The sequence below is a fragment of the Citrobacter amalonaticus genome (assembly GCF_018252635.1).
Classification (GTDB): domain Bacteria; phylum Pseudomonadota; class Gammaproteobacteria; order Enterobacterales; family Enterobacteriaceae; genus Citrobacter_A; species Citrobacter_A amalonaticus_E.
The window spans coordinates 173,015-403,700 of the sequence record NZ_JAGTXM010000001.1 but is presented as its reverse complement, the minus strand read 5'-3'; the positions used below and the strand labels follow the sequence as shown (position 1 = coordinate 403,700).

At 52.9% G+C, this 230,686-nt stretch carries 205 protein-coding genes, 5 tRNA genes and 1 pseudogene (1 of these 211 only partly in view); 81 read left to right on the top strand and 130 right to left on the bottom strand.

Annotated features, from left to right (window positions below; genetic code table 11):
* Positions 1-426: 426 nt before the first annotated feature.
* The 4 genes from KE671_RS01815 (at position 427) to KE671_RS01800 (ending at position 4,481) form a co-directional block, all read left to right on the top strand.
* Positions 427-1,635, top strand: coding sequence for a PfkB family carbohydrate kinase (locus KE671_RS01815; RefSeq protein WP_054177049.1), 1,209 nt, complete (start codon positions 427-429; stop codon positions 1,633-1,635).
* 21 nt (positions 1,636-1,656) lie between these two features.
* Positions 1,657-2,418, top strand: coding sequence for a glutamine amidotransferase (locus KE671_RS01810; RefSeq protein ID WP_156595795.1), 762 nt, complete (start codon positions 1,657-1,659; stop codon positions 2,416-2,418).
* 66 nt (positions 2,419-2,484) lie between these two features.
* Positions 2,485-3,450: a DMT family transporter gene (locus KE671_RS01805; RefSeq protein ID WP_206161466.1), complete on the top strand. Its 966-nt coding sequence runs from the start codon at positions 2,485-2,487 to the stop codon at positions 3,448-3,450.
* The gene (locus tag KE671_RS01800) at positions 3,450-4,481 is read left to right on the top strand and encodes a phosphotriesterase family protein (RefSeq protein ID WP_206161465.1); all 1,032 of its coding nucleotides are present in this window, start codon (positions 3,450-3,452) and stop codon (positions 4,479-4,481) included. The genes KE671_RS01805 and KE671_RS01800 overlap by 1 nt, the downstream gene beginning before the upstream one ends.
* Before the next feature lie 217 nt (positions 4,482-4,698).
* On the opposite strand, the gene KE671_RS01795 is transcribed toward KE671_RS01800, so the two are convergent.
* A complete protein-coding gene (locus KE671_RS01795; RefSeq protein WP_206161464.1) occupies positions 4,699-5,616 on the bottom strand; it encodes a hypothetical protein in 918 nt (305 codons plus the stop codon).
* 425 nt (positions 5,617-6,041) lie between these two features.
* Between KE671_RS01795 and KE671_RS01790 the strand changes: the two genes are divergently transcribed.
* From KE671_RS01790 to KE671_RS01775, 4 genes are all read left to right on the top strand, one after another.
* Complete coding sequence (locus KE671_RS01790) at positions 6,042-6,620, top strand: YagK/YfjJ domain-containing protein (protein ID WP_206161463.1); 579 nt, start codon at positions 6,042-6,044, stop codon at positions 6,618-6,620.
* A gap of 92 nt (positions 6,621-6,712) precedes the next feature.
* Positions 6,713-6,937 (top strand): helix-turn-helix transcriptional regulator, encoded by a 225-nt coding sequence (locus KE671_RS01785; protein ID WP_241029708.1) that lies wholly within the window; start codon positions 6,713-6,715, stop codon positions 6,935-6,937.
* 1,168 nt (positions 6,938-8,105) lie between these two features.
* Positions 8,106-11,393 carry an STY4851/ECs_5259 family protein gene (locus tag KE671_RS01780; RefSeq protein WP_206161462.1) on the top strand — a complete coding sequence of 1,096 codons (3,288 nt, stop codon included), beginning with the start codon at positions 8,106-8,108 and terminating at the stop codon, positions 11,391-11,393.
* A 12-nt stretch (positions 11,394-11,405) separates the two neighbouring features.
* Positions 11,406-17,726 carry a DEAD/DEAH box helicase gene (locus tag KE671_RS01775; RefSeq protein ID WP_206161461.1) on the top strand — a complete coding sequence of 2,107 codons (6,321 nt, stop codon included), beginning with the start codon at positions 11,406-11,408 and terminating at the stop codon, positions 17,724-17,726.
* Positions 17,727-17,797: 71 nt separating this feature from the next.
* Here the strand turns inward: KE671_RS01775 and KE671_RS01770 are convergent, their stop codons facing one another.
* From KE671_RS01770 to KE671_RS01750, 5 genes are all read right to left on the bottom strand, one after another.
* Entirely contained in the window at positions 17,798-19,144 is a 1,347-nt protein-coding gene (locus KE671_RS01770; protein ID WP_206161460.1) for a restriction endonuclease subunit S, read from the bottom strand.
* Entirely contained in the window at positions 19,141-20,730 is a 1,590-nt protein-coding gene (gene hsdM, locus KE671_RS01765) for an N-6 DNA methylase (protein ID WP_206161459.1), read from the bottom strand. The genes KE671_RS01770 and hsdM overlap by 4 nt, the downstream gene beginning before the upstream one ends.
* Before the next feature lie 71 nt (positions 20,731-20,801).
* Positions 20,802-24,314, bottom strand: coding sequence for a type I restriction-modification system endonuclease (hsdR, locus tag KE671_RS01760; RefSeq protein WP_206161458.1), 3,513 nt, complete (start codon positions 24,312-24,314; stop codon positions 20,802-20,804).
* 236 nt (positions 24,315-24,550) lie between these two features.
* On the bottom strand, positions 24,551-25,816 hold the full coding sequence (locus KE671_RS01755; RefSeq protein ID WP_064396536.1) for a tyrosine-type recombinase/integrase: 1,266 nt from the start codon (positions 25,814-25,816) through the stop codon (positions 24,551-24,553).
* A 198-nt stretch (positions 25,817-26,014) separates the two neighbouring features.
* A tRNA-Leu gene (locus KE671_RS01750) sits at positions 26,015-26,099 on the bottom strand.
* 201 nt (positions 26,100-26,300) lie between these two features.
* On the opposite strand from KE671_RS01750, the gene ahr reads away from it, so the two are divergent.
* Positions 26,301-27,320, top strand: coding sequence for an NADPH-dependent aldehyde reductase Ahr (gene ahr / locus KE671_RS01745; RefSeq protein ID WP_206161457.1), 1,020 nt, complete (start codon positions 26,301-26,303; stop codon positions 27,318-27,320).
* 24 nt (positions 27,321-27,344) lie between these two features.
* Here the strand turns inward: ahr and idnK are convergent, their stop codons facing one another.
* Complete coding sequence (idnK, locus tag KE671_RS01740) at positions 27,345-27,887, bottom strand: gluconokinase (RefSeq protein ID WP_044264649.1); 543 nt, start codon at positions 27,885-27,887, stop codon at positions 27,345-27,347.
* A 217-nt stretch (positions 27,888-28,104) separates the two neighbouring features.
* Here idnK and idnD point away from each other — a divergent pair, with 217 nt between their 5' ends.
* The 5 genes from idnD to KE671_RS01715 all read left to right on the top strand — a co-directional run bounded on the left by idnD (position 28,105) and on the right by KE671_RS01715 (position 33,944).
* On the top strand, positions 28,105-29,148 hold the full coding sequence (idnD, locus tag KE671_RS01735) for an L-idonate 5-dehydrogenase (protein WP_206161456.1): 1,044 nt from the start codon (positions 28,105-28,107) through the stop codon (positions 29,146-29,148).
* An 11-nt stretch (positions 29,149-29,159) separates the two neighbouring features.
* Positions 29,160-29,924, top strand: a complete 765-nt coding sequence (gene idnO / locus KE671_RS01730; RefSeq protein ID WP_206161455.1) for a gluconate 5-dehydrogenase — start codon at positions 29,160-29,162, stop codon at positions 29,922-29,924.
* A 63-nt stretch (positions 29,925-29,987) separates the two neighbouring features.
* Complete coding sequence (idnT, locus tag KE671_RS01725; RefSeq protein WP_206161454.1) at positions 29,988-31,307, top strand: gluconate:H+ symporter; 1,320 nt, start codon at positions 29,988-29,990, stop codon at positions 31,305-31,307.
* 57 nt (positions 31,308-31,364) lie between these two features.
* A complete protein-coding gene (idnR, locus tag KE671_RS01720) occupies positions 31,365-32,363 on the top strand; it encodes a DNA-binding transcriptional regulator IdnR (protein WP_206161453.1) in 999 nt (332 codons plus the stop codon).
* A 78-nt stretch (positions 32,364-32,441) separates the two neighbouring features.
* A complete protein-coding gene (locus KE671_RS01715; protein ID WP_206161452.1) occupies positions 32,442-33,944 on the top strand; it encodes a helicase HerA-like C-terminal domain-containing protein in 1,503 nt (500 codons plus the stop codon).
* A 138-nt stretch (positions 33,945-34,082) separates the two neighbouring features.
* Here the strand turns inward: KE671_RS01715 and lptG are convergent, their stop codons facing one another.
* The 3 genes from lptG to ytgA form a co-directional block, all read right to left on the bottom strand.
* Positions 34,083-35,165, bottom strand: coding sequence for an LPS export ABC transporter permease LptG (lptG, locus tag KE671_RS01710; protein WP_206161451.1), 1,083 nt, complete (start codon positions 35,163-35,165; stop codon positions 34,083-34,085).
* Positions 35,165-36,265 (bottom strand): LPS export ABC transporter permease LptF, encoded by a 1,101-nt coding sequence (gene lptF / locus KE671_RS01705; protein ID WP_206161450.1) that lies wholly within the window; start codon positions 36,263-36,265, stop codon positions 35,165-35,167. The genes lptG and lptF overlap by 1 nt, the downstream gene beginning before the upstream one ends.
* Before the next feature lie 62 nt (positions 36,266-36,327).
* Positions 36,328-36,378 (bottom strand): protein YtgA, encoded by a 51-nt coding sequence (gene ytgA, locus KE671_RS22745; RefSeq protein ID WP_211180521.1) that lies wholly within the window; start codon positions 36,376-36,378, stop codon positions 36,328-36,330.
* Between the two features lie 153 nt (positions 36,379-36,531).
* Between ytgA and pepA the strand changes: the two genes are divergently transcribed.
* The 3 genes from pepA to KE671_RS01690 all read left to right on the top strand — a co-directional run bounded on the left by pepA (position 36,532) and on the right by KE671_RS01690 (position 41,478).
* Positions 36,532-38,043: a leucyl aminopeptidase gene (pepA, locus tag KE671_RS01700; protein WP_061075379.1), complete on the top strand. Its 1,512-nt coding sequence runs from the start codon at positions 36,532-36,534 to the stop codon at positions 38,041-38,043.
* Between the two features lie 136 nt (positions 38,044-38,179).
* Positions 38,180-38,623 (top strand): DNA polymerase III subunit chi, encoded by a 444-nt coding sequence (holC, locus tag KE671_RS01695; RefSeq protein WP_206161449.1) that lies wholly within the window; start codon positions 38,180-38,182, stop codon positions 38,621-38,623.
* Positions 38,623-41,478 carry a valine--tRNA ligase gene (locus KE671_RS01690; RefSeq protein WP_206161448.1) on the top strand — a complete coding sequence of 952 codons (2,856 nt, stop codon included), beginning with the start codon at positions 38,623-38,625 and terminating at the stop codon, positions 41,476-41,478. The genes holC and KE671_RS01690 overlap by 1 nt, the downstream gene beginning before the upstream one ends.
* A gap of 65 nt (positions 41,479-41,543) precedes the next feature.
* On the opposite strand, the gene KE671_RS01685 is transcribed toward KE671_RS01690, so the two are convergent.
* On the bottom strand, positions 41,544-42,743 hold the full coding sequence (locus tag KE671_RS01685) for a YjgN family protein (RefSeq protein WP_206161447.1): 1,200 nt from the start codon (positions 42,741-42,743) through the stop codon (positions 41,544-41,546).
* Between the two features lie 178 nt (positions 42,744-42,921).
* Here KE671_RS01685 and KE671_RS01680 point away from each other — a divergent pair, with 178 nt between their 5' ends.
* Complete coding sequence (locus KE671_RS01680) at positions 42,922-43,425, top strand: GNAT family N-acetyltransferase (protein ID WP_206161446.1); 504 nt, start codon at positions 42,922-42,924, stop codon at positions 43,423-43,425.
* A 6-nt stretch (positions 43,426-43,431) separates the two neighbouring features.
* Here KE671_RS01680 and KE671_RS01675 read toward each other — a convergent pair whose 3' ends face one another.
* The 3 genes from KE671_RS01675 to rraB form a co-directional block, all read right to left on the bottom strand.
* Positions 43,432-44,262 carry a topoisomerase II gene (locus KE671_RS01675; RefSeq protein ID WP_206161445.1) on the bottom strand — a complete coding sequence of 277 codons (831 nt, stop codon included), beginning with the start codon at positions 44,260-44,262 and terminating at the stop codon, positions 43,432-43,434.
* An 87-nt stretch (positions 44,263-44,349) separates the two neighbouring features.
* Positions 44,350-45,114 (bottom strand): tRNA isopentenyl-2-thiomethyl-A-37 hydroxylase MiaE, encoded by a 765-nt coding sequence (gene miaE / locus KE671_RS01670; RefSeq protein WP_206161444.1) that lies wholly within the window; start codon positions 45,112-45,114, stop codon positions 44,350-44,352.
* Between the two features lie 60 nt (positions 45,115-45,174).
* Complete coding sequence (gene rraB, locus KE671_RS01665; protein WP_061075385.1) at positions 45,175-45,600, bottom strand: ribonuclease E inhibitor RraB; 426 nt, start codon at positions 45,598-45,600, stop codon at positions 45,175-45,177.
* A 98-nt stretch (positions 45,601-45,698) separates the two neighbouring features.
* On the opposite strand from rraB, the gene argL reads away from it, so the two are divergent.
* Both argL and argF (KE671_RS01660) read left to right on the top strand, forming a co-directional pair.
* Positions 45,699-45,794, top strand: coding sequence for a putative translational regulatory protein ArgL (argL, locus tag KE671_RS23005; protein ID WP_404979125.1), 96 nt, complete (start codon positions 45,699-45,701; stop codon positions 45,792-45,794).
* Entirely contained in the window at positions 45,764-46,768 is a 1,005-nt protein-coding gene (argF, locus tag KE671_RS01660) for an ornithine carbamoyltransferase (protein WP_206161443.1), read from the top strand. The genes argL and argF (KE671_RS01660) overlap by 31 nt, the downstream gene beginning before the upstream one ends.
* A gap of 95 nt (positions 46,769-46,863) precedes the next feature.
* On the opposite strand, the gene KE671_RS01655 is transcribed toward argF (KE671_RS01660), so the two are convergent.
* The 3 genes from KE671_RS01655 to KE671_RS01645 all read right to left on the bottom strand — a co-directional run bounded on the left by KE671_RS01655 (position 46,864) and on the right by KE671_RS01645 (position 51,363).
* On the bottom strand, positions 46,864-49,311 hold the full coding sequence (locus KE671_RS01655; RefSeq protein ID WP_206161442.1) for a molybdopterin guanine dinucleotide-containing S/N-oxide reductase: 2,448 nt from the start codon (positions 49,309-49,311) through the stop codon (positions 46,864-46,866).
* A 27-nt stretch (positions 49,312-49,338) separates the two neighbouring features.
* Positions 49,339-50,439, bottom strand: a complete 1,101-nt coding sequence (locus KE671_RS01650) for a NapC/NirT family cytochrome c (protein WP_206161441.1) — start codon at positions 50,437-50,439, stop codon at positions 49,339-49,341.
* A gap of 471 nt (positions 50,440-50,910) precedes the next feature.
* On the bottom strand, positions 50,911-51,363 hold the full coding sequence (locus KE671_RS01645) for a YhcH/YjgK/YiaL family protein (RefSeq protein WP_206161440.1): 453 nt from the start codon (positions 51,361-51,363) through the stop codon (positions 50,911-50,913).
* Positions 51,364-52,040: 677 nt separating this feature from the next.
* On the opposite strand from KE671_RS01645, the gene arcA reads away from it, so the two are divergent.
* From arcA to ridA, 10 genes and pseudogenes are all read left to right on the top strand, one after another.
* Entirely contained in the window at positions 52,041-53,261 is a 1,221-nt protein-coding gene (gene arcA / locus KE671_RS01640) for an arginine deiminase (protein WP_206161439.1), read from the top strand.
* Positions 53,262-53,271: 10 nt separating this feature from the next.
* Positions 53,272-54,198, top strand: coding sequence for a carbamate kinase (arcC, locus tag KE671_RS01635; RefSeq protein ID WP_206161438.1), 927 nt, complete (start codon positions 53,272-53,274; stop codon positions 54,196-54,198).
* 124 nt (positions 54,199-54,322) lie between these two features.
* Positions 54,323-55,327, top strand: a complete 1,005-nt coding sequence (gene argF / locus KE671_RS01630) for an ornithine carbamoyltransferase (RefSeq protein WP_206161437.1) — start codon at positions 54,323-54,325, stop codon at positions 55,325-55,327.
* Positions 55,328-55,404: 77 nt separating this feature from the next.
* Positions 55,405-56,484 (top strand): alanine/ornithine racemase family PLP-dependent enzyme, encoded by a 1,080-nt coding sequence (locus KE671_RS01625; protein WP_206161436.1) that lies wholly within the window; start codon positions 55,405-55,407, stop codon positions 56,482-56,484.
* Positions 56,485-56,518: 34 nt separating this feature from the next.
* Complete coding sequence (arcD, locus tag KE671_RS01620) at positions 56,519-57,994, top strand: arginine-ornithine antiporter (RefSeq protein ID WP_206161435.1); 1,476 nt, start codon at positions 56,519-56,521, stop codon at positions 57,992-57,994.
* Between the two features lie 250 nt (positions 57,995-58,244).
* Positions 58,245-58,724: an arginine repressor gene (locus tag KE671_RS01615; RefSeq protein ID WP_206161892.1), complete on the top strand. Its 480-nt coding sequence runs from the start codon at positions 58,245-58,247 to the stop codon at positions 58,722-58,724.
* A gap of 98 nt (positions 58,725-58,822) precedes the next feature.
* A pseudogene (gene pyrL, locus KE671_RS22960) lies at positions 58,823-58,958 on the top strand (pyr operon leader peptide).
* A gap of 2 nt (positions 58,959-58,960) precedes the next feature.
* Positions 58,961-59,896: an aspartate carbamoyltransferase gene (gene pyrB, locus KE671_RS01605; RefSeq protein ID WP_206161434.1), complete on the top strand. Its 936-nt coding sequence runs from the start codon at positions 58,961-58,963 to the stop codon at positions 59,894-59,896.
* Between the two features lie 14 nt (positions 59,897-59,910).
* On the top strand, positions 59,911-60,372 hold the full coding sequence (gene pyrI / locus KE671_RS01600; protein ID WP_046495617.1) for an aspartate carbamoyltransferase regulatory subunit: 462 nt from the start codon (positions 59,911-59,913) through the stop codon (positions 60,370-60,372).
* A 76-nt stretch (positions 60,373-60,448) separates the two neighbouring features.
* The gene (gene ridA, locus KE671_RS01595; protein ID WP_042999238.1) at positions 60,449-60,835 is read left to right on the top strand and encodes a 2-iminobutanoate/2-iminopropanoate deaminase; all 387 of its coding nucleotides are present in this window, start codon (positions 60,449-60,451) and stop codon (positions 60,833-60,835) included.
* 52 nt (positions 60,836-60,887) lie between these two features.
* Here the strand turns inward: ridA and KE671_RS01590 are convergent, their stop codons facing one another.
* The 5 genes from KE671_RS01590 to mgtL form a co-directional block, all read right to left on the bottom strand.
* A complete protein-coding gene (locus KE671_RS01590) occupies positions 60,888-62,174 on the bottom strand; it encodes a TRAP transporter large permease (RefSeq protein WP_102603478.1) in 1,287 nt (428 codons plus the stop codon).
* Positions 62,175-62,204: 30 nt separating this feature from the next.
* Positions 62,205-62,714, bottom strand: coding sequence for a TRAP transporter small permease (locus tag KE671_RS01585; protein WP_206161891.1), 510 nt, complete (start codon positions 62,712-62,714; stop codon positions 62,205-62,207).
* 60 nt (positions 62,715-62,774) lie between these two features.
* Positions 62,775-63,752: a TRAP transporter substrate-binding protein gene (locus tag KE671_RS01580; protein WP_206161433.1), complete on the bottom strand. Its 978-nt coding sequence runs from the start codon at positions 63,750-63,752 to the stop codon at positions 62,775-62,777.
* Between the two features lie 355 nt (positions 63,753-64,107).
* Positions 64,108-66,816, bottom strand: a complete 2,709-nt coding sequence (gene mgtA / locus KE671_RS01575) for a magnesium-translocating P-type ATPase (protein WP_206161432.1) — start codon at positions 66,814-66,816, stop codon at positions 64,108-64,110.
* Between the two features lie 143 nt (positions 66,817-66,959).
* Positions 66,960-67,013: a mgtA regulatory leader peptide MgtL gene (gene mgtL / locus KE671_RS23000; protein WP_206161890.1), complete on the bottom strand. Its 54-nt coding sequence runs from the start codon at positions 67,011-67,013 to the stop codon at positions 66,960-66,962.
* Positions 67,014-67,277: 264 nt separating this feature from the next.
* Between mgtL and treR the strand changes: the two genes are divergently transcribed.
* From treR to nrdG, 5 genes are all read left to right on the top strand, one after another.
* On the top strand, positions 67,278-68,225 hold the full coding sequence (gene treR, locus KE671_RS01565; protein WP_206161431.1) for a trehalose operon repressor TreR: 948 nt from the start codon (positions 67,278-67,280) through the stop codon (positions 68,223-68,225).
* Positions 68,226-68,367: 142 nt separating this feature from the next.
* A complete protein-coding gene (treB, locus tag KE671_RS01560) occupies positions 68,368-69,786 on the top strand; it encodes a PTS trehalose transporter subunit IIBC (protein WP_206161889.1) in 1,419 nt (472 codons plus the stop codon).
* A 47-nt stretch (positions 69,787-69,833) separates the two neighbouring features.
* Positions 69,834-71,489: an alpha,alpha-phosphotrehalase gene (gene treC / locus KE671_RS01555; RefSeq protein ID WP_206161430.1), complete on the top strand. Its 1,656-nt coding sequence runs from the start codon at positions 69,834-69,836 to the stop codon at positions 71,487-71,489.
* Positions 71,490-71,897: 408 nt separating this feature from the next.
* Positions 71,898-74,036, top strand: coding sequence for an anaerobic ribonucleoside-triphosphate reductase (gene nrdD, locus KE671_RS01550; protein WP_206161429.1), 2,139 nt, complete (start codon positions 71,898-71,900; stop codon positions 74,034-74,036).
* Between the two features lie 121 nt (positions 74,037-74,157).
* Complete coding sequence (gene nrdG, locus KE671_RS01545) at positions 74,158-74,622, top strand: anaerobic ribonucleoside-triphosphate reductase-activating protein (RefSeq protein WP_206161428.1); 465 nt, start codon at positions 74,158-74,160, stop codon at positions 74,620-74,622.
* Positions 74,623-74,669: 47 nt separating this feature from the next.
* Here the strand turns inward: nrdG and KE671_RS01540 are convergent, their stop codons facing one another.
* From KE671_RS01540 to KE671_RS01500, 9 genes are read right to left on the bottom strand one after another with little or no spacing between them, the layout of a single operon-like run.
* Entirely contained in the window at positions 74,670-76,580 is a 1,911-nt protein-coding gene (locus tag KE671_RS01540) for a BglG family transcription antiterminator (RefSeq protein ID WP_206161427.1), read from the bottom strand.
* A gap of 16 nt (positions 76,581-76,596) precedes the next feature.
* Positions 76,597-77,337 carry a 2-dehydro-3-deoxy-phosphogluconate aldolase gene (gene dagF, locus KE671_RS01535; RefSeq protein ID WP_206161426.1) on the bottom strand — a complete coding sequence of 247 codons (741 nt, stop codon included), beginning with the start codon at positions 77,335-77,337 and terminating at the stop codon, positions 76,597-76,599.
* Complete coding sequence (locus KE671_RS01530; RefSeq protein WP_206161425.1) at positions 77,334-78,452, bottom strand: DgaE family pyridoxal phosphate-dependent ammonia lyase; 1,119 nt, start codon at positions 78,450-78,452, stop codon at positions 77,334-77,336. The genes dagF and KE671_RS01530 overlap by 4 nt, the downstream gene beginning before the upstream one ends.
* Entirely contained in the window at positions 78,436-79,569 is a 1,134-nt protein-coding gene (locus KE671_RS01525) for an amidohydrolase/deacetylase family metallohydrolase (protein ID WP_206161424.1), read from the bottom strand. Before KE671_RS01525 ends, KE671_RS01530 begins: the two co-directional genes overlap by 17 nt.
* Positions 79,570-79,612: 43 nt before the next feature.
* Positions 79,613-80,257 carry a DUF4310 family protein gene (locus KE671_RS01520; protein WP_206161423.1) on the bottom strand — a complete coding sequence of 215 codons (645 nt, stop codon included), beginning with the start codon at positions 80,255-80,257 and terminating at the stop codon, positions 79,613-79,615.
* A gap of 11 nt (positions 80,258-80,268) precedes the next feature.
* A complete protein-coding gene (locus tag KE671_RS01515; protein WP_042321636.1) occupies positions 80,269-81,045 on the bottom strand; it encodes a DUF4311 domain-containing protein in 777 nt (258 codons plus the stop codon).
* Between the two features lie 22 nt (positions 81,046-81,067).
* Positions 81,068-81,367 carry a DUF4312 family protein gene (locus tag KE671_RS01510; RefSeq protein WP_042321633.1) on the bottom strand — a complete coding sequence of 100 codons (300 nt, stop codon included), beginning with the start codon at positions 81,365-81,367 and terminating at the stop codon, positions 81,068-81,070.
* A 2-nt stretch (positions 81,368-81,369) separates the two neighbouring features.
* Complete coding sequence (locus tag KE671_RS01505; protein ID WP_012134368.1) at positions 81,370-81,732, bottom strand: SFCGS family glycine-rich protein; 363 nt, start codon at positions 81,730-81,732, stop codon at positions 81,370-81,372.
* Between the two features lie 11 nt (positions 81,733-81,743).
* Positions 81,744-82,082, bottom strand: a complete 339-nt coding sequence (locus KE671_RS01500; RefSeq protein ID WP_206161422.1) for a glycine dehydrogenase — start codon at positions 82,080-82,082, stop codon at positions 81,744-81,746.
* Between the two features lie 374 nt (positions 82,083-82,456).
* Here KE671_RS01500 and KE671_RS01495 point away from each other — a divergent pair, with 374 nt between their 5' ends.
* Complete coding sequence (locus KE671_RS01495; RefSeq protein ID WP_196013717.1) at positions 82,457-82,975, top strand: ClbS/DfsB family four-helix bundle protein; 519 nt, start codon at positions 82,457-82,459, stop codon at positions 82,973-82,975.
* Between the two features lie 192 nt (positions 82,976-83,167).
* Here the strand turns inward: KE671_RS01495 and cybC are convergent, their stop codons facing one another.
* Together cybC and pmbA are read right to left on the bottom strand one after the other, a co-directional pair.
* On the bottom strand, positions 83,168-83,557 hold the full coding sequence (gene cybC, locus KE671_RS01490; protein ID WP_206161421.1) for a cytochrome b562: 390 nt from the start codon (positions 83,555-83,557) through the stop codon (positions 83,168-83,170).
* 53 nt (positions 83,558-83,610) lie between these two features.
* Positions 83,611-84,963 carry a metalloprotease PmbA gene (pmbA, locus tag KE671_RS01485; RefSeq protein WP_206161420.1) on the bottom strand — a complete coding sequence of 451 codons (1,353 nt, stop codon included), beginning with the start codon at positions 84,961-84,963 and terminating at the stop codon, positions 83,611-83,613.
* Positions 84,964-85,058: 95 nt separating this feature from the next.
* Between pmbA and yjgA the strand changes: the two genes are divergently transcribed.
* A complete protein-coding gene (gene yjgA, locus KE671_RS01480; protein ID WP_206161419.1) occupies positions 85,059-85,610 on the top strand; it encodes a ribosome biogenesis factor YjgA in 552 nt (183 codons plus the stop codon).
* A 103-nt stretch (positions 85,611-85,713) separates the two neighbouring features.
* Here the strand turns inward: yjgA and mpl are convergent, their stop codons facing one another.
* On the bottom strand, positions 85,714-87,093 hold the full coding sequence (mpl, locus tag KE671_RS01475) for a UDP-N-acetylmuramate:L-alanyl-gamma-D-glutamyl-meso-diaminopimelate ligase (RefSeq protein WP_206161418.1): 1,380 nt from the start codon (positions 87,091-87,093) through the stop codon (positions 85,714-85,716).
* Between the two features lie 175 nt (positions 87,094-87,268).
* Here mpl and fbp point away from each other — a divergent pair, with 175 nt between their 5' ends.
* Positions 87,269-88,267 carry a class 1 fructose-bisphosphatase gene (fbp, locus tag KE671_RS01470; RefSeq protein WP_206161417.1) on the top strand — a complete coding sequence of 333 codons (999 nt, stop codon included), beginning with the start codon at positions 87,269-87,271 and terminating at the stop codon, positions 88,265-88,267.
* Positions 88,268-88,359: 92 nt separating this feature from the next.
* Here the strand turns inward: fbp and KE671_RS01465 are convergent, their stop codons facing one another.
* The 3 genes from KE671_RS01465 to KE671_RS01455 form a co-directional block, all read right to left on the bottom strand.
* Entirely contained in the window at positions 88,360-89,472 is a 1,113-nt protein-coding gene (locus KE671_RS01465) for a methyl-accepting chemotaxis protein (RefSeq protein WP_206161416.1), read from the bottom strand.
* 61 nt (positions 89,473-89,533) lie between these two features.
* Entirely contained in the window at positions 89,534-90,781 is a 1,248-nt protein-coding gene (locus KE671_RS01460) for an oligosaccharide MFS transporter (protein WP_211986775.1), read from the bottom strand.
* 62 nt (positions 90,782-90,843) lie between these two features.
* A complete protein-coding gene (locus KE671_RS01455; RefSeq protein WP_206161414.1) occupies positions 90,844-91,767 on the bottom strand; it encodes an aminoimidazole riboside kinase in 924 nt (307 codons plus the stop codon).
* 217 nt (positions 91,768-91,984) lie between these two features.
* Between KE671_RS01455 and cscA the strand changes: the two genes are divergently transcribed.
* Entirely contained in the window at positions 91,985-93,418 is a 1,434-nt protein-coding gene (gene cscA / locus KE671_RS01450) for a glycoside hydrolase family 32 protein (RefSeq protein WP_206161413.1), read from the top strand.
* A 7-nt stretch (positions 93,419-93,425) separates the two neighbouring features.
* On the opposite strand, the gene KE671_RS01445 is transcribed toward cscA, so the two are convergent.
* The 5 genes from KE671_RS01445 to ytfQ form a co-directional block, all read right to left on the bottom strand.
* Entirely contained in the window at positions 93,426-94,421 is a 996-nt protein-coding gene (locus tag KE671_RS01445) for a LacI family DNA-binding transcriptional regulator (RefSeq protein ID WP_206161412.1), read from the bottom strand.
* Between the two features lie 78 nt (positions 94,422-94,499).
* Positions 94,500-95,501, bottom strand: a complete 1,002-nt coding sequence (yjfF, locus tag KE671_RS01440) for a galactofuranose ABC transporter, permease protein YjfF (protein ID WP_206161411.1) — start codon at positions 95,499-95,501, stop codon at positions 94,500-94,502.
* Positions 95,488-96,510, bottom strand: a complete 1,023-nt coding sequence (gene ytfT / locus KE671_RS01435; protein ID WP_206161410.1) for a galactofuranose ABC transporter, ATP-binding protein YtfT — start codon at positions 96,508-96,510, stop codon at positions 95,488-95,490. Before ytfT ends, yjfF begins: the two co-directional genes overlap by 14 nt.
* A gap of 13 nt (positions 96,511-96,523) precedes the next feature.
* Positions 96,524-98,026 carry a galactofuranose ABC transporter, ATP-binding protein YtfR gene (gene ytfR, locus KE671_RS01430; RefSeq protein ID WP_206161409.1) on the bottom strand — a complete coding sequence of 501 codons (1,503 nt, stop codon included), beginning with the start codon at positions 98,024-98,026 and terminating at the stop codon, positions 96,524-96,526.
* Between the two features lie 201 nt (positions 98,027-98,227).
* Positions 98,228-99,184 (bottom strand): galactofuranose ABC transporter substrate-binding protein YtfQ, encoded by a 957-nt coding sequence (gene ytfQ, locus KE671_RS01425; RefSeq protein ID WP_042999211.1) that lies wholly within the window; start codon positions 99,182-99,184, stop codon positions 98,228-98,230.
* 307 nt (positions 99,185-99,491) lie between these two features.
* On the opposite strand from ytfQ, the gene ppa reads away from it, so the two are divergent.
* The gene (gene ppa, locus KE671_RS01420) at positions 99,492-100,022 is read left to right on the top strand and encodes an inorganic diphosphatase (protein WP_023478348.1); all 531 of its coding nucleotides are present in this window, start codon (positions 99,492-99,494) and stop codon (positions 100,020-100,022) included.
* 161 nt (positions 100,023-100,183) lie between these two features.
* On the opposite strand, the gene KE671_RS01415 is transcribed toward ppa, so the two are convergent.
* The 3 genes from KE671_RS01415 to tamA are packed head-to-tail and all read right to left on the bottom strand — an operon-like array spanning position 100,184 to position 106,037.
* Positions 100,184-100,528 carry a gamma-glutamylcyclotransferase family protein gene (locus KE671_RS01415; protein WP_206161408.1) on the bottom strand — a complete coding sequence of 115 codons (345 nt, stop codon included), beginning with the start codon at positions 100,526-100,528 and terminating at the stop codon, positions 100,184-100,186.
* Positions 100,529-100,530: 2 nt separating this feature from the next.
* Complete coding sequence (gene tamB / locus KE671_RS01410) at positions 100,531-104,307, bottom strand: autotransporter assembly complex protein TamB (protein WP_206161407.1); 3,777 nt, start codon at positions 104,305-104,307, stop codon at positions 100,531-100,533.
* A complete protein-coding gene (gene tamA / locus KE671_RS01405; RefSeq protein WP_206161406.1) occupies positions 104,304-106,037 on the bottom strand; it encodes an autotransporter assembly complex protein TamA in 1,734 nt (577 codons plus the stop codon). Before tamA ends, tamB begins: the two co-directional genes overlap by 4 nt.
* A gap of 213 nt (positions 106,038-106,250) precedes the next feature.
* Here tamA and msrA point away from each other — a divergent pair, with 213 nt between their 5' ends.
* Positions 106,251-106,889, top strand: coding sequence for a peptide-methionine (S)-S-oxide reductase MsrA (msrA, locus tag KE671_RS01400; RefSeq protein ID WP_206161405.1), 639 nt, complete (start codon positions 106,251-106,253; stop codon positions 106,887-106,889).
* 2 nt (positions 106,890-106,891) lie between these two features.
* Here the strand turns inward: msrA and KE671_RS01395 are convergent, their stop codons facing one another.
* Positions 106,892-107,947 carry a LacI family DNA-binding transcriptional regulator gene (locus tag KE671_RS01395; RefSeq protein ID WP_206161404.1) on the bottom strand — a complete coding sequence of 352 codons (1,056 nt, stop codon included), beginning with the start codon at positions 107,945-107,947 and terminating at the stop codon, positions 106,892-106,894.
* A 190-nt stretch (positions 107,948-108,137) separates the two neighbouring features.
* Here KE671_RS01395 and KE671_RS01390 point away from each other — a divergent pair, with 190 nt between their 5' ends.
* From KE671_RS01390 to KE671_RS01365, 6 genes are all read left to right on the top strand, one after another.
* Positions 108,138-109,292: a Gfo/Idh/MocA family protein gene (locus tag KE671_RS01390; RefSeq protein WP_206161403.1), complete on the top strand. Its 1,155-nt coding sequence runs from the start codon at positions 108,138-108,140 to the stop codon at positions 109,290-109,292.
* A 15-nt stretch (positions 109,293-109,307) separates the two neighbouring features.
* Positions 109,308-110,492, top strand: a complete 1,185-nt coding sequence (locus KE671_RS01385) for a Gfo/Idh/MocA family protein (RefSeq protein WP_206161402.1) — start codon at positions 109,308-109,310, stop codon at positions 110,490-110,492.
* Entirely contained in the window at positions 110,489-111,556 is a 1,068-nt protein-coding gene (locus KE671_RS01380; RefSeq protein ID WP_206161401.1) for a Gfo/Idh/MocA family protein, read from the top strand. Before KE671_RS01385 ends, KE671_RS01380 begins: the two co-directional genes overlap by 4 nt.
* 11 nt (positions 111,557-111,567) lie before the next feature.
* Positions 111,568-112,590, top strand: a complete 1,023-nt coding sequence (locus tag KE671_RS01375; RefSeq protein WP_206161400.1) for a Gfo/Idh/MocA family protein — start codon at positions 111,568-111,570, stop codon at positions 112,588-112,590.
* 69 nt (positions 112,591-112,659) lie between these two features.
* A complete protein-coding gene (locus tag KE671_RS01370; RefSeq protein ID WP_206161399.1) occupies positions 112,660-114,204 on the top strand; it encodes an MFS transporter in 1,545 nt (514 codons plus the stop codon).
* Positions 114,205-114,346: 142 nt separating this feature from the next.
* Entirely contained in the window at positions 114,347-115,687 is a 1,341-nt protein-coding gene (locus KE671_RS01365; protein WP_206161398.1) for a hemolysin family protein, read from the top strand.
* A 62-nt stretch (positions 115,688-115,749) separates the two neighbouring features.
* Here KE671_RS01365 and KE671_RS01360 read toward each other — a convergent pair whose 3' ends face one another.
* On the bottom strand, positions 115,750-115,956 hold the full coding sequence (locus KE671_RS01360; protein WP_004857160.1) for a DUF1107 domain-containing protein: 207 nt from the start codon (positions 115,954-115,956) through the stop codon (positions 115,750-115,752).
* A gap of 323 nt (positions 115,957-116,279) precedes the next feature.
* Here KE671_RS01360 and KE671_RS01355 point away from each other — a divergent pair, with 323 nt between their 5' ends.
* Positions 116,280-116,837 (top strand): YtfJ family protein, encoded by a 558-nt coding sequence (locus KE671_RS01355; protein ID WP_206161397.1) that lies wholly within the window; start codon positions 116,280-116,282, stop codon positions 116,835-116,837.
* Here the strand turns inward: KE671_RS01355 and cysQ are convergent.
* Positions 116,827-117,567: a 3'(2'),5'-bisphosphate nucleotidase CysQ gene (cysQ, locus tag KE671_RS01350; protein WP_206161396.1), complete on the bottom strand. Its 741-nt coding sequence runs from the start codon at positions 117,565-117,567 to the stop codon at positions 116,827-116,829. The genes KE671_RS01355 and cysQ overlap by 11 nt on opposite strands.
* A gap of 188 nt (positions 117,568-117,755) precedes the next feature.
* On the opposite strand from cysQ, the gene KE671_RS01345 reads away from it, so the two are divergent.
* Positions 117,756-119,699 (top strand): bifunctional 2',3'-cyclic-nucleotide 2'-phosphodiesterase/3'-nucleotidase, encoded by a 1,944-nt coding sequence (locus KE671_RS01345; protein ID WP_206161395.1) that lies wholly within the window; start codon positions 117,756-117,758, stop codon positions 119,697-119,699.
* A gap of 38 nt (positions 119,700-119,737) precedes the next feature.
* Here KE671_RS01345 and KE671_RS01340 read toward each other — a convergent pair whose 3' ends face one another.
* Positions 119,738-120,118, bottom strand: coding sequence for a winged helix-turn-helix transcriptional regulator (locus tag KE671_RS01340; protein WP_090048239.1), 381 nt, complete (start codon positions 120,116-120,118; stop codon positions 119,738-119,740).
* A 90-nt stretch (positions 120,119-120,208) separates the two neighbouring features.
* On the opposite strand from KE671_RS01340, the gene KE671_RS01335 reads away from it, so the two are divergent.
* The 4 genes from KE671_RS01335 (at position 120,209) to ytfE (ending at position 123,756) form a co-directional block, all read left to right on the top strand.
* On the top strand, positions 120,209-121,057 hold the full coding sequence (locus tag KE671_RS01335) for an SDR family oxidoreductase (protein ID WP_206161394.1): 849 nt from the start codon (positions 120,209-120,211) through the stop codon (positions 121,055-121,057).
* Positions 121,058-121,138: 81 nt separating this feature from the next.
* Positions 121,139-121,963: an AraC family transcriptional regulator gene (locus KE671_RS01330; protein ID WP_206161393.1), complete on the top strand. Its 825-nt coding sequence runs from the start codon at positions 121,139-121,141 to the stop codon at positions 121,961-121,963.
* 76 nt (positions 121,964-122,039) lie between these two features.
* The gene (locus KE671_RS01325) at positions 122,040-123,011 is read left to right on the top strand and encodes a DMT family transporter (protein ID WP_206161392.1); all 972 of its coding nucleotides are present in this window, start codon (positions 122,040-122,042) and stop codon (positions 123,009-123,011) included.
* 82 nt (positions 123,012-123,093) lie between these two features.
* Positions 123,094-123,756, top strand: coding sequence for an iron-sulfur cluster repair protein YtfE (gene ytfE / locus KE671_RS01320; protein WP_195296383.1), 663 nt, complete (start codon positions 123,094-123,096; stop codon positions 123,754-123,756).
* A gap of 99 nt (positions 123,757-123,855) precedes the next feature.
* Here the strand turns inward: ytfE and cycA are convergent, their stop codons facing one another.
* Both cycA and fklB read right to left on the bottom strand, forming a co-directional pair.
* The gene (gene cycA, locus KE671_RS01315; protein ID WP_061075437.1) at positions 123,856-125,265 is read right to left on the bottom strand and encodes a D-serine/D-alanine/glycine transporter; all 1,410 of its coding nucleotides are present in this window, start codon (positions 125,263-125,265) and stop codon (positions 123,856-123,858) included.
* A gap of 321 nt (positions 125,266-125,586) precedes the next feature.
* Positions 125,587-126,207, bottom strand: coding sequence for a peptidylprolyl isomerase (fklB, locus tag KE671_RS01310; RefSeq protein ID WP_206161391.1), 621 nt, complete (start codon positions 126,205-126,207; stop codon positions 125,587-125,589).
* Between the two features lie 222 nt (positions 126,208-126,429).
* On the opposite strand from fklB, the gene KE671_RS01305 reads away from it, so the two are divergent.
* Positions 126,430-127,071 carry an OapA family protein gene (locus KE671_RS01305; RefSeq protein ID WP_206161390.1) on the top strand — a complete coding sequence of 214 codons (642 nt, stop codon included), beginning with the start codon at positions 126,430-126,432 and terminating at the stop codon, positions 127,069-127,071.
* 106 nt (positions 127,072-127,177) lie between these two features.
* Here the strand turns inward: KE671_RS01305 and KE671_RS01300 are convergent, their stop codons facing one another.
* The 6 genes from KE671_RS01300 to KE671_RS01275 all read right to left on the bottom strand — a co-directional run bounded on the left by KE671_RS01300 (position 127,178) and on the right by KE671_RS01275 (position 130,615).
* The gene (locus KE671_RS01300) at positions 127,178-128,107 is read right to left on the bottom strand and encodes a DMT family transporter (protein WP_206161389.1); all 930 of its coding nucleotides are present in this window, start codon (positions 128,105-128,107) and stop codon (positions 127,178-127,180) included.
* 144 nt (positions 128,108-128,251) lie between these two features.
* Positions 128,252-128,701 carry a 50S ribosomal protein L9 gene (rplI, locus tag KE671_RS01295; RefSeq protein WP_042999192.1) on the bottom strand — a complete coding sequence of 150 codons (450 nt, stop codon included), beginning with the start codon at positions 128,699-128,701 and terminating at the stop codon, positions 128,252-128,254.
* Positions 128,702-128,742: 41 nt separating this feature from the next.
* Positions 128,743-128,970: a 30S ribosomal protein S18 gene (rpsR, locus tag KE671_RS01290; protein ID WP_000135199.1), complete on the bottom strand. Its 228-nt coding sequence runs from the start codon at positions 128,968-128,970 to the stop codon at positions 128,743-128,745.
* A gap of 4 nt (positions 128,971-128,974) precedes the next feature.
* Positions 128,975-129,289 (bottom strand): primosomal replication protein N, encoded by a 315-nt coding sequence (gene priB / locus KE671_RS01285; RefSeq protein ID WP_206161388.1) that lies wholly within the window; start codon positions 129,287-129,289, stop codon positions 128,975-128,977.
* A 6-nt stretch (positions 129,290-129,295) separates the two neighbouring features.
* Positions 129,296-129,691, bottom strand: a complete 396-nt coding sequence (gene rpsF, locus KE671_RS01280) for a 30S ribosomal protein S6 (RefSeq protein WP_001216673.1) — start codon at positions 129,689-129,691, stop codon at positions 129,296-129,298.
* A 159-nt stretch (positions 129,692-129,850) separates the two neighbouring features.
* A complete protein-coding gene (locus KE671_RS01275) occupies positions 129,851-130,615 on the bottom strand; it encodes a TSUP family transporter (RefSeq protein WP_206161387.1) in 765 nt (254 codons plus the stop codon).
* Between the two features lie 300 nt (positions 130,616-130,915).
* On the opposite strand from KE671_RS01275, the gene yjfY reads away from it, so the two are divergent.
* Positions 130,916-131,191 (top strand): DUF1471 family protein YjfY, encoded by a 276-nt coding sequence (yjfY, locus tag KE671_RS01270; protein ID WP_206161386.1) that lies wholly within the window; start codon positions 130,916-130,918, stop codon positions 131,189-131,191.
* A gap of 130 nt (positions 131,192-131,321) precedes the next feature.
* On the opposite strand, the gene KE671_RS01265 is transcribed toward yjfY, so the two are convergent.
* From KE671_RS01265 to ulaA, 6 genes are read right to left on the bottom strand one after another with little or no spacing between them, the layout of a single operon-like run.
* Positions 131,322-132,008 (bottom strand): L-ribulose-5-phosphate 4-epimerase, encoded by a 687-nt coding sequence (locus tag KE671_RS01265; protein ID WP_206161385.1) that lies wholly within the window; start codon positions 132,006-132,008, stop codon positions 131,322-131,324.
* Positions 132,008-132,862 (bottom strand): L-ribulose-5-phosphate 3-epimerase, encoded by an 855-nt coding sequence (locus KE671_RS01260; RefSeq protein WP_206161384.1) that lies wholly within the window; start codon positions 132,860-132,862, stop codon positions 132,008-132,010. Before KE671_RS01260 ends, KE671_RS01265 begins: the two co-directional genes overlap by 1 nt.
* A 9-nt stretch (positions 132,863-132,871) precedes the next feature.
* Positions 132,872-133,522, bottom strand: a complete 651-nt coding sequence (gene ulaD / locus KE671_RS01255) for a 3-keto-L-gulonate-6-phosphate decarboxylase UlaD (RefSeq protein ID WP_206161383.1) — start codon at positions 133,520-133,522, stop codon at positions 132,872-132,874.
* A 12-nt stretch (positions 133,523-133,534) separates the two neighbouring features.
* The gene (gene ulaC, locus KE671_RS01250; RefSeq protein ID WP_206161382.1) at positions 133,535-134,002 is read right to left on the bottom strand and encodes a PTS ascorbate transporter subunit IIA; all 468 of its coding nucleotides are present in this window, start codon (positions 134,000-134,002) and stop codon (positions 133,535-133,537) included.
* An 11-nt stretch (positions 134,003-134,013) separates the two neighbouring features.
* Positions 134,014-134,319: a PTS ascorbate transporter subunit IIB gene (ulaB, locus tag KE671_RS01245; protein WP_006686329.1), complete on the bottom strand. Its 306-nt coding sequence runs from the start codon at positions 134,317-134,319 to the stop codon at positions 134,014-134,016.
* Between the two features lie 15 nt (positions 134,320-134,334).
* Complete coding sequence (gene ulaA, locus KE671_RS01240) at positions 134,335-135,732, bottom strand: PTS ascorbate transporter subunit IIC (RefSeq protein ID WP_206161888.1); 1,398 nt, start codon at positions 135,730-135,732, stop codon at positions 134,335-134,337.
* Between the two features lie 367 nt (positions 135,733-136,099).
* On the opposite strand from ulaA, the gene ulaG reads away from it, so the two are divergent.
* The gene (gene ulaG / locus KE671_RS01235) at positions 136,100-137,164 is read left to right on the top strand and encodes an L-ascorbate 6-phosphate lactonase (protein WP_206161381.1); all 1,065 of its coding nucleotides are present in this window, start codon (positions 136,100-136,102) and stop codon (positions 137,162-137,164) included.
* Between the two features lie 106 nt (positions 137,165-137,270).
* The gene (gene ulaR, locus KE671_RS01230; protein ID WP_206161380.1) at positions 137,271-138,026 is read left to right on the top strand and encodes an HTH-type transcriptional regulator UlaR; all 756 of its coding nucleotides are present in this window, start codon (positions 137,271-137,273) and stop codon (positions 138,024-138,026) included.
* On the opposite strand, the gene yjfP is transcribed toward ulaR, so the two are convergent.
* On the bottom strand, positions 138,023-138,772 hold the full coding sequence (yjfP, locus tag KE671_RS01225) for an esterase (protein WP_206161379.1): 750 nt from the start codon (positions 138,770-138,772) through the stop codon (positions 138,023-138,025). The two genes, ulaR and yjfP, sit on opposite strands and share 4 nt — an antisense overlap.
* 182 nt (positions 138,773-138,954) lie before the next feature.
* On the opposite strand from yjfP, the gene bsmA reads away from it, so the two are divergent.
* Positions 138,955-139,284, top strand: a complete 330-nt coding sequence (bsmA, locus tag KE671_RS01220) for a biofilm peroxide resistance protein BsmA (protein ID WP_206161378.1) — start codon at positions 138,955-138,957, stop codon at positions 139,282-139,284.
* 147 nt (positions 139,285-139,431) lie between these two features.
* Positions 139,432-139,707 (top strand): DUF1471 family protease activator YjfN, encoded by a 276-nt coding sequence (gene yjfN, locus KE671_RS01215; RefSeq protein ID WP_072140690.1) that lies wholly within the window; start codon positions 139,432-139,434, stop codon positions 139,705-139,707.
* Positions 139,708-139,744: 37 nt separating this feature from the next.
* Here the strand turns inward: yjfN and KE671_RS01210 are convergent, their stop codons facing one another.
* The 20 genes from KE671_RS01210 to nnr all read right to left on the bottom strand — a co-directional run bounded on the left by KE671_RS01210 (position 139,745) and on the right by nnr (position 162,136).
* Positions 139,745-141,367, bottom strand: a complete 1,623-nt coding sequence (locus KE671_RS01210) for an isovaleryl-CoA dehydrogenase (protein WP_206161377.1) — start codon at positions 141,365-141,367, stop codon at positions 139,745-139,747.
* Between the two features lie 112 nt (positions 141,368-141,479).
* Positions 141,480-142,211 carry a 23S rRNA (guanosine(2251)-2'-O)-methyltransferase RlmB gene (gene rlmB / locus KE671_RS01205; RefSeq protein WP_042321448.1) on the bottom strand — a complete coding sequence of 244 codons (732 nt, stop codon included), beginning with the start codon at positions 142,209-142,211 and terminating at the stop codon, positions 141,480-141,482.
* 142 nt (positions 142,212-142,353) lie between these two features.
* The gene (locus tag KE671_RS01200; protein ID WP_206161376.1) at positions 142,354-143,130 is read right to left on the bottom strand and encodes an ABC transporter ATP-binding protein; all 777 of its coding nucleotides are present in this window, start codon (positions 143,128-143,130) and stop codon (positions 142,354-142,356) included.
* Positions 143,130-143,900 (bottom strand): ABC transporter permease, encoded by a 771-nt coding sequence (locus KE671_RS01195; RefSeq protein ID WP_206161375.1) that lies wholly within the window; start codon positions 143,898-143,900, stop codon positions 143,130-143,132. The genes KE671_RS01200 and KE671_RS01195 overlap by 1 nt, the downstream gene beginning before the upstream one ends.
* Complete coding sequence (locus KE671_RS01190) at positions 143,897-144,898, bottom strand: taurine ABC transporter substrate-binding protein (RefSeq protein WP_206161374.1); 1,002 nt, start codon at positions 144,896-144,898, stop codon at positions 143,897-143,899. The genes KE671_RS01195 and KE671_RS01190 overlap by 4 nt, the downstream gene beginning before the upstream one ends.
* Before the next feature lie 74 nt (positions 144,899-144,972).
* A complete protein-coding gene (locus tag KE671_RS01185) occupies positions 144,973-145,680 on the bottom strand; it encodes an aspartate/glutamate racemase family protein (protein WP_206161373.1) in 708 nt (235 codons plus the stop codon).
* Complete coding sequence (locus KE671_RS01180) at positions 145,673-146,677, bottom strand: D-cysteine desulfhydrase (RefSeq protein WP_206161372.1); 1,005 nt, start codon at positions 146,675-146,677, stop codon at positions 145,673-145,675. The genes KE671_RS01185 and KE671_RS01180 overlap by 8 nt, the downstream gene beginning before the upstream one ends.
* 210 nt (positions 146,678-146,887) lie before the next feature.
* Complete coding sequence (gene rnr / locus KE671_RS01175; RefSeq protein WP_206161371.1) at positions 146,888-149,326, bottom strand: ribonuclease R; 2,439 nt, start codon at positions 149,324-149,326, stop codon at positions 146,888-146,890.
* A 138-nt stretch (positions 149,327-149,464) separates the two neighbouring features.
* The gene (nsrR, locus tag KE671_RS01170; RefSeq protein WP_206161370.1) at positions 149,465-149,890 is read right to left on the bottom strand and encodes a nitric oxide-sensing transcriptional repressor NsrR; all 426 of its coding nucleotides are present in this window, start codon (positions 149,888-149,890) and stop codon (positions 149,465-149,467) included.
* A gap of 220 nt (positions 149,891-150,110) precedes the next feature.
* Positions 150,111-151,409 (bottom strand): adenylosuccinate synthase, encoded by a 1,299-nt coding sequence (gene purA, locus KE671_RS01165; protein WP_206161369.1) that lies wholly within the window; start codon positions 151,407-151,409, stop codon positions 150,111-150,113.
* Positions 151,410-151,512: 103 nt separating this feature from the next.
* Positions 151,513-151,710, bottom strand: a complete 198-nt coding sequence (locus tag KE671_RS01160; protein WP_042321436.1) for a DUF2065 domain-containing protein — start codon at positions 151,708-151,710, stop codon at positions 151,513-151,515.
* A gap of 86 nt (positions 151,711-151,796) precedes the next feature.
* Positions 151,797-152,801, bottom strand: a complete 1,005-nt coding sequence (gene hflC, locus KE671_RS01155; RefSeq protein ID WP_206161368.1) for a protease modulator HflC — start codon at positions 152,799-152,801, stop codon at positions 151,797-151,799.
* 2 nt (positions 152,802-152,803) lie between these two features.
* Positions 152,804-154,060: an FtsH protease activity modulator HflK gene (hflK, locus tag KE671_RS01150; RefSeq protein ID WP_206161367.1), complete on the bottom strand. Its 1,257-nt coding sequence runs from the start codon at positions 154,058-154,060 to the stop codon at positions 152,804-152,806.
* Positions 154,061-154,248: 188 nt separating this feature from the next.
* On the bottom strand, positions 154,249-155,529 hold the full coding sequence (gene hflX, locus KE671_RS01145; protein ID WP_042321426.1) for a ribosome rescue GTPase HflX: 1,281 nt from the start codon (positions 155,527-155,529) through the stop codon (positions 154,249-154,251).
* Positions 155,530-155,603: 74 nt separating this feature from the next.
* Positions 155,604-155,912 (bottom strand): RNA chaperone Hfq, encoded by a 309-nt coding sequence (gene hfq, locus KE671_RS01140; protein ID WP_061069555.1) that lies wholly within the window; start codon positions 155,910-155,912, stop codon positions 155,604-155,606.
* A gap of 83 nt (positions 155,913-155,995) precedes the next feature.
* Positions 155,996-156,946 carry a tRNA (adenosine(37)-N6)-dimethylallyltransferase MiaA gene (gene miaA / locus KE671_RS01135; RefSeq protein ID WP_206161366.1) on the bottom strand — a complete coding sequence of 317 codons (951 nt, stop codon included), beginning with the start codon at positions 156,944-156,946 and terminating at the stop codon, positions 155,996-155,998.
* Positions 156,939-158,801 (bottom strand): DNA mismatch repair endonuclease MutL, encoded by a 1,863-nt coding sequence (gene mutL / locus KE671_RS01130; RefSeq protein ID WP_206161365.1) that lies wholly within the window; start codon positions 158,799-158,801, stop codon positions 156,939-156,941. Before mutL ends, miaA begins: the two co-directional genes overlap by 8 nt.
* A gap of 9 nt (positions 158,802-158,810) precedes the next feature.
* Positions 158,811-160,139 carry an N-acetylmuramoyl-L-alanine amidase AmiB gene (gene amiB / locus KE671_RS01125; RefSeq protein ID WP_206161364.1) on the bottom strand — a complete coding sequence of 443 codons (1,329 nt, stop codon included), beginning with the start codon at positions 160,137-160,139 and terminating at the stop codon, positions 158,811-158,813.
* Between the two features lie 16 nt (positions 160,140-160,155).
* The gene (gene tsaE, locus KE671_RS01120) at positions 160,156-160,617 is read right to left on the bottom strand and encodes a tRNA (adenosine(37)-N6)-threonylcarbamoyltransferase complex ATPase subunit type 1 TsaE (protein ID WP_206161363.1); all 462 of its coding nucleotides are present in this window, start codon (positions 160,615-160,617) and stop codon (positions 160,156-160,158) included.
* Positions 160,589-162,136: a bifunctional ADP-dependent NAD(P)H-hydrate dehydratase/NAD(P)H-hydrate epimerase gene (gene nnr, locus KE671_RS01115; RefSeq protein ID WP_206161362.1), complete on the bottom strand. Its 1,548-nt coding sequence runs from the start codon at positions 162,134-162,136 to the stop codon at positions 160,589-160,591. Before nnr ends, tsaE begins: the two co-directional genes overlap by 29 nt.
* Here nnr and queG point away from each other — a divergent pair.
* Entirely contained in the window at positions 162,135-163,274 is a 1,140-nt protein-coding gene (queG, locus tag KE671_RS01110) for a tRNA epoxyqueuosine(34) reductase QueG (protein WP_206161361.1), read from the top strand. The two genes, nnr and queG, sit on opposite strands and share 2 nt — an antisense overlap.
* A gap of 269 nt (positions 163,275-163,543) precedes the next feature.
* Here the strand turns inward: queG and KE671_RS01105 are convergent.
* From KE671_RS01105 to orn, 4 genes are all read right to left on the bottom strand, one after another.
* Positions 163,544-163,619: transfer RNA gene (locus KE671_RS01105), tRNA-Gly, on the bottom strand.
* A gap of 81 nt (positions 163,620-163,700) precedes the next feature.
* Positions 163,701-163,776 (bottom strand) — tRNA-Gly (locus KE671_RS01100).
* 87 nt (positions 163,777-163,863) lie between these two features.
* Positions 163,864-163,939 (bottom strand) — tRNA-Gly (locus KE671_RS01095).
* A gap of 186 nt (positions 163,940-164,125) precedes the next feature.
* The gene (gene orn, locus KE671_RS01090; RefSeq protein WP_152401654.1) at positions 164,126-164,671 is read right to left on the bottom strand and encodes an oligoribonuclease; all 546 of its coding nucleotides are present in this window, start codon (positions 164,669-164,671) and stop codon (positions 164,126-164,128) included.
* A gap of 106 nt (positions 164,672-164,777) precedes the next feature.
* Here orn and rsgA point away from each other — a divergent pair, with 106 nt between their 5' ends.
* From rsgA to mscM, 3 genes are all read left to right on the top strand, one after another.
* On the top strand, positions 164,778-165,830 hold the full coding sequence (rsgA, locus tag KE671_RS01085) for a small ribosomal subunit biogenesis GTPase RsgA (RefSeq protein ID WP_206161360.1): 1,053 nt from the start codon (positions 164,778-164,780) through the stop codon (positions 165,828-165,830).
* A gap of 95 nt (positions 165,831-165,925) precedes the next feature.
* Positions 165,926-166,894 carry an archaetidylserine decarboxylase gene (gene asd, locus KE671_RS01080; RefSeq protein WP_206161359.1) on the top strand — a complete coding sequence of 323 codons (969 nt, stop codon included), beginning with the start codon at positions 165,926-165,928 and terminating at the stop codon, positions 166,892-166,894.
* An 18-nt stretch (positions 166,895-166,912) separates the two neighbouring features.
* Complete coding sequence (gene mscM / locus KE671_RS01075) at positions 166,913-170,239, top strand: miniconductance mechanosensitive channel MscM (protein WP_206161358.1); 3,327 nt, start codon at positions 166,913-166,915, stop codon at positions 170,237-170,239.
* Between the two features lie 41 nt (positions 170,240-170,280).
* Here the strand turns inward: mscM and KE671_RS01070 are convergent, their stop codons facing one another.
* The 3 genes from KE671_RS01070 to epmA all read right to left on the bottom strand — a co-directional run bounded on the left by KE671_RS01070 (position 170,281) and on the right by epmA (position 172,464).
* Positions 170,281-170,595 (bottom strand): YjeO family protein, encoded by a 315-nt coding sequence (locus KE671_RS01070; protein WP_206161357.1) that lies wholly within the window; start codon positions 170,593-170,595, stop codon positions 170,281-170,283.
* Positions 170,596-171,303 carry a hypothetical protein gene (locus KE671_RS01065; protein ID WP_206161356.1) on the bottom strand — a complete coding sequence of 236 codons (708 nt, stop codon included), beginning with the start codon at positions 171,301-171,303 and terminating at the stop codon, positions 170,596-170,598. It abuts the gene before it with no gap.
* A 183-nt stretch (positions 171,304-171,486) separates the two neighbouring features.
* Positions 171,487-172,464 carry an elongation factor P--(R)-beta-lysine ligase gene (epmA, locus tag KE671_RS01060; RefSeq protein ID WP_206161355.1) on the bottom strand — a complete coding sequence of 326 codons (978 nt, stop codon included), beginning with the start codon at positions 172,462-172,464 and terminating at the stop codon, positions 171,487-171,489.
* Between the two features lie 322 nt (positions 172,465-172,786).
* Here epmA and frdA point away from each other — a divergent pair, with 322 nt between their 5' ends.
* From frdA to KE671_RS01035, 5 genes are all read left to right on the top strand, one after another.
* On the top strand, positions 172,787-174,571 hold the full coding sequence (gene frdA / locus KE671_RS01055; protein WP_206161354.1) for a fumarate reductase (quinol) flavoprotein subunit: 1,785 nt from the start codon (positions 172,787-172,789) through the stop codon (positions 174,569-174,571).
* Positions 174,571-175,305: a fumarate reductase iron-sulfur protein gene (frdB, locus tag KE671_RS01050; RefSeq protein ID WP_195296362.1), complete on the top strand. Its 735-nt coding sequence runs from the start codon at positions 174,571-174,573 to the stop codon at positions 175,303-175,305. The genes frdA and frdB overlap by 1 nt, the downstream gene beginning before the upstream one ends.
* 10 nt (positions 175,306-175,315) lie before the next feature.
* Positions 175,316-175,711 (top strand): fumarate reductase subunit FrdC, encoded by a 396-nt coding sequence (gene frdC / locus KE671_RS01045; protein WP_206161353.1) that lies wholly within the window; start codon positions 175,316-175,318, stop codon positions 175,709-175,711.
* Between the two features lie 10 nt (positions 175,712-175,721).
* The gene (gene frdD / locus KE671_RS01040; RefSeq protein WP_206161352.1) at positions 175,722-176,078 is read left to right on the top strand and encodes a fumarate reductase subunit FrdD; all 357 of its coding nucleotides are present in this window, start codon (positions 175,722-175,724) and stop codon (positions 176,076-176,078) included.
* A gap of 106 nt (positions 176,079-176,184) precedes the next feature.
* Complete coding sequence (locus KE671_RS01035; protein ID WP_206161351.1) at positions 176,185-176,718, top strand: lipocalin family protein; 534 nt, start codon at positions 176,185-176,187, stop codon at positions 176,716-176,718.
* Here the strand turns inward: KE671_RS01035 and sugE are convergent.
* Positions 176,715-177,032, bottom strand: coding sequence for a quaternary ammonium compound efflux SMR transporter SugE (sugE, locus tag KE671_RS01030; RefSeq protein WP_042321373.1), 318 nt, complete (start codon positions 177,030-177,032; stop codon positions 176,715-176,717). The two genes, KE671_RS01035 and sugE, sit on opposite strands and share 4 nt — an antisense overlap.
* Before the next feature lie 256 nt (positions 177,033-177,288).
* On the opposite strand from sugE, the gene KE671_RS01025 reads away from it, so the two are divergent.
* Complete coding sequence (locus tag KE671_RS01025) at positions 177,289-177,879, top strand: LuxR C-terminal-related transcriptional regulator (RefSeq protein WP_206161350.1); 591 nt, start codon at positions 177,289-177,291, stop codon at positions 177,877-177,879.
* A gap of 33 nt (positions 177,880-177,912) precedes the next feature.
* Here KE671_RS01025 and ecnB read toward each other — a convergent pair whose 3' ends face one another.
* The 3 genes from ecnB to efp all read right to left on the bottom strand — a co-directional run bounded on the left by ecnB (position 177,913) and on the right by efp (position 178,929).
* Positions 177,913-178,059: a lipoprotein toxin entericidin B gene (gene ecnB, locus KE671_RS01020; RefSeq protein ID WP_042321367.1), complete on the bottom strand. Its 147-nt coding sequence runs from the start codon at positions 178,057-178,059 to the stop codon at positions 177,913-177,915.
* Positions 178,060-178,166: 107 nt separating this feature from the next.
* Positions 178,167-178,301: an entericidin A/B family lipoprotein gene (locus tag KE671_RS01015; protein WP_206161349.1), complete on the bottom strand. Its 135-nt coding sequence runs from the start codon at positions 178,299-178,301 to the stop codon at positions 178,167-178,169.
* Positions 178,302-178,362: 61 nt separating this feature from the next.
* Positions 178,363-178,929, bottom strand: coding sequence for an elongation factor P (gene efp, locus KE671_RS01010; RefSeq protein WP_206161348.1), 567 nt, complete (start codon positions 178,927-178,929; stop codon positions 178,363-178,365).
* A 41-nt stretch (positions 178,930-178,970) separates the two neighbouring features.
* Between efp and epmB the strand changes: the two genes are divergently transcribed.
* Positions 178,971-179,999, top strand: a complete 1,029-nt coding sequence (gene epmB / locus KE671_RS01005; protein ID WP_206161347.1) for an EF-P beta-lysylation protein EpmB — start codon at positions 178,971-178,973, stop codon at positions 179,997-179,999.
* 162 nt (positions 180,000-180,161) lie between these two features.
* Positions 180,162-181,028, top strand: coding sequence for a YjeJ family protein (gene yjeJ / locus KE671_RS01000; RefSeq protein ID WP_206161346.1), 867 nt, complete (start codon positions 180,162-180,164; stop codon positions 181,026-181,028).
* A 76-nt stretch (positions 181,029-181,104) separates the two neighbouring features.
* Here the strand turns inward: yjeJ and KE671_RS00995 are convergent, their stop codons facing one another.
* The 3 genes from KE671_RS00995 to KE671_RS00985 form a co-directional block, all read right to left on the bottom strand.
* Positions 181,105-181,458, bottom strand: coding sequence for a DUF4156 domain-containing protein (locus KE671_RS00995; RefSeq protein WP_003025468.1), 354 nt, complete (start codon positions 181,456-181,458; stop codon positions 181,105-181,107).
* Between the two features lie 252 nt (positions 181,459-181,710).
* Positions 181,711-183,357: a chaperonin GroEL gene (gene groL, locus KE671_RS00990; protein ID WP_003025464.1), complete on the bottom strand. Its 1,647-nt coding sequence runs from the start codon at positions 183,355-183,357 to the stop codon at positions 181,711-181,713.
* A 43-nt stretch (positions 183,358-183,400) separates the two neighbouring features.
* A complete protein-coding gene (locus KE671_RS00985; protein ID WP_000027827.1) occupies positions 183,401-183,694 on the bottom strand; it encodes a co-chaperone GroES in 294 nt (97 codons plus the stop codon).
* 272 nt (positions 183,695-183,966) lie between these two features.
* Here KE671_RS00985 and yjeH point away from each other — a divergent pair, with 272 nt between their 5' ends.
* Positions 183,967-185,217 (top strand): L-methionine/branched-chain amino acid transporter, encoded by a 1,251-nt coding sequence (gene yjeH / locus KE671_RS00980; protein WP_206161345.1) that lies wholly within the window; start codon positions 183,967-183,969, stop codon positions 185,215-185,217.
* A gap of 53 nt (positions 185,218-185,270) precedes the next feature.
* On the opposite strand, the gene KE671_RS00975 is transcribed toward yjeH, so the two are convergent.
* Positions 185,271-185,747 carry an FxsA family protein gene (locus tag KE671_RS00975; protein ID WP_042321350.1) on the bottom strand — a complete coding sequence of 159 codons (477 nt, stop codon included), beginning with the start codon at positions 185,745-185,747 and terminating at the stop codon, positions 185,271-185,273.
* Between the two features lie 340 nt (positions 185,748-186,087).
* Here KE671_RS00975 and aspA point away from each other — a divergent pair, with 340 nt between their 5' ends.
* The 6 genes from aspA to KE671_RS00945 all read left to right on the top strand — a co-directional run bounded on the left by aspA (position 186,088) and on the right by KE671_RS00945 (position 191,880).
* On the top strand, positions 186,088-187,524 hold the full coding sequence (aspA, locus tag KE671_RS00970; RefSeq protein ID WP_042999158.1) for an aspartate ammonia-lyase: 1,437 nt from the start codon (positions 186,088-186,090) through the stop codon (positions 187,522-187,524).
* Between the two features lie 114 nt (positions 187,525-187,638).
* Positions 187,639-188,940 carry an anaerobic C4-dicarboxylate transporter gene (dcuA, locus tag KE671_RS00965; protein ID WP_206161344.1) on the top strand — a complete coding sequence of 434 codons (1,302 nt, stop codon included), beginning with the start codon at positions 187,639-187,641 and terminating at the stop codon, positions 188,938-188,940.
* 119 nt (positions 188,941-189,059) lie between these two features.
* Positions 189,060-189,407, top strand: a complete 348-nt coding sequence (cutA, locus tag KE671_RS00960) for a divalent cation tolerance protein CutA (protein WP_206161343.1) — start codon at positions 189,060-189,062, stop codon at positions 189,405-189,407.
* Positions 189,383-191,089 carry a protein-disulfide reductase DsbD gene (locus tag KE671_RS00955; RefSeq protein WP_206161342.1) on the top strand — a complete coding sequence of 569 codons (1,707 nt, stop codon included), beginning with the start codon at positions 189,383-189,385 and terminating at the stop codon, positions 191,087-191,089. Before cutA ends, KE671_RS00955 begins: the two co-directional genes overlap by 25 nt.
* A 35-nt stretch (positions 191,090-191,124) precedes the next feature.
* Positions 191,125-191,700 (top strand): transcriptional regulator, encoded by a 576-nt coding sequence (locus KE671_RS00950; RefSeq protein ID WP_206161887.1) that lies wholly within the window; start codon positions 191,125-191,127, stop codon positions 191,698-191,700.
* Between the two features lie 104 nt (positions 191,701-191,804).
* Positions 191,805-191,880 (top strand) — tRNA-Phe (locus KE671_RS00945).
* 200 nt (positions 191,881-192,080) lie between these two features.
* On the opposite strand, the gene KE671_RS00940 is transcribed toward KE671_RS00945, so the two are convergent.
* The 25 genes from KE671_RS00940 to KE671_RS00820 all read right to left on the bottom strand — a co-directional run bounded on the left by KE671_RS00940 (position 192,081) and on the right by KE671_RS00820 (position 223,622).
* A complete protein-coding gene (locus tag KE671_RS00940; RefSeq protein WP_206161341.1) occupies positions 192,081-193,457 on the bottom strand; it encodes a VasL domain-containing protein in 1,377 nt (458 codons plus the stop codon).
* A 29-nt stretch (positions 193,458-193,486) separates the two neighbouring features.
* Complete coding sequence (gene tssE / locus KE671_RS00935) at positions 193,487-193,939, bottom strand: type VI secretion system baseplate subunit TssE (RefSeq protein ID WP_206161340.1); 453 nt, start codon at positions 193,937-193,939, stop codon at positions 193,487-193,489.
* Positions 193,932-194,468, bottom strand: a complete 537-nt coding sequence (gene tssJ, locus KE671_RS00930; RefSeq protein ID WP_206161339.1) for a type VI secretion system lipoprotein TssJ — start codon at positions 194,466-194,468, stop codon at positions 193,932-193,934. Before tssJ ends, tssE begins: the two co-directional genes overlap by 8 nt.
* A complete protein-coding gene (gene tssG, locus KE671_RS00925) occupies positions 194,449-195,552 on the bottom strand; it encodes a type VI secretion system baseplate subunit TssG (RefSeq protein ID WP_206161338.1) in 1,104 nt (367 codons plus the stop codon). Before tssG ends, tssJ begins: the two co-directional genes overlap by 20 nt.
* On the bottom strand, positions 195,507-197,270 hold the full coding sequence (tssF, locus tag KE671_RS00920) for a type VI secretion system baseplate subunit TssF (protein WP_206161337.1): 1,764 nt from the start codon (positions 197,268-197,270) through the stop codon (positions 195,507-195,509). Before tssF ends, tssG begins: the two co-directional genes overlap by 46 nt.
* A 20-nt stretch (positions 197,271-197,290) precedes the next feature.
* On the bottom strand, positions 197,291-198,886 hold the full coding sequence (gene tssA / locus KE671_RS00915) for a type VI secretion system protein TssA (protein ID WP_206161336.1): 1,596 nt from the start codon (positions 198,884-198,886) through the stop codon (positions 197,291-197,293).
* A complete protein-coding gene (locus KE671_RS00910; protein WP_206161335.1) occupies positions 198,886-202,305 on the bottom strand; it encodes an ImcF-related family protein in 3,420 nt (1,139 codons plus the stop codon). Before KE671_RS00910 ends, tssA begins: the two co-directional genes overlap by 1 nt.
* On the bottom strand, positions 202,292-203,446 hold the full coding sequence (locus KE671_RS00905; protein WP_206161334.1) for a hypothetical protein: 1,155 nt from the start codon (positions 203,444-203,446) through the stop codon (positions 202,292-202,294). Before KE671_RS00905 ends, KE671_RS00910 begins: the two co-directional genes overlap by 14 nt.
* Positions 203,447-203,449: 3 nt before the next feature.
* Positions 203,450-203,716, bottom strand: a complete 267-nt coding sequence (locus tag KE671_RS00900) for a PAAR domain-containing protein (protein WP_206161333.1) — start codon at positions 203,714-203,716, stop codon at positions 203,450-203,452.
* Between the two features lie 30 nt (positions 203,717-203,746).
* Positions 203,747-205,090, bottom strand: a complete 1,344-nt coding sequence (locus KE671_RS00895) for a hypothetical protein (RefSeq protein ID WP_206161332.1) — start codon at positions 205,088-205,090, stop codon at positions 203,747-203,749.
* Between the two features lie 17 nt (positions 205,091-205,107).
* Complete coding sequence (locus KE671_RS00890; RefSeq protein ID WP_206161331.1) at positions 205,108-205,968, bottom strand: formylglycine-generating enzyme family protein; 861 nt, start codon at positions 205,966-205,968, stop codon at positions 205,108-205,110.
* Positions 205,969-206,068: 100 nt separating this feature from the next.
* Complete coding sequence (locus KE671_RS00885) at positions 206,069-206,953, bottom strand: formylglycine-generating enzyme family protein (RefSeq protein ID WP_206161330.1); 885 nt, start codon at positions 206,951-206,953, stop codon at positions 206,069-206,071.
* A 21-nt stretch (positions 206,954-206,974) separates the two neighbouring features.
* Entirely contained in the window at positions 206,975-209,227 is a 2,253-nt protein-coding gene (locus KE671_RS00880; RefSeq protein ID WP_206161329.1) for a hypothetical protein, read from the bottom strand.
* A gap of 16 nt (positions 209,228-209,243) precedes the next feature.
* Positions 209,244-211,760: a type VI secretion system Vgr family protein gene (locus KE671_RS00875; protein ID WP_206161328.1), complete on the bottom strand. Its 2,517-nt coding sequence runs from the start codon at positions 211,758-211,760 to the stop codon at positions 209,244-209,246.
* Positions 211,761-211,836: 76 nt separating this feature from the next.
* A complete protein-coding gene (locus KE671_RS00870; protein WP_206161327.1) occupies positions 211,837-212,046 on the bottom strand; it encodes a hypothetical protein in 210 nt (69 codons plus the stop codon).
* A 17-nt stretch (positions 212,047-212,063) separates the two neighbouring features.
* A complete protein-coding gene (locus tag KE671_RS00865) occupies positions 212,064-212,480 on the bottom strand; it encodes a putative T6SS immunity periplasmic lipoprotein (RefSeq protein WP_206161886.1) in 417 nt (138 codons plus the stop codon).
* Between the two features lie 44 nt (positions 212,481-212,524).
* Complete coding sequence (locus KE671_RS00860; protein ID WP_206161326.1) at positions 212,525-213,097, bottom strand: type IV secretion protein Rhs; 573 nt, start codon at positions 213,095-213,097, stop codon at positions 212,525-212,527.
* Between the two features lie 14 nt (positions 213,098-213,111).
* Positions 213,112-215,760, bottom strand: coding sequence for a type VI secretion system ATPase TssH (gene tssH / locus KE671_RS00855; protein WP_206161325.1), 2,649 nt, complete (start codon positions 215,758-215,760; stop codon positions 213,112-213,114).
* A gap of 172 nt (positions 215,761-215,932) precedes the next feature.
* Positions 215,933-216,424, bottom strand: a complete 492-nt coding sequence (gene hcp / locus KE671_RS00850; RefSeq protein WP_206161324.1) for an Hcp family type VI secretion system effector — start codon at positions 216,422-216,424, stop codon at positions 215,933-215,935.
* Positions 216,425-216,428: 4 nt separating this feature from the next.
* Positions 216,429-218,153, bottom strand: coding sequence for an OmpA family protein (locus KE671_RS00845; protein ID WP_206161323.1), 1,725 nt, complete (start codon positions 218,151-218,153; stop codon positions 216,429-216,431).
* A 3-nt stretch (positions 218,154-218,156) separates the two neighbouring features.
* Positions 218,157-218,810 carry a type VI secretion system protein TssL, short form gene (tssL, locus tag KE671_RS00840; RefSeq protein ID WP_206161322.1) on the bottom strand — a complete coding sequence of 218 codons (654 nt, stop codon included), beginning with the start codon at positions 218,808-218,810 and terminating at the stop codon, positions 218,157-218,159.
* Entirely contained in the window at positions 218,807-220,144 is a 1,338-nt protein-coding gene (gene tssK, locus KE671_RS00835) for a type VI secretion system baseplate subunit TssK (RefSeq protein WP_206161321.1), read from the bottom strand. The genes tssL and tssK overlap by 4 nt, the downstream gene beginning before the upstream one ends.
* A gap of 19 nt (positions 220,145-220,163) precedes the next feature.
* Positions 220,164-221,711, bottom strand: coding sequence for a type VI secretion system contractile sheath large subunit (gene tssC, locus KE671_RS00830; RefSeq protein WP_206161320.1), 1,548 nt, complete (start codon positions 221,709-221,711; stop codon positions 220,164-220,166).
* Between the two features lie 32 nt (positions 221,712-221,743).
* Positions 221,744-222,241: a type VI secretion system contractile sheath small subunit gene (gene tssB, locus KE671_RS00825; protein WP_206161319.1), complete on the bottom strand. Its 498-nt coding sequence runs from the start codon at positions 222,239-222,241 to the stop codon at positions 221,744-221,746.
* Positions 222,242-223,256: 1,015 nt separating this feature from the next.
* On the bottom strand, positions 223,257-223,622 hold the full coding sequence (locus KE671_RS00820; RefSeq protein ID WP_206161318.1) for a FaeA/PapI family transcriptional regulator: 366 nt from the start codon (positions 223,620-223,622) through the stop codon (positions 223,257-223,259).
* Between the two features lie 168 nt (positions 223,623-223,790).
* Here KE671_RS00820 and KE671_RS00815 point away from each other — a divergent pair, with 168 nt between their 5' ends.
* From KE671_RS00815 to KE671_RS00805, 3 genes are read left to right on the top strand one after another with little or no spacing between them, the layout of a single operon-like run.
* Positions 223,791-224,519 carry a winged helix-turn-helix domain-containing protein gene (locus tag KE671_RS00815; protein WP_206161317.1) on the top strand — a complete coding sequence of 243 codons (729 nt, stop codon included), beginning with the start codon at positions 223,791-223,793 and terminating at the stop codon, positions 224,517-224,519.
* Positions 224,512-224,979 carry a FidL-like protein gene (locus KE671_RS00810; protein WP_206161316.1) on the top strand — a complete coding sequence of 156 codons (468 nt, stop codon included), beginning with the start codon at positions 224,512-224,514 and terminating at the stop codon, positions 224,977-224,979. The genes KE671_RS00815 and KE671_RS00810 overlap by 8 nt, the downstream gene beginning before the upstream one ends.
* A gap of 51 nt (positions 224,980-225,030) precedes the next feature.
* Complete coding sequence (locus tag KE671_RS00805) at positions 225,031-226,203, top strand: HD domain-containing protein (protein WP_206161315.1); 1,173 nt, start codon at positions 225,031-225,033, stop codon at positions 226,201-226,203.
* Between the two features lie 33 nt (positions 226,204-226,236).
* Here KE671_RS00805 and KE671_RS00800 read toward each other — a convergent pair whose 3' ends face one another.
* The 6 genes in view from KE671_RS00800 to KE671_RS00775 are tightly spaced (at most 1 nt apart) and all read right to left on the bottom strand, a layout consistent with a single transcriptional unit that may run on beyond the window.
* A complete protein-coding gene (locus KE671_RS00800) occupies positions 226,237-226,974 on the bottom strand; it encodes an SDR family NAD(P)-dependent oxidoreductase (protein WP_206161314.1) in 738 nt (245 codons plus the stop codon).
* Between the two features lies 1 nt (position 226,975).
* A complete protein-coding gene (locus KE671_RS00795) occupies positions 226,976-227,227 on the bottom strand; it encodes an acyl carrier protein (protein ID WP_206161313.1) in 252 nt (83 codons plus the stop codon).
* Positions 227,214-228,020 (bottom strand): MaoC/PaaZ C-terminal domain-containing protein, encoded by an 807-nt coding sequence (locus tag KE671_RS00790; RefSeq protein WP_206161312.1) that lies wholly within the window; start codon positions 228,018-228,020, stop codon positions 227,214-227,216. Before KE671_RS00790 ends, KE671_RS00795 begins: the two co-directional genes overlap by 14 nt.
* Positions 228,017-229,270 carry a beta-ketoacyl-[acyl-carrier-protein] synthase family protein gene (locus tag KE671_RS00785; RefSeq protein WP_206161311.1) on the bottom strand — a complete coding sequence of 418 codons (1,254 nt, stop codon included), beginning with the start codon at positions 229,268-229,270 and terminating at the stop codon, positions 228,017-228,019. Before KE671_RS00785 ends, KE671_RS00790 begins: the two co-directional genes overlap by 4 nt.
* The gene (locus KE671_RS00780) at positions 229,257-230,636 is read right to left on the bottom strand and encodes a TolC family protein (RefSeq protein ID WP_206161310.1); all 1,380 of its coding nucleotides are present in this window, start codon (positions 230,634-230,636) and stop codon (positions 229,257-229,259) included. The genes KE671_RS00785 and KE671_RS00780 overlap by 14 nt, the downstream gene beginning before the upstream one ends.
* A protein-coding gene (locus KE671_RS00775; protein WP_206161309.1) for an ABC transporter permease crosses the window boundary here: on the bottom strand, positions 230,633-230,686 show its 3' portion. Its footprint extends 1,878 nt past the window's final position; the window shows 54 of its 1,932 coding nt (coding positions 1,879-1,932); its start codon lies off the right edge, out of view; its stop codon occupies positions 230,633-230,635. The genes KE671_RS00780 and KE671_RS00775 overlap by 4 nt, the downstream gene beginning before the upstream one ends.

The window sequence follows — 230,686 nt, the reverse complement described above, 5'->3', positions numbered from 1 at the left end:
TAACAAACTGTAAAGTGACGTCTTTAGTCTGCATACCGATACGCTGCCCGCCATGTGCGGGCATTTTTTATTCACATTTTTGTCATCCGCAGACCCGGTTTTCATGTACTGCACAAACATTGAGGTGTAACCATAAGTCGCATCCTTAACCTCCACTCGGCGAATGATACATTCTGTTTTTCCGAAGCACGTGTTTAATCTACGTTAATAACCAACAACGTCATAAATTATTTTTCACAAATACATCAACAAACACCCGTTCATCCGATTTATCTAACAAATTAAGCGAAGGTATCTATAACCTCCAGGATAAAGAGAATAACCTTTACTTTTTTTTGCTTTTTTTTGGTTTTGCGAACAATTTTACGGATACCATCACAGCCCTAAATAACAGGAGTATTACATTTGAACTCAGTGAGGTGACGTATGAAAACAGAACGCCATCATGAAATAATAAAATTAATCAGCACAAAAGGTTTTGTTCGTGTAGCTCATCTTTCTCGCCATTTAAAGGTAACGAAAGAAACGATTAGAGCAGATCTTAATGAGCTTTCCCAAAGAGGCTTATTAAATCGCTGTCACGGTGGTGCTTATATCGATATTCATTCTCTTGATAGTGTCACCAAAAATGAAATCATTCACGTCCTTGAGTCTATAGACTCACATGACATAATAACAAGGGGCCCTCCTGTTATGAAAGACAACGTTTGTGTTTTGGGTTCATTTAATGTTGATATTATAAATTATCTACCACGACTTCCCACTGCAGGAGAATCCTTGCTTTCCGGAAAATTGATATTCTCACCTGGAGGCAAAGGATGTAATCAGGCCCTGGCGGCCAGTCATGCGGATGCGAGTGTGACTTTTATTACTAAAATAGGCTCCGATCATTTTAGTGAATACGCCAGTTCTTTCATCAATGCGTCAATCATAAAAAAATCTGTCATTTATAAGTCTGAAGATGTTCAGACTGGCACTGCTTCAATTCTGGTCGATGAGGGTACTGGTGAAAACATGATAGCGATTTTCCCTGGTGCCAACATGACATTGTTGCATGATGAAATTTCGCTACAGCAAGATGCGATAACGGAGTCAAATATTTTGCTTTTACAGCTAGAAACAAACCCTGAGGCTTTAGAACGCGCTATTGAAATTGCAAAGAGAAATAATACCTCAGTTATTATAAATCCCGCTCCTTATAACTCATGCGTTAACCATTTACTGGATGGGCTGGATTATCTGACGCCTAATGAAACCGAAGCAGGATTACTCACTGAAATTTCTGTAATTGATACTACGTCAGCAATGGAAGCTGCAAAGGCAATCTATCACAAAGGTGTAAAAAACGTCGTTATTACTCTTGGCAAAAAAGGATCTGTGGCCTATGACGGCAAAAGATTTATTATTTCCCCTGCTTTTCCTGCTGTCGTAAGGAATACAGCCGGTGCCGGTGATGCATTTAACGGAGCATTGGCATCAGAGCTTGCACGAGGACGCTCTCTGGAAAATGCGTTACTCTACGCCTCCGCATTTTCATCACTGGCAGTAGAAACTACCAATGCCTCAGATATGCCTGATAACAAAGCAGTTCTACATCGAATAAAAACAACGCAGTATCGTCAGGAAATTTATTAAATAACCATAAAGGAACCTAACATGAACGCAGAGACTTCCTCCTTAAAAATCCTGTTTATTGGTGAGTCATGGCATATCCATATGATTCACTCAAAAGGTTACGACAGTTTCACATCAAGTAAATATGAAGAAGGTGCAACATTTTTACTGGAAAACTTACGCCAAAACAACGTGTCCGTCACTTATATGCCAGCTCATCAGGTGCAGATTTCTTTCCCGCAAGAGCAGGCAGAACTGGAGCAATATGATGCCATCGTCATTAGCGATATCGGCAGTAACACTTTCCTTCTGCAAAATGAAACATTTTATCAATCCAAAATCAAACCTGACGCGCTGGATATGATAAAAGAATATGTCAAAAATGGCGGTGGATTATTAATGATAGGTGGTTACCTTTCGTTTATGGGGATTGAAGCCAAAGCCAATTATAAAAATACTGTATTAGCTGAAGTTCTTCCGGTAATTATGCCTGATGGTGATGATCGTATCGAAAAACCCGCTGGTGTGTATGCCTCTCCGGTTGAGCATGAGCATGAAACTGTCTTAGGTTTCTCCGACTGGCCCATATTCCTGGGTTATAACAAAGCAGTGGCAAAAGAAAACGCAACAGTTGCATTAACTATCAATAACGACCCTCTACTTGTTTATGGACGTTTTGAAAAAGGCAGGACAGCCTGTTTTATGAGTGACTGTTCACCGCACTGGGGTAGTCATGAGTTTCTAAACTGGAAATATTACACTCCGATGTGGTTAAACATTCTTCGTTATATCACCAGCAGTTAATAATAACGGGTCAGAAGCTTATATCTTCGGACCCATTCCTGACTGATTAATATACAGGATGGACTTATGAACAAAAGCAAATACTCTGTTCCCTTGCTGATGCTTGCAACAATTCTTGCAGGTACACTTTCTCCAATGCAGTCTGCTGTTAATGGCGAACTGGGTCACTGGCTCAACGATGGAAATGCCTGCGCAGTTATTTCTTTCGCCAGTGGTTTAGTCGTGATGTTCTTTATAATTATGGCCAAAAAAGAGACCCGTCAGCAATTTTCCTCTATTCCTTCGCTGATAAAACAGCGGAAAATACCGCTATGGAACTGGTTTGCTGGCCTGTGTGGGGCAATGGTGGTGTTTTCTGAAGGTGCATCCGCCAGCGCGCTCGGCGTGGCAACTTTTCAAACAGCGTTAATCTCAGCACTCATTCTTTCTGGTTTACTGTGTGACCGATTTGGTATTGGGGTTAGCGAGAAAAAATACTTCACTTCTTACCGGATTATCGGAGCCATTTTCGCCGTTGTCGCTACGGTGTTTGTAGTTTCTCCTCAGTGGCGTTCCACGTCGTTTATCCTTCTGGCCATTCTGCCATTTATGGCAGGTTTACTCGCAGGATGGCAACCTGCAGGTAACGCGAAAGTCGCGGAAGCTACTGGATCGATGCTGGTATCAATCACCTGGAATTTCATCGTCGGTTTTACTGTCCTGGGTATCGCCCTTCTCGTCAGAATCTCACTTGGTCACGTCAGCTTCCAGTTGCCTGATACATGGTGGATGTACCTCGGCGGACCACTGGGGCTGATGTCCATTGGATTGATGGCGATTCTGGTTCGTGGACTGGGATTATTGATGCTGGGCGTGGCCTCCACCGCCGGACAACTACTTGGGTCAGTGCTTATTGATGTACTGATTCCGGCACTTGGCAATACCGTCTATTTTGTCACCCTTGTAGGTACGGTATTTGCCCTTGTGGGGGCGATTGTCACCACCATCCCCGACTTCAAACAAGCACGGCTGGCGAAAGCGGAGGCACAGTAATGAAAGGTTATTTGCAGACTGTTACCGGTTCAATACCTAAGGAAGAGATGGGCTTAACTTTGCCACATGAGCACCTCTTTAATGACCTGTCTTCTGTCGTTGATAAACCCTTTTATAGCTGGTCTGAACAGATCGCTGACTTCTGCGTTTGCGCAGAGAAACAGTGGGCACTTAAGCACGATCCATACTGCTGCGCTGATAATATGAGTAAAAAGGAAATTGAAGATGTCATTGAGGAGATAAAAAGCTTCATGGCGTTGGGGGGTAAAACCATTGTCGATGCCACAGGCTCTGCGTCGATTGGCCGCGACCCGTTATCGCTTTATGAAGTTGCCCGCCGAACAGGTATTAACATTGTCGCCTCTTCTGGCCCGTACCTTGAAAAATTCGAAGGAGAAAAGCTTCATCAGCAAGTGGACATTCTTGCCCGGACTATTGATCGTGAACTGAACGAAGGGATTGACGGAACGGATATCCGGGCAGGAATGATTGGCGAAATCGGTGTCTCTCCAGAATTTACCGATGCGGAGAAAAACGGTCTGCGGGCCGCCTCACTGGCCTGGAAAGACAATCCGGATGTTTCAATCAATATTCACATGCCTGGATGGTTAAGGCGTGGAGATGAGGTTCTGGATATCGTTCTGAGAGAAATGGGAGTCTCCCCGAGGAAAGTTTCCCTGGCTCATTCAGATCCATCCGGAAAGGATCTTGATTATCAACGCCGTATGCTCGACAGGGGAGTCTGGTTAGAGTTTGATATGATTGGGCTCGACATTACGTTTCCGAAAGAAGGCGTAGCGCCAGGGGTACAGGAAACAGCCGATGCCGTCAGCGAGCTCATTGAACTGGGGTATGGAGATCAGCTCGTATTAAGTCACGATGTTTTCCTGAAACAAATGTGGGCAAAAAATGGAGGGAACGGATGGGGATTTGTGCCAAACGTCTTCCTGGGCTATCTGTCCAGTCGCGGGGTTGATGCGAAGTCAGTTAAAAAACTTTGTGTTGATAATCCGGCAAATCTCCTGGCCTGACAATAACCCGGCAGCCCGGACGACGTACGGGCTGCATTTCCGCCATTGATCTTAATGAAAAGAGAGTCAATACGGTTCCCGCTATACGCTTACTCTTTCACAAGTATGTGCTCTGTACGTAACGGGACAAAGAGGGAGATAGATAGAAGACCCAGGGTCTACTCAGATTCATCACTACATTGAGAAATCAGACGAAAAAACCATTGGGGTCACAACGCTATTTAGCAGATCGTCGATAAGATTTTGATGCTTGCCAGGCATGTTTCATCTTCTCAATAAACTCCAACTTCTCTTCAGGTTGGACGTTCCACACATCTATAGCCGCAATAATCATGTCATAACGCATAGACGTATTATAAGGGCGAAGATAGCCCGCTATTCGTCCTTTTCCTTTGAGATAGTCCCAGAGATATACTAACTGAGTTTCATTTTCACGTGATATCCAGTCAAAATCTGTCAGAAAAAAATCATATTGCTCAAGCCAGCGCTCATGCAGTTTTTTGAAATAAGTGATCTTATCTCCAAGTGAGCATGGAGCTTCATCAATATACCTCATCACACCATTGATGAGTTCACGCTCAGTTACCGGAGTGGGGTTGTACAGATCGGTACTTGCTCCCGCGTTCAGATAAAATCGGGAGAAAACGCGTTTCGTTTTTTTCGAAGCAATGGCCTGTGGATTTGTTATCAGGTCCAAATCAATACCGTCCAGGTCGATATTCAAATTAGCGAAATCAAGATTTGTGAAGATATTATTGTCCAGTAAAAGAGAATTAAAACCACTTGAACAATCAAAGCCATCCCCCAAACCACCAAGTGCCAGCCCTGCAGATAATACTGGGTATTCAAAAATATAATGGTGAGCAAACCACAATGCTCTTGGTGTACCTTTGAAACAATCAAAATAATCTTTATCAATGAGTAGCAGCTCAGCCCATTCTTTAAGAGTTTTCCGGCCAATTTTGATCCTGTCCTGATCGCCCAGGAAATGCCGTTCAAGGATCTGAGAGATTAAAAGTCGAAACTGATCTGGCGAATCATAAGTACTCAACTGTAAGGAGTGATCAGTGTTGGAAAGTGCTCCCAGCATTTTTAGATACATGATCTCGTAACGGATCATATCGTAATGCAACATCGTCTCTTCCCTCTAATTCTGGCTCCCGGACACAGATTAGCATGAGCATCTTTTATGTGGAGAGAGACGTGTCACAGGCTGAGGAATGACTGATTTCTTACTGATTTCTTACTGATATCCTACTGATTTTATTGTGATATTACTTTGATGTTTTACTGCATTATTACTGTAGTTTTTACTCTACTATCCTCCTCTGCTCACCTCATTAGAATCCTTAAACAGCTGATATGAACATTTGGGTTTTTAGTATAATTAAGGGGCACTCCCTTTTCTATACCACTTTGCTCACAGCGCCCTCACCCAACAAGCAACTCTGCCTGTATTGCCCTAGATACACAGCACCCTGTATCTGCCGTATCCCCGCTTCTCTTAAAAATTACATCTCACCCCAATCCTTTGTACTCCACCTGACAAAGGATAAATCAATGCACACACCTTACCCCTTTAACCCCAGATATACGATGAACTGGTTTCTGCTGTCTCTACTCAATGACCACCTGAATCAGCTACTGAACCGATACTCCCGAATACAGGCACTCAGACTCGACCTGTTCTATCAGAAAGGTTCAGGGCGCTATAAACATTATTCATGGAACGAAACAGAGCAAGAAGTACGTATGCTGGTTGAACGAACCCTGCAACATACTAATCTGGCAGGACATTTCTGGGTACTTGAGAACTCTGTAGACCACGGGTGCCATGCTCATATCGTGTTCTATCTCGACAGGCACCTTAACCAGGCTACCTACCCAATAGCTGAGAGAGTTGGAAGAATATGGCGGGAAATAACGCAACGAGAAGGCTATTACAACCGCTGCGAATACAAGCCCACTTATGAAGTCAGTATTGATAGGCCGGTGAACTACGGTGATACCGAAGCCATCGATAACCTGCGCTACATCATCAGCTACCTTGCCAAAGAAGAACAAAAGCACGGTCACTATTACTACGGAGCCAGTGAGGTACCGCCGCCCAGCGGACTGGGGCGTCCTCGCACGGTGTAACTCACGTTCTGCACTTTTTTACGTATCAATCCATTGATGTGGAAGGGCTGGTAGTAAAGAGCAATCAACCACCAGCTCAGGATAATCCCACAATGGAAGACAGCATCATGACAGAACATATTTCTTTGCTTGATGACCAACTGGTGGACATGCGCTTCATCACGAAGCTTACAGGGCTTACGGACAAGTGGTTTTACAAGCTGATAAAAGACGGCCAATTCCCTAAGCCGATCAAGTTGGGCCGCAGTTCCCGCTGGAAGCAAAGTGAAGTCGAAGACTGGCTACTGCAACGTATTTCGGACTCACGAGGCGGTTGATCAGACCAACTCCCTCTGAATTTTATCGAAGTAAGTCCCCTTCGCTTCCCGGCTTTCTCTGACACTGCTCACTGTAAGACACCAGATATTGCCAGTAGCCCCCCTTAAAACGCTCTAACTTGATAAACCCGCCAGTCTGCCCGCACCGGGATGAACCAAACCTGCGTGTCATCTGGCGGTAAGGAACATTACACGTACGCAAAATCCTCTATCGCACTAGACGGTAATGCTCGCCTGATAAAGGGGAGTCACTGGTGCAGACTGACACCAGTCGTCTGTACAGACAGCGCTGCCCGACAAGCAGGACTTCAACTGTCGTGGGCAGATGGTGGCGCTCGGTGATACGACGCTGAAACTCATCAGTGCGCTGACGAACACAGGCACACTGGCCGCCAGAAAAACACGCAGACACAGTCACCAGCAGCGATGTAATGCAGAGAAATGTTCTAGTGATGAATGACGAAAGTAACTTTGCCAACAATGCCCAACACACTACCGTATTTTCAGTGCACAGAGCTTTTTGCTGAACGCCTCAGGCACGCTCTGGACTGGTGGAGACGTACAGCTGACTTCGCATGGCAATATCACCATAAACGGTTTCACAGGCACCCTACTCAATACTGCGCAGTTATACGCAGGCAATAATCTATCCCTGCTCACTGCGTATATTGCCTCATAACTTGAAATTATGAGTAACATATAGGTATTTTCTACACGATGCCTCTGGTTATTAGTTCAGTAACCCCTTCCGCTGCGCGCTTAAGAATATACCTCCATTTAACGCATTGATAATAATATAGAAATACTCCTGCAATACATATAATGTAATGCATACACAGCAAACATCAACCCCATGTATTTTTGACTGATGATACAACTTTTATTACTCCTGGTTGTATAGTTCTCCTGATTGCTCTATATCATAGAAGATAAATTATTCGTCATTGTGCATAGCGACGCCAAAGTAAAACTTCCTTTTATTTGAAATAATAAAACAACTCGATAAATAGGATGGAATCAATCAATTTTTGTTATCATTTAAATAAAAACCACCTGTGAGATACACCCACAAAAATTAGTAGTTGAAGTTATACCAACACAAGAGTAATCTGATCTGTTTTTTAACTAAAAATATAAGGTTTTTTCGCTTGTCTGTAAGGAGTTTGCCTTGAGTCAATCAGAATGCATTTCTTGGGTAAAATGTACTTCCTGGCTAAGTAACTTTCTTAATCGTAGAGGATTGAGACAACCTGATAGCCGTCCCCTATATGAATATCATGCGACCAATGATGAATACAATAATCTAACACAACTACTTCGTGCAGTTGGTCAAGTACAGAGTAATATCGATGATAAAGGTTACGCTGCCTGTTTTGTCCTTTTTTGCTCTGAATGGTATCGCAGAGATTATGAGCGCCATTGTGGTTGGATGTGGGACCCTATATATAGAGCATTGGGAGTATCATTAACGTCGACTGAATTAAGGATTATTATCCCTAAAGGGATGGAAGGTTACTGGAACCGCCCAATCCGATTTTACGAATCGGAACGACGTAATTTTCTCGGAACATTGTTCAGTGAGGGGGGATTACCATTCCGCTTACTGAAAGAATCGGATAGCCATTTTCAGAATGTATTCTCCCGGATTCTCAATCAATATGGGCAGGCACAACTGGCAGGATTTTCCATACTTTCTCTAGTAAGAACTGTCATAGAAAAATCAGCCCTGCCAACTGTTTTTAGCGAAGACACTTCTGTAGAACTCATCAGCCATATAGCGGAAAAACTCAGCTCGCTGGTTCTAATGTACAACCTGAGCAATCATACCGAACCCGTGAAGCAGCTTGATAAAGTGCATCCAAAATGGCGTGATGAGTTCCCTATGCCTTTGGATGATGAAACAGGTACTCGCTTTCTTAATGGGTTGCTATGTACTGCCTCCGTAGAGGCTAAATCCCACTTACAAAAAAATAAGGGTTCCGGTTGTCAATTCTATTGGTCGGAAAACCATCCCAATCAAATCCAGGCGATAATTTCGCTGCCTGATGAACTCACCTTCCCAATCATCAGCACTCCCTCAACGACGCGATTTGAACTTGCCATTTATGAAGATGGTGAAGAAGTCACCTGTCTCGGCCCCGCCTATGCATCCCTGGAGAACGCCCATGCCAAAGTTCGCCTGCGTAAAAGTGAGTCGAGATTTGTCAGACGCCAGCCAGCTGCGAGCTTAACGATTGTTGCACGAACTGGAGGAATGATTGTTGGCACCATAAAACTTGAAGATAGTGAAATCGCCGTTGGCGAGGTACCACTTACTTTTGTTGATGATGAGGAACGCTGGTTATTGCAAGGGCAAGCTTCTTGTACTGTACGTAATAGCAATGTTCTTATTGCCTTACCTCAAGAAAAAACCACTATTTCAGGGTGTGAAGGCTCTCCAGGTACAGCGTCGTTATTAGGACTCAGAACACTGTCCGTAAAAGGACGCCAGGATATAACCATTTCCGGAGATGAAACATACAGGATCCGCACCGGGAGGGAACAATCTAATCAGAGCGGATTTGATTTTTATGGAAAACATGTTACCTGGAATTGCCATCCTGATGAAACATTCCTTGGTGTACCTAAAGTTACGGCGAAAAACCTGAATGCTGAAGATATACAATTCAAACGTTACCTGAGTGGCATATCGTTAGATGAATGTCAGGTACAAGAGATGATGGGTACGCAATATGTTTCTGTCAGAAATACTCACAATGAAACTCTACTGCGTCGAAAAATTGGGATCTTGCCGGCAGATTTTAACATTGAAATAAAGGGTGGTGAGCTAGCCAATGAAGGTTCCATTGTTATCTCAACGCAACATCCCTGCATGTCTGTCTTAAAAGATAAAACACTAGAGGTTGCTCGCAAACGCTCAGCAGGACAAACAGAAATATTACTTAAAGCAGAAGGAATACCTCCTGCGTTTGTCTCTTTGCAGATTTACCCAAATTTGGGTGCAGCCCCAGTAGAGATGACTCTACCTTTCCCTGCAAAAGGTTGCCTGGCCCTTGATGCAAATGGATGCACTCTGGATAAAAATATTACTCTGCATGATTTGCTGGGTTCGAGAGCCTTTTTATTTGGTAAAAATGGCGATCCGACACGTTTTTCACTGGAATTACATTTACGTTCCAAAAGTGGGTTACAGGCATGGCATGAATGGTGTTATACCGCGGGGGAACACCCCGTCGAACTCAATTTATACAGCCTGAGAGAGCATATTGAAAACTTACTGTCTCTTGAGACAGGAATTGACCAGGTTGTTGAGATGCAAATCAAAGGCGCAGGTGCTGTAATGAGCTGGCAGATTCGCCGCTATAAATACAGTTTACGCTATGATTATGAAAGAGAACTTCTCATCAGCCAGTCAACCCATTATCGTACCGGGCAAATGTCTTCACCTGTCATCATGTTATTGAGTGAGCCGGAGAGAAAAATCACCCCATTATCATCAAGAATGAGCGAAGGTGTACCGACAGGTGAATATGAACTGAGTTCGGTTATTAACAAAAATGGGCCGTGGTTAGTCGTCCCCAAACAGGGTGAGGAAATGGCGTTTCGCCCCTGCTTCATTCGTGGGGAACCGTCGTTACCTGTGGATGAAAGTAGTATTCGTTCATTGCAGAAAGCGACCCAGCTTTTTAATCCCCAGTCTGAAGTTAATACCATTACACTGGTACTTGAACAGATGGCTAACGATCCCGCTCATTCCGGCTGGCAATTTATGCGTTGCCTGTACGACCAATTTGGTTATCTGCCGCTGGCAACCTTTGAAGTTTGGCGTGCGCTAGTACAGCATCCACGAGCACTGGCGATGTCGCTATTTAAATTTGAGATGTCAGCTGAGTATCTGAGCCGCATTGAAAATGAGTTCCCTATTTTATGGGAGTTCTTCCCCATCTTCGAAATCAAAACTGCAGCCGATCGATTTAAATTGTTCCTGAGCCAAAAGGGTGCACCGGAAGAAACCCAGAATTTACTGGTGAAGAGCCTGTATCAGCGATTGGGGCTCGTTTTTCCGACATATGCCGACGAAATTGAGAAATGGTTAAGTTATGGACAATTCCCTCCGCCCATTCCAGAGTTCTTCATTCGCGAGTGGTATCAGGAGCTTTTACGTGAGCATAGTGAAGCTCGCTGGCCAGAGTACGGCAGCAAGCGGCTGCATAGCTGGATGACATCACAAAAAAATCCAGTGATCAGCATTAATCCTGACGCAGAATACCGCTATTCCGTTGCCTGGTTACCCGTCTTCGCCGCAGCTGTAGCAAGCGGCAATACCTCTTTTGAAGCCGTATTTGACCGTAAACCGGGTGCCGTATTTTTCCTGAGACAGGTCAGGGACTTCGATTCCCGCTGGTTTAAGGCCATCTTCCAGTGCAGCCTGTTGCGTTATTTTGCTCAAAAATAAAAAGGGATAAGAATGACTACACGCTATTTTTCGTCACTTATTGAACAATCGTTGTCTCGTTCAACTGAAGCAACACTGAGTATCATGGGGGTCACAAACCCGCAGTTGCGTGAGCACCTCGCGCAACAAATGGGCGCCGATTGTGGGAAATCAGGCTCATTCCTTGCTTCTCCCGTTTTCCAACAAATGTTTGGCTGGAAAGCGTCAAACAAAACGATGCGTAGCCTGACGGAAGGCAAGGCATTGCTAAGTAAAGCTGTGGTTGATTCGCTGGATGATCAGAACAATGGACGCTATCGTTTTGGTGCTGACTGGAAACCCTTTACTCACCAGCTAGCCAGTTGGAAGGCTCTGCTGGAAAAAAAACATTCTGTGGTAGTGACCAGCGGTACGGGTTCAGGCAAAACCGAATGTTTTATGGTGCCGGTGCTGGAAGACCTCTACCGGGAATTACATGAAAATGGCAACAACCCACTTATCGGCGTCAGGGCCCTTTTCCTCTATCCACTTAACGCCTTAATTAATTCGCAACGTGAGCGCCTGGACGCCTGGACACGTGGTTTTGGTTCCGGAATCCGATACTGCCTCTACAACGGAAATACCGAAAATCTACACGCCGCAGTGAAAAGCGAACAGGTAAAAAGACCGAATGAAGTACTCTCGCGCGAAAAAATGCGTGAAGAACCCGCTCCAATTCTAGTGACCAACGGCACAATGCTGGAATATATGATGGTCCGCCAGATCGACGCTCCAATTATCCAGCAATCTAAATCACAAAAATCATTACGCTGGATCGTATTGGATGAAGCGCATACCTATGTCGGCTCGCAGGCCGCTGAACTGGCGCTGCAGTTACGCCGCGTGATGACGGCCTTTGGTGTGACTCCAGATGATGTTCGCTTTGTAGCAACCTCTGCAACCATTGCCGGAAGCGATGCCGAAAAGCAATTAAAAAAATTCCTCTCTGAATTATCCGGTATACCGCAAGAGCGCATTGACGTACTGGACGGAAGCCGGGTTATTCCGGAACTGGAACCATGCAAACACGTTTTTATTCCGTTAGAAGAAATTGAGCAAATCCCTGATACAGACATGAAGGGCGTAAGCCCAGAGCGCTTTGATGCACTTACGCATTCACCTGAAGCGTATTACTTGCGCGACATGCTAGTTACTCAACCGAATCCAATGAAGTTGGATGATATGACGCAGCGGTTGAACTCGCTAACAAAACAGCATTATAGCCAGCAGGATGTGTTGCGCTGGATTGACGTCTGCTCTGGCACACAACCCAATACTAAGGATCCCGCATTTCTTAAGGTCAGGGCGCACATATTCCAACGCAATACCCAGGGGGTGTGGGCCTGTGTTGATAAAGAATGCAGATTAAAGCACGGTACCCCGCTGGAAAAGGGTTGGCCTTTTGGCTATGTGTATGTGAACAAACGCCAAAATTGCGATTGTGGAAGCCCGGTTTACGAGCTGGCATTCTGTAATGAATGTAATGAGCCACATCTTCTGGCGCGGGACAAAAAGGGAAAACTTGTCCAATGGGAAAATAAAGGCGGTGATGAGTTCTCTTTGCAAGATGATGTGCATATTGAAAATGATGCCGCAGAAGAAAAAGTTGATAAAGAGAGTCGTTTTCAGCCCCCACTCATTATCGCCGCAGAGAAGACCAGCGAGGCGGGTTATACCCTACAGCGTCTGGACCGTCAGACACGTCGTATTGGTGTTATTAACAATGACAGCATCCCGCTGGTTATTAACGACATTGAACAAGTATGTAGTGCCAGTAGCTGTGGCTACAGAGGCGCGAGCGGAAAACAACCGTTCCGCCGAGCCTTATTAGGTGGGCCATTTTACGTCACCAATATTGTGCCAACCGTTCTGGAATATTGTCAGGATTTTATTAGTGAAGAAGGAAAAGAGGGCGTCGGACCTGATTCGTTACCAGGTCGAGGCCGTCGACTTATTACCTTTACCGACAGCCGGCAAGGAACGGCCCGAATGGCGGTGCGCATGCAGCAAGAAGCTGAGCGCAGCCGCTTACGCGGTAGTGTGGTCGAAATCCTGAGCTGGCATCAACGAACACAGACTTCTGCAACACCGAATGCCAATGCCGATCTGGAAAAGTTAGCGACGAGGGCAAAACAGGCCCGCCATGAGGCGAAAGAATATAGAAGCTGGGGAATGCCGGAACAAGCAAAACTGGCTGAAGCGCAAGCCGAACAGCTTGAACAGGCTATTCAGGCCGCGACCGGTGGCAAAGCGGCGACTATTCTGGTTTCGCGGACCTGGATTGAAATGGTTAATGAACTTAAAGAGAAAGCCGATATTCGCGGTCCTATTCTGCAATATAACCACTATCTGAAGCCTGAAATTTTCAATGAAAATGGCGGGCCGCTGAAGCTTTCTGAAATGTTGTTATTCCGGGAGTTTATGCGCCGGCCCAAACGAACTAACAGCCTGGAAACGCAGGGATTAGTTCAGGTTGGTTATCAGGGGCTGGAGAAGATCCATAAGATGCCGGTGCATTGGCAAGAGAAAGGGCTGACGCTGGATGACTGGAAGGATTTTCTTAAGGTTACGCTGGATCTGTACGTACGTGAAAGCAACTTCACACAACTGGACGATGAGTTGAAAAACTGGATTGGTAGCCGTTTTTCATCGAAATTCGTCCGTAACCCAGACACAAAAGATCCCGAAGATAATCAGAACAGACGCTGGCCGCAAATTCGTAATGGCAATATATCCCATCGTTTAGTGAAGTTATTAATGCTTGGCGCAGGATTCAAAACCGTAAATACGGCGACGATGGATATTATCAATACGTGGCTGAAAGAAGCGTGGACCCAACTTACTGGGCCACTTGCAGTGCTGAAACCTGATGGTAACCGTTTCTATCTGCCAAAAGAGCACATGACTTTTTCTTTAATCACAGATGCCTGGATTTGTCCGGTAACCAATAAGATTCTGGATACGGCCTTTAAAGGCTTAACCCCTTATCTGCCCACCCACATTTCGTTTGAACACCTTACCAAGACACAATATGACGCTTTTGTCGCACAAAAGGTCACCATGCCGGAAATCTGGAAGCTGGATCGTTCGCAAGAAGACTACGCTCCGGGTCTGGCGAAGGTACGTGACTGGGTTAGTAAAGAACCACTGATCGCACAATTACGTTCGGAAAACGTCTGGACGGATATCAACGATCGTGTCGTTGAAGGTGGCTTCTACTACCGCACTGCAGAGCACTCTGCCCAGCAGTCTTCAGAACGCCTGCAAAGCTACGAAAAGATGTTCAAGAACGGGCAGCTTAATGTTCTTAACTGTTCTACCACCATGGAAATGGGGGTTGATATCGGTGGCATTACCGCCGTAGTGATGAACAACGTACCGCCCCATCCGGCTAACTATTTACAGCGTGCCGGGCGAGCCGGGCGTAGTCAGGAATCGCGTGCGATCTCTTACACACTATGTAAAGGGAACCCGCACGATCAACAGGTTTTTGCCAACCCACTCTGGCCATTTGAGACCATGATCCCCGCGCCAATGGTGGCAATGAATTCCGCCCGGCTGGTGCAACGCCACGTTAATGCGCTATTACTGTCCGACTTTTTATGTCACGTCATTGGCGAAACGGATAAAGAAAAAACCAGTCTCGATAGCCTCTGGTTTTTCGGTGAAGACGACGGGCAATCAAAGTGTGAACGCTTTAAAGTCTGGCTCGAGCGTCCGGTTCTTGATATCGACGCGGCGCTGGAACGGCTGGTGAAAGGCACAGCATTACATGGTGCCAGACCCGACCTGTTGCGAGATAAAACAATCCATGCGATTACGTTCATGCAGCAGCGATGGCTTTCCGTCTACCGCGATCTTGTAGCCCAGGAGCGAGAGTCGCAGCCACAAACACCTTATCGCAAGCGCATAGAACTGGAGAAAAAACGACACTGTGGCGAGTATTTGCTGCGTGACCTGGCGGCCAGGACTTTCCTGCCGGGATACGGCTTCCCGACAGATGTGGTGACGTTTGATAACTTCACTATGGAAGACTATATCCGTGAAAAATCACAGAAAAACCGGGATAAAAAAGATCGCGAAGATAATGTGTCACGTTATAAGGGACTTCCCTCGCGTAACCTGGGCGTTGCCATCCGTGAATATGCACCAGGTGCAGAGATCATACTGGATGGCCGGGTCTTCCGCTCTGCTGGCGTCTCACTGCACTGGCACAATATTAATGCCGATACCAATGAAGCCCAGCGTCTGGATTGCGCCTGGCGCTGTCACAAATGCGGGACCATAGGCTATGAAGAGGGGTTGAGCAGTTCCGGGACGCTATTTTGCACCAACAGCGCCTGTGGTGAAAAAATCATCATGGATAATCGTCGCCAGGTGCTGCAGCCAGCCGGGTTTGTAACTGATGCGCACGCGCCGGTGACGAACAATATTGAAACCATGAAATTTATCCCGGTTGTCCCTGCCTGGGTATTTGTTAAAGCAGAACCCGTATCGCTACCTAACCCGATAATGGGGTATATGGCATCTGGCGCTGATGGGCATGTTTTCCAGCAAAGCCTTGGAGAAGGTGGGCATGGTTACGCACTTTGCCTGAGCTGCGGTCGCGCAGAGTCGATGTTGAACGCAAACGATGCGCCGAAAAGTATGGAAGCCCACTACCCGCCGCGTCCGGGAAAAGCGGATCGCGACAGCCAGAATCAACGTCTAATTTGCCCCGGTTCGACGGCGCTCATGAAGAACGTCACGCTGGGGGCATTGGCGCGAACGGATGTCTTTGAAATGGTTCTACGCAAGCCGCAAAACGGTGAATATCTGCCGGATAGCACGGAAGAAGGCCGGATTGTTGCCATGACTCTGGCGGTTGCCCTACGTCAGGCGCTGGCCGGGGTTTTGGGTATCTCCGCGGCAGAACTGGGCTACGCCGTGCGTCCGGTCAGACTGGCAGATGGACAATCGGTATTAGCCGTTCAACTTTACGATGTGATTAGCGGTGGTGCGGGTTTTGCATCCAGTGCGCCGATGCACATTGAGGCCATTCTGCGGGGAATGGTGAAGCAGTTGGGTTGCCACCACTGCGATACAGCATGCAGTGAATGCCTCCTCGACTCCCAGACACGCCACGATCACGATTTGCTGGATCGTAAAGCGGCACAGGCATGGCTTGGTGATGACTTCTCGTACTACATCGGTTTGCCTGATGAAGAGACATTCTCACTACCGGATGCCCGCTACTGCCCGGGAGCCATTGGCGATACCCTTCGTCGGGCGATTAACGAGGGAGCTGAAAAACTCACACTGTGGGTGAACGGGCCACTCAATGAGTGGGATCTTTATGCCCGTCAATTCCGGGCGGCTATTCAGAACTACCGGATTAAAGACAATGTTGCGGTCGACCTTGTCATTCCTGCTGGCGTCGATGATCCGGAGCTGTTGCACGAACTTTCGCAGTTTACTGCTTTGGGCGTGCGCTTGTGTCATAGCGAACAGACTCTGGAATTGCCGATTGTGGCGCAAATCGCCTTTGCCGATCGCGTAATGACGCTGGCTTCACGCAGCCAGCAGGCAACTACCCCAGGGCCAGGCTGGCACCTGAATGACGAACTGGTCGTTCGCAGCCTCGGCTATAAAACGGTAAAACTGAACGAGTTTGTACTGCCGGGGAAAGCAGCGAACGCTGTTGAGCGTGTAAAAGACATAGAGATTCATAAACAGTTAAATGGTCCACTTTCGCAGTTCGGACAACGCTTCTGGGACGCGCTGTTTAACAGCCATGAAGAGGCACAGTCGCTGATGAAAAACCAGCAAATTACCCACGTTCACTATACCGATCGCTATCTGCAAAACCCGGTTGCGCTGGCGCTGCTGGGGGCGATCCTGAAACCGCTAAAAACAAAGCTGACCGATGATGCTGAACTGGCGTTGGATACGTTGTTTAAATCTAAAGAACGTTCAGGAAATCGCCCCTCTCATGACTGGATGAGCGAAGCGGATTTTCAGGATTTCGCCGACCAGTGGTTTACAGCGGCAATGGGCAGAGCGGTAGAACTGACGGTGTTCGATTCGCCACGTGATATTCCGCATCATCGTAAGCTGACGGTGGCCTTTGAGAATGGTCAGACGTTGAAGATTCGCTTCGATCAGGGAATGGGATACTGGCGTATCGAATTCCCGTATGTATGGCGTAATTTTGACTTTGCCGATGACGTGACTTATCAGCTCGGAAAAATGGCGCAAGCCTGCCAGGAAGGCAAAGTCCTTAATAGCGAGGAGAGCTGGGCAACGGATGTGCTGGTAGAGGTGATGGCGTCTTAATGGATTAGCGCTCCCAATAAAGAGTTGGGAGCGCTAAAACGACTCTAGTCAGCAATGGCCAATAACCACCATTACGCTTTTTTATGCGCGGCTTTTTTACCGCCGCTGGCAGCGCGTTCGGCCTTAATTTTTTCCAGCAGCGCGGCGGCGCTGTTTTCACCGCTGATGAGATCCGGGTTTTCAGCACGCCACTGGGCGGTAAGCTCGCCGCGGAAGGCCTTCGCCAAGATCGACTGGGTGAGATTGTTGACGCGGGCTAAGGCATTGTTGACCTGCTTTTCAATGGTATCGGCGTAAGCAAAGAGCTGTTCGACGCGACGGACAATTTCGTGTTGTTCCGAAAGGGGCGGGAAAGTTATTTTAATTTTCTTTAGTAAAGAAGCTTTTATACCTTTTACGGTAGAGCCTGTAGCATTTTCATTCAATTGCTGCTGAAAAATACTAGATTGCATATATATAGATGCAAAAAATGAGTTAATGGGATCCTTAAATTGCAAACAAATTGCTCTTTGAGCAAGAGCAAATTTTCCTTCAATATTAATATTTGCAATATATCCCATAGGTGCTTCAGTTGTTATTAAAACATCACCAACACTGGGGATTCCTCTTGTCATCCATTTCTCATAGTCTGCTTCGGCAATATATTCTCTTGGTTCCTTAGAAATATATCCCTGCCTAATATTTTTAGCAGTTATCAAGGGGATACCACTATCCGTTTTAGTGGGTGTTTTCCCTCTATAATCTATGAATTTAGCTAACGTACCAAGTTCTAAGGAATCATATTGATACTCTTTGTTTTTTCTCCATGCATTCGTTAATGCGCCACTGACTGCTGCACTCAGCACCGCCTGACGAAAACGTTTCAGGATTTGTGGGATTTGCTCAAGACGTGCTTTGGTGCTCTCTACCTGTGCCAGCAGCGTATCAAGTTTTTCGGCGATGATTTTTTGTTCGAAAAATGGCGGGAGATTAATTGAAAGAGCCTTCAAAACTTCCAGACGTATTCCTTTTACCGTTGTACCGGTCCCTAAACTTTCGATTAGCTGCGCCTGCGAACGGTACCAGTGAATAAAGAAATTACGATCAACTCCGTTAGACAGGAATAACGCCTTTAAGTCTTGGTTAATTGCTGAATCAAAAGACGCTGTAACAATTTTACCCAAGCTCATACGAGTCGCAATAATCGGTGTCCCAGCAGGAATTATATTTGTACTGCTATTTTCTACTGCATCATTGGTAATATGGTCGATAGTATCTGTAAGGGTATGTTTATTCATATCCTTGACACTCATCCATGGAATATCCCCTTGATAATACTCAGGGATTGCTTTGCTTGGGGTACCTCCGCCAATAATAGTAAGGAGTATATTATCCAGTTCGCTTTTTACCCACCCTTCCGGCAATTTCCCTCCACTCATGCCTTCACCTCACCAAACGCTTCATTCAGCAACTGACGCTGTGCATCCGCTTCATCCCCCGCGCCCAGCTCGCGCATCAGCGCATCCAGCTCGCCCAGCGCCTGCACCAGCTCGCCCATCGCTTCTGCCGCCAGCACGTCCGGCTCCGGAAGACTGTCGGCGTCGATGCTGTCCTTATCTTTCAGCCAGGAGATATCCAGCGAATCAGATTTTGCGCTGCGGATCCATTCGCGGCTGAACTTACGCCAGCGGCTGGTGGCCTGGTGCTGGTCGGTGTTTTTGTTCTCTTCGCTGTCGGCGACTTCGCTCTCTTCGGCGTTAAAGCTCCACTCGCCTTCTTCACGCGGGCTTAAGCCGTGCGGATCTTCGCCGTAGACGGTTTCAAACGGCTGCAGGTGCTGCTCGGTGAACGGCGTGCGCTTGCCGAAGCTCGGCATATTGGTCCGCAGGTCATACACCCACACGTCGTCGGTGCAGTTTTTATCCTTATTCGGATTGGCGACCGTGCCTTTGGTAAAGAACAGCACGTTGGTTTTGACGCCCTGGGCGTAAAAGATGCCGGTCGGCAGACGCAGGATGGTGTGCAGATGGCATTTGTCCATCAGGTCGCGACGAATATCGGTACCCTTGCCACCTTCAAACAGGACGTTATCCGGCACTACCACCGCCGCGCGACCGCCAGGGTGCAGGGTTTCGATAATATGCTGCATAAAGCACAGCTGTTTATTGCTGGTCGGGTGCACGAAGGTGCGGGTAATGTTGGTGCCTGCGGCGCTGCCAAACGGCGGGTTGGTGGCGACAATATGCGCCTTCGGCAGGTTTTCACCGTCGCTGCCCAGCGTGTTGCCCAGACGGATAGCGCCGCCGTGGTCGAGGTTGCCTTCAATATCGTGCAGCAGACAGTTCATCAGCGCCAGACGACGGGTGCCGGGTACCAGTTCAAGCCCGATAAACGCGCGGTGGATCTGGAAATCCTGGGTGTCGCCATCAAGGTCATCCAGATCGTTAGTCTGTGACTTCACGTAACGGTCGGCTTCAATCAGGAAGCCCGCGGTCCCGGCGGCCGGATCCTGCACCACTTCGCGCGGCTGCGGCTTCAGCAGGTGGATAATGGTTTTAATCAGCGGACGCGGGGTGAAGTACTGGCCCGCGCCGGATTTGGTTTCGTTGGCGTTCTTCTGCAACAGCCCTTCGTACATATCGCCGAAGTCGTCGCGGGACTTGCCGTGGCTACCGTTGTACCAGTCCAGCGCGTCCATATAGCTGACCAGTTCAGTCAGCTGTTTGGGGTGTTCAATGGTGGTGCTGACATTATGAAACACCGCCTGCACCAGCTTTTGGTCATCCGCGCCAAGCTGAACCAGCAGGTTACGGTAGAACTGCATCTGATCCTGGCCAATGCGGGATTTCAGGTCATCCCAGCGGTAGCCTTCCGGCAGGTAGTCCGCTTCCTGGCCGGTCTCTTTACACATTTTCAAAAACAGCAGTGAGGCGAGTTCATTGACGTAGTTTTGATAGGAGACGCCGCCGTCGCGCAGGTTGTCGCACAATTTCCACAGTTTGGCGACCAGATCGTTATTGTTCATTGAAGATCCCATGTAAAACAGCGGCCCTTATCGGGGCCGCAGAAGAAGAAATTGCCGGGGATGATAACGCGTCAGGCGAGCTCATCCCAGATGTAATCGCTGAACTTATCCAGCACGCTGTCGAGGTTGTCGTCAAAGGTGCGCTGTAACATTGGCTTACCGCCGCGGCGGTAGAAATTGCCGGTTTTGAAAACGTCGTCGTCGAGCACCACTTTCTCTTTTAGCGCCTGCGCTAAACGGTCGAGCCAGCTTAGCTGTTCATCGCTCCAGTCGTTCTCGCCCTTGATACGTGCCAGCGCGTGATCGACACGCTCGTCGAACGGTTTGAGCGCATCGCCCACCGCCGCACGACGGATGTGGCCGATCAGCCGGGCGGCGATATCCTGATTGCGCGTTGCTTTCCATGCGCTGCGCAGGGAGGACTCTTCAAAATGCTGGCGGTCAAACCACTCCTGCAATTCCACCAGCCCTTTACGGGTGAGGTCGCGCGGACGATTGATCACCGCCTGCAGCGCAGGCTGGGCGTTAGGAGCGTGCTGCACCAGCGCATCGAACGCTTCGAGGAAATCCTGCGGCGTGTCGTAATCACCGTACAGCGATTTAACGCTCACCACCTCATCGTCAATATCGAGGAAAATAGGGGCCTCGCGCAGGGCGTTGATATCGGTTTTCAGCCTTTCGAGGCGCGCGATAAAGCCGGGAAGCTTATTGAAAATCTCGGCGCTCCAGTGCGGTCCTTTTTCCCGCAGGCGCGAGGCCAGGCCGCCGAAGTTGACGCCCGCGGCATCCAGACACAGCTCGTCCAGACGTCGGACCTGCTTATCCACCGTTTCGCTGCGATCGCGGTTATAGGTGGCGAGGCCGATGATTCTCTGCAGCTTAGCGACCAACTGTTCATGGCTGTGCTCGGCAAAACTGCGGCCATCCGCTTCAATGGTTTTGTAGGTTTCTGAGTCGGTAATTTCATTGACCAGCGTTTGCAGTTCCACCTGTGGACGCACAACCACCGGGCGCATGGTATCGACGCTTTCCAGCGAGCTGTAGATATCAACACAGTCGAAAATCTTAAAGCTGGTTTTCCCCACCGACGGGCACAGACGCGTGGCACGCCCCTTCATCTGCTCGTATAGAATGCGGCTTTTGACTTTGCGCAGGAACACAATATTACAGATTGACGGAATATCCACGCCGGTGGTCAACAGATCGACGGTGACCACAATATTGGGCAACCGCTCTTTGTTGAAGCGGACGATCATGCTTTGCACTTTCTTCGCGTCTTTATCGGCATCACCGGTGATCTTGATAATGGCGTCGTGTTCAAGCTGCGGATACTTTTTCTTAAACGCGGTGCGCAGCTCGTCAACCACCATGTCGGCATGGGCGTTGGTGACGCAGAACACCAGCGTTTTTTGCTGTCCGGTGGGATCCAGGTATTTGGTGAGCTCACCGCATACCGCACGGTTAAACGCCGGGATCACCAGGCCGCGGTTAAAATCGGCAACCTCAAAATCCTGATCGTCAGCCAGCGTATCGTTGATCAGCTCGCCTTGCGGGTTCAGGCGCTCCACCTGTTCGCCCTCGGAAAGATAGACCCCATCCTGCGCGTTACGTGTGACAATCTGAATGGGGGGATCCTGATCGATCAAGTAGCCGTCGATCACCGCCGTACGGTAGGTGTAGCGGTAAACCGGCTCGCCGAAAATATCTACCGTGTGCAGCGCTGGCGTGGCGGTCAGCGCAATTTTTACAGCATCGAAATGATCGAGAATGCGGCGGTAGGCGGAAACATAATCCAGCTGGCTTCGGAACTGCAGCTCGCCTTCGGTCTGCTCTTTATCAAGAATGTAGCCGCGATGTGCTTCATCGACGACAATACAATCGTAACGGCCGACCGGCATCGGTTCATCTGATTGCAGCGTGCGTTTAACCAGCGACTGAACCGTGGCGACGTGAATTTTGGTGCTGTCTTCCGGGAATTTATCAGTCAATCCTTTGATATCGAAAATGCTGTTAAAAGTGTCGCCGTTAATCCGTGTATCTTCAAACGATCCCAGCGCCTGCTCGCCGAGCGAGCGACGATCAACCAGGAACAAGACGCGTTTGAAACGCTGCGACTGGATCAGGCGGAACATCAGGGCAATGGCGGTACGGGTTTTACCGGTACCGGTCGCCATTGCCAGCAGGATCTCTTGTTGGCCGTTAACAATGGCCTTCTCTACCGCGCGAACGGCATCCTCCTGGTAATAACGCAGACCCAGTTCGCTCATTCCGGGGTTATCGGCAAACCACTGATTCTGTTTTTGCGGGTCGCTGCCCAGCATATCCAGCAGCTCTTCCGGGCGATGCCATTCCGGCAGCGCTTTCGACATATTGGTGGTGTGGCGGACGTCGCGATACCAGATACCGCTTTTGGTCTTCATTGCCGCGCGGTATTCACGCCCGTTGGTGGAGTAGCAAAAGGGGATTTTAAAACGCTGTGTGCCGCTGGTGTCCTGCCAGCTAATTTCGTAAGCAGGTACCGCTTCATGTACTTCATCAGGAGAGTAGTGTTCTAACAACGTGTCGCGTAAGAACGCGTTATCGAAGTATTTACTGTAGCGATACGATTCGTTGAGTTTGCCGGGAACATCGATATTTTTACGTTTTGCTTCGACCACTGCGATAGGCTTAAGGCCCACGAACAGAACATAATCCGCAAAACCTTGCTTCCCGGTTTCATCTTTGCCAGTTGGCCATTCGGCAATGGCTTTATTTACACCCGGTTCTGGACGCTCACCTTTGGAGAAACGTAACGTTTTACTATCGGCCTGCCAGCCCGCTTTACGCAGTTGGGCATCAATCAGGAAGCGGCTTTCTTCCTCGCTGAGATTCAGTGTGCGCTTGATAGCCTGGTCGGTAATCTCTTTATGATATGCCTTGCGTTCCTGTTCGGTTTGTTTTGCTAACTCGGCGTTTTTGGCGGCAAGTTGCGCTTCCAGTGCGGCCACGCGTGCTTTGGTTTGTGCTTCGGTTTCCTGCTGTTTGCCTTCGAGGACGGCAATGTAGCCGTTGAGTGCAATTAATCGTTGCTGCTGAGCTTCCAGTTCTGCCTGGCTTTGTACTTTTTCCTGTGTCTGCTGTTCCAGTTGCTGTTTGAGGGTGAGAACTTCGGCGTGGTAGCGATCCTCACCGTGCTCAGGCAGCACAAAAACCGGCACAGGAAAGTCGTAATCTTTGGTTACCAACCGGTAATACCAGACGGCAAGACGGAAACCCAGGCGCAGGCACATCTGAGCATCATCCAAATCATTATGGTATTCGTGGACGGCCTGGTTACCAATTCGGCGCAATTTATGGAATACAGAAAGGATGTTGTCATCAACAAAGGAAATTTTGCCCAGTTCACGCAGAAGATCGTGTTGATTCTCACAGAGGGGGATATCCAGCAGCAGGCCAAGGTGTTTAGCCGTCGCTTCGCCAAACATACGCATTTTCACCAGTGCGGTGTTGGGATCATCCGGGTAATTATTTTCCGCCGCACAGGCGATGGCATAGGTGAAATCGTTGACGCCCTTCAGGAACTCAAAATTGGATTTAGTCATCATTAGGTTTTAATCCATCGCTGTGCGAGCCTATCCATATATTTAAGGCTCATAACTCTTTATTTTAGCTTTCCACATCTTCCCGGGCAATGACCAACGTCACAGCAACTGACTAATTCTTAAGGGTTCGTCTATTTTGTAGTGTTGTACTAAACACAAAAAGTCCCAAACTCTTCAACCACGTCAGCTGACCATATCGAGCGCACACTTTTAAATTATAAAATCGATAAATAATTAAATCATTTCAACATATTACCATTATTCCCAAAATCAAACGGACTCACCCCCTTCTCCCGGTTCGCATCCAAATAATCAGCCCACCACTGCAGCATCAGTCTGCGTTCATCCAAGTGCTCCGCCTTATGGATATAAGCCGCCCGCACAGAGCTACGCTCCTGATGGCTCATCTGCCGCTCTACCGCATCCCTCGACCACAATCCTGATTCAATCAAAGAACTACACGCCATTGTCCTGAACCCATGTCCACAAACTTCCGTTTTCGTGTCATAGCCCATCACTCGCAGAGCTTTATTCACTGTGTTCTCACTCATTGGTTTACGGGGATCATGATCGCCTACAAAAATCAGTTCTCGATTCCCGCTCATTCTTTTGATCTTTTTCAGAATGGCGAGAGCCTGCCGCGATAAGGGTACAAGATGGGGAGTTCGCATCTTCGAACCTCGCTGAGAATGTTTAACACCTTCCAGCGGCTCACGCTCACCAGGAATCGTCCACATAGCCGTTTCAAAATCCACTTCTGTCCAGCGAGCAAAACGTAACTCGCTCGAACGGATGAAAACCAGTAACGTCAAATCCACAGCTAACCGCGTTAACGGCCTGCCGGTGTAGTTATCAATACGATGGAGTAACTCAGGAATGCGGTTGAGATCTAGCGCAGCGCGATGCTTTCGTTTAGCTGTTGCGATCGCACCAGAGATCTCTTGTGCAGGATTGTAATCAATTAAGCCGTTCTGTACCGCAAAGCGCATTATTGCCGTTGTTCGCTGTTGAAGACGCGCAGCCACTTCAAGGCGTCCTGACTTTTCCACTGCTTTAATTGGAACCAGTAAGTCACGAGTACCAATATCTTTGATATTTCGCTTCCCAACTGAAGCAAATAAATTGTCTTCCAGGCTTTTCAATACACGAGCACTGTGCGACTCAGACCACTTTTGATTGCTGGCGTGCCAGTCTCTGGCTACCACTTCAAACGTTATCGCCTCTTGCTCCAGCTCTACCTTAACGGCTTTCTTGTTCTCACTGGGATCGACGCCATTAGCTAATAGTTTACGGGCTTCATCCCGCCGTGACCTGGCATCCGCCAGCGAGACTTCGGGATATTTTCCCAACGCCAGCATCTTTTCTTTACCGCCGAAGCGATAACGCAACCGCCAGTATTTGGAGCCGTTAGGGTGAACCAGCAGAACCATGCCGTCGCCGTCAGTCAGTTTATAGGCTTTTGCTTCAGGCTTAGCCGAACGAACCTTCACATCACTCAGAGCCATGATGAGTATCCTTTCAAGGGTTCTGTGTGGGTACAAACATTATCGAACCGGGATATACCCGCAGTTGTACCCGCATCAGTAAGTTGATGTAGATTGAATCAGGTTGACTTAGGTTGAGTGAAAAAGCGAGGAAAGCCTTGCGGATACTGGATTTCAGACACAAAAAAAGACGTCCGTTGACGTCTATTGATGTTCCGATGGTGCCGAAGGCCGGACTCGAACCGGCACGTATTTCTACGGTTGATTTTGAATCAACTGCGTCTACCGATTTCGCCACTTCGGCACTGAAGAGGTATGCGGAAAACGTTGTGGATTATACCTGTAGCACGCAACCATGCAAGCGCTAGCGTGTGTCTTCTTCGTTAAGTGTCGAAAAAATCAGCATGCTTCTACCTCCCCCTCTTTTTAATCCCCCCTTCTGCAAAGCGACGCCGTTTTCCATGCTCTACACTTTTCTGATCAACACCACACTGAGGGAAACACGATGTCGATGATCAAAAGCTATGCCGCAAAAGAGGCGGGCAGCGAACTCGAACTCTTTGAATACGATGCAGGCGATCTCAAGCCGGAAGATGTCGAGGTACAGGTCGATTACTGCGGTATCTGCCATTCCGATTTGTCGATGATCGACAACGAGTGGGGATTCTCTCAGTATCCCCTGGTTGCCGGGCATGAGGTGATTGGTCGCGTGGCTGCTCTCGGTAGCGCGGCGCAGGGGAAAGGACTGAAGATCGGCCAGCGCGTGGGGATTGGCTGGACAGCACGCAGCTGTGGGCACTGCGATGCCTGTATCAGCGGTAATCAGATCAACTGCCTGGAAGGCGCAGTGCCAACCATTCTCAATCGCGGCGGTTTTGCTGAGAAGCTGCGCGCTGACTGGCAGTGGGTGATTCCACTTCCGGAGAGCATCGATATTGAATCCGCCGGTCCACTACTGTGCGGCGGTATCACGGTGTTTAAACCGCTGCTGATGCACCACGTCACCGCCACCAGTCGCGTCGGGGTGATCGGCATTGGCGGACTGGGACATATCGCCATTAAGCTGTTACATGCGATGGGGTGTGAAGTCACCGCCTTCAGCTCTAACCCGGCGAAAGAGAAAGAAGTGCTGGCGATGGGTGCCGATAAAGTGGTGAACAGCCGCGATCCGCAGGCATTAACGGCGCTGGCGGGCCAGTTCGATCTCATAATCAACACTGTCAATGTCGATCTCGACTGGCAGCCCTACTTCGAAGCACTGGCCTACGGCGGCAACTTCCACACCGTCGGCGCGGTGCTGAAGCCGCTGCCGGTCCCCGCGTTCACGCTGATTGCCGGCGATCGCAGCATCTCCGGTTCAGCGACCGGTACGCCATATGAACTGCGTAAGCTAATGAAGTTTGCCGGTCGCAGCAAGGTCTCGCCGACCACTGAACTGTTCCCGATGTCGCAAATCAACGAGGCAATCCAGCACGTGCGCGACGGTAAAGCCCGCTACCGTGTAGTGCTGAAAGCCGATTTCTGACGGTTTGACTCAGCGTCTCCCTGTTCATAGTGAGGCGCTGAGTCGCTCTCGTGCCTGGCGAAACGCCAGAACCGCCTGTTGACACTGCGCCGTCACGTTCTCAATATCATGATTAATGTCGATTCGCGCGATATCGGCTTCTTCCGCCAACGGGCATTCCAGCGCCTCAAATTGACTTTTCAACAAGCCAACCGGCATAAAGTGCCCTGCCCGGCGCTGCATCCGCGCCAGAATAATATCGTAATCGCCATCCAGCCAGAGAAAATGCACGTTAGGGCTACCCTTACGTAAAAAATCGCGATACTGTTTTTTTAATGATGAACACACAATAAATCCCGTCTCATTCTTTTTATAAAGACTATAAGACGCATCATTTAAACGTTCCAACCATGGCAGTCGGTCTTCGTCAGTTAACGGTATTCCCTGAGACATTTTATCAATGTTTTTGGCGGGATGGAGATCATCGCCGTCAATAAACTTCGCCGATAATAATGCCGCCACCTTACTACCAATTAACGATTTACCACTTCCTGAAACGCCCATCAAAATATAGCTTTCCCCAGCCATGTAAAACCCTCTGCGTCATATTCCATGGTGCGATACTACGCCTGCACAATCGGCAATTTCACGCTTTTTTATTTCCATAGATAAGAATTATAAAGCGCATCACGTTATGCGTAACATTGTAGTGTAACAATTTTCCAGTGTGACCAACATCACAAATAAGGACAATTAAAACCGCTTAAATGCACCGGAGATGAAGACCTGATCCAGTGAGGCATTTATGGAAGTGAAAACTCAATCCTGCGTTGTAGCGGGTAAGCGTTCTGTTGCCGTAACCCAGCAGAATATAGAATGGAATAATAAAGGCACGCTCGTAAAAATAACTCGAGGAGGAATTTGCGGTTCCGACTTACACTATTATCAGGAAGGCAAAGTCGGTAATTTTACCGTCAAAGCACCGATGATTTTAGGCCATGAAGTTATTGGTAAAGTGGTCCATAGCGATTCAGAAAAATTACGCGAAGGACAGTCAATTGCCATTAATCCGTCGAAGCCATGCGGTCATTGTAAATACTGTCTTCAGCATGAAGAAAACCAGTGCACAGAAATGCGCTTTTTTGGCAGTGCGATGTATTTTCCGCACGTCGACGGCGGTTTTACCCAGTTTAAAACGGTCGATACCGCCCAGTGCATTCCTTACCCGGAACAGGCGGACGAAAAGGTCATAGCCTTTGCTGAACCGTTGGCCGTAGCCATCCATGCCGCACATGAGGCAGGCGATCTACAGGGTAAGAAAGTGTTTATCTCCGGCGTCGGCCCCATCGGTTGCCTAATCGTCAGCGCAGTGAAAACGCTGGGTGCGGCGGAAATCGTCTGTGCTGATGTCAGCGCTCGCTCCTTATCGCTGGCGCACCAGATGGGAGCCAATACGCTCATTAACCCCCAACAGGACTCGCTCGACGAGTGGAAAAAAGAGAAAGGCTACTTCGACGTTAGTTTCGAAGTCTCGGGGCATCCCTCCTCCATCACCACCTGTCTGGAAGTCACTCGTGCAAAAGGGGTGATGGTGCAGGTCGGTATGGGCGGTGCCGTTCCGGACTTCCCGATGATGATGCTGATCGGCAAAGAGATCGCCCTGAAAGGCTCGTTTCGCTTTACCACCGAATTTAACACCGCAGTCTCCTGGCTGGCGCATAACGTTATCGATCCGCTGCCGCTGCTGAGTGCGGAATATCCGTTTACCGACCTGGAACAGGCCTTGATTTTCGCCAGCGACAAAACCCAGGCGGCGAAAGTTCAACTCGTCTTTGAGAATGAAAAATAAGGAACAACATCATGAAAGATCTTTTTTCACTGGCAGGTAAAAATATTCTGATCACCGGCTCCGCCCAGGGGATCGGTTATTTACTGGCAACGGGCCTTGGCCAGTATGGCGCGCAGATTATCGTTAACGATATTACGTCGGAACGGGCAGAAGCCGCCGTCGCAAAACTACAGCAGGAAGGGATCCGCGCCGTTGCCGCGCCTTTTAACGTGACGCATAAACAAGATATCGACGCCGCGATTGACCATATCGAAAAGGATATTGGCCCAATAGATGTGTTGGTCAATAACGCCGGGATCCAGCGCCGTCACCCGTTTACCGAATTCCCGGAGCAGGAATGGAACGACGTGATTGCAGTCAACCAGACCGCTGTATTCCTCGTCTCCCAGGCGGTAACCCGCCGGATGGTGGAGCGCCAGGCCGGGAAAGTAATCAACATCTGCTCGATGCAGAGCGAACTGGGTCGCGACACCATCACACCGTACGCCGCCTCAAAAGGCGCCGTGAAGATGCTGACTCGCGGTATGTGCGTTGAACTGGCGCGCCATAACATCCAGGTTAACGGCATCGCGCCGGGGTACTTCAAAACAGAGATGACCAAAGCGCTGGTTGAAGATGAAGCTTTCACCTCATGGCTGTGCAAACGTACGCCTGCCGCCCGCTGGGGCGATCCGCAGGAGTTAATTGGCGCAGCGGTATTCCTCTCCTCCAAAGCCTCGGACTTCGTCAACGGACACCTGTTGTTCGTCGATGGCGGCATGCTGGTCGCGGTGTAATCACTGAACCACCCTACGCAGCGCGCAAGCGCTGCCTTTTTGGCACACATAAGAGATAAGATTATGCCATTAATCATAATTGCGGCAGGCGTCGCGCTGCTTCTGGTCCTGATGATTGGCTTTAAAGTCAATGGCTTCATCGCCCTGGTTCTGGTCGCCGCCGTCGTGGGATTCGCCGAAGGGATGGACGCACAGGCCGTTTTACACTCCATCCAAAACGGGATCGGCGGCACGCTCGGCGGGCTGGCAATGATCCTCGGTTTTGGCGCAATGTTGGGGAAATTGATTTCTGACACGGGGGCCGCGCAGCGAATCGCCACTACTCTGATCGGTACGTTTGGTAAAAAGCGCGTGCAGTGGGCGCTGGTCGTCACCGGACTGGTCGTCGGGCTGGCGATGTTCTTCGAAGTCGGCTTTGTTCTGCTGCTGCCATTAGTATTTACAGTGGTAGCCTCATCCGGTTTGCCGCTGCTGTACGTCGGCGTGCCGATGGTCGCCGCCCTCTCGGTCACTCACTGCTTCCTCCCGCCGCATCCGGGGCCGACTGCCATTGCGACGATTTTTGAAGCCAGTCTCGGCACCACGCTGCTGTACGGATTCATTATCACCATTCCTACCGTGATTGTCGCAGGCCCGCTGTTTTCAAAACTGCTGACCCGCTTTGAAAAAGCGCCACCGGAAGGGTTGTTTAACCCACACCTGTTCACCGAAGAGGAGATGCCGTCCTTCTGGAACAGTATCTTTGCGGCGGTGATCCCCGTCATACTGATGGCCGTTGCTGCCGTCTGTGAAATTACGCTGCCCAAAACCAACTCAGTGCGGGTATTCTTTGAGTTTATCGGTAACCCTGCCGTCGCGCTGTTTATCGCCATCGTGCTGGCGATATTCACCCTCGGTCGACGCAATGGCAGGACGATTGAACAGATCATGGATATCGTCGGTGACTCTATCGGCGCCATCGCCATGATTGTGTTTATCATCGCCGGTGGCGGCGCGTTTAAACAGGTTCTGGTGGACAGCGGCGTGGGCCAGTATATCTCGCACCTGATGACCGGCACCTCGTTGTCGCCGCTGCTGATGTGCTGGACAGTGGCCGCATTACTGCGTATTGCGCTGGGATCGGCGACCGTCGCCGCGATCACGACCGCAGGCGTAGTACTGCCGATCATTAACGTCACCCATGCCGATCCAGCGTTGATGGTGTTGGCAACCGGGGCCGGTAGCGTAATCGCTTCGCACGTAAACGATCCGGGATTCTGGCTGTTTAAGGGCTATTTTAACCTCAGCGTCGGTGAAACGCTGCGGACGTGGACCGTGATGGAAACGCTGATTTCAGTTATGGGGCTACTGGGCGTGCTGGCGCTGAATGTGGTTCTGCATTAAGGCGTGATCAACCACCGGGGGGCATTGTCGTCGCCGCTCCCCGGTACCGGAGAGAAGATGAGGAACCACAGAATTTCTTTGCAGGACATTGCCACGCTGGCGGGCGTGACCAAAATGACGGTGAGTCGCTATATCCGCTCGCCGAAAAAAGTCGCAAAGGAAACTGGCGAGCGTATCGCACAGATCATGGAAGAGATTAACTATATCCCGAACCGTGCGCCTGCCATGCTGCTTAACGCGCAAAGTTACACGCTTGGTGTGCTCATTCCGTCCTTTCAGAACCAACTCTTCGCCGACATTCTTGCCGGCATCGAATCGGTAACATCCGACCACAACTACCAGACGCTGATTGCCAACTACAACTACGATCGTGAATCAGAAGAAGAGTCGGTGATCAATTTGCTCTCCTACAATATCGACGGCATCATTCTTTCCGAGAAGTATCACACTTTGCGTACGGTGAAATTCCTGCGCTCAGCTGCCATTCCCATCATCGAACTGATGGATATTCAGGGCGATCGTCTGGATATGGAAGTCGGGTTTGATAACCGTCAGGCGGCATTTGATATGGTCAGCACCATGCTGGATAAACGCCAGCGGCGTAAAATTCTCTATCTCGGTTCGAAAGACGATATCCGAGATGAACAACGTTTTCGCGGCTATTGCGACGCGATGACACAGCGAAACCTGACGCCTCTGCGCGTTAACCCGAAGGCGATCTCGTCGATTCGTCTGGGCATGCAGCTGATGCGCGACGCGCTAGTTGCCCACCCGGATTTAGACGGTGTGTTTTGCACCAATGATGATATTGCGATGGGTGCGCTGCTGTTCTGCCGGGAACGTGAACTGTCCGTACCTGAACACGTCTCCATTGCTGGTTTCCACGGCCTGGAGATGGGGCGACAGATGATCCCGAGCCTTGCCAGCGTTATCACACCCCGCTTTGACATCGGCCGCATGGCAGCGCAGATGTTGCTGAGTAAAATCAAAAACAACGACCACAATCACAATACGATCGATTTAGGATACCAGATTTACCACGGCAATACGCTATAAGTGATTTTCTCTCCTCCACGCATATTCTCTTTCATCGACATTGCCTATACTCGACGCAGGATAAATGGAGGAATTCTCATGAGCGCACCCTTGCTGATTGCCCGCACGCCGGACACAGAACTGTTTTTACTCCCCGGTATGGCGAACCGCCACGGGCTGATTACCGGGGCGACCGGGACCGGGAAAACCGTCACGCTGCAAAAGCTGGCGGAATCGCTGTCAGAAATCGGCGTACCGGTATTTATGGCCGATGTGAAAGGGGATTTAACGGGGGTCGCCGCTGAGGGACAAGCTTCCGAGAAGCTGCTCGCCAGGTTGAAAAATATCGGTATTACCGACTGGCAACCGCACAGCAACCCGGTGGTGCTGTGGGATATCTTCGGCGAAAAAGGACATCCGGTTCGCGCCACGGTCTCTGACCTCGGGCCACTATTGCTGGCGCGTCTGCTGAATCTTAACGAAGTACAGTCCGGCGTACTGAACATTATCTTCCGTATTGCCGATGACCAGGGTCTGCTGCTGCTGGATTTCAAAGATCTGCGAGCTATCACGCAATACATCGGCGATAACGCCAAATCCTTCCAGAATCAGTATGGCAACATCAGCAGCGCCTCGGTCGGCGCTATCCAGCGCGGACTGCTGACGCTTGAACAGCAAGGCGCAACGCACTTCTTTGGCGAGCCGATGCTCGACATCAAAGACTGGATGCGGACCGATGCCACTGGCAAAGGGATCATCAATATTCTCAACGCCGAGAAGCTCTACCAGATGCCAAAACTCTACGCTGCCAGTCTATTGTGGATGCTCTCCGAGCTTTACGAGCAGCTACCGGAAGCCGGCGATCTGGAAAAACCAAAGCTGGTCTTCTTCTTCGACGAAGCACATCTGTTGTTCAACGACGCCCCGCAGGTGCTGCTGGATAAAATCGAGCAGGTGATCCGCCTGATCCGTTCGAAAGGCGTCGGCGTCTGGTTTGTTTCGCAAAACCCGGCGGATATTCCGGATAACGTACTCGGTCAGTTGGGCAATCGCGTGCAGCACGCCCTGCGCGCCTTCACGCCGAAAGATCAGAAAGCGGTGAAAACCGCCGCACAGACCATGCGCGCCAATCCGGCGTTTGATACGGAGAAAGCGATTCAGGAACTGGGCACCGGCGAAGCGCTGGTTTCATTCCTTGATGCCAAAGGCAGTCCATCGGTCGTCGAGCGGGCGATGGTTATTGCACCGTGCTCACGGATGGGGCCGGTGACGGATGATGAGCGCAACGGGCTGATTAACCACTCTCCGGTTTACGGTAAATACGAAGACGATCTGGACCGTGAGTCCGCGTTTGAAATGCTGCAAAAAGGCATACAAGTGGCAACTGAACAACAGAGTAATCCCCCCGCGAAAGGTAAAGAAGTGGCCGTTGACGACGGTATTCTTGGCGGTCTGAAAGATATTCTGTTCGGCACTACCGGACCACGCGGCGGTAAAAAAGATGGTGTGGTGCAGACAATGGCGAAAAGCGCCGCCCGTCAGGTGACCAATCAAATCATCCGCGGGGTATTAGGCAGCCTGATGGGTGGAAGAAGACGCTAGGCATTATGCCGCAGTTTGCCGGATGGCGGCGTAACCGCCTTATCCGGCCAACAAGAGATGACAACTTACGCATCATAATTCGCGAGTAGGCCCGATAAGCGCAGCGCCATCAGGCACTGCGCCAGAACGTGCCGGAGATTATGACTTACGCATCATCAGCCAGAGGCTGATCAGGAAGAACGAGGCACTCGGAAGCAGCGCACCAATAATCGGCGGAATGCCGTACACCAGCGTCAGCGGGCCAAAGATCTGGTCCAGTACATAGAAGACAAAACCAAAGCTTATCCCCGTCACCACCCGCACGCCCATTGGTACGCTACGCAGCGGACCAAAGATGAACGACAGCGCCATCAGCATCATCACCGCAACAGAGAGCGGTTGGAAGACTTTGCTCCACATATTGAGCTGGTAGCGTCCGGCCTCCTGGCCGCTCGACTTCAGGTACTTCACGTAGTTATGCAGACCGCTGATAGAGAGTGCATCCGGGTCCAGCGCCACCACGCCCAGTTTGTCCGGCGTGAGATTGGTTTTCCAGGTACTGCCCACCATTTGCGAACCGGTGATCTGTTTCGGATCGGTCAGATTCGACTCATCCACCTGCGACAACCGCCAGACCTTCTGATCTTTGTCAAACTTTGCAGACGCGGCATAGCGAACGGATTGCAGACGACGCTGATCGTTGAAGGCGTAAATGCTGATGCCGCCTAACTCTTCCTCGCCTTTCACCCGTTCGATGTAAACAAAGTTATTGCCGTCTTTCGCCCACAGCCCTTGCTGGGTGGAAAGCAACGAACCGCCATACATCGCCTGCGCACGATAGTTACGTGCCATCTGCTCGCCCTGCGGCGCAACCCACTCGCCGATGGCCATGGTCAGCAGCACCAGCGGGATCGCAGTTTTCATTACCGAGAACGCCACCTGCATGCGGGTAAACCCCGACGCCTGCATCACGACCAGTTCGCTGCGCTGCGCCAGCATCCCAAGTCCCAACAGCGCACCAAGCAGCGCCGCCATCGGGAAGAAAATCTGCACATCTTTTGGCACGCTGAGCAGGGTGTACATCCCCGCGCCCAACGCGTCGTAGCTCCCCTGCCCGGCTTTTTTCAGCTGGTCGACGAACTTGATAATGCCGGAAAGCGACACCAGCATGAATAACGTCATCATGATGGTGGTGAAAATGGTTTTACCGATATAGCGGTCAAGGACACCAAATGGCTGCATCACACCGCTCCTTTACGCGAAAAACGGGCGCGCAGACGGCGCACCGGCACTGTATCCCACAGGTTCAGCCCCACCGCCAGCGCCAGGTACAGCAGGTTGACGACCCACATCCAGAGAACCGGATCCAGTTTCCCTTTCCCGCCGTTGGATTTCAGGGAGGTCTGGATCAGGAAGAACATCAGATACAGCAGCATCGCAGGCAGCATCGACAGCACGCGCCCCTGACGCGGGTTGACCACGCTCAGCGGTACGACCATCAGCGCCATCATAAATACGGTAAAAACCAGTGTGATACGCCAGTGCAATTCCGCACGGGCGCGATCGGTATCGGTGGACCACAGCGTGCGCATGTCCATCTGGTCGGTATCGTTCGGATCCAGCGCCACCGCCTGGTGACCAATAATCGCCTGATAGTCCTGGAAGTCAGTGATGCGGAAATCGCGCAGCAGCGCGGTGCCTTCAAAGCGGGTACCTTTACTCAGCGTGACCACCTGCGAACCGTCGCGCAGTTGCGACAGATGTCCGGAATCGGCGACTACCACGGAAGGACGGGCGTTCCCTTTCGGGCGAATCTGTGCGAGGAAGACATCTTTAAAGTCGCTACCGTCAACGCTTTCAATAAACAGTACCGAGTCGCCGTTGGTGGCCTGTTGGAACTGCCCCTGCGCCAGTGCGGCCATACCTGGGTTGGCTTTCGCTTCGGCCAGCACTTCATCCTGATGTTTTGACGACCACGGTCCTGCCCACATGACGTTCACGGCAGCAATGATACCGGTAAACAGCGCCAGGATCATGGCCGCTTTCACCAGCACGGCCTTACTCAGGCCGCAGGCGTGCATCACCGTAATTTCACTCTCGGTATACAGTTTGCCCAGCGTCATCAGCAGTCCGAGGAACAGGCTGAGCGGCAGGATGAGTTGCGCCATTTCAGGGACGCCGAGACCCAGCAGCGAGAGCACCAGATTTGCCGGAATGTCACCGTCAACCGCTGCGCCGAGGATCCTCACTAACTTTTGACAAAAGAAGATCAAAAGCAGAATGAAGAGGATGGCAAGCTGGCTTTTGAGCGTCTCCCGCACCAGATATCTTATGATTATCACTTTAAATACGCCCGTAAAAACTCGTCTTTTGCAGGAATTTAGCTTGTTTCATGGCTTAAACGTCATTTATTCTCTTGAGTCGTCGAAATCGTCGCTAAAATTATTATACTCAGCGGATTCGCCACTCAGAACGCGTTCTGATGTGCCAATGCCGTAATAACGTTAAGATTAACACGAAGTCACCGCAACTGCGGATATGAGTTACGAAAGCTTGCAATTCTAACCGCAGGCGCCGCCGTTGTCTTTAAGATTCAGGAGCGTAGTGCATGGAGTTTAGTGTAAAAAGCGGTAGCCCGGAGAAACAGCGGAGTGCCTGCATCGTCGTGGGCGTCTTTGAACCACGCCGCCTTTCTCCGGTTGCAGAACAGCTCGATAAAATCAGCGACGGGTACATTAGTGCCCTGCTGCGCCGTGGCGAACTGGAAGGCAAACCGGGTCAGACCTTGTTGTTACACCATGTTCCCAACGTGCTGTCCGAGCGGATCCTCCTCATCGGTTGTGGCAAAGAGCGCGAGCTGGATGAACGTCAGTATAAGCAGGTGATTCAGAAAACAATCAACACGCTGAATGATACTGGCTCAATGGAAGCCGTCTGCTTCCTGACCGAACTGCACGTCAAAGGCCGCAACAATTACTGGAAAGTGCGTCAGGCTGTCGAAACGGCCAAAGAGACGCTGTACAGTTTCGATCAACTGAAGACCACCAAAAGCGAGCCGCGTCGCCCACTGCGTAAAATGGTCTTCAACGTGCCAACCCGTCGTGAACTGACCAGCGGCGAGCGTGCGATCCAGCACGGTCTGGCTATTGCTGCGGGTATTAAAGCCGCAAAAGATCTCGGCAACATGCCGCCGAACATCTGTAACGCCGCCTACCTGGCCTCTCAGGCGCGTCAGTTGGCTGACAGCTACAGCAAGAATGTGGTCACCCGCGTCATCGGCGAACAGCAGATGAAAGAGCTGGGAATGCACTCTTACCTCGCCGTCGGTCACGGTTCGCAGAACGAATCGCTGATGTCGGTGATTGAGTACAAAGGCAGTCCGTCCGAAGACGTACGTCCGATTGTACTGGTCGGTAAAGGACTTACCTTTGACTCCGGCGGAATCTCCATCAAGCCTGCTGAAGGCATGGACGAGATGAAGTACGACATGTGCGGTGCGGCGGCGGTTTATGGTGTCATGCGTATGGTGGCGGAGCTTCAGTTGCCAATCAACGTCATCGGCGTGCTGGCAGGCTGTGAAAACATGCCAGGTGGTCGCGCCTATCGTCCTGGCGACGTGCTGACCACGATGTCCGGTCAAACCGTTGAAGTGCTTAACACCGATGCCGAAGGCCGCCTGGTACTCTGCGACGTATTAACCTACGTTGAGCGTTTCGAGCCGGAAGCGGTCATTGACGTGGCAACCCTGACGGGCGCCTGCGTGATTGCGCTGGGTCACCACATTACCGGTCTGATGTCGAACCATAACCCGCTGGCGCATGAGCTTATCGGCGCGTCCGAACAGGCGGGAGATCGCGCGTGGCGCCTGCCGTTAGGTGATGAGTATCAGGAACAACTGGAGTCCAATTTCGCGGATATGGCGAATATCGGCGGCCGTCCAGGCGGTGCGATTACCGCAGGTTGCTTCCTGTCGCGCTTTACCCGCAAGTACAACTGGGCACACCTCGATATCGCTGGTACCGCATGGCGTTCCGGGAAAGCCAAAGGCGCAACCGGTCGTCCGGTGGCGCTGCTGTCGCAGTTCCTGCTCAATCGTGCCGGTTTTAACGGCGAAGAGTAAGTTTGAGATTGCCCCGTAGGCCGGATAAGCGCAGCGCCATCCGGCAAAATGCCTGATGGCGGCGCTAATGCGCCTTATCAGGCCTACGGTGTGCAACATGGCAACGCGTTTAAATCCACCACAAGAAGCCCCATATATGAAGAATGCAACGTTCTACCTTCTGGACAACGACACGCAACACGATGGCCTCAGCGCCGTCGAACAACTGGCGTGTGAGATTGCCGCAGAACGTTGGCGCAGTGGCAAACGCGTGTTGATTGCCTGCGAAGATGAAAAACAGGCGATTCGCCTGGATGAAGCGCTGTGGGCCAGACCGGCGGACCGATTCGTCCCGCACAATCTGGCTGGTGAAGGGCCGCGCGGAGGAGCGCCGGTGGAAATTGCCTGGCCGGAAAAACGCAACAGCAGCCCACGCGATCTGCTGATTAGCCTACGCGTTGGCTTTGCAGATTTTGCCACCGCTTTCACAGAAGTGATAGACTTCGTCCCTTACGAAGATTCTCTGAAACAATCGGCACGCGCACGCTACAAAGCCTACCGCGTGGCTGGTTTTAACCTGAATACGGCAACCTGGAAATAATGGAAAAGACATACAACCCCCAAGATATCGAACAGCCGCTTTACGAGCACTGGGAAAAGCAGGGCTATTTCAAGCCTAACGGCGATGAAAGCAAAGAGTCCTTCTGCATCATGATCCCGCCGCCGAACGTCACCGGCAGTTTGCATATGGGTCATGCTTTCCAGCAAACCATCATGGATACCCTGATTCGCTACCAGCGCATGCAGGGGAAAAATACCCTGTGGCAGGTCGGTACCGACCACGCAGGTATCGCAACCCAGATGGTGGTTGAGCGTAAAATTGCCGCAGAAGAAGGTAAAACCCGTCACGACTACGGTCGCGATGCCTTCATCGACAAAATCTGGCAGTGGAAAGCGGAATCTGGCGGCACTATTACCCGCCAGATGCGTCGTCTCGGCAATTCCGTTGACTGGGAGCGCGAGCGCTTCACCATGGACGAAGGTCTTTCCAATGCCGTGAAAGAAGTCTTTGTCCGCCTGTATAAAGAAGATCTGATTTACCGTGGCAAACGCCTGGTGAACTGGGACCCGAAACTGCGTACCGCGATTTCCGATCTCGAAGTGGAAAACCGCGAGTCTAAAGGGTCGATGTGGCACATCCGTTACCCGCTGGCCGACGGCGCAAAAACGGCTGACGGCAAAGATTACCTGGTGGTGGCGACCACTCGCCCCGAAACCCTGCTGGGCGATACCGGTGTGGCCGTCAACCCGGAAGATCCGCGCTATAAAGATCTGATTGGTAAATTCGTGGTGCTGCCGTTGGTAAACCGCCGCATTCCAATCGTCGGTGACGAACATGCCGACATGGAAAAAGGCACCGGCTGCGTGAAGATCACCCCGGCGCATGACTTTAACGACTACGAAGTCGGTCGTCGTCATGCCCTGCCTATGATCAACATCTTCACCTTTGATGGCGATATCCGCGAAACGGCGGAAGTGTACGACACCAAAGGCAATGAGTCCGATGTCTACTCCAACGAAATCCCGGCGCAGTTCCAGAAACTGGAGCGCTTTGCCGCACGTAAAGCGGTGGTTGCTGCGATCGACGCGCTGGGCCTGCTGGAAGAGATTAAACCGCACGACCTGACCGTCCCGTACGGTGACCGTGGCGGCGTGGTTATTGAACCGATGCTGACCGACCAGTGGTACGTCCGTGCTGACGTACTGGCAAAACCGGCGGTCGAAGCCGTTGAGAACGGCGACATTCAGTTCGTGCCGAAGCAGTACGAAAACATGTATTTCTCCTGGATGCGCGATATTCAGGACTGGTGTATCTCCCGTCAACTGTGGTGGGGTCACCGTATTCCGGCATGGTACGACAATAACGGTAATGTCTATGTGGGTCGCAACGAAGACGAAGTACGTCAGGAAAACAACCTGAGCGCAGACGTTGCCCTGCGTCAGGACGACGACGTGCTGGATACCTGGTTCTCCTCCGCGCTGTGGACCTTCTCCACGCTCGGCTGGCCGGAAAACACCGACGCGCTGCGTCAGTTCCATCCGACTTCCGTGATGGTTTCCGGCTTCGACATTATCTTCTTCTGGATTGCCCGCATGATCATGATGACCATGCACTTCATCAAAGATGAAAACGGCAAACCGCAGGTCCCGTTCAAGACCGTCTATATGACCGGTTTGATCCGCGACGATGAAGGCCAGAAGATGTCCAAATCTAAAGGTAACGTGATCGACCCGCTGGATATGGTCGACGGTATTTCGTTACCGGAGCTGCTGGAAAAACGCACTGGTAACATGATGCAGCCGCAGTTGGCTGAAAAGATTGCCAAACGCACCGAAAAACAGTTCCCGGAAGGTATCGAGCCGCACGGCACCGATGCTCTGCGTTTCACCCTGGCCGCGCTGGCGTCTACCGGTCGCGACATCAACTGGGATATGAAGCGTCTGGAGGGTTACCGTAACTTCTGTAACAAGCTGTGGAACGCCAGCCGCTTTGTACTGATGAACACCGAAGAGCAGGATTGCGGCTTCAACGGCGGCGAAATGACCCTGTCGCTGGCGGACCGCTGGATCCTCGCGGAATTCAACCAGACCACTAAAGCATACCGTGAAGCGCTGGATAACTTCCGCTTCGATATCGCCGCGGGCATTCTGTACGAGTTCACCTGGAACCAGTTCTGTGACTGGTATCTGGAACTGACCAAGCCGGTCATGACCGGAGGTTCCGAGTCTGAATTGCGCGGCACCCGCAATACGCTGGTTACCGTGCTGGAAGGTCTGCTGCGCCTGGCGCACCCGATCATCCCGTTCATCACCGAAACCATCTGGCAGCGTGTGAAAGTCATTGCCGGTATTACCGCTGACACCATCATGCTGCAACCTTTCCCGGAATATAACGCCGCACAGGTTGATGAAGCCGCACTCGCTGACACCGAATGGCTGAAGCAGGCGATTGTTGCCGTACGTAACATCCGCGCTGAAATGAACATTGCGCCGGGCAAACCGCTGGAGCTGCTGCTGCGTGGTTGCAGCGATGACGCGATGCGTCGCGTAAACGATAACCGCAGTTTCCTGCTGAATCTGGCGCGTCTGGAAAGCATCACCGTTTTGCCTGCCGATGATAAGGGTCCGGTTTCCGTGACTAAAATTATCGACGGTGCTGAGCTGCTGATCCCGATGGCGGGTCTCATCAATAAAGAAGATGAGCTGGCGCGTCTGGCGAAAGAAGTGGCGAAAATCGAGGGCGAAATTAGCCGTATCGAAAACAAGCTCGCCAATGAAGGCTTTGTCGCGCGTGCGCCGGAAGCGGTGATCGCCAAAGAGCGTGAGAAGCTGGAAGGCTACGCCGAAGCGAAAGCAAAGCTGATCGAGCAGCAGGCAGTCATCGCCGCACTGTAATCGCAGGGGCGGTAATGTAAAAAGGCCGGAGCAAGCTCCGGCCTTTTTGTATCAGGCTTGTTGTATCAAATAAATGGAACCTGCGGCATCATACCGCGTGAAAGCACCGCAATCGGCCCTGTCTCGGGTTGTTCATTATGGTCAGTCAGTTCCAGGGTATCCAGATCGCCATCAACCCAGGTATTCGCCGCCAGGAAACGTAAATAGCGCATCTTCATTAACGGATAAGCCAGTCCCAGCGTAATGGCCGACACCACGGCAATCAGCACCCATTGCACCACCAGCGCATAAAATACGATACCGGAATGAAAACGAATTGCGCCGTTCACAAGCGTCAGGCTATTCATTAAATGGTTGCGCAGCCCCATCCACATATACCCTGTGGAAAGCAGAATGGCAGCGAAATAGAGCAGGTAGCAGGCGATGATTTGTCCACGATACTCAAGGATGAGAGCCAACTGTACATCCTCACTCATTCCCCCTCTCATATTGGCCATCATGATCGCGCTGAAAAAGTCAGAAAAGAGCCAGGCGATAACCGCGATAAAAGGAATAAGGATCAGCATCGACAGTAAACATACTTTTATGCACTGTTTCACACTGACGGCAATGGAAAAACGATGAATACCAAACTGGCCGCCTTCACCGAGCAATGAAATCCATTTTGCATAGAGGATACCGGCGATGATTCCTATACTCACGAGAATAATAATAAACACCAGAGACAGTTTTGTAATAATAGCCTCAATGCTATAAGCATCACCGCCAGGAATATTCACTATTCCCAGTATCATCACGGCCAGCAGAATATAAAGTACGATGGGTAATCCCATCATCACCCACCATGCACGACCCAATGAGCAGTGAAAGTTAAAACGCACATTATTTAACGTAGTCATCATGGCATTATATTTTATACTTTTGACCATAAGTACAGGCAACACCATGAAAAATGCCAACAGTAACACCAGTTCAAGCGCGGGCACGGCGGCGAAGAAAGAGATCAAGATAATAACAAAAACCAGGAACAACCAGCTTAAGAATATTGCCAGTCCAGTCGCATGGTAGCCAAAGCGTGCGCCGTTCAACTCCATATTTTCATAAATATAACGACGACTACGCACCATTGCCCACGGCGTGTAAATACCCAGAGTAATGATACATAGAATGACATTAGTTAGGCAGATAATAAAATACGCCCCGGCACGCCCATGAAAGTTAAACTGCCAACGAGGCTTCCGTTCGTTGTTGCCAAACAAATCCATAACAAATCCTTTGCTTTCAAAAAATAAAACGAATAAATAATAAAAGTATCCTTATCAGAGAAGATAGAATAACCTTTTCGCTGAATGAACGCTTGTTTTTTTACGTACCGCTTGCATGCTTTCCAAGAGAATGATATCAATTACAATTATATATATTTAGCTTTAACAAATGAAAAACATGAATAATCAACAGCATCAGTCACTCACTCTCCGCCCTCTTTCAGCGCAGGATAATCCTGTTATCGCTGCGGTTATCCGTCAGGTTTCCGCCGAATATGGTCTCACCGCTGACAAAGGCTATACCGTTGCCGATCCGAATCTGGATGAGTTGTATCAGCTCTACTCTCAGCCTGGACATGCATATTGGGTGGTGGAACGTAATGGGGAAGTCGTGGGTGGCGGCGGAATTGCACCATTAACCTGTAGCGAACCCGATATTTGCGAGCTGCAAAAAATGTACTTTTTGCCCTCCGCACGTGGGCAAGGCATGGCGAAAAAGCTGGCGCTGATGGCGATGGAGCACGCCCGTGCGCAGGGATTTAAACAATGCTATCTGGAAACGACCGCCTTTTTACGCGAGGCAATTGGCCTGTATGAACATTTAGGGTTTGAGCATATCAGCGAACCGCTCGGCTGCACCGGGCACGTCGATTGCGAAGTGCGAATGCTCAAACCCCTTTAATCCGACCTATTGCATCTCAGGCGATACCGAAAGTCGAATCACGCCAGCGGCCTGCGCGGCTGGCAATTTCAGCACCTCTTCCCACATGTCCTGCACCAGATCGCAGACGACCTTTTCTTTCCCGACCCCCTTCTGCGGCTCAGCCATAAGCTGTACATCCTGCCCATAACGCTGCACCAGTACCGGTACGACGCTTTGCAGATCCTGCATGGCCTGCTTTTTCTCAGCGTCTGTTACCGTATGTCTGTTGGGGCCGTATGCCGCTCGCATCATCGTGGCATCGCCTTCCATACGCCGTTTCAGAATATCCTGCGAGATCAGACGCGTCGGGTTAATCCCGCCTTTGACCTGCGGGAAGAGAAAGCGAAAACACGCGTCGTCGCCTTTTTTCTGCACCGCCGCAGTCTGTTCGAGATTGATCTTCATGTAGTCAATGACATTACTGTCCGGCGCCTGCTGTAAACGCGACATCTGAATTTGCAGCACCTGCGGTTGAATGGTATCGATAATTTGTTGTTCGGTTTTGCCTTCATTTTTAAGCTGCAGCGCCTGAGTGCGGAGATGGATCCAGAAAGCTGGCTCCTGTTCCTTCAGTACCTGAAACGTTGGCATCTGCAGTAGCGCGGCATCAAACCGCTGCTCTTCCGTCTGACCGGACGCCGCTTTTTCTCGCGGGATCAGGTAGTGCACGTCAAAGAGGTTCCACGCGACGATCGCTACAATCATCAGCACCGCGCCGGAGGCCTTCCCCACCCAGCCTTTTTTACGCATCAGCCCAATCACTGCGGCGATAACCGCGCCGACGTAGCCTGCGAGAAGTACATGTGTCCAGTTCATCGGTATTGCTATTCCTTGCCCTGAAAAGGACACATTTTTCCCTGCTCGCGACGGGATGTCACCTTACTGCTGGCAGAACTACCGAAATTAAGAGGCGACGGGGACTCCGCTGTGAAAGCGAAATTCGTTGTCCGGCGAGGCTATCAGCGCGGCCTCCACTTCACCAAAATGACGGACGCGGGGAGAAATATCTTCCTGAGCCACCTGTTGCGCCAGCGACAAATAGTCCTGGAAGTGACGCGCTTCAGAGCGCAGCAGCGACAAGTAGAACTTTTGCAGGTCGTCATCGAGAAACGGCGCAAGCGCGGCGAAGCGTTCGCAGGATCGTGCTTCGATGTAAGCGCCACAAATCAGCTTATCAATCAGCGTCAGCGGCTCATGCGTGCGCACCGCTTTCAGCATCCCTTTTGCGTAGCGACTGGCGGTGATCTTCACATAAGGAATGTTTCTGGCCTGCATCGCTTCGCGCACCTGCCAGAAGTGGTGCAACTCTTCTTTTATCAACAGCACCATGCTGTCGATAAGCTGGCGGCCCCACGGATCGTCCGTTTCCGGCATCACGCTTTTACCCATCTGTTTATGGAGCGCGACAAAGTCGGGTTCTGGCCCCTCCCGAAAGGCAAAGGCTTCATATGGCTGTAGCGAGGCGAGCAGCGCATCTGCGCCCGGTTTATCCGCCACGTACTTACGCACCAGCAGCATCGCCGTTTGTGCCGCCTTGAGTTCACATATCAGATGATCGGTGAGCAACAGAGGAAGGTTTTGCGGATCGCGCGCCTGGTCAATCCATGCCTGCGGGGTCGGACAGTGCAGAAACTGGCGTACCGGGGAGAGAATTTGCGGATAGTCCATGTGTAACCTGTCGAAAGAGTACGGCAGCACACTGCCGTACTTTTTTAACGTTCGGGGATCTTAGTGACGCACGCCGTCGTCATCTTCGTCGACGTAGTCTTCGTCGTCGCCCTCTTCACCTTCTTCGCCGTTCGGATCTTCAAAGTAGGTGCCCCAGCCGTCGTACTCAACGTCATATTTCTCGGCCAGGTTCATCAGTTGTTCAACCTGCGCGTCGATAAGGTCAGCTTTCAGCGCACATTCACTGAGGATATCGCAGCAAATGACAGTGTCGCCTTCCTCCACTTCCAGCTCTTCCGGCTCAGTCACTTCGTAACCGAGTTTAAACGCTTCAACCGCGGCTTTTTCCAGGGTTTCAAAATCGTCTGCGGAAAGGTGATGTTCGATGGTGTATAGCGCGTCCGGGTCGCTACCATCATCCAGTAATTCTTCAATAATCAGGCGCGTTTCTTCACGCTGCTCTTCCAGTAGTTCCGGGTTTGCCATGGCTCGTTCCTCATAATGTCCTGCCGATACTCTTATTGTCACATACCGCCGTCATTGCCTCCACCTTTCCAGAAAAGATTTGTGAAACGGGGTTGCAAATGCATAATCATCCATATAAATTGAATTTTAATTCAATAGATGGCATTCGCCATGGGAGGGAACTATGTCAGGTTTTTATCAGAAGCATTTTTTAAAGTTACTCGATTTCACCTCAGATGAACTCACCGCACTCGTCCAACTTGCCGCAAAACTGAAAGCCGATAAAAAAAACGGTAAAGAAGAACAAAAGCTTACTGGCAAAAACATCGCGCTCATCTTCGAAAAAGACTCGACCCGTACACGATGCTCTTTCGAAGTTGCCGCTTATGACCAGGGGGCTCGCGTCACTTATCTTGGTTCCAGCGGGAGCCAGATTGGGCATAAAGAGTCAATTAAGGATACCGCACGCGTACTGGGCAGGATGTATGACGGCATTCAGTATCGCGGTTACGGTCAGGAAGTGGTCGAAACGCTGGCCGAATATGCCGGTGTACCGGTATGGAATGGATTAACCAACGAGTTCCATCCTACTCAATTACTGGCTGACCTGCTGACGATGCAGGAACATCTACCGGGTAAAGCGTTTACCGACATGACGCTGGTTTACGCTGGCGATGCGCGCAATAACATGGGTAACTCAATGCTGGAAGCCGCTGCGCTCACCGGGCTGGATCTGCGTCTGGTCGCGCCAAAGACCTGCTGGCCGGAAGCATCGCTGGTCGCGGAATGCAGCGCAATGGCGAAGAAAAACGGCGGCAACATTACGCTCACCGAAGATATTGCAGCAGGCGTGAAAGGAGCAGACTTTATCTATACCGACGTCTGGGTGTCGATGGGCGAACCAAAAGAGATGTGGGCGGAGCGTATCGCCCTGCTGCGTGACTACCAGGTCAACAGTCAGATGATGGCGCTTACCGGGAACCCGCAGGTGAAGTTCCTGCACTGCCTGCCCGCGTTTCATGACGACCAAACCACGCTTGGTAAGAAAATGGCGGAGGAATTTGGTTTGCACGGCGGAATGGAAGTCACCGATGAGGTGTTTGAATCCCCGGCCAGTATTGTGTTCGACCAGGCCGAAAACCGGATGCACACCATTAAAGCGGTGATGGTGGCAACGCTGGCACAATAATATTGCCCGCAAAGAAAAACCCCACATAACAATGTGGGGTTTATCAGCAGGCTGAGGCGAAAACTACCGTTTTCGCCCTGTATTACAACCGTGAATTACGCGCCCATTGGCGGCGTAAACGCGGTGAGTTCCAGCTCCGGCCCGGTGTATTTCTCCGCCATCACCAGCGCAGTGTTGCCCGCGCAGCCATTCGCCAGACGCGAGGTCGGGATGTCTTTGGTAAGCACGTTGGCCCCACCATTTTTACAGATCCCGGTGCCTGCGTAATCCAGATCCGGCCATGCGCCTTCATGGATACACACCACGCCCTGCTTGATGCCGTCGGTGACTTTCGCACCGGTCAACACCTGGCCGCGCGCGTTCCAGACGCGCACCACATCGCCGTCAGCAATGCCACGTTTTTTCGCATCTTCCGGATGGATGTAGATCGGCTCACGGTTGGCCACCGCATACTGTTTGCGCAGCGACGCATAGTTAAGCTGACTGTGTAAACGATGCGCCGGGTGCGCGGTCAGCAGTTGCAGTTCACCCTCTTTAGCGTTGCCAGCCCACTCGTCGGGTTCCAGCCAGGTCGGATGCGCCGGGCAATCCTTATAGTTGAAGCCTTCGATGGTTTTCGAGTAAATCTCAATTTTACCGCTCGGCGTACCCAGTGGGTTCATCACCGGGTCTTTACGGAAATCGGCATAGCGTACAAACGCTTCTTCTTTCGGGTTCTTACGCATTTCGATCAGCTTGTTCGCCTCCCAGAAGGCGGTGAACTGCGGCATGTTGACGCGTTGCTGGCGCGCGCCTTTCTGCGCCACGTCGTAGAACTCGCGCAGCCAGTCCATTTCGCTCTTGCCTTCGGTATAAGCCGCTTTACCGCCAGGCTTCAGCAACTCCGCCATATCCGCGAACACGTCAAAATCGTTGCGGGCTTCGAACTGCGGTGGAATGGCTTGTTTCATCGGCACCAGATGCTGGTTGCTGTAGTCACCGGTCATGGTCAGGTCGTTACGTTCAAACGATGTGGTGATCGGCAGAACGATATCCGCGTGCTTGGCGGCAGCCGTCCAGTAGCACTCGGAGATCACCACCAGTTCGGGTTTTTGCCAGGCTTTCACCAGGCGGTTAGTGTCCTGATGATGAGTGAAGTTGCCACCGCCTGCCCACCAGATCATACGCAGATCGGGGAAGGTTTGTTCCTTACCATTATGTTGATATTTGCCGCCGGGGTTTTCCAGCGCTTCAACAATACGCGCAACCGGGAACGCTTCAACCGCATCGGAAGTTGCCCAGTCGTTGCCAGCTGAAGAGCTACCTGCGATTGTTGCTGAAATCGCCGACAGCACACCGCCGCTACGGGTTGGGTTGCCGCCGTTTGAGTAATGGTAAGAGAAGCCGAAACCGCCGCCCTCGGTACCAATCTGGCCGAGCATCGCCGCCAGGGTGACCAGCATCCAGTGGCGCTGTTCGCCGTACTGCTGACGCTGAATGCCCCAGCCCGCCATCAGCATGGTTTTATTCTTGGCAAAGATTTCTGCCAGAATTTCCATTTGCTTCGCCGGAACACCGCAAATCTTCTCGGCCCAGGCCGGATTTTTAGGCGTATTGTCATTTTTACCTGTCAGATACGCTTCGAATTCGCCATAGCCGGTGGTGTATTTATCGAGGAAGGCTTTGTCATGCAGTCCTTTTTCTACCAGCGCGGACGCAATGCCTAACATCAGCGCCACGTCAGTCCCCATATTCGGCGCAATCCACTGTGCTTTATCACCGAAAAATTCGATAGTTTCTGAGCGTTGCGGATCGATGGCGATAACGGTTTTGCCGGAGGCCTTCAGTTTATTGAAGTACTCGAGGCCTTGCTCATCAGTACTCGTCCAGGCAATTTTCAGGGTGTTTAGCGGGTTAAGCCCCCACAGGACCACCACCTGGCTATGTTCAAGGATCAGCGGCCATGCCGTCTGCTGTTCGTAAACTTCCACTGAACCGACGACGTGCGGCATGATCACCTGCGCCGCGCCAGTGGAGTAGTCGCCGGTATGCCCGGTATAGCCGCCTGCCATGCTCATATAGCGCTGAAGCAGCGTCTGCGCTTTATGCAGCACCCCACTGGAGCGCCAGCCATAAGAACCCGCAAATATGGACGATGGGCCATGCTCGGCACGGATACGGGCGTGCTGCTCGTGGATGAGCTTCAGGGCGTCTTCCCATGAAACTTTGACGAACTCGTCTTTACCACGCTTGCCGTCCGGTTTGCCCGGCGCATTCAGGAAGCCTTTACGCACCATTGGAGATTGAATTCGACACGGGGTATGCGCCTGATCGGGCGCGGTAGTTTGCAGATCGTTGGGGATCGTTTTCGCCAGCGCCCCTCGCGACGAAACAATTTTGCCGTCTTTAACCTCGATATACATCGCCCCCCAACGCCCTGCGGTCAGAATAGCGTTACCCGGCGCGTCTGCGGCCCACGCTGGCATTGGAATTGCCGAGGTAATTATCATCGCACCGGCGGAACCGCCGGCATATTTTATAAAGTTACGTCGTGTAAGGTTCATAGGTTTTCCTTTAATCGTAATTATCAGTTATTCCTTAGAGGTAAAATCTTTGGCGTGATACTGGAACCAGCGAGTCAGGATGTCTAAATCCTCGGCGCTGATATCCGTTCTCGCGCCCATCCCTTTTGCTACGGAAGGCCAGGCATTTAAGGTGTAATGTTCAGAAGAAATCGGCGCATGGCATCCAGAGCAATACGCTTTGTCGAGTGATTTGGCGTAGTTCCAGATCGCGTCGGGTTTACTCAGAGCGGGTTCAGACAGAGGTGCGCGTAGAGAAACATTGCGCCACGCGTTTCCGTAGGGATCCTTTTCCCAGTCGCTGGAGATTGTGAGCGCTTTTTGACCTTCGTCGGTGAGTGTGGCAAGGACCAAACGCTGACCCGCCGCGAAGTAAATCACCTGTTCAGCGCCCTGCATTTGGCTACCGATAATCTCCACTTCCCGCGCATCGCCGGAATGCCCCACCACGTTCAGTTTGGTGGCCGGATAAACCGTGCCCAGCTTGCCCAGTGCGGCAGGCGCGACGGGGTATACTTCTTTCGCATCAACCGGCGTCTGGCGTGCGTTTTCCATCAGCGCATCATGCGCTTTGGTGTCAATCGTGATTTCAGGCGGGAAGTGCGCGATACCTTTATGGCAATCAATACAGGTTTGCTTTTCTTTAATGCCCAGCGCATGCATTTTTTGCGCATCGGCGCTCTGCTTTTGCAGGTCCATGGCGTCAAACTGGTGGCACGAGCGGCAGGTCGCCGAATCGTTGGCTTTCATCTGCTCCCAGACGGTCTCCGCCATCTCAAGGCGATGCGCTTCATATTTTTCCGGCGTATCAATTTTTCCGGTGACAAACTCATGCCAGATATCCTTACTGGCCTTAACTTTGGTGATCAGGTAATCCATGCCCGATTGCGGAATGTGGCAATCACGGCACTCAGCGCGGATACCTTTCTGGTTCATAAAGTGCACAGAGCCCTGGTATTCTTCATAGGGTGCTTGCATCGTGTGGCAGGAGAGACAAAACGAGGTATCTGACGTTTTATGCATCATCCACATGGATGACAGCGCGAGTATTCCCCCCAGTAGAATACCCACGAATACAAGACCCGCTATCCACTTCCATTTTTTATTCATACCTTGCCCTGAAATTAATTCAAACGTTAATATTTAATTTTGTGTAAGGTATTTTGCTGGATGATTTTTCAACAAGAATTGATGTAACACAAAAGTGGTATTAGCCAGAAAGAGTTAAACGTGCTTTTGATCGACTTTTTGAAAGTTTATAGAAAAGGATACCGCTAACTGTATGTTGTAACTCAAGTTATAGCTGTATCGATATGAAATGAAATATACAACGATTAACTGAAACTTACCATCGTTATATATTTAAATACATAAAGAAATAATGTTACAACGGTGCGCTTTGCTGGCTGAAATAAACTGAGTTTTCCAGTTTGGTTATCTTCTTAATGAGTGCAGGGGTAGTTAACGATTTTTAAGCGCTCGCGCAGGAGCGAGGAGCGTTACGGACGAATGTAGGAGAAATCATGAAAAGGACAGCCGCTCCGATTCAGGGAGCGACTACGCAATTCCAACCCTTTCTGTTTAGGCCACCAGCAGTTTAACCACCGCTTTACGCACCGGCGCTGGTGTGCCGACGGCACACAGCGGCTTGTGCACTTCTTGCGGATAAAAGACGACAAAGTCACCTTCATTCAGGATCAGCGTTTTCTCCTGTTCACCTTCCGCTAAAAACGCAATGTCTTTATCGGCCAGCCAGTCGGTATCCGGCTTACCGGCAGGCAGTACGCTGAAGGTCATCCCTTCCTGCCCTTTCAGCACGATCTGAATGTCCAGATAGCGGGCATGATACTCCGCACGACGCTTCTCGAACGGCTCCGTCATATCTTCAGAAATCAGGTAGAACAAACGGCTACCGTCAATCTCATGTTTCCCCTTCTCCGTCGTCTCACTAACGTTTGCCTTAATGTACTCAATCGCCTGGCGGAGTTCTTCAGGAAGCCAGGATTGCAGATGGTGAATATTACCAACGATCATCTCATACCCCTCATTCAAAACAGCGTTTCAATTTTAGTTGTTATACGAAAAAAAGCCTGGTCGTGCCATCGCTATCTTGCAAAGTTTTGCGTCAGCGCATGTTTATCGCTGAAGTTGTTGAATGTCTGTTAACACCAAACAGTGATCTATGCATCTTTAATGCATAAAATGTAAATTCTACAAATCAAAATTCACAACAACATATTGTTATAAAAGGAGTTATAAGAAAAACCGTTGGTCGATCACAATTCATTTCCACTGCTTAATCAATGATAATCACCATAGTTATTGCTCAATTTACTTTATGGGGGAAATAATACAAATCACAATACGCATATTTATGCATTAAATTATTAATATCACATAAAAATCATATAGTTACATTGTTTTTATTCTTTGCCCACACCAACAAATAATTAACACTAAAAAATAATCTGACGTATAACTGCGTAGTAATTCAGGTTGAGACTTTTTATTTTTGTTATTTCTCAGACCTCCGTCATATATTAATTAAGAAAAAACAAATATCCAAATGGATGTGAAACACATCACATTCACGACCTCTAAATAATTTAATGATGCCTCTCGAAAAATATCGGAACAATTATGGCTGCGAGCATTTCTATTATTCGCAGCCCATCCCTTTTTTATTCCTGAAATAGAGTGAAGGTATCGTAATGGAAAAACATTATGTCGGTTCTGAAATCGGCCAACTACGCAGTGTGATGTTGCATCGCCCTAATCTCAGTCTGAAACGCCTCACGCCGTCTAACTGCCAGGAGCTCCTGTTTGATGACGTACTGTCGGTAGAACGCGCAGGTGAAGAGCATGATATTTTCGCCAACACGTTACGCGAACAAGGTATCGAAGTTCTGTTACTCACTGATTTACTGACACAAACTCTGGATATCGCGGATGCCAAAAGTTGGCTGCTGGAAACGCAAATCTCGGATTACCGACTTGGCCCTACTTTCGCCACTGACATCCGCGCCTGGCTGGCCGATATGTCGCATCGGGAACTGGCCCGTCATTTAAGCGGCGGACTCACCTACGGCGAAATTCCCGCCTCGATTAAAAATATGGTGGTTGATACTCACGATATTAATGACTTTATTATGAAGCCATTGCCAAACCATTTATTTACCCGCGATACATCATGCTGGATATATAACGGTGTTTCTATTAATCCAATGGCCAAACCGGCTCGCCAGCGCGAGACCAATAATCTTCGCGCCATCTATCGCTGGCATCCGCAATTTGCCGACGGCGATTTTATTAAATATTTCGGCGACGAGAATATCAATTACGACCATGCCACTTTAGAAGGCGGCGATGTGCTGGTCATCGGGCGCGGTGCTGTGTTGATCGGCATGTCCGAACGCACGACGCCGCAAGGAATCGAGTTTCTTGCCCAGTCGCTGTTTGCCCATCGCCAGGCCGAACGGGTGATTGCCGTTGAGCTCCCCAAACACCGCTCCTGTATGCATCTCGACACCGTTATGACCCACATCGATATCGACACCTTCTCCGTCTACCCGGAAGTGGTACGCCAGGACGTGCAGTGCTGGACCCTGACGCCGGATGGCCGCGGCGGTCTGAAACGTACCGAAGAACGCACGCTGGTTAACGCAATTGAGAAAGCGCTCGGTATCGATCAGGTGCGCTTAATCACCACCGGTGGCGACGCCTTTGAAGCCGAACGTGAGCAGTGGAACGACGCCAATAACGTCCTCACGCTGCGCCCCGGCGTGGTCGTGGGCTACGAGCGCAACATCTGGACCAACGAGAAATACGACAAAGCTGGCATCACCGTGCTGCCAATCCCCGGTGATGAACTGGGGCGCGGACGCGGCGGCGCGCGCTGTATGAGTTGCCCACTGGAACGCGATGGCATTTAAGGAACCCACCATGCAAAACAAACCGACTCTGGTTGTCGCCCTCGGCGGTAATGCGTTGCTCAAGCGCGGTGAACCGCTGGAAGCCGACATCCAGCGCAAGAACATCGTTCTGGCGGCGAAAACGATCGCCCAGCTCACGCAGCAATGGCGGGTGGTGCTGGTTCACGGCAACGGGCCGCAGGTGGGCCTGCTGGCATTGCAAAACAGCGCCTACGACCGCGTCACCCCGTACCCGCTGGACATTCTCGGGGCGGAAAGCCAGGGGATGATCGGCTACATGCTGCAACAGGCGCTGAAAAACCAACTGCCGCAGCGCGAGATCAGCGTCCTGCTCACGCAGGTAGAAGTCGATCCTAACGATCCGGCCTTTCACAACCCGACCAAATACATCGGTCCGGTTTATGACCCCGCCCAGGCCGACGCGTTGCAGGCCGAAAAAGGTTGGGTCTTCAAAGCGGACGGCAAAGCGTTCCGCCGCGTGGTGCCTTCACCACAGCCGAAACGCATCGTAGAGAGCGATGCCATCCAGGCGCTGATCGCCCGCGATCACCTGGTCATCTGTAATGGTGGCGGCGGCGTGCCGGTCGTCGAAAAAGCAGACGGTTACCACGGCCTCGAAGCGGTGATCGACAAAGACCTTTCCGCCGCATTGCTCGCCAGTCAGATCCGCGCTGACGCGCTGCTGATCCTGACCGATGCCGACGCGGTATACCTCGACTGGGGCAAACCTACCCAGCGTCCACTGACTCAGGTGACGCCGGAACGCTTAAGCGAAATGCAGTTTGACGCCGGTTCAATGGGACCAAAAGTCAGCGCCTGCGCCGACTTTGTCAGCCGCTGCCACGGTATCGCGGGCATCGGTTCGCTGGCCGATGGCCCGGCCATTCTCGCCGGAGATAAAGGCACCCTGATACGGCGCGAAACCGCAGTCGCGTAACCCTTTTTACCTGATGGCACGACTTCGTAGGCCGGATAAAGCAACGCCGCCATCCGGCAGCGAAACCCTGCCATTGCCTGATGGCGCTGCGCTTATCAGGCCTACATCAACCAAGGATACATTGATGGCTATTTCACTGAAAAATCGCAATTTTCTCAAACTTCTCGATTTTAGCCCGGCGGAGATCCAGTTCCTTATCGATCTCGCCATTGACCTGAAAGCGGCAAAAAAAGCCGGACGTGAAAAGCAAACGCTGATCGGGAAAAACATTGCGTTGATATTCGAAAAAACCTCCACCCGCACCCGCTGCGCCTTTGAGGTCGGGGCATTCGATCAGGGCGCGCAGGTCACTTACCTCGGACCAAGCGGCTCGCAGATCGGTCATAAAGAGTCGATGAAAGATACCGCTCGTGTACTGGGCCGGATGTATGACGGCATCGAATACCGCGGGTTCGGTCAGCAGATCGTCGAGGAACTGGGGCAATACGCCGGGGTACCGGTGTGGAACGGCCTGACCGACGAATTCCATCCCACGCAGATCCTCGCGGACCTGATGACCATGCTGGAGCACGCGCCAGGGAAAACGCTGCCCGAACTGAGCTTCGCCTACCTTGGCGATGCGCGCAACAACATGGGCAATTCACTGATGGTCGGCGCCGCGAAGATGGGTATGGACATTCGCCTCGTCGCACCAAAATCCTTCTGGCCAGATGAAGCGTTGGTTGCGCAGTGCCGCGACATCGCCAGCACCACCGGGGCACGCATCACGTTGACGGACGATGTGGAAGAAGGCGTCTACGACGTTGATTTTCTGTACACCGACGTCTGGGTCTCAATGGGTGAACCGAAAGACGCCTGGGCTGAACGCGTCAGCCTGATGACGCCGTACCAGATCAACCAGAAGGTCATCGACGCGACTGGCAACCCCAACGTGAAGTTCATGCACTGCCTGCCCGCCTTCCATAACGAACACACCAAAGTGGGACGTGAGATAGAAGCCGCCTACGGCCTGAAAGGGCTGGAAGTGACGGAAGACGTTTTCGAATCCGCACACTCCATCGTGTTCGACGAAGCGGAAAACCGCATGCACACCATCAAAGCGGTGATGGTGGCGACGCTCGGCGACTAATCCACACGGCCGCTACTGGACCGTACGCACCGGGCGCGGGTGCCTTCCTGACCCTCGCCCACGTAAGGAGACCCATTATGCGAAATCAGGATTTTCCATGCCTCTTCGTTAATCTTTCGGTCATTCGTGACAACACCCGGTCGCTGATTGCGCTGTGCCGCCAGCACGGTGTCGAGCCTGTCGGCGTAAATAAGCTGAGCTGCGAAGCGGCAAATGTCGCCAGAGCCATGATTGACGCGGGTATCAGCACGATTGCGGATTCCCGGATCCAGAATCTCAAGAAAATCGCCGACCTGCCCGTCGACAAACTGCTGCTGCGCCTGCCGCAGATAAGCCTGGCGCATGACATCGTGGCCTATGCGGATATCTCGCTGAACTCTGAAGAACATACGTTGCAGGCGCTCTCTGCGGCAGCTATGGCGCAGAACAAAACGCACCGGGTCATTCTGATGCATGACCTTGGCGATCTGCGCGAAGGCTGCATGGATCCACAGGAGACGCGACGCCTCGCACGCCTGGTACACAAGCAACTGCCGGGACTGACGCTGGAAGGACTGGGCGCTAATCTCGCCTGTTACGGCGGAGTGGAACCCACTACCGAAAACCAGCAGGCGCTGGTCGATCTCGCCCGTGAGATCGAAGACGAGCTGGGCATTGAACTGCGCACGATTTCCGGCGCCAGCTCCGCCGCTCTGTTTTTGCTGATCAACGGCGGGCTACCGGTGGGCGTCAACCAACTGCGGCTTGGCGCATCGCTGATCATGGGATTCGGCCTGAATGACGAACCGATCCCCGACACCCGCCAGGATGCTATCAAGCTCGGCGTGGAGATCATCGAGCTGAAAGAAAAACCCTCCGTTCCGCAACACTCCACGGCGCTGGATGCCATGGGGAGAAAACCAGTATTCGAAGATCTTGGCGTACACCACCGGGCGCTGGCCGCGCTTGGCGAGCAGGACGTCTCCTTCTCCCAGCTCCGACCATTTGATCCCGGCGTCAAAGTGCTCGGCGCCAGTTCCGATCACCTGATCCTCGATGTCACCCACGCTGCATCGGGATATCAGGTGGGAGACATCGTCTATTTCGCCCTGGGATACAGCGGCGTCTTGCAGTGCATGACCTCCGAATACGTCGGCAAACAATACAGCTACTTCTAAAAAATCATTCTCTGTCAGATTGAGGACTCTCTTCATGACTACTCTTGATACCAGCAAACCGGCTGCGGATGCTTCGGCCTCCCCGTCCGTAGGTAAGCTCAAACTTCCGGCGCTGACGGCGCTTGTGGTCAGTGCGCTGATCGCCGCCGGGGTATTTTCTCTGCCACAAAACATGGCCGCCAAAGCGGGCGCCGGCGCGATCCTGATCGGCTGGGGGATCACCTTTATCGGGATGTTAACCCTCGCCTTTGTCTTCCAGACCCTGGCGCACCGTAAAAGCGACGTTGAAGGCGGCGTGTACGGTTATGCCCGCGCGGGCTTTGGCGAGTACATCGGTTTTAACTCTGCCTGGGGTTACTGGATCTCGGCGTGGATCGGCAACGTTTCATATTATGTGGTGATCTGTTCCGCCCTCGGCTCCTTCAGCGCGCTCGGTTTCTTCGGCGATGGCACCACGCTTTCCGCGCTGATTGTGGGTTCTGTTCTGCTCTGGGCTTTGCATTTCCTGATCTGTCGCGGCGTACAGGGTGCCGCCCTGCTCAATCTGATCGGCACGGTCGCAAAAGTGGTTCCTCTGATCATGTTTGTCGTACTGGTCAGCGTCGCCTTTCAGATCCGCACCTTTAAGATTGAATTCTGGGGCAATGAACAGCTTGGCTCCGTCATGGACCAGGTGAAAAACATCATGCTGGTCACTACCTGGGTATTCATCGGTATTGAAGGCGCCGCCATGTACTCGGGCCGGGCGATGAAAAAATCAGACGTGGGTAAAGCCACCATGATTGGATTTTTCATCTCAATCCTGCTGTTCGTCGCCGTTTCGGTTCTGTCGCTCGGCGTCCTTTCTCAGCCAGAGCTTGCACAGCTGAAAAATCCCTCTACTGCGGGCGTACTGGCTGCGGCCGTCGGGCCGTGGGGTGCAGCCCTGATGAATATCGGCCTTATCGTTTCCGTTGGTGCCGCGCTGCTGGCCTGGACCTTGTTATCTGCGGAAACGGCGTACATGGCCGGTAAAGACGGCACTATGCCCAAGTTTCTGGGCAAGGAAAACGCCAATAAAGCGCCGGTCAACGCGCTGCTGCTAACCAATGGTCTGACCCAACTGTTCCTGATCATCGCCCATTTCCAACAGGCGGGGTATCTTGCGCTGTTATTACTGGCCACCTCAATGATCCTGATCCCCTATTTTCTCAGCGGGTTGTATGCCCTGAAAGTCGCGTGGCAGAGGGACGGTTACCACAGTGATGAACAACGTTCTGTTACCCGCGACATTATCATCGGCACGCTGGCAACGCTCTATGGCGCCTGGCTGGTCTATGCCGCCGGGATGGAATATCTGCTGCTGTCGATGATCCTCTACGCCCTCGGTATCGTTTTTTATGTCTGGGCGCGGAAAGAGAAAAATGGACGACTTTTCAATCCAATAGAGATCGTTCTGGCTATTATGGTGGTGGCCGCAGGGATCTACGCGGTCTATCTGCTGGCAACAGGCGTGCTTACGCTCAGTTGATGCACGTCAATACGGGGAAGACGAAGCGGCAAAACTCCGTCTTTCCTTAGACGACTAAGTGGAATATTTTCCCATGCGGTTGCCATCCGTTAGGATGCTAAAGCGCACTCCAGTAAAATTTCAATAAGCCGATCAAAGACATCCCGGTTGAAATGGAGAACATTTGCTTAGTGCGTCATCACTGAAAATAGAAACATTGGGCAGATCTACTGGTTGTTATCTTCGGCTGATTACACTGGACTAACTGATGATGAAACTTTACCAACCCACTTCAGAAAAAGAAGAACTACAGCTCTCTGTTTGTCAGCGCCTGATTGGCGAAAAAAGCTATCTCTCACAGGAGGAGATCCGCCGCGATCTGCAAAACTACGGTTTTGAAACCATCAGCCAGTCGACGGTTTCTCGCCTGTTGAAAATTCTTGGCGTCATAAAAATTAGAAATACGAAAGGACAAAAAATTTATTCCGTAAATCCGCAATTGCGCCCTGCCCCCGATGCCGCCCGTTCAATTGCTGAAATGGTGGTGAGCGTGGAACACAACAGCGAATTTATCCTTATCCATACGGCGGCCGGGTATGGCCGCGCCGTCGCCAGGATCCTTGATTATCACGCTCTGCCAGAAATCCTGGGGGTCATCGCGGGTAGCAGTATTGTCTGGGTCGCACCACGGGTTGTGCAGCGCACCGGCCTTGTCCACAAACAGATTAATTACTTACTAAAAATGAATTAATATTCATTAAAACCGTTTGCGTTGAATAAAAATGGCATTTTTTGCTTGATCCACAAACGGAGCTGAGTATAATCGCGGACAATTTGCCGGGAGGAAGTATGGTCCAGTGTGTACGACATTCTGTCTTACCGCGTCTGAAAACAGACGCTGGCCTGCCGTTTTTCTTTCCGTTGCTCACCTATTCCCAGCCCCTCAAATGAGGGGCTTTTTTTTTGCCCAGGCGTCAGGAGATAAACATGGCTAACCCGCTATATCAAAAACACATCATTTCCATAAACGACCTCAGTCGCGACGACCTTAATCTGGTGCTGGCGACAGCGGCGAAATTAAAAGCGAACCCACAGCCGGAACTGCTCAAACACAAGGTAATTGCCAGTTGCTTCTTTGAAGCCTCGACCCGTACCCGCCTGTCGTTTGAAACCTCCATGCACCGCCTGGGTGCCAGCGTGGTCGGCTTCTCCGACAGCGCCAACACGTCGCTGGGCAAAAAAGGTGAGACGCTGGCGGATACCATTTCTGTGATCAGTACCTACGTTGACGCGATCGTGATGCGTCACCCGCAGGAAGGCGCGGCGCGTCTGGCGACCGAATTCTCGGGTAACGTGCCGGTACTGAACGCCGGCGACGGTTCGAACCAGCATCCGACTCAGACGCTGCTGGATCTGTTCACCATTCAGGAAACGCAGGGGCGTCTGAACAACCTGCATGTGGCGATGGTCGGCGACCTGAAATATGGCCGCACCGTGCACTCCCTGACGCAGGCGCTGGCGAAATTTGACGGTAACCGCTTCTACTTCATCGCTCCGGATGCGCTGGCGATGCCGCAGTACATTCTCGATATGCTCGACGAAAAAGGTATTGCCTGGAGCCTGCACTCTTCTATCGAAGAGGTGATGGCGGAAGTGGATATTCTGTACATGACCCGTGTACAGAAAGAGCGTCTGGACCCTTCAGAATACGCCAACGTGAAGGCCCAGTTTGTTTTGCGCGCCAGCGACCTGGCGGGAGCACGGGAAAACATGAAGGTACTGCATCCGCTGCCGCGTATTGATGAAATCGCCACAGACGTGGATAAAACGCCTCACGCCTGGTATTTCCAGCAGGCAGGCAATGGGATTTTTGCGCGCCAGGCGTTACTGGCACTGGTTCTGACTCGCGATTTGGCACTGTAAGGGGAGATAACGAGATGACACACGATAATAAACTGCAGGTTGAAGCGATCAAATGCGGCACCGTAATCGACCATATTCCCGCACAAGTCGGCTTTAAATTACTGACGCTGTTCAAGCTGACCGAAACCGACCAGCGCATCACCATCGGCCTTAATCTGCCTTCCGGTGAAATGGGCCGTAAGGACTTGATTAAAATTGAGAATACCTTCCTGACCGCCGAACAGGTTAACCAACTGTCGCTGTACGCGCCGCAGGCCACCGTTAACCGTATCGACAACTACGAAGTGGTGGGCAAATCGCGCCCAAGCCTGCCGGATCGCATCGACAGCGTACTGGTCTGCCCGAACAGTAACTGCATCAGCCACGCCGAGCCAGTTTCTTCCAGCTTTGCAGTGAAAAAACGGGTAGATGACATCGCACTCAAATGCAAATACTGCGAAAAAGAGTTTTCTCATTATGTGGTGCTAGCCAACTAATTAGGGTTGGTTATAAATTCCTGGCTACCTATAATACCTGGGAAAATTCTTTTACCGCTGTACTTCAGGAGAAATCATGAGCAAAACTATCGCGACGGAAAATGCACCCGCAGCTATCGGTCCATATGTTCAGGGCGTTGATCTGGGCAGCATGATCATTACTTCCGGCCAGATCCCGGTTGACCCGAAAACCGGCAGCGTGTCGGACGACGTCTCCGCTCAGGCGCGTCAGTCACTGGAAAACGTGAAAGCTATCGTAGAAGCCGCTGGCCTGAAAGTCGGCGACATTGTGAAAACGACTGTGTTTGTCAAAGATCTGAACGATTTCGCGACCGTCAACGCCACCTATGAAGCATTCTTCACCGAACATAACGCCACCTTCCCGGCTCGTTCCTGTGTGGAAGTAGCGCGTCTGCCAAAAGACGTGAAGATCGAGATCGAAGCGATCGCCGTTCGTCGTTAAGGGATAAAAAAATCCGGGCATTTCTGCCCGGATTTTTGTCACTGCGATCCCCTTACATCACGCCAAAGAATTTCGGCAGGAACAACGAAATCTCCGGAATATAAGTCACCAGCATCAGTACCAGGAAAAGCACCGCATAGAACGGTAGCATCGCCTTCACCACCTGCTCTATCTTCTGTTTACTCACCGCACTGGCAACAAACAGCACCGACCCTACCGGCGGCGTAATCAGGCCAATCCCCAGGTTCACCAGCATAATCATCCCGAAATGTACCGGGTCAATGCCGAGCGCGTTGGTGACCGGCAGCAGCACAGGGGTCAGGATCAGGATCAGCGGCGCCATGTCCATCAGCGTACCGATCAGTAACAGCATGATGTTAATGCACATCAGGATGACATACTTGTTATCCGAGATGCTGGTAAAGGCTTCGGTAATGCGCATCGGTAGCTGCATGTACGTCATGATGGCGCCAAATGCCGCAGCAAAACCGATCAGGATCATCACAATAGTCACCGTCTTCACCGTGCGATACATCAGCTTCGGCAGTTCAGACCATTTGTAGTCGCGGTATATAAACATGGTGACAAAGAACGCCCAGAGGCAGGCGATTGCCGCCGACTCCGTCGCGGTGAAGATACCGGAAAGGATCCCGCCCATAATGATGACGACCGTCATCAGCCCCCACAGCGTATCGAGAAAAATCTTTAGCGCCTGTCGGAACGGCACACGCTCCCCTTTCGGGTAGCCGCGCTTATGGGCAAAGCCCACGCACATCACCATCAGGGTGAAACTCAGCAACAGTCCTGGCAGGATCCCGGCAATAAACAGCGCGGCAATCGACACCGTACCGCCCGTCGCCAGCGAGTAGATCACCGAGTTATGGCTGGGCGGCGTCAGGATGGCCTGCACGGAACCGCTGGCGGTGACCGCGGCGGCGAAGTCACGCGGATAGCCTTTCTTATCCATTTCGGGGATCATCACCGAACCGATCGATGCGGTATCCGCCACCGACGATCCTGAGATCGCGCCAAAGAAGGTCGACGCCACAATGTTCACCAGCGACAGGCCGCCGCGAATGAAGCCAACAAAGATATAGGCGAAGTTTACTAACCGCCGCGCAATCCCCCCCTCCGCCATAATAGCCCCGGCCAGAATAAAGAACGGGATCGCCAGCAGCGAAAATTTGTTCACACCGTTGGTTAACTGGATCATCACCGCTTCAAGCGGGATATCGATATACCATGCCCCAACGATCGCGCTGATCCCCACCGCGTACGCGACCGGCACCCCAATCGCCAGCATGATGCCGAGCGTAAAAACGAGAATAAATGCATCCATTTGCTTTCCCCTATGAAGTCGGTTCGCTCATCAACTGGTTGAACCCAGCATGACAACGGGACGTTGATACTGATCGCCACGGCAGATCTTTTCGATGATGAAAAGCAGCGTGATCGCCGAACCAATAGGGAGTGGAAGATAGTTTTCCCCGGCAGTCAAAATGGGGAATTCCGCCACGGGTTGTTGCCATAACTCGTAACAGAGCGTCGAGCCGTACCAAAGAATAAAAATACTGATCGCCAGCAGCATCAGATCGGCGCCAATAAAACAGATCCGCCGCCCCATTTCACCAAGACGATCGGTCACCATGCTGACAGCAATATGCGACCCCGCGCGGTAACTGACCGCCGCACCGATAAAGGTGAACGTCACCATACATAATATGGCGACTGGCTCCGGCCATGACAGTGCACTGTTCATGACATAGCGCGCAAATATCCCTACGGGTATAACCGCCACCATCACCAATAAAGCCAACCCGGCAATCCACATTGAAATTCGGTACAGCACATCCATTACCGATGAATAACATTCACCCATCATTATCACCTCGACGAATAACTGATTCAGGCGGATGACCTCCGTCACCCGCCTGACGAATTACTTCACATCCTGAATTCGCTTGATCAAATCCTGGTGGTCTTTACCGTATTGATCCCGGACAGGCTGTGTAGCTTTATAGAAATAGTCCGTATCGATATCATGAAAGTTCACACCATTCGCCTTCATCGTCTCCAGTGATTTCGCGTTATATGCTTCCCAGAGTTGACGCTGCTCCATTTGCGCTTCTTTCGCCAGTTTAATAATTAATTCCTGATCTTCTTTTTTCAGCTTGTCCCACTTGGCTTTTGAAAACAGGAACAGTTCAGGAATAATGAAATGCTTACTCCAGGTGTAATTTTTGGCAACCGGCAGATAGTTATGTGCAACAAAGGTCGGTGGGTTATTTTCCGTGCCATCGATAACCCCGGTCTGCATCCCGCTGAACACCTCGCTGGTCCCCATGGCGATCGCATTCGCGCCCATCGCTTTTAACGCATCGAGCGATACCGGGCTGGTCTGAACGCGGATTTTCATCCCTTTCAGGTCTTCCGGTTTCACGACCGGATCCTTGGTAATCAGGTTACGCGTGCCGGCATCCATCCAGCCGAGAAACACCAGTCGGGACTGACTGTTTGCGGTCAGCCTGTCGCCAATTTCCTGACCAATCGCCCCGTCCAGCACTTTGTGCAGGTGATCTTCATCACGGAAGATATAGGGCAGCGTAAAGACGTTAATCTCTGGCAATATTGCGGCAACTGGAGACATCGACACGCGGATAATATCGATCGCGCCCAGTTGCGCCTGTTCAATCATCTGCTTTTCATCGCCCAGCACACCGCCCGGGAAGGTTTTAATATCCAGACGCCCGTCGGTAGCGGCGCTGAGTTTTTCGCCCATATGCTTCACCGCGACCACGTTCGGATAATCCGCCGGATGGACATCGGCCGCACGCAGCGTTTGCGCAGACGCCGCCTGAGCCGCCATCACTAAAGCAGTACCCATGCACAGGTTTAACAACGTTTTGGTCAGTTTCATTTTTCCATCTCCAGAGGTTTATAATTTTCATTAATACAAACGACTTGCAGGATAGAGGACTGCCTTAATTAAAAGGGACAGTAAGGAATGACGTTACCCAGGCAGACTCGTCGGTGTAACAAATTATTACGATGATTATGTTCATAAAATGACGACGGATGGAATTTTTTTTAGCACGCTGTTTCATTTTTGCAATGAAGGTCTTTTTCCTGGAAAAAAGATGTTCTGAAGAGGCCTAAAATTGTGATCAACCACACCTCTTTAGTTTTTCAAAAAAAATAAAACACGATGGAGGGAAAGAATATATTCTTGCGCGATGAAAAGAAAAATGGCTGCCGAAGCAGCCATTATTTTTTTACTGCCAGCCGTAGCGGCGGCTATAAAAACCTTTGACCAGTTGCGTTAACGTCATATATCCCGCCAGAATCGCCACCAACCAGGGGAAATAACTCAGCGGTAACGCCTGCAATTGCAGATAACCTGCCAGCGGTGAGAACGGCAGCGCAATTCCCACAACCATCACCACCAGCGTCATCAGCATCAGCGGCCAGGCGGCGCGACTCTGAATGAACGGTACACGACGTGTACGAATCATATGCACAATCAGCGTTTGCGACAGCAGTCCCACCACAAACCAGCCAGACTGGAACAGCGTTTGCGCCTCCGGCACGTTGGCGTGAAATACCCACCACATCAGACAGAACGTCAGAATGTCGAAGATGGAGCTGATCGGGCCAAAGAAGAGCATAAAGCGACCTAAATCCGCCGGATTCCAGCGCTGTGGTTTTTGGATCTGCTCATCATCAACGTTATCAAACGGGATCGCCACCTGGGACACATCATACAACAGGTTCTGAATCAGCAAGTGCAGCGGCAACATGGGCAGGAACGGCAAAAAGGCACTTGCCACCAGTACACTAAAGACGTTGCCAAAGTTAGAACTGGCGGTCATTTTGATGTACTTCAACATATTGGAGAACGTACGGCGTCCTTCAATCACGCCCTCTTCCAGCACCATCAGGCTCTTTTCCAGCAGGATGATATCGGCCGCTTCACGGGCGATATCAACCGCACCATCCACCGAGATGCCAATATCCGCCGCACGTAGCGCTGGCGCGTCGTTAATTCCATCGCCCATAAAGCCCACCACGTGCCCTTCACGCCTGAGTAGCCGGACGATCCGCTCTTTATGTATCGGCGTCAGGCGTGCGAACAGCGTAGTATGCTGAGCCAATGCGGCCAGCGCGTCGTCGCTCATACCTTCGATCTCATTGCCGACAATCACCTCTCCGGCGTCCAGGCCTACCTCATGACACACCTTCGCGGCCACCAGCTCGCTGTCGCCGGTCAGGATCTTCACCGTGATGCCACTGGCTTTCAGCGCCTTCAGAGCAGGCGCGGTCGTTTCCTTCGGCGGATCGAGGAAGGCGATATAACCCTCAAGGATCAGATCGGCTTCATCAATGCGTTGGTAATCACCTTCCCGTGCCGGCAGGTATTTGGTCGCCACGGCGACAACGCGCAGCCCCTGACGGTTCAGCGTATCGGTCACGCGCTTAACCCGGCGCAGCATGTTGTCATCGAGTGGGACAATTTCGCCGTTATGACGCACCTGCGTACAAACGCTGATGATCTCCTGTAACGCGCCTTTGCACACCAGTTGATGCACATCCGTCGCTTCAGCCACCACCACCGACATCCGACGACGCTCGAAATCAAACGGGATCTCATCAATTTTCTGCCAGCGGGTAGACAACGTGCGCGCAGCTCCTTCATCCACGCCTTCCAGCACGGCGGTATCGAGCAGGTTTTTCAGTCCGGTCTGGTAATGGCTGTTCAGCCATGCAGCATGCAGAACGCGCTCACTGGGCTTGCCGGAGATATCCGTATGATTCTCCAGCACGATTTTATCCTGGGTCAGCGTGCCGGTTTTATCCGTGCACAGAACGTCCATCGCGCCGAAGTTCTGAATGGCATCCAGATGTTTGACGATCACTTTTTGCTTCGACAGTTTCACCGCACCGCGCGCCAGCGTCGAGGTGACAATCATCGGCAGCATTTCCGGCGTCAGGCCCACGGCGACAGAGAGCGCAAACAGCGCCGCTTCCCACCAGTCGCCTTTGGTATAACCGTTGATGAGCAGCACCACTGGCGCCATCACCAGCATAAAGCGGATCAACAGCATACTGACGCGGCTGATCCCTTTCTGGAAAGCGTTTTGCTCGCTTTCCTGTTCGCTGACGCGGCCCGCCAGTTGACCAAACCAGGTATGCGCACCGGTGGCGATCACCATCGCCTGCGCCGTGCCGCTCACCACATTCGTCCCCATAAAGCACAGAGTGTCGCACTCAAGCGGGTTGCTCTGACGGGTTTCGCGGGTATGCGCGACTTTCTCCACCGGCAGCGATTCACCGGTTAACGACGCCTGGGCGACAAACAGGTCTCGCGCCTGAATGACCCGCAGATCGGCGGGGATCATGTCCCCCGCCGACAGCTTGATGATGTCACCGGGCACCAGTTGATCGCCTGGCAGCTCAACCCAGCCGTTTTCTCCTTTCTCATTGATGACCCGCAGCACCGTCGAGGTGTTGCTGACCATCGCTTTCAGCGCATCAGCCGCTTTAGTGGAGCGTGCTTCCTGGACAAAGTTAAGCAGCGTGGAGATCGCCACCATCAGGGCGATCACCCCGGCCGCGAACAGATCTTCCGTGGCATACGAGATCGCTCCCAGAAGGGTCAGCAAGATATTGAAAGGGTTGCGATAACAGACCCACAGGTGTTTCCACCACGGTGACGGCTTCTGGGTAGGCAGAAGGTTTTCACCGTGCTTTTCGCGGGCGGCGTTCACCTCTGCCGTATTGAGTCCTTCCGGATGCGCATCAAACGTTTTCCATAACGTCTTTTCATCCATCACGGCCACTTTCAGGCAATGCTCGCTCAGCGTTGAAGGTATCGCGCCGACCGCAAGGGTTTTTGCGTCAGGCAACGGATCGCGATGCACCAGGCGAGCGGGCAGATGGCGGCCAAGCCGGGCAAACAGCTGGCGAGTGATATTTTTAAACATAGGCAGTCCCTCCGCGCCTACAAGACGGGCGCAGAAATATCCTTCAGGCGTGGCAAAGCCTTACCTGACAGGTACATAATTTTTAAACAGGGACGTTAATGCGTCACTGTCTTACATCACCGGTAAGACAGCGAAAGGCAGGCTTACCGGAAAGCGCGTGTTCTCCATTTCGGGAGAGGGGTGGGATCGGGATCCATAAAGCCTCCGGTAATTGAATGAGTTAGCCCACAAATTATAAGTTGTAGATCATAATATTTGTGGCATTTATAGCGTTATAATAACCCCCGGTAATTAAACAAAACATATACACAAAATTATTCGGCTTGCATCCGGCAGAAATGAATAAACGGCACAGAGGCAGCGTGAAGGATGATGTGTATAAACCAGACTTTGCCCATTGAGGTTTCTATAAGTAAAGTTACCCTCTTATCATCTTTTGCTGCGTACCACGGGAAAACAGGATGCAAAATCGGCTGACTATTAAAGACATCGCCCGCTTAAGCGGCGTGGGGAAATCCACCGTTTCCCGAGTGCTGAACAACGAAAGCGGCGTCAGTGAACGGACTCGCGAGCGTGTCGAAGCAGTGATGAATCAGCACGGATTTTCCCCCTCCCGTTCAGCTCGCGCCATGCGCGGCCAGAGCGATAAAGTGGTCGCCATCATTGTGACCCGCCTCGACTCCCTGTCAGAAAATCTTGCCGTACAGACGATGCTGCCGGTGTTTTATGAGCAGGGATACGATCCGATCATGATGGAAAGTCAATTTTCCCCGGAAAAAGTGGAAGAACACTTAGGCATGCTGAAACGCCGTAATATCGACGGTGTGGTGTTGTTCGGTTTTACCGGCATCACCGACGCGATGATCGCCCCGTGGCAGGCATCGTTGGTGCTGCTGGCACGCGATGCGAAAGGCTTTGCCTCCGTCTGCTACGATGACGACGGGGCGATTAAAATCCTGATGCAGCGCCTGTACGACCAGGGACATCGCAACATCAGTTTTCTCGGTGTGCCGCACAGTGACGTCACCACCGGGAAACGCCGCCATGACGCCTATCTCGCGTTTTGCAAACAGCATAAGTTGCATCCCGTCGCGGCCCTGCCGGGTCTGGCGATGAAGCAAGGCTATGAGCATGCCGCAAGCGTCATCACACCAGACACGACCGCGCTGGTCTGCGCCACGGATACTCTCGCTCTCGGTGCCAGTAAGTATTTGCAGGAACAGCGGATCGATAACCTGCAACTGGCGAGCGTCGGTAATACGCCGCTAATGAAATTCCTGCATCCGGAGATCGTCACGGTCGATCCTGGCTATGCTGAAGCCGGACGTCAGGCGGCGTCCCAGTTGATCGAGCAGATCAACGGACGCAGCGATCTGCGCCAGATCGTCATTCCATCCACCCTTTCCTGAATCATTGCCGATCGCTTTCTGAACGATAATTTGTGATCTTCGCTGCGTTTCGGGAACGTTCCCATTTTTAAAATTTTATCCCGGATATACTCTGTGGCCATCGCATAACCCCCTTTCACAATCATCGCCACGAGGCTTCATGATGAGCAAAGTTAAACAAGCGGATATTGACCGGCTGATAGAGCTGGTAGGCGGGCGAGAGAATATCGCCACAGTGAGTCACTGTATTACGCGCCTGCGCTTTGTACTGAATCAGCCAGCAAACGCCAGACCGAAAGAAATTGAAGCCTTACCGATGGTCAAAGGCTGCTTTACCAACGCCGGTCAGTTCCAGGTGGTCATTGGCACCGAGGTCGGCGAATACTACAAGGCGCTGCTGGCCACCACCGGGCAGGCGCACGCCGATAAAGAGCAAGCGAAAAAAGCGGCTCGCCAGAACATGAAATGGCATGAGCAGTTGATCTCTCACTTTGCTGAAATCTTCTTCCCACTGCTGCCGGCGCTAATCAGCGGAGGTTTGATCTTAGGTTTCCGCAACGTCATTGGCGACCTGCCGATGAGCAACGGCCAGACGCTGGCGCAGATGTATCCGGCGCTGAAAACCATTTATGACTTCCTGTGGCTGATTGGCGAAGCCATCTTCTTCTATCTGCCGGTGGGTATCTGCTGGTCGGCGGTGAAAAAAATGGGCGGCACGCCGATCCTCGGCATCGTGCTTGGCGTCACGCTGGTATCACCACAGTTGATGAACGCGTATCTGTTGGGGCAACAGATACCGGAAGTGTGGAACTTCGGCCTCTTCACCATCGCGAAAGTGGGCTATCAGGCACAGGTCATTCCGGCGCTGCTGGCCGGCCTGGCGCTGGGCATGATTGAAACGCGCCTGAAACGCATCGTGCCGGATTATCTGTACCTCGTTGTGGTACCGGTGTGTTCATTGATCCTCGCAGTCTTCCTCGCCCATGCGCTGATCGGTCCGTTTGGCCGCTTAATTGGCGACGGTGTGGCCTTTGCGGTTCGTCATCTGATGACCGGCAGCTTCGCGCCGATTGGTGCCGCGCTGTTCGGCTTCCTGTACGCCCCGCTGGTGATTACCGGTGTGCATCAGACCACGCTCGCCATTGATATGCAGATGATTCAAAGCATGGGGGGAACGCCGGTATGGCCGCTGATTGCCCTGTCTAACATCGCGCAGGCGTCTGCGGTGGTGGGCATTATTATCGCCAGCCGTAAACAGAACGAACGCGAGATATCTGTTCCTGCCGCGATCTCCGCCTATCTCGGCGTCACAGAGCCCGCGATGTACGGTATCAACCTGAAATACCGCTTCCCGATGCTCTGCGCGATGATCGGCTCCGGTCTCGCCGGCCTGCTCTGTGGCCTGTACGGGGTAATGGCAAACGGTATCGGTGTCGGCGGCCTGCCGGGCATCCTTTCCATCCAACCGACTTACTGGCAGGTATACGCCGTCGCGATGGCGATTTCCATCATCATCCCGATTGTCCTGACCTCGTTTGTTTACCAGCGCAAATACCGTCAGGGCACGCTGCAGATTGTCTGATTTTATTCGGGGCGCATTTGCGCCCCTCGCATAACCAGGAATTGACTATGAATACCCTTCCCCACTGGTGGCAAAACGGCGTTATCTACCAGATCTACCCAAAGAGTTTTCAGGATACGACCGGCAGCGGCACTGGTGATTTACGCGGCGTGACTCAGCGCCTCGATTATCTGCATAAACTGGGCGTGGATGCTCTCTGGCTGACCCCGTTTTATATCTCACCGCAGGTGGATAACGGCTACGATGTCGCTAATTACACCGCTATCGATCCCGCCTACGGAACGCTGGATGACTTCGATGAGCTGGTGACCCAGGCGAAAGCGCGCGGCATTCGCATTATTCTCGACATGGTGTTTAACCACACCTCCACGCAGCACGCCTGGTTTCATGAGGCGCTCGACAAAAACAGCCCCTATCGCGAGTTTTACATCTGGCGCGACGGCACGCCCGATACGCCGCCAAACAACTGGCGTTCCAAGTTTGGCGGCAACGCCTGGCAATGGCACGCACAGAGTGAACAGTATTACCTGCACCTCTTCGCCCCGGAACAGGCGGATCTGAACTGGGAAAATCCCGCCGTCCGCGCCGAGCTGAAAAAAGTTTGCGAATTCTGGGCCGATCGCGGTGTGGATGGCCTGCGCCTGGACGTCGTCAATCTGATTTCCAAAGATCAGCGCTTCCCCAATGATCTGGACGGCGACGGTCGTCGTTTTTATACCGATGGGCCTCGGGCGCATGAATTTCTGCATGAGATGAACCGCGACGTTTTTACGCCGCGCAAGCTGATGACGGTCGGTGAAATGTCTTCCACCACGCTGGAACATTGCCAACGCTACGCCGCGCTGGACGGTAGCGAACTGTCGATGACCTTTAATTTTCATCATCTGAAGGTCGATTATCCCGATGGGGAGAAATGGACGCTGGCAAAGCCCGATTTTGTCGCACTGAAGACCCTGTTTCGCCACTGGCAACAAGGGATGCACAACGTCGCGTGGAATGCGCTGTTCTGGTGTAACCACGATCAGCCGCGCATCGTGTCGCGCTTTGGCGACGAAGGGGAATATAGGGTTCCCGCAGCCAAAATGCTGGCAATGGTGCTGCACGGTATGCAGGGGACACCGTACATCTATCAGGGGGAAGAGATCGGCATGACCAATCCTCATTTCACCCGGATCACCGACTATCGTGATGTGGAAAGCCATAACATGTTTGCTGAGTTGCGGGCAAAAGGTCGCGATGCCAATGAACTGCTGGCAATCCTCGCCAGTAAATCCCGTGACAACAGTCGTACGCCAATGCAGTGGGATAACCGTAAGAACGCGGGTTTCAGCCAGGGCGAACCGTGGATCCCGTTGTGCGATAACTATGGTGACATCAACGTGGAGAACGCGCTCGGCGATAATTCATCGGTGTTTTACACCTATCAACGGCTGATTGCGCTGCGTAAAGCAGAACCGGTGTTGAGCAGGGGCGACTATCATGATCTGTTGCCGGACAGCCCACATCTCTGGTGCTACCGCCGCGAATGGCAGGGACAAACGCTGCTGGTCATTGCCAATCTGAGCGGTGAATGTCAGGCCTGGTGCCCGGAATCATACCGCGGCAACTGGCAGGTGCTGATGCACAATTATGATGAAGTTTCACCACAGCCGACGGCGATGACGCTGCGTCCTTTCGAAGCTGTCTGGTGGTTACAGAAGTAATCAGTTGAGCACCTCTTGCCCGGAGAAGGACGCCTTTCCGGGCAGAATGCCTGGTTTGCCTTAGCTGACTGTTTTTGCTGAATAAATAATCAGATTTTTCTCTATCACAATTTACAATCGCTATAACGCCCGCCAACTGTACGCTCTGCTTTTTACCTTGCGCTATATCAAAAAAATCGCAAACACTTTTGATGCAAATCACTATATATAGAACTTAAAATGCAATCCGCCCCAACATGTTGTATTAATCAACTACATTTAAAACAACGATGATGTCCACAGTCAGGGTGACTTTGTGGATAACATGGGACTGGATTACGGGAAGTGATTGGATAGAGAGATGAATAACCATATCAATGCTTCCCGAGCCTCTGTGGATAACCTGTTCTTATACATTATGGAGTGATCATGACACCGCATGTGATGAAACGAGATGGCTGTAAAGTGCCGTTTAAATCAGAGCGCATCAAAGAAGCCATTCTGCGTGCAGCTAAAGCAGCGGGAGTCGATGACGCAGATTACTGCGCCACCGTCGCAGAAGTCGTTAGTAGCCAGATGGACACGCGTAGCCAGGTCGATATTAATGAGATCCAGACGGCGGTTGAAAACCAACTGATGTCAGGCCCTTACAAGCAACTGGCACGCGCCTACATTGAATATCGCCATGACCGTGATATTCAGCGTGAGAAACGCGGTCGTCTGAACCAGGAAATTCGCGGCCTGGTGGAGCAAACCAACTCCGCGCTGCTCAATGAAAACGCCAATAAAGACAGTAAAGTCATCCCGACCCAGCGCGACCTGCTGGCCGGTATCGTCGCCAAACACTACGCCCGCCAGCATCTGCTGCCGCGTGATGTGGTACAGGCGCACGAGCGAGGTGATATTCACTATCATGATCTCGACTATTCCCCGTTCTTCCCGATGTTCAACTGCATGCTGATCGATCTCAAAGGGATGCTGACGCAGGGCTTTAAGATGGGTAACGCGGAGATCGAGCCGCCAAAATCAATCTCTACCGCTACCGCCGTGACCGCGCAAATCATCGCGCAGGTCGCCAGCCATATTTACGGCGGCACCACCATTAACCGTATTGATGAAGTACTGGCGCCATTCGTGACAGCCAGCTTTAACAAGCACCGTAAAACGGCGGAAGAGTGGCAAATTCCGGATGCCGACGGCTACGCGCATTCCCGTACCGAGAAAGAGTGCTACGACGCCTTTCAGTCTCTGGAATATGAAGTCAATACGCTGCATACCGCCAACGGCCAGACGCCGTTCGTGACCTTTGGTTTCGGCCTCGGTACCAGTTGGGAATCACGCCTGATTCAGCAGTCCATTCTGCGTAACCGCATCGCCGGTCTGGGCAAAAATCGCAAAACCGCCGTGTTCCCGAAACTGGTGTTTGCGATCCGCGACGGCCTGAACCACAAATTTGGCGATCCGAACTACGACATTAAACAGCTGGCGCTGGAATGTGCCAGCAAGCGCATGTATCCGGACATCCTGAACTACGATCAGGTCGTGAAAGTCACCGGTTCGTTCAAAACCCCGATGGGCTGCCGCAGTTTCCTCGGCGTATGGGAAAACGAGAAAGGCGAACAGATTCACGATGGGCGTAACAACCTCGGCGTGATCAGCCTTAACCTGCCGCGTATCGCGCTGGAAGCGGGCGGTGATGAGCCAACGTTCTGGAAGCTGCTGGACGATCGCCTGACGCTGGCGCGTAAAGCGCTGATGACCCGTATCGCCCGTCTGGAAGGCGTTAAAGCCCGCGTCGCGCCGATCCTGTATATGGAAGGTGCCTGCGGCGTACGTCTGAAAGCCGATGATGATATCGCGGATATCTTCAAAAATGGTCGCGCGTCAATCTCACTGGGTTATATCGGTATTCACGAAACCATTAACGCCCTGTTTGGCGATACGCATCTGTATGACAGCGAAGTGCTGCGCGCGAAAGCGGTTGCCATTGTTGAGCATCTGCGTCGGGCCGTCGATAAGTGGAAAGAAGAGACCGGCTACGGCTTCAGCCTGTACAGCACGCCGAGTGAAAACCTGTGCGATCGCTTCTGCCGTCTGGATACCGCCGAGTTTGGCGTTGTGCCTGGCGTTACCGATAAAGGCTACTACACCAACAGTTTCCACCTTGATGTAGAGAAGAAGGTAAACCCGTACGACAAAATCGATTTCGAAGCGCCTTATCCGCCGCTGGCGAGCGGCGGCTTCATTTGCTATGGCGAATACCCGAACATCCAGCACAATCTGAAAGCGCTGGAAGATGTCTGGGACTACAGCTATCAGCATGTGCCGTATTACGGCACCAACACGCCAATCGATGAATGCTATGAATGCGGCTTTACCGGTGAGTTCGAGTGCACCAGTAAAGGCTTCACCTGTCCGAAATGTGGTAACCACGACGCCGCACGCGTGTCCGTCACCCGCCGCGTATGTGGTTATTTAGGCAGCCCGGATGCGCGTCCGTTTAACGCCGGTAAGCAGGAAGAAGTGAAGCGTCGCGTTAAGCATTTAGGGAATGGGCAGATCGGGTAATTTCCGTTTGCAAAGGCCGTAGGCCTGATAAGACACCATCGCGTCGCCATCAGGCATCACAATGTTGCCGGATGACGGTGCAAGCACCTTATCCGGCCTACATTCTTTCTGGACATCCTCTATGCAATATCATCAGTACTATCCCGTCGACATCGTTAATGGTCCCGGTACACGCTGCACTCTGTTTGTTTCAGGGTGCGTACACGAATGCCCCGGTTGCTATAACAAAAGCACCTGGCGGCTGAATTCCGGTCAGCCGTTCACAAAAGCAATGGAAGACCAGATCATAAACGATCTGAACGACACGCGGATCCACCGCCAGGGGATCTCCCTTTCCGGCGGCGATCCGCTTCACCCACAGAACGTACCGGATATTCTAAAACTGGTGCAACGCATTCGCGCTGAATGTGCGGGCAAAGATATCTGGGTGTGGACCGGCTATAAACTAGAGGAGCTCAACACCGCGCAAATGCAGATTGTGGATCTCATCAACGTGCTGGTCGACGGCAAATATATGCAGGATCTGAAAGACCCGGCGCTGATTTGGCGCGGCAGCAGCAACCAGGTTGTCCATCATTTACGGTAAACACTATGGCGGACAGCATCTGCTTTCCGTCTTTCCTATCCCTCCCATCAAAAACGACTCACGCACTCCATCGCCACCGCTTTAAACTCGGCGAAGTTCTGGCTGCCGCACAGTCGCGTCATGGCGCGTTCACGCAGGAAAGTGACGAAAATATCGTAGATGGCCATGGCCTCTTCATACTCGCTTTTACTGATAGCGAGTAAAAAGATGACGTGCGCGGTTTCGTCACCCCAGGCGATGCCCTGCGGGGCGAGCACCGTGTAGACCACCGTTTTTTTCGCCAGTAGTCCGAGCGCGTGCGGCAGTGCAATGCTGTCACCGAGCATCGTGCTGACAATCGCTTCACGTTCTACTACCGAGTCGAGGAATTCCGCGTCGACAAACCCTTCACTCTGCAACTGATCGCACAAGGTTTTAAACAGCGTCTGCTGGTCTATTTCGCCTTCGATAATACGAAAATGCGCGGCATCGAAGTATTTGTTCAGCATCCATGGGCGGGTTCTGTCCACCAGCACCAACTTACCAATTTGCTCCAGTTGATAGTCAGTGGGGAACGGGGCAATCTGCACGACCGGCTTGTCTTTCTCACCGATCCGCGCGGTGGCGATCACAAAGTCCTCTGCGATACTTTCACGCTGTTCGTAATCGCGCAGCGTCAGCGTGTTTACAATCTCAATCTGTGGATATTTGCGCGCCAGTACCGCTTCAATCATCCGCACCATCGCATTTCCTGCGTCACAAACCAACAGAACTTTTGGTTGCCGCTGGTAGCCGATGTTGTAACTACGCTCAAGCCCAACGCCGATATGCAACACCAGAAAGCCGATCTCATTTTCGCTGATAGCGTAAGGGGTGTACTTGCCCCAACTGGAGACCGCCGCCAGCGTCATATCCCATGCCATGGGATAGTGCTGCTTGATGTTCTCCAGCAGCGGGTTCGGAATCATGATCTGATAGCGTACCCGGGTGATCATCGTTTTGATATGGGTGAGCAAATCCGCATGAAGCTGCTTATCATTCAACAGGTTATAATTATACTGACTGTTGATAAACCGCAGGATGTAATTGACCAGCGCTTCTTCATCGTCGGCATTGATGGCACTGGGAGCGATCTCCTGCACCTGCCGCGCCGCGATATGCACCTTCAGCCAGTTCTCTTCTGACGCGGACAGCGGATGATTTGCCAGATGCTGCACGACAGCCGCAATCTCACGCGCTGCCAGGCACACGTTCTCTTCCACCTCTTCGTTGGTGAATTCCGACAGCGGATACCCTTCGCTGATACGGCGTACCGCGACCGCGCAGTACAGGCGTAAAAACAATTCGCCTTCGTCAGTCAGGCGTATATGGAAGCGGTTGAAGATCTCCTCAAGCAGAGGTTGAAGCTGAGACGGTACCCCGGCATATAGCGCCTCTTCGGTCACCAGCGGGTTGGCAGGATCCTGCTGCGCCAGCGTCCAGAGAAGGTCGGTCAGGCAGGCGCGGATCGCCATCTCGCTGCCGAACAATTTCATGCCATGTCGTGGACGTGTTTCCAGCGTCAGGTGATAGCGTTGCAGCCATTCCCGCACTTCTGTCATGTCGTTTTGCAAGGTCGCCCGACTGACAAACCATTCATCAGCTAAATCTTCGAGTTTGAGAGAAAAGGCGGATGTCAGAAAGCGCACCATCAGATAATGCACTCGTTCCTGGCTGGTGCGCGGAATTCGCAGCGCGCTGGGCTGCTGCGATTGCAGAGACTGAAAGCTTGCCAGGTCATCGATCCTGAGCTGATAACCGTTGCCCCGGCTAAGGATAAACTGCGCGCCGTGCTGAGTCAGCAGGGCGTTGAGCGCAGTAATATCGGCACGAACAGTTCGAGTGGAAACCGACAACCGCTGCGCCAGCTCATCCTGCGGCAGCGTCTCGTTTTGCAACATAGTAAACAGTTGCGCCAAACGTTGGTTGGGGAATCGCACATCTCTCTCCTCGTTTTTAACCTACACACGCCCGGGTCAGCGCAAGCAACTGGCGCACATCGTCCGGACGGGTGTTTCCACTTACCTTATCAATAATAGAACTATAAATGTGAGGAATGATTTTACTGACACCAGCATCGAGAGCAATTTGCAGAATCTCCGCGTAGTTTTCCAGATCGATCCCGCCGGTTGGCTCCAGCCAGAAATCATGACGCGCGCAGGCTTCCGCGACGGCTTTAAATTCGTCACGACATTTCAGACCGCCCATCGGGAAGTATTTGATTGAGCTCCCGCCCATATCTTTCAGCAAGGCAATAGCCGTTTCGACCGGGACAATGCCGTCCGCCGCTTTACTGCTCAGCGGCCCGGTAGAAATTTTTACCAGACCGGGCGTACCGGTTGGTGATACCAGACCGTTAACCACCGTCTCACTCTGCCCGAGCAGAGCGCGGCTGGTTGCCACGCCGGTGAACACCTGGTTGACATGCTGCGGCTGAACCAGGCGGGAGATTTCACTGACCATCGCCGACTGGTTCGGATCGCCCGCGCCCAGCCCCACGGAAAGCGCATTGTCGATGAGCTTCGCGTAGTCGCGCATATCCGCCACGGCGCTTTCGACATCCGGGTAATTTTTGGAGAGTACGCCAACCAGCACATGACCTTCCGCCGCCTCGTAAATATCACGGGCGTTCTCTTTCGAACCGGCCAGCACATTCAGGCAGACGCGATCGCGGTAAAAGTTCGGGGTCAGTTTCATGCTTTTTTCTCCTGATTAATCACATCATTAATACGACGCGCCACAATCTCCAGTTGTGCGCGGTCCACACTGCGCACGTCCGCTTCAATAATCCCTTCGTTGGCTTTATAACCACGGAAGTAAATCGCGTATTCGCCCTGCTTAAGAGCCTCCACCAGTTCACCTGTCGCAATGCCGGTGACGGCTTCATCAAATTTAATTTCGGCGCGGGCGATATCCCGTCCGGCGCTGTCCCACACCACGCGAGCGGTCATACCGTTAAGCGCATTCAGCGCGTCAATAAACGGCGTCATTTTTTCCACCATCTCCGCACCGCTCTCTTTCTGCGCATTCAAATAGAGCTCAATGGCACAGGTCAGGCCGAGAATCCCCTCTTTGCCGACCTTCATCGCCCGGCCAATACCCGCTGTCTGGCGTTTCACCCACTCGACATACTGGGTTTTCCCGATGACCAGTCCACTGGTTGGCCCTTCGATCGCTTTCGCGCCGCTGTAGATCACAAGATCCGCACCCGAACGGTAGTAGCACTGCAGGTCTTCTTCCGCCGCCGCATCAACAATCAGCGGCAGATTATGTTTACGCGCCACCACCACGGCCTGCTCGACGCTGAGCATGCTTTTCTGCACGCAGTGGTGGGATTTGATATATAAGATCGCCGCCGTGCGCGGGGTGATCGCCGCCGCCAGCTGTGCGGCAGAGCATTCATTGGCGTAACCGGCTTCTACCAGCTTGCCGCCGCCCAGCGCCACCATCGTGCCAACCGGCGCGCCAAAGTTAACGTTGTGGCCTCTCGGCAACACGATTTCGTTATTTTCAATCGGCGTCACATGCAGGTTTTCCAGCAGCCAGTCGCTGTCTTTGACCAACACCGCCGCCACCGACTGGGCGATACCCGCAGACGCACACGAAACGACCGTCGCGCCTTCCACATCCAGCAGTTTCGCGATGTATTCGCCGGTTTTATTCACCAGATCTTTCATCTCAAAGTATTGGTTCATGCCGGCCATCGCCGCTTCCACCACCTCCGGGCGCGGTGTAGAGACGCCCAGCGCGGTCATGCGGCCTGAAGTATTAATCACTTGTTTTAAATGGTATTTCTCAAAAATCGAAGGCATGTTCTGCACTCCCTTGTTCGGTCATATAACCCTTGCCCGCACGTATTGCGGCAAGCGGCACCAGCAGATTCTCAGCCTGCAAGCTGTCATTTTCGGCATCCATCAGCACGGTTGGCTGACGCTTCAGCGTAAAGAGGGTTAAGTCCGCGTCCAGACCGGGCTGAAGGCGACCTTTAGATTTCAGGCGCAAGCCGTCGGCGGCATTAGCCGTCACGCAGTCGATGACCTGCGGCAACGACATGCCGATAGCGAGGAATTTCGACATCACATTCGCCAGTGAATGCACCGGGCCGTTGATACGGTTGCGGCAATAGATATCTGAACTGATGGTGTGCGGCAGAATGCCTAAGCTGATGGCACGCTTCGCCACCGCAAAGCTCAGACTGGCGGTACCGTGCCCCACATCCAGACGAACGCCGCGCTGGATCGCCCGGGTGACAGAGGCGCGTAGTTCGCCCTCCGGCGTCAGAATGCGATTGGGTTTTCCGTTGTAGCAATGGGTGATGATATCGCCTGCCGTCAGGCGCTCTGCGATTTCATCCAGATCCGGCGGGTTATTGCCGATGTGAACCATCAGCGGTAAATCACCATTCTCTTGCTGCATCGCTTTGGCGCGATCCAGCGGTGTAATACCATTTTCACCCACCACGCTGCTGCTCATTCGCGCTTTCAGGCCAACGATAAAATCGGGGTAACGTTGTACCGCCTGCTTCACCGCGTCGGCGTCGATATTAGCCATATTCGCCAGTTCGTTTTGGGCAATCAGCCCGACGCGGGAGATGTTCAGAAGGGCATAAACTTCCGTCGCGGCGTCGCGCGTGAGGGTATAGAAATTATCAATATCGTCGGCACCAGTACTTCCCGCATCCACAACGGTCGTCACGCCGGTGGCAATACCTACGCTGTCCGGTTCGTCGTGATAAATCGGGGAGTCTGGATAACAGTGAACGTGGGAATCAATCCATCCGGCGCTGACGTAACACTCGCTGTTGAGCTCAACGGTTTTCACTGCCGGGTCGTTTATTTCGCCTAGCGCGGCGATTTTGCCGTCCTTGAGGGCGATATCACAGACCGTATCGTCAACCAGACGCGCACAGCGCAGGAGTAAATCAAACATATCTCTCTCCTGTAGAGGCGGGCGTTTTCACGCCCGCCGAGGGTTAGCTAATCGCAATCGGGAAGATTGAACCTAAAATCATTGCGCCAAGGATCGCGCCGCCGGTGATCGGTTTCTGCCAGATGTAAAACAGCAGGGCGCCGACCAGAGAACCCACGCCGATAGGGATCGACGCCGTCATCGCGCTGAGGATGATCAAGGGACCGAGGAAACGCCCCGAGGCGTTACCGGCGCCCATCATTACGTCCGCCCCGTAGGTCGAATCACTTTGATTGATGGTGAACTTACGCGCCAGAATGATGACGTAACCAATCGCCAGGCCAATCGCCAACCCCGTTGCCAGAGAAGCAATAAAGTTCTCAACCGGGAAGATAATGCCCGCGCCCAGCAACAGCGCCGGAACGCCCAGGCCAACGCCGGTCTGAATCGCGCCGCCGATATCCAGAATCCCCACCAGGGAGCCTTCGATAATACGGGCGAACAGGAAGCTGGCACCAAACGCCGCGACTGCGCCGTACGACCCCGTATCAATCCCTGCTTTCAACATGGCTACGAAAGCCACTTCGTTAAACGCGCCAATCCCGTACAGGTAGTACATGTGCGTCCCGGCAAATACACCGGAAGAGAGCAGGCCAACGAAGATCGGGAACGACCAGTCGGCAAACCAAAAACCTTTATTCTGTTCCATTGTGGCCTCCGTTATTTGCCGCTAAGCGAGTTGTGGATCAGTTCGAGCCAGTTCGGCACGGTCATGTGGAAGGATTCGATCATCTTCATGTCGAAGCCACGGAAGAAGCCGCTCAGGACGAAAAGCAGGACAATGGCTGCCATCATCACTTTGGTCACATGGTTCCAGCCGCTCTCTTCAACGCCTTTACCAATCAGGATGCCGAGTACCAGACCCGGTACGGCGTTACCCATGATCAACTGTGCCGCGCCGCCGAAAACGGTTGCCCAGAAGCCTGATTTCTTACCAGCGTCGATCGCCGCCAGCCAGAAGATCACCGGCATTACGGTGTTGACCAACAGATTGGCCGCAGGGACCAGCACCTTAACGGCGGTCACCTGCAACGCTTCCGGTACGGAAGAGGCAGTGAGGTTCAGGAAGGTCACGACGATCATGCCGATGATGCCGCAGGCAATCGCCATCTTTTTCGGGTCATGCAGCGTTTCACCGACGTTGCGGTTTTTGATCATCAGCGCTGCCGCGCCCCAGTTAGGAATGATGCGGTGATCCACGTCCTGTGTGAACGAGCCCGCCGCAACGGATGAGGCCCAGGCGTTGAAGAAAAAGCCCAGACCAAATGAGAAGTGAGAAGCCGGATCCCCTTCACAGGAATTCAGTTCCCCCAGAGTTCGAAACGCACCCATCCCCTGTGTGGTAGGCGCATGAAACATGCGTGCAGCCCCGGCCCCCACACCCACGCCGACGAGGGCACCGATGATGAGCGATTTTATTAAAATAATCAGGAACATAATTATGCCTTCTTAACAAGAATCAGCGTTGCGAGACAAAATCCACCTTGTCCAGATTGATGGCTGTCACGTTGACGGTCACATCCAGCTCCACGCTGTAAGTGCGTCGTTCCCGGCGCAGAAAGAAGAACAAAAACGCTTCTTTGCGCACCGCTTCACGCGCTTGAACAACCTGCACATCCTGTGGCTCAATACGCAGTAAAATATGCGGCGATGCCTTCATGACCGCGGCCTGAACGTGGTTCAGGGCATCGGCAAAGGCGCGTGCTTTGGCTTCGCCTTTGCCAGTGACTCTCACCGTTGTGGTGAATTGTTCTTTCATACTTACGCGCCGTATTTTTTCTGCCACGCCTGAACCAGACGCTCGCCAAGCTCTTCTTTATCCATAAAGCCGAACCCCAGCACGTTGCAGCCTTCGTTAATCGCCGTTACGCCTTCATCCACTGAGCGCATCCCGTATTTGGCTTTGTAGCCGTATTTGTTCTGTGCGGTGATAGCGCCCGCGCCGCCGCTGCCGCAAAAGGAGATGCCGAACGTGGCGTTTTCCGCTTTCATCACGTCCCCCAGTTTCATATCCGCGGCGACGCCCGGTACCACCACCGCACGCCCACCGGCTTTCTCGACGCCTGCCGCCACTTTCTGGCCTTTACCCAGACGATCGCCAATCACGACTGTAATCTGTTCCATGTTGTTGCTCCTTAAAGGTTGTCTTTCGCGACTTCAAAGTGGACGGACAGCAGCCAGGCTTCTTCCTCGGGAAGGTTGCCAAACGCTGCGACCACGTCGCGGGCAAGCGCCATTGAATCGGCTGAAATTTCATCAAACAAACTGGCTTCCACTTCCGGCAAAGGCTCGCCGGTCACTGACCGGTGCGCCATGGCGCGAACGTGAGACGTCAGCATTTGTTCCTGTACGGCGTTGGGAATGATGTTGTGCTCACGCAGCAAGGCATACACTTGCGCCAGCATGCGATCGGCCAGTTCACCAGGCTGCGTCACCTGCTCCCCCATGTCGTTCATTACTGCTCCGTTATTCACTCGTCTTACCCCGTTAATGGCTCTGAGTTAAAACTAGCGGTGGGGGTAAAAAGTTTGTAGCGAGTTGTTTTCCACTTCGAAGTGGAAAGGCGAGTGGCAATAGTGATCTGTTCCACAGAAAAGGCGGTTTTGATGATTTATCGCTGGGAAAGTGTGATTTCATTCACAGATATTGAGGGTGTTTCGTTGCGACTCCAGCAGAGAAGAAAGTCTGAAACTGTGAGCAGAACGCGCTTTTGAGCTGTATTATCGAAAAGAGTTATGACGAATCCTTGCGAGACATGGCGCAAGGGGAGAGTAAATACGCTAACCGATTTTAAAACACCACACCTTTCCATTGTGGTGTTATTTTGTTAAATGAGTGGGAATTCTTTATGAGTGTACCTCAAACAAAAGCTGAATTACTTTTAGCTATTGATAAAAACTTCAGTAAATTAATCCATTACCTTAATTCGATCCCGAGCGAAATGACTTCCGATGACTCAATGGAAGGTCACGCCAAAGGGACGGAAATGAGTGTTCGTGACCTTGTTTCGTATCTACTTGGATGGAATTCTCTGGTTGTAAAGTGGATCACTTTTGATGCGAAAGGCCAGTCGGTCGATTTTCCGGAAACAGGTTATAAATGGAACCAGCTTGGCCTCCTTGCTCAAAAATTTTACCAGGATTACAGCGCGTTAAGCTATGACTCGCTAATCGCTGAATTGCAGACTGTAAAAAATGAAATTGTGCAGCTTATCAATGAACGTACTGATGATGTTTTATATGGAAAACCGTGGTACACAAAATGGACGATGGGACGAATGATCTCATTTAACACCTCTTCGCCTTACGCCAATGCGAATGGAAGATTAAGAAAGTGGGCGAAAAATAAAAATATCCGTTTAAAGTAATCATCAAAGCGAAATTACATACCAAAATTTATCCACGTATGAAGGCCATTGTCACTGTCAGCATTCAAAGCGAATCTGAAGTCATGATTAAGGCCGCCCTTGTAAAAAGGACGGACTGGTTCGGGAGAGTCAGGTTGAAAAGATGGTTATTTCCCCTGAAGCCCGGCTTAAGGCATCAGGGGAGAAACGCCATTAACGATACTTCTTGTGATACGCGTTGCGGGTGGTTTTAAACTCTTCTGCTGCGGCCTGCGCTTCTTTTACCTTCCCTTCGTTCGCCAGCTTCAACGCACCGTCGATCTGGCCGACCAGGACGTCAAAACCATGACGAAAATCTTTCATTTCCGGGCTGTCGGAGGCTTTGCTTTCCAGCTTTGGCGGCGTCGCTTTCTGGGCATCCAGCGCGGCAGCGCGCATTTTGGTTAACGCCTCTTTCACCTGTGTGGCGTTATCCGCTTTTTCAATCACCTTCAGGTTATCGTTAAGCGTTTCCATATTGTCTTCGAGTTCGGCGGCGAACGCCGTTGCCGAACTCAATACCAGAGTGGAGACCGCCAGCATCGCCAGTAGTTTTTTACGCATTGCTCACTTCCTCTTTTTTATTGTTTTGGCGCGGCAGGTCGCGCCATCCGGGATTATTGTCCGGCGATTTTCATCTCCGGCAACAAAACTGAACCACACTGTATATTGCTACGCGTTTCAATATCGTTACCGACGGTAACAATATTGCGCCACATCTCTTTTAAATTACCGGCGATAGTAATTTCGCTCACCGGATACTGAATCTCGCCGTTTTCTACCCAGAAACCGGCTGCGCCACGGGAGTAATCCCCGGTGATGCCGCTCACGCCCTGGCCCATCAGCTCGGTGACCACCAGCCCGGTACCCATCTCTTTAAGCATCTGCTCAAAGCTCAGCCCTTGTCCGGCAATACGCCAGTTATGAATGCCACCCGCATGACCGGTGCTTTTCAGCCCCAGCTTGCGTGCAGAATAGTTGGTCAGCAGCCACTGAGTCAGTACGCCATCTTTCACAATATCCCGACGTTGCGTACGTACACCTTCACTGTCGAACGGTGAAGAGGCCAGTCCTTTTAGCAGGTGCGGATGTTCTTCAATGGTCAGCCATTCAGGCAGAATTTGTTTTCCCAGCGAATCCAGAAGGAACGTGGATTTGCGGTACACCGAACCGCCCGCAATTGCGCCGACCAGGTGACCAAACAGCCCGGTCGCCACTTCGTTGGCAAAAATAACAGGCGCTTTCATCGTCGAGAGTTTACGTGGTGACAGGCGGGATAACGTACGGCGCGCGCAGTCTGCACCGACCCATTCCGGCGTTTGCAGGTCTTCCATCGCACGACCAATCGTGTAGGCGTAATCGCGCTCCATATCGCCGTTTTCTTCGGCAATCACGCAACTGGAAAGCGAATGCCGGGTGGAGCAATAGCCCTGCAACATGCCGTGGCTGTTGCCGAACACTTTAATGCCATAGTGGCTGTTAAAGCTGCCGCCTTCCGTATTGGTGATACGTTTATCGGCCTGCAAAGAAGCCTGTTCGGCACGCGCCGCCAGTTCGATGGCTTCATCCGGAGAAACATCCGCCGGGTGGAACAGGTCCAGATCCGGGGCGTCAAAGGCCAGCAATTCTTTATCGGCCACACCGGCGCACGAGTCCGGCGAGGTATAACGCGCAATATCCAGCGCCGCCTGAACGGTTCGCGCAATCGCTTGTGGGCTTAAATCGGTCGAAGAGGCGCTGCCTTTGCGGTTCTGATGGTAGACGGTAATCCCCAGCGCACCATCGCTATTGAATTCGACATTCTCCACTTCACCATAACGGGTGCTGACACTGATGCCGGTCGTTTTGCTTACGGCGACTTCCGCCCCGTCCGATTTGCCTGACGCTAACTCCAGCGCTGTCGAGACTGCTTCTTCCAGAATCTTACGCTGCGCTTCAACTTGTGAGATTACTTTCATCGCAAATGCCATAATGTAGAGAGAGTTTCTCTGAAGTCTAACAGAGAACCGTTTTTCAGTGCGCATCTTAACTGGTAACATTAGCCTCTTTTTTTAAGGAGCCTGACATGACAAAGCAGCCCGAAGACTGGCTCGACGACGTTCCCGGTGATGACATCGAAGACGAAGACGATGAAATTATCTGGGTCAGCAAAAGTGAAATTAAACGCGACGCCGAGGAGCTAAAACGCCTGGGCGCGGAACTGGTGGATCTGGGGAAAAACGCGCTGGAAAAGATCCCGCTTGATGCAGACCTGCGTGCCGCCATTGAGCTGGCTCAACGTATCAAGATGGAAGGTCGCCGTCGCCAGTTGCAGTTGATTGGTAAAATGCTGCGTCAACGCGATGTTGAACCTATCCGCCAGGCGCTGGACAAGCTGAAAAACCGCCACAACCAGCAGGTGGTGTTGTTTCACAAGCTTGAACATCTGCGCGATCGTCTGATCGTTGAAGGGGATGACGCGGTAGCGGAAGTACTGAACCTGTGGCCGGATGCTGACCGCCAGCAGCTTCGCTCGCTGATCCGCAATGCGAAGAAAGAGAAAGAAGGGAATAAGCCGCCGAAGTCCGCGCGTCAAATTTTCCAGTATCTGCGTGAACTGGCAGAAAACGAAGAGTAATTTCACGCGTCGGGAATGCCGGATGGCGACGCAAAGCGTCTTATCCGGCCTATACGATCTTCACCGTAGGCCCGGTAAGCGTCAGCGCCACCGGGCTTTTTTCTTACTCTTCGGCTTCCGCTTCGGCTTTCTTCGCCAGACCATCCAGCAGCTTCTGGTGAATACCACCGAATCCGCCGTTACTCATCACCAGAATGTGATCGCCAGGCTGCGCCGTTTTCACGATCATCTCAGCCAGCGTATCAACATCGCCACTCCAGTGAGCAGGCTGGATGCAGGCTTCCGCCACCTCCGCGACTTGCCACGGAATATGCGGCGGCTGCAGCAGATAGACTTCATCCGCGCGGCCTAATGACGGTGCCAGATCGTCTTTGCTCAACCCCATCTTCATGGTGTTGGAACGCGGTTCCAGCACGGCGATGATGCGCGCCGTACCGCCTACTTTGCCGCGCAGCGCCGCAAGCGTTGCCAGAATGGCCGTCGGGTGATGGGCAAAATCGTCATACACCGTGACGCCGTTTGCTTCACCACGCAGTTCAAGACGACGACGGGCGTTGATGAACGACCCCAGCGCATTGGCCGCCTCTCCCGGTTGTACGCCAACATGACGGGCCGCGGCGATCGCCATCAGACCGTTGTGCATGTTGTGCTCACCGACCAGCGACCACTTCACCTCGCCGACCTTCTCACCATCCAGCCACACTTCCCATTCAGAGGCATCGACGTTCAGTTTTTTCGCCTGCCAGTGCCCCTGCTCACCCACCAGCTCCTGTTCGCTCCAGCAACCCATCGCTATCGTCTGCTTCAGGTTGATGTCATGCTCCGGATAGATGATCCGCCCCTGCCCCGGTACGATGCGGACCAGATGATGGAATTGCTTCTGGATCGCTTTCAGATCGTCAAAAATATCCGCATGATCAAACTCAAGGTTGTTGAGGATCAGCGTACGCGGACAGTAATGTACGAATTTAGAACGTTTATCGAAGAAGGCGCAGTCGTATTCATCCGCTTCAATCACGAAGAAGTCGCTTTCACCCAGACGTGCAGAAACGTCAAAGTTCCCTGGCACACCGCCAATCACAAAACCCGGTTTGTAACCGCAGGCTTCCAGAATCCAGGTCGCCATACCGGCGGTCGTGGTTTTACCGTGCGTTCCCGCCACGGCCAGTACCCAACGATCGCGCAACACAAAGTCATGCAGCCACTGCGGACCGGACATGAACGGAATGTTCTTCTCCAGCACCGCCTCAACGCACGGATTTCCACGGGTCATGGCATTGCCAATGATCACCAGATCCGGTTGCGGGTCGAGTTGACTGGGGTCATACCCCTGAATCAGGGAGATGCCCTGATTCTCAAGTAAGGTACTCATCGGCGGATACACATTGGCGTCCGAACCCGTTACTTCATGGCCGAGCGAGCGCGCCAGTATCGCCAGACCGCCCATGAACGTGCCACAAATTCCCAAAATATGAATGCGCATACGTCACTATCCTAATTTAACCCAGGGGGCATTTTACGCACATGTCAGGCAAGTGAGAAACGCATTTCAGGATAATCCGTAGTTTGCTGGCGCGATTCACCTGAGCGCAGCCACTGAAATATTTGTTAAGATTGTTACGGTCGCTTTACTCCATATTAATTGCAGGGAAAGTGTTATGAAAACGTTAGGTGAATTTATTGTCGAGAAGCAGCACGAGTTCTCTCATGCTACAGGTGAGCTCACTGCGTTGTTGTCGGCAATAAAGCTGGGCGCCAAGATCATCCACCGCGATATCAACAAGGCCGGTCTGGTCGATATCCTGGGTGCCAGCGGTGCTGAGAACGTACAGGGCGAGGTTCAGCAGAAACTCGACCTGTTCGCGAACGAAAAACTGAAAGCTGCACTCAAGGCGCGTGATATCGTCGCGGGCATTGCCTCTGAAGAAGAAGATGAAATCGTCGTTTTCGAAGGCTGTGAACACGCGAAATACGTGGTACTGATGGATCCGCTGGATGGCTCGTCCAACATCGATGTTAACGTCTCTGTCGGGACTATTTTCTCTATCTACCGCCGCGTGACGCCTGTTGGCACACCGGTCACTGAAGAGGATTTCCTGCAACCGGGCAACAAACAGGTTGCTGCGGGTTACGTGGTGTACGGCTCCTCCACCATGCTGGTTTACACCACCGGCTGCGGTGTCCATGCCTTTACCTACGACCCGTCGCTGGGTGTGTTCTGCCTGTGTCAGGAGCGTATGCGCTTCCCGGAGAAAGGCAATACTTACTCCATTAACGAAGGCAACTACATTAAATTCCCGAACGGCGTGAAGAAGTACATCAAGTTCTGCCAGGAAGAGGATAAATCCACGCAGCGCCCGTACACCTCACGCTACATCGGCTCACTGGTTGCTGACTTCCATCGTAACCTGCTGAAAGGTGGGATCTATCTCTACCCAAGCACCGCCAGCCACCCGGACGGTAAACTGCGTCTGCTGTACGAGTGCAACCCAATGGCGTTCCTTGCAGAGCAAGCGGGCGGTAAAGCGAGCGACGGGAAAGAGCGTATTCTGGATATTATCCCGGAAAGCCTGCACCAGCGTCGTTCGTTCTTCGTCGGCAACAACCATATGGTTGAAGATGTGGAACGCTTTATCCGGGAATTCCCGGACGCGTAAAACCCTTGCCGGATGGCGCTAGCGCTTATCCGGCCTACAATATCTGCATAGGCCGGATAAGACGTGTCAACGTCGTCATCCGGCATTTCACATCAGGCGGTCTGCAATTTAAACGACGCCATCGCTTCAATCAGCGCGTGCGACTGCTCTTCCAGTGAGCGAGTTGCCGCTGAGGACTGTTGTACCAGGGCCGCATTCTGCTGCGCCGTTTCATCCATCTGACTCACCGCAATATTCACCTGTTCGATACCACGACTCTGCTCCTGCGACGCGCTGGCGATTTCCCGCATCAGTTTGGTCATCCGCATCACTTCGCTGGCAATCTCATCCATCGTTTCACCCGCCTGCATTGCCAGGTCGCTCCCCTCCCCCACCTGCGCCTGCGAATCACCGATAAGCGTGCGGATCTCTTTTGCCGCTTCCGCGCTGCGGCTGGCCAGGTTGCGCACTTCGCCTGCCACGACAGCAAAACCACGTCCCTGTTCGCCCGCGCGCGCCGCTTCCACCGAGGCGTTCAACGCCAGAATATTGGTCTGGAACGCAATCCCGTCAATCACGCCAAGAATATCGGCAATACGATTAGCGCTACCGGAGATATCACGCATTTTTTCAATGACATAACACACCATCTCACTGCCGCGGTCGGCGGTGTCAGAGACTGACTTCGCCAATTGATGCGCCTGATCGGCGTTTTCCGCATTCTGTTTCACCGTCGCGGTGAGTTCCTCCATGCTGGCGGCGGTTTGTTCCAGCGAGGTCGCGGTTGATTCGGTACGTGTCGCCAGATGAATGTTGCCCGCCGTCAGCTCACGACTGCCGGTGTCGATCTGCGAACTGGCATCGCGTACGCGTCTGACAGATTCGCTCAGCGCCACGCGCATCCCTTCAAGCGCGGCCTGCAGGCGATTAAACTCGGCGCTGGCATAACGGCTTTCCGCCGCCGACAAATCCCCCGTCGCCAGACGTTCCAGTTGTTCAACCACATTATCGAGCGGTTTCAGCAGCTTATTACGCAGTAGCAGCCAGACCACCGCCAGCAGGGCGATGGCCGTCAGCGTCGTCGCGGTCATCACCCCGTAATAGATCCATGAGGTAATGATTCGCGTGGAGGCATAAATCCCCATGCCGCCTGTTAGCAGCAATAACAGGGTAATAAGCGACAATAAAACCAACAGCGTATTTCGTAGGGAGAGGGATTTTGGCATCGTTATTTTCCGGTTGTAAGATATACAGAAACTATCGACAACAACCGGAAAAAGTTTAGGTTTATGTCGCTGAATTCAGTGAAGGTTCCGGCGCGGACAGCTCTCGTTTTTTACTCAGGAAGAAAAGGCCAAAAAGCAACATCAAGCAGACGATACCCGAGATGGCGAAAAACACGGTCTGATAGCCTGCGAGGTCAAAGAGAACCCCTATTGGTGTTGAAAGCAATACGATCCCCAGTGAACTGGCAATCTGAAAACCAATCAGAAAGATTGTCGATGACAGTCGCTTATCAAAGTTCGCAACGCTGTATTTGAATACGGAGATGACGCAAAGTGGAACTTCAATCGCATGCAGGAGCTTCACCAGTGAAATGACCCAGGGATTAACGAACAAAGCGCAAGATAGAATACGCAGTGCCATAATCACCACGCCGATGAGTAATGCGTTTCTTGGTCCCACCCGATTAACAAAGAAGGGAATACTCGCCATGCACAGCGCTTCAAGTACGACCTGGAACGAGTTCAGATATCCATATACGCGCGTTCCAACATCGTGTGATTCAAACAGGCCAGCATAAAACACCGGAAAGAGCTGTTGATCATAAATATTATAGAAAGACCACGTCCCCACAATAAACACAACGAAGATCCAGAAGTTACGATCTTTGAAGACAGCGATAAAATCCTCTTTTTTTACCCCACCCGCTTCAGCCGTTACGCACTGCTGCTTCTGATCTTTGAAGCGCATGTTGATCATCATAAACACGGCGCCAAATAGCGAGACCAGCCAAAAGTTAATGTGGGGATTAATACTGAAAAAGATGCCAGCGAAAAATGCGCCTATGGCATAACCAAATGACCCCCAGGCCCGCGCTGTTCCATATTCAAAATGAAAACTCCGCGCCATTTTTTCGGTGAAACTGTCAAGCAGGCCACAGCCCGCCAGATACCCCAGGCCGAAAAAGAGCGATCCCAGAACCAACCCCACAGAAAAATGGCTTTGCAGTAGCGGTTCGTAAACGTAAATCATAAACGGCCCCGTCAGGACCAGGATGAAACTCATACACCAGATGAGAGGTTTCTTCAGGCCGATCTTATCCTGAATAATACCGTAGGCCACCATAAACAGCATGCTGGTAAATTGGTTGACCGAATAAAGTGTGCCTAATTCTGTCCCTGTTAGCCCCAGATGTCCTTTCAGCCAAATGGCATATAACGACCACCACAATGACCAGGAAATAAAAAAGAGAAATGAGTAACTGGATGCAAAACGATAGTACGCATTTCTGAATGGAATCTTCAATGCCATAATTACCTGCCTGTCGTTAACGAAAATAACGTCCTGTTCAGAGGCAAAATCGGCCTCGTTGTTTACTTACACCGTTCCAGCTCTTGTCGATGCGGCAGCGCTGTCATCGCCCCTTTCGCCGTTACCGCAAGCGCTCCACAGCGCTGAGCGAGTTCTATAATGTGTTGTAGTTCGCCCTCATGTTCAGGGAAGCCTTCAGCAGCCAGACCCGTCAGTAATCCGGCGACAAACGCATCACCCGCCCCGGTGCTGTCTACACAATTCACGGGTATCGCGGCAAAGTGGTAAACCTCTCCGCGGTAGCAGACCGCCACACCATCAGCCCCTTTCGTCACCAACAGCATGGTAATTTCATGCTCAGTTGCCAGGGCGCAGATATCCCGATCGCGCAGAGCGTTTCCGCTGATAAGCTGCCATTCGTCTTCCGACAGCTTGACCACGTCTGCCAGTTGAAGCGCCTGCAACAGACACAAGCGCAGCAACTGTTTGTCTTGCCAGAGATCGTCACGAATATTGGGATCGAAGCTGACAAAGCCGCCTGCGCGTCGAAGCGCTGACATCGCAATAAAAGCACTGGTACGTGATGGTTCGGCAGACAGGGCGATTGAACAGAGATGTAACCATTCGCCGTGCCGCCATTCGGGCAAATCAGTGGCTTCCAGAAAAAGATCGGCGCTGGGGCGAACCATGAATGTAAATGAACGTTCTCCTTGCTCATTGAGATCGACAAGCACTGTCGATGTCCGGTGCCATTCATCCGACTTCAACAGTGAAGTATCAACCCCTTCCGCTTTAAGCGTTTTTCTTAACAACGTGCCAAAAGGATCATCCCCCACCCGACCTATAAATCCACTTGCTCCACCTAATCTGGCTATCCCCACCGCAACGTTAGCCGGTGCGCCACCAGGACAAGGCAATAACCTTCCATCTGATTCAGGCATAAGATCCACAACCGCATCACCTAAAACCCATACTTTGGCTGACATTTTTCTCCCTCGGCTTCATCTGGCTTACGCACATTGATAAACCGCTTTTTCTCAAAACCGTCATGAATTTGCCCCAACATGCATAATCGATCACAAAACCGCATAGTTAACGTTAACATTTGCGATAATCATCACATTACACGCAATTCAGACCTTTATTTTTGCAAAAGTTAACGTTAACAATTAGATAATTATTGCTGAACCAGGAAGAGGTAAGATGACGCAATCCCGTTTACATATGGCGCAAAAAGCGCTGGAAAACCTTCACGCCCGCCGTGGAAACACCTTTTATCCCCATTTCCACCTTGCCCCACCGGCAGGGTGGATGAACGATCCCAACGGTCTGATCTGGTTTAATAACCGCTATCACGCGTTTTATCAGCATCACCCGTTCAACGAACACTGGGGGCCTATGCACTGGGGACATGCCACCAGTGAAGATATGATCCACTGGCGCCACGAGCCTATTGCGCTGGCACCAGGAGATGAAGATGACAAAGATGGATGTTTTTCGGGTAGTGCCGTCGATGACAACGGTGTGCTATCGCTTATCTACACCGGCCATACCTGGCTTGCAGGAGAAGGCAATGATGACGCCATTCGTGAAGTACAATGTCTGGCAACCAGTCGGGATGGGATCCATTTTGAAAAACAGGGTGTGGTGCTAACCCCGCCGGAAGGGATTATGCATTTTCGCGATCCCAAAGTCTGGCGAGAAGCAAACACCTGGTGGATGGTGGTAGGTGCAAAAGATCCTGGCAACACCGGGCAGATCTTACTTTATCGTGGTAATTCATTGCGTGAATGGACCTTCGATCGCGTACTGGCGCATGCCAACGCAGATGAAAGCTATATGTGGGAATGCCCAGACTTTTTCCGTCCTGGTGAGCATCATTACCTGATGTTTTCACCACAAGGAATGAAGGCGGAAGGATACCGTAACCGGAACCGCTTTCAGAGCGGAGTCATTCCGGGGGTTTGGTCTCCTGGACGGCTCTTTGCACAGTCTGGCCCTTTTACTGAACTCGATCACGGGCATGATTTTTATGCGCCGCAAAGCTTTTGCGCTCAAGATGGCAGGCGCATCATCATCGGCTGGATGGATATGTGGGAATCGTCAATGCCATCAAAACGTGAAGGTTGGGCTGGTTGCATGACGCTGGCTCGAGAGCTATCCGAGAGCAACGGCAAACTCATCCAGCGCCCGGTGCGGGAAGCAGAGTCGTTACGCCAGCTGTATCAACCTGTTCCTGCCAACAAAGTCGACAGTAAACACGTTTTGCAGGAAAACGCACAGGCGATCGAAATTCAATTACGCTGGGATTGTCAGAAAAGTCATGCCGAACATTACGGGTTACAACTCGGCACAGGGATGCGACTGTATATCGATAATCAGTCCGGACGGCTCGTTTTGTGGCGGTATTACCCGCAAGAAAACATAGATGGTTACCGTAGTATTCCCCTTACGCAAGGTGAACCACTCGATCTGAGGATCTTTATCGATAAGTCATCCATTGAGGTATTCATTAATGATGGGGAAGCGGTCATGAGCAGCCGAATCTATCCGCAGCCAGAGGAACGTGAACTGTCTCTCTATGCCGCTCATGGAGAAGCCACACTGCTGCAAGGCAGACTCTGGCTACTGGGGTAAGCAACGATCAGGCGGAACAACGGATCAGCAGCGGACACGGGATCCGTTGTTGGCCGCCGCCGGTACGTCCTTCAATCACATGCAATGCCGCTTCCCGCCCGATAATATCGTGTGGAAGTTGCATGGTGGTCAATGGGGGTAAAAACAGATGCCCAACGCCCACCAGGTTATCAAACCCCATAACAGCAACATCCTGTGGGATACGGATCCCTTTCGCCAGAAGAACCTGATAAGCCACAAAGGCGGCGCGATCGTTACCACAAATCAGGACATCAAAATCGGGTTTACCCGATGAAATGTGGGCGTTCAGTAAACCGGCAAGATCGGTATAGTGATCGTCACCCATCGCCATGTGAAATTGCTTCACATCCGCCAGATCCCGTCCGGCATCATGCCAGGCCTGTTCAAATCCCTGTCGACGATACCCTGTCGCCAGCGCGCCTTCAGGTAACCAGAAGCATAATGGCTGACGATATCCCGCCGCGACCAAATACTGGGTTGCGTCATACTGCGCGGTGTAATCATCAGGGATATAGCTGGGTAACGTGGTATCGTCCGCCACACAGTTCGCCAGAACGATATTTTCGCCATGCAGAACTTCAGGTAGTGTGATATGCCGTAGCCCCATCGTGGTATAGATAATGCCATCCGGCCGGTGAGCAAGCAGTTGGCGCGCCGCACGGGCGGCATCATCATCAGAAAAAATGTTGATTAAAAAACTGTTCCAGCCGAACTCGCTGGCTGTTTGTTCAATGGCAAGCAGGATATCGACTGAGAAAGGAGTGGTGGCCGTATCCTGCGCCAGCACGGCAAGGGTCGACGGCTTACGCCCCTGAGCACGCATCTTACGGGCGGAGAGATCGGGTACATAATTCAGGGTCTGGATAGCCTGCAACACGCTGTCACGCGTTGCAGGGCGTACTGATTCCGCATTATTCATTACCCGGGAGACAGTCATCATCGACACCCCCGCCAGGCGCGCAACATCCTTTAATGAAGCCATATCCAACCTACTTGCCGTAAAACAGGCACTGTAGCAAAAACCGTCTGTTCTGTCCTGGGCTGTGTCGGCCAGACAGCGTCAGCGCTGGCTTTCTGTAGCAGAGATACGCGTGACCGGCGAACTCTGTCTATTTTCCCAGAGCACCGTCAGGCCACGCTGCAACGCAATGAAAATAAATAATAAAACGCCAATGGCAATTTTTGTCCACCATGAGCTGAGCGTGCCGTCGAAGTTAATGTAGGTCTGGATCAGCCCCTGTATCGCCACACCAAACAGCGTTCCAAGAACCGTACCGACCCCACCACTCAGCAACGTACCGCCAATCACCACTGAAGCAATAGCGTCCAGCTCCACGCCGACTCCCGCCAGCGCGTAGCCAGCCTGGGTGTAGATTGAAAAGACAATGCCTGCCAGCGTCGCCAGTCCGGTCGACAGCATATAGATGCGGATTGTTGTGCTACGGGTGGAAATCCCCATCAGGTTTGCCGATGTCGCATTCCCGCCAATGGCATACACCTGATTACCAAACCGGGTGCGATGTGCGAGGAAAATACCAATGACCACCACCGCCAGCATCAGCAGGCCCATCACACTCAAACGACCACCGCCGGGGATTTTCCACGCCAGGCTGGAAAGCGTGTCGTAGATGGGATGGTTAATCGGGATCGACTCTTCCGATACCAGGTAACTGACTCCGCGCAGGAAGAACATACCGGCAAGCGTGATAATAAACGCCGGGATCTTTAGCGCATCAATCAGCAACCCCATGAACGCACCAAACGCGCAGCCCATCGCCAGGACCAGCGGAAACGCCAGCAGCGGCGAGATCCCCCAGTAGCCGATGGCTTTCGCCAGGAATACGCCGGTGAAGGCGATCACCGACCCCACGGAGAGATCGATCCCGCCGGAGAGGATCACAAACGTCATCCCCACAGCGATAATCCCCAGAAAGGCATTATCGGTCAGAATGTTGCAAATTACGCGCGTGGAGGCAAAGCCGGGAAACTGAGTCAGGCAGTAGAGATAACCCAGCACGAAAACCCCGAGGGTGATCATTAACGGTAAATTACGTTTTATCACGACCACGCACTCCTTTTAACAGACTGATAAAGCGCTGTGACTGCACAATCAGTACACACAGCACCACGACGGCTTTGACCACCTGGTTCATCTCCGGTGGAAATCCAGATAACAGGATGCCGGTGTTCATCCCCTGAATGATCAGCGCGCCCACCACTGACAACAGCAGATTAAAGCGCCCGCCCATCAGGGAACCGCCGCCGATCACCACCGCCAGAATGGCGTCAAGCTCCAGCCACAATCCGGCGTTGTTGGCATCGGCGCCGCGAATATCCGCCGTGACGATAATCCCGGCAATCGCCGCGCACAGCCCGCTCAGCACGTAGGTGAGCATGACGATGACCCGCGTGTTAACCCCGGCATTTTTCGCTGCCCGGATGTTAATCCCCACCGCTTCAATAAACATCCCGAGCGCCGTTCGCCGGGTCAGCAGCCAGAACAACACCAGCGTGATCAGCGCGATAATCACCGGCGTGGGGAACAGCAGCAGCGAACCGCTGCCGAACCAGGAGAGCGTGGGCGAGTTGAAGGTGACAATCTGCCCGGAGGTGATCAGTTGCGCCACGCCGCGACCCGCGACCATCAGGATTAGCGTGGCGACAAACGGCTGAATTTTGAGGATCGCCACCAGCACGCCGTTCCACAGGCCAGCCAGCACGCCGGTGCCCAGTGCAGCAAGCAGCACCACCGGCAGGCTGTGACCGGCGACGATCATCGCCGCGGTCGTGGCTCCGGCAATCGCCATCACCGCGCCAACGGAAAGGTCAATGCCGCCGGTGGCAATGACCAGCGTCATCCCTATCGCCAGCAACGCGACGGGGGCGGCGCGATTCAGGATATCGATCGGGCTGCCAAACAGGCGCCCGTCCTGCAATATAACCTGGTAAAAGTGAGGGGCGACGAGGCTGTCCACCAGCAGCACCAGCAGCAGCGCAATGAGCTGCGGCATGCCGGTCGGCCAGCGAAAGCGTCGCTTTGGCGGCGTAGTTTGCGGGAGAGATTGGGGCATCACAAGAGTCTCCTTACGCCGCGATGGCGTTCATGATCGCCGGAACGGACAGCTCAGCCAGCGGGATCTCCGCCACCTGTTTGCGGTCACGCATAATGATCACCCGATCCGCATAGCCGACCAGTTCCTCCAGTTCCGAGGAGATCACCAGCAGCGCCAGCCCGTCGGCGCACAACGTTTCGATCAGGCGGATGATCTCGGCATGCGCGCCCACGTCGATCCCGCGCGTCGGCTCATCGAGGATCAGAAACTGCGGTTTAGTCAGCAGCCAGCGCGACAGCAACACTTTTTGCTGGTTGCCACCGGAGAGAAATTCAATCGGCTGCTCTGCGCTGGGGGTACGAATGCCAAGTTGACGGATAAACCGCTCGGCAATGTCGTTTTGTTCTTTGCGCGGAATGGGCCGCAGCCAGCCGCGCTGGGCCTGTAGCGCCAGAATGATATTTTCTCGCACGGAAGCGGCGGCGATAATGCCATCCGTCTTGCGATCCTCGGGACAGAAGCCGATACCCAGGCACGATGCCTGATGGGGAGATCGCAGCGTCTGCGGCTTGCCTTTGATCTGTGCGCTGCCGCTGTCCGCCGGTTTGATACCGAAGATCACTTCTGCCGTTTCGGTGCGTCCGGATCCCAGCAGTCCCGCCAGACCGACGATCTCACCAGGTCGTACTTCGAGATCGAACGGGGAGATCGTCCCTCTCTTACCGAAATCTTTGAACGCCGCTACCGGTTTATCGCTCAGCAAAGTACGTCCCGCACGCTGCAGCGCATGGGTGTCCAGCTCGCGCCCCAGCATCATTTTGACCAGTTCAATCTGTGGCAGCTCGCGGGTTTCGCGGCAGCCGACAAAACTACCATTACGCAGAACGGTGATTCGATCGCTAACCTGATAGACCTGATCGAGAAAATGGGTAACGAAGATCAAACTCACACCGCGATCGCGCAGATGCCGCATCAGGCCGAACAGCATCTCCACCTCTTGCGTATCGAGGCTGGCAGTCGGTTCATCGAGGATCAGGACTTTCGCGGAAAGATCGATCGCCCGGCAGATCGCCACGATCTGTTGCATCGCCACCGAGTAGCGGTTCAGCGGTTCGCGCACGTCAAGGGAAAAACCGTAAGACGCCATCAGCGCCGTGGCGCGCTTTTCCATCTCTTTACGCCGTAAAAGGCCAAATCGACGTGGTTCACGACCAATAAACAGGTTATCCGCCACCGACATATTCGGCAGCAGGTTCACTTCCTGGTAGACCGTGCCGATACCCAATTGTTGGGCATGCGCGGTATTTCTGGGAGAGATGGCACTGCCTTCCAGCCAGATGGTACCGCGATCGGCATGATAGACGCCGGTCAGCGCTTTGATGAGCGTGGATTTTCCAGCCCCGTTCTCACCGAGCAGCGCCATGATTTCGCCGCGACGCAGGCTGAAATCGACGTTATCCAGCGCTTTGACGCCAGGAAAGAATTTACTTAATCCCTCTGTACGGAGGATCTCCTGGTGTTGTTCCGCGATCATAGTTGCCCTCCGCGACAAGAGTATGCTCCTGGAAGCCCGTAGGCCGGCAGCCGACAGAACATTTGCCTGATGGCGCTGCGCTTATCAGGCCTACAGAGAGCCTGAACTTAGTTTGTAGGCCGGATAAGACGCGATACGTCGCCATCCGGCACCCCAACGCCTGATGGCGCTGCGCTTATCAGGCCTACAGAGAGCCTGAACTTAGTAGCCCATGTTTTTCTTTTTCTCTAACTCTTCTTTCGCGGTATCTGGCAGATACAGCGTCGACTTGGTAATAGTGACCTTCTCAGGCATCGTGCCATCTTTCTTGAACTTCTCGAGCGCGTCGAAGGCCGGGCCCGCCATGTTTGGCGTCAGTTCAACGCTGGCATTCGCTTCACCGTCGATCATCGCTTTGTAGATATCCGGTACGCCGTCGATAGAACCGGTCAGAATATCTTTGCCCGGTTTGAGCCCCGCTTCTTTAATCGCCTGGATAGCCCCGATCACCATGTCATCGTTATGGGCGTAAACCATGCAGATGTTCTTGCCGTTATTCTCGGCTTTGATAAAGCTCTCCATAACCTCTTTCCCTTTACTGCGGGTAAAATCGCCGGACTGAGAGCGGATAATTTTGATGTTTGGCGCTTTGGCGATGGCTTCAGCAAACCCTTTCTTACGGTCAATGGCCACGCTGGCGCCGACGGTGCCCTGCAACTCAACCACATTACACGGCTTGCCGTTCACCTCTTTGATCAGCCAGTCGCCGATCAGTTGACCTTCCAGTACGTTGTTAGCGGTGACGGTGGTCATATAGAGAGATTTGTCTTTTACATCGATGGAACGATCGAGCAAGAAGACCGGAATCTCGGCATCTTTCGCTTCCTTCAGCACCGGTTCCCACCCTGTTGCCACAACCGGCGCAATAAAGATGGCATCGACGCCCTGAGCGACAAACGAACGCACGGCTTTAATCTGGTTTTCCTGCTTTTGCTGGCCGTCAGCGATTTTCAGCGTAATGCCGCGCTTTTCGGCCTCGCTTTTCGCCACGTTGGTCTCTGCGGCGCGCCAGCCGGACTCAGAGCCGACCTGCGAAAATCCTACGGTTAATGGGGCGGCCATGGCCATAGACGACATGGCTGCCGAAACTGCTGTGACGATAAGTAAGCGCTTCCACATAACTGTGTCCTCGTAGGGTAGGTTATTGTTGGTTAAGAAACAGTCGCGAAAAAACTATAGACAATCGAGCATGTAACGGATTGCGTTACATCACACTTCAAAAAAGTAAATAGAACGTTAATCACAAGTTTGTAATCGCTTCCATTTCACTATGAAAAAAGCGGCTGAAGATATGGATTTTCCTGTCATGCGAGTGGTCTGAAAAGGCAGGTACGAGGCGATTGAAATCGAAATCAGGCGGAGACATTCGGCGTGAGATCGCTATAATACTCGCCACTTGTTTACGACACAGTTAAAGGAAACAGACATGAGCTTACTCAACGTCCCGGCCGGTAAAGATCTGCCGGAAGATATCTACGTGGTTATCGAGATCCCGGCGAACGCCGATCCGATCAAATACGAAGTCGACAAAGAGAGCGGCGCACTGTTCGTTGACCGCTTCATGTCCACCGCGATGTTCTATCCGTGCAACTACGGTTACATCAACCACACCCTGTCTCTGGACGGTGACCCGGTTGACGTTCTGGTCCCGACCCCGTACCCACTGGAGCCAGGCTCCGTTATCCGTTGCCGTCCGGTTGGCGTTCTGAAAATGACCGACGAATCCGGTGAAGATGCGAAACTGGTTGCTGTACCGCACACCAAACTGAGCAAAGAGTACGATCACATCAAAGATGTGAACGACCTGCCGGAACTGCTGAAAGCACAGATCACGCACTTCTTCGAGCACTACAAAGATCTCGAAAAAGGTAAGTGGGTGAAAGTGGACGGTTGGGACAACGCAGAAGCGGCGAAAGCTGAAATCGTTGCCTCCTTCGAGCGCGCCGCGAAGAAATAAGTTCGCTGAACGCTGAAAACCCTGAACGCCGGGTACCGGTTAGTAAGGGTTTTTTTATGCCTGCGTTTTGAAGAAAGGCGATAAAGAATACAGCAAAGCTAACTCCTGGAAGGTGTGTGGCCATGCTTAAAACAACGCCACCCGAAGGTGGCGCGTTTATCTCAGTACTGGTCTCTGTCTAACCAGTTACCGCTTTCGATCAGCGTTAATCCATCCACCGGGCGCTGGTACACGTACATCCATGCACTGCCGTACGGCGTCTGGATCAACTGGCGTGCGTATTCACCACCGCGGGTGCGCAACGCATCCAGCTCAGCCAGCGTGGCATTATCAATACGATAAACCTCACCGTGTACCGTTCCGTTCCCCGGAACTGCGCCTGGATAGTGGCCCAGACTGTACAACTGGTAGTTATCGATACTGTAATTGCCCAGCAACTGGGCGTTGGTCATCCAGTGGCTGTTGCCTTGTTTGGTTCGTAAACTGCCGTAGACAAATATTCGCATTGCTAAAACTCAAACTGATAGAGCAAATCCAGTGCCTGATCTACGCCAGACACGGCTTCCAGATATAGCTTAGGCATCAGGCGATAACGTAACGTGAGTGTCGCCAGTGAGTCAAATATACCCACGCCATATTTCACCTGCAGACCTGGCAGTACGTATCCACTGACCACCACCTGGGAGGAGTCGCCAACCCCCTGGGTATCCAGTGCCAGATTGCTTACGCCAAATGTCTCCCCGATTTTACCCACAACCTGACCACTTTGTGCAACCCCCAGGCCAATAAGCATTGAGGTCATCGCTGCGCTATCGCTCTGTCCGCTGTCCAGTCCCTGTCCACGTAACAAGTAAGAAAGTGCCATTTGTTGTGACATCGCAGGATCAGAGAAGATCTCAGCCTTCGGTTCATCGGCCGTTCCGGTGACGCGAACGCCGGCGATCACGTCATCTTCTGTGGCCTCCGGGTTACGAATGGCCTCGATATTCAGCAACGGTTGATCCGGCGGTCCAGAGAACAACAGTTCACCTTTACGCACAATCAAATCCTGACCATAAGCGTGGAAGCGTCCTTCCGGAATGTTGATCTGTCCGTTAAGCCCCAGCCCCTGTTTATCCTGCGCCACTTTCAGATCGCCCGTCAGTCGCGCTTTAAGACCGAAAGCATCCATCCGCACGTTGTTACCCACGTGAACAATCAGATTGCTGTTGATCGGGATCGCGGCACTCTGCGGCTTCTCAGGCTGCAGGTTATTGTTGAGCATCACTTCATCACTGGAGACCCCCACGGCGCTCTCTGGCAATTCATGAACCACGATACGCGCCCACGGCACGTCCACCCGTCCGTCGAGCGTAAACAGACTCGGTGTTGCTTCAAATACCACATCCGGAGAAACATCCAGCCGTACCATCGGCGGCACGGTGATTCGTACCCGGCTTCCTTTCGCCGCCACGCGCGCGCGCCAGTTGTCTACCTGGCTCCAGTCTGCGTCGCCGCTCAGGTTGATCTGCCCCTGCTGGGTTCGTATCTCTCCGGCAAGCGTCGAGCGGGTACCGTTGAAGTTCATCGCCAGTTGGCTGGGCTGCATATCAAAGGGCATAAAGTTTCCGTCGATATCCAGCCCGCTCAGTTGCAGTTGGCCGAACATCTGAGGACTTTGCACATCTCCCCCCAGACGCAGGTTGGCGTTCAGCATCCCTGCCGCCTTTTCACCACGAGCGAAGATAGGGTTAACCATCGCCAGATTCATGTTGCGGATATTCACGGTGCCGCCCAGGTTACGACGCCCCTGCGGATCGGTGACCTGCACCTGCCCGTCAAGCTGGCCATTGTTAGCAAGGCGAATCAGCCAGCCCAGCTCCGCACGGTTATTGTGCAAATCGGCCGTGACGTTCAGGGTATCGAACGCCAGCGGCAGCGGCGCATCGTTAACCGTCTGCGTTACCTTCACGTTACGCCCGGAGAGTGTGACATTACCCTGCGGGAGTCCTTCTTTGGTGGTATCCCACGAGACGTCCGCTTTACCAGTAAATATGCCACTGGCCTGCGTCGCTTCCGGCATATACGGTTTCAGCATCGCCAGGTCAAAGCGGTTGAGATTCACTACCGCCCGCCCTTCGGCACCAGCATCAATGGTTTGCGGCACGCACAGTTCCGCATTGGGGTTGGTCCAGCAATGTGGTCCGATGCTGATTTTCTGCTCCTGGTTGCGGTAGTCCAGCGCAACAGGGCGATTCAGGGTTAACGGCCCCACCGGTGTCTGAAAGCGCGTATTGCTCAGCGAGCCTTTCCATCGCGCGTCTTTGCGATCAAAACTTCCCGCCAGATCAAGCTGACCGGAAACCGGTTCGCCCTGAACGCGCAGCTGCAGTTCATGCTGCTTCTCGCTGCCTTTGGCATTCAGCGTCACGAGGTTGATGTTCACATCGGGTTGCGAAATGCGTTCAACCCTCACGTTGAGGTTACCGGCAATCTGGTCAGTCGATTTAATGTCACCTTCCACGCGCACCTGCGCAACGGACAGTTCCTGCCAGCGAAGCCCACGGGCGGTGATATCCGCCAGCAACTGCGGGGCGTCAACCGTACCGCGTACTTTGATAAGCCCTTTCGCCGTGCCGCCGAGTCCCGGCAGCGCATTGTCCAGCCCTGGCACATCAATGGTCGCGTCCAGGTTGAGATCGTTAACACCCAGCTCCCCTTTCACATCAGCGCTGTTGGATCCAAGCGCCAGATGCAGCCCTGGAATGGTCCACTGCATGTAGCTGTTGCCTTTCAGCGTTCCGTTGACGTTGACCTTGTTCTGCTTGACGTTGCCGGTGAGCTTCAGCTCCGGCACGTCCATCTGCCAGGTGCCGCCATACAGGCTGCCCCGGGTTTTAATCAGACCATTGAGCTTCGACGGCCAGTCCGGGATCTCTTTTGCGGTATTAATGCCGTCCAGCGTCAGTTCACCCCGCCAACTGATCGCCTGCTGCCAGTCCACCAGCGCTTTCAGTTCCGTTTTCCCTTCCAGCGCCGCCACGCTGAGCGTGTCGAGAGTAATCTGCTGCTCGTTACCTTTCGCATCAAGGGTGATGGTCGCAGGCGGGATATCCTGCCCTTTCACCGACGTTCGCATCGAGAGCCGGTAGTCCGTCATCTTACCGGTGAGCTTGAGCTTGATATCATCGGCCTGGAACTGTTTATCACCGGTAAACGGCCAGTAAACCTGTTTACTGACCACCTCAACGTTGAGCGGTAATCCCGCTTCGGCAAGACGTGTCTGGGCTCGCAGATCCATATCCACCGGCCCGGAAAGGTTGACCCCCACTTCCAGTTGTTCACGTAGCGCGCCGCCCACCTTAAGCTTCACCTTCTCGCCTTTCAGCGGATCGACGTTCAGCGTGCTGTTCAGGGTAATGTCTACCGGCCAGTTATTGGTTAACTGCGCGGTGCCGGTGGCGTTCACCGTGCCCTGACTGGAGTCGATATCCAACGCATCAAGCTTCATGTTGCCGTCGATGCTGCTAACTTTCAGCAACAGATTATGCACCGTCAGGTCAGTATCGCCGGTGATGCGCAGCTGTTCGCCTTTAAACGCTTCAACATTGAGATTGAGCGGCAGATGTACGTCCGTCATCTCCGGCAGAACCGGCTTCGAGAAAAGATCTTTCAGCGTTTCGCCGAGGGGTTTTTCATCCGGCTGCGGGTTCTGGATCTTCGGCTCGACCACCTCTTCCTGAGCGACATCCGCCACTTTCGGCAGTGCGATCAGCAACCCCTGCAACGACGTGGGTTTCAGGGTCAGATCCTTCTCCTGCCAGTGCAGGCCGGAGGTAAAATCCATCACCGACACGATGGTGTCATCGATTTTAATATTGACGTTATTTAGCGCCACGCGAGAAAGCGTTACCGGATACGGCGTGGAGAGATTCAGCGGCCCGCTCTCTTCTTCTTCAACCGGTGCAGACGGCGGCATTTTTTTACTGTCTATCGCCACATTAATGTCTTTGAGCGACAGATCGTTCACGCACAGACTGCTCTTCCACAGGCAATTCAGTCCTACCGCCAGATGCACTTCCCCGGCGTTAACCGCCACGCCTGGCTGGTCAAAGCGGATATTTTTCAGTGACAGATCGCGCCAACCGCCGGTGACCTGACCAATTTCCAGGCCCGGTACCCAACGATTCGCCGCGTTGAAAACCAGATGCAGGCCGGTTGTTGTGCCGACCAGAAACGCCACTGTCCCCAGCAGCAGCAGGATAAAAATCAGTACGCCGAGGCTTATCTTCTTCCATAAACTCATAATTCTGGCCCCAGACCGATGTAAAACTGTAAACCGTGCTCATCTTTGTCACCGACCGGCACGGCAAAATCGAGCTTGATCGGTCCGACCGGTGACTGCCAGCGTACACCCACCCCGGCACCGGTTTTGAAGTCGCTTTTACGGATATCGCTGACCGCTTCACCGCTATCGACAAACATCGCACCCCACCATTTCCCGGTAACGTTGTACTGGTACTCCAGCGAGCCGGTCACCAGCTTCGAGGCCCCCTTCAGATCGCCATTGCTATACTTCGGTGAGATAGATTTATATTTGTAGCCGCGAATACTGCGGTCGCCCCCGGCAAAGAAACGCAGATCCGGCGGGACTTTGTCGAAATCACCGGTTTCAATCCAGCCAAGATTGCCACGCGTCACAAAACGATGGCGGTCATAGAGGGTACGGATCCAGACGTTTTGCGCCTGAAAAACGGAGAAATCAACGTCTGAACCCCAGGCCGTATTGGAGTAATCGATGGAATAGCGCTGGGAATCCCCCCAGGTCGGCATCAGGCCGCCGCGCGATCGCGTCCGGCTGATCATCACTCCAGGGTAAAGCAGCATCGTAGTATCGGTGACTTCGCCCTGGGTAAAGTGGTCGAGGCTCCAGCGCAGGTTAATGGCGCGCTGCCAGCCGCTGGAAAGGTCCCAGTAACGGGAAACGGCGAGCGTGGTGGAATCCTGTTCAGTATCGTTGAGATCGGTACGCTTAAAGCCGCCCTGCACCAGATAGTACTGCTCCAGCGGGTTCTTCAGCAGCGGCATTTTATAGCTGAAATCCAGCTGTTGTTCAGGCGACGAAATACTGGCGCTGGTCGTCAGGCTGTGACCCCAGGAGTTCATCCACGGCTTTTTCCACGTGGCCTTCACGCGCGGTCCCACGTCGGTGGAATAACCCACCCCGGTCTCAATGGTGTTTTCCGTTCGCGGCGACACCACGCCCTTCAGTGGCAATATTTTGGTTTTCCGCGCTTTGTCGAATTCGGGTGCGACAACCACGGAGTTAAACCAGCCGGTCGCCGAAAGTCGACGGTTCAGTTCGCCGAGATCTTTTGACTCGTACGCATCCCCCTCCTTGAACGGCACCAGGTTTTGCAGATACTCCTCACGGATCTGCGAGCCTTCAAAGGAGACGTGACCAAAGCGATAACGTTCACCGCTGTTGTAATCGATATCCCAGAATGCCTGATGGCGATCAAGTGCAATACCCAACTGGCTTTTATTAAATTCGCTGTCGAAATACCCTTTACGTAGCGCCACGCTGGTTAATGACTTTTTGAAGCTGTCATAATCGCCATGATTGAGCACCGTACCGATTGCCGGACGCGTTTTTAGCAGATCCAGGTAATCTCTGTCAGTACGCGCGCCGCCGCGTAAAATGACTTCTGTTCCGCCAATGCGCACCGGTTCACCGGGCGTCACTTTGGCCACCAGCACCTGACGCCCTTTCGCCGGAGGCGGACGCAAATCGAAATCGATGGTCGGTTCGTAATAACCGAGCGCCTTTAACCCTTCGCGGATGGCGTCATCCACGCGCGCACGAAAGCGCCGGTCCGGCGTGACTTCATCACTCTGGATGGTTGAGAGTTGTGCCCGGACGTTTTTTTCCAGTTCTCCTGTTAGCCCTTCGACCTGTAGACGGACGTTCGCGGCAAAGGCAGAACTGCTTAAACACAACAGGCTCACCCAGCATAACTGTCGGATATGTGGCACTTTTTCTCCTGAAATCCCTTATTTCCACCCCTGGAAAAAATCATCCTGCCGATCCACGGCTTAACAAAAACCCAACAACTGGGATTGAAAAACAGACGTCACCCCAAATATTTCTTATGTTTACTGTAGACGTATTCGTAACGGTTATTGTGTGCAAATACGCGTCTTGTTACAACCTTAACCCCAATTACTGATTTTCGGGAGAACGGCACCATGAGTTTATTTGACAAAAAGCATCTGATTTCACCGTCGGATGCATTACCTGGGCGCAATACCCCGATGCCCGTGGCGACGCTGCATGCCGTCAACGATCACTCGATGACCAACGTCCCGGAGGGGATGGAAATCGCGATATTCGCGATGGGTTGTTTCTGGGGGGTAGAACGGCTGTTCTGGCAACTGCCAGGCGTGTACAGCACCGCGGCAGGCTACACCGGCGGTTACACGCCAAACCCCACTTACCGGGAAGTCTGCTCCGGTGAAACCGGTCATGCAGAAGCGGTACGCGTGGTGTACGACCCGTCGGTTATCACCTACGAACAACTGCTACAGGTTTTCTGGGAAAACCACGATCCGGCACAAGGGATGCGCCAGGGCAATGACCACGGCACCCAGTATCGTTCGGCCATTTATCCACTAACTCCCGAACAGGATAGCGCCGCGCGCGCCAGTTTTGAGCGTTTTCAGGCAGCGATGAACGCGGCGGGAGACGAGCGTACCATCACCACCGAAATCAGCAACGCGACGCCGTTCTATTACGCTGAGGACGACCACCAGCAGTATCTGCACAAAAACCCGTACGGCTACTGCGGTATCGGCGGGATTGGCGTCTGTTTACCCCCTGACGCATAACATCAACGCTCCACCGTCACGCGGGCCGCATGCCGCGTGGCGCTGGCAACCGTGCCCTTTTGTGAAAGCATCCCCTTCAGCAGCAGATTAAATACCGGCGCGCAAGGTCGGTTCAGACGGTGTTGCAGCAGATGCACCGCCTCTACGCCCAGCGCCCGACAGGGAATAGTAATACTGCTCACTGTCGCCAGGATGCGGGCCTCCATTTCCTGGACGCCGGTGGTCATCAGCGACATATCCTCAGGCACGCGTACCCCGTGAGCGTTCAGTACGCGCAAAATACCGGCGGACATCAACGCGCCAGCGCAGAAAATCACTTCCGGCCAGTCGTGACGCGGCGTATCGCGCAGCCATTCGCCTGCCGCCTGCTCCGCCTCCTCCTCAGAGAATCCCTCCGTCACCAGCAGATCGCGTTGGGTATCAAACGGGATCTGGTACTGCCGGTAGATCTGTTTAATCCCTTCCAGTCGCCAGTAGAGTGTCTCCCGACGCAGGCTGGTGACGTGAAGAACGCGCCGGAACCCCTGCTCAAACAGATACTGCGTCGCCCGATTGCCGATAGCCCAGTGATCGGGCGATACCGAATCCAGCCGTCCCTCCCGATCCTGCGAGTTGATCAGCACGCAGGGCTTGTCCAGCGACAGCGCGAGCTTATGGATCGTCGGATCGTCAATCCCGATCAGGATGAGGGCATTGATGTTTTTATGGTTGGCTTTTTCCAGAAAGGTTTTGATATTCGCGCGCTGCTCATCCAGGCCGCAATAGCTAACCCAGACATCGTGTGAAGCGACCGCTTCTGCAATTCCGCGCGTCACTTCAAGGTAAAAAGCATCCCCCTGAGGCGTGAACGTGCGCTGCGGAGCAAAGACGGCGATGCCGTTAATCAACAGTCGCCCGCTGGCGAGCGAGTCGAGTACGCCCAACTGTCGCGCGCATTTCACAATCGCCTCACGCGCCTTGCCGCTGGTGTAGGCCTTTCCGCTCAGCACCCGCGAAACGGTACTTACAGAGAAGCCCGTTAAGGCAGCGATTTCGTCCATTTTAAGCTTGCCCGACATTGTGTGACCTCGCTCGCAATCTATCTTTGCAAATTTTTGCAGTCCTACGTAGTTGATTCTAAAACAGCTTTATCATTAGCACGCTAACTTCTTTTGCGTCCTGCAAGCACTCTCACAAAATCCCGTTGTGGGGTTTTCTGCCGTTTCTTATGTTCCAGCTATTCCTCATTTCACCTGAATAAGGCACGACATGAAAAAAGTACGTTTTGGCATTATTGGCGTGGGTAACATTGGTACGGTTCACGCCCGTTATCTGCTGGCAGGTATGGTCGATGAAGCCTGTTTGACCGCCGTCTGCGACAACAACCCTGACAAGCAGAGCGCAATTCGCCAGCTTGTTGGCGAGTCTGTTGCACTGTTCACCGATGCAAACGAGATGCTCAAAAGCGGGCTGATCGACGCGGTGATTGTCGCCACACCGCATTACGATCACCCTCCGCTCTCAATAATGGCGATGCGCCTTGGCATCCATACGCTTTGTGAGAAACCCGCCGGCGTCTACACCGCTCAGGTTAAGGAGATGAACGCCTGCGCCCGCCAGTGCGACGTAGTCTTCAGCATGATGTACAACCAACGGCCTAACCCGCTGTATCAGAAGGTGAAAGACCTGATCGACAGCGGCGAACTCGGCGAACTGCGCCGCTCTAACTGGATCATCACTAACTGGTATCGCTCACAGAGCTACTACAACTCCGGCGGCTGGCGCGCAACCTGGAAAGGCGAAGGGGGCGGTGTATTGCTGAACCAGGATCCGCACCAGCTCGACCTCTGGCAATGGCTGGTCGGTATGCCCGTGCGAATGCGCGCCTTCTGCCAGTTCGGCAAACATCGGCAGATTGAAGTTGAAAACGAGGTGACGGCGTATGCCGAGTACGCGAATGGGGCGACGGGGGTCTTCATCACCACCACCGCTGAAGCGCCAGGCACGAACCGTCTGGAAATTGTCGGCGATCGCGGCAAAGTCGTCGTCGAAGAGGGCCGCCTGCGCTTTTGGCGGTTACGCGAATCCGAAACGGAATTTAATGCCCGCTGGCAAAACGGCTTCGGCGAGCCGGAGTGCTGGGAAGTGACCCTCCCCACCGCCCCGGAGTGCAGCGAACACGTAGTCATTACCCGCAATTTCACCGCTGCCATCCTGCATGGCGAACCACTCATCGCCCCCGGTCAGGAGGGCATTCACGGCCTGACGCTATCCAATGCGATGCATCTCTCCACCTGGACCGACGACTGGGTCACGCTGCCGATTGACGAGCAGCGCTACTACCAGTTGTTGCAGGAACACGTGGCGTCATCGGTCGAAAAAACGGTCGCCAGCCGCACGCTGGACGCCTCCGGGACCTGGTAACCGCGGGGAGAGATCATGCTGAACATCGCAATTGTCGGAACGGGGAATATCTCTCATCAGCACATTCAGGCCTATCAGGCATTTCCTGAACGCTGTCGGATTGTCGCCCTGGTGGATATTTTTCCCGAAAAAGCTGTAGAGAAAAAAACGCGTTACGGGCTACACGACGCCCAGATTTACGCCAGCCATCAGGCAATGCTGGAGAGCGGGATGGCGGTTGATTTGGTGGATGTCTGTACGCCGCCTTACGTCCACGCGGACATCGCTATCGCTGCCCTGAACGACGGTAAACATGTCCTCTGCGAGAAACCGATGGCAGCATCGCTGGAAGAGTGCGACGCGATGATTGCCACACAGCAGGCCAGCGGCAACATCCTGTCGGTCATCGCCCAAAACCGTTTTACCGATGCCTTCTGGCGTTTGAAAGCGGCGGTGGATTCTGGCCTTGCGGGCAAGATTTGTCACGCTCAGGTGGATTCCTTCTGGTGGCGCGGACACTGCTACTACGACCTGTGGTGGCGTGGAACGTGGGAGAAAGAAGGCGGCGGCTGCACGCTCAACCACGCGGTGCACCATATTGACGCCATCCAGTGGATGCTTGGCTTTCCCCATGAAGTCGTCGCGATGATGACCAACATCGCCCACGACAATGCGGAAGTGGAAGATCTCAGCGCCGCTATCTTCCGCTACTCCAACGGCGCGCTGACCCAACTGACGGCCTCTGTGGTGCACCACGGTGAAGAACAGAAAATTGTGATTCAGGGCGAAAAGGCGCGCATTTCCGCGCCGTGGAAAGTATTCGCCAGCCAGTCCGCAGACAATGGTTTCCCACAGGCAGAAAACGATAATGCGCGCGAAAACAGCCTGACGGCGCAGTTCCACGCCACCCCAGCTCTGCAATGGACGCTACATACCGGGCAAATCGACAACGTGTTAACCGCCATTGAACAGCAGGTCGCGCCGCTGGTAGATGGCGAACAGGGCAAACGATCGCTGGAACTGATCACCGCAATCTACAAATCGGCGATTACCCGTACGGTGGTGACGTTGCCTGTTCAGCGTGACGACGTGTTTTATCGCACGGGCGGCCTGCTGCACAACGCGCCGCATTTTTATCAGAAATCCGCCTCAGTGAGCAATTTCGCAGAAGCCGGCGCGATCCCACTGGGTAAAGACTTAGATTCAGGAGCAGAAGAATGAACAAGCATGACGGAATGCACTACGCCCCGACCGGCAAACCTCAGCCGGTCGTCAAGCCTGGCGAATTTATCATTGCCGCAGCGACTCTCGATCACGGCCATATCTACGGCATGTGCAATGGGTTGATTGAGGCCGGTGCGACGCTGAAATGGGTGTATGACCCGGACCCGGCAAAAGTGGCGAGCTTTTTACAGCAGTATCCGCAGGCGCAGGTTGCCGATTCGCTGGAGACGATCCTCAATGACGCAACGGTAGACCTGGTCGCCAGCGCGGCGATCCCTTCCGAACGTTGTCCGCTGGGGCTGAAGGTGATGGCCGCCGGGAAAGACTATTTCACCGACAAAGCGCCGTTAACCACGCTGGAACAACTGGAAGACGCCAAAGCGATGGTGGCCAAAACCGGGCGTAAATACGCGGTCTACTACAGCGAACGTCTGCATGTGGAAAGCGCCGTCTTCGCAGGTGAGCTGATCAGGCAGGGCGCGATTGGCCGGGTTATACAAACGCTTGGTACCGGCCCGCACCGTGAAGGCGACGGTCGTCCGGACTGGTTTTACGAACGGCGCTATTTCGGCGGCATCCTCTGTGATATTGGCAGCCACCAGATCGAGCAGTTTCTGTTCTATACCGGCAACAGTGACGCGCGCATTGTGGCAAGCCAGGTACGCAACGTGAATCACCCACAGTATCCACAGTTCGAAGATTTTGGTGACGCGATGCTGGCGGGAGACAACGGCGCAACGGGCTACTTTCGCTGTGACTGGTTTACGCCGGGCGGTCTTTCGACCTGGGGCGATGGCCGCCTGACGCTGCTCGGCACTGAGGGTTATATCGAAATCCGCAAATATGTCGATCTCACTCGTGGTGAGCAGGATGTGGTCTATCTGGTCAACAAAGAGGGCGAATTCCGCTATTCCGTCGCCGGGAAAGTGGGCTTCCCGTTTTTTGGCCAGTTCATTCTCGACTGCATTCAGCGCACCGAAAACGCTATGACGCAGGCACACGCGTTTAAGGCGGCGGAACTGTGCGTTAAGGCGCAGATGCGGGCAAACGCAAGCGCGTGACGGGAGGCATCATGAAAATAGTGAATGCCGCCATTATCGGCGGCGGTGCGATCCATACCATCCACGCGGAGGCGTTGCAGCAGTTACCCAACGTCAGGCTGCGCGCAATTGCCGAAACGGACATCAATAAAGGGCGGCAGTTGGCGGCGCTTTATGATTGCCATTTTTATCAGGACTATCGCGAAATGCTCTGGGATGACGCGATCGACGTTGTGCATATTTGTACGCCGCACTATCTGCATAAACCGATGATCCTTGCCGCGCTGGCGGCAGGAAAACATGTGTTCTGCGAAAAACCGGCGGTGATGCGTGCGCTGGACGTGGCTGAAATCGAGACGGCCCTCGCCCATGCGCGGGGTACGCTTGGGATCTGTTATCAGAACCGGCTCAATCCCACCAGCCTCGCCATGAAGCAGCAGTTACAGGAGGGCACCATCGGCAAGATGCTTGCAATGAAAGCGGTGCTGACCTGGTCGCGTGGCGACAGTTATTACACTGCCAGCCCCTGGCGCGGAAAAGCAGCCACCGAAGGCGGCTGTCTGCTGATAAACCAGGCAATTCATACGCTCGATCTGATGCAGTGGTTTGGTGAAGGCGTTACGCGGGTTAAGGGGGTGGTCGATAGCACCTGGCTTGCCAGTACCATTGACGGTGAGGACAGCGCCATGGCGACTTTTGCCTTTCGCAACGGCGCGCGTGGACTGTTTTATGCCAGCAACTGCCACGCCACTAACTCACCGCTACAGCTGGAAATCCACGGCGAAAAAGGCACATTGCTCCTTGAGGGAAGCGAGCTGTGGCATATCAACGGAGAGACGCGGCGACCGCTGGCAAGCGACGCCTCCCCGGATGACAGCGGTAAACGTTACTGGGGCGTCGGCCATCGTGAAGCGATCCGTCAGTTCTATTACGCCCTTCACCATCCCACCACCGGAAACGTATGCAATATTCACGAAGCCGCTAAATCATTGCAGATTGTCGATGCTATTTATCGTTCTTCGCAATTACGGACCTGGATAACGCTGGAGAAATAAACCCGCAGAAAGTGAATGCAGGCCGGATAAGGCAATCCGGCAATCAAATGACCCTACAGGAATAATGATATGGCGAAACCTACTGAACGTAGAGTAGGTTACGGCGTAGCGATTGGCTATGGCGTAACCGATTTATTTGGTGGCGGTGCATTCGCAGTTATTGGCACCTGGCTGTTATTTTTTTACACCACCTACTGTGGACTGTCTGTACTGGAAGCCGGTTCTATATTTGCGATTGCACGTATCATCGATGCAATATTAAGCCCAGTGATGGGTTATATTACCGATAATTTCGGCAACACCTGGCTGGGTAAAAAGTTTGGCCGTCGCCGCTTCTTTTTATTGATCAGTGCTCCACTCATGTTTCTTTATGCGTTGGTGTGGATTACCGATATGAGTTACTGGTATTACCTGGGAACGTATCTTTCCGTCGAGTTGCTCTCAGCGATGGTGCTGGTTCCCTGGGAGACGCTATCGGCAGAGATGACCAACCGCTTCAGCGAACGAACTCGCCTCTCTGGCGTACGCATGATGTGTTCACAGTTGGGCGGTTTTTTAGCGGTTTGCGTTCCGGGTATTATTATGCAATATACGGGTAAAGATAATTCATTAACCTATACCCTGACCGGGATCGTATTTGCGATTATCTATTGTATTGCGGTATTCACCACCTGGGCGACAACCTGGGAAGCAAAAGATGTGCGAGAAGAATATGAATTCACGCCGGACACACAGCGTAGTACAGGGTTATTTAATCACCTGAAGTATTTGGTTGTGGATCTCTTTTCCGCCTTTAAACTGCGTATTTTTCGCCAGCATATTCTTATCTATATTTGTTCATTCACCGCACTGGATGTTTTTGGCTCGGTATTTACCTATTACGTGGTCTATGGATTAAAACAGGATGCGGCAATGGTTTCTGGCCTGTTAAGCATCGCGGCATTTGTCTCAGTCCCCGGCACGTTCGGCTTTATGCTACTGATGAATAAGCTCAACATGACGCCTTCCGCGGCGCTGCGCCTCTCCTATGGCAGCATTTTCTTTGTTCTGGCCTGTCTGTTGACCCTTTATCTGGGCGATATCCAGCTCCCGGCGCTGCTCTTTTCCGCGATATTTGTCCTGTTCGGTCTGGCAAAAGCCGGGTTGTATTACATCCCGTGGAACATCTATAGCTTTATTCCGGATGTGGATGAGATCGTCACCCGTCAGCGCCGGGAAGGCATTTTTGCCGGGGTGATGGTGCTGACCCGCAAAAGCACCGTCGCGCTGGCGATTATGTTGATTGGCGTGGTGCTGGAAGAGAGCGGTTTTGTTAAAGGCGGCGGTTCGCAACCCGTCAGCGCGCTGCACGCTATCATTGGCCTGATGATATTTGTCACCGCCGCCCTGCTGGCCGTCAGCTTTTACACTACGTTCCGCTTTAAGCTGACGCAAAAGACGCACAAAATCCTGATCAAAGAGGTCGCTCGCCGCAAACTCGGCGGTAAATGTGAAGACTGCGACGAAGAGACTCGCGCCGTCATTAAGTCACTCACAGGCTTCGCCTACAATGAAATCTGGGACGCCACGCCGAACACTCGTGATAAGAGGCGAACGGCTACTGCTGAAAATTAAGCCTCTGGCGGCTTTACAGTCCCTTACGCTATACTAGCCCCTGAACTTACCGGCTCATCTCCACGAGCCGGTTTTCATTAAGCTTTACCACATGGATTTATCAACTTCCCTTCCGAGGATCTGGCGTGACGCCGGATAAGATATGTTAAACAGTATTTTCATTATTCTTTGCCTGATCGCTGTAAGTGCGTTCTTCTCGATATCCGAGATCTCGCTTGCCGCCTCACGTAAAATTAAGCTCAAACTGCTGGCCGATGAAGGCAATCTCAATGCGCAACGCGTGTTGAAAATGCAGGAAAACCCAGGGATGTTCTTCACAGTGGTGCAAATCGGTCTGAACGCGGTCGCTATTCTTGGTGGTATCGTGGGTGACGCCGCATTTTCCCCCGCCTTCAACTCGTTGTTCTCTCGCTACATGTCGCCGGAACTCTCTGAGCAGTTGAGTTTTATTCTCTCTTTCTCGCTGGTCACCGGTATGTTTATCCTCTTCGCGGACTTAACCCCGAAACGCATCGGTATGATTGCGCCAGAAGCTGTGGCTTTGCGTATCATCAACCCGATGCGCTTCTGTCTGTTTGTTTTCACGCCGCTGGTGTGGTTCTTTAACGGGTTAGCGAACGTGATCTTCCGCATCTTCAAATTGCCGATGGTGCGCAAAGATGACATCACATCCGATGATATTTATGCCGTGGTGGAAGCGGGTGCGCTCGCGGGCGTACTGCGTAAACAGGAACATGAGCTGATTGAAAACGTGTTCGAGCTGGAATCACGTACCGTGCCGTCATCCATGACGCCGCGTGAAAGCGTGATCTGGTTCGATCTGCATGAAGACGAGCAGAGCCTGAAAAACAAAGTGGCGGAACATCCGCACTCCAAATTCCTTGTCTGTAACGAAGATATTGACCACATCATTGGTTACGTTGACTCGAAAGATTTACTGAATCGCGTCCTCGCCAATCAGAGTATGGCGCTGAACAGTGGCGTACAGATTCGTAACACCCTGATTGTTCCCGATACGCTGACCCTTTCTGAAGCGCTGGAAAGTTTCAAAACCGCCGGTGAAGACTTCGCGGTGATCATGAACGAATACGCGCTGGTCGTGGGGATCATCACCCTGAATGACGTCATGACCACGCTGATGGGCGATCTGGTCGGCCAGGGTCTGGAAGAGCAGATTGTCGCCCGCGACGAGAACTCCTGGCTGATTGACGGCGGTACGCCGATCGATGACGTGATGCGCGTGCTGGATATCGATGAGTTCCCGCAGTCGGGTAACTACGAGACGATCGGCGGCTTTATGATGTTCATGCTGCGTAAAATCCCGAAACGTACCGATTCCGTGAAGTTCTCAGGTTACAAATTCGAAGTGGTGGATATCGATAACTACCGTATCGATCAGCTGCTGGTGACCCGTCTGGACAGCAAGCCCAGCGTGCTGGTGCCGAAGCTGCCGGATGCGAAAGAAGAGTCAAAAGCGTCCTGACCCTACAAACATCAACGGCTCCCAGTGGGAGCCGTTTTTTAAACTACTGCATAGCACTTTGGTTAAGCCATCTCAGTTTGCAGACGCAGAACCTGACGGTTAACTTCGGACATCACAGACAGATGCTGTTTATCCTTCACTTTTGGGATAAGAATCTTACCCTTATCAAACTCAAAAGCGCCAACGTCCTTGATATATAACCGTCCACGGAACAGGATCTTCACGTACTTCGCCACTTGCAGTGGGTTGTACCGTTGGAAAATTTTCATTGTTATCTCCTGCTTAAGTCACGCCCTTGTGGTACCACAATCGGTCCAACCGTTCTAAGGCGCAAAATTTAATGCCATTTGACTATAGACTATCTGTACGATGTTTCCAGCGCGTATAAGTTTATTTACCTTTTCATTACAGTTAATCAGAATCATCTCTGAATCCAGGTGCGGTCCTCAGTATAAGTCTTCGTTTTTCGCAGGATTTGTGCGCCCGTCCGCAAACTGGCATCCCTCTTGCGGGAAAAAGCATCATTCGCACATATGATTAAAAATCAGGCCCAAGTGGTCGGATCACCTGCAAACAATAAGAAGGAAACACCATGACCTTACGTAAGATTCTGGCGCTGGCGTGCCTGTTGGCACCGATGATGGCCTCCGCGCATCGCTTCGAAACGGGCCAGCGCGTCCCGCCGGTCGGGATCGCCGATCGCGGCGAATTGATTCTTGAAAATGATAAGTTCAGCTATAAAAGCTGGAACAGTGCGCAGTTGCCCGGGAAAGTGCGGATCCTGCAGCACATCGCCGGACGCACCTCTGCCAAAGAAAAAAATGCGACGCTGATTGAAGCGATCAAAGCGGCAAAACTGCCTCATGACGTTTACCAGACCACGACGATCGTCAACACTGACGACGCGATTCCTGGCTCCGGTATGTTTGTACGCAGTAGCCTTGAGAGCAATAAGAAGCTCTACCCATGGTCGCAGTTTATTGTCGACAGTAACGGCGTGGCCCGTAAAGCCTGGCAACTGGATGAAGAGAGCTCTGCTATCGCAGTGCTTGATAAAGAGGGTCGCGTGCAGTGGGCGAAAGACGGGGCGCTAACCCAGGAAGAGGTGCAGCAGGTGATCGCCCTGCTGCATCAGTTGCTCAATAAATAGAGACCCTGAAGCCGGGGTTGAGGAACGATTCACGCGGAGTGTAATCCAGTGGTTTACCCTGCCAGTCGTGAACGTGCGCCCCGGCCGCTGCCGCGACAGCATGACCCGCAGCGGTGTCCCAGACGTTGGTTGGCCCAAAGCGTGGATACAGTTGCGCCTGCCCCTCCGCGACCAGACAGAACTTCAGCGACGAACCAATCGATGTCGTCTGGTGCTCGCCCAGTTGCTGTAAATATTCTTTCAGTTCGTTGTCTGCGTGGGAGCGACTAATCACCACCAGCGGCGGACGCGCGTCGCGTACCTGAATTTGCTTGCGCACGTTGCACTCTTCTTTCCAGGCTTTGCCGTCCGCTGCGCTGTACATCACTTTCATCACCGGCGCGTACACCACGCCCAATACGGGTTTGCCCTTCTCGATAAGCGCAATGTTCACGGTGAACTCACCGTTGCGTTTGATGAATTCTTTGGTGCCATCCAGTGGGTCAACTAACCAGTAGCGCTGCCAGTGCTGGCGCACGTCCCAGGCTGGCGGGTCCTCTTCGGAGAGCACTGGAATGTCCGGCGTCAATTGCGTCAACCCTTCAAGGATCACCGCGTGCGCCGCAATATCGGCCGCTGTCACCGGGGAGTCGTCCTGCTTGCTGGCAATCTCCATCGGTTTGACTCCATCATAAACCTGCATAATGGCATCGCCCGCGTTCCGTGCAAGCTGGCATACGTGTTCTAACATTCTCCACCTCGTTTATGGCAGTGGTGTTAACTCATTGTTTTACTTATACCCGATCAGAGGCGAATCCGCCAACTGTGATAGCGTCTGCGGTTTTGCTTGCTAAACTGATGCAAGATTCACAGTTCTGTAAGCAAGAAGATTTATATACATTTTCTTTTGTGGCTTAGATCTTAAAAGGATGCCCTCTGATGATTAAGTTTAGTGCAACGCTCCTGGCCACGCTGATAGCGGCCAGCGTGAATGCCGCGACCGTCGATCTGCGGATAATGGAAACCACTGATTTGCATAGCAACATGATGGATTTCGATTATTACAAAGATACCGCAACCGAAAAATTCGGACTGGTACGCACCGCAAGCCTGATTAACGCGGCGCGCGATGAAGCCAAAAACAGCGTGCTGGTCGACAATGGCGATCTGATTCAGGGCAGTCCGCTGGGCGACTATATGGCGGCCAAAGGGCTGAAAGAGGGGGATATCCATCCGGTTTACAAGGCGTTAAATACGCTGGATTACGCGGTTGGTAACCTCGGTAACCATGAGTTCAACTACGGGCTGGAGTATCTGCAAAAAGCCCTGGCAGGCGCGAAATTCCCGTATGTTAACGCCAATATCATCGACGTTAAGACGCAGAAACCGCTGTTTACCCCTTATCTTATTAAAGAGACGAATGTCGTCGATCAGGAAGGACATAAGCAGACGCTGAAAATTGGCTATATCGGGTTTGTTCCGCCGCAGATCATGACCTGGGATAAAGCGAACCTGAGCGGCAAAGTAACAGTTAACGATATCACCGAAACGGCGCGTCAATACGTCCCGGAAATGCGCCAGAAAGGGGCGGATGTCGTGGTCGTCATTGCCCACTCAGGGCTTTCCGCTGACCCGTACCAGAGCATGGCGGAAAACTCCGTTTACTACCTCAGCGAAGTTCCCGGCGTGGACGCAATTATGTTTGGCCATGCCCATGCGGTCTTCCCCGGTAAAGATTTTGCCAGCATCAAAGGCGCAGATATCGCAAAAGGGACGCTGAACGGCGTGCCGGCGGTGATGCCGGGCATGTGGGGCGATCATCTGGGCGTCGTGGATCTGGTGCTCAATAACGACAGCGGCAAATGGCAGGTGACGCAGGCCAAAGCCGAAGCGCGCCCCATTTACGACGCCGCCGCGAAGAAATCGCTCGCTGCCGAAGACCGCAAACTGGTGGATATACTGAAAGCCGACCACGACGCGACGCGCGAATTCGTCAGCAAACCCATCGGTAAATCCGCCGATAACATGTACAGCTATCTGGCGCTGGTGCAGGACGATCCGACCGTTCAGGTGGTCAACAACGCGCAAAAAGCCTATGTCGAACACTTTATTCAGGGGGATCCGGACCTGGCGAAACTGCCAGTGCTTTCCGCTGCCGCCCCGTTTAAAGTTGGCGGACGCAAGAACGATCCGGCCAGTTTTGTCGAAGTCGAAAAAGGCCAGTTGACCTTCCGCAATGCCGCCGATCTCTATCTGTACCCGAATACTCTGGTGGTCGTTAAAGCCAGCGGTAAAGAGGTGAAAGAGTGGCTGGAATGCGCCGCTGGACAGTTTAATCAGATTGATGTCAACAGCAGCAAGCCGCAGTCGCTGATCAACTGGGACGGATTCCGCACCTATAACTTCGATGTCATTGACGGCGTGGAATACCAGATTGATGTCTCACAGCCCGCACGCTATGACGGCGAATGCCAGACGGTAAACCCGTCCGCAGAAAGGATTAAACATCTTACCTTCAACGGCAAGCCGATTGACCCGAGTGCCACTTTCCTGGTCGCCACCAATAACTATCGCGCCTATGGCGGTAAGTTTGCCGGAACCGGCGATAGCCATATTGCCTTTGCGTCTCCGGATGAGAACCGTTCGGTGCTGGCGGCATGGATTGGTGCGGAATCTAAACGCGCCGGGGAAATCCATCCAGCGGCCGATAACAACTGGCGTCTGGCGCCGATTCACAGTAAGAAAAAACTGGATATCCGCTTCGAAACCTCGCCAGGTGATAAAGCCACCGCGTTTATCAAAGAGAAAGGCCAGTATCCCATGCAACACGTCGCCACCGATGACATCGGTTTCGCGATTTATCAGATAGATTTAAGCAAGTAACGTGAATGCCGGATGACGGTGTGTCATCCGGCAACGTTTTACGCCGCCCGTTCTTCCCGTTGTGCTAACACCTGCGGCAAATTCAGTTCAATCCAGTCCGCCAGCGCGGCGACTTTGTCACTGACCTGTTCGCCCAGCGGAGTCAAACTGTATTCCACGTGCGGCGGCACGACCGGATAAGAAACCCGGTTGATAAACCCATCCAGCTCCAGCGCCTGCAACGACTGCGCCAGCATCTTCTCGCTCACGCCGCCCATTTTACGGCGCAGATCGCTGAAACGATGGGTACCGTCACGCAGCGCCACCAGAATCAATACGCCCCAGCGACTGGTCACATGCTTTAACACCTCACGCGACGGACACTGCTCGGCAAACAAATTGCCGTCACGCAGTTGTTGAGAAAGGGTCGATGCACTCATCTTCATACTTACCTTTTTGTGCGTACTTACTAAAAGTAAGTTTAAGTGCTAGCGTTATAAAACACAAGCGACACATTAAGGAGTCACCTCATGATTGCAATTACCGGCGCGACGGGCCAACTGGGCCAACTCGTCATTGAAAACCTGCTGAAAACCGTTCCTGCCAGCCAGATTGTGGCGATCGTTCGCAACCCGGCGAAAGCCACCGCATTAAGCCAACAGGGAATCACCGTCCGTCAGGCGGATTACCGTGACGAAGCGGCATTCACCCAGGCGTTGCAGGAAGTGGATAAGCTGCTACTGATTTCCTCCAGCGAAGTCGGCCAGCGTGCCGTTCAGCACCGTAACGTCATTAATGCGGCAAAGGCGGCAAAAGTGAAATTTATTGCCTACACCAGCCTGTTACATGCCGACCGCTCTCCCCTCGCATTGCACGTTGAACACGTCGACACCGAGAAGATGCTGGCAGACTCCGGTATTGCCCATGCGCTGCTACGTAACGGCTGGTATACCGAAAACTATCTCGCCAGCGCCCCTGCTGCACTGGAGCATGGCGTGTTCATCGGCGCGGCAGGCGAGGGCAGAATTGCCTCTGCGACGCGCGCAGATTACGCCGCAGCCGCCGCGCAGATCATCAGCACCGAAGGCCATGCCGGGAAGGTGTATGAACTGGCAGGTGATAATTCCTGGACGCTGAGCCAGCTGGCCGCAGAACTGAGTAAACAGAGCGGCAAACCTGTCGTCTATCAGAACCTGAGCGAAGCCGATTTCGCCGCCGCGCTGAAAGAGGTCGGTTTGCCAGCGGGCCTCGCGGATATGCTGGCCGATTCAGACATCGGGGCATCCAAAGGTGGTCTGTTCGATGACAGCCGCACGCTGAGCAAGCTGATCGGTCGCCCGACCACTTCGCTGGCCGAAAGCGTCAACGGTATCCTGTAAATGTTAAAAACCGGTTAATTATGGTGGCATCCCCGCGCTTCCTCTCTGATAATGACAGAATGATGCGTGGGGAGAGACAACGTGCAAGGTGTACCTGAGCAGTTTAGCGATGAAAAAGACAGCGCCCGCTTTCGCCATCTGGCGCAGGTGCCGGGCGTTGAGCTGTATCATGCGCATATCTCACGCTACGCCTTTGAGCCGCACACCCACGAAGCGTTCGGCATTGGTGCAATAGAAGCCGGTGCTGAGCGCTTTCGCTATCGCGGCACGCAATACGTTGCCCCTGCCCACTCGGTCGTGACGATGAATCCGGATGAGTTGCATACCGGTGAGGCCGAAACTGCCGACGGCTGGCGCTATCGGATGATCTATCTGGAGCCCGAGCTGCTGGAAGAGGTGACCGGCGTCCGTCACTGGTGGTTTCACGACGTTGCGCGTCACGATCCGCGCCGCTCGCGTCAGATCTGTTCACTGATCCACGGCCTGTGGCACACCGACGATCCTTTGGCGCAAAAAGGATTGCTGCTGGATCTGATCGACACTTTCCAGCCGCTGGCGCGCCACGCTCCGGTACCACAGGAAGGCGCACACCGCTTTGAGCGCGTGCGCGACTATTTGCATGATAACTACATGCGCCCGGTCACCCTCGATGAACTGGCACGCGTTGCTGCGCTGAGCCCCTGGCATTTCCAGCGTCAGTTCAAAGCTCATTTCCACGTGACGCCGCACCAGATGCTAATGGCGATCCGTCTGTGGCGGGCAAAAGGTTTTCTGACGCTCGGTATGCCTGCTGCGGACGTTGCCGCTGCGACCGGCCTGACCGATCAGTCGCATCTCACCCGCGCTTTTACCCATCGCTACGGCATTACCCCCGTGCGCTATCAAAAGCAGGTTTATTCACGCTAATGCGCAATCTCATACAATACGCGCCTCCGTTCCCTGCCTACACTTTTCGTCATGTTTAACGATGTGGATGTAAAGCATGATTAGCGGTGTATTGTACGCCCTGCTGGCAGGGTTGATGTGGGGACTAATTTTTGTCGGACCGTTGATTGTGCCGGAATATCCGGCGGTGCTGCAGTCGATGGGGCGTTATCTGGCATTAGGCCTGATAGCCCTGCCGCTGGCATGGCTCGGACGCGTGCGCCTGCGGCAGCTTTTGCCGAAAGACTGGCTGACCGCGCTGGCGCTGACCCTGATGGGCAACCTGATTTATTACGTCTGCCTTGCCAGCGCCATTCAGCGCACCGGCGCGCCAGTGTCAACGATGATCATCGGCACGCTGCCGGTTGTCATTCCGGTATTTGCCAACCTGCTGTACAGCCATCGCGACGGCAGGCTCTCCTGGCGACGACTTGCGCCAGCGCTGGCGCTGATAGGCATCGGGTTGCTGTGCGTGAACATTGCGGAACTCAACCAGGGCTTACCTGATTTTAGCGGCTGGCGCTACGGCTCCGGCATCGCGCTGGCACTGGTGTCGGTGGTGTGCTGGGCCTGGTATGCGCTGCGAAATGCTCGCTGGCTGCGGGAGAACCCGGATAAACACCCGATGATGTGGGCGACGGCGCAGGCGCTGGTAACCCTGCCCGTGTCTCTGCTGGGCTACCTCGTCGCCTGCTTCTGGCTGCATGGGCAAACACCCGACTTCTCGCTGCCGTTCGGCCCGCGCCCGGCGGTGTTTGTAGGCCTGATGGTGGCGATTGCTGTGCTGTGCTCTTGGGTCGGCGCGCTGTGCTGGAACATCGCCAGCCAGCGATTACCGACGGTGATCCTCGGCCCATTGATCGTGTTCGAAACGCTGGCGGGTTTGCTGTACACCTTCATCTTGCGCCAGACCCTTCCCCCTGTTATGACGCTCAGCGGTATCGCCTTGCTGGTTATCGGCGTAGTGGTGGCAGTCAGAGCAAAACCGGAAAAACCGCGCGTCATTCCGCTTTCAGAGCCTGGCCGTTAATCCCCCCCCCGAAAGGGTTATAGCGCTCGGTTAAAGGTGCATTTAAAATGCATCTTATATCATTGAGAATGAGGTAACGGCTATGGCTTATCGCGATCAACCTTTAGGTGAACTGGCGCTCTCTATCCCTCGCGCTTCGGCCCTGTTTCGTAAGTACGATATGGATTACTGCTGCGGCGGTAAGCAGACGCTGGCACGTGCTGCCGCCCGTAAAGAGCTGGATGTTGATGCTATTGAAGCGCAACTGGCACAACTGGCTGAACAGCCGATCGATAAAGACTGGCGTACCGCGCCGCTGGCCGACATTATCGACCACATCATCGTGCGCTATCACGACAGACACCGTGAACAACTGCCGGAACTGATCCTGCAGGCTACCAAAGTTGAACGCGTTCATGCCGATAAGCCCAACGTACCGAAAGGTCTGGCGAAGTATCTGACCATGCTGCATCAGGAGCTTTCAAGCCACATGATGAAAGAGGAGCAGATCCTGTTCCCGATGATCAAACAGGGTATGGGCAGTCAGGCGATGGGGCCGATCAGCGTCATGGAAAGTGAGCATGATGAAGCGGGGGAGCTGCTGGAAGTGATTAAACACACGACCCAGAACGTAACAATCCCGCCAGAAGCGTGCACCACCTGGAAAGCGATGTACAACGGCATCAATGAGATGATCGATGACCTGATGGAACACATTAGTCTGGAAAACAATGTACTGTTTCCTCGGGCGTTAGCCGGGGAGTAAATAAAATGCCCGGTAGCGCTAGCGCTAACCGGGCCTACAGGAACTCACCGTATAGTCGTTTTGTTGGCCGGATCGGCGCAGCGCCATCCGGCAATCGAATTAACGAACGCCAGCCATCCGCTTCTTACCAATCAACCACCAGCCCAGGCCCAGCGCAATGAACCACAGCGGCGTGACGATCAGCGCCTGACGGGTATCATCTTCAAGCGTCAGCAGCACCAGCACGAAGACGAAAAACGCCATACATACCCAGCACATCACTTTGCCGAGCGGCATTTTATAGATCGACTTCTCATGCAGATGCGGACGCTGTTTGCGGTACACCAGGTATGAACACAGGATGATGGTCCAGACGAACATAAACAGGATCGCCGACACCGTCGTGATCATGGTGAACGCGCCAATCACGCTCGGATTGACATACAGCATTACTACGCCGCCCAACAGGCAGATACAGGAGAAGGTCAGCCCTTTCGCCGGAACCGCACGTTTAGACAGCTTAGCGAACGCTTTCGGCGCCACGCCTTCCTGCGCCAGACCAAACAGCATACGGCTGGTGGAGAACACGCCACTGTTTGCTGAGGAAGCGGCGGACGTCAGGACCACAAAGTTAATCACGCTCGCCGCGGCAGGCAGACCCACCAGCACGAACAGCTCAACAAACGGGCTCTTATCCGGCACCACCGAACTCCACGGCGTTACGGACATGATGACGATCAGCGCAAAGACGTAGAACATGATGATACGAATCGGAATTGAGTTGATGGCGCGCGGCAGGGATTTCTCCGGATCTTTTGTTTCCGCCGCCGTCGTCCCAACCAGTTCTATCCCGACAAAGGCGAACACGGCAATCTGGAAACCGGCAAAGAAACCGCTAATGCCTTTCGGGAACCAGCCGCCGTCATTCCAAAGGTGAGCAAACGACGCTTCCACACCGGTTGGCGACTGGAAGTGCATGGCAATCATCACCAGACCGACAATAATCAGCGACACGATGGCGACGATTTTGATCATCGCGAACCAGAACTCCATCTCACCGAACATTTTCACGGTGGCAAGGTTAAGGCTCAGCAGCAGGATCACCACCGCCAGCGAGGCGACCCAGTCGGAAAGACCGGGGAACCAGAACTGCGCGTAGGCGGTAATAGCAACGACATCCGCCATCCCGGTCACCACCCAACAGAACCAGTAGGTCCAGCCGGTGAAATAACCCGCCCACGGCCCCAACAGGTCCGAAGCAAAGTCGCTAAAAGATTTGTATTCCAGATTCGAGAGCAGCAATTCTCCCATTGCACGCATTACGAAAAAGAGCATAAAGCCGATGATCATATAAACAAAAATGATCGACGGACCGGCCAGACTGATGGTTTTACCCGAGCCCATAAACAGACCCGTACCAATGGCGCCACCGATGGCGATAAGCTGAATATGTCGGTTTGTAAGATTGCGCCGTAGCGACTGTTCAGTCGGCGCCTGTTCGTCGGCGGCGACTTTTACCTGATCTACCATGTTTTATTCTTCCTGTACCTGTCTGTGTTGTGCGGGCTCTGCGGCCTTTAGTGCGTCTGTTGAGTATCTATGATACGACGATCCTGTTTTCAGGACTTATCGATATTAGGTAAGAATCGGCGGGATGAATACTAAGATTTAGATATTATGTTAATTATATGTTTAAAGTGAGTGTCATATCACTCTGGTAACGCGAATTAGCTCACAAAAATACACGCAACGGAGACATTTGCAAGATAAAATGCCGACATTAAGCGGAGATGTGGTTTTATTGCGTATATTCTGTTCCCCTCCAGGGCGAAGGGGAACAGACGTCACTACTTACAGGATTTCCAGCAGCTCAACGTCAAACACCAGCGTGCTGAACGGCGGGATCGCTGCACCAGCGCCACGTTCGCCGTAAGCCAGTTCCTGAGGAATCGTCAGTTCCCATTTAGAGCCAACCGGCATCAGGGTCAGCGCTTCAATCCAGCCAGGAATCACGCCGTTTACCGGGAATTCAGCCGGTTCGCCACGTGCAACTGAGCTGTCAAAGACGGTACCATCGATCAGTTTACCGGTGTAGTGCACGCGAACGCGGTCAGTACGTGCCGGGATAGCACCTTCACCCTGGGTCAGGACCCGGAATTGCAGACCAGATTCGGTGCTGTTCACACCGTCTTTTTCGCGGTTTTGCTCCAGATACTTCACGCCATCTGCGGCCATCGCCTGGAAGCGCTCGCGACGTACAGCATCCGCACGTTCATGAATTTCACGCAGGGCGCGATGTACCACATCAACCGGTACGGCTGGCTGCTTGCCTTCCAGCGCGTCAGCAATACCCGCAACCAGCGCTTCAGGCAACAGCCCTTCCAGTCCGGATTCGCTCAGTTGCTGTCCTACCTGCAAACCAATGCCGTAGCTTGCTTGCGCTTCGATAGTGTCAAAAGTCGGGGTTGCCATCGTATTTCCTTTCATCGGATATAAAAAAGTAGCGGGCAGCATAACAGCCAGGCCTCTCCCGGTAAAATGTTGTCTCGGGGAGGATGACAAATCACGACGAAAAAGAAACAATAGGGATATCCCCCTGTCTATGTGCCAAAAACGGGGAATATCACGAACATCATAGCGTTAGCTGTCTATACTCTATGATTGAGGAACGAGACGCGGAGCAGGAGGAAAGCCATGCCCGGGCGCTTTGAATTAAAACCAACCCTGGCGAAAATCTGGCATGCACCGGACAATTTTCGCATTATGGATCCGCTTCCATCGATGCATCGCCGCGGCATTATCATTGCGGCGCTTGTGCTGATCGTCGGCTTCCTGCTTCCCTCAAGCGACACAAACGATACGCCGGTGGTCACCCGTGACGCACCGCTGGATCTCCAGTCGCAGTCTCAACCACCGACCGAAGCACAACTTCAGGCTCAACTTGTCGCCCCGCAAAACGATCCAGGACAAGTCGCGCCCGTCGCACCAGAACCGGTTCAGGAAGGACAACCGGAAGAGCAACCTCAGGCACAGCCCCAAACCCAGCCTTTCCAGCATGACAGCGGTATTGATCAGCAGTGGCGCTCTTATCGGGTTGAGTCCGGTAAAACGATGGCACAACTGTTCCGTGACCACGGACTGCCGCCAACGGACGTGTACGCGATGGCACAGGTTGAAGGTGCGGGCAAGCCGCTCAGCACTCTACAAAATGGGCAGATGGTGCAGATTCGCCAGAATGCAAACGGCGTGGTGACCGGGCTGACCATTGATACCGGAAACAATCAACAGGTACTGTTTACCCGTCAGCCTGACGGCAGTTTTATCCGCGTACGTTGAAGCATATTGCCAGTCTTGTAGGCCTGATAGGCGCAGCGCCATCAGGCACATCAGCGCAGCGCCGGATGGCGGTTTTGCCTTATCCGGCCGACAACTGTTGATGTCGTTACCGCTTCACTTTATTGACCCACCATATCCCTGAACAGACAAGCAGCAGTGCTATCGCGTATTTCCACTCCAGGATATTCTCGCCGAGGAAAATGGCTGACAGTACCGCGCCAGAGACCGGGATCAGGAAGTTAAATGGCGCAATCATCCCCACACGGTTGTACTTGAGCAAAATACTCCACAGCGCAAACGCCACCGAAGAAAGCAACGTCAGGTAACCGAGAATCGCCACCGACGCGAGACCGTGGACCGCCAGTGTGCCGCCAAAGACATAACCGCCAATGACCAACACCAGACCGCCAATCCCTAGCTGGTAGCCCGTCATCACCGTCGGATCGACTGTCTGAGAGATGCGCTTACCATAAAGCGTCGCGGCGGAGAGAATAAATGCCGCCAGCACAATCGAACCATCACCTGCCAGAGTAAAACTAAAATCCAGCAGCCCGCTGTTGAAGTTCACCACCATCACGCCTGCAAAACCGAGAATACAACCCAGCGTTTTGTTGTAACTCAGCTTATCGTTCTGGTAGATGAAGTGTGCCAGCAGCACGCTGAAGAAGGTGCCTGTGGCGTTCATGATCGACCCTTTCACGCCGGTAGTGAACGCCAGGCCGATGTAAAAGAAAATGTATTGCAGCGAAGTCTGCGTCACCCCCAACAGCGTCAGTTGCCCAAACTGCCGGGAACTCAGGCGACCAATCGGTTTACGCTGCGCCATCGCCAGAAAGAGTAACAGCAGGCCTGCGAACAGGAAGCGGTAACCGGCGAAAACAATTTTAGACGGGATATCGTCAGCGGCGATCTGGAAGATCTCATAACCGCTCTTTATGGCAGGATAGGCGCTGCCCCAGAGCAGGCAACAAAACGCTGCGCTCAGCCAGACGACATTTTTACGCGCAAACAGAGGTTGCGGGTGCGGAGTATCCATTCATCACCATATTGAAATTATGTTTTATTTTTAGTGATTATCCCGAAAAGGATAAAGAATAGCCAGAGCGAAAAATGAAGGAAGCAGAAAAGCAAAACGCCGACACTAGGTCGGCGTTTCTTACGAAGTTATCAGAATAAAAACTTATTCTGCAACAACGTTAATGGTCAGCTTAGCGAATACTTCGCTGTGAACCTGGAAGTCCACTTCGTGCTCACCAGTGGTACGCAGAACACCGTTCGGCAGACGAACTTCGCTCTTAGCCACTTCAACGCCAGCTGCAGTCACTGCATCAGCGATGTCGCGGGTACCGATGGAACCGAACAGTTTACCTTCGTCGCCTGCTTTAGACGTGATGGTAACGGTTTCCAGTGCGTTGATTTTCTCTGCGCGCGCATTTGCAGCAGCCAGAACGTCAGCCAGTTTAGCTTCCAGTTCAGCGCGACGTGCTTCGAAGTATTCAACGTTTTTCTTGGTAGCAGGAACAGCTTTACCCTGTGGTACCAGGAAGTTACGAGCATAGCCCGCTTTAACGTTAACCTGATCACCCAGGCTACCCAGGTTTGCTACTTTATCAAGCAGAATAACTTGCATTACCTTATCCTCTCAAAGTCGTATTAATGGACCGTGACCGATTACTGATGACGATCAGTGTACGGCAGCAGAGACAGGTAGCGAGCGCGTTTGATAGCGCGAGCCAGCTGACGCTGGTATTTTGCACGGGTACCGGTGATACGGCTTGGGACAATCTTACCGCTTTCGGTGATGTAGTTTTTCAGCGTAGCGATATCTTTATAGTCGATCTCTTGAACGCCTTCCGCGGTGAAACGGCAGAACTTGCGACGACGGAAATAACGTGCCATATGGCTAGTCTCCAGAATCTATCAATTCAATCTGCTCGGCATGCAGAACCATTTTGCTCAGGCCGTTCTTTGCCTTATGGCAAGAGATGAACCCCTGAACGGTCACTGCGCTGCCGACCGTTATACTGTGAGTAATGGCCTGGTTTTCGTGTCCGCTAACAATAACGGGCATTTGGCACCACGCCTGCCGGTGAAATCCGGCTTCCTCCTGCACAGAACGATGCTCAAGCACGAACTGGCAGTGCGGAATTCCTGATGGACTGACCTTTCGAAGGAGGGTCCTGCACACGGTGCCGGACAACACCAGACGGTTGGTCATCAGAAATTACTCTTCAGAATCCCCAGCTTCAGCATCATCTGCGGTTTCGTTTGCGAAATCATCGCGACGCTCACGGCGCTCGTCTTTCGCTTTAACCATCGGAGATGCTTCGGTAACAGCGTGCTTAGTACGCATTACCATGCTGCGGATAACGGCGTCGTTGAAGCGGAAAGTTGTTTCCAGCTCATCGATCACTTCCTGCGGCGCTTCAACGTTCATCAGAACGTAGTGTGCTTTGTGCAGTTTGTTGATCGGGTAAGCCAGCTGACGGCGGCCCCAGTCTTCCAGACGGTGGATCTTGCCTTCTGCACCAGTGATGGCAGCAGAGTAACGCTCGATCATACCCGGAACCTGTTCGCTCTGGTCAGGATGGACCATAAAAACGATTTCGTAATGACGCATCGAATTGCTCCTTACGGATTATTCAGCCTCCTGTCTGGGTCAGCCGCGGCCCATGGAGGCAAGGAACGTGTTAAAGGTCGGCTGAAAAATTGACGCGTCATAATACTGGTGTCAGGCCGCAAACTCAAGGTGATTCCAGGAATATTTGTCAGGACGCCCTTAATACATATCCAACAGCATTTTGCCGCTGATGCAGATAGAGACAATCACGATCATCGGCCTGATCACTTTCTTGCCGCGCGTGAGTACCACCGTCGCCCCCAGGCGGGCACCCAGCGCCTGCCCGGCGAACATCACCAGTCCCAGCGACCAGATCATCTTTCCCCCGAAAATGAAAAACAGAATAGAGGCGATGTTGGACGCAAGGTTGATGAAATTAGAGTGAATTTGCGCTTTATCGATGCTGTACCCCCACAGAAGGATGTAGCACAAGGTATAAAAGGAGCCGGCCCCCGCACCGAGGAATCCATCATAGAAACCGACGCACCCTCCCCCTATCAGGGAAAAGAGAAACAGTGATACCTGCTGTTTTTTTTTCGGCTCGGTGAGATTGGGGGCAAAAATAAAATAAAGCGCGACCGCGATGATGAGTACCGGTAACAGTTTTTTCAGCAGTTCTGGTTCAATAAACTGGATAAGCGTCGTCCCCAGCGCCGAACCCACAAACGCGGCTAAAAACACATACTTATGCTGCTGGATGTTGATGTGTCCCCGACGCAGAAAGTAGATCCCCGAGGTCAATGAACTGCCCAGAGCCTGAATCTTATTGGTCGCCAGCGCATTGGCTGGCGGCAATCCTGAGAGCAATAGCGCCCCAATCGATAAAAAACCGCCGCCGCCTGAAACCACATTAATAAAACCCGCTATCAGCGCCACCATAAACATAATGGCGTAGTAGCTGAAATCCATGAATGAAGTATCCATCTCTTTTTGCCTTATTATCATAAAGTTAACTTTATGTTTCACCTCACTATAAGCGGCGATGAACGGCAGCGATATTGATGATTCGGTAAGTGTTCTTGCCAGAAAAACAGGTATTTTTAGCCACAACGAAACGGGCTAGCCGTTTGTTTACGCTCAGAAAGAACGGATCGCGGTAATTTTTTGAACAACTGCATCAGAAATGGTCGCCATCGACCGACAAAGTAGCGGTTAAAATTAAATCAGACGTTATCGACTAACAGGAGAAATCGCTAACCAGAGTCAGCTGTCGAGGAGGTAGGTATGCGAATCCGTTTTATCACCTTTCTGGCGGCACTGTTGCTCAGTGCAAATACACTCGCCGCCATTGAAATAGACCACCAGCAAGCCCGAAACATGGATGATGTGCAGAGCTTAGGCGTAATTTACATCAATCATAACTTCGCCACTGAAAGTGAAGCGGATCAGGCCCTGAATGAAGAGACCGATGCGCAAGGCGCAACGTACTACCACGTGATCCTGATGCGGGAACCTGGTAGCAACGGCAACATCCACGCCAGCGCGGATATTTATCGCTAGCACCAGGAAAGTCCAACGAAAAGAAAGCCATAGTTCGACTTGCCCCCTGAACAGGGGGCTTTTTTATGTAAAAACGCCCTGAAGCCAGATCGCTAACATCCCTGGATAATTTGGCGCCAGGACTTAGTCTTTACTTCTGTCCGTAATAGGCGTTTGGGCCGTGCTTACGCGTAAAGTGCTTATTCATTAGATAACTGTCGATAGGGCTGAGAGCTGGATTAATGCCACGTGCGATCCATGCCATTTTTGCCACCTCTTCCATCACCACGGCGTTATGTACCGCATCGTGAGCATCTTTGCCCCAGGCAAATGGTCCATGCTGGTACACCACGACGCCAGGCGTATATAAGGGTTCCACCTCCCCTAGCGTTTCAACAATCACCCTGCCGGTATTCCGCTCATACTCATCCTGAACTTCAGCTTCAGTTAACGCCCGGGTACAGGGAATATCGCCAAAGAAGTAATCCGCATGCGTCGTGCCAAGCGCAGGAATTGCCAGACCCGCCTGCGCCCATGCCGTCGCGTGGGTTGAGTGGGTGTGCACCACGCCGCCGAGAGATGAATAGCGGCGATACAGCGCCAGATGGGTGGCGGTATCGGAAGAAGGACGATAGCGTCCTTCCACCACGGTGCCGTGCAGATCCACAACCACCATGTCGTCCACTGTCATCGTTTGGTAGTCGACGCCGCTGGGCTTAATCACCACCAGTCCGCGTTGACGGTCGATGGCGCTGACGTTACCCCAGGTAAACGTCACCAGCCCGTGGCGCGGTAGATCCATGTTGGCCTCAAAAACCTGCTGTTTAAGTTTTTGCATTACACCACCTCCACCAGACCCGCGTTGGTCATACGCGCTTTCACCCAGTCGCGCGCCTTCGCCACTTCATGTACCGGGTCGTCCGACGTTTCACTCCACATCTCAATCAGGTATGGTCCGCAATACCCGCTCTGTTTGAGCGTCGCAAAACAACGTTCGAAATCAACAACCCCTTCACCAAACGGCACATTTTTAAATACGCCAGGTTTGGTATCCTTCACGTGTACGGCAACGATATGACCTATCCCCGCCTGCAGCTCCATCTGTACGTCGTTATCCCACGCCGACAAATTGCCGATATCGGGATACAGCTGGAACCACGGATTATTGAGATAGTGGGCATACCCCAGCGCCTTGCTGATCGAGTTCATCAGTGGATAATCCATGATTTCCATCGCCAGCGTCACCTGCGCACGGCTCGCCATCTCCACGCTCTCTTTCAGCCCATCGCGAAACCGACGACGCGTTTCGTTATTGGCCTGCTGGTAATAGACGTCGTACCCCGCCAGTTGAATAACGCGAATGCCAATATCCTGCGCAAACTGAATAGCTTTACGCATGATCTCCAGCCCCTGTTCGCGCACCGCATCATCTTCACTGCCAAGCGGGAAACGACGATGAGCACTCAGACACATGGACGGTACTCGTATCCCTGTATCGGCGATAGCAGCCACCAGCGCCAGTCGCTGCTCGCGGTTCCAGTCAAGACGCGCCAGGCGAGCGTCGGTTTCATCAACTGACATTTCGACAAAATCAAAGCCCAGTTCCTTCGCCAACTGCAGGCGTTCCAGCCAGTACTCCCCGCCGGGGAGCGCTTTTTCATAAATACCGAGCGGGACCGGTTTCGACAACATAATCGCTCCTTATCCCCACAGTTGGGCGATGGAACGTTTGAACTGACGTGCAGCGTCTACCGGAGAGGCGGCATCGCGAATGCTGCGACCAGCAATAAAGACGTGAATCGGTATGCCCTGGAACAGCGGCAGATCCTCCAGCGCCAGACCGCCGGTGACGGTAACTTTAAAGCCCATATCAGACAGGCGTTTGATCGCGCTGATATCCGCCTCTCCCCAGGCCACACCTGCCGCCTGCGCATCACGGCTGCGGTGATATACAACTTGCCCAATACCTGCGTCACGCCACTCCTGCGCCTGCTCCCAGGTCCAGTAACCGGTCAGTTCAATCTGCACATCGCCGTTGAATTCTTTCGCCACCTCCAGCGCCCCCTTAGTGGTGTTGATATCCGCACAGCAGATGACGGTGACCCAGTCAGCGTTGGCTGCGAAACACATGCGGGAGAGGATTTTTCCCGCATCGGCAATCTTAGCGTCAGCCAGCACAATTTTATGCGGGTAAAGCGCCTTCAGATCGCGTACGGCGCGCACCCCCTCTGCCACGCAAAGAATCGTGCCTACCTCAATGATATCAACCTCTTCGGCAATCAGACGCGTTGTTTCATACGCGGAAGACATCGATTGGTTATCCAGCGCAACCTGCAACATAGGTAATGACATTTTGGTATCCTTTTAAACAGCCGCCGCAGTGGCGTTATCAATTAAATCCAGCACTTCCTGCGCGGTGCGGCAGGCGCGTAAACGGTCGAAATTGGCTTCGTCGTCAAAAAGATTCACGATCTGCATGATGCCCACTTCCTGATGCGTGTTGGCGTCTACTGCCGCCATCGTTATCAGTATGTCGACCGGGTCGTTATCTTCGTGGTTAAACACCAGCGGTGTTTTCAGCGTCACCAGCGCAAAACCGGTTTTCTTGACCCCTTCCTCTGGACGGCCATGCGGCATCGCCAGCCCGGGCGCAATCACAAAGTACGGACCAAACTGTTCGACGCCATCGAGAATGGCCTGGTAGTAGCGGGGTTCAACCACCTCAGCCTTAACCAGTAGATCCACGCCAAGCTTTACCGCTTCCTGCCAGGTACTGGCCTCGGCCTGTAAAAGGATGGAATTATTGTCTGCCAGCGAATCACGTAATTTCATTTTCCACCTCCTTACTTCACGTCCTGTGGAAAATGCGCTTTGATCACTTCCAGCAGTTTTGGACCAAAATCGGCGGGAGACAGCATGTTGCGTACGCCAACAACATATTTATTGCCAGATACCGTAATCTCACCGGCGATATGGGTAGAGGCGATGATAATATCCGCACCGTTCAGTTCACTTTTGTATTCACCTACTGCGCAACTGTTTACCGTATGGTCAATATTTGACTGGGTTAAAAACTGATCCACCTTCATCTTCATGATCATGGAACTGCCTTGCCCATTGCCACACACAGCCAGAATACGTACGGTCATAATCGGAACTCCTTATTAAGCAGAGTGTTCTGCCAGTTGTTTTTCTGCGTCTTCCTCAGCGCGCAAGGTGCGTCCTGCGAAAAACATATAAGCCAGTGCAATCAGAATGATGACGGCCATAAACACGATGCCGATGGAGGCGAAGCCCTGCATCATCGGCGGTGCCAGGATTGACCAGTCCGCCATGCCCATCCAGGCGCTCATACCGGTGAGCTTCACCGCCCAGACGCAGCCGAAGATTTCGATCATACCCATCACCAAGCAAATCTTGAGCGCCGCACGCCAGCCGCCAAAGTGATTAGCAAATACGCCAATCGTGGCGTTAGAGAAGAACATCGGGATAAAGCCAGGAATAATCAGAATGGAAGAGCCGCAGGCCACCAGGATCCCCACCGCAATCAACTGGCCGATGGTGCCCCACATAAAGCCCCAGACCACCGCATTGGGAGCAAAGCTATAAATCGCCGCGCAGTCGATGGCCAGTACCGCACCGGGAATCAAACGTTGGGAGATACCGTTGAACGCTTCTGAAAGTTCAGCAACGAACATACGTACGCCCTGGGTGATAATGAAGATCGCGACGGCGAAGGAAAAACCGGTCTGCAGGATATAAACCGTCCAGTGGGTGTTGCCCGCCATCGCCTGAACCACATCAATGCCGAAAGAGAGCAGGATCGCGCCGAAGAAGATGGTCATAACAATCGCGGTAGAAACGATGTTGTCATGGAAGATATTCAGCCAGCCAGGCAGTTTGAGATCTTCCACGCTCTCCTCTTTCTTGCCCAGATATGGCGCGACCTTGTAAGCAATCCATGAAGCGAACTGTTGCTGGTGACCGATGGAGAAACCGCAACCGTCAGTCACTTCCTGTGTCGGTTTGTACATCATATTGGAGGTAATGCCCCAATAGAGCGACACCAGCACTGCTGTGCAGATGATGGTAGTCCACATGGAATAACCAAAGATGTAGAGAGAGACGGCTATCAGGCCCGCCTGCTGGAACATAATGTGCCCGGTCAGCATGATGGTGCGAATACCGGTAATACGTCGTAGCAATACGTAACAAATGTTCAACGCCAGCGCCAACAGTACGGCGTACCCTACCCAACTGTAGGCATCCCCCATTCGTTCGATGGTTGCCATCATGGAGGCATAGGTATCGGAGATCGCACCATTGATACCGTAAACCTCGGACATCTTCGCCACCACCGGTTTAAACGTGCTGGTCAAAATGCCAGATCCTGCCTGCAGCAACATGAAACCGATAATCGTTTTGATCGTGCCTTTAATAATAACGCTGACGCTTTTACGCAGCAGGATGTAACCAAGACAGGTCACAATACCCAACAGCAACGGTGCGTTGGTCATAACCTGATTAAAAAAGACGGTAAAGATGTTGTAGAGAATCTCCATAACGATCTCCAGTAGACGAAGTTGCTGAACATTCATTACAGATGCTCAGGATGTTGTCCCCCCACTCTAGTTTTCAAAAGTAATCACAACAAGATTGAATTTGATTAAATGTGATACAGTGCGCAAATAATTCTCCTGCTTGCAGAATGGATTTACTCCCAATTCATCATCATTAAAATAAACTCATTTAAAACAATAAAATACAAACACACATTGCAAGTAAACCATCCTGACACGTTGTAATTTTTTCACCCTTTTCTATTCAATACCAAAAATCAACGCATTGCCTTCTTGATAAAATGATGTCAATATCAATCAAAACAAATCACTAATTGATTCAACTTGAACAAACATGAAGGTAAATGCGATGAGTAAAGTAAAAAGCATCACGCGTGAATCATGGATCCTGAGCACTTTCCCGGAGTGGGGAAGCTGGCTGAATGAAGAGATCGAACAGGAACAGGTCGCACCGGGCACTTTCGCTATGTGGTGGCTTGGCTGTACCGGCATCTGGCTGAAGTCGGAAGGTGGGACTAACATCTGCGTCGATTTCTGGTGCGGAACGGGTAAACAAAGCCACGGTAACCCGTTGATGAAAACCGGTCACCAGATGCAACGTATGGCAGGGGTGAAGAAGCTGCAGCCTAACCTGCGCACTACGCCGTTTGTTCTTGATCCGTTTGCAATTCGACAGATCGATGCGGTGCTGGCGACGCACGATCATAACGATCACATTGACGTGAATGTCGCGGCCGCCGTCATGCAGAACTGCGCCGATGACGTGCCATTTATCGGGCCGCAAACCTGTGTGGATCTGTGGATCGGCTGGGGGGTACCGAAAGCACGCTGTATCGTGGTAAAACCAGGCGATGTGGTGAAAGTGAAAGATATTGAAATTCATGCGCTTGACGCGTTTGATCGTACGGCATTGATCACACTCCCAGCCGATCAAAAAGCGGCAGGCGTGCTGCCGGATGGTATGGATGCTCGCGCGGTAAACTACCTCTTCAAAACGCCGGGCGGTACGCTGTACCACAGCGGAGACTCGCACTACTCCAACTACTATGCAAAGCATGGCAACGAGCACCAGATCGACGTTGCGCTCGGCTCCTACGGTGAGAATCCGCGTGGGATTACGGACAAAATGACCAGCTCCGACATGCTGCGTATGGCGGAAGCGCTGAATACAAAAGTGGTGATCCCTTTCCATCATGACATCTGGTCAAACTTCCAGGCCGACCCTCAGGAGATCCGCATGCTGTGGGAGATGAAAAAAGATCGACTGAAATATGGCTTTAAGCCGTTTATCTGGCAGGTCGGCGGCAAGTTTACCTGGCCGCTGGACAAAGATAACTTTGAATATCACTATCCGCGTGGCTTTGATGACTGCTTCACGATAGAACCGGATTTACCGTTTAAATCCTTCTTGTGATCCACACAAATGCCGGGCTATCCCGGCTTTTTTTTCCTTTTTACTTTAGTATTTCCAGGCTATTTCAAATATCATCTTTTCAAATCAATTTGTATCGGAATAGCTCATGACTGAAGCACAAAGACATCAAATATTGCTGGAAATGCTCGCGCAGTTGGGCTTTGTTACCGTTGAGAACGTAATTGAGCGTCTGGGGATTTCACCCGCCACAGCACGTCGGGACATCAACAAACTCGACGAAAGCGGCAAACTCAAGAAAGTCCGCAACGGCGCAGAGGCCATTACCCAGCAGCGTCCGCGCTGGACGCCTATGAATCTGCACCAGGCGCAGAACCACGATGAAAAAGTTCGTATTGCCAAGGCGGCATCCCAGCTTGTGAGTGCGGGTGAAAGCGTGGTGATCAACTGCGGATCGACCGCCTTCCTGTTGGGCCGCGAAATGTGCGGTAAGCCGGTGCAAATCATCACCAATTATCTGCCTCTGGCGAACTATCTGATCGACCAGGAGCATGACAGCGTGATCATCATGGGAGGGCAATACAACAAAAGCCAGTCCATCACGCTTAGCCCGCAAGGCAGTGAAAATAGTTTGTATGCCGGACACTGGATGTTTACCAGCGGTAAAGGGTTAACCGCGGACGGACTGTATAAAACCGATATGCTGACCGCCATGGCTGAGCAGAAAATGCTGAGTGTAGTCGGTAAACTGGTGGTTCTGGTCGACAGCAGTAAAGTCGGCGAGCGGGCAGGGATGTTGTTCAGCCGCGCGGACCAGATCGACATGCTCATCACCGGCAAAAATGCTAACCCTGAGATCCTGAAACAGCTAGAAACTCAGGGCGTTAGCATTCTGCGCGTCTAGAGATGCTGACGGAAAAACGACACCGTTGCGGCCAGGGCTTCGGGCGTAATACGATGACGCACGCCCGCTTGCCACTGACAGGTAAGATTGTGGTCCAGACCGGCCTGAATCATTGCCTGCTGTAAACGGAAACTTTCCGCCGCCGGGACCACATCATCATCCTGGCCATGCCATAACAAAAGCGGTCTGTCGGCCAGTCGCTCAAGCTGCTGCGACACCTCCCATTTTGCCAGTGGCGCGATAATATGCCGGAATGCCTGTTCCTGTTCCGGCGTTTCCAGAGGCAAAGGAGGAAACAAGGTCTGTGCCAGGCGGGTGAAATATCCCGATCCCATCAGGCTGGCAACACATTTCACGTCCGGATGACGAGTCATGATCCCCAGCGCAGTCATTGCCCCCATCGATGCGCCGCCGACCGCAAGACGTTCCTCCAGCAGCCAGTGTTCTGCGCGCAGTGCCGCATGCAACGCCGTAAATTCCTGCATGCTCTGCTGCAAAATCTGCCAAAAGTGGCCCATTCTCGCCTGTTCGTCGCCGTTGAAACGCGCTCCATGCTCGGCAGCGTCTGGCATAATGACCCGAAATCCGGCCTGCGCCAGCGCCACGGCAAAATAGCTGTAGACCAGGCTGGAAGAGGTAAACCCGTGATAGAAAACTATACACGGCAAAGGTGTGTTGCGTTGCCCCGAAGGAAAGGCATGAAGCAGGTGATGCTCCATCAGTTGACGTGTTTCAATTTCAATCATTTGCGACCCCTTTTGGCTCTGGTATGCCATGGGTCACATTATTAAACAAGGTGACGTGTTCAACAACGATTCATAATGTTGAGAACTGGATTACGCTTTCACGACATTTTCATTCGAAAATCGCGCGGAAGGTAACATTTTGGGAACATTCCCCCAAAGGGAAATTAATAAGGCACTACACTATGGCTATCAGGAAACGAGATAGAGTAATGCGTCGGTTTACCTCTTTGATGTTGGTAATGCTGTTAAGTGGATGTAGCATTCTCCAGGGAACGCCGCAGCCCGCACCGCCCGTCGCCGCTCATCCGCAGGAAATTCGTCGCGATCAAACACAAGGGTTGCTGCGAATGGGAACCGTAACCTCTCTGGTCAGAGGCTCTCCGGATGATGCAGTTGATGAAGTCAGAGCGAAAGCCGCCGCAGCGAAAGCCGATTATTACGTTGTTGTCATGGTTGATGAAACCATCGTGACGGGTCAGTGGTATTCGCAGGCCATCTTATATCGTAAATAGTCATTGATGGAATTTAAGCCAATTTCACGTAGCTTTACGCCTCTATACGTTTACCTGTGCACAATAAACCGACAGCAGGAGGCTGGACGTTTATTTCGGCGATGGAATGCCCTGCACATTGCGGGGAAACGTAAAATGGAGCTGACGATGAAACAATCTCTTGCCTTATCCTCACTGCTGTTAACTGCTGGACTGGTGAGTACGACGGCGCAGTCTGCCGAATTCGCGAGTGCGGATTGCGTGACTGGCCTCAATGAAATTGGCCTGATCTCTGTCAGTAATATTTCCGGGAACCCACAGGATGTGGAGCGTATTGTCGCGTTAAAAGCCGATGAACAAGGCGCGTCATGGTATCGCATTATTCAGATGTATGAAGAACAGCAACCTGATAACTGGCGCGTACAAGCCATACTCTACGCGTAACAGATTGCCGGATGGCGCAAGCACATCCGGCAACGTATCAGCGCAATCCCCCCGTCGCCCGCAGCAGCAGCGCATCCTGTACCCGTTCTGATAACAACATCCCACCGCGCGTATCCAGCATCATCTGACACCATGCCTGGGCAACAGGCGGTGACGCGTGCCGTAACATTTCCATTGCGCATCCCAGCAGGAAAATTTGCTGGGTGATCTCGCGCCCCCACTCTTCGGAGGGTTTGCGCAGTCGCGGCAGAAGCTGGCGCACCGCGCGATCAAAGTGTCTGTCTTGCCCCCTGACGTCGGAGAACGCCTCGCTCAGCATCTCATCGACGCCGGTTTGCTTGTTGATCACCCGCAAGACGTCGAGACACATGACGTTACCGGATCCTTCCCAGATACTGTTGACCGGCATTTCCCGGTACAGTCGCGGCAGTTCGCTCTCTTCGCAATATCCTGCGCCACCGAGCACTTCCATCGCCTCCGCCACGAACGGAATACCGCCTTTACAAACGGCAAATTTTGCGGCGGGAGTGAAAAGACGCGCCCAGAGTCGCTCTTTGGCATCGCTACGCCGATCCCAGGCGCGTGCCAGACGAAACAATAACGCGGTTTGCCCTTCAAGCTGGAGCGCCATGCGGCTTAACACCTGACGCATCATCGGTTGCTCAATCAGCGGCTTGCCGAACACCTGCCGCTGATGCGCATGGTAAATCGCCACCGAGAAGGCACGGCGCATCAGTCCGTGGCTGCCAAGCGCGCAGTCAAAGCGCGTCAGGCCGCCCATCTTAAGAATATGACGAACGCCCTCACCCTCATCACCAAGAAGCCAACCGATGGCATCCTGAAATTCAACTTCCGCACTGGCATTGGAACGATTCCCCAGCTTGTCTTTCAGCCGCTCAAGTCGGATCGCATTGCGCTGGCCGTCAGGTAAAAAGCGTGGCACAAAGAAGCAGGAGAGCCCACCTTTAGCCTGCGCCAGTACCAGATGGGCATCACTTTGCGGCACAGAGAAAAACCATTTATGCCCCACCAGCCGATATGAACCATCCTCCAGACGCTCGGCGCGAGTGGTGTTGCTCAACACGTCTGAACCCCCCTGTTTTTCCGTCATCCCCATGCCGATCAGCAGGCCTCGTTTCTGCCCCCCCGGCGTAAGGTGCGAATCATAGCGATCGCTGTGTAACGGTATTTGCCAGTCGGCAAATACGGCGGGCAACATCTGCTGCAATAATGGTGTCGCGGCAAAAGTCATGGTGATGGGGCATAACGTGCCGGCCTCCACCTGCGCATGCAAGATAAAGCGCGCCGCCCGGGCGACAAACGATCCGGCGCGCGCATCTTCCATCCAGGGCAGATTATGCACGCGATTAGCGCACAGGCCCTGCATCAGCAGATGCCACGCCGGATGAAAGCGAACATCGTCCAGACGCTGCCCCTGTGGATCGTAACGTAGCAGTTCCGGCGGCCAGGCGTTTGCCAGTCTCCCCAGTTCAAGGGATTCCGCAGTGCCAAGTTGTTGGCCGATACTGGCGAGAAGTTCGCTGTCCCATCCTCCCCCTTCACGCGCCACGGCTTCGCGGAGCGCGCCATCCGACAGGAACAGATTGCTGTTATTCAGGGGTAACGGCTGATTAAAAACGGTGTGCGTTTGCCAGTGCATTGTGTCTCCCTCCTTCAATGGCATCTCAATTAGTATGGTCAGTCTGCGGGGAGAATGCCTGGAAAGGGGGACACAAAAAAGCCATCCTGTGGATGGCTTCGGGAATAATCGATTAGCTGCGCTGTCGCACAGCCTCGAACAAACAGATGCCTGTGGCGACAGAAACGTTGAGCGAAGAAACACTTCCGGCCATGGGAATGCTGATGAGCTCGTCGCAATGTTCACGCGTCAGGCGACGCATCCCCTCACCTTCCGCCCCCATCACCAACGCCATACGGCCGGTCATTTTACTTTGATAGAGGGTATGGTCAGCTTCACCCGCCGTACCGACAATCCAGATATTCTCTTCCTGCAGCATACGCATGGTACGTGCCAGGTTTGTCACCCGGATCAATGGGACGCTTTCCGCTGCGCCGCAGGCAACTTTCTTCGCCGTCGCATTCAGTTGCGCGGAGCGATCTTTCGGTACAATCACCGCATTGACGCCAGCAGCATCGGCGCTACGCAAACAGGCGCCGAGGTTATGCGGATCGGTAACGCCATCAAGGATCAGCAGGAAAGGTTGATCCAGCGAGGCAATCAGATCCGGTAGATCGTTTTCCTGATACTGACGACCCGGCTTCACGCGGGCGATGATGCCCTGATGTACGGCCCCTTCGCTTTTCTCATCCAGAAACTGACGGTTTGCCAGTTGGATGACCACGCCCTGTGCTTCAAGGGCATGGATCAGCGGCAGCAGGCGTTTATCTTCACGGCCTTTGAGAATAAAGACATCCTGAAAACGTTCAGGAGCACGCTCCAGCAGGGCCTGCACCGCATGGATGCCGTAAATCATTTCACTCATTGAACTTACTCGTTTTGGGCGGTGTGCGCCGGGTTAAATTAAGCCGTGAGAGAACTCACATGCCCCCATTATAACCGACCCGGCGTTCAAATCGACCCTGTCAGCCTTAACCGCCACCCGGCACCGTCATTTAAACCGCTTATTAACGTAAATGCCGCTTCGCCTCCTGACGAACCCGATGCATGACGTGATGCTTGATCTCGCTATACGAGGGGTGTTCAGCAAGGGTTTCAATATCCCGTTCCCGCCCAAAGGGCAGACTAATCTCGTCGACGATTTTTCCCGGTTTTGCCGACATGATCAGAATACGGTCTGCCAGAAAGAGCGCCTCTTCTACATCGTGGGTAACGAACAGTAACGTGGTGCCCGTGGACAGCCAGGCCTCACGCAATAATTCTTGCATCATCAGCCGGGTTTGCGCATCCAGCGCGCCAAAGGGTTCATCAAGCAGTAGCACTTCCGGTCCCGGAAGCCAGGCACGGGCCAGTGCCACGCGCTGCTTCATACCGCCAGAAAGCTGCCAGGGCGCGTGATGTTCGAAACCTTTCAGCCCCACGCGTTCCAGCCATGCCTGTGCCAGGGCGTTAGTTTCGTCTTTGCGATGTTTACCCAAACGAGGGCCAAAGGTGACGTTTTCCAGCACCGAGAGCCACGGGAAAAGATTGGGTTGCTGAAAGATCATACCGCGATCCGGGCCAGGCTGTTTTACCGATTTTCCCGCCGCTACCACCCGTCCCCGATCCGGTTGAGTAAATCCAGCGACCAGGTTCAGGATGGTTGATTTCCCACAGCCGGAAGGGCCAAGCAGGACCACAAACTCACCGCGGCTTAACGACAGATTAATGTCTTCCAGCACCCTAAACGGCTGCGGTTTTGCCGCAAAGGAGAGCGAGACATTTTCCAGGGTAATCGCACTCATTATTCTTTCCCCGCCCAGGGCACAGTCAGACGCTGTAACCCCAGCAACAACAAATCCAGCAAGTATCCAATACCGCCCAGAAGCAAAATGCCCAGCATAACGATATCAGTGCGCAAATAAGAGCTGGCGTTGATCACCATCCAGCCCAGACCAGAACTAGCTGCAACCATCTCGGCGGCAATCAGTGATGTCCAGCCAATACCAATGGAAAGTCTGACCGTTGTGAAGAGATCCGGTAACGCGTCGGGTAATACCACGCGCATAAAGATCTGCTTGCGTGTAGCTCCGAGCGTTTGCGCCACGCGAATCCGCGAACGCCCAATGCGATCAACGGCCGCCGAAGCGCCAACCACTACGCTCAAAAACGTGGCAATAAAGATCAGGAAAAATTTCGATGCCTCGCCGATGCCCAACCAGACCACGGCCAGCGGGATCAGCGCGATTTTTGGCAGAGGGCGCAGAAACTGAACAAAAGGATTGAGTACCGCAGCCAGCCCATCCGATAGCCCCATCAACAGACCCAGAGGAATACCAACCGCTATTGCCACCGCAAACGCACTCAGCGCACGCGCCAGGCTAACCGCAATATGTTCCCACAGCGGCACCTGACGGTAACCGTCCGCCATCAGTTCTTCCGTTGTCAGACCAATATCGGTCAGAGACGGTAGCAGAAGCGGGTCGACCCATTGCCGTGTCGCCGCTAGCTGCCAGACGATAAAGAAAACCACCACCGACAACACACTGATGGCGATATGCTGACGTAATCTCATTGTGCTGCCGCTTCGCGAATGTAACGGGAATCAATCGCCGCATCCCAATTAGCTGGAATATCACGCTTACGGATCTCACCAATACCGGCAAGGAAATGGGAGGTTTTGCTCAACGCTTTGCCAATACCACTGTCAGTGGTTTGAGTACCGTTCCCCAACCAGTCTGCCGTCCCTTGCTGGGCAAGAGTGGGATATTCCAGTCCGCCGAGGGTATTTGCAGCCGTGGTAACGGGCGCACCGACCTCGTTGGCGACAATTCCAGCAGCACGTTCCGGATCGTTTTTGAACTCATCCACTTTCTGCTGATGTACGCGCAGAAACGCGGTCACCGCGTCTGGATACTGCTCAGCAAAGGCTTTACGCACCACATAGTTGTTGTAAATCAGATAGCCATCTTTTTGCAGATCTTTGGTCGCAAAAACCTGATGTCCGCCCGAGGCCTCCAGTTCCTGAGCAAACGGCGCCCAGACGTACCCAGCATCAATATCACCGCGTTTCCAGGCTGCTACCATCTCAGCCGGGCGCAGGGGTAACAGCGTTATTTTGCTTCGATCCAGCTTATTCACGCTGATCGCGGCTTCGAGGGCATACTGCGCCGTCGAATTTGGCGGATAGCCGACGCGTTTACCCTCGATATCCTTGATGTTTACAATGCCGTCTTTTCCAATCAAACGCTCATAGCTGGCGATCACCCCTGAAATACCAATAATCTCTACCGGTAATTTACGTACAATACCTGCCGTCGCCGGACTGGAACCAAAATTGGCAATATCAATCGCATTGCTGGCGAAATAATTCAACGCATCAGCCCCTGAAGCAAATTGCACCCATTGCACTTTGGTGTTTAAGGCTTTATCCAGAGAACCATCCGCTTTTGCCAACATTAATACCTGAGAACCACCGCTATATGCCACACGGACTTCAGTTGGTGTTTCAGCAAAACTCATATTTGCCCACAACCCACCCACGGCCATTAATAATAAGAGACTTTTCTTCATTTTATTTATCCTTTGATGAATCCGAATATTGAGTCCGGCATCGTAGCGGACTACACCTAAATTTATTTAAGACGTTATTGAATTTGCCATAACTGCGAACATCGTTCCGCCAGTGCCTGAGCCGGGTCATACGTCAGATGGTGAAAGGGAGTATTGATCGCCTCAAGCGCAACAGGCACTTCTGTGCAGGCCAGCACCAGCTTTTGCGCGCCGCGCTCAAACAGTGCATTCGCCTGTCGCGCCAGCAGCTCCCCGCCTTCAACCAGCGCGCCGCGTTTGACGGCATAACAACCAGGCACGAACCACTGTGTCAGTTCCTCTGCTGTTGGCTCCAGCGTCTCAATGCCTTGCGCTGCCAGGCTGCGCTGATACCAGCCCGCATCCAGCGTACCTTTTGTCGCGATAATACCCACTCGCGAAGGTTTGTCATCAGACTGAGCCAGTGCGTCCAGCGTGGCCTCAACGATATGCAGGATGGGCGCGTTGCTCACTTCACTGAGCGCGTCATACCAGTGGTGTGCCGTATTACAAGGGATTGCAATATGGCTTGCTCCCGCCTGATTTAACATCCTGATACCGTATAGCAATTGTGGAAGGGGTGACGGTCCTGTTCCTGCCAGCGCTTGCTGGCGATCTGCGATTTGTGGCACATTCCAGACGACCATGGGGATCTGCTGCTGATCGCGTTGCGCAGGCGTAGCGTCCAGCAAGCGACGTTGAAAGTTCAGCGTCGCAAGGGGCCCCATTCCCCCCAGCACGCCAAGCAGGAATGGCTTAGCCATGTTCCAGCGCCTGTCGGTAACCAAATAGCCCCGCGGATCCCCCGGTATGGATAAAGACAATGTTCTCATCCCGTCGGAAGTGACCTTTACGAATCAGGTCAATCAACCCCGCCATCCCTTTTGCGGAGTAAACGGGATCAAGCAAAATACCTTCATGGCGAGCCAGCAACGTCAGCGCTTCCAGTGTCCCTTCCGTCGGCAAACCGTACCCATCGCCAACATAATCACTATTCACCATGACCGCGTGACGTGACAACGCTCCCGGCACACCAAGCCGTTCCAGCGTGCGAGAAGCCAGATTCCACACGTTCTCTTCCTGTTTTGCTTTAGGTGCGCGCACGCTGATACCCAGCACGGGAATAGGGCTGTGGGTTGCCGTAAAGCCCGCCACTAATCCCGCCTGCGTACCGGTACTGCCCGTGGCATGGACGACATGATCAATACGCAGTCGGCGTTCGGATGACTGATACAGTAGCTCTTCTGCACAGGCAACATAACCCAGCGCCCCCGTTGGGTTTGACCCGCCTCCCGGAATGACATACGGGTTGTACCCTTGCTCACGCAACGTTGCGGCATATTCTTCCATCGCCTGCTGCATATCCGTGCCACCAGGCAGATGGGCAACGATTTCCCCTCCCAGCAAGTTATCGAGTAACACATTGCCCGAACGCTGATAATCTTCACCAAAATCAGTCACGCGTTTTTCCAACAGCGCTTTCGCTTTTAATCCAAGCTTTGCCGCACCTGCAATTGTCTGACGGACATGGTTTGATTGTGTCGCCCCTTGGGTAATGACCACATCGGCTTTTTTCTCCAGTGCCTCTGCCAGAAGAAACTCCAGCTTGCGGGTTTTATTCCCGCCGCTTGCCAGGCCTGTCGCGTCGTCACGTTTAATCCATATTTGAGGGCCACCTAATAATTTACTTAAATTATTTAGCGGTTCCAGCGGCGTGGGGAAATGGCCCAGAGAAACTCTTGGGAAACGAGCCAGATGCATAAGTGCTCCTTGCTATTAAGGATTTTAAAAAGTGAAATTCACTATACACATCTGTCGAAGATGGCTAATCAAAAAGAATAAATAACGATTACTGAAAAATGAATAAGTAAGAGAAAAGGAGCGTTGACGGGATTACATATATTTTTGTGGAATGACTTACGACAAAAAAGAATAACCCCTCCGCATGGAAGGGGTTATTAGAAACGATGACTAAGCGGGTTTCTTTTTAGCTGCGCGCTTTGCTTTTGTCGCCGCCGCTATTTTTTGCGTTTTCTCAGAAGGCTTTTTCGCTTTTCTGGCCTCTTTCTTCGCCGCCTTTGGCTTTTGCTTCTTCTCGCCGCGGAACGCGCTGTCAGGCTCGAAATTCACTTTTTTGCCGACCTGACGACGACGCCCGGTTTTATTGCCTGCATCGCCTTTCTTCGCTCTTTCGCGCGCCGTTTTACCTTCGTTACGCGGCGCACGCTCGCTGGAGATCAGGCTAAAGTCGATTTTACGCTCATCCATGTTCACAGCTTCGACCTTCACTTCCACGCGATCGCCCAGACGATAAGTCTGACCGCTCGATTCACCGGTCAGGCGTTGCCCCACCTGGTCAAAACGGTAGTAGTCGTTATCCAGCGAGGAGACATGCACCAGACCATCGATGAACAGTTCGTCCAGACGCACAAAGAAGCCAAAGCCGGTGACGCTGGCAATCACGCCTTTAAAGATATTGCCAACCTGATCCAGCATAAAGTCGCACTTCAGCCAGTCAGCGACGTCACGGGTTGCTTCATCCGCGCGACGTTCAGTCATCGAACAGTGCTGACCCAGTTGCAGCATCTCTTCCATCGAATAGTGATAGCCGCCCGTCTCGGTGGTGTTGCCCTTATGGCCCTGCTCTTTCGCCAGCAGATACTTAATGGCGCGGTGCAGGGAGAGATCCGGATAACGACGGATTGGCGAGGTAAAGTGCGCATACGACTGGAGCGCCAGACCAAAGTGGCCGCGGTTTTCCGGATCGTAAATCGCCTGTTTCATCGACCGCAGCAGCATGGTTTGTAGCATTTCAGCATCGGGACGGTCGGCTACCGATTCCAGCAGTTCCGCATAGTCACGCGGTTCCGGTTTGTTGCCGCCCGGCAGTTCCAGCCCCAGTTCCGCCAGAACAGAACGGAAAGAGGTGATCGCCTCGGTGGTCGGCTTGTCGTGAATACGGAACAGCGCGGGCTCCTGGGCTTTCTCGACGAAACGCGCCGCCGAAATATTCGCCAAAATCATGCACTCTTCAATCAGCTTGTGCGCATCGTTACGTTGAGTCTGCTCTATACGCTCGATTCGGCGTTCCGCGTTGAAAATGAACTTCGCTTCTTCACTCTCAAACGAGATGCCGCCGCGCTCTTCACGGGCTTTATCCAGCACTTTATAGAGATTGTGTAGCTCCTCGATATGCTTAACCAGCGGCGCATACTGCTCGCGCAGATCCTGATCGCCCTGCAACATATGCCAGACCTTGGTGTAGGTCAGACGCGCGTGCGAGCTCATCACCGCTTCATAGAATTTATACCCCGTCAGACGACCTTTGGTGGATACAGTCATTTCGCAGACCATGCACAGACGGTCAACCTGTGGGTTCAGTGAGCACAAACCGTTTGAGAGCACTTCCGGCAGCATTGGCACTACCTGTGACGGGAAGTACACCGAGGTGCCGCGATTACGGGCTTCCTGGTCCAGAGGTGTTGGCGGACGGACGTAATAACTCACGTCGGCAATCGCCACCCATAAACGCCAGCCGCCACCGCGTTTCTTCTCGCAATAGACCGCATCATCAAAGTCGCGGGCATCTTCGCCGTCGATAGTGACCAGCGGCAAATCACGCAAATCAACACGACCGACTTTGGCTTCTTCAGGCACTTCTTCTTTCAGGCCGGCAACCTGCTTTTCAACGGCGGCGGGCCAGATATACGGGATTTCATGGGTTCGCAGCGCCATGTCGACAGCCATCCCGGTGCCCATGTTATCGCCCAGCACTTCGACGATTTTACCCACGGCTTTGGTGCGACGCGTCGGGCGCTGGGTGAGTTCAACCACTACCACGAAGCCCATGCGTGCGCCCATGACGTCCTCAGGCGGGATCAAAATATCGAAGCTCAGGCGGCTGTCATCAGGGACCACAAATCCGACGCCCGCATCGGTAAAATAACGACCGACAATCTGGCTGGTTTTGGGGACCAGAATACGCACGATACGCGCTTCGCGGCGACCTTTACGATCCGCGCCCAGCGGTTGCGCCAGCACCTGATCGCCATGGATACAGGTTTTCATCTGCTCGCTGGAGAGATATAAATCGTCTTTACGTCCTTCGACGCGCAGAAAGCCGTAGCCATCACGGTGGCCAATAACGGTACCTTTTAGCAGATCGAGACGTTCCGGCAGCGCATAGCACTGGCGACGGGTGAAGACCAGCTGTCCGTCACGCTCCATCGCGCGCAGACGACGGCGCAGGGCCTCATGCTGTTCTTCGCCTTCAATATTCAGTTCTACCGCCAGCTCATCGCGGCTGGCCGGTTTTTCGCGTTTTGTTAAATGTTCGAGGATAAATTCCCGGCTTGGGATAGGATTTTCGTACTTTTCAGCTTCGCGTTCCTGGAAAGGATCTTGTGACATTGAGGTTTCTCCATTGTCAGCTCCGGTGGAATTCCGTCGTCTTTCACCGAAGACCAGCCTGCGGCTGTTCAAATTCGTTCCTGACGAATTTGTCGCTCAGTTGCCGCCGCGATACGACGTGAAAGACTTTAGACTTCATTATTCCACCAGCAATAATTTATAAAGCGGTTGATTCTCTTCAACCAAATCGGCCAGCGTGTAGTTATCCAGCTCCGTCAGAAAACTTTGCACAGCCTTAGAAAGCGCCTGTTTGAGTCGACAGGCAGGGGTGATGTGGCAAAACTCACTGCTACAGTTCACCAGTGACAGCGGTTCGAGTTGGCGCACGACGTCGCCGATCCGAATGGTATTTGCCGCTTTGCCTAAACGGATCCCGCCATTTTTTCCCCGAATAGCAGTTACAAAGCCCGCCCGGCTAAGTTGATTGATTATTTTGACCATATGATTACGAGAAACGCCGTAGACGTCCGTGACCTCCGAAATACTGGTCATGCGACCTTCCGGGAGTGATGCCATATAAATTAGCGCTCGTAGTCCGTAATCGGTGAAACTCGTTAACTGCACATCAACCTCAGGGAAAAGGGGGAATCGGGATACATCTTATTTCTATTGATGATAAACCAGCCGCCTGTCAGGCCGCTAATTTATTTCACTTGAGAAGGACAAAAGCGAGGATTTAACGCACGATTAAGCCGGATGGCGACGTCTTACGTCTTATCCGGCCTGGTACACTCTGTAGGCCTGATAAGCGCAGCGCCATCAGGCACTGCGCCACGAACCAAAATTATGCGTCGAACGGGTCACGCAGAATCATGGTCTCAGTACGATCCGGACCGGTTGAAATAATATCAATCGGCACACCGGTCAGTTCTTCGATACGCTTAATGTAGTTCAGCGCGGCCTGCGGCAAACCGCTACGCTCTTTCACACCGAAGGTGGACTCAGACCAGCCCGGCATGGTTTCGTAAATCGGCTCGATACCTTCCCAATCGTCCGCCGCCAGCGGAGTCGTGGTCACTTCACGGCCATCCGGCATCCGATAAGCTACACAGATTTTCACCTCTTTCAAACCGTCCAGTACGTCCAGTTTGGTCAGGCAGAAGCCGGACAGGGAGTTGATCTGTACAGCGCGACGCACCGCAACGGAGTCCAGCCAGCCAGTACGACGACGACGACCGGTAGTGGCGCCGTATTCGTTACCCTGTTTGCACAGGAACTCACCGGTGTCATCAAACAGCTCAGTCGGGAACGGACCCGCCCCCACACGCGTGGAGTAAGCTTTGATGATACCCAGAACGTAATCCACATAACGCGGACCCAGGCCAGAACCGGTCGCCACGCCACCGGCAGTGGTGTTAGAGGACGTTACGTACGGATAGGTACCGTGGTCGATATCCAGCAGCGTACCCTGTGCGCCTTCGAACATGACGAAATCGCCACGCTTGCGCGCCTGGTCCAGCAGATCGGACACATCAACAACCATAGAGGTCAGGATGTCGGCAATCGCCATCACATCATCCAGCACTTTCTGGTAGTCAACCGCGTCAACTTTGTAGAAGTTAACCAGCTGGAAGTTGTGATATTCCATCACTTCTTTCAGTTTTTCAGCGAAGGTGGCTTTGTCGAACAGATCGCCAACGCGCAGACCGCGACGTGCGACTTTGTCTTCGTAAGCCGGCCCGATACCACGACCGGTCGTGCCGATCGCTTTCGCGCCACGTGCTTTCTCACGCGCGTTATCCAGCGCAACGTGGTAGTCCAGAATCAGCGGGCATGCTTCAGACAGCAGCAGACGCTCGCGAACAGGAACACCACGATCTTCCAGTCCTTTCATCTCTTTCATCAGCGCAGCCGGAGACAGCACAACACCGTTACCGATGATGCTGATGACGTTCTCGCGGAGAATACCTGATGGAATAAGATGGAGGACGGTTTTTTCACCGTTGATTACGAGAGTATGGCCTGCGTTGTGACCGCCCTGGTAGCGTACAACATATTTAGCCCGTTCAGTCAGAAGATCGACGATCTTTCCTTTACCTTCGTCACCCCATTGGGTGCCCAGTACGACGACGTTGTTACCCATTTTTCAAAATCACCGTTTGCTTAAAAATGGATTCTACCATCGCTTTTTCAGATATACAGCACTTTTTGCATGCAAAAATCAGCTAAATTCGCACGTTTTTTGATCAGCCAATCGTTTTCCTCAACATGTAGTAGACCACAATGCCCGCAACCACAAGTCCACCGCCAAAACGACGTAACGTATTTTCAGGCAACTGCGTCATGGCAGAAATCATCTTCTTCCATGCTCGCGGGTAAAGCATCGGACCTAAACCTTCAAGCACTAACACCAGAGCAAGCGCGAGCCAGATTGTTGAGTTCATCGGACGTCCTTTATAAAAAGAAAACCACCGCATCCCTGAGGATGCCGGTGGTTTTATGCGTCTAACCTAAAACCGTTGCGACGATATTATCGCGTTGCAGTATTCGGTGTCTTCATGTAGCGGAAGAAATCGCTGTCCGGGCTCATGACCATGACATCCTGGTTGCCTTCGAAGCTCTTCTCGTAAGCACGCAGGCTACGGATAAAGGCATAGAAATCAGGATCCTGACTGAACGCATCGGCAAACAGCTTCGCCGCTTCTGCATCCCCTTCACCGCGCATGATACGCCCCTGACGCTCAGCTTCCGCCAGCGTTTTGGTGACTTCATAGTCGGCTGTCGCACGCAGTTTTTCCGCTTCTTCCTGACCTTGCGAACGATGACGGCGCGCTACCGCTTCACGCTCAGCGCGCATACGGTTATAGATCGCTTCAGACACTTCGGTTGGCAGGTTGATCTGCTTGATCCGCACGTCAACCACTTCGATACCCAATGCGGCCATACTGTTCGGGTTGATCACCGGCACATTGCCGTTGGTCTCAGTCTGAACGCGTTCAGCGGCTTCGGCAATCGCGTTATCCGCTGCCGGGGTCGCGACTTCGTCTTCTGTTCCGGCAGAGCCAGAGTTCAGTGCGTCACGTACTTCCAGGGTCAGACGCCCACGAGAGTCAGTGACGATGTCTTTCACATCCAGACGACCAATCTCAGAACGCAAACGGTCAGAGAACTTACGTTTTAACAGGACTTCGGCCTGAGAAATATCGCCGCCGCCCGTCGCCAGGAAGTAACGACTGAAATCGCTGATGCGCCATTTGATATAAGAATCGACAATCAGGTCTTTCTTCTCTTTGGTAACAAAGCGATCGGCCTGGTTATCCATCGTCTGGATACGCGCGTCGAGCATTTTCACCGACTGAATAAACGGAACCTTAAAGTGCAGGCCTGGCTCATAAATCAACGGCTTTTTGTCGCCATCACGCACGACGCTGCTGAACTGGAACTTAATTCCGCGCTCGCCTTCTTTCACCACGAAAATTGAGGTGTACAGCACTACCAGCACGATGATGATAATCGCAATAACTGACTTACGCATCGTTATTCCCCCTGACGCTGGTAGTCGTTACGCTGCGCGTTAGCGCGGCGTTGGTCCATAATATCGCCCTGACTGGTAGACGAGGTGTTGCTTGCTCCGCTGCTGCTGGAAGAAGACGTGGAGGGCAGACGCAGCAGGTTCGAACCGCTATCGCTCTTTGCCGCTGGCGCGCTCGCGCCTTTCAGCATCTGATCCAATGGCAGAACCATCAGATTGCCACCTTTGTCGTTAACCAACACTTTACGGGTATGGCTCAACACTTTTTCCATCGTCTCGATATACAGACGCTCGCGGGTAATCTCTGGCGCCGCTTTATATTCCGGAAGAATTTTCGCGAAGCGCGCCACTTCACCCTGCGCTTCCAGGATGGTTTGCGTTCTGTAAGCACGCGCCTCTTCGAGGATACGCTGTGCCTGACCGTTCGCACGCGGCTGAACTTCGTTGGTATACGCTTCCGCTTCACGGATGTACTGCTGTTCGTTCTCACGGGCAGCAATCGCATCGTCAAACGCCGCTTTCACCTCTTCCGGCGGACGTGCAGCCTGGAAGTTAACGTCCAGCAGGGTAATACCCATGTTGTACGGACGAATGGTTTCTTCCAGTTCACGCTGGGTATCGCTACGAATAACGGTACGCCCTTCGGTCAGGATACGGTCCATCGTGTATTTACCGATCACACCGCGCAGGGCGCTGTCGGTCGCCTGACGCAGGCTGTCATCCGCGCTGGTTACGCTAAACAGATATTTCTGCGGATCGGTGATGCGGTACTGCACGTTCATCTCAACGCGCACCACGTTCTCATCCGACGTCAGCATCACACCGGAAGCGGCCAGTTCGCGCACAGCTTCCACGTTCACCGGCGTAACCTCGTCGATAAACGTCGGCTTCCAGTTCAGGCCCGGTTCAACCAGATGGCTGAACTTACCGAAGCGTGTCACCACGCCGCGCTCTGCTTCTTTGATGGTGTAGAAACCGCTTGCCGCCCAGATAATGACGATAGCGGCCGCCGCGATGGAGACGACACGTCCACCCAGATGCGGGCGCGGGCCTTGCGATGAGTTTCCGCCGCCAGAGCCGGTACCTTTACCGCCCCCCAGACCACCGAGTTTTTTACTCAGCTTGCGAAAGATGTCATCGAGATCAGGTGGCCCCTGCTCACGACCACCTTTGTTTCCATTTCCCTCAGAGTTGCCGCCTGGTTTGCTGCTTCCCCACGGGTCGCGGTCTTGTCCGTTATTACCGGGCTGATTCCACGCCATGTTTGTGCTCCATATTTGTTATGCGATGCTATACCTGTGTTTTTTGCGCTGCAGATGCGTTGGCAATGTCTCTCAACGCCCGACACATAGTGGACTATGCCCAGAGCATTTCAGGACTTGCCTCCTTTCTGCCGCTCAACGTTCACAAGGTACAGAGGCGAAAAAATCTTCAGGCCATATCCGTCAGATCAGACCACATAGTCTTCCAAAGCCGGTTCTTGTTTACAGAGGCGACGCCAGTCAACGATCGGCAGGCGAACTTGCAGACTTACGCTACCGTCATCCTCCATCCACTCTTTTTCTATTGCCTGAAGCTGATAAAAACGGCTTCTCAGACGCCCTTCCTGCGGTGGCAAACGCAACGTGTGCTGCGCCACCTCGCCGGAAAGTCGCTCCGTCAAAGCCTGAAAAAGCTGTGGTATCCCAACCCCTGTCTGCGCAGAAAGCCAGACACGGATCGGTTTGTTCTCTTCATCACGGTCGATACGCGGCTCAAAATCATCCAGCATATCGATCTTGTTCATCACCATCAGGGACGGGATCTCGTGAGCATCGATCTCTTCGAGAACCGTATCCACTGCGTCGATGTTTTCCTGCACGCGCACATCCGCTGCATCAACCACATGCAGCAACAGTGTCGCCTGACGCGTTTCCTGGAGGGTCGCTTTAAACGCCGCTACCAGATCGTGCGGAAGATGACGGATAAACCCAACGGTATCCGCCAGCACGGTTTCCCCGACATCCGCCACGTCAATACGCCGCAGCGTCGGATCCAGGGTCGCAAACAGTTGATCTGCCGCGTAAACCCTGGCTTCGGTTATCTGGTTGAAAAGGGTGGATTTTCCGGCGTTGGTATATCCCACCAGCGAGACGGTCGGGACATCCGCTTTAATGCGCGACTGTCGCCCCTGCTCACGTTGCTTTTCAACTTTTTCCAGGCGCGACTGGATCTGCAATATACGGTTTCGCAATAAACGACGGTCGGTTTCGAGCTGGGTTTCACCCGGACCGCGCAAACCAATCCCGCCTTTTTGTCTTTCAAGGTGGGTCCAGCCACGGACAAGACGCGTAGCCAGATGGCGCAACTGCGCCAGCTCAACCTGCAATTTCCCCTCATGGGTACGTGCACGCTGCGCAAAAATATCTAAGATAAGGCCGGTGCGGTCGATAACACGACACTCACACAGGCGTTCCAGGTTACGTTCCTGGGCCGGGCTCAATGCATGATCGAACAGTACGACGGCTGCGCCTGTCGCTTTTACGGCTTCCGCAATTTCAACGGCTTTACCTTCACCAACAAAGTACTTCGGGTGCGGTGCTTTACGGCTACCGGTAATCACCTGCATTGCTTCGACACCGGCGGAAGAGACCAGAGATTCAAACTCCTGGAGGTCTTCCATATCTTTGTCTTGCGAAAAATAGATGTGTACCAGTACCGCCTGCTCACCGGCGTCATAACGGTCAAACAAGCGTCAACCCCTCAATATAGATCAGCGGGGAACGCAGAAATTCTGGCTCCCCGTGTGTAAAACAGCCAAAAACCTTATTCGGTCTCTTCGCTGTCCTGTTGCGCCGCAGAACCCTGCGCGCCGCTACCGTGATGATAGTTACTGCTGGTACCGCCACCGGCGTTGTTACTATGATGAGAAACCGGGCGAGACGGGACAACAGTAGAAATCGCGTGCTTATAAACCATCTGGCTGACCGTGTTTTTCAACAGGATCACAAACTGATCAAAAGACTCGATTTGACCTTGCAGCTTAATACCATTCACCAAATAAATAGAAACTGGAACACGTTCCCGACGCAGTGCGTTCAGGAACGGATCTTGTAAAGATTGCCCCTTAGCCATTCTCTCTTTTCCTTATATGCTTATTTGTACTTTGAATCTTTCGATTCTGAAAATTGCGCACGATACGCCTTAATTGTACACATTCAGTTCGCGATAGCACCAACAACCTGTAATACTTCGTTCCGCGCCTGTTCAGGGTTCTCACTGTCAAGCCAGTGCACTCCTTCCCAACCGCGTAACCAGGTTACCTGGCGCTTTGCCAACTGCCTCGTGGCGCAAACACCTCTATAAACCATTTCATCGTATGATATTTCACCTTCAAGATATGACCACATCTGGCGGTATCCCACACAACGAATGGAAGGCAAGTCCGTATGCAAATCTCCACGGGCAAAAAGCGCCCGAACTTCTGCTTCAAATCCTGAAGCCAACATCTGATGAAAACGCTGCTCGATGCGTTGATGCAACAGCTCACGGCTCGCTGGGGCGATGGCAAACTGATACACCTGGTACGGTAAAGCATCGCCTGACGTTTGCGTCAGTTCCGTTAAAGTTTTACCCGAAATGAAAAAAACTTCCAGTGCCCGGGAAAGTCTTTGCGGATCATTTGGATGAATACGCGCAGCAGCAATTGGATCGATTGTCTGTAGCTGCTGGTGCAACGCATCCCACCCAAGCTCAGCCGCCTGTTGCTCAATTCTGGCCCTCACCTGCGGGTCTGCCGACGGTAACGGCGAAAGACCTTCCAGTAATGCCTTGAAATACAACATCGTACCGCCCACTAACAGCGGAATACGCCCCGCGGCAGTGATTTCACTCATCTCCGCCAACGCATCACGGCGGAAATCCGCGGCTGAATACGCCTGCGACGGATCGCGAATATCCAGCAATCGGTGCGGAGCCGCCGTTAACTCTTCAGCGTCCGGCTTCGCCGTCCCGATATCCATCCCTTTGTAAATAAGGGCAGAATCGACGCTTATCAACTCTACTGGCAAAACTTTACGCAATTCAATCGCTAGCGCCGTTTTACCCGAGGCCGTTGGCCCCATCAGAAAAATTGCCTTTGGCAGGCTCGCCTTACTGATATCACTCATGTTTCAGGGCATTCATCGCCGTATGTAAATCAACAGGTTGTAACAGACCACCTGGCGGTGCCTTCACGAGCTGTGGGCATAGCCGCTCCACATCAGCCAACAGGGTAATAGCCTGAGCCATTGTCCACTGCGCATGCTCACTTATCAGATTACGCGCAATCCACTGCGCCAGATTACCAGGTTCACGCGCTGACTGTTGCGTCAGGTAGCCTATCAGTTCAGGAATCAAGATTTGTAAATTTTGTTGGCGTAAGGGTAAAGGCACCGCCCGAATGGTCACATGCTGGGCATCTGCCTGAAATTCAATCCCTAACTCCACCAGCGCGTCCTGGGCGTTTTCCAGCGCGGCCTTTTCATCCGCAGAGACTTTTAACCGCAGTGGGATCAGCAAGGGCTGAGCGCAAACCTGTCCCTCTCCCGGCGAAAGCTGCGCCTGACGTAGCCAGCGTTCTGCAACGGGCAGCGCCAGCAGGTGAATATTCCCTTCGCGTTCCAGCAACGCACAGTCGTTGCCCACAATAGTGAGCACACGACCAAAGCTCTGACTGTGCCCCGCCAGCGCCGATGCCGCAGGTTTCGCCGCGGGCGATGTTGTCCCAGATGTCGGCGTTTGCAGGAGCTGACGATACACCTCGCCCTGCTGTTTCTGGTAACCCGGTTGAGCGTGCGGCCAGCTTGCCGCCGACGGGCGCGGCGCGCTACTGCCCGCTGACGGTGTGGGAACATAGCGCGAAACTGCGGGTTCGCGGGCCTGTGCCGGCTCAGCAAAATGGTTACGCCCAGCGGCCACGCGGTTTTCCGGAACGTGCCGGGACACGGGGTCGCCTTCTGCTTCCAGCGGCAATGGCGATTCAAGCTGCTGTTGCAGCACGCTCAGTACCCCCTGGTAAATAAAGTCATGCACCAGGCGCGACTGATGAAAACGGACTTCGTGTTTGGCCGGATGCACGTTGACATCCACCTGATGCGGGTCAATCTCAAGGTAGAGCACAAAGGCGGGCTGCTGATCGGCGCCCAGCTTATCTTCACAGGCCTGACGAATCGCGTGGTTGATCAGCCTGTCACGCATCATGCGTCCGTTGACGTAGCAGTACTGAATTTCCGCCAGCGCCGTCGTGGTGTGATGGGGATCGGCGACCCAACCGCGTAAGGTTAAATCGCCATGCTGCCACTCAATTGCCAGTGCGTGCTCAAGAAACGGCGTACCGCAAATGGCACCCAGACGGCGCTCTTGCGGCCCGTCTTTCGCTACCGCACGATACTGCCGCACCATTTTGCCGTTGTGCGTCAAATTGATCGTTACATCAAAACGCGCCAACGCAATGCGCCGGATGATCTCGTCAATATGGTTGAATTCAGTTTTCTCGGTGCGCATAAACTTGCGCCGGGCGGGCGTGTTGTAGAACAGATCAAGCACTTCCAGCGTAGTGCCCACCGGATGGGCGGCCGGTTTGACCGTCACATCCATGTCGCGCCCTTCGGCGTAGGCTTGCCAGGCTTCCTGCTGCTCTGCAGGGCGTGACGTGAGGGTCAGGCGAGATACCGAACTGATACTCGCCAGCGCTTCGCCGCGAAAACCGAGGCTGATGATCGCTTCCAGATCGTCAAGCGACGCTATTTTACTGGTGGCATGTCGCGCCAGCGCCAGCGCCAGTTCGTCCTTCTTGATCCCGCAACCATTGTCACGGATGCGAATCAGCTTCGCGCCGCCGCGTTCGATATCAATGTCGATACGCGTCGCCCCGGCATCAATGCTGTTTTCCACCAGCTCTTTGACCACCGATGCAGGTCGTTCAACCACCTCACCTGCGGCAATCTGGTTCGCCAGTTGTGGCGGTAACACCTGAATCGGCATGCTAATTCCTTAGTTGATCAACGACTCACCCGGCGTCGCGGCGCTCGCGGTTTGCGCCGCACTTCCCTGCGGGGCAGACTGCATCGGATGCGCCTGGAAGTAGTTACGCAGTCCTTTGTAAATCGCATCGGCCAACTGCTGCTGATACGCATCGCTCGCCAACAGACGTTCTTCACTGTGATTACTGATAAACCCGGTTTCCACCAGCACCGACGGAATATCCGGCGAACGCAGAACGCCCAGGCTGGCATGCTCAGGGCGTCGTTTATGCAGTGACCCAATCCGTTCTAGCTGGCCCAACATGTTGGTTGCCACATCATACCCTACGCGTTGGGAATGGCCGAACTGCAAATCCAGCACCGCCTGGCTTAGGTATGGATCGGCCTGGCTGTTTGCCAGCACATCCCCCGCGCCGCCCAATAGCTCCGACTGTTTTTCATGTTCTTCAAGCCAGTTCGCCATTTCGCTATTGGCCCGCCGGTTCGACAGCACCCACACGGAGGCTCCGGTAGCGCTACGATTGGGTGCGGCATCGGCGTGAATCGATACCAGAAAGTTGGCGTTTTGCTTACGCGCCACGTCAGAGCGCCCCATTACAGAGATAAAATAATCTCCATCACGGGTTAACACGCCTTTAAACATCGGATCGTCATTAAGCAGTGTGCGCAGTTTACGGGCCACCGCGATGGTGACATTTTTCTCTCGCGTACCGCCGGGACCGATCGCGCCGGGGTCCTGCCCACCGTGCCCGGCATCAATGGCGATCACCACTTTGTCACCATTGCCGGATGTCGCCCTGGCCGCAGGGCGCGTCGCCGTATTGCTACTGGTCACGACGGTGGTGCGATCGTTACTGGTTTTAAACGGATTTCGCGCAGGTTCACTCGGACGCGGCGTCACTACCGGCGTTTCCACGCGTTTCGCAACGACAGGAGCAGGTGGCGGCGGAGGCGTATCGGCGTTAATGGTAAAGACCACCGTGTAGTTTCCGCCATTCTGCCGTTTTACCGCCTCGGTTTTCCCGTTTTCGGTTAAATCCACCATCAGTCGTAGCGACTGTGGATCTTTCGCCGTGCCGGAACGAATGGTCTTCACCAGGTTGTTACCGCTAAACCTCAGCGGAAGCCCCTGAATGACCCCCGTTTGTTTAATATCCAGCGCAACGGTACGTTTGCCTTCATGGGAAAAGGCATAATCAGGATCGCCAATGAAGCTGAGCGTGATACGCGCCTGCCGATCGCCGTTAGAGACTTGTATATCGGAGAGGCTGGCAGCCCCGGCCTGCGCGCACAGCAGAACCAGCATGGCCACCAACCCATTTCTGATGCGATAAATCATCCCGCCACCTTTAAGGTTAACCGGCTAAACGCGCCAGCAACGAATCACCTGATGAGGAGACAGCACGGATGCGCGCCTCTCGACCTTGCGCCTGGTAATCTATGTGTATTTCGACATCCGGGTCCGGGAGTACACCTTTACCCTGTTGTGGCCATTCCACCAGGCAAATGGCATCGTTGGCAAAATAATCGCGGATCCCCATAAATTCGAGCTCCTCGGGATCGGCAAGACGATACAGGTCGAAGTGATAGACCATCAGGTTATCGAGAGAATAGGGTTCGACCAGCGTATAGGTTGGACTTTTTACATTACCGGAATGGCCTAACGCCTGCAGGAATCCCCGACTGAAGGTGGTTTTACCCGCGCCTAAATCACCGTAGAGATAGATCACGGTTGCGCCATTGCAGGCGTGGGCTACCCGTTGTCCCAGGTCTAATGTTGCCTGTTCGTCAGGTAGCGGAATTACTCGATTCATCATGATAAACGTCAATCACATCAGGGTTAACAATACGCTGTAGCGTGGAAAAAAGGTCGGTTGCCAACATGCCACGCATGCCGGTGCATGCCGCCAGAACATCGGCCGCCGCACCGTGAACCACGCAGCCAGCACAGGCTGCATCATACGGGGTAAGCTTCTGTCCGAGCAATGCGCCAATAATACCGGAGAGCACATCGCCCATGCCGCCACTGGCCATGCCCGCGTTTCCGACATCGGCAATTCCCAACGACCCCGGTTGTGCGGCAATCACCGTTCCCGCCCCTTTCAACACCGCAACGCCTCCGTAACGTTTTACCAGACGCTGTGCAGAATGTAAGCGATCGCTTTCAATTTCTGCGACAGAACACCCCAGTAACCGCGCGGCTTCTCCCGGATGCGGTGTGATGACACGATTGTGACGTTTATCGGGGTTGATTGCCAGCAGGTTCAACGCATCGGCGTCCCAGACCATCGGTTTACGAAAATTCTCAACTTTTTGCAGGGCTTTTTTTCCCCACTCCGCCTGCCCAAGGCCAGGACCGATGATGATGACATCCGCCCATTCGAGGCTTTCGTCAAGGGACTGCGGCGTCAGTTCATGCACCATCAGTTCGGGGCGAGCGGTCAGCAGTGGACCGATATTCTCGCGGCGCGTCAGCACGCGCACCAGTCCCGCTCCGGCGCGCAGCGCCGCTTCCCCCGCCAGCCGAATCGCGCCCGCCGTGCCGTGATCGCCGCCGATCACCACCAGTCGCCCGTGATCGCCTTTATGCGACGTTGCACGGCGTGGAGAGAGCCAGGACGCAAGTTGCGAGGCGTCATAGCGTCGAACCGGCGCGTCCTGTCCTGCCAGCCAGTCGTCCAGTCCCAGCGAATTAAAATGAAGGCGCCCGGTCACATCACGGGCTTTTCCTGTCAGCAGGCCCGGTTTCAGGACGATAAAGGTAACCGTGCGTTCGGCCCTGATCACCGCGCCGGGCGTCGCGCCCGTTTGTGCCAGCAATCCGGAAGGTATATCTATCGAGACAACAGGCGCAGGGTGGGCGTTTGCCCGTTCGATTATTTCAGACAGCGGTTCGCGCGGCGCCTGGGTTAACCCGGTCCCCAGCAGCGCATCAATAATCAGGTCAATATTTTCCGGCCAGGCGATCGCCGGGGAATGAACCACGCCTCCCGCATTCAGCCAGGCTTCCCGCGCCTGTGCGGCCTCCTCGGGAAGCGGCTTGTCGCTCTCCTGCGCTATCAAGGTCACCAGAATCCCTGCCGCTTTCGCCAGTCTCGCCACCACATAGCCATCGCCACCGTTATTACCGTGACCGCAGAGCACCAACCAGCGTCGGGCATAAGGCCGGGACTCGCGCGCTACGTCAAACACCGCCTCGCCTGCCCGCAACATCAGTTCGAACAGCGTGAGTCCCAGCGTGTCAGCGGCTTCTCGCTCCAGCCGCCTGATGTCATCGGCGGGCCAGATGGAGTGTGGTATACTGATGGGGTTTTTCTTCATTGTATGGTCCGTCATGTCAGAGCCCCTCGATCTCAATCAGTTAGCGCAAAACATTAAGCAGTGGGGGCTGGAACTGGGCTTTCAGCAGGTCGGTATTACCGATACTGACCTGAGCGAGTCCGAACCCAAACTGCAGGCGTGGCTGGACAAACAATACCACGGCGAAATGGACTGGATGGCGCGCCACGGTATGATGCGCGCGCGTCCCCATGAACTGCTGCCCGGCACGCTTCGCGTCATCAGCGTGCGCATGAATTATCTCCCCGCCCACGCCGCGTTTGCCAGTACGCTGAAAAATCCCACGCAGGGTTATATCAGCCGCTACGCCCTGGGCCGCGACTACCATAAACTTGTGCGAAACCGCCTCAAAAAGCTGGGTGAGAGGATTCAGCAGCACTGTGCCTCGCTGAATTTTAGACCTTTTGTTGACTCTGCGCCCATACTTGAGCGCCCATTGGCGGAAAAAGCGGGTCTTGGATGGACAGGTAAGCACTCACTCATCCTGAACCGCGAAGCCGGATCGTTTTTCTTTCTCGGTGAATTACTGATTGATTTACCCCTGCCGGTTGACGCTCCCATGGCCGAAGGATGTGGGAAATGCGTCGCCTGCATCACCACCTGCCCGACCGGTGCGATTGTCGCCCCTTACACGGTGGATGCGCGCCGCTGCATCTCCTACCTCACCATCGAACTGGAAGGCGCAATCCCAGAAGCATTGCGGCCACTCATGGGCAATAGGATCTACGGTTGTGATGACTGCCAGTTGATTTGCCCATGGAATCGCTACTCGCAATTAACCGATGAAGATGATTTCAGCCCACGTAAGCCACTTCATGCGCCCGAGTTAATTGAGCTGTTCGCCAGGAATGAAGCCTGGTTCCTAAAAGTCACGGAAGGTTCAGCCATTCGTCGTATTGGTCATCTGCGCTGGCTGCGTAATATAGCGGTGGCACTTGGCAATGCCCCCTGGAGCGACGACGTCCTTTCCGCGCTGGAAAGCCGCAGGGGTGAGCACCCACTTCTTGATGAGCATATTGAATGGGCCGTCGCGCAGCAAATTGCGAAGCGAAACGCCTGCGTGGTCGACGTGCAATCACCAAAACAAAGACGACTGGTCAACGCGATCGAGAAGGGATTACCGCGGGATGCCTGAATCTTCCACAGGCTGTGAATAAAAATAAAAACACATTGCTATTCAAGAACGAGAAAATCGTCAAGTGATCCCATTAACAATTTGAAATCTTAGTTTTAAGTGTTAATTCAGATAGTTATAGAGAAACTATTCACCTGGCGAAGTATCTGAATATTTCGAAGAAAAATCTCAAGCTGTGGATAACTCTGTTCACAAGAGTGTGACAGATGTAAAACAAAACGACCCCAACGCATAAATGCACTGTGGTTGATTTTCTGGAGATAAGAATTTGGAGCGGGAAACGAGACTCGAACTCGCGACCCCGACCTTGGCAAGGTCGTGCTCTACCAACTGAGCTATTCCCGCATAATCTTCGTCTTTCAAACTGCTGTCGCAATTCGAAATCCTGCGATTGGGTGGTCCGTGCTAAGAAGCACTTTCAAATTTTGGAGCGGGAAACGAGACTCGAACTCGCGACCCCGACCTTGGCAAGGTCGTGCTCTACCAACTGAGCTATTCCCGCTTAATCTTCGTCTTTCAAACTGCTGTCGCACTTCGAAATTCTGCGATTGGGTGTGTCTGTGCCTGACAGATAAGCACTTTCAAATTTTGGAGCGGGAAACGAGACTCGAACTCGCGACCCCGACCTTGGCAAGGTCGTGCTCTACCAACTGAGCTATTCCCGCAAATTTGTTGCTGTCGTAACGTGTAATTCTCTGTCGTTACGGGAGGCGCATTATACGAGAAATCTTCCCGCCTGCAACCCCTCTAAAAGCGATTTTTTTGAAATCAGGTTCAAATGATTAATTAATCGGCAGGCTGCACAATTTAGCGACAAAAGCCCGACAGTGCAAGCCTGCCACGTTACAAACTTACAACTTTATAAAGTTCTCACGGTAATAGGCCAGCTCCGCCACCGACTCACGGATATCGTCCATCGCCTTATGTGATCCCTCCTTGCTCAAACCGTCCAGAATTTCGGGTTTCCAGCGACGCGCCAGTTCTTTCAAAGTACTCACATCCAGATAACGGTAGTGGAAATACGCTTCCAGTTCCGGCATGTACTTAAACAAAAAGCGGCGATCTTGCCCAATGCTGTTGCCGCAGATCGGTGACTTACCCGCCGGCACCCACGCTTTCAAAAATTCAAGTGTCGCCAGTTCCGCTTCGCGATCGCCCATCGTGCTCGCCTTTACACGTTCCACCAGCCCACTGCCGGTATGGGTACGCACGTTCCAGTCATCCATCAGCGCCAGTTGTTCATCGGACTGATGAACAGCGATGGTCGGCCCTTCAGCCAGAATATTCAGGTTGGCATCGGTGACCAGCGTGGCGATTTCAATTATGCGATCGCGCTCGGGATCCAGACCGGTCATCTCAAGATCAATCCAAATCAGGTTGTTTTCATTGGCACTCATGCTATTTTCCACCCCTCATGCGTCACATTCAGTGTGACTACTCTCATCTAGAATTGTGTGTATCATAGATGTTTTGCCCCACATGGGCGACCAGGAGCCAGTACGATTGAGTAAAAATAAACTCTCCAAAGGCCAACAGCGCCGCGTGAACGCTAATCACCAGCGTCGACTTAAAACGTCTAAGGAGAAGCCGGACTACGATGACAACCTGTTTGGCGAGACCGCTGAAGGTATCGTCATTAGCCGTTTTGGCATGCATGCCGACGTCGAATCTGCAGACGGTGAAATTCACCGCTGTAACATTCGCCGGACGATCCGCTCGCTGGTAACCGGCGACCGAGTGGTCTGGCGTCCCGGCAAAGCGGCGGCAGAAGGCGTCAACGTCAAAGGAATCGTCGAAGCGGTACATGAGCGTACCTCGGTACTGACGCGTCCGGACTTTTACGATGGCGTAAAACCCATTGCCGCTAACATCGACCAGATTGTCATTGTCTCCGCGATCTTACCGGAGCTGTCGCTGAATATTATCGACAGGTATCTGGTGGCCTGCAAAACGCTGCAGGTTGAACCGATCATCGTACTCAACAAAATCGATCTGCTGGATGACGAAAGCCTGGCGTTTGTGAATGAGCAGATGGATATCTATCGCAACATCGGCTATCGCGTGCTGATGGTCTCCAGCCATACTCAGGATGGCCTTAAACCGTTGGAAGAAGCGCTGACCGGACGTATCAGCATCTTTGCCGGCCAGTCCGGCGTCGGTAAATCCAGTCTGCTCAACGCGCTGCTGGGGTTGCAGGAAGCCATTCTTACCAACGATGTTTCCGACAACTCCGGTCTGGGACAGCACACCACTACCGCTGCCCGCCTCTATCATTTCCCGCATGGCGGCGATGTCATTGATTCCCCTGGCGTGCGTGAGTTCGGTTTGTGGCACCTGGAGCCGGAACAAATCACCCATGGCTTTGTCGAATTTCATGACTATCTGGGACTGTGCAAATATCGTGACTGTAAACACGACGCTGACCCTGGCTGCGCCATCCGTGCCGCCGTAGAGGACGGGAAAATTGCGGAAACGCGTTTCGAAAATTATCACCGTATTCTCGAAAGTATGTCGCAGGTAAAAACGCGTAAAAACTTTTCTGATACCGATGACTGACAACTAAGCTAAGCATCGTTAGAATCGTCCCCCTTTTTCAGGATCCGGCGTGAACGCCGGGTCAGGAACGACAAAACAATAGCCTGGAGGCTACCTTGTTAAACTCATTTAAACTTTCGCTACAATACATTCTGCCGAAACTATGGCTCACTCGCCTGGCGGGCTGGGGCGCGAGCAAACGAGCGGGATGGCTGACTAAACTGGTTATCGATCTGTTCGTGAAGTACTACAAGGTCGATATGAAAGAAGCGCAGAAGCCGGATACCGCCAGCTATCGCTCATTCAATGATTTCTTTGTCCGCCCTCTGCGTGACGACGTTCGCCCGCTGAATACCGATCCGAATGTGCTGGTTATGCCGGCTGACGGCGTCATCAGTCAGTTAGGCGCTATCGAAGAAGATAAGATCCTGCAGGCCAAAGGCCACAACTACAGCCTGGAAGCCCTACTGGCTGGCAACTACCTGATGGCGGATCTGTTTCGTAACGGCTCGTTTGTGACCACCTATTTGTCACCGCGCGATTACCACCGCGTGCATATGCCGTGCAACGGTATTCTGCGTGAGATGATCTATGTTCCGGGCGATCTGTTCTCGGTGAACCATCTGACCGCTCAGAACGTCCCGAACCTGTTTGCCCGTAATGAACGTGTTATCTGCCTGTTCGATACGGAGTTCGGTCCAATGGCGCAAATTCTGGTCGGTGCTACGATTGTTGGCAGTATCGAAACCGTCTGGGCGGGAACCATTACGCCGCCGCGTGAAGGGGTGATCAAACGCTGGACCTGGCCTGCCGGGGAAAGCGAAGGCTCCGTAGCGCTGCTAAAGGGTCAGGAAATGGGCCGCTTCAAACTCGGTTCCACGGTGATCAACCTGTTTGCGCCAGGCAAAGTGAATCTGGTCGAGCAGCTTGAAAGCCTCTCAGTGACCAAAATAGGTCAGCCGCTGGCGATTTCTACAGAAACCTTCGTCGCACCGGATGCAGAACCTGCGCCTTTGCCAGAGGCAGAAATCCAGGCAGAACACGACGCCAGCCCGCTGGTTGATGATAAGAAAAACGAAACCTAATCGCAGAAGGACGTTGCTGTGCGCCTGATTATCGCGTTTCTGATGGCCTGGTGCCTCAGCCTGGGGGCGTACGCTGCAACCGCCCCCGATGCCAAACAAATCACCCAGGAACTGGAGCAGGCGAAATCCGCAAAGCCTGCCCAGCCCGAAGTCGTCGAAGCCCTTCAGTCGGCGTTGAATGCGCTCGAAGAGCGTAAAGGTTCACTCGAGCGTACACAGCAATATCAGCAGGTTATCGATAATTTCCCAAAAATGTCCGCCAGCCTGCGCGCACAGTTAACCAGCCTGCGCGATGAACCCCGCAGCGTTTCGCCGGGTATGACTACTGATGCGTTGAATCAGGAGATTCTCCAGGTCAGCAGCCAGTTGCTGGAAAAGAGCCGTCAGGCCCAGCAGGAGCAAGAGCGCGCTCGTGAGATTGCCGACTCGCTGAGCCAGCTTCCCCAGCAGCAAACCGACGCCCGCCGACAGCTTAACGAAATCGAACGCCGTATCGGCACCGCTACCGGCAATAGCCCGCTCAACCAGGCGCAAAATTTCAGCATGCAGGCAGAATCGGCTCGCCTGAAAGCCCAGGTTGATGAGCTGGAACTGGCGCAGCTTTCGGCCAATAACCGTCAGGAACTGGCGCGTCTGCGATCCGAACTGGCGGAAAAACAGAGCCAGCAACTGGATGCGTATTTACAGGCACTGCGCAACCAGCTCAACAGCCAGCGCCAGCGTGAAGCCGAACAGGCGCTGGAAAGCACCGAGTTACTGGCAGAGAACAGCGCTGATTTACCACCGGATATTGTCGCCCAGTTCAAAGTGAACCGGGAACTGTCGGCCGCACTGAACCAGCAGGCGCAGCGCATGGATCTCGTCGCGTCTCAACAGCGTCAGGCCACCAGCCAGACCCAACAGGTACGTCAGGCGTTGACGACGCTGCGTGAACAATCGCAATGGTTAGGTTCGTCTAACCTGTTGGGCGAAGCGTTACGCGCCCAGGTGGCACGTCTGCCGGAAATGCCCAAACCCCAGCAACTGGATACTGAAATGGCGCAACTGCGCGTCCAGCGCCTACGCTATGAAGACCAGCTCAACAAGCAGCCTCAGCTGCGCCAGCTCCATCAGGCGGACGGACAACCGCTCACCGCGGAGCAAAACCGTATTCTTGAAGCGCAACTGCGCACTCAACGCGAGCTGCTGAATTCGCTGTTACAGGGTGGCGACACGCTGATCCTCGAACTGACCAAACTGAAAGTCTCCAATAGCCAGCTTGAGGATGCGCTAAAAGAGGTGAACGAAGCAACCCACCGCTATCTGTTCTGGACCTCTGACGTTCGCCCGATGTCGTTCTCCTGGCCGATAGATATTGTGCAGGATCTCCGTCGGCTGATCTCACTCGACACTTTCAGCCAGTTAGGTCAGGCCAGCGTGATGATGCTGACCAGCAGAGAAACCCTGCTGCCACTGTTTGGCGCGCTGATTCTGGTCGGTTTCAGCATCTACTCGCGTCGCCACTTCACCCGTTTTCTGGAGCGTTCCGCCGCCAGAGTGGGCAAAGTGACGCAGGATCACTTCTGGCTCACGCTGCGTACCGTGTTCTGGTCGATACTGGTGGCCTCGCCGCTGCCAGTGCTGTGGATGACGCTGGGGTATGGGCTACGCGAAGCCTGGCCTTATCCCCTTGCCGTCGCAATCGGCGATGGCGTCACCGCGACGGTACCGCTGCTGTGGGTGGTCATGATTTGTGCGGCGTTTGCCCGGCCAAATGGCCTGTTTATCGCCCACTTCGGCTGGCCGCGCGAACGCGTGTCGCGTGCGATGCGTTATTATCTGATGAGTATTGGGCTTATCGTGCCATTGATTATGGCGCTTATCATGTTCGATAACCTGAACGATCGGGAGTTCTCCGGCTCGCTCGGCCGCCTGTGCTTTATTCTGATTTGCGGCGCGCTGGCGCTGGTCACCCTGAGCCTGAAAAAAGCCGGTATTCCACTCTATCTCGATAAAGAGGGCAGCGGCGACAACATTGTTAACAGCATGCTGTGGAACCTGATGATCGGCGCGCCGGTGGTGGCAATACTGGCGGCTGCCGTGGGTTATCTGGCGACGTCACAGGCGCTGCTGGCGCGCCTGGAAACCTCCGTCGCGATCTGGTTCCTGCTGCTGGTCATTTACCACGTCATTCGCCGCTGGATGCTGATTCAGCGCCGCAGACTGGCCTTTGACCGCGCCAAGCACCGTCGCGCGGAAATGCTGGCCCAGCGTGCCCGTGGCGAAGAAGAACCGGCCCATTCGACCAGTCTGGAAGGGGCTATCGACGTGGATGAGAGTGAAGTCGATCTTGATGCCATCAGCGCCCAGTCGCTCCGTCTGGTGCGATCCATCCTGATGCTGATCGCCCTGCTGTCGGTCATTGTGCTATGGTCGGAAATTCACTCCGCATTCGGCTTCCTCGAAAATATCTCACTGTGGGACGTCACCTCGACGGTGCAAGGTGTTGAAAGCTTAGAGCCGATTACGCTGGGCGCGGTGCTGATTGCGATTCTGGTGTTTATCATCACCACCCAGTTGGTGCGTAATCTGCCTGCACTTCTCGAACTGGCATTGCTACAACACCTCGATCTCACGCCGGGTACCGGCTACGCCATTACCACCATCACCAAGTACCTGCTGATGCTGATTGGCGGTCTGGTAGGTTTCTCGATGATCGGGATTGAGTGGTCGAAACTGCAATGGCTGGTGGCGGCTCTCGGCGTCGGTCTGGGCTTTGGCTTGCAGGAAATCTTCGCCAACTTTATCTCCGGCCTGATCATCCTGTTTGAAAAACCGATTCGTATTGGCGATACGGTAACCATTCGCGATCTGACCGGCAGCGTTACGAAAATCAATACCCGCGCCACCACCATCAGCGACTGGGACCGCAAAGAGATCATCGTGCCGAACAAAGCGTTTATCACCGAGCAGTTCATCAACTGGTCGCTGTCCGATTCTGTGACGCGTGTAGTGCTGACCATTCCGGCCCCGTCCGATGTGAACAGCGAGGAGGTGACGCAGATCCTGCTCACCGCCGCGCATCGCTGTTCGCTGGTGATCGACAACCCGGCACCGGAAGTCTTCCTGGTGGATCTGCAACAGGGGATCCAGATCTTTGAACTGCGTATCTACGCCGCTGAGATGGGTCACCGTATGCCACTGCGCCATGAAATTCATCAGTTGATTCTGGCGGGCTTCCGCGAGCACGGTATCGATATGCCGTTCCCGCCTTTCCAGATGCGTCTGGAGAGTTTAAATGGTAGACAAACAGGAAAAACGCTTAGTTCTGCCGGCAGAAGAAGTCGTCCGGCGGGGAGTTTGTAAGGCAGATCAGAAGCCTTCTCTTGCAGAGGGAGGCTTCTGATTTAAAAACACCAGTGATAGCGGATGACAAATTGCCATAACCAGTACCCCGTTACAGCCAATGTCACGACATAAATAAACCAGTAGCGCTTTTTTTTAATCAGAATGGCATAGATTGCCGGAAAAAAAACAGGGAGAGAAAAGAAGTATCCAACATCTCGTGTATCATCATTTTCAATATAATTCATTAGATCACAAATGTTTTTTATGTCACCATCACCTATCCACCATTCTTTATCCTGAACTGAACAAAACACAATCCAAAAAATAGACAACCAAAACCAAATAAATCCTAAGGTGAACACCTTCCAGTTCATTTACCTTTCCTCCAATATCTTCAAAATGGTTTGTTTTTTTTGAAGAAGATGACGCCCATAGTCACTGTATTCACGCGTTTTAGCACCTATCGGGTCATGGGTTGAATTTATTATATCCCCGGAGCTTCGTTGAACTCCTCTATTATAACGAGATGCAGCTAGTATAATTTGCTCGTCAGTAAGAATAGCCGTATTGGCACCGGGATTATCATAGAGAATTAAATCTCGCAAATGGAAAGCAACCACGCGAATGTTGAAATCATTGTTTAATAAACATTGAGCAAGTCGAAATTGTTGAAAGTGGTCCAGCGTAGTAGGGTCAATACCTAGTGTTTGAGCTGCGACACCTAATTGAATAGCGATAGAGCCAACAGACGTTTTATTGGAATATTTATTTTTCTCTCTGACAATCTCATCAATAACTTGTTTTGCTTGCAACACCCCAATTCCTTTAAATCGTTCTGGCATCCCGCCCACTTCAGATACAGCAACACCGGCCAACAGCAACTCCGGAATTTCGGCTTCTTTAGCATACTGCTTAATAACATCACGGTGATGTATAAGCCATGCCGTTTTATACACCCAGAGATATGCGTCGCCGGTTATAAAGTCCCAATCCGTAGGCAATACAAACCAACGAAAAGCATCGAAACCATCCCAATGCGGGAAGCCATACTCATCAACCTTACAAAAAATCAAGTTATCCATAACAGCATTCCATTTATTTAATAAAATAAACAAAATACTATCTCACATTTCTTCCCGAATGAGATCCTTCTCCCAAAGAAGATAATATCGGAAAATCATCAGCCATATCATTTATAGAACAACGATAATCTATAAATGATATGGATATATAAGCGAGAACGCGGTATTAAGGAACCCGGCTAATCAGGCTCTGTCCACCGTAAAAGCAATCACTTCCGCGAGGCTTTCTGCGCCCAGCGCCAGCATCACCAGACGATCCACACCCAGCGCAACACCTGAGCAGTCCGGCATTCCGACCTTCAATGCCTCGATCAGATTGTTATCGATAGGCTGCTGTGGCAATCCACGCGCGGCACGCTTACGATTGTCTTGTTCAAAACGTTGCTGCTGTTCACGCGCATCTGTCAGTTCGTGGAAACCATTCGCCAACTCAATGCCTTTGAAGTAAACCTCAAAACGTTCCGCCACGCGATGATCTTCCGTGCTGATCTGCGCCAGGGATGCCTGACTTGCCGGAAAGTGATACACGAACGTGGGTTTCTCTTTGCCAATATGCGGTTCAACGCCCATCGTAAACAGCAGTTGCAGTAAGGTATCGCGATCTTCTTCGGTATCCGCAATGTTACTTAACTCGAGCTTCGCGGCAACTTCCCGCAGTTGCGTTTTATCCGCCGAGAGCGGGTCAATCTCCAGATGACGCTGGAACGCCTGCTGATAAGAGAGGCTTTCCGCCGCCGGGCATTCCAGCACCTGCTGTAGCAGATCATCCACTTCGTTCATCAATCGGTACATGTCGTAATGTGGACGATACCACTCGAGCATGGTGAACTCAGGGTTATGATGACGTCCCATCTCTTCATTACGGAAGCTACGGCACAACTGAAAGACCGGACCACACCCTGCCACCAGCAGACGTTTCATGTGGTATTCCGGACTGGTCATTAAATAGAGGTTCATTCCCTGCGAATGACCGGGGCCGACGAAACGCGTTTCGAACGGGAACAGATGAATGTCTGTGACCGTCGCCTGGCTCATGCAGGGCGTCTCAACCTCCAGCACTCCGCGATCGGCAAAGAAACGACGAATTTCCGTCATAATTGCCGCGCGTTTTAACAGGTTAGGTATGGACGCGCTCGGCTGCCAGGTTGCCGTTTCGCTCATGGTTCTTTCTCCAGTTTAAGACAAGGGCACGAAGTCTACTCGTAACGACGCAATGAAACAAATTTTGCTCAGGAATACTCAAGCACGGCTGAAGGGTTAAAAAAGCGCCGAGGGATGGTTTAGTAATTAAATTAATCAAAATCAATGATAATTCGCCCCTTTGACACGCTAAAAAAATCGAACACGTCAAATTTCCCACACATAGCAACGACTATACTGTTGTACCTATAAAGGAGCAGTGGAAACACGTTCGCTACACACCTTTTTCAGGCTCTTTTACGAGATTTGTGGTGGCGAAATTACAATAATCTGGAGGAATGTCGTGCAAACCTTTCAAGCCGATCTTGCCATTATAGGCGCCGGTGGCGCGGGATTACGCGCTGCAATTGCCGCAGCGCAGGCAAATCCTAATGCGAAAATCGCACTGATTTCAAAAGTGTACCCGATGCGCAGTCACACCGTTGCTGCCGAAGGGGGCTCAGCCGCTGTCGCCCAGGATCATGACAGCTTCGACTACCATTTTCACGATACGGTAGCGGGCGGAGACTGGCTGTGTGAACAGGATGTCGTGGATTATTTTGTCCACCACTGTCCTACCGAGATGACCCAACTGGAACAATGGGGCTGCCCGTGGAGTCGCCGCGAAGACGGTAGCGTCAACGTTCGTCGCTTCGGCGGGATGAAAATTGAGCGCACCTGGTTTGCCGCAGATAAAACCGGCTTCCATATGCTGCACACCCTGTTCCAGACTTCTTTGCAGTTCCCACAGATCCAACGCTTTGACGAACACTTTGTACTGGATATCCTGGTCGATGATGGTCATGCTCGCGGCCTGGTGGCGATGAACATGATGGAAGGCACGCTGGTGCAGATCCGTGCTAACGCGGTGGTGATGGCAACAGGCGGCGCAGGCCGTGTGTATCGCTATAACACCAACGGCGGTATCGTAACCGGTGACGGTATGGGTATGGCACTCAGCCACGGCGTTCCGTTGCGTGATATGGAATTTGTTCAGTATCACCCGACCGGCCTGCCGGGTTCCGGTATCCTGATGACCGAAGGTTGCCGTGGTGAAGGCGGTATCCTGGTCAACAAAAACGGCTACCGTTATCTGCAGGATTACGGCATGGGTCCGGAAACACCGCTGGGCGAGCCGAAAAATAAATACATGGAACTGGGTCCGCGCGACAAAGTTTCTCAGGCCTTCTGGCACGAATGGCGTAAAGGTAACACGATCTCCACGCCGCGTGGCGATGTGGTTTACCTTGACCTGCGTCACCTGGGTGAGAAGAAGCTGCTGGAACGTCTGCCGTTCATCTGTGAACTGGCAAAAGCTTACGTGGGTGTCGATCCGGTGAAAGAGCCGATTCCGGTTCGTCCGACCGCGCACTACACCATGGGCGGTATCGAAACCGATCAGAACTGCGAAACCCGCATCAAAGGGCTGTTTGCCGTTGGCGAATGTTCTTCTGTCGGTCTGCATGGTGCAAACCGTCTGGGTTCCAACTCGCTGGCTGAACTGGTGGTCTTTGGCCGTCTGGCAGGTGAGCAAGCGATGGAGCGTGCATCAACAGCGGGCACCGCAAACGACGCTGCGCTCGACGCACAGGTTGCAGGCGTTGAACAGCGTCTGAAAGACCTGGTTAACCAGGAAGGTAACGAGAACTGGTCGAAGATCCGCGACGAAATGGGGATCTCCATGGAAGAAGGTTGCGGTATCTACCGTACGCCGGAACTCATGCAGAAAACCGTGGACAAGCTGGCTGAGTTGCAAGAGCGCTTCAAGCGCGTTCGTATCACCGATACCTCCAGCGTATTCAACACCGACCTGCTGTACACCATTGAGCTGGGTCATGGCCTGAACGTTGCTGAATGTATGGCGCACTCCGCGCTGGCCCGTAAGGAATCACGTGGCGCTCACCAACGTCTGGACGAAGGTTGCACCGAGCGTGACGACGTCAACTTCCTCAAACATACTCTCGCCTTCCGCGATGCTGATGGCACGACTCGCCTCGACTATAGCGACGTGAAAATCACCACGCTGCCGCCTGCAAAACGTGTTTACGGTGCGGAAGCGGAAGCAGCCGATAAGAAGGAGAAGGCGTAATGGCTGAGATGAAAAACCTGAAAGTTGAGGTGGTGCGCTATAACCCTGAGACCGACACCGCGCCGCACAGTGCTTTCTATGAAGTGCCTTATGATGAAACAACGTCACTGCTGGACGCTTTGGGCTACATCAAAGATAACCTGGCACCCGACCTGAGCTATCGCTGGTCCTGCCGTATGGCGATCTGTGGCTCTTGCGGCATGATGGTCAACAATGTACCAAAACTGGCGTGCAAAACCTTCCTGCGTGATTACACCAGCGGTCTTAAGGTTGAAGCACTGGGTAACTTCCCGATTGAGCGCGATCTGGTCGTCGATATGACGCACTTTATCGAAAGTCTGGAAGCGATTAAGCCGTACATTATTGGTAACCCACGTACGCCGGATCAAGGTCCAAACACCCAGACCCCGGCGCAAATGGCGAAGTATCACCAGTTCTCTGGTTGCATCAACTGTGGTCTGTGCTATGCCGCATGTCCGCAGTTCGGCCTGAACCCTGAGTTCATTGGACCGGCTGCGATTACCCTGGCGCATCGTTACAACGAAGACAGCCGCGACCACGGTAAGAAGGAGCGTATGGCACAGTTGAACAGCCCGAACGGCGTATGGACCTGTACTTTCGTGGGCTATTGCTCCGAAGTTTGTCCGAAGCACGTCGATCCGGCGGCTGCCATTCAGCAGGGTAAAGTGGAAAGTTCGAAAGACTTTCTTATCGCCACCCTGAAACCACGCTAAGGAGTGCAACATGACGACTAAACGCAAAGCCTATGTGCGGCCGATGACGTCCACCTGGTGGAAAAAATTGCCGTTTTATCGCTTTTACATGCTGCGCGAAGGCACAGCCGTTCCGGCAGTCTGGTTCAGCATTGAACTGATTTTCGGTCTGTTCGCGCTGAAACATGGCGTGGAATCCTGGGCGGGCTTCGTCGGTTTCCTGCAAAACCCGGTGGTGGTGATCCTCAACGTGATCGCCCTGGCGGCAGCGCTGCTGCACACCAAAACCTGGTTTGAGCTAGCGCCGAAAGCCGCCAACATCATCGTAAAAGACGAAAAAATGGGGCCAGAGCCGATCATCAAAGGTCTCTGGGCGGTTACTGTGGTAGCGACCGTAGTCATACTGTTTGTTGCCCTGTTCTGGTAAGGAGTCCGGGATGATTAATCCAAATCCAAAACGTTCTGACGAACCCGTATTCTGGGGCCTGTTTGGTGCAGGCGGTATGTGGAGCGCAATCATTGCGCCAGTGATGATCCTGCTGGTAGGCATTATGCTGCCGCTGGGCTTTGTTCCTGATGCCTTCAGCTATGAGCGCGTACTGGCATTTGCTCAGAGCTTCATCGGCCGCGCATTCCTGTTCCTGATGATTGTCCTGCCGCTGTGGTGTGGCTTACACCGTATGCACCATGCGATGCATGATCTGAAAATCCACGTGCCGGCTGGCAAATGGGTGTTCTACGGTCTGGCTGCCATCCTGACCGTCGTTACGGCGATTGGCATTCTGTCTGTCTAAAGCAATCCGCCCTCTTGTCTGATGATAAGAGGGCGTTTTTTCATCCCCACCGTTTTTTTTCTCCCTCAGGTTCTACACTTAGGAAAAACACCCTAAGGATAAACCTATGCGCCTGCTCCCCATTGTTGCCGCTGTGACGGCTGCATTTCTGGTGGTCTCCTGTAGTACCCCAACCCCGCCACAGGGCGTCACCGTGGTGAATAATTTCGATGCAAAACGCTATCTCGGAACCTGGTACGAAATTGCCCGCTTTGATCACCGCTTTGAACGGGGACTGGAAAAGGTCACGGCAACCTACAGTTTGCGCGAAGACGGCGGTCTCACTGTGATCAATAAAGGCTGGAATCCGGACAGAGCGATGTGGCAGAAAAGCGAGGGCAAAGCGTATTTTACCGGCGACCCCAGTCGTGCCGCGCTGAAAGTCTCTTTCTTCGGCCCGTTCTACGGTGGCTATAACGTTATCGCGCTCGACAGAGAGTACCGACACGCGCTGGTTTGCGGACCGGATCGCGACTACCTGTGGATACTCTCACGCACGCCAACCCTTTCTGACGAAATAAAGCAGCAGATGCTGGCGGTCGCGACCCGGGGAGGGTTTGATGTCAGTAAGCTAATCTGGGTAAAGCAACCCGGCGATTAGTGGGTGCTTAATTTCAGACCGATAATACCGACGACGATTAGCGCCAGACTTGCCAGACGCATGGGATTGGCCGATTCACCCAGCAGCAAAATACCGGTGATGGCGGCACCGACGGCGCCAATCCCGGTCCACACGGCATACGCAGTGCCCACGGGCAGCGTTTTCATTGCCCACGCCAGGAGCGCCATACTGACGATCATCGCGGCAATGGTGATGATACTCGGCGTCAAACGACTAAAACCGTGGGTATATTTGAGACCTACAGCCCAAACTACTTCAAGCAGACCGGCGATTAATAAGATTATCCAGGACATATCAGGCTCCAGAGAAATGGGGCCGTCCCCGATGAAAGAAGCGTGAACAGGTCGTCCTGCAACGCTGAAGGTGGAAAAAACATTCTTGCCCGAGCGGCGGCGAATTTCAACCTTTTTAGCGTTCCACGCCTAAAAGGTTGAATTAGGCGCATTTCGCAGCGTATTTTGCGCATTCAGCACTCATCCGACTTCTCTATGATGGGACGCTTTCTGAAGTCAGGAAGCCAATTGCCTTACTTCTGAATGCGAAAACGCTATGTTAAAAATATTAGTGATTGACCGTTGCCACTTCACCCGCACAGGGATCGAGGCATGGCTCAATCATTCCGAACTCTTTAATGCGTCGTTTCTGGTCTCTGGCCTCAATAATCTCTTACTGGTTAAAGAGCACATCCAGCAATGGAAACCTCACCTGGTCATCGCAGACTTATACGGTTTTCTCAACGACACGCTGTCGCCCCAGTCCATTGCCCCATTCTTCCTCGCCTGCGGCGGCAGTCCGTTGATATTACTGGAGTCAGGAGGCGTGATGGTAGAGACGCTGCGCTACCCGGTCTGTGCGTCATTAACCAAGCAGGTCTCTCTGGCGGTGCTGGCAGAAAATATCCACAGCGCCCTGCTGAGCGGTTCGGTATCCGAAGCGCCCGGCAATGCCTCGACGCTACTTACGCCACAGGAAGAGAAAGTGCTGACGATGTGGATGGAAGGGGCAAGTAACAACGCGATTGCTTGTGCGCTCAGCATTCATGGCAAAACGGTTTATACCTACAAACGCAATATCCGCATGAAGCTACATATGGATAATCGTTTTTCACCGTTTCTGACACCGGTTGAGCTGAAAAATTAACGGCACGACAACACGGTCGTACCGTTCAGAGAGCTACTGCTGAGCTTTTGTTGCTGCGCCCGAAATGGCGTTACCGCCATCGGAAATATCCTCACCCACGCCACGCGTGGTATTGCATGCAGTTAACACGGAGGAGAGTACCAATACAGATAAGATCGCTGCAATTGTCTTCTTAACCATAACGTCTTCCTTTTCTAGCCAGAGTTATTAGTGTAGTGCCACTTAATCATAGACAAGATCCCGAATAATGCCGGGAGATAGACGCTTTTTAGGACGACAAGAAGAAATTAGCTGGCAGCGTGGGAAATGGAATTGCCGAGATGCTTAATATCCTCACCAAAGCCGCGAGCGGTATTGCAGCCTGCCAGCAGCGAGGCGGTGAGAAGAGCCAGTGTTACAAGACCGAGAAGACGTTTCATCATTCCTGCCCTGGAGAAATAATGGCGCAGCAAAACGCTGCACCATACAATAAGAATACGCGGATTATTTAACGCGGGAGACGTATTCGCCTGAACGCGTATCCACTTTAATCACTTCGCCAATCTGAACGAACAGAGGCACTTTAACGACTGCGCCAGTAGACAGCGTTGCCGGCTTACCGCCTGTACCTGCGGTATCGCCTTTCAGACCCGGATCGGTATCAACGACTTCCAGTTCAACAAAGTTCGGCGGCGTCACGGAGATAGGCTGACCGTTCCACAGGGTCACGATGCACTCAGCCTGGTCCAGCAGCCATTTTTCGCTGTCGCCAATCGCTTTAGCATCTGCGGACAGCTGTTCGAAGGTTTCGTTGTTCATGAAATGCCAGAACTCACCGTCGTTGTACAGGTAAGTCAGGTTCATATCTACAACGTCAGCACCTTCAGCAGAGTCAGTTGACTTGAAGGTTTTCTCAACGCGAGTACCGGTCAGCAGGCGACGCAGTTTCACGCGCGCAAAAGCCTGACCTTTACCTGGTTTAACGAATTCGCTGGCTTCAACCGCATAAGGTTCGCCGTCCAACATGATTTTAAGACCAGCACGAAAATCGTTGCTATAGTACGTTGCCATAAGGCCCTCTGAAAATTGTTAACTGGTAGCTAAGCCACAAAATGGCGCATATTGTAACCCTAAATACCCCATCCAGAGAAGATTGGTTATCGCAACTTGCCGATGTTGTGACCAATCCCGATGAACTCCTGCGTCTTTTGAATATAGACGCAGATGAAAAACTGTTGGCCGGACGCGACGCCAAACGCCTGTTCGCCTTGCGTGTGCCGCGTGCATTTATCTCGCGTATGGAAAAAGGTAATCCTGACGATCCGCTTTTACGTCAGGTACTTACCTCACAAGACGAGTTTATCGCCGCACCGGGTTTCTCCACCGATCCCCTTGAGGAACAGCACAGCGTTGTGCCGGGTTTGCTGCATAAATACCGCAACCGGGCGCTGCTGTTGGTAAAAGGCGGCTGTGCGGTAAATTGTCGCTATTGCTTCCGACGCCACTTCCCGTATGCCGAAAATCAGGGAAATAAGCGAAACTGGCAGGTGGCACTGGACTACATTAGCGCGCATACCGAGCTGGATGAGATCATTTTTTCCGGCGGCGATCCGCTGATGGCTAAAGATCATGAACTGGACTGGCTGCTCACGCAACTGGAAGCCATTTCCCATATCAAACGCCTGCGTATTCACAGTCGCCTGCCCATCGTCATCCCTGCGAGGATTACGGAGGGACTGATTGCCCGCTTCACGCGTTCGTCGCTGCAGATCCTGCTGGTGAATCACATTAACCACGCTAACGAGATCGATGCCGCGTTTCGACAAGCGATGGCAAAACTGCGCGTTGCAGGCGTTGCGCTGCTCAATCAAAGCGTCCTGCTGCGTGGCGTCAATGATAACGCGCAGACGCTGGCAAACCTCAGTAATGCGTTGTTTGATGCGGGCGTTATGCCCTATTACCTGCATGTGCTGGATAAAGTCCAGGGCGCGGCGCATTTCATGGTGGCGGACGATGACGCCCGCCAGATCATGCGCGAACTGCTCACGCTGGTGTCAGGTTATATGGTGCCCAAACTGGCGCGGGAAATTGGCGGCGAGCCGAGTAAAACGCCACTGGATTTACAACTGCGTCAACAATGACCTTGCAATAAGGTGTCCGTTTGCGGACACCTACCCACCAAAACCCCCGGATCCCCTGCCCTGTATGCTATTTTAGCGACACATTGTGACCTATACGTTTAAAAATCATACATATAAGCCACAACCAATCACGGAATTTATCACTGGTGAGGGAGAGCTGCCATGGCTATTAGTATCAAAGGAGTGAATACGGGTGTTATCCGTAAAGCTAACGAATTCATCGCACTGGCGCTGAAAATTAAAGAACCGAAGAGCAAGGAGTCGCTGTTTTTTCTGCCCGCGCTGGAATTACGCGATCTCCTGATCGCCGTAGAAAGTCGTCTGTATCAGAAGCAGCAACTTAACGCCGCTAAACGTCAGTACTACGAAAAAGCGCGCGACAGTATCAGCAGGAAAATGCAGGAAAACATTCCTGTGATAGTGGAAGACGAACTTCGATATGCGGACATTCATCGCCGCGTTACTGCCGTCACCTTAATCGACGGGAATGACGACAACATCACACTGACCTTCACGCTTCACGACAGTAATACCTGCATCCTGCGGGTGAACGAATTACAGATTGAGGTGCTGGTATATGCCATTATTCGAGCAATAGAGAATGCCGGCATGCGGGAACTGATACTGCGGCTCTCCTCGTTGTTGGATTTTTTGCCGCTGTATGAGGCGGACTGCCTGGACCATGAGCGGCTGGAATATGACGCTTACGCACAGCCTGACTGGAAACACGCGCTTTTCACCCATTATCTTGCGGTGCTTTATCGTTTTACGGATGAAGCAGGAAAGGAACAGCTCAGTGGCGCTGTCGTGAAAACCCGCGTTCCATCGGGCAATAAAGAAGCGCAAGCCATCTCCCGTCGTTTACTCGACTTTAGCCCGAGGCTGAAAAAGCTGGCAGGTAAACCGTGTCAGGTCTTTGTCAGAACGCTGACGGCGGATAAAGCACAAACGCTGACCCAGGAGCAATGCCTGCGCGCACTGCATCATTTACGGACTCAGTCCTTTCACACCACGACCCAGCACGCCTGACGGCGCTGCGCTTATCAGGCCTGGAGGCGCATGAGCACCGGCCTGATAAGAGGAAGAGTCTGAACCACAAAGCCTATTAGTTAGGGCACTTATAAACCTGACCAATCATCTCACTGGCGGTCGGGACAAAGCTGGATAACATGCCCTGGCTCGGGCTGCTGACGCCATAAATCACGTTGCCGCCCATGGCTGCCGCCTGGTTGCGCAGGTCATTTGCCGCACCACGCATAGAACCGCCCTCTTCTCCGTGCTGACCTGAAAGCCAATTGCTTTGCTTCCCGGTGGCCGTGCCAATCAACTGACATTCAGCGCCAGGTTTGTCTTCAACAAAACGAACGCTTTGTCCTGCGGAACTCAATTCGTTGCTGGAGCTACATCCCGCCATCAGTAGCGCGGCACCGACGATCCCTGCTAAATATTTCACGTGCATGTTATTCCCCATAATCAATGAGCTGGACGTTTTGTCCGTCACTAAATCTTATACTAAAAAGATGACCAAAAGAAAAACCCCCGAACATTTCTGCCCGGGGGTTTCTCATTTCTGGGCGATGAACACCCAAATCATTCTGGTTGCAGGAAGGCGGCAAGTTCGTGAATCCCCAGGAGCTTACACAAGTAAGTGACTGGGGTTCGCGAATGCAGCCAACGCATCTGCAGCCTGAAGGATGCAGGGTGTAGGCGATTACATCATACCGCCCATACCACCCATGCCGCCCATACCACCAGCAGCACCTAAGTCAGGCGCATCGCCTTTCGGCAGGTCGGTCACCATGCACTCGGTGGTGATCATCAGGCCAGCCACAGAAGCCGCGTACTGCAGAGCAGAACGGGTTACTTTGGTTGGATCCAGGATACCCATGTCGATCATGTTACCGTATTCTTCTGTCGCTGCGTTGTAACCGTAGTTACCGTCGCCCGCTTTCACGGTGTTAGCGACAACAGACGGTTCTTCGCCGCAGTTCAGAACGATCTGACGCAGCGGAGATTCCATTGCGCGCAGCGCAACTTTGATACCGACGTTCTGATCTTCGTTCTGACCTTTCAGGCCAGCGATTTTGGAGGCAACGCGAATCAGCGCCACACCACCACCTGCAACCACGCCTTCTTCTACCGCAGCACGGGTCGCGTGCAGGGCATCTTCAACGCGGGCTTTCTTCTCTTTCATTTCAACTTCGGTCGCTGCACCGACTTTGATGACTGCCACGCCGCCTGCCAGTTTCGCTACGCGCTCCTGCAGTTTTTCACGGTCGTAGTCAGACGTTGCTTCTTCGATCTGCTGACGAATCTGAGTCACACGACCCTGGATTGCCGCTTCGTCACCCACGCCATCAATGATGGTGGTGGTGTCTTTGTTGATCACAACGCGTTTTGCCTGACCCAGGTCTTCCAGCGTTGCTTTTTCCAGCTCCATACCGATCTCTTCAGAGATCACGGTACCGCCAGTCAGAGTCGCGATATCCTGCAACATCGCTTTACGACGATCGCCGAAGCCAGGTGCTTTAACCGCAGCCACTTTCACGATGCCACGCATGGTGTTAACCACCAGAGTTGCCAGCGCTTCGCCTTCCACATCTTCAGCGATGATCAGCAGCGGTTTGCCTGCTTTCGCAACGGCTTCCAGAACCGGCAGCATTTCGCGGATGTTAGAGATTTTCTTGTCAGCCAGCAGGATGAACGGGCTTTCCAGTTCTACTGCGCCAGTTTCCGGCTTGTTGATGAAGTACGGAGACAGGTAGCCACGATCGAACTGCATACCTTCAACCACGTCCAGTTCGTCCTGCAGACCAGTACCGTCCTCAACGGTGATCACGCCTTCTTTACCGACTTTGTCCATCGCTTCCGCGATCAGTTTACCAACAGTTTCGTCGGAGTTAGCGGAGATGGTACCTACCTGAGCAATGGCTTTAGAGTCGGAGCACGGTACGGACAGCGCTTTCAGTTCTTCAACCGCAGCCGCAACCGCTTTGTCGATACCACGCTTCAGATCCATCGGGTTCATACCCGCAGCAACGGCTTTCAGACCTTCAGTGATGATGGACTGAGCCAGTACGGTCGCGGTGGTGGTACCGTCACCTGCAGCGTCGTTCGCTTTAGAGGCGACTTCTTTCACCATCTGCGCACCCATGTTTTCGAACTTGTCTTCCAGTTCGATTTCACGTGCTACGGAAACACCATCTTTAGTGATAGTCGGTGCACCGAAGGATTTGTCCAGAACGACGTTACGGCCTTTCGGGCCGAGGGTGACTTTCACTGCGTCTGCCAGTACGTTTACGCCGCGCAGCATTTTCACACGAGCGTCGTTACCGAATTTTACGTCTTTAGCTGCCATTTTCTCTTTCCCTTAAATTCGTATGTTCAGAGTCGTTCGCGGATTACGCTTCAACAATTGCCAGAATGTCGCTTTCAGACATGATCAACACTTCTTCATTGTCGATCTTCTCAGATTTCACACCGTAACCATCGTTGAAAATCACGATGTCGCCGACTTTCACATCCAGCGGTTGCACGGTACCGTTATCCAGGATGCGACCCTTACCGACAGCGATGATTTCGCCACGAGTTGATTTACCCGCTGCAGAACCGGTCAGAACGATGCCGCCAGCAGATTTGGACTCAACTTCTTTACGTTTAACGATCACGCGATCATGTAACGGACGAATACTCATTGATAGCTCTCCTTTGAGAAGGTCTTTATCAGTTATGGGTGACGCCGGCCCGTTAAGGTTCCCGGCTAGTGACCAGAGAGATGGGGATGGGGTTTTGCCCCTTCAAGGGGCAATGTGAAAAAAAATTTTCTTCAGGCAAAAATCCTGTAAAAACCCTACTTACCTCACATTTCTCGCCTATTTAATCGCCGACGTCATAAGCAAATCTGATTGTGATACCATCGAAAATCTGCGCAGTTGCCTGGAATTCAGGCGCAAACGGATAACAACTCATGAGTGGACTGAAACAAGAGCTGGGACTGGCTCAGGGTATTGGCCTGTTGTCGACTTCTTTACTCGGAACAGGCGTGTTTGCCGTTCCAGCCCTGGCGGCGCTGGTGGCAGGCAACAACAGCCTGTGGGCATGGCCGATTTTGATTGTTCTGGTTTTTCCCGTCGCGATTGTTTTTGCTCTGCTGGGCCGCCACTATCCCAGCGCGGGCGGCGTGGCGCATTTCGTCGGCATGGCGTTTGGGTCTCATCTGGAACGGGTCACCGGCTGGCTATTTCTGTCCGTCATTCCTGTGGGACTTCCTGCTGCGCTACACATTGCCGCCGGTTTTGGTCAGGCGATGTTTGGCTGGCACGGCTGGCAGCTTTTGCTGGCTGAGCTTGGCACCCTGGCGCTGGTGTGGTTTATCGGTTCGCGCGGCGCCAGCTCTAGCGCCAATCTGCAAACCATCATTGCCGCCTTGATCGTGGCGTTGATTATCGCTATCTGGTGGGCAGGCGACCTCAAACCGGCAGAAATTCCGTTCCCTGCCCCAGGCGATATTGAGATGTCAGGACTGTTCTCTGCCCTGTCGGTGATGTTTTGGTGTTTCGTCGGTCTCGAAGCCTTCGCCCATCTGGCCTCTGAGTTTAAAAACCCGGAGCGTGATTTCCCACGCGCGCTGATGATTGGCCTGCTGCTGGCCGGTTCGGTCTATTGGGCCTGCACCGTTGTGGTTCTGCACTTTGACGCCTATGGTGAAACGATGGCGGCGGCGGCCTCGTTACCGGAAATCGTCGTGCAATTGTTTGGCGTTCAGGCGTTGTGGGTGGCCTGTGTGATCGGTTATCTGGCCTGCTTTGCCAGTCTCAACATTTATATACAGAGTTTTGCCCGTCTGGTGTGGTCACAGGCACAGTACAAACCAGATCATTATCTGGCCCAGCTCTCCTCTCGCCATATTCCCCGTAACGCGCTCAATGCCGTGCTGGGCTGTTGCGTGCTCAGTACCCTGTGCATTTATGCGTTAGAGATCAATCTCGATGCGCTCATCGTCTACGCCAATGGCATCTTTATCATGATCTACCTGTTGTGCATGCTGGCAGGATGTCGCCTGTTGAAAGGTCGGTATCGCGCGCTGGCGCTGATGGGTGGATTATTATGCCTACTGTTACTGGCGATGATCGGCTGGAAGAGTCTGTATGCGCTGATTATGCTGGCGATCCTGTGGCTGTTTTTGCCACAACGAAAAAAGGTTAAACATCACTTATAAGCCGGTGCTACGAAAATGCCCGGTGGCGCTTACGCTTGCCGGGCCGACGGGCATCAGTCGCGACGATCGTCTTTATGCTCAATACGGTCACGCTCGTCATCTTTGCGCTGGAACTCGCCATCAAAGGTGTCGCCACCGCCAGTTCCGGCGCTAAAGCCACCACCCGGCATCCGGGAAAAACGCAAATGCGGCAGCAGCTTCATCGTCAGGTGCTTCTGCACAGGCGGTAATAGAAGAAGAAGACCGAGGAAGTCGGTGAAAAAGCCCGGCAACAACAGTAACAACCCCGCGATGATCAGCGACACACTCTTAATCATCTCTTCAGCAGGGCTCTCTCCTGCCGCCATTTTCTGCTGCATCAACAAAAAGTTCTTAAATCCCTGATTGCGTACCAGCGACATCCCAATGACTGAGGTAAAGATCACCAGGATAAGCGTCATCAGTACACCCATCACATGGGCGACCTGGATGAAGATAGAAATCTCAATATAAACATAGAGAAAGACTGCAAGTAACGGTATCCAGCGCAAAAGGGTTCTCCTCAAACGACCGCCGTGATGCGCACGTCGGTCCGAAAATAGTTGCGATTCGCATTAGTCGGATATAGGGATAGTTCACAAAATTTCAAGCTGTTTACGCACTTATTTTTAGAGTTAATCCTAAAGCGGTGACCTATTTCACAAAATAATAATTAAGGAGTAATTTACCACACTTAAAGTGATCCAGATTACGGCACAATTTCTGAAGCAGAATATGATCTCGTTGACCAGACCGATGTAGGGGATAATCGTCGGTCAAGAAACAATCGAAACCACATATATTCTGTGTGTTTAGTGCATTCATTGGCAGCTTTAAATAAAGAAGGTTCACATGTTAAACAACATTCGTATCGAAGAAGATCTGTTGGGTACCAGGGAAGTTCCAGCCGAAGCCTACTATGGTGTTCACACTCTGAGAGCGATTGAAAACTTCTACATCAGCAATAACAAAATCAGTGACATCCCTGAGTTTGTGCGCGGCATGGTAATGGTTAAGAAGGCAGCTGCGCTGGCAAACAAAGAGTTGCAAACCATCCCTAAGAGTGTAGCGAATGCCATCATTGCCGCATGTGATGAAGTCCTGAATAACGGCAAATGCATGGACCAGTTCCCGGTAGACGTTTACCAGGGCGGTGCAGGCACCTCCGTCAACATGAATACCAACGAAGTGCTGGCCAATATCGGGCTGGAGCTGATGGGTCACCAGAAAGGTGAATATCAGTACCTGAACCCGAACGACCACGTGAACAAATGTCAGTCTACTAACGACGCCTATCCAACCGGTTTCCGCATCGCCGTTTACGCTTCTATCGTTAAACTGGTCGACGCCATCAACCAACTGCGTGAAGGCTTTGAGCGTAAAGCTGTCGAGTTCCAGGACATCCTGAAAATGGGTCGTACCCAGTTGCAGGATGCGGTTCCGATGACCCTGGGTCAGGAATTCCGCGCTTTCAGCGTACTGCTGAAAGAAGAAGTGAAAAACATCGAACGTACCGCTGAACTGCTGCTGGAGGTTAACCTCGGCGCAACGGCTATCGGTACCGGTCTGAATACCCCTAAAGAGTACTCTCCGCTGGCAGTACAGAAACTGGCGGAAGTGACCGGCTTTGCCTGCGTACCGGCTGAAGACCTGATCGAAGCGACCTCTGACTGCGGCGCTTACGTTATGGTGCATGGCGCGCTGAAACGTCTGGCTGTGAAGATGTCCAAAATCTGTAACGACCTGCGCTTGCTCTCCTCTGGCCCTCGTGCTGGCCTGAACGAGATCAACCTGCCGGAACTGCAGGCGGGCTCTTCTATCATGCCAGCAAAAGTGAACCCGGTTGTACCGGAAGTCGTCAACCAGGTGTGCTTCAAAGTCATCGGTAACGACATCACCGTCACCATGGCCTCTGAAGCGGGTCAGCTGCAGTTGAACGTAATGGAGCCAGTGATTGGTCAGGCGATGTTTGAATCCATTCACATCCTCAGCAACGCCTGCTACAACCTGCTGGAGAAATGTGTTAACGGTATTACTGCTAACAAAGAAGTGTGCGAAGGGTATGTCTACAACTCTATCGGCATCGTCACCTACCTCAACCCGTTCATCGGCCACCACAACGGCGACATCGTTGGTAAGATTTGCGCCGAAACCGGTAAGAGCGTTCGTGAAGTGGTGCTGGAGCGCGGTCTGTTGACTGAAGCTGAGCTGGACGATATTTTCTCCGCACAGAACCTGATGCACCCGGCTTATAAAGCAAAACGCTATACTGATGAAAACGAACAGTAATCGTACAGGGTAGTACCAAGGAGGGCACGTCAGATGACGTGCCTTTTTTCTTATTAGAAGTTACTTAATAACAACAATTTAATATCAACTTGTTAAACAACAAGGAAGGCTAATATGATAGTTGTCGAACTTATCATTGTTTTGCTGGCAATCTTTTTGGGCGCCAGACTTGGGGGCATCGGGATTGGATTTGCAGGTGGACTGGGTGTTCTGGTTCTTGCCGCTATCGGCGTAAAACCGGGTAACATTCCGTTCGATGTGATTTCCATCATCATGGCGGTTATTGCTGCTATCTCTGCGATGCAGGTGGCGGGCGGTCTGGACTATCTGGTTAACCAGACAGAAAAACTGCTGCGTCGGAATCCAAAATACATCACGATCCTTGCACCGATCGTGACCTATTTCCTGACTATCTTTGCAGGCACCGGGAACATCTCCCTGGCGACGCTGCCGGTTATCGCTGAAGTGGCGAAGGAACAGGGCATTAAGCCTTGCCGTCCGCTCTCCACCGCCGTGGTTTCCGCTCAGATAGCGATCACCGCATCGCCTATCTCTGCTGCGGTCGTATACATGTCTTCGGTCATGGAAGGTCATGGCATCAGCTACATCCACCTGCTGTCCGTGGTCATACCGTCCACGCTGCTGGCAGTGCTGGTGATGTCCTTCCTCGTGACCATGCTGTTCAACTCCAAACTCTCTGACGATCCGGTGTACCGCAAGCGTCTGGAAGAGGGTTTGATTGAGCTGCGCGGTGAGAAGCAGATCGAAATCAAACCAATGGCAAAAAGCTCCGTCTGGCTGTTCCTGCTGGGCGTAGTGTGCGTAGTTGTTTATGCGATTATCAACAGCCCGAGCCTCGGTCTGGTTGAGAAACCGCTGATGAACACCACGAACGCTATCCTGATCATCATGCTGAGCGTCGCGACGCTGACCACTATCCTGTGCAAAGTGGAAACTGACGCCATCCTCAACTCCAGCACCTTCAAAGCCGGTATGAGCGCCTGTATTTGTATCCTGGGCGTTGCATGGCTGGGTGACACTTTTGTGTCTCACAACATTGACTGGATCAAAGACACTGCAGGTGAAGTGATTCAGGGCCATCCGTGGCTGCTGGCCGTCATCTTCTTCTTTGCTTCTGCGCTGCTGTACTCTCAGGCAGCAACCGCTAAAGCACTGATGCCGATGGCACTGGCACTGAACGTTTCTCCGCTGACTGCCGTTGCGTCTTTCGCTGCGGTTTCAGGTCTGTTCATTCTGCCAACTTACCCAACGCTGGTTGCAGCGGTACAGATGGATGACACCGGCACTACGCGTATCGGTAAATTTGTCTTTAACCACCCGTTCTTCATCCCGGGGACGCTGGGCGTGTTACTGGCGGTCTGCTTCGGCTTCCTGCTGGGCAGCTTCATGCTGTAAGTATGACCTGCGGGGCGTATTCACGCCCCGCATTTCCCCTCCCTTTGTCTAACATCCTTCCCTCGTCCGTTGTATAGTGACCACTCTTTCGCGGGTCATTCTGTTCTTTCGAGGTGTTTATGCTTGATGTTAGCAGTCAGGATATGTCCATCCCCGATGCCGTTGTCGTGCTCTGCACCGCGCCGGATGAAGCTACCGCCCAGGATCTGGCGGCCAAAGTGCTGGCGGAGAAGCTGGCGGCATGCGCGACGATTATTCCAGGCGCCACCTCACTGTATTACTGGGAAGGGAAGCTGGAGCAGGAATACGAAGTCCAGATGATCCTGAAAACGTCGGTGTCGCATCAGGACGCCTTGCTTGATTGCCTGAAGTCTCACCATCCTTATCAAACGCCTGAACTTCTGGTTTTACCCGTTACCCACGGAGACAGTGATTATCGCTCATGGCTCAACGCATCCTTACGCTGATCCTGCTTTTTTGCAGCACATCGACTTTTGCCGGACTTTTCGACGCGCCGGGGCGCTCGAATTTTGTCCCTGCTGATCAGGCCTTTGCCTTTGACTTTCAGCAAAACCAACACGATCTGAATCTCACCTGGCTGGTGAAAGACGGGTATTACCTGTATCGCAAGCAGATCGTTATTACCCCTGCTCAGGCGGACATCGCGGAAGTCACTCTGCCGGCGGGTGTCTGGCATGAAGATGAGTTCTACGGAAAAAGCGAAATCTACCGCAATACGCTCACCATCCCGGTGACCATCAACCAGGCGCAGTCAGGTGCGACGCTGACGGTAACGTACCAGGGCTGTGCCGATGCGGGCTTCTGCTATCCGCCGGAAAGCAAAACCGTGCCGCTAAGCGAAGTGACCGCCAGCGCGGAACCGCAACCAGCGGCGTCAGCAGCAACACAGCAACCGCAACCAGAACACGCACCAGCCCAGCTCCCCTTTTCCGCCCTGTGGGCGCTGCTGATCGGTATTGGCATCGCCTTTACCCCCTGCGTACTGCCGATGTATCCGCTTATTTCCGGCATTGTGCTTGGCGGTAAACAGCGTCTTTCTACCGGGCGAGCGCTGCTGCTGACGTTCATCTATGTGCAGGGGATGGCGCTGACCTACACTGCGCTGGGTCTGGTGGTCGCCGCCGCCGGATTGCAGTTCCAGGCGGCCCTTCAACATCCGTATGTTTTAATCGGTCTGGCAGTGATCTTTACCCTGCTCGCGTTGTCAATGTTCGGCCTGTTCACCCTGCAATTGCCATCGTCCCTGCAAACGCGCCTCACGCTGATGAGTAATCGTCAGCAGGGAGGATCGGCGGGCGGCGTTTTTGTTATGGGTGCCATTGCCGGGCTGATTTGTTCGCCGTGTACAACGGCACCGCTAAGTGCCATCTTGTTGTACATTGCCCAGAGCGGGAACCTGTGGCTCGGCGGCGGTACGCTATATCTTTACGCCCTGGGGATGGGGCTGCCGCTGATGCTGGTCACCGTCTTTGGTAACCGTCTGCTGCCGAAAAGCGGGCCGTGGATGGCGCAGGTTAAAACGGCATTTGGCTTTGTTATCCTCGCGCTGCCGGTCTTTTTACTGGAGCGCATCATCGGCGATACGTGGGGCTTACGACTGTGGTCACTGCTGGGCGTGGCCTTCTTTGGCTGGGCGTTTATCACCAGCCTGCAAGCAACGCGTAGCGGGATGCGCATCGTGCAGATAATCCTGCTGGCGGCGGCGCTGGTCAGCGTACGTCCGTTGCAGGACTGGGCGTTTGGCACGACGACAACCCAGGCGCAGGCGCATCTGGACTTCAAACCGGTGGCAAGCGTGGAAGAACTCAATCAGGCGCTGGCCAAGGCGAAAGGCAAACCGGTGATGCTGGACCTGTACGCCGACTGGTGTGTCGCCTGTAAAGAGTTTGAAAAGTACACCTTCAGCCACCCACAGGTAAAACAGGTGCTGGGGGATACGGTACTGTTACAGGCGAACGTCACCGCCAATAATGCGCAGGACGTGGCGCTGTTAAAGCATTTGCAGGTGTTAGGACTGCCAACCATCCTGTTCTTTGATGTACAAGGAAAGGAACACCCGCAGGCGCGGGTAACAGGGTTTATGGATGCGGCGACGTTTAGTGCGCATTTGCGCGATCGCCAACCGTGAGCGACACTTTCAGAGGTAAAGACGGAGGAATGACCGTGCAACGTGAAGATGTCCTGGGAGAAGCCCTAAAATTACTCGAGAACCATGGGATTGCGAACACCACGCTGGAGATGGTGGCCGAGCGCGTTGATTATCCGCTTGATGAAATGCAGCGTTTCTGGCCGGACAAAGAGGCCATTCTGTATGACGCGCTGCGCTATCTCAGCCAGCAAGTGGATATCTGGCGTCGCCAGCTGTTGCTGGACGACTCCCTGAGTGCCGAGCAAAAGCTGCTTGCCCGCTACGCTGCGCTGGCAGAGTGCGTCAGTAATAACCGCTACCCAGGCTGTCTGTTCATCGCCGCCTGCACGTTTTATCCCGATCCGTCACACCCGATTCATCAACTGGCGGATCAGCAGAAAAGCGCGGCGCACGACTTTACTCACGAACTGCTGACCACACTGGAGATTGACGATCCGGCGATGGTGGCCAAACAGATGGAACTGGTGCTGGAAGGCTGTCTGAGCCGCATGCTGGTCAATCGCAGCCATGCGGACGTAGAGACAGCGCATCGTCTGGCAGAAGATATTCTGCGCTTTGCCCAGTGCCGCCAGGGGGGTGCATTGACCTAAATGAAAGCAGAAAGGCACAGATTGCCGCAAACTTAAGCGATTGAACAGTTTTCCCCTAAATTTGATTGACTGGCGGGCATGATTACGGTTTAATGCGCCCCGTTGCCCGGATAGCTCAGTCGGTAGAGCAGGGGATTGAAAATCCCCGTGTCCTTGGTTCGATTCCGAGTCCGGGCACCAAAATTTAGAAAAACCAGCCTCAAGGCTGGTTTTTTGCTTTCTGGGATTCTGTAGATTTCTGGTTGTCTTAGCCACATCGGTTGCAACATCTCCCCAGCACATGCACAATCGCCTTCGTCGGAAACCTGCCATAGTGCTTTTCGAGAAAGGCCAGCTCTTTCACTGTCCAGAGGGGCTGATGATTTCGGGACGGCTGCTTATTATCTGGCATCCTTCAGGTCCTGCGGCTCCTGACCGGCACTCCCGGTGGCATTATTCTCCTGCATTAGCGTATAAATCTGCGCGCGCAGATGCTGCTCTGCCTGACGGATTTGCTGCTGTCGCTGAGGCGTATTTTCAGAATGACGCAGCAGATAAAGCTGCTCTTCCAGCGGTTCAGTCTGACGAAACAGGTTCATCATCTCATAAACCGTGGATTTCAGTTCGCTGACGGTAATGTACTTCCCTTTCTGTTTATCCAGCGCGTTGAGTTTATCGGTCAGCGCCTGTAACCGCTCCATCCCCTGGTGCCAGCCCGTCAGCGAGCTTTCCGGCAGGGTGTTCTCCGCCATCAGTTGCCGCCAGCGACTTTGCATCTGCCGGACCTGTGGCTCATCCGGCCACAGCGTTTGCGCCTGGGCGATAATCTGTCCCCCGTAGTGCAGGTGCCAGTCCGGGGGAAGTGCCGCCACACTGTCCAGTTGCGCTGAAGCCTGCTTCAGCCAGGCTTCGCCTTCTGCCAGCGATCCGCTCTGCTTTAATACGAGCATCTGCTCTGCAATCAGCGGAGCCGGTAATGCAGCCACAGAAGCCCGCAGCGCCCGGCGGGTATCATCTTCCTGATGAACAATCTGCCAGCCCCATACCGACAGGGCGCTGATGACAAAGGCCGTCAGCATACCACTGGTAAACAGCGGCCATTTCGCTACCGCTGGCGGCGGCGCATGCATCACATCGACCCGCACTTCCGGTTCAGGGAGGACGACATAGACCAGTCGGCTCTCGGACACGGGCGGTGCGGCTACCAGCGCCTGAGGCGGAAGCGTCAGTGAGGAAGTGATATCTTCCTGCGGGGTACTGTTTTCAAGACGGGTCACCGCCTGGAACAACTGGCGACGAAGTCCTTCCAGTTGGCAGGACTGTTTCAGCTCGCGCCGTCCCAGTGCATCATTCAGGGTAGTCAGCAGCTTTTCACCCTGATACAGGGCCGGCAGATTGTGGTGAGCCAGCGTCAGGGTGCGAAAAACCTTCTGCAGACGCTGACTCAGCCCACTGAGAATTTCTACGCGCGCATGGGTCTGCGGCGGCCACATCACCGCCCACTGATGCGCAACCAGCGCATTCAGGATGGCCAGCCCTTCATTCAGACCATCAATACTGGCAATATGAGTCCGCGCCAGGGTATACCAGGACGCCGTCTGTAATTCAACACCATTATGTTCAAACAGGGCAAGGGCCCGGTTTTCCACCTGCGGCCAGTTCACATCCGGGCGCGCGGGATGGGTCAGTTTATTCAGTTCATCACGCAGCAGGGTGTAATCAGCAAGCGCACGCGGGTCGCCCCCGGTACGCAGATGTCGTTCAGACTGGGTTATCATGGAGATTCTTGCTCAGGAGAAAAGAGAATTTAAACCGGGTGCCGCGGATCCAGATACTGCTGCTGTTTCATGTGTCGCAGTAGTACCCGTCCTTCGGGCATAAATTCGGTGCCGTAACGCACCAGACCGACCCCCTTCAACTCAGCGTCAATGGCATAGCGCAGTTCACCGGGGACGTCCTGCTCCAGCAGGACAACGGCTATTTTTTTCAGACGTGACTCATATTTGAGCAGAACAGCAGACAGGGTTCCCATCAGCTCATGGGCCGTGCCCGGCATCCCCTGCAGGATTTTGGTCATATCGGGCAAACCATAGTCCGGCAGATGAGCCAGCGCACCTGCACGGCTGTTGAGAATACGCTGCATATTATCCAGCACCGACAAAATCACCTGGTTTTGCTCGCTGACCTGATGCAGGTCGAGGCCACCACTAAAGTTGCCGTAGAGCGTTTCATACAACGAAGGGCGGGATGATTCACTCATCTTTCAGTGCCTGCAAGGTCAGCTGGTTGTTCCCCGCCTCGATGACGCGGGCTTTATCCGGATCGAGTTCATCACGGGAAAGGACAATCCGCCAGGTGTTGCGCTCCTGGTCCGGCGACATAAACATGCCAGCCACAGCCACATACTGCACTCCCTCCTCCATTGGCATATCGACCATCACCGCGCCTCCCGGCTGCAGGCGAATGTCTTTCTCTGCCACCAGGTCCGCCTTAATCGCCTGACTGTCAGCTTTAAACAGTGATGGATAGTCCGTCGTATCGAATGTTTTGCGGTCTTTAAGCTGGTAGATGCGTACGACGGTGGACAGCGCCACCCCGCCCGCATTGTGGTTTACTGCCTCACGGGCGCGAATGTCGAGATGCAGGGTTTTCACCTGTTTATAAAAAATGGATTTGGTGACGGCGACAGTGCCGTCCGTGATGCTCTGAGTCAGCCCACAGCCAGCCAGCATCAATGTGATACCGGCGGCCAGCGCAGCCAGAGGGATTTTACCAGCGGTAATCGCCATCTTCATCGGTCTCCCTGCGGTGAATATTTTCCTGTATCCGCTCATAGCGGCCCAGATTAATGGTGATTGTTTTGGGGTGTGATGCGGTCTTAGCCGCATTCAGTGGTCGCATCACGGCAGTGCGGCCCAGTTGCACTGCCCAGACTTTAGGTTTACTGCTCATGGTCGCGTCAGGCAGCAGACTACGATCCACACACAGCTGTAACCGCACATCGAGGCGTGAGCCGAGATAGACATGCAGCAGTGCCATCAGGTCCGTGTGCAGCTCGCCATCGGGCAGCCAGCCCTGCACTTCAACCGGGTCGGTGGTGGTCAGGCGCATCAGTACCTGGCTATTCACGTCGGTGGCATAGTTGCCCATCACCGGACGGTTTGCCAGGGCGACAGGCTGGCGCACGCTCATGGTCAGAGGTTTCTTCAGCGGCACACGGCGCTTGTCGTGGTGCCATATTTTCGCATGCGTATTGGGTGCCAGCAGACGCACCAGCGAGGCCATGCCTTCTGCAGTCCGCCCTGGTAATAGCATCACCGGCAGCAGGGCCAGAAAGCGTGACGCGGGGGCGGCGATGCTGTCCGTACAGCCGTTGATGCCGAGTCCTGCCAGGCCCAGCAGGTACTGCGACGTTTTGTCCCTGCCGCCTTCTTCGAAGGTCGCCGGGTACGAGTATTTCCGCCAGATGCGGTAGTACTGGGCAATCAACCGGTGGTTGAAGATATCAAGGAAATCCGCCGTGGCTTCATACCCTTCGCGCCGCTGGGCGATGTCATCGATATAGTGCGTCGGTAGCGGCGACTCTACCCCGTAAAGCCCCATAAAGGTGACGCGCACCGTGGGCGGCAGGTGCGGATGCTCAGGCGGCTCAGCTCCTTTGATTTCAGAAGCCGGGAATCCCATCCCCGGATGTGGACGAAAGCGCACCGGCTCCTGTCGCACCTGCCAGGTACTGCCAGTGACCGGTTTATCTGGCTGGCTCTGCTCCAGTAACTGACAGAAGCGATAAAAGTTCATGTACGGCAGATGCTGCCGTAGCTGCACCATCAGCCGGGCAGGCGTGGACTGTGATTCTCTTTCCACCGGATGCATTTTCCTTCTGGCTGTACGATGAGGGTGAGCTGGTTGAACTGGTTCATGTCGGCATAGAGTGCGAAGAAGCGGTTAAGCATTTCACCAAACAGGTGGATATCGCCCTCCCCCGTAAACCCGTTGCTGTCGAGGGTGACTTCAATATCCAGGCCCCGTAGCAGATAGCCCTGTTCAAATCGCTGCAGGCGGTGATGCGTTACATGCTGAATAGCCTCCAGGCGTCGGGTATTCAGCTCGTCTTCCTGCCAGTTATAGAGCGCCAGCGTTCCACGCAGTACTTCAGCAGTACTCATCATATTCAGGAACCCGGAACCCAGGTGACTCAACACCCGCCAGTGGAAACGGTCTTCCGCAGGCGGGTATACCGGCAGCGTGGGCTTGCAGAGGTTGCGCACCGTCAACTGCGTATCCACCACCTGCTCACAGCGGTCCAGCAGTGTGCTTTGCAACGCCCGACGTGGTAACTGACCGTTGGTGCCTGTGATTTGCAGCGAGACAGCTTCACGCTCAAACAGGCGGTCCTCTTCCCACTGGTGCCCCCCAAGGATAAGCCAGGTGTCATACAACCCGGTCACGCTGCGCTTTACACGAGTGTGGTAATACCGGGGCGGCGCATGACGGCGCATCATCCCGCCCTTGTGGCGGAAGCTACTGAACGGGACGTATTCGGCATCACTGGTCCGGTTTGAGCCGGTGACTGTATCCACCGAATAAATCTCGGTATGTCCGTCCTGTAGTCGTTTGGGGCGTAGCAGGTACTCACTTTCAAGCCCCGAGATGGTGAGCGGGTCTGCTTCCAGGGTGAACAGATTAATGACCGGCACGCAGTGCAGTCGAACGGCATCATCGGTGACCGGCAGGTCAGACGGCCACGGTGTGCTGAACACGACTTCAATGTCGAAATACTCCGCTCCGGCAGGCGGTGTAATGCCATCCAGGCCGTTGAGGTGGACAAACATAAACTTCTCCCGGAAGGTGAAGTACTCCAGCAGCAGCCGGTAGCCGCTGAAGGCGGTATCGCCTTTCGGCCAGAGTCCGTCTTCCTCCGCAAATCCGCCCGGGGAAAAATACCCGTCCAGTCGAATACGGTCGGTCTGTCCCGGCAGACGCATGTACAGAGCCGCCTGCCGTTTCGTCAGCATCAGATGCAGTTGGCTGCTGATCGGCGCATCCGCCCCGAGATACAGGCTCAGGCGGCTGAGGTCAGCACTGGACCAGTCCGCCTGCGTGCTGCAGGCAAAGCGCATCCGCAGCAGCGAGCGACCATCAGGCTCAGTGGTCATGGTCACCCCTGAGATATTCAGAGGCTTGAGCATCACCTCCTGGGTGGTGCGGTAACGACAGACGGTGTTCTTCGGCCCAACCGGACGAGAATAAATCTCAAGGCCCGCCGGCACCACTTCCACCATTTTCATGGCATGCAGCGCCGGGGTCAGAGCCACCAGCGAGAGCGACGGAATGGTGCGCAGATAATGTGGCCAGAGCATGCTGACCAGCCCTTCGGTCAGCTCCGGCAGGTCGTCGTCAATCTTTTCCCGCAGCCGTCCCATAGAGAAAGCAAAGCCTTCAAACAGACGTTCAACATAGGGATCGGGTGTACCGGCTTTATCCAGATCGAGCATCGCTGCGCGATCGGGATGGGTCTGGGCGAATTCTTTCGCCGCTTCACGCAGATAGCGCATTTCCGCGTCGTAATAACGCAGGGTCAAATCTTCCATTTATTTCTGTTCCTGTGGATTTAACCGCAAAGCACGGCGGCACGGGCAGGATCGACTGCGATCAACCCAGCGAGTAGCTGGTCCATTGCTGGTGTAAGGCGCACCTTATCAGCCTCACTGCGAACGGCTTTCAGTCTGAGCAGTTTCAGATGACGGGCCTGTACCTCAAACAACAGTTCTGGCTCCCAGTCCGTGAGAGTAACCTCACCAGCTCGAGCGCCCAGTTCAGAAAACAGGTGCATCGCCAGCTCATTTTTACCGTACTGCTCTGCAATGCGTCCCATCACCAGGCGCAGCAGCCACTTCTGACGCGCCGTGGTGACGCCAGGGCGATTCTGTAACCAGCCCAGCGCCGCATCCGGGCCTTCGCTGTCCGCCAGCGTCACAGCTTCTGGCTCCAGTGCCAGGATGTCGTCGTTACCGGCAGTTACCGGGGCTGATGGCGGGTCATTACCCCACCCGCCTGTAGTCTCCAGCACGCTCTGCTGGATCCAGTTCAGCGTCACTTCGTCCGCAAACGGGGTACCGTCACTGAACGCCAGCGTCTCCAGCCCCGACAAGCGAGACAACAGCCCTTTCAGGTCAGCCGCGACAATGTCAGCCAGCGTCTCCTGGCCGGATTTCGTCAGGGACTGGTGGATATACCACTGCAAATCCAGCCACAGGTGATTGGCGCCACGAGAAAATGTACTGTCGGCCGTTTCCAGCATTTCAGTCCAGTTCTGTTGCAAGTAGAGCCGTTTAAGTAACGCCCGCTGGTCTGCTCTGGGCGGTTCGATGCGGGTACGGCCCTGGGCATCCGGGGCCGGAATGGTCCGCAGGGTATCGTGGCGCAGGCTTTTCATCAGATGGTGCGCTGACAGCCAGCCATCGGGCTGTTCGCGCAGGTATTCGGAGAGGGTGCGGGCCTGGGCCAGTAAATCCTGACCGGAGGTGATACGCCCGATGTCCGGGGCATCGCTGTGGCTCGCCGGGGGAGGTGCGTCACTGGTACTGGCGTTCTGCGGCACGACCGCATCCACGCCGCCTGCTTTCTGCAGACGACTATCCAGCGCGCCGTACAGGGCATTAAGTTCCGGACGGGTTTCATCGGGCTCATTTTTGGTCAGTTCTGCTATCAACAGCAGTGCCCCGGTGGTACGCATCGCATCGATCCTGACCACTTCCGGGTACAGGGAAAGAGAGTCACTCATACGCGACCCGGCCAGCCATTCCATTGCCGCCTTACGGCTGCGGTCACGCTGTGGATGAAGTTGCGCGCCGAAACGTTCTATCAACCCGGCCAACAGTTCAAGGCCTTCCGCCAGTCCCTGCTCGCCTTCACGGTGCAGCTTCGCCCAGCAGTACCAGGTTGCCACACGAATATCTTTGGCGACAGTGGTTAGAATCTTTTCTGCATACTGGCAAATAAGCTCCGTGTTGGCGCCAGAGAGCTTATTAATTTCCTCGCGAATCTGCTGGAAGTCATCGTCATAGCCAGGATCCACTCCAACAGGCGATGAGCCAGAAAGCGGTTGTAGCCAGTTATCCCACTGCGCCACCCGTTCACGGGTGGCGGCAAGCAGTGATTCCTGTTCAGTCTGGCAGGCGCTGAGTAATGTATTGAGTGTGCTCATTAATAGGCATCCCCCTCGTCACTGACCATATCTGCCACCGTGTCTGACGGTGCGACGCCGGTGGTACTGAAGATGGTCTCCGGCAGACGAAAATTACGCAATTTCAGCAGCGCCAGCGGGCCCTCGCCGGCTTCAGTACGCAGGGTGTAATTGAGGGTGCGCCCATCCTGTGCTTTCCAGGACAGGCTGTAACTGCTGCCGACTCCCGGGTAAGCATTGACGGTGGCGTGATCCAGCAGGCGTATCCAGCCCCAGCTACCGGGAATATCGGCGTACTGGCGGGTGCCCGCCTGAGTGCTAATCCAGCTCAGGTTTGCCCCGGGTGCTTCCGTATCCGCAGGCCAGGTAAAGCGCTTCCATGCAGGCATCTGGTTGACATAAGTCAGCTTCTGGCTGTCGATAATCATATCGGTCTGCATCACGCCATCGGCGGTACCTGGACGCAACTCGAAATTCATCCCGGCATTGCCTTCGGTGAAGGCTACATCCGAGATGTAACTCAGGGTGTTGATGGCATTAAGAAAGGCCGGGTTAAAAACGAGCCCCTGCGAATTGATACTGTCCGGTACCCAGCGGTTACCTTCCTTATGCAGCACGCCTTTGAGGCGGGTCTGCAGGAACTGGGCGATACGCCCGGAATCCGCGTTGAGGTATTTAGCCAGCAGTGGCAGGGAGACGTCGCTGCTGGATTCGTTGAACGGATAGCGCCCACCAAATGCGGAATTCCACTCAGCAACCACCGCCTGTTGCCACTGGGCATTCAGGCTGTCTGCCGCCGGTGTCAGCACCTGATGCCAGGCCTGCTCCATCGGGTTCACGAACACGGTGCGACCAAAACCACTCCACTCCTGTCCCAGACCGGCGGCAATCAGGCTGCCGTAGTCACGGGTTTCGGTCAGATCCACGGCTTTGCCCTGGAATACGGTCTGGGCGATGGTCTGGGTCATTGCCTGCGGGTCGGCGGCATTGGTCACCTGCTGCAGGCGCAGGCGTACCTGGGTCACGCGGGTCAGGAACGACTGCAGACTTTGATCCTGTGCACCCATGCGGTTCTTGTCCATCAGCGCCAGCACCGGACCGAAGGTCGCATCCAGCGGGCCGTGCGTACCTGCGTTCTGGTCAATGGCATCCTGGCTATCACCACCCAGCAGATTCTTCGCTGATTTGACCAGAGAATCCGAAATAGCGTCCCCGGTTTGCCCGGTACGCCCCTGCACATTCAGGGTGTTCATCAGCGCCACCAGAGGTGACTGACGCACGTCGGCCATCAGGGTCAGTTGGTCAATGGAATCCGACAGCGTAGCAGCCTGGCGAAGCCGCAAGCTGTTGAGAAACTCAAGCCAGGCACCACCAAAATCAGCAAAGTAACGTTCCGTCAGGCGATTTTTCAGCACTTCCGGGGAGGCTTCATCCTGTTTATTCACCTGACGCTTACTGTCCGTGAGCACCCAGTCGAGTTCGTCCCTGCGCGCCTTCACCATGTTCTCTATCGCAGGCTGCACGGCTTGCTCCCATGCCTGACGGGTGAACATCCCCGGCACGACCTCTGTGGTACTGAACAGGCGAGCGGCGTCGGTATCACCGGTCATATCTTCAAGGCGCATGTCGACATACAGGTGCGCCACCTCAGAGAGCATCTTCTGGTACAGGGTAGCTTCACTGTTGCGTACGCCCATCAGGCGAACCAGCAGCGAACGCGCCTGGCTAACCATGTCCTCATCGGCACGGAGCTTCCACTCCGGATGCGCAACCAGCTGTGCGCCATAGAACGACAGCAGTGACGAGGCCATTCCTTGCCAGACACCGCCTTTCACGCCGTCACGCTTCGGCCACTCCTGCAACAACGCAGAGCTGAACCATGCGGCATCCATATGCTCCGGACGCGCCAGCATCAGGTAGAGCTTGAGCTGGTCATAGGCCGCTTTTGCCATCTGCTCACGCAGCGGACTGTCCGGCGGCAGCGCATTAAAGGCATTGAGTTGGGTCTGAAGATGGTTTGCAGCCGCATCACGTAGCAGCGGCAAGGCGCTGTCCTGATAGCGTGGCCAGAGTGCGGCCAGCAGGGCGTTATTCTGACTCAGTCCAGCCTGCTCATACCATGGCACACCGTGCTCAGCACGGTACTGCAGACGAGCCAGCGTTTTCTGCAGTTCAGACAGCGCGTGCAGACGCTGTTCCAGGGGCTGATTCTGTCGGGCAACAAGAGTGACCTGGGCATTCGCACCGTCTATCTGGCTGCGGTTGGTGACATACGCGATGCTCATCCACACAGCCCAGCCCACCATCACCAGGGCGACAACTGACGCAAATACTTTGCGCCATGGAATGCCCGGTTTACGCGGACGCAGCCCGGCAGGAAGCGCCCGGACGGATTCAGGCAGAACATCCCAGCGCTTATCCATGCCCCAGTGGTGCGGCACGGCACGTTCAGCACCGGCTGAGGGCTGACTGAACACCACGCCGGCCAGCGGCAGCGGGCGGTACGGATTGAGCATCACCGACAGCGGTGCAGTCACGCTCTCCGGTTCACGAATAAGTTGGTCGGCAAGCGCCAGCAGGAAGTTATGTTTCACCTCGCCGCAGGTCTGCAGCAGACCCTGTGAAGTCAAATCCGGCGTCAGGGCAGCGAGTTGCTCTGCCAGTCCCTCAGTACGACATCCGGCGGGCAGCAGGCAGCCGGTCGCCTGCGTAATGCGCCCTTCCGGCTTACCGGCGCGCGGATGCAGGGACCAGACATACAGCGGAAGTTTCCAGCCAAGCGTTTCCATACGTGCGCTGATAGCATGAGACAGGGAGTCCATGGTGCTTTCAGACGGTACCGGCAGCGGCAGCTCCAGCCCAGGTGCTGAGAGCTGATCAAAAGCGGAGGTAACCCACACCAGACCATCTACCGGACGGCGGCGAAGTTTGAGCAGCGCGGTCAGCCAGGCACTGTCTGCTGGTGTATTGAGGTCACCGCCCCACAGCAACAGTGTGCCGCGATCTTCCTGCCAGAGCTGGCCTGTCAGACCTGGGGTCAGTTGCTCAACCTCAGCGGAAGTACCTGTTATCAGCAGGATGCGCGTTTTACGCCCCCAGCGTCGGCCGTAGAGTTTGCGCATGGCTGCACGGATGGTGTCGACGGTGACGTTGCGTGGTGCGGTCTGCCTGACGCGGCCTTCATCGGCTGGCAGCACGTTTTGGCGCTTTGCCTGAAAACGATGCCAGCCCTGTTTAATAGCGAGCGTGATGGTTTTGCCATGGCGCAGCATCATCAATAAAATCAGGGCACAGGCAATGACCAGCCCTTTTAGAAATGGGGTATGCAACCCCATCTGGTCTCCGAAGTGCCAGATACCCCAGGCAATCCCCCCTGCCAAAAGCGCGGAGAAACCCAGTCTTCCCCAGCCTCCACGCCATGCTGAATCACCCGTTGTCATCGTTTCGGTTCCCTGTTTGCACTGTATTAATAAATTTCCGCTCACCATCTGTAGAAAGCATCAGACAGTCGGCTTTTTGTATATTCACGATATCGCTGGCTACTGCGGCCATTATCCATGGAGAAAAGGGGCCGCTAAGCCCGGCATATTGTTCCAGCCAGTGGAGTTGTTCAGGTTTCCAGTGACCGCCATAATCTTGTGTCGCTGCGAGCAAATCAGAAAATGCATTACCCCATTCCACTCTGTCGCCGACAATACTGGCGGTGGCACAGGCCTGAGTTTGCGTCGAGAAAAACGTATCCAATGATTGACCGATATGAACCATATCTAACGACATTGGTCGTAGCAGGCAGGCATCATGTGTAAGTTGATATTTAGTGGCAACATCATCTGATGTCAGCAACAAAGAGGCCAGGATGTCGCTGTAACGCCCTTTCCCCTGAGTCTGATGCACCAGAATAAGATCCACATCCAGTGTTGGCGATTTGATCCGTTCTTCCAGCCATATAAAGGTCTTTGCGGCCTGTATATTCAAAGCAGGGACAGGGTGCAAAGGAACTGTGCCCTGCCAGGCCTTTGCAAATTCGTCCTGCAGTTTCAGGGGATCTTCCTGCAAATCCGTCAGCAAAGAGGCATTAAGGGGTAAGTCTGATGGAACCCTGGCCAGGGCATCACTCGCACATTCAAGTAGTTGTGAGAAGAAATTTTCTTGAGCTGGGTGATGAAAATGCCGCGTCAAAGTTGTGTGCTGCATCTGCTCTGCTGAGGCCTGCAAAAAGCGAGATGGCGTCAGAGCCTCCGGAAAAATGACACTGCTATGGAGCACTGCAATGTTTCTCCCGGCCCATTCAGTCCATTGTTGCTGGGCGTAATCAGCCTCATTAGCCTCGAACTCGTGCTTATCAAATGCACTATTGAAGACCCAAGCCCGCAGGCAAAGGAAGAAAAACCAGAAAACTATGGGGCTTGCTGTGACGACCCAAATATTGAATGCCTGTAAAGGCCCTGAAAGCTTATTAGCATGCAGGACGAACAGCATCACACTCCCTACAACTGCAACAACTCCCAACATAAGCCAAAGAACAAAGGAAGGCTCTTCAGGCTTCCTGGATACCGTTGATTTCTGACGCTCCCAGCTCATTAGTTATCCTATTACACAGTCCGGCGCGCTGGATATCAGCTGGCAACCACATTCACAGCGGCAACCATCCACAGCAATCGCTTTACCGTCTGAAGACCATTCAGGCGAACCTTCAATAATGGTATTAACACCATGTCCTTCTTTCGGACAGCTAACTTTGTCTCCGATCAGTGCAACCTTTTTACCATTAACAATCATGGTCGATGACGCTGAAAGCACCTGCCCCCCATGTGTAGTTTTATCACCGAGTAATATGAATCCTTTGGACATGACAATCTTCCTTTTGCTATAAAAAAGTAATTAATTGACTGGCTGTACATTTTCAATAACCGTCCAGAAAACCAGAGTCGGATCTTTCTCTGCCGATATCTTCACAAATTGCTGAGATTCAATAGTTCTTATTTCCAGAACAATGGCATCAACACCAGTTCTTGCCGAGCCACAGTTCTTTTCGTCAGGAGAGTTATTCAAATCCTTACAAACCATATAATCACCCAGCACTTTCACAGCACCACCTTTCTTTGGGCTGGATAGTTTGGGTTCTACAAACGGATAAGCAGCATCACCGTGCGAAACCGTAACCGCACCATTCATTTCACCTTTAACATCAAAGGAGGTGACATTAAAACCACCAGAAAGATCTATTTTTATTAAATATCCCTTATCTGTAGTCACGGAATAAAAGTAGTCATCACCGGCTGGGTATTGTACAGTCTCTAATCCTGCATCGTATTTATTAAAAAGTAATTTGTAGTTATCACTGCTGCTTTCAGAATTATTTCCTGATGCAGCATTCACTGTGTAAACATACCATGCAGGCTTTGCTTTTCCCTCAAGAAGCAGTGCAATTTCATGCCCACCATCAACAATATAAAATTGTTTTACTTTATACTTAACCCCATCCAAATAAGGCAATAAAATATTATTAACATTTCCACTCTGCACATTAATTGACAATATCGCAGAGAACCCATACCCATCATTATCTTCAACAGATGCAGTTGTGTATAAAGTGTCTCCATTATCAGAAAGAGAGGCAAAATCGCCAAGTGATTTAAGTGAATAATTTATGCTTTTTGGAAAATGGACCACTGTCAGCTTATTACCCTTCATGCTCTTTGATAAAAGAGAAAAGTGCTTATCAAAAAGAGCAATGGTTACATTATTTTTATCGTTAAAGAAAACTCGGTGAGCTTTCTCTGAGGCTTTGCTTGCTGCCCCGGAAAACATGATTCTGGATACAGGGGTGTCAATGTTGTAAGAATAAAAACCATTCCCGTCAGTAAAGATACAATGGCCATCACTTGAAGAAATGATAACATTATTCATGGGGGCAACGTTGGAGTACACATCTCTCGGTCGAAACTGTATTCTCTTAACCCCGGACTTAACGTCAGCAGCCCATAGATAATGACTTGCTCCACCTACCCCACCACAGATAACCCCGGTAGTCGCATTGAAATCCATGCCGCCGGATAAATTGTATCCAATTAGCATTCGATCTTTAACATCTGGACCATCCCATAAGTACAGATTGAGGTTCTTAATATCTCTAACAAGATAATACTGGTTACTCGCAAGAGAATTTAATGAAAAAAGCAATGTACAAAAAACAACAAGAACTTTAGGGAGTGTTAATTTCATACATAAATCCATTTTATCTAGTCGTTAACTACACACCGAAAAACACCATCGTCATAATCATGATCGTCTTCTGATTTTGGACTTGGTGGTGAAGATTGCCTGAACATCGTTAACGCATATTGGTCATCCCCACCAACAGCTCCGCGTAGAACTTTCTTTTCTCCTTTTGCTGGCCCCTGAGGATTTTTGACTGGAGAATGTGAATAGTAATCTAATGAATACCAGTCATTGGTCCATTCTTTTCCACTTAATCCCATATCATAAAGGCCCAAAGGATTTGGTGGATATTTACCTACTGGATAAATTGGAAGCCCTAACCCACCAGTATATTTATCTAACTCATCATAAGTTGGATAATTTCTGCCACGCTCAATCTTTCCATTATCAGTTGCAAAGGGTAAATATTTGCCTTCTGAACGTGCGGCATACTCCCATTGAGCTTCGGTAGGTAAATCAACTTTTTTGCCTGAGTGCTCTCCAAGCCATAAGCAATAATCTTTTGCCTGCTGCCACGTCGCGATCGCCGAGTAATCATCTCCAAGCAGCAGCGGATAGTCTTTGGTAAAAGAACTAATAGGCGGTCGTTTTTTACCGGTTATTTCAAGATACGCATTGTAGTCTTTATTCGTTACCTTATATTTCGATATCATAAAGTTGCTAAGCATCACTTTATGTAATTTCTTATCATCTTGCTGAATACTATAAGGTATATGCTCACCAACCAGAGGACCAAAGTCGCCCATCATAAACTCTCCGCCTTTAACAGCGACCATATTTGAGATTGATTTTTCAACTAACTTACTGGCTAGCTCTGATTTTTTGGAGGAGTTGTCACAGGCGGCAAGAGTGAAAGCGAGAAGAATAATTATTTTTTTCACATACCTATCCTTTAAAAAGATGCCATACAGTGTTTCGCAAATCGATTGACAAAATTGCAACAAGCCATTAAATAATGAAAATAACAGATACCATTAACAATTATTCGTTAACTACACATCGAAAAACATACGTTTGACTGACACCATATTTTTTATAGTCATCCACTCCATCAGGTATCGGAGGGGATGACTGCCTGAACATAGTTAATGCATATTGACGATCGCCACCGACATACCCACGTAAAACTTTTTCTGTTCCTTGTTTTGGTCCTTGAGGATCTTTTTCTGGTGAGATTGAATAATAATCTTTTGAATACCAGTCATTAGTCCATTCAGAGCCACTTAAACCCATATCGTAGAGCCCTAAACCATTTGGAGGATACTTACCTACAGGATATACGGGAAGTCCAAGTCCATCAGTATATTTATCTAATTCGTCTTGGCTGGGTAAGTTTACTCCTGGTTCAAACTTACCATTATTGGTCGCAAAAGGATGATATTCCCCTCGAGATCTTGCAGCATATTCCCATTGGGCTTCTGTAGGCAAATCAACCTTTTTTCCTGATTTTTCACCAAGCCACATACAATAATTCTTGGCTTCCTGCCAGATCACACCTGCTGGGTAATCTCCTTTTTTAAGTGATGGATGACGTTTTGCCATTACGTCTAACGGTGGTTTGTCCTTCCGTACAGCTATTAAATATTTATTAAAATCTTCATTAGTAACTTTAAATTTAGATATCTCAAAATCACTCAAAACAATCTTGTGTAATCTCTTATCATCTTGCTGTATGCTGAAAGGTATTTTATCGCCCACTAACGGACCAAAATCCCCCATTAAAAAATTGCCACCATGAACAGGCACCATATTTGACATTGACTTATCAACAAGGCTCTTTGTAATTTCAATGCCATCAGAAGAATTTGCGGAATCACAGCCAGTCAGTAGCAATACCAACACAGTAGTCGATATAATTCTGTTCATATTAAGTCCTTAGTTATTACATCACGCAAGCATAGTATCGGCTGGATGTTGATCATCAATCATAGCCAGCAATTCCAACATCTCGTTCTCAGGAATGGGTTTAAAGGGCTCATCTGGGCTAACCGATAAAGGCAACCGATTATATAACAGAGTCAATTTCTCGCCATAATTAGTATAGAAAAATAAATTTCGCTCACCAATACCTAAAAACTTAACAACATCTTTTTCATTATATTCTTTATTCCCTTTTGATTCACCGGGGGACAAAGTAAGATGTTGCATCACATTACTATAATCAGCCTTACTTTGTACCCATTTAAGTGCTTTGAAAATAGTTTGCTTTCTTTTTTTCAACGGCCCAAATTTCCAGCTATTTACTGAAAAGAAGTCGTTATTTTGATTTCTAGGATCCAACCAATCAGCCCAGTTAACATCAATCAGCATTGCTATAACTGCACCTTTTGTTTCAGGAGGAGTATACTTTAACTGGTCGGGATTGTCATAAATGCTGTTCATTAAATTGACTCGCTTACTTTCATCTTGAATATCTTTTTCAAGACGCTGTAATGTTGCAGCCATATTTTTAAGCATCGCCTCTCCAGTTTGAATACCTTGAGCAGCCATAATTAATGGGATTGCACATAAAGTACGAAATGAATCACCTTCCATCATTTGCTCTAACTTCTGATAATCCACATTTCTTAGCATATACATAAAGCTTTTCATAAATGCCGCAAATGAATTACCGTCAACTTCAAAGCCTAAAGACCCTTTAGCACCAACACCCCAGCAAAGAGCGGCTTTGCAATATATTCTGAAGCGGCTGTTAATATATGTTACGTAGAAAACTGCAGTCCCTCCTGCCCCAGCCTGTGCAGTTACCCCAAGAGTCAGTTTGGCAATCGCAGTAAACTTCGCCTCTTTATTCACAATTTGCTTGTTACTGTCTTGAACATTTTTCTTGCCATCATCGGGATGTGGATCAAACCATTCAATAGCACCGCTGACATTCCCTCCTGCCTGAACACCAGCAAAAGCGCCAATTTCCCCCCCTGCCTGAACATCCGGCTGGGGAAGGGTCAAATTAATCTGCCTCTGACCAGGTGGTGGCGGTGGAATCAGGCGTGCCGGGCTTCCCTTAATTCCATAGCCCTTTGCCATTTCGCCACTAAAATCGGCTTCTACACCCAGCTCAATCCCCAGGCTTGCCCCGGCGTTACCGGATAACACCGCATTAATCGTGTAACGAATAGCCCCCATATTACAGACACCACCTGCTACACCCGCAGTTGCTTTGGCAGGAAACAACAATGCAATACCAAGTCGATCGGGAATAAAAAGCTCAGCGGACGCTTTTGCCTCACCCAATGCAAAACTTGAATGGCCTTCCATCTTCGCGGAGGCTTTCTTTTCTAAAGGGTTAAATTCAGCAGACAACCCGGCCCCCTGGCTATATCGCATCAGTTGAGCTTGTGCGCTGATGTCGACATATTGATGATAAGTAGACTCATCGTCGGGCTTATCATTTTCTTTGGGCCATGTGAGCCCTTTATTCATTTTTTTCGCCCAGTCAGTAAGCACAACATTACTGTCTTCTATTAGTTCATCTTCAAACTTAAGACTGACCGACGCTTCTTTTAATTGCTTTTTTAACTCTTCGGTATCAATTTTCCCCGAGCGAACTGTTTTTTTCGTTTCATTCCCATTAGCATCAACGCCAGTAACTTCTTTATCTGTATATTTAATGAAGCTGGCCTCACCGCTTTCCTTATCGACCTCACTGAGCTTGTACTTCCGCCAGTGACTGCGAATTTTATCGGAGCGGACATAAGTACTCTTGAATCCGGTAGTCTTCTGAAGAGGAATCAACTCCATAAGACCGATAGCTGAACCCTTTGAATTCTCATCAAGCAATTCCCCCTCGGGAACCTTTGCAGTCAGACTTTTAAGTTCTGCCTTTAATTTTTCGTTAGCGTCATTGAGTTGTTGATAGGTACTCTGAAGTTTGCTGTCATAAGCACGTTGCGGTTGTTTGCCTGCCTGAGTCAACATTTCGAAATTGAGTTCATCCAGAGCAATCTGCGCTTTCTTCTGATTTTCCAGCAACGCTGTCATTTTCAGCTGTTCCTGTATGAGTAAGCGGTTATCTTTTGCATCAACGCAAAGTAACGTTGCACTGCCCGGATGAAAATAAACCTGAGGCCCGATTTCTCCCTCAACAACAGTGTTTTTACTCACGTTATCCAGACTACTTTGCTGCGTACCTTTGGTCATTTTCTAACTCCCTGAATTAGCCACCGAGCAGTTCAATATTGATTTTGCTTTTTGCCGCACCGAATATTTCAGCCGTCTTACCTTCGCTATCAGTGCGCCCTTCATAAACAGAACCATCAGCAGTGGTTATCCGGTATCGCGTGTTAGCCAGGATATCGCCAGATTCCTTATCTTGTGCAACAAAGTTCTCGCTATACCCTTGCGGAAGTTCCGGTTTAGGTGCGTCATAATCCGCACTTCCCATTTTCTGAACGTTGGCACACTTCAGTAAAATATTGCCCGGGGCCCCGAGCTCCATATTTCCACCTGCCAGCTTCATAAATGCACCGTCACAGTTAACAACCAGCTCTGTTGCACCCGTGATGACTACTTTGCCTTCCACACTGGTCACCGTGACGTCTTTTTTCGCAATAGCCTCAAGCGCATCATCCTGTGCCTGAATTTCAATTTTTCCCTTAGCGGCAAAAAGTTTCATTCCGGCTTTTCGGGCCAGCATACTCACTGCTTCACCCGCAGCCACAGTAAAGCGCTTGAGCGCGCTGATATCAGTATTTTGCTGGGACATGATCCCTACACTGGCTGCACCAGAAGCTACACGCACAGCCTGAGGACTGGTGATACTCACCCCTTCAGGCGCATTCAATATGATCCCCGGTTTAGCGAGCTCTTTGAGAGCTGCGTTAAGAGTCTGCTGACTCGCAGTATCTGCTGGAAGGGCATCGGCCCCTTCAGCAGCAGATGACAAACTTTTTGCAATCGTCAGAGCATTTTCCAGTTGGGCAATGGCCTCCTTCATGGAGAGCATCTTGTCCCCGGCGAGTGTTTGCTTATCTGCTGTGATAAATACCCCAGCCCCACCGCGAATGGAAACGTGTCGGTCAGTACGAAGCTCTGCACCTTCGCCGCGAAGTTTCCTGGATGCGTCTACATTATGACCTAAATTAAGCTGCGTCTTGCCCCCGTATTCGGTACTGATCTTAACGTGCTCCTCGCCGCGCTTATCTTCCATCCGCAGCTTGTTCAGGCCGGCTGTACGGATAACGTTACGCGTGCTGTTTAGTTCAGTGACATGGTCAACATGGCGGGAGTCGTGGAGGGCATGAGCAATATACGGACGATCCGGATCGCCTTCATGGAAGGCAATGGCGACTTCAGTACCCTGTATCAGCGGAAAGTGGAAGCCGTACTTGTCACCACCGTAAGGTTTGGCAAAACGCACCGGCATGCTTTCCATGCCCTGGCGTTTATCGTCGCGGTCAGCATCAAACTTCACCCGGTACATGCCGGAAGCATCCTGCCAGGCGTAGATATCGTTATCCTTGGCGCTGGTCACGCGCGCCATCAGGGTGCCGCTGACCACCGGGCGCTTTTTGAGCTCCGGACGCCAGCAGCGGTTCTCGTAGTAAGGCATCCCTTCCCACGTCACAAGCAGGGCATCTTTACGGCTGGCTATATAGCCCGTGCGGGTAATGACGACGCCATTTTCCGTTTCACGGGGTAACGTCGGCGGTATGGCCGTTTCGGTGATGGTCAGCACCTGGGCCGGACCGAGGGTATAGTCGGTACTGCTGCCGGTCACCGTGGTCTGGGTGGACAGGAAGCGCTCATGCTCCAGGCGCGCCCAAAAGTTACCGGTTTCTGCCGTCGGGTTAATTTTGTCGCCTCGCTCAAGGTGACGCGGGCGGTAGTGATAAACGTCACCATAGGTAATCCCCTCACCATCGCCGCGGGTCATGTCCGCCGGAACGGACGTCAGGATGTTCTGCGCCTCCCGGTGGTTATAATCACTGGCGGTAACCGAACGCTCCACCACATTGTGCCGGACGTTGATGCCCCACACTGAATCCACCGCATTATCATTCGTCCCCGACGGGCTGTTGAGCGGCAGCGTTTTACCGAACGTCCAGGCGCTTTGCTTGTCCGCAAAGTGCACCACTTCAGTCCGGGTGTCGGGCTGCAGAGTGAAGAAGTAAAATATCCCCACTTCGGCCAGCAGGCGTTCAATAAACGCCAGGTCACTTTCCTGATACTGGTTAATCTGTTCCCGCTTTGGATAGTCGGCTTTGAGGGTGAACTCATACTCCCAGCCTTTCAGACCATGCTCCGTGAGCACCTCTGCCACCACTTCCGGGACCGATTTGTTGACGAAAAAGCGGTGGGTACGGAATTGCTTACGCAGCAAAGACAGGAACGGCTCAATAATAATCTGGTACGTCGCCTGGTCACGTGAGCCACTGATACGCTTAAAATGCGTCACCACGCCATGCACCACTTTCTGCCCGGTCAACCCCATCAGAGGCCCGGTTCCCATGGTCAGTGTGGCAGGTTTGGTCAACAATTGCGCTGAACTGATATTCTGATCGCTGCTGGTAAAGATAACGTCGTAGTAGTAGAGCTCACTCATGAACTCCTTACCGTTAAACTCTTCCACATCCAGTGAAGCTGTGCAGGACGGAATATCCAGGCGATAGCGGTTCAGCCCGCCTTCAGTTAGCGCAGACAGGGTGTTCTTAAGCGTATCTGTCAGACTCATGATATTGACTCCATGGGATAACCTGCAGTCCATGACTTTCTTGCCGACGGGCAAGTAACAGGTTTAATCAGGGTGCTCAGCGAGTACGAAAAAGCGTGATTACGGCTCCAGCCCCGAGGGTACAGGCGAGGGTTTTCATCAGCAAAACGGTCATTTCAAAATTATTCATGCCGTATTCGCCGTCGCCGCTAATGGGGGTAAAGCGCTTAACAAATGTGTAAAAACACGTATCCGGAAGAAACAGCACTCCCGCAACCACTAAAGTTAAAAAGATAAAAACCTTCATGGCGTTATACCGGGACACTATTCAGAGACTTCAATCGAGCCATATGGCCTTGATATTTCGCGATCGGTCAAAGGAAAGTTATATACTTGGGTTTTATTAACACCTATACCGACAACGAAATTCCGGGGTTCATCTTTGTTGCTTGCTGAATGAAGCACGAATTCAATAATGTATTTATTACCATCCATGAAATGGTGGTAAGACGGAGGAATGCACAATGCACCATCAACAATCTTAAGTCCTGGCGAGAAGTTGAATTTTTTCTCTCCAGGCGGCGTTCCCCGAAGATTGATCCCCATGTCTGCAGGCTGATAATCTCGCGCATCATTAATACTCATGCAGACGTCATTACCCTGCCTGCTCACCTGTGCAGTTTCATCCAGGCTCATTCTGTCGCCAGGCCCTGGGCACCCTGTCAGGACTACCGAAGACATGCCTAATGAAACGATAAAGATAATTTTTCGAAAATGGCTCACGCTTACCATGGGAAACCTCTCAGAGAATTTTTATACCCTTCGCGTATTACCGCCTCAGACGTGTCACCATCAAGCGTAATATCGGGATATTTTTTATTTTCAAGGTGCCACCAGATTTCATAGCCAAATGTCTGTAAAACAAAATTATCGGCAATAATCTGTGCCTGCTGCTCCATCGGATAGTCACTCAGCAGGCGACCATCAAGCGTATAGCGATAACTGACAAGCCAGCTCACAAGCCCTCTTCCAATAACATTCATTCCTTTTTCACGCTGCCAGACATGACTCATTTCGTGAATAAACATATGTTGAAGCGAATACGTCGACTGTGAAAAATCATCCCGGTACTGATTAATGAAATATATTTCACCATTTGGCGTCATTGCCGTATTGGCATCCTGTGCATTAAACGGCAGATAACTGCCATGATGAATTTTCACCTTCTCATAATCGATCCGGTTACCGAATACCGTTCTGGCTAAGGCGACTTCCCCAGCGGTCAGTTTTCTGACGGAATCGTCGTCCTGATTCTTGTCGTCCTTCTTTTTCTTCTTGCTGGCATCATGAATGGTCATTCCCTGCCTCCGGATTAGCGTTCAGTCGCGCCTGAAAATTCCAGCCCAATCCCTTCTTCCTCACTCCAGCTAAGGCATAGCGATTGTGGTTTTTGTCTGGCGGCCATGTGGGTCAGCAGCAGCTGGCTCAGCACCGGCAGAATTTGTTGATTGAGCAGACTGTCGACGTTGCGCGCGCCAGTATCCGGCAGCAGACAGGCGGCGGTCAGTGCGTCGTAGAGGCTCTCGTCAATCTGCGTGGTCAGGCCGTAGTGACGATGTAAGCGCTTGCAAACCTGCGAAAGCTTCATTTCCACGATGGTGCGCATGGCAGCTTCTGCTAACGGACGATAAATCACAGTCTGGAAGCGGGCGAGCAGTGCCGGCTGGAAGTGATCGCGCAAAATCGGGCGCAGCAGTTCGTGCAGGTCTGCTTCGGTGGCTTCCGGGTTTTCATCCAGCAGCTGCATCAGATGGTCACTGCCGAGATTGGAGGTCATCAGAATGACGGTGTTACGGAAGTCGATTTCGCGCCCTTCGCCATCGCGCATAAAACCTCGGTCGAACACCTGATAGAACAGGTTCATCACGTCGCGGTGTGCCTTTTCCACTTCATCGAGCAGTACCACGCTGTACGGGCGCTGGCGCACCGCTTCGGTCAGAATGCCGCCCTGACCGTAGCCAACATAGCCCGGAGGCGAGCCTTTCAGTTGGGAAACGGTATGCGGCTCCTGGTATTCCGACAGGTTGATGGCGATTAAGGATTTTTCGCCACCATACATCACGTCGGCCAGCGCCAGCGCGGTTTCAGTTTTGCCCACCCCGCTCGGGCCAACCAGCAGGAACACGCCCTGCGGGCCGTTCTCGGACGTCAGCCCGGTTTTCGCGGCGCGCAGGCGCTGAGCGATGGCGTTCAGGGCAGTGTCCTGGCCCACCACGCGTTTGCCGATTTCGTTTTCCAGCGTCAGCAGTTCGGTCTGCTCATCTTTCATCAGTGACGACAGCGGCACACCCGTCCAGTCTGCAATCACGGTGGCCACAGTGCGCACGTCCACATCAACGGAGAGCAGCGGGTTGCTGTGCTGTATTTGACTGAGCTCCTGTTGCAGCGCGTGTGTTTCACTCTGGCGGGAAATATCCTGGCGGCTTTCCAGCAGCTTTTCGGTAAGTGTGAGCTCTTCTCCGTACCGGGTTTCCAGTTCGTCGAGTTCCACAATCAGCGCGTTCTCTTCCCGTTCGATGGCCGTCAGGCGTTCACCGTGTGAATGATTACTCACCGCAATATCTTCCAGCAGCGCCTGCTTCTCCATTTCCAGCGACGTCATCTGCGCGCGGATGCGGGTCAACTGTTCCGGCACCGTATCAAGGCTCATGCGCACGCGGGCGCTGGCGGTATCAAGTAAATCTACCGCCTTATCCGGTAGCTGGCGACCAGTCAGATAGCGGCGGGAAAGCGTGACCGCCGCACGAACCGCGTCGTCGGTGATATGCACGTTGTGGTGTTCGGCATAGCGGGATTTCAGGCCTCGCAGCATCAGACACGCCGTGTCGTCATCCGGCTCGTCCACTTTCACCATCTGGAAGCGGCGCTCCAGCGCAGCGTCGCGCTCGAAGTATTGTTTGTATTCAGACCAGGTGGTGGCTGCGATGGTACGCAGTTCGCCACGCGCCAGGGCCGGTTTCAGCAGGTTAGCGGCATCGGCGCCGCCAGCCTGGTTGCCTGCACCGATAATGGTATGCGCTTCATCGATAAACAGCAAAATCGGTACCGGCGACTGTTGTACCGCATCAATGACGTTTTTCAGGCGCTGTTCAAATTCGCCTTTCACACCTGCACCCGCCTGCAGCAGGCCGAGGTCAAGGGTACGCAGGATGACTGGCTTGAGAGATTCAGGCACGTTGCCCTCTGCTATACGCAGCGCCAGGCCTTCAACCAGGGCCGTTTTACCGACACCCGGTTCGCCGACCAGAATCGGGTTGTTCTTGCGACGACGGGAGAGAATATCCACCATCTGGCGAATTTCGGTGTCGCGGCCGAAGACCGGGTCGATTTTGCCCTCTTTCGCTTTGGCGGTGACGTCGAGGGTGAATTTATCCAGCGCATTCTGCAGCGCCGGATTGAGTTCACCTTCCTTCATATCCGCACAGACCGGGCGACCGACAAATTCCACATCCCCGCTATGGCTCTGTGCCAGTTCCGCTTCCTGCTGCATCTCCGGGCGTTCGTCGGACTGTGCATCGAGCAGCAGACGCAGGCGCTCAAGCTGGCTCTGACCTAATGTCAGCAGCGGCCACAGACCATCGCAGTGGATAAGCTTCGGGCTCTCAATCAGCGCCATCATCAGATGCAGACTGCGGATTTGTTCCTCACCCTGCAATGACGCTGCCATCCATGCCTGCTTCAGCAGCGTGTTGAGAGAATTTGCCAGTTGTGGGCGGCTGCGCACCGAACGCGGAAGCCCGTCCAGCCAGCCCAGCAGCGCTTGCCACATGCCGTCCATATCCCACTCGTAGCGGCGCGCCAGCACCGTGAGGTCGCCTTCCCCCTGCTCCAGCAGCTTCAGCAACCAGTGCTCCGGCAGAATTTCCGCATGCGCACGGGTCTGACACAGGGACGCGGCGCCTTCCAGCGCGCGGGCGCAGTAAGGATTAAGGCGACGTAACAGGACGGCTGAGTTTTCCATTTTTCTCTCTCTTGATGATTCCCGGGCACGCTACCGCCCTTCGCTGTTCCCTGTTCATCAGGAACCCAAAGCGCATCAGGTCAGGCAGGCAGATTGTGTGATTCTTTGCGCAGCGCCCGTGTTAACCGACGCTCAGCAAAAAATTGCGGACAGGGCCCTGTCCGCATCAGGCTTACGCGGTGGCGCGTTCGTTCCAGGAATCGGAATGAATGATGTTGCCGTCTTTGTAGGTCCAGGTGATTTTTTCGTAACGCAGTTCAATCTGCTCGAGGTGGTTGTGTTTCTCGAAAGAAGGATCCTTGATGTCGTGCATCACCGGATTCACTTTCACTACTTTCACGTTTTCTAACTTCGTGTTGAAGTACTCCACTTCCTGACCCGCGTCGTTGATTTTGTACCATTTGAACTCAGCGGATTTCAGGGTCTGACCGGTGGTCACCGCCTTGTAAAGGTACGGGCTGGAGGAGTCTATTTCCTTGGTGAACAGGAACGGCGTGTGGATACGGGTACCGGTCAGCTTACCGGTGTTGTTATCGGTCGGGATGTACAGGTTATGCTTCTGAGCGACAACCTCGATGCTGCCTTCACGGTCCTGAACGTCAACAGAACCCTTGATATCCGCGCCGCCGTCGTCTTTCAGCCAAAGATAAACTGGAATTGCCATGGAATTACTCTCCATTGTATTGTGATGCGCCATCATCCTGCGATGACGCTTTGGGTTGGCCCGGTATCTGACAGGCATTGGCCTGCGGTACCAGACTGATTTCGACACGGCGGTTGAGCGTACGCCCATCCGGGGTGTCATTGGTTGCGATCGGACGGCTCTCGCCATAGCCCTGCACCGCAAAACAGCTTTCCGGTACATCACCGGTGTCACGCATCCAGTCGCGCACCGCTTCGGCACGTTTCAGAGACAGCGTCTGGTTCCGTTCTGGATTGCCGGTGTTATCCGTGTGGCCAGCCACCACAATCAGCCAGCCCGGCTTCGCCTTAACGCCGACCAAAGAATTAACCAGCATTTTGGTGGAGCCGGGTTTGAGGTCGTATTTACCCGAATCGAACAGCGACATGCTGTCGAGGCGAATGGTTTTCGGTCCCTGAATGATTTTTTTAATGATGGGCGGCGGGGGCGGTGGTGGAGCCCAGTCACTGACGGCAGCCTCAACGGGCGGAATCAGGCGTAGCCCTTGATACAGCCCCAGACGATAACGCAGTGGCTCCCCGCGACGCTGCCAGTCATCCAGCAACGCGCCGTCGGCCCGCAGTCGCTGCTGGGCACGAAGTTTCGGTGCAACCGGTGTACCAGTGAGGTGGTGGTATAAGGCAAGATGGTCGCCGATATTGCGGATCAACCGCTGGTTGTTCACCCACGACGCCAGCATCGCCAGCGCGAGGAAAATCCCGCCCAGTAATCCGGCGTAACGCCAGAACACCATTCTGCGGCTGACGCCACGTCGGCGCGGCAACGCCGGCAGCAGCAGTTCTGGCAGCGGCAGTGGTTCGGAGGCCACCGCGGCATCCGGTGGCAGCGCGGTCACGGAGGTGATGTGTTGTTGCCAGAGGTTACCGACGACACCGTTCACCGGCACCATGCACAGCCCCTGCACGCACGGCTTCAGAGCAGGCAGTTCCCCCTGACGTACCGACAGCAGGTCATTTACAGCGGTATTCTGCCAGGCAAGCAGACTATCCAGCCACAGTCCCTGACTCAGACGGGAGAACCGTTCTGCAGCATCCGTCTCACGAATCCAGTCAGTCAGTGACAAATTACCCCGTCCGGGCTGATACACCTGAATGCCTGCCCGGTTGTTGACCGTTGTAAACCAGACCGGCTCCGCGTCAGCACAGGCTGCCGGCGGTGATACCCAGGTCACGGTCCACAGCGGAGGGGTCGTGCCGAATGCCGTGCGGCACTGTAAGACTGCTCGCTGCCAGCCTCGTAGAGACTGGGTTAAATCATCACCGGATGTGTGCAGCTCAGGCACCATCGCCAGCATGACGGAGATTTGCGATACCAGGGCCGGGCGCGCCAGGCTCAGGTGTTGTGCCAGGAGTGGCAACTGCTCCGCATCCTTCACCCACAGATACCAGCCCTGCCGGGTTTCCCGGTGACGGGAGCCGGACACAAACAGTGGGGCGTTATCGCCACAGACGAGGATCACCGCACCCTGAAAATCTTCCGGCGGCAGATTTTCATCCACAATTTCCCGGACAGCGGTCGCCCGTGCCTGAGAAGCCCGGCGCTGACGCCAGAGCATCACCCCGGACACCAGCACAACCAGCAGGCTGAGTGCCACACGGCTGCCCGTGGACAGTGGCCAGAATCCCAGGATGAGCCACAGCGACAGTATGCCCGTAAGCGCGGTTAACAGACTCCGGTAAACATCACGCATCGTTTACCCCGGCCTGACCGTCTGGCTCACCAGTTCGGTGAGGGAGGAGGAGAGAATAAACCACAGCGCAGCCAGTACCGCCGACCCGACAATCCAGGAAAGCCAGTACAAGCGGCGGCCACTGCGCAGGCGGGAGGCTCTAACGACAACCGGTGCATCCTGGGCAAGCGTAAAGGCAGGCACCCGTTCCCCCAGAGCACGCATCACATCTTCACGATGCTCGTCATCCTGCTCACGGTACTGGCCGACAAACCCCAGTTGCAGGGTACGGTACATACAGGTCAGTATGGCCATGTCCGGTGCGGGCTCTTTCAGCAAATTGCGAATCCGCTCCCAAAGATCCTCACCGGCGTTCAGGGTACCGAAGAAATGGGCCTGCAGTGGATCACGACGCCAGGTCAGGTAACCATCATCGGTCGTTCCCCGGTTCATCACGCTCTCATCAAGCAAGGCACACAGGGCATACACCATATGGTCGCGGCTGATGTCGCTGTAACCTGCATCCGAAAGCGCCGTTCGTGCGTCCTGAACCAGACGACAGGCCCGGCGATAAAGAACTTCCCCGTCCCGGACTTCCTGCCCACCACGTAGCTGACTGACCATTAACCATCCGGGGTAGAAAATCTGTTCGATCTGACTGAGACTGGATTTATTCATGTGCGCAGCACCGCAAAGAGTTCAAGTTTCACATCCCCCAGCGAGCGTGGGGTATAGAAGGTGCAGCTTCCCGCTTCCAGCATCGCCCGCGCTGCCTCACTACTCAGATCCAGCGAGAAATACTGGTTCTCAAGGCGTAACGGGATAGCGGCCGGCACATGGGTCAGCGGCTTGATAACCATCCCGCTCAGGGCCACATTCACCACATCCGAAACATCTTCAAAGCTGCCCGCTTTACACAGCTGCGGGAATTTCGTCTGAAGCTCATGGTTCGGCATGGAGGAGCGTACGGAGAGGTAGAAATCCGCCCCTTCGCGCAGGCGCGCATCGTGCAGGGCACCTTTCCAGATCTGATCCTGATGCTCCAGATGGATACTCACCACCCGTGACGGCAGGCTCGCTTCCAGCAGCTTATCGAGCAGTGTGAGCAACGGCGGAAACACGCGTTCAGGCGCATCATGCTGATAAGCAGGAATGTCACCGGCATCGTGCTCCAGTGAAAACGTCAGCAGGCTGCCGGCAAGTCGGCTCAGTTCCCGGTACAGCAATTCAGGGTGACGTCCCGGGGTCTGCAGCAGTTCGGCCAGTACCGGCTCGGCGCTATTCAGGGCATTGAGCAGCCAGAACAGAGAGACATCGGCCACCGCAAAATCGGCCAGACGTTCGTTGCTTTCGCGACGCATCGCCATCAGGCGCCGGCGACGTGCCTGCAGACGAACCAGCAGGTCTCCCAGTTCAGCGACAAGCGCAGGGCAGGCAGAAACCGAAAGCATAGGCGGGATAAAGGACGGGTCACGGCACCACTGCCCCTGGACGTTACGTGTCAGGCGGGCAACCGGACAGGTCAAATACGCGGTATTTTCCTGGATGGACAAACGAAGGGTGATGGCATTACGCAGAATGGCCAGTTCACCGCTTTCATACCCGGCCAGCTCCTGGACCACGACGCGCTCAGCTTTCCAGCGACGCGGCCGTTCACTGTCCTGACCATTGTCCAGATTACCGCCACTGGCGCTCAGTAGCGGCAATGCCACAAGCACCTCAATGGCGCCAGAGCCGCTTGCGACTGACAAATCACAGACCGGTGGAAGATTATCTGCCAGTGTCGTATCAACAATTGTGCCATCCTGGAAACGCACCACCATACGGGTGGCATTCAGGCGTGACAACGCCAGGGTGGCGTCATCAAACTCGACATTTACCACGCCCCAGGGATGGGAAATCCCCATCCCTGCGATCGTATCAGCAATATGTGCGTTCCAGCGGTCCTGCTGCTGGAACTGTTGCGGGGCCAGCGCGGCCCCGTCCTCCCATAATGGACGATAAATCTTCATCCCTGATTTTCCCCCTGCCTTACGATTTGGCTTTTGGCATCTGGGAAACCAGCGACAGGTTGACGTCCATCCCTTCCACCTGGAAATGCGGGATCGCATACAGCTTCACGCGGAAGAAGCCCGGGTTATCTTCGATATCTTCCACCACCACTTTCGCATCACGCAGCGGATGAGAGGCTTGCAGCTCGTCACCTGGATCGGTCATTTCCGTCACCAGACTGCGAACCCAGGTATTCAGCTCCAGCTCCAGCAGGCGGCGATCCTTGGTAGTGCCGATGTTTTCACGCTGGATCAGCTTCAGGTAGTGCGCGATACGGGACAGCAGGAAGATGTATGGCAAACGCGCATTGATGCGGCTGTTGGCCGTTGCATCGGCGGTATCGTAAAGCGCGGGTTTTTGGGTGGAATTGGCGCTAAAGAAACAGGAGTAATCTCTGTTTTTATAGTAACTTAATGGAATAAAGCCCAGGTTCGCAAATTCAAATTCGCGGGTTTCCGGGATCATCACTTCAGACGGTATCTTCACCTGGTTGCCGGTGCCCAGATCGTACAGATGGATTGGCAGGTCCTGAACGGCGCCACCCGCCTGCGGACCGCGAATTTGTACACACCAGCCATTATTGATGAAGCTGCGTACCATGTTAGACGCAAAGGCAAACGAGGCGTTGGTCCACAGGTATTTGTCATGATCCGGGCCTTTCACTTCTTCGACGTAATTGAAACTACGAACCGGTACGGTGTCCGGACCATACGGCAGACGACCCAATACACGCGGCATCACCAGACCGATATAGCGGGAATCATCCGTTTCGCGGAAAGATTTCCACTTGATGTACTCAGCACGGTCAAAGTAGTTACCAATGTCTTTTATCGCCGCCACATCTTCCATGGTGTCTTTCAGGAAGAATTTCGGGCCGGCAGAGCCGATAAACGGCATGTGCGCTGCAGCAGACACCTTCGAAATATTGCGCAACAGGGCCACGTCCTGTGCAGACGCATCAAACTCGTAAGCGGAAATCAGCGTAGCAATGGGCTCACCGCCCGGTGTGTCATACTCATCAATGTAGGTGTGTTTGTACAAACCACTCTGGATGATTTCCGGGCTGTCTTCAAAGTCCTGACGCAGGTCTTCTTTAGAAATATCCAGAAGTTCAACTTTCACGTTCTGGCGAAAATCAGTTTTATCGACCAGTGATTTCACGCCGCGCCAAAGACTTTCCACCGCCTGAAACTCTTCATGGTGCATCACCGCATCAAGCTGACGGCTGATCTGGTAATCCAGCTCCGCGATATGGTGGTCAATTAGATTTTTGTCGAGTTTCTCCACTTTTGAGCCCGATTTTTTCAGGCATTCGAGAAACACCTGCATTCCGGCCGTTAAGCGTTCATCCGCAGTCGCATCTGACATCGCCTGCGCGTCCTGCCAGATATCCAGTGCACTCAACTCAGTGACAGGGTTCAGATTGATTTTTTCAAACAGGGACGCATAAACCCCACCTGCAGCAGGACGCTCAAGGACCACGCTCTCGCCACCCGTGACATTCTCATTATTTACAGACATCAACATCTTCCTTATTTATCCGTTAAACATCGTGACCGTTATGGCTGTTTGGGAGCCAGGGCTGAGAGTTCGTCTCTGAGTTCGGCGCTTAATGCGGGGTCGAGCAGAATTTTTTCCAGTTCTTTTCGGAAAGCCTGGTTATCCAGCAGATTCGCCTTTAAATCGCGCAGTAAATTACGCATGGAAAGCATGGCCTTCAGCTGCGGTATTTGCCGGGAGACCTGCTCTGGAGAAAAATCCTTCATGTTCTGGAATGTCAGACTGATGTTGTCTTCGCTCCCGTCACCTGCAAGGGTATTTTTAACGGTAAGATTTACTTTTGGGGAATATTCAGAAAGGACTGCGTCGAAGTTATTTTTGTTCAGGTTAACTTTTTTACGCTCAGATAATGGCGCGGATTCCTGGCCATTACTGAAATCACCCGCAACAAGTAATTTCAGGGGGAGTTCCGTTTTCTTGCTTGCTCCCCCCGTATGCAGGTCAAGTTTTAGATTAATACGTGCCTTAGGCACTTCATTCTGGAAGCTGTCAGCCATCTCATCATCCCTCGGTTTATCGCTGTGTTTACTTTTCACACTACCATTCCAATACGAGATAATAGAATAATGATCGGCTTAATATCAAATTTACCGATCTTTTACTCTGAATAATGGAAATACTAAGAATATTCATCTAAACCATGATAGCAGATAGTACTGAGACATCAGCAAAACAACCTGTCGAAAGCACCACAAACGAACATTTATGTCGCGACATGTGAAATTCACAGGAAATTGTGAATAACATGATCGTAAATTGATTTAAGTCAATATTAAAACCATAAAAATACCTATTAGTTTTCAATGATATAAATTAAGAATGGCTAATAAATTGTTCAGTTTCACTGAATGCTGTGGCCAGGCTTCATAGGATGAACAAAGCCCTAATCATTAAAGTGCATCAGTATCACTATCGGATTTATGTGCCGATAGTGAATGTTTGATTTATGGTAAGGGCTGTGATGATGCTATCTAAAGGATTCAATATTGATGACAATATCCCCCCAGAAAAGCGTACTGGCTTGGATCAATGGTGCTTCAATACTGTATTTGACCTTGTTTACTATTTTAATGTGGTCATATTTTGGATTATTAAAGGAGATTACCCATTCCGGTATACTTTTATCGGTCAACGTATTGAGTGCGGCATCCGTAGCCACGTATAACCTCGCCAACACGAAAGCACGTTGTCTGTGCTGTGATCTGGCAGCGTCGGATGAAAAATCGCTACCCGGGTATAAAGAACATGAACGAAAAATCATTGCCCGTTGACACTATGTTTCACGGGCATCCGATAAGCAAACTAACCACAAATGTAATACACCATTAAAAAGTGTTAAGTATTACTCGAGTTCTTACCGGTAAAAACGGGCCGGACGCTATCTATGTACAATGCAAAAGACAATAGTACTGGCGTGAGAATATTAAAGTTTTATTGGGATTTTTCCTAATAGTTCGCGAGATAATAAACAGTATTCTCCATATTCTCAGTGTTATCTAATTGACTTTCCGGTCATTGTTGCAAATGAAAATACCCCTTGTTAGAATACCAATCAATATCTGTAGAGTCCTTTGACAAAAACCACTGATGATGTTTTTGCATTTTATCTCTTATAACCTGACCATATTTCTCCAGCGGAAGAAGTAAGTGTCTGACTTTATAAATTGAAACGCCACACAGATCGGCAAGCTCTCTGGTAGACAGTCCTTGTGTACAGTGATCTTTTAATAGATTGAGAATAAAAACTTGTTCCGGATCCCTGATCATCGTCAGATCACTTATACCCATTTCCGCAGCTAATCTCTGCAGATTGTCATGAGGTACGTTGTAGCCTGGATGTACTGCACCCGGGTTATATGCACACAGCGAGAGTTTCATTGCAGACTCCTGGATTTTGAAGGTGTTAGCAGTATGCGTTCCCCTGTGTCAACCAGCAACATTAGCTTGAGATGAAAGTAAATTCAGGATTTTTATCTAACATTTACACCTTTTTATTAAAATAAAACTGTATGTTAGAGAAAAGCAAGGTTTAGGGTGGAGATGAACATGAGGTTCGACATTGAGGGATTTATCACTTTTGACACAGAGGATGCGTCCCTCGTAAACCTGTTGACTGGGGATTGCGTTGAATTATCCCAAACCTCTGCGCGCCTGCTGGCAGAATTACTCAATCACCACGGTGATATCCTTTCGAGAAATGAAATCTTTCAGGCCGTTTTTGATAAATATGGTGCCAGAGCGTCAAATAGTAATCTAAATCAATATATCTCGACATTGCGTAGAAACCTGAACGATCTGGGTGTCGCAAAAGAAATCATTGTCACGGTTCCCCGTATTGGCTTCAAAATAGCAGAAGATGCCATTATCAATAACGATCGTGAGTATCGAACGCCATTTCTCGAAGAAAAGGAGCCTGAGGAACAACCCGTTAAACTGCAAAACCCCGGTCTTAAGCGGTTTACCCGCATTATCGCCCTGGCAATCGCCTTTCTCCTGCTCATAATAAATCCCGAGTCATTCAGGGCCGACACCGATATACAAAAAATGATTAAGGGCCAGTGCGTCATTTTTATGCCCTCATCACTCTCGTTGCGAGAGGTGACAAAAAGTTTTGCTTATGTCCCGCAACCATTCGATTGTTCACAGCAAAAGGAGTTGTACATTTACAAGCAGCAGGTAAAAGGTACCCTGGGCGATACTGTACAATTGCTCCTGATCAAATGTGATAAAGACAGTTGCATGAGTTTTTATTACAGAGAAAAAAATAATGCCTAAACAAGCTCTCTTGCTTTTGAGCTGTGTCGGTCTCTTATTGATTGGCGCAGTTTACTGTTTCACCCGGGCTCCGGTTTTCTCTTGCGAGTCACAATTTTCTGTCATTCAGAGTATCAACGGCGACAACATTCAGGCCGAAGGGTTAATTTTTGCTCACATGACGGACGAGCAACTTCTTGTCAATATTGATGGCCTTCTCACACATAATGAAAAAAAGTATTTAATCTCGCGGACGCTCAAAATGAAATATGAAACGTACAATGCTAATGCGAATCTGTATAAGATAATAAGTGTCAAAACCATACATGATAATACTGACAATGTTGATGATGAGATTGCTAATAGTTTGTTATTTGGTAAAGGCTCGAACGATAAAATAATTTTTCTAAAAAAAATCAATAAAAATGTCATACTATTTGGTAACCACGCATTCCCGCAATATGGTTGCAAACGAGATTAAGTTGCGTGGTTTTCTTTCATGAAGCACAGCGAAAGTTAAATTGCTCATTATATGAATATAAAATTAATAGAATCACTGGCTTGCATCTCAAAAATAATAGACATGATTAACCCCAGGCTTAACCTGCATCATGTCAGAACGGCATTTATTGCCTGGCACCTGGCCCGGGAATCCCGGTTCACGCCTGCACAGTGCAGGAAAACCCTGCTGGCGGCGCTGCTTCATGATATTGGAGGGTTAAACGAAGAGTCGCGTCTTCAGCCCCTCAGCTATTATGACAATGAACTCAATGACCACGCGGCCGTAGGCGCTGAATTACTGGCCAGCGTCCCTTTATTGACCCCGTTAAGTCCCATTGTCCGCTATCACCACACCCATTGGGACAATGGAAAAGGCGACCACATTAACGGGGAAAAAGTGCCCAAAGAGAGCCATGTCATATATCTGGCAGATCGTCTGGATGTTTTAATCGCTCATTACCGCTCCAGCGATATAATATCGGTTAAAGATGAAATTATTAATATAATTGTTGGCGGCGAACACATCTTGTATAACCCCGAGTTTATTAACGCATTCAGAAAAATAGCAAACTGCGAGCACTTCTGGTTAAAAATTAAATCCACAGAGTTCGATGATTACATTCAGGATATCCCCCGCATCCATAACGACTCTATCTCTTTGCATAACTTTCGCGATATTGCCACCATGCTGGCGTTTATTATTGATGGGTTCAGTCAGAACGGCGTCCAGCACTCCCTGGTCGTGGGACGTATATCCGGTTTTCTGGCCAGAGAAATGGGGATCCCTCCGGTTCAGTGCCTGAAAATCGAAATAGGAGGCTTACTCCACAACCTGACGTCTCTGGCGCTGTGCGCCGCGCCAGCGCATACCGGGGAAGATAATGCCGTCTGGGATGAACTCTATCCTATTGAAGCCATTCGGGATATTGCCCGCTGGTGCCAGATCCAAAAGGCGGTGATTGCCAAAGCGACGCATCCTCCAGAGGTGAGGATTCTGAAAGCCAGCATCTGGCTGGCATCATTGCTGCAGGGCGTCACTTTGTCGTCAGAATTCAAAGCGCGCGTAGGGGAAACCGCAGAAATCACCCCCGAACTGGCAGTCATTGTGCGCCAAAACAGTGGGGCTTTATTGCAGATCTTTCAGGAGTCCGTCAAAGAGCGACGCGCCCTGGTCCAGAGAATAAACCGACTCAGCCTGTCCTGAACCGCGAGACGTCGTCCTCGCGGTTTCTCCTTCTCAGGCGGACAAACCACCATCCAGCACCAGCGTCTGGCCGGTGAGATAGCGACTCCCTTCCCCGACCAGAAACGAGACCGCACGAGCAACATCCTGCGTGCGCCCGAGACGGCGCAGCGGAATATTCTGCCGCATCGCTTTCAATCGGGCTTCCGGAATGGCCTCCACCATTTCGCCTTCAATCAGTCCCGGAGCCAGACAGTTAACCCGAATACCAAAGCGCCCCACTTCTCGCGCCAGCGAACGCGTCAGGCCAATCATCGCCGCTTTGCTGGCGGCATAGGCCGTCTGCCCGCTATTGCCTTTAATGGCCGTCACGGACGACATAAACACGATAGATCCGCTGCCCTGGGTCATCATGGCAGGCAGCAGGAGACGATTCCAGTTCACCACCGCAACCAGATTGTTTCCCAGCACCTCTTGCCAGTCGCGCGCTTTCTGGTGGATGTGCAGCGCATCATTCGTCATGCCAGCGTTATGGATGATGGCGGCCGGCGGGCCATAGGTATCAAGCAGCGATATAGCTAACTGCTCAACGCTGGCCTCATCGCTGCCGTCACAGCGAAATCCTTTCACCCAGGTCGACGTACTCTGGCTTTGCGCGATGTCCAGCGTGCGAGCGATACCGACCTCGTTACGACCGGTAAAGACGATGTTCCACTCGGGCAATAAGTGACTCACCAACGCCTGGCCGATCCCACGACTGCCGCCGGTGATGAGCATCCATTTCTTTGCCATATCAACCTGCCATTTCTTGCGCAATGCGCTGGCTGAGTTCGCGAAGCGTCATGGTGGGATTTTTCATGAACATCTCGGGGTTAAGCGTGACGTTAAATTCACGCTTCGCCAGCACCATCAGCTCAACGTAGTCGAGACTGTCCAGCTCCAGCTCGGGCAGCGTCGTCTCTGGCGTCAGAGCATCGGGCGTCAGGTCCTTTGCGTCACAGATCATTTCACTGATTTTGTCGTAGATTATTTCATGCTGGTTCATTCGATTTTCCTTTTGTCAGTGCGCCGACTTTCAGCGTCACGGCATTGCTAATGTAGTGATGTTGATAACAGGTTCGTGCGGCAATTCGCACCACTACCGCGCCACTCGCAAGGTCGCCGACCACCAGGGCAGGCAACGTGTCGATCTCAAGCTTTTCCGGTAACGACTCTGCTCGCCAGGGAGCCAACAGATGGCTGTCGAAAATGACTTCCTGATGGGTCTGTACGACAGGGAAGAGAGCAAACAGCGCATCCAGCGTCCGACACGCCGGCAGCAGGGTGGCAATGGCCTGCTGGCGTAACAACGCCGTATCCTGAAGAAGATGGCGAAACAACAGGGCGTCGAGAAAATGCCACTGTTGGGCGTCAGGAAGCAGCGGCATGAACGTCTGATGCAACGCGGCCAGCGCCGAAGAATCCAGCACGCGCTGGCTTTCGCCGTCAATAAGCGGTAGGTGTTTTTCTGGCGTGAGCTGACAGGAAAGGCAGGCCTCTTCGGCAGAGAATTCGCGCACTGACGCCGCAACACGCTTATTCATATCGCGCATCAGGCGATAGGCGGTATCCCGCCACAGCGGTCGGCGCAGACGCACAGTACATTTCAGATACGGTGCGTCGTCGACCGGTGGGCTGATAAACCGTTTTACGTCCAGCAAGGCACGCATCCCATGCACGCTGAGCCCGCGTCCCCCCCGCGCTTTCACCCACGCCTCGTCAAAATGCACCGGATTGTAATCGCCCGAAAACGCGGCCCAGCGTCGGGCATCCTGTTGATTGTAATGGAGAGGCATCATACGTGCTTCTCCAGAATCAACGCCGCATTCGCGCCACCAAAGCCGAAGCTCAGGTTCAGCGTGCGACGAACATTGCCCGGACGATGGCCTTCAACCACATAATCCAGATCGCAGCACTCATCCGCCTGCTGGAAATTCGCCGTTGCGGGGATAATGCCGTTGGCAATCGCCTGCAAACAGACGATGCTCTCGAAGGTGCCCGCCGCGGAGATTAAGTGCCCGGAGTACGATTTTGTACTGGAAACCGGAATGGACCACACCGCGTCCCCCAACGCCATTTTTAGCGACTGCGTTTCATTGATATCGTTCAGCGGCGTGGAGGTACCGTGCGCGTTGATGTAGTCGAGTTGCTCCGGTTTCAGTTCCGCCTGTTGCAGCGCGTGGGTAATAGTTTGCACGCGGGCAAGACAGTCTTCCGCCGGTGAAGTGAAATCCCAGGCATCAGAGAAGTTGGCGTAGCCTGTAATCTCGCCGAGAATGGTAGCGCCGCGCGCCAGCGCCCCTTCTCGCTCTTCCAGGCACAGCACCGCCGCCCCTTCCGACAGCACAAAGCCGCTACGATGGGCGCTGAACGGACAACTGGCGCGCTGCGGATCCGATGACTCCTTGCTCAGCGCGCCCAGCACGTCAATGTTCCACACCGCGCAGTGGCTGGTGAGAGACTCTCCAGCACCGGCCAGCATCATCTTCGCCCTGCCGCTGCGAATCACCTCGTAAGCGTCGCCAATGGCGATCGTCCCCGTCGCGCAGGCGGCAATGACCGTATTCTGATAGCCATTGAGCCCCCAGAACTGGCTGCATGCCGCGGTGGTGACGCTGGGCATCGAATAAAAACAGTTAAACGGCGAGGCGACACCCGTGCTTGCAAATTCACTTTGTGCGTCGTAGCTTTCGTCCAGTCCCCCCCAGCCGGTCCCCATGATCACGCCACAATCGAGCGTGCTGTAGTACTCCTGTGGCGGCCTGAGGCCAAAAGCCATCGTTATCGCCTGACGCGCCGCGCCGACGGTCAGCCGGGCAAAACGCGGCAGCCGACGGCGAATAATCGCAGGAACCCCTGCAAGGCTCGGTTCGTTATCCACTAGCCCGAGAAAATGGGTGTTGATATTCAATGCCGTTTTATCGACATAGCGATAACCCAGCCGGTTATCCATTATCGCCTGCCAGCTCTCATCAGCCGACGCCCCAAGCGGGGTTACGGCGCCATACCCGGTAACGACGACCCGCTTAACTTCATTATTCAGCTTCATGTTGCATCATCCTGTATTGCGTTTCGCCACCCCCTTGCGCCAGCCAGAGCTGCAACGTGGCGTAGAGGTAGTCGTATTGGGTTTGTGCGAGGGAGTTCTCTGTCGTCAACAGATCGTCCTGCGCGTTCAACAGCGTCTGAAAATCCACGGCGCCCGCGCGATAGCGGCTTTCCGTCAGGGTTAAACGTCGCTGGCTGAGGGCCAACGACTGGTGAAGTCGTGCACGCTGTTCATCAGCACTCACGCGGTTTTCCATCGCTTCATCTACTTCGGCGAGCGCGGCGTAGGCCGTCGAGCGGAAGGTTATTGCCGCCTGTTTTACCGCGAGATCCGCCTGTTTCACGGTGAGCTGTTGGGTGTTCCACTGGATAAATGGCAGCGTCAGCGCGCTGCCAATCGAGCGGATCGGATCGCTGAACCATTGGCTGAAGATCTGGCTGCCGGCATTCAATGAGGCATCCAGAGAAAGCGCGGGATAAAACTGCAGCCGTGAGGCGTCGTAACCCGCAAGGGCTGCGCGCAGGCGAGACTCGGCGGCCTGAATGTCAGGCCGCTGCGCGATCACCCGCAGCGGTGTTTTTTGCGCAATCGGCACCTGCTGGTTGACATCCAGCGCAGGCGATTCATCCGCATGTTGCTCTGCCGGTCTGTTGAGCAACAGTGCCAGCGCATTGCGCGTGTTCTGGCGCTGCTGAACCAGCGTTCGCCACTGATTCTCTCGTTCCAACAAAGACTGCTGCGACTGCAACACATCAAGTTGGCTAACCTTCCCGGCGTTAAACCATGACTGCACCTGCTGCACGGTCTGTTGCGAGATCGCCAGACCGTCACGCTGATTGCGAATCTGCTGGTTATACAGCGCGATACGCCAGTAAAGCTGGGCGGTAGTCCCCATCGTAGTGAGTACCGTCGCATGGTAATCCTGCTCGCTCGCCACCGCTTCCCATTCACTTTGTTCACGAATTCGCGCCAGTTTCCCCCACAGATCCAGTTCCCAGGTGATGGTGATGCCGCTGCTGTAGTTTTCCTGCGCGGAGGTTCCCCGACGCACGTTTTTGCTGTTACTGGCTGAACCGCTGACCGCCACATCGGGAGTCATATTGGTGTCCGTCAACCCCGCAGCCACACGCGCCTGTTGCACGGTGATGGCCGCCGCAGCGAGATCGTTATTGCTTTCCAGCACCTGTTCAATCACCCGCGACAGCCGGGGATCGCCAAAACGCTGCCAGCCATATTCCGACACGTTGTCGGTAGCAGGTTGCCATAGAGCGGGCAATGACAGCAGCGGACGCTGATAGTCGCTACGGGTCAGTGAGCTACACCCCGCAAGCAATAAAAGTGCGGGCAATACAAGCCGTCTTTTCATTCGCGAGCCAGCGCCTCAGTTGGGTTGAGGCGAGCCGCTCTGCGCGCCGG

Excerpts from the sequence above, each read along its gene's own strand:
- KE671_RS01815 (WP_054177049.1), top strand. The coding sequence starts at position 427 with ATGAAAACAGAACGCCATCATGAAATAATAAAATTAATCAGCACAAAA.
- KE671_RS01810 (WP_156595795.1), top strand. The coding sequence starts at position 1,657 with ATGAACGCAGAGACTTCCTCCTTAAAAATCCTGTTTATTGGTGAGTCA.
- KE671_RS01805 (WP_206161466.1), top strand. The coding sequence starts at position 2,485 with ATGAACAAAAGCAAATACTCTGTTCCCTTGCTGATGCTTGCAACAATT.
- KE671_RS01800 (WP_206161465.1), top strand. The coding sequence starts at position 3,450 with ATGAAAGGTTATTTGCAGACTGTTACCGGTTCAATACCTAAGGAAGAG.
- KE671_RS01795 (WP_206161464.1), bottom strand. The coding sequence starts at position 5,616 with ATGTTGCATTACGATATGATCCGTTACGAGATCATGTATCTAAAAATG.
- KE671_RS01790 (WP_206161463.1), top strand. The coding sequence starts at position 6,042 with ATGCACACACCTTACCCCTTTAACCCCAGATATACGATGAACTGGTTT.
- KE671_RS01785 (WP_241029708.1), top strand. The coding sequence starts at position 6,713 with ATGGAAGACAGCATCATGACAGAACATATTTCTTTGCTTGATGACCAA.
- KE671_RS01775 (WP_206161461.1), top strand. The coding sequence starts at position 11,406 with ATGACTACACGCTATTTTTCGTCACTTATTGAACAATCGTTGTCTCGT.
- KE671_RS01770 (WP_206161460.1), bottom strand. The coding sequence starts at position 19,144 with ATGAGTGGAGGGAAATTGCCGGAAGGGTGGGTAAAAAGCGAACTGGAT.
- hsdM (WP_206161459.1), bottom strand. The coding sequence starts at position 20,730 with ATGAACAATAACGATCTGGTCGCCAAACTGTGGAAATTGTGCGACAAC.
- hsdR (WP_206161458.1), bottom strand. The coding sequence starts at position 24,314 with ATGATGACTAAATCCAATTTTGAGTTCCTGAAGGGCGTCAACGATTTC.
- KE671_RS01755 (WP_064396536.1), bottom strand. The coding sequence starts at position 25,816 with ATGGCTCTGAGTGATGTGAAGGTTCGTTCGGCTAAGCCTGAAGCAAAA.
- ahr (WP_206161457.1), top strand. The coding sequence starts at position 26,301 with ATGTCGATGATCAAAAGCTATGCCGCAAAAGAGGCGGGCAGCGAACTC.
- idnK (WP_044264649.1), bottom strand. The coding sequence starts at position 27,887 with ATGGCTGGGGAAAGCTATATTTTGATGGGCGTTTCAGGAAGTGGTAAA.
- idnD (WP_206161456.1), top strand. The coding sequence starts at position 28,105 with ATGGAAGTGAAAACTCAATCCTGCGTTGTAGCGGGTAAGCGTTCTGTT.
- idnO (WP_206161455.1), top strand. The coding sequence starts at position 29,160 with ATGAAAGATCTTTTTTCACTGGCAGGTAAAAATATTCTGATCACCGGC.
- idnT (WP_206161454.1), top strand. The coding sequence starts at position 29,988 with ATGCCATTAATCATAATTGCGGCAGGCGTCGCGCTGCTTCTGGTCCTG.
- idnR (WP_206161453.1), top strand. The coding sequence starts at position 31,365 with ATGAGGAACCACAGAATTTCTTTGCAGGACATTGCCACGCTGGCGGGC.
- KE671_RS01715 (WP_206161452.1), top strand. The coding sequence starts at position 32,442 with ATGAGCGCACCCTTGCTGATTGCCCGCACGCCGGACACAGAACTGTTT.
- lptG (WP_206161451.1), bottom strand. The coding sequence starts at position 35,165 with ATGCAGCCATTTGGTGTCCTTGACCGCTATATCGGTAAAACCATTTTC.
- pepA (WP_061075379.1), top strand. The coding sequence starts at position 36,532 with ATGGAGTTTAGTGTAAAAAGCGGTAGCCCGGAGAAACAGCGGAGTGCC.
- holC (WP_206161449.1), top strand. The coding sequence starts at position 38,180 with ATGAAGAATGCAACGTTCTACCTTCTGGACAACGACACGCAACACGAT.
- KE671_RS01690 (WP_206161448.1), top strand. The coding sequence starts at position 38,623 with ATGGAAAAGACATACAACCCCCAAGATATCGAACAGCCGCTTTACGAG.
- KE671_RS01685 (WP_206161447.1), bottom strand. The coding sequence starts at position 42,743 with ATGGATTTGTTTGGCAACAACGAACGGAAGCCTCGTTGGCAGTTTAAC.
- KE671_RS01680 (WP_206161446.1), top strand. The coding sequence starts at position 42,922 with ATGAATAATCAACAGCATCAGTCACTCACTCTCCGCCCTCTTTCAGCG.
- KE671_RS01675 (WP_206161445.1), bottom strand. The coding sequence starts at position 44,262 with ATGAACTGGACACATGTACTTCTCGCAGGCTACGTCGGCGCGGTTATC.
- miaE (WP_206161444.1), bottom strand. The coding sequence starts at position 45,114 with ATGGACTATCCGCAAATTCTCTCCCCGGTACGCCAGTTTCTGCACTGT.
- rraB (WP_061075385.1), bottom strand. The coding sequence starts at position 45,600 with ATGGCAAACCCGGAACTACTGGAAGAGCAGCGTGAAGAAACGCGCCTG.
- argL (WP_404979125.1), top strand. The coding sequence starts at position 45,699 with ATGCATAATCATCCATATAAATTGAATTTTAATTCAATAGATGGCATT.
- argF (WP_206161443.1), top strand. The coding sequence starts at position 45,764 with ATGTCAGGTTTTTATCAGAAGCATTTTTTAAAGTTACTCGATTTCACC.
- KE671_RS01655 (WP_206161442.1), bottom strand. The coding sequence starts at position 49,311 with ATGAACCTTACACGACGTAACTTTATAAAATATGCCGGCGGTTCCGCC.
- KE671_RS01650 (WP_206161441.1), bottom strand. The coding sequence starts at position 50,439 with ATGAATAAAAAATGGAAGTGGATAGCGGGTCTTGTATTCGTGGGTATT.
- KE671_RS01645 (WP_206161440.1), bottom strand. The coding sequence starts at position 51,363 with ATGATCGTTGGTAATATTCACCATCTGCAATCCTGGCTTCCTGAAGAA.
- arcA (WP_206161439.1), top strand. The coding sequence starts at position 52,041 with ATGGAAAAACATTATGTCGGTTCTGAAATCGGCCAACTACGCAGTGTG.
- arcC (WP_206161438.1), top strand. The coding sequence starts at position 53,272 with ATGCAAAACAAACCGACTCTGGTTGTCGCCCTCGGCGGTAATGCGTTG.
- argF (WP_206161437.1), top strand. The coding sequence starts at position 54,323 with ATGGCTATTTCACTGAAAAATCGCAATTTTCTCAAACTTCTCGATTTT.
- KE671_RS01625 (WP_206161436.1), top strand. The coding sequence starts at position 55,405 with ATGCGAAATCAGGATTTTCCATGCCTCTTCGTTAATCTTTCGGTCATT.
- arcD (WP_206161435.1), top strand. The coding sequence starts at position 56,519 with ATGACTACTCTTGATACCAGCAAACCGGCTGCGGATGCTTCGGCCTCC.
- KE671_RS01615 (WP_206161892.1), top strand. The coding sequence starts at position 58,245 with ATGAAACTTTACCAACCCACTTCAGAAAAAGAAGAACTACAGCTCTCT.
- pyrB (WP_206161434.1), top strand. The coding sequence starts at position 58,961 with ATGGCTAACCCGCTATATCAAAAACACATCATTTCCATAAACGACCTC.
- pyrI (WP_046495617.1), top strand. The coding sequence starts at position 59,911 with ATGACACACGATAATAAACTGCAGGTTGAAGCGATCAAATGCGGCACC.
- ridA (WP_042999238.1), top strand. The coding sequence starts at position 60,449 with ATGAGCAAAACTATCGCGACGGAAAATGCACCCGCAGCTATCGGTCCA.
- KE671_RS01590 (WP_102603478.1), bottom strand. The coding sequence starts at position 62,174 with ATGGATGCATTTATTCTCGTTTTTACGCTCGGCATCATGCTGGCGATT.
- KE671_RS01585 (WP_206161891.1), bottom strand. The coding sequence starts at position 62,714 with ATGGGTGAATGTTATTCATCGGTAATGGATGTGCTGTACCGAATTTCA.
- KE671_RS01580 (WP_206161433.1), bottom strand. The coding sequence starts at position 63,752 with ATGAAACTGACCAAAACGTTGTTAAACCTGTGCATGGGTACTGCTTTA.
- mgtA (WP_206161432.1), bottom strand. The coding sequence starts at position 66,816 with ATGTTTAAAAATATCACTCGCCAGCTGTTTGCCCGGCTTGGCCGCCAT.
- treR (WP_206161431.1), top strand. The coding sequence starts at position 67,278 with ATGCAAAATCGGCTGACTATTAAAGACATCGCCCGCTTAAGCGGCGTG.
- treB (WP_206161889.1), top strand. The coding sequence starts at position 68,368 with ATGAGCAAAGTTAAACAAGCGGATATTGACCGGCTGATAGAGCTGGTA.
- treC (WP_206161430.1), top strand. The coding sequence starts at position 69,834 with ATGAATACCCTTCCCCACTGGTGGCAAAACGGCGTTATCTACCAGATC.
- nrdD (WP_206161429.1), top strand. The coding sequence starts at position 71,898 with ATGACACCGCATGTGATGAAACGAGATGGCTGTAAAGTGCCGTTTAAA.
- nrdG (WP_206161428.1), top strand. The coding sequence starts at position 74,158 with ATGCAATATCATCAGTACTATCCCGTCGACATCGTTAATGGTCCCGGT.
- dagF (WP_206161426.1), bottom strand. The coding sequence starts at position 77,337 with ATGAAACTGACCCCGAACTTTTACCGCGATCGCGTCTGCCTGAATGTG.
- KE671_RS01530 (WP_206161425.1), bottom strand. The coding sequence starts at position 78,452 with ATGCCTTCGATTTTTGAGAAATACCATTTAAAACAAGTGATTAATACT.
- KE671_RS01525 (WP_206161424.1), bottom strand. The coding sequence starts at position 79,569 with ATGTTTGATTTACTCCTGCGCTGTGCGCGTCTGGTTGACGATACGGTC.
- KE671_RS01520 (WP_206161423.1), bottom strand. The coding sequence starts at position 80,257 with ATGGAACAGAATAAAGGTTTTTGGTTTGCCGACTGGTCGTTCCCGATC.
- KE671_RS01515 (WP_042321636.1), bottom strand. The coding sequence starts at position 81,045 with ATGTTCCTGATTATTTTAATAAAATCGCTCATCATCGGTGCCCTCGTC.
- KE671_RS01510 (WP_042321633.1), bottom strand. The coding sequence starts at position 81,367 with ATGAAAGAACAATTCACCACAACGGTGAGAGTCACTGGCAAAGGCGAA.
- KE671_RS01505 (WP_012134368.1), bottom strand. The coding sequence starts at position 81,732 with ATGGAACAGATTACAGTCGTGATTGGCGATCGTCTGGGTAAAGGCCAG.
- KE671_RS01495 (WP_196013717.1), top strand. The coding sequence starts at position 82,457 with ATGAGTGTACCTCAAACAAAAGCTGAATTACTTTTAGCTATTGATAAA.
- cybC (WP_206161421.1), bottom strand. The coding sequence starts at position 83,557 with ATGCGTAAAAAACTACTGGCGATGCTGGCGGTCTCCACTCTGGTATTG.
- pmbA (WP_206161420.1), bottom strand. The coding sequence starts at position 84,963 with ATGGCATTTGCGATGAAAGTAATCTCACAAGTTGAAGCGCAGCGTAAG.
- yjgA (WP_206161419.1), top strand. The coding sequence starts at position 85,059 with ATGACAAAGCAGCCCGAAGACTGGCTCGACGACGTTCCCGGTGATGAC.
- mpl (WP_206161418.1), bottom strand. The coding sequence starts at position 87,093 with ATGCGCATTCATATTTTGGGAATTTGTGGCACGTTCATGGGCGGTCTG.
- fbp (WP_206161417.1), top strand. The coding sequence starts at position 87,269 with ATGAAAACGTTAGGTGAATTTATTGTCGAGAAGCAGCACGAGTTCTCT.
- KE671_RS01465 (WP_206161416.1), bottom strand. The coding sequence starts at position 89,472 with ATGCCAAAATCCCTCTCCCTACGAAATACGCTGTTGGTTTTATTGTCG.
- KE671_RS01460 (WP_211986775.1), bottom strand. The coding sequence starts at position 90,781 with ATGGCATTGAAGATTCCATTCAGAAATGCGTACTATCGTTTTGCATCC.
- KE671_RS01455 (WP_206161414.1), bottom strand. The coding sequence starts at position 91,767 with ATGTCAGCCAAAGTATGGGTTTTAGGTGATGCGGTTGTGGATCTTATG.
- cscA (WP_206161413.1), top strand. The coding sequence starts at position 91,985 with ATGACGCAATCCCGTTTACATATGGCGCAAAAAGCGCTGGAAAACCTT.
- KE671_RS01445 (WP_206161412.1), bottom strand. The coding sequence starts at position 94,421 with ATGGCTTCATTAAAGGATGTTGCGCGCCTGGCGGGGGTGTCGATGATG.
- ytfT (WP_206161410.1), bottom strand. The coding sequence starts at position 96,510 with ATGCCCCAATCTCTCCCGCAAACTACGCCGCCAAAGCGACGCTTTCGC.
- ytfR (WP_206161409.1), bottom strand. The coding sequence starts at position 98,026 with ATGATCGCGGAACAACACCAGGAGATCCTCCGTACAGAGGGATTAAGT.
- ytfQ (WP_042999211.1), bottom strand. The coding sequence starts at position 99,184 with ATGTGGAAGCGCTTACTTATCGTCACAGCAGTTTCGGCAGCCATGTCG.
- ppa (WP_023478348.1), top strand. The coding sequence starts at position 99,492 with ATGAGCTTACTCAACGTCCCGGCCGGTAAAGATCTGCCGGAAGATATC.
- KE671_RS01415 (WP_206161408.1), bottom strand. The coding sequence starts at position 100,528 with ATGCGAATATTTGTCTACGGCAGTTTACGAACCAAACAAGGCAACAGC.
- tamB (WP_206161407.1), bottom strand. The coding sequence starts at position 104,307 with ATGAGTTTATGGAAGAAGATAAGCCTCGGCGTACTGATTTTTATCCTG.
- msrA (WP_206161405.1), top strand. The coding sequence starts at position 106,251 with ATGAGTTTATTTGACAAAAAGCATCTGATTTCACCGTCGGATGCATTA.
- KE671_RS01395 (WP_206161404.1), bottom strand. The coding sequence starts at position 107,947 with ATGTCGGGCAAGCTTAAAATGGACGAAATCGCTGCCTTAACGGGCTTC.
- KE671_RS01390 (WP_206161403.1), top strand. The coding sequence starts at position 108,138 with ATGAAAAAAGTACGTTTTGGCATTATTGGCGTGGGTAACATTGGTACG.
- KE671_RS01385 (WP_206161402.1), top strand. The coding sequence starts at position 109,308 with ATGCTGAACATCGCAATTGTCGGAACGGGGAATATCTCTCATCAGCAC.
- KE671_RS01380 (WP_206161401.1), top strand. The coding sequence starts at position 110,489 with ATGAACAAGCATGACGGAATGCACTACGCCCCGACCGGCAAACCTCAG.
- KE671_RS01375 (WP_206161400.1), top strand. The coding sequence starts at position 111,568 with ATGAAAATAGTGAATGCCGCCATTATCGGCGGCGGTGCGATCCATACC.
- KE671_RS01370 (WP_206161399.1), top strand. The coding sequence starts at position 112,660 with ATGGCGAAACCTACTGAACGTAGAGTAGGTTACGGCGTAGCGATTGGC.
- KE671_RS01365 (WP_206161398.1), top strand. The coding sequence starts at position 114,347 with ATGTTAAACAGTATTTTCATTATTCTTTGCCTGATCGCTGTAAGTGCG.
- KE671_RS01360 (WP_004857160.1), bottom strand. The coding sequence starts at position 115,956 with ATGAAAATTTTCCAACGGTACAACCCACTGCAAGTGGCGAAGTACGTG.
- KE671_RS01355 (WP_206161397.1), top strand. The coding sequence starts at position 116,280 with ATGACCTTACGTAAGATTCTGGCGCTGGCGTGCCTGTTGGCACCGATG.
- cysQ (WP_206161396.1), bottom strand. The coding sequence starts at position 117,567 with ATGTTAGAACACGTATGCCAGCTTGCACGGAACGCGGGCGATGCCATT.
- KE671_RS01345 (WP_206161395.1), top strand. The coding sequence starts at position 117,756 with ATGATTAAGTTTAGTGCAACGCTCCTGGCCACGCTGATAGCGGCCAGC.
- KE671_RS01340 (WP_090048239.1), bottom strand. The coding sequence starts at position 120,118 with ATGAGTGCATCGACCCTTTCTCAACAACTGCGTGACGGCAATTTGTTT.
- KE671_RS01335 (WP_206161394.1), top strand. The coding sequence starts at position 120,209 with ATGATTGCAATTACCGGCGCGACGGGCCAACTGGGCCAACTCGTCATT.
- KE671_RS01325 (WP_206161392.1), top strand. The coding sequence starts at position 122,040 with ATGATTAGCGGTGTATTGTACGCCCTGCTGGCAGGGTTGATGTGGGGA.
- ytfE (WP_195296383.1), top strand. The coding sequence starts at position 123,094 with ATGGCTTATCGCGATCAACCTTTAGGTGAACTGGCGCTCTCTATCCCT.
- cycA (WP_061075437.1), bottom strand. The coding sequence starts at position 125,265 with ATGGTAGATCAGGTAAAAGTCGCCGCCGACGAACAGGCGCCGACTGAA.
- fklB (WP_206161391.1), bottom strand. The coding sequence starts at position 126,207 with ATGGCAACCCCGACTTTTGACACTATCGAAGCGCAAGCAAGCTACGGC.
- KE671_RS01305 (WP_206161390.1), top strand. The coding sequence starts at position 126,430 with ATGCCCGGGCGCTTTGAATTAAAACCAACCCTGGCGAAAATCTGGCAT.
- KE671_RS01300 (WP_206161389.1), bottom strand. The coding sequence starts at position 128,107 with ATGGATACTCCGCACCCGCAACCTCTGTTTGCGCGTAAAAATGTCGTC.
- rplI (WP_042999192.1), bottom strand. The coding sequence starts at position 128,701 with ATGCAAGTTATTCTGCTTGATAAAGTAGCAAACCTGGGTAGCCTGGGT.
- rpsR (WP_000135199.1), bottom strand. The coding sequence starts at position 128,970 with ATGGCACGTTATTTCCGTCGTCGCAAGTTCTGCCGTTTCACCGCGGAA.
- priB (WP_206161388.1), bottom strand. The coding sequence starts at position 129,289 with ATGACCAACCGTCTGGTGTTGTCCGGCACCGTGTGCAGGACCCTCCTT.
- rpsF (WP_001216673.1), bottom strand. The coding sequence starts at position 129,691 with ATGCGTCATTACGAAATCGTTTTTATGGTCCATCCTGACCAGAGCGAA.
- KE671_RS01275 (WP_206161387.1), bottom strand. The coding sequence starts at position 130,615 with ATGGATACTTCATTCATGGATTTCAGCTACTACGCCATTATGTTTATG.
- yjfY (WP_206161386.1), top strand. The coding sequence starts at position 130,916 with ATGCGAATCCGTTTTATCACCTTTCTGGCGGCACTGTTGCTCAGTGCA.
- KE671_RS01265 (WP_206161385.1), bottom strand. The coding sequence starts at position 132,008 with ATGCAAAAACTTAAACAGCAGGTTTTTGAGGCCAACATGGATCTACCG.
- KE671_RS01260 (WP_206161384.1), bottom strand. The coding sequence starts at position 132,862 with ATGTTGTCGAAACCGGTCCCGCTCGGTATTTATGAAAAAGCGCTCCCC.
- ulaD (WP_206161383.1), bottom strand. The coding sequence starts at position 133,522 with ATGTCATTACCTATGTTGCAGGTTGCGCTGGATAACCAATCGATGTCT.
- ulaC (WP_206161382.1), bottom strand. The coding sequence starts at position 134,002 with ATGAAATTACGTGATTCGCTGGCAGACAATAATTCCATCCTTTTACAG.
- ulaB (WP_006686329.1), bottom strand. The coding sequence starts at position 134,319 with ATGACCGTACGTATTCTGGCTGTGTGTGGCAATGGGCAAGGCAGTTCC.
- ulaA (WP_206161888.1), bottom strand. The coding sequence starts at position 135,732 with ATGGAGATTCTCTACAACATCTTTACCGTCTTTTTTAATCAGGTTATG.
- ulaG (WP_206161381.1), top strand. The coding sequence starts at position 136,100 with ATGAGTAAAGTAAAAAGCATCACGCGTGAATCATGGATCCTGAGCACT.
- ulaR (WP_206161380.1), top strand. The coding sequence starts at position 137,271 with ATGACTGAAGCACAAAGACATCAAATATTGCTGGAAATGCTCGCGCAG.
- yjfP (WP_206161379.1), bottom strand. The coding sequence starts at position 138,772 with ATGATTGAAATTGAAACACGTCAACTGATGGAGCATCACCTGCTTCAT.
- bsmA (WP_206161378.1), top strand. The coding sequence starts at position 138,955 with ATGGCTATCAGGAAACGAGATAGAGTAATGCGTCGGTTTACCTCTTTG.
- yjfN (WP_072140690.1), top strand. The coding sequence starts at position 139,432 with ATGAAACAATCTCTTGCCTTATCCTCACTGCTGTTAACTGCTGGACTG.
- KE671_RS01210 (WP_206161377.1), bottom strand. The coding sequence starts at position 141,367 with ATGCACTGGCAAACGCACACCGTTTTTAATCAGCCGTTACCCCTGAAT.
- rlmB (WP_042321448.1), bottom strand. The coding sequence starts at position 142,211 with ATGAGTGAAATGATTTACGGCATCCATGCGGTGCAGGCCCTGCTGGAG.
- KE671_RS01200 (WP_206161376.1), bottom strand. The coding sequence starts at position 143,130 with ATGAGTGCGATTACCCTGGAAAATGTCTCGCTCTCCTTTGCGGCAAAA.
- KE671_RS01195 (WP_206161375.1), bottom strand. The coding sequence starts at position 143,900 with ATGAGATTACGTCAGCATATCGCCATCAGTGTGTTGTCGGTGGTGGTT.
- KE671_RS01190 (WP_206161374.1), bottom strand. The coding sequence starts at position 144,898 with ATGAAGAAAAGTCTCTTATTATTAATGGCCGTGGGTGGGTTGTGGGCA.
- KE671_RS01185 (WP_206161373.1), bottom strand. The coding sequence starts at position 145,680 with ATGGCTAAGCCATTCCTGCTTGGCGTGCTGGGGGGAATGGGGCCCCTT.
- KE671_RS01180 (WP_206161372.1), bottom strand. The coding sequence starts at position 146,677 with ATGCATCTGGCTCGTTTCCCAAGAGTTTCTCTGGGCCATTTCCCCACG.
- rnr (WP_206161371.1), bottom strand. The coding sequence starts at position 149,326 with ATGTCACAAGATCCTTTCCAGGAACGCGAAGCTGAAAAGTACGAAAAT.
- purA (WP_206161369.1), bottom strand. The coding sequence starts at position 151,409 with ATGGGTAACAACGTCGTCGTACTGGGCACCCAATGGGGTGACGAAGGT.
- KE671_RS01160 (WP_042321436.1), bottom strand. The coding sequence starts at position 151,710 with ATGAACTCAACAATCTGGCTCGCGCTTGCTCTGGTGTTAGTGCTTGAA.
- hflC (WP_206161368.1), bottom strand. The coding sequence starts at position 152,801 with ATGCGTAAGTCAGTTATTGCGATTATCATCATCGTGCTGGTAGTGCTG.
- hflK (WP_206161367.1), bottom strand. The coding sequence starts at position 154,060 with ATGGCGTGGAATCAGCCCGGTAATAACGGACAAGACCGCGACCCGTGG.
- hfq (WP_061069555.1), bottom strand. The coding sequence starts at position 155,912 with ATGGCTAAGGGGCAATCTTTACAAGATCCGTTCCTGAACGCACTGCGT.
- miaA (WP_206161366.1), bottom strand. The coding sequence starts at position 156,946 with ATGAGTGATATCAGTAAGGCGAGCCTGCCAAAGGCAATTTTTCTGATG.
- mutL (WP_206161365.1), bottom strand. The coding sequence starts at position 158,801 with ATGCCGATTCAGGTGTTACCGCCACAACTGGCGAACCAGATTGCCGCA.
- amiB (WP_206161364.1), bottom strand. The coding sequence starts at position 160,139 with ATGATTTATCGCATCAGAAATGGGTTGGTGGCCATGCTGGTTCTGCTG.
- tsaE (WP_206161363.1), bottom strand. The coding sequence starts at position 160,617 with ATGATGAATCGAGTAATTCCGCTACCTGACGAACAGGCAACATTAGAC.
- queG (WP_206161361.1), top strand. The coding sequence starts at position 162,135 with ATGTCAGAGCCCCTCGATCTCAATCAGTTAGCGCAAAACATTAAGCAG.
- nnr (WP_206161362.1), bottom strand. The coding sequence starts at position 162,136 with ATGACGGACCATACAATGAAGAAAAACCCCATCAGTATACCACACTCC.
- orn (WP_152401654.1), bottom strand. The coding sequence starts at position 164,671 with ATGAGTGCCAATGAAAACAACCTGATTTGGATTGATCTTGAGATGACC.
- KE671_RS01070 (WP_206161357.1), bottom strand. The coding sequence starts at position 170,595 with ATGAACTGGAAGGTGTTCACCTTAGGATTTATTTGGTTTTGGTTGTCT.
- KE671_RS01065 (WP_206161356.1), bottom strand. The coding sequence starts at position 171,303 with ATGGATAACTTGATTTTTTGTAAGGTTGATGAGTATGGCTTCCCGCAT.
- epmA (WP_206161355.1), bottom strand. The coding sequence starts at position 172,464 with ATGAGCGAAACGGCAACCTGGCAGCCGAGCGCGTCCATACCTAACCTG.
- frdB (WP_195296362.1), top strand. The coding sequence starts at position 174,571 with ATGGCTGAGATGAAAAACCTGAAAGTTGAGGTGGTGCGCTATAACCCT.
- frdC (WP_206161353.1), top strand. The coding sequence starts at position 175,316 with ATGACGACTAAACGCAAAGCCTATGTGCGGCCGATGACGTCCACCTGG.
- frdD (WP_206161352.1), top strand. The coding sequence starts at position 175,722 with ATGATTAATCCAAATCCAAAACGTTCTGACGAACCCGTATTCTGGGGC.
- KE671_RS01035 (WP_206161351.1), top strand. The coding sequence starts at position 176,185 with ATGCGCCTGCTCCCCATTGTTGCCGCTGTGACGGCTGCATTTCTGGTG.
- sugE (WP_042321373.1), bottom strand. The coding sequence starts at position 177,032 with ATGTCCTGGATAATCTTATTAATCGCCGGTCTGCTTGAAGTAGTTTGG.
- KE671_RS01025 (WP_206161350.1), top strand. The coding sequence starts at position 177,289 with ATGTTAAAAATATTAGTGATTGACCGTTGCCACTTCACCCGCACAGGG.
- ecnB (WP_042321367.1), bottom strand. The coding sequence starts at position 178,059 with ATGGTTAAGAAGACAATTGCAGCGATCTTATCTGTATTGGTACTCTCC.
- KE671_RS01015 (WP_206161349.1), bottom strand. The coding sequence starts at position 178,301 with ATGATGAAACGTCTTCTCGGTCTTGTAACACTGGCTCTTCTCACCGCC.
- efp (WP_206161348.1), bottom strand. The coding sequence starts at position 178,929 with ATGGCAACGTACTATAGCAACGATTTTCGTGCTGGTCTTAAAATCATG.
- epmB (WP_206161347.1), top strand. The coding sequence starts at position 178,971 with ATGGCGCATATTGTAACCCTAAATACCCCATCCAGAGAAGATTGGTTA.
- yjeJ (WP_206161346.1), top strand. The coding sequence starts at position 180,162 with ATGGCTATTAGTATCAAAGGAGTGAATACGGGTGTTATCCGTAAAGCT.
- KE671_RS00995 (WP_003025468.1), bottom strand. The coding sequence starts at position 181,458 with ATGCACGTGAAATATTTAGCAGGGATCGTCGGTGCCGCGCTACTGATG.
- groL (WP_003025464.1), bottom strand. The coding sequence starts at position 183,357 with ATGGCAGCTAAAGACGTAAAATTCGGTAACGACGCTCGTGTGAAAATG.
- KE671_RS00985 (WP_000027827.1), bottom strand. The coding sequence starts at position 183,694 with ATGAGTATTCGTCCGTTACATGATCGCGTGATCGTTAAACGTAAAGAA.
- yjeH (WP_206161345.1), top strand. The coding sequence starts at position 183,967 with ATGAGTGGACTGAAACAAGAGCTGGGACTGGCTCAGGGTATTGGCCTG.
- aspA (WP_042999158.1), top strand. The coding sequence starts at position 186,088 with ATGTTAAACAACATTCGTATCGAAGAAGATCTGTTGGGTACCAGGGAA.
- dcuA (WP_206161344.1), top strand. The coding sequence starts at position 187,639 with ATGATAGTTGTCGAACTTATCATTGTTTTGCTGGCAATCTTTTTGGGC.
- cutA (WP_206161343.1), top strand. The coding sequence starts at position 189,060 with ATGCTTGATGTTAGCAGTCAGGATATGTCCATCCCCGATGCCGTTGTC.
- KE671_RS00955 (WP_206161342.1), top strand. The coding sequence starts at position 189,383 with ATGGCTCAACGCATCCTTACGCTGATCCTGCTTTTTTGCAGCACATCG.
- KE671_RS00940 (WP_206161341.1), bottom strand. The coding sequence starts at position 193,457 with ATGATAACCCAGTCTGAACGACATCTGCGTACCGGGGGCGACCCGCGT.
- tssE (WP_206161340.1), bottom strand. The coding sequence starts at position 193,939 with ATGAGTGAATCATCCCGCCCTTCGTTGTATGAAACGCTCTACGGCAAC.
- tssJ (WP_206161339.1), bottom strand. The coding sequence starts at position 194,468 with ATGGCGATTACCGCTGGTAAAATCCCTCTGGCTGCGCTGGCCGCCGGT.
- tssG (WP_206161338.1), bottom strand. The coding sequence starts at position 195,552 with ATGCATCCGGTGGAAAGAGAATCACAGTCCACGCCTGCCCGGCTGATG.
- tssF (WP_206161337.1), bottom strand. The coding sequence starts at position 197,270 with ATGGAAGATTTGACCCTGCGTTATTACGACGCGGAAATGCGCTATCTG.
- tssA (WP_206161336.1), bottom strand. The coding sequence starts at position 198,886 with ATGAGCACACTCAATACATTACTCAGCGCCTGCCAGACTGAACAGGAA.
- KE671_RS00910 (WP_206161335.1), bottom strand. The coding sequence starts at position 202,305 with ATGACAACGGGTGATTCAGCATGGCGTGGAGGCTGGGGAAGACTGGGT.
- KE671_RS00905 (WP_206161334.1), bottom strand. The coding sequence starts at position 203,446 with ATGAGCTGGGAGCGTCAGAAATCAACGGTATCCAGGAAGCCTGAAGAG.
- KE671_RS00900 (WP_206161333.1), bottom strand. The coding sequence starts at position 203,716 with ATGTCCAAAGGATTCATATTACTCGGTGATAAAACTACACATGGGGGG.
- KE671_RS00895 (WP_206161332.1), bottom strand. The coding sequence starts at position 205,090 with ATGAAATTAACACTCCCTAAAGTTCTTGTTGTTTTTTGTACATTGCTT.
- KE671_RS00885 (WP_206161330.1), bottom strand. The coding sequence starts at position 206,953 with ATGAACAGAATTATATCGACTACTGTGTTGGTATTGCTACTGACTGGC.
- KE671_RS00880 (WP_206161329.1), bottom strand. The coding sequence starts at position 209,227 with ATGACCAAAGGTACGCAGCAAAGTAGTCTGGATAACGTGAGTAAAAAC.
- KE671_RS00875 (WP_206161328.1), bottom strand. The coding sequence starts at position 211,760 with ATGAGTCTGACAGATACGCTTAAGAACACCCTGTCTGCGCTAACTGAA.
- KE671_RS00870 (WP_206161327.1), bottom strand. The coding sequence starts at position 212,046 with ATGAAGGTTTTTATCTTTTTAACTTTAGTGGTTGCGGGAGTGCTGTTT.
- KE671_RS00865 (WP_206161886.1), bottom strand. The coding sequence starts at position 212,480 with ATGTCTTCGGTAGTCCTGACAGGGTGCCCAGGGCCTGGCGACAGAATG.
- KE671_RS00860 (WP_206161326.1), bottom strand. The coding sequence starts at position 213,097 with ATGACCATTCATGATGCCAGCAAGAAGAAAAAGAAGGACGACAAGAAT.
- tssH (WP_206161325.1), bottom strand. The coding sequence starts at position 215,760 with ATGGAAAACTCAGCCGTCCTGTTACGTCGCCTTAATCCTTACTGCGCC.
- hcp (WP_206161324.1), bottom strand. The coding sequence starts at position 216,424 with ATGGCAATTCCAGTTTATCTTTGGCTGAAAGACGACGGCGGCGCGGAT.
- KE671_RS00845 (WP_206161323.1), bottom strand. The coding sequence starts at position 218,153 with ATGCGTGATGTTTACCGGAGTCTGTTAACCGCGCTTACGGGCATACTG.
- tssL (WP_206161322.1), bottom strand. The coding sequence starts at position 218,810 with ATGAATAAATCCAGTCTCAGTCAGATCGAACAGATTTTCTACCCCGGA.
- tssK (WP_206161321.1), bottom strand. The coding sequence starts at position 220,144 with ATGAAGATTTATCGTCCATTATGGGAGGACGGGGCCGCGCTGGCCCCG.
- tssC (WP_206161320.1), bottom strand. The coding sequence starts at position 221,711 with ATGTTGATGTCTGTAAATAATGAGAATGTCACGGGTGGCGAGAGCGTG.
- tssB (WP_206161319.1), bottom strand. The coding sequence starts at position 222,241 with ATGGCTGACAGCTTCCAGAATGAAGTGCCTAAGGCACGTATTAATCTA.
- KE671_RS00820 (WP_206161318.1), bottom strand. The coding sequence starts at position 223,622 with ATGAAACTCTCGCTGTGTGCATATAACCCGGGTGCAGTACATCCAGGC.
- KE671_RS00815 (WP_206161317.1), top strand. The coding sequence starts at position 223,791 with ATGAGGTTCGACATTGAGGGATTTATCACTTTTGACACAGAGGATGCG.
- KE671_RS00810 (WP_206161316.1), top strand. The coding sequence starts at position 224,512 with ATGCCTAAACAAGCTCTCTTGCTTTTGAGCTGTGTCGGTCTCTTATTG.
- KE671_RS00805 (WP_206161315.1), top strand. The coding sequence starts at position 225,031 with ATGAATATAAAATTAATAGAATCACTGGCTTGCATCTCAAAAATAATA.
- KE671_RS00800 (WP_206161314.1), bottom strand. The coding sequence starts at position 226,974 with ATGGCAAAGAAATGGATGCTCATCACCGGCGGCAGTCGTGGGATCGGC.
- KE671_RS00795 (WP_206161313.1), bottom strand. The coding sequence starts at position 227,227 with ATGAACCAGCATGAAATAATCTACGACAAAATCAGTGAAATGATCTGT.
- KE671_RS00790 (WP_206161312.1), bottom strand. The coding sequence starts at position 228,020 with ATGATGCCTCTCCATTACAATCAACAGGATGCCCGACGCTGGGCCGCG.
- KE671_RS00785 (WP_206161311.1), bottom strand. The coding sequence starts at position 229,270 with ATGAAGCTGAATAATGAAGTTAAGCGGGTCGTCGTTACCGGGTATGGC.
- KE671_RS00780 (WP_206161310.1), bottom strand. The coding sequence starts at position 230,636 with ATGAAAAGACGGCTTGTATTGCCCGCACTTTTATTGCTTGCGGGGTGT.